This is a genomic window from Micromonospora sp. NPDC049107, from assembly GCF_040648595.1.
GTDB lineage: Bacteria > Actinomycetota > Actinomycetes > Mycobacteriales > Micromonosporaceae > Micromonospora.
This window is the reverse complement of sequence record NZ_JBEZEC010000002.1, coordinates 78,518-307,257: the sequence shown is the minus strand read 5'-3', so window position 1 is coordinate 307,257 and position 228,740 is coordinate 78,518. Positions and strand designations below refer to the sequence as shown.

Sequence of the window (228,740 nt, the reverse complement as noted above, 5' to 3'; positions counted from 1 at the left end):
GACGCCGACGGTCGGTCCGGTTTCGGCGAGGCGCCGCAGGTGTGGCAGGTCACCGGCGCCTCGGTCGCCGGGGCCGAGGCCTGCGTCCGCGAACTGCTCGGTCCGCTGCTGTCCGGACGCGACCCGGACGACCTGGTGGCCCGCTGCGCCGAGGTGCAGCGGGCGGTGGTGGGCAACGAGGCGGCGAAGGCGGCGGTGGACGTCGCGCTGCACGACCTGGCGGCGCGGCGTTTGGGCGTACCCCTGGCGCGGTTGCTCGGCGGCACGACCCTGCGGGTCCCGACGGACGTCACCCTCGCCGCGGGCGACGCGGTCGACCTGGCGGCGGCCGCGCGCCAGCGGCGGGCCGACGGCTTCGGCGTGCTGAAGCTCAAGGTCGGCACGGACGCGGCCGGCGACCTGGACCGGGTACGGGCGGTACGCGCGGCGGTCGGCGCGGACGTGCGCATCCGGCTGGACGCCAACCAGGGCTGGACGCCGCGCGAGGCGGTCCGGGTGATCCGTGGCATCGAGGACGCCGGGCTGGACGTGGAGCTGGTCGAGCAGCCGGTGGCCCGCTGGGACCTGGACGGGCTGGCATGGGTCAGCGACCGGGTTTCGGTGCCGATCCTGGCCGACGAGGCGGTCTTCGGGGTCCGCGACCTGGTGGAGGTGATCCGCCGCCGGGCCGCCGACCTGGTCAACGTCAAGCTGGCCAAGTGTGGCGGGCTGCACCCGGCGCGCACGCTCCTGGAGTTGGCCCGCGCGCACGGGCTCGGCACGGTGGTCGGGTCGATGATGGAGAGTCAGGTCGGCATCGGCGCGGCGGCGAGTCTGGTGGCCGCGTACGGCACCACGGCGGTCGCCGACCTGGACGCCGCGTGGTGGCTGGCCTGGTCGCCGGTGCAGGGCGGGATCCGCTACGAGGGGCCGACAGTGGTGTTGCCCAACGCTCCTGGCCTGGGCATTTCCGGTCTGGCTGAAGTAAAGATGCAGACTCGTGGTTGAGCGCTGGCGGTTTTCTTCATAGGGTTGCCCCCAGACAGCCGACACGAGCTGGGGGTCGATGTGGAGCTTCAACCGGGCCGCGAGGCCGTCGTCCGGGTCGCGGTGGCGACGCTGTGGTCAGCGCCCGAGGCGGTCCGGACGGTCGACGGTCCCGCGCTCACGGCCGGCGTCGACATCCCGACCTGGGTCTCCGGCCTGGACACCGACCAGCAGGTCGGCGACTGCGTGTTGAGTCAACTCCTGCTCGGCGAGCGGGTGCTGATCGACGAGCTGCGCCCGGACGGCTGGGCCCGGGTCGTCGCCGTCGAGCAGCCGGCCGCCAAACTCGATCCCCGCGGCTACCCGGGCTGGCTCCCCGCCGACCAGCTGACCCCCACCGATCCCACCGTCAGCGGCGACCCGCTCGTCGTGGACGCCACCGTCACCGGGCTGCACGCCACCCCGGACGGGCCGGTCGTGCTGCCGGGAGTCGTCGTCGGCACCCGTCTCGTCCCGGCCGGTCCCGCCCGCGACGGCTGGCGGGCGGTCCACGTCCCGGGCCGGGCCGCGCCGCTCTGGCTGCCCGACGGGCACCTCGTCCCGCCGTCGAGCGGGCCAGCCAGCGCCGCCGACGCGCTCGCGGTGGCCCAGCGGCTGCTGGACGTGGCCTACATCTGGGGCGGGCTGTCGGCGTACGGCATCGACTGCTCGGGCCTCGTCCACCTGGCCTGGCGCCGGTTCGGGGTGCTCCTGCCCCGCGACGCCGACGACCAGGCGGTGGCGACGACCCCCCTCGACCTGGGCGCGGAGCGCCCCGGCGACCTCTACTTCTTCGCCCGTCCCGGCCGGAAGATCCACCACATCGGCATCGTCACCGCCGCCGCCGACGGCTCGACCGACCGGCGGATGCTGCACGCCTGCTACCGACGGCGGCGGGTGATCGAGGAGCCCTTACCGGCGGACCGGACGGCCACCCTGGTGGGCGTGCACCGGGTCTGACCGGCCGGCCCGTCGCGGCGCCCGCCTCAGCGCCGGGCCGCGGCCAGCTCGCGACGCCGGTCCCGGGCGGACTTGACCAGGCTCGCGACAGTGGCGACGCCCAGCGTGCCGATGATGACCAGCAGGGACAGCCAGATCGGGATGTGCGGCGCCCACCCGACGTGCTCCCCGCCGTTGATGAACGGCAGGTTGTTGTCGGCCAGCGCCTCCAACACGAGTTTGACGCCGATGAAGCCCAGGACGACGGCCAGTCCGTAGCTCAGGTAGATCAACCGGTCGAGCAGGCCGCCGAGCAGGAAGTAGAGCTGGCGCAGACCCATCAGCGCGAACACGTTCGCGGTGAAGACCAGGTACGGCTCCTGCGTGATGCCGAAGATCGCCGGAATCGAGTCCAGCGCGAAGATCAGGTCGGTGGTGCCGATCGCGATCATCACGATCAGCATCGGCGTGAACAGCCGTCGCCCGTTCTCGTGGGTCGTCAGCTTCGCGTCGTCGTAGCCCTTGGAGATCGGCAGCGCCCGGCGGCTCCACCGGATCAGGAGGTTCTCGGAGAACTCGTCCTCGTCCGGCTCACCCTGGCGGGCCAGGTTGATCGCCGTGTAGATGAGGAACGCGCCGAAGATGTAGAAGACCCAGGAGAACTGCGAGATCAACGCCGCTCCTGCGGCGATGAACCCGCCACGCATCACCAATGCCAGCACGATGCCGATGAGCAGCACCTTCTGCTGGTACTGCCGGGGCACCCCGAACCGGGCCATGATGATGACGAAGACGAAGAGGTTGTCCACCGAGAGGCTGTACTCGGTGAGCCAACCGGTGTAGAACTGCCCCGCCGAGCTGGCCCCGGAGGCCAGCCAGACACCGGCGCCGAACAGCAGGGCGAGGCCGACGTAGAAGGCGACCCAGAGGCTCGACTCGCGCACGCTCGGCTCGTGCGGACGCCGACCGATGATCAGCAGATCGACGAGCAGCACCGCAGACAGTGCGACGAGGGTCCCCGCCCACACCAATCCGGACACGTCCAACGTTCATTCCTCCGGCAGACACGCGGCGTCGGGCACACCGTACGCCCCTGGCGGGGCCGGCGTGCCGCTGTCGCTCACTCTGGTGACTGTCGGAGGTCTCTTCCGCCCCCGACCCGCGAACGGGACGGCGACCGACGGAGCCGGGTCGGTCGCCGAGAATCCGGCGATCGTCCGTGCTGACGACTTCGTCGCGGGGGAATACTCCCCTCCTCGCGGACCATTGTTGCCCACCACGCGCCGTGATCACACCTGGGGCCCGGGGTGCCATCGCACACCCTCTTAGCCGTCCTAGGAGGCTAGCGTGTCGGGTGCGCTGATCGGGTCGGTGAACGACCAGCCGGACGCCAGCAGGTCGTCGCAGACCCGCACGGCCCGCGCCAGCCGCTCGGCGTGCGATCCGGTCAACTCCACCACCGGCACCCCCGACCCGGCCAACTCGTCGCGGAACCGGTCGGTCATCCAGGCCCGCAGGTGCTCACCGTCGCGCAACCCGTCGTCGGCGAACGGCACGCCCCGGTGGTCGGTCAGCAGGTACCGCGCCGGCCGGCGGGCCGCCGCCCGCACCTGCGGCGACGCGCTACCCAGGTAGCGCTCCTCCCAGACCGCGGTGGCCCGCGCGTCGGTGTCGCAGAACAGCAACGGCCCCGACGACCGGGCCGCCGCGTCCTCGGCGGCCTGCTGCTCGCGGACCACCTCGCGAAAGTCGTCGCGGTTCCAGCCGACGTCGAAGATCGTCGCCTCGGGCGAGCGCTCCCGCAGCCGGGCGAGCTTGCGGGCCGTCAACTCCCGGCCGTACTCGGGAACCCAGACGGTGCCGTAGTGCGCGGCGAGCGCCTCGGCCATCGTGGTGGTGCCCGTCGACTCGGCGCCGACCACCACCACCCGCCGCACGAGAGCGGCCCGCACCGGCGGGCTCAGCCACCGCCAGTGACCCGCCGGGTCCGCGCGGACCGCCGTCCCGGAGACCGGCACGGTCCGCCGATCCGGATCGATCGACACCGGCACGGCCCCGAATCGGCGGGCCAACTCCGGTCCGTACGCCTCGGAGGAGAAGACGGCGTCCACCTGCTCCGGTCCGACCGCCTCGCGGAACACCGCGCAGTGCGCGTCCCAGACCGCCGGGTCGTCGTAGTCCACCGGATGGTCGTCGTACCGGCCGACGAACCGGACCCACGGTGTGTCCGCGTGCGCCTCGCGCAGCCAGTCCAGCCGGGCCGCGAGCGGGATGGACTCCCGACGCGACGGCGCCACCACCACCGTGACGGTGGCGCAGCGGGCGGCCGCCGCCGCGATCAGGGCATGGTGCCCGGCGTGCGGCGGATAGAACTTCCCCACCACCATCCCGTGCCCGAACTCGGGACGCCGCGCCTGCGCCGTCTCGCTCACGCGGTCACCGGGGTCGGGCCGGGCGGCGCCGGGGTAGCCGGGTCGAGTCGGCGCTCATCGGCCCGCCAGGCCCGCAACCCGACCACGCACAGCGCGAGGAAGACCAGGTACAGCACGGCCGTCAGGTGCAGCCCCTTGTAGGCGTACAGCGGGATGTAGATCAGGTCGGCCGCGATCCAGAGCCACCAGCTCTCCACCCGCTTGCGGGTCTGCCCGTACGTCGCCAGCAGGGACAGCGCCGTGGTCAGCGCGTCCGGCAGCGGCACCGTCGAGTCGGTGGCCCGGTCCAGCAGGACCCAGAGCCCGCCGGTGAGCAGCACACCCACGACCGCCAGCCACACCCACTCCCGTCGGCCGGTCCGGCTCACCGTCAGCCGGGTCCGGCGTTCGCCCCCGAACAGCCAGTGCCACCAGCCGTAACAGCCGAGCGCCACGTACACGACCTGGAGCCCGGCGTCGGCGTACAGCCCGGCCGTCCAGAACAGCAGCATGAGCAGCAACACGTTGGCGATGCCGATCGGCCAGTTGGCGACGCGCTGCCGGGCCACCAGCCACACGTTGAGCACTCCGGTGGCGAACCCCAGCAGCTCCGCCCAGGTCGTGCCGACGCCCCCGACCTGGAACGCGGTACCGGTAAGCCAGTCGATGATCATGTCGTCAGACCTTAGGACGTGTGTCGACGGCGGAACAGACCCCGCGGCACCCGCACGACCCCGGGCCGTGAAAGGCTTGCCGGCATGGTGCTTGAGGTCGCGCTGATCGACGTACTGCCCGGACACGAGGACGCGTTCGCCGCCGCGTACGGCGAGGGTCACCCGGTGCTGGCCGGCACGCCCGGCTGCCGCTCGGTGCGGATGACCCGGGGCATCGAGTCGCCCACCCGGTTCGTGTTGTTGGTGGAGTGGGACTCGGTCGAGGCGCACGAGAAGAACTTCCGGGACACCGACCGGTTCGCGCGGTGGCGCGCGCTCATCGGGCCGCACTTCGCCGGACCGCCGCTGGTCGAGCACTTCCTCGACGTACCGGCCTGAGTGGACCTGTCGTACCCCGCGGTTACCGTGCCTCCCGCACGCGCGGGTCGCCGGTCCCGACGGGCTCGGGGGCGCCGGGCCCGGTGGCCGCGCGGGCGAGTCCTACTGCCCGACGCGGCGGGCCAGGACGGTGACCGTCTCCTCCGGTGACAGCGCCGCCGCCAACAGCGCCTCGGTCATCCGCTCGTACCTGTCGACGTCGAGCACGGTCGCCAGGCGCACGTCGGTGGTCAACGCCTCCAGCATCACCGTCCGCGGGTCCTCCGGGTCGGGAAAGGCATACCAGGAGTACGGCGTGAGCGGGTGCAGCCCGCCGCCGGCCAGCCCGCGTGGCAGCAACCGCACCGTCACGTGCGCCAGCCCGGTCACCGCCACCAGGTGCCGTAGCTGCTCCCGCCAGACGTCGACCGGCAGGTCGCCCGGGTCGCACACCGCCTCGGCCAGCACCGCCGTGTAACGCGGCGGATCGGCCCGGCGCAGCACCTCCTGGCGCAGCGCCCGCGCCCGCACCTCGGCCTCCACGTCGACCTCGGGCGTGAGCAGGACACCGGCGGCGACCCGCGAGCGCGCGTACGCCGCCGTCTGGAGCAGACCCGGCACGAGCGCCGGCTGGTACTCGACGATGTCGGCCGCGCCCGCCTCCAGCTCGGCGTACACGCGCTGCCGTTCGCTCATCTCGCCGAGCGCCTTCCACCAGCCGCGGCTGGTGGCCGCGTCGCGGGCGATAACGATCAACGCGTCCCGGACCGGGTTGGGCACCTGGTAGACGTCGAGCAGATCCAGCACGTCGGCGAGATCCGGACGGCTCTGCCCCAGCTCGATGCGGGACAGCTTCGACGTCGAGGCCCAGCCCAACCGGTCGCAGACCTGTTCCAGGGTCAGCGCCTCGCGTCGGCGTAGCTGACGCAGCTCAGCGCCGAGGCGCGCGCGTCGAATGACAGGACTTGTTGGCAACGGCATCCCCGCCTCCCCATCGAGGGAGCGTACGCAGGACGATCACCCAGTGCAATAGCGCGGTGGCGCACCGCAACTGAGGCGGTCGCGCCATGCGGGGAATCCGATGCCGTCGAAGCCTCCCTTCCCTGCTCAGGGCTCAGGCCGGTAGGCGCGGTCAAGCCGGAACTCGGCTCAGGGCCGGTAGGTGGCTCAGGGCCGGTAGGTGGCTCAGGGCCGGTAGGTGGCTCAGGGCCGGTAGGTGGCTCAGGGCCGGTAGGTGCCGAACGACCAGTGGATACCGGCGAGGTCACGGGCGGCGTAGTCGCGGGACCCGTAGTCGGTGTCGAACGGCTCCCGGGTGATGTCCGCTCCGGCGGCACGCGCTTGGGCGCAGTGGGCGTCGACGTCGGGCACGGCCACGTAGACGGACCAGTCGTCCTCGGCCGCCGGAGACGCCGGGCCCACCCGAGGACCCAGCATGATCATGCCGGTGTCGAGGACGAGTTCGGCGTGCGCGACCGTGCCGTCCGGCGCCTCGTGCACGGCGTGCACCTGGAAGCCGAACGCCGAACAGAGCCAGTCGATCGCGGCACGCGGATCGGGATAACGGAGGATCGGATAGACGGTTCGCATAGCGACAAGTCTCCGACCCGGAGTCGACCCCCGATTGGACGAATGTGACCCGGGCAGCCCAACCTGCGCCGAGATCGCCGCGCTGGAGCGGCCCGACCCCCAGGTTCCCGCAAACCGGGCTGTCGGCGCGCTCAGGACGCCCCCACTTCCCTGAACCCGAGTCGATCGTGAACGTTGATCCACACCAGGTCGCCGACGTGGCGGCAACCGGGCGGTCGGACACCGCCAGATCGGCGATCTGGAGTTGACCATGCGCGGCTTCAGTGGCTGTCCGTCCGTCTCACGCGCCGACGACGTCACGTACCGACAGCCTCACGCGCCGACGACGTCACGTACCGACGACGTCACGTACCGACGGCGTCACGCGCCGACGGCCTCACGCACCGACGGCGTCACGCACCGACGGCGTCACGCGCCGACGGCCTCACGCACCGACGGCGTCACGCACCGACGGCGTCACGCGCCGACGGCCTCACGTGCCGACGGCGTCTGACGTCAGACGGGGGAGCGTGCGGCGAGCAGCGCCGCCGGTGTCGCGCCGGCGAACTGGTGGAAGTCCCGGATGAGGTGCGACTGGTCGTAATAGCCACATCGGACGGCCACCTCGGCCCAGTCGACGGCCCGTCCACGTCCGGGCGGCGATCCGGTCGCGGCGGCATCGCGCAGCGCCGCGCGCGCGTGTTGGAAGCGCATCAACCGGGCCGCCGTCTTCGGTGGCAGGCCGACGTCCTCCCGGAACCGGGCCGCCAGATGTCGCCGGCTCCACCCCAGCTCGGCGGCGAGCTCGCCGACAGCGCCGCGCCCACCGCTCGCCGTGAGCCATCGCCAGGCCCAGTCGAGGCGGGCGTCGACGGGTGGGGACGCCGCCAGGCGGTCGGCGAGTGCCGCGTCCAGGAGCGCGAAGCGCTGCGGCCAGCCCCCGGCGTCGGCGAGCCGGCCCCGCAGCCGGTCGAGCCAGCCGCCCGGGAGCTGATCGAGGCCCACCGCCCGGTTGGTCAGCTCGACCAGCGGCAGCCCGAGGACACGCCGGGCGGTCAGCGGCGTCAGCAGCAGCTCCACGCCCTCCCCCACGCCCACCGTGCGGGTGGTGCACCAGCCGTCGAAGGTGCCGGCCACGAACGAGTCCACCCGCTCGACCCCGCGCTCGGCGCCGCGCGGATCGGCCACGTCCAGCGGCGCACCCCAGCCCAGGATCAGCACCACGAAGGCACCAGCGGTCTCCCGGCGGACCAGGGGGACGTCCGCGCGTTCCCGGTAGCCGATGTACCGGTCGACGAACGGACGCAGACGGAGCTCGGGCACTCCGAGGACCAGTTCGTCGTCGATCGGCGTCATCGCACCCGACCGCCCTTCCCGCTCGCCGCACGAACCAACCACCCACCCGGCGCGTGGCCGAGACACGCCCGCCCATGCCGGTCAAGGGTGACCAGCTCGGCACGGAGATCAACCGCGAGCGGCTGCCGGGCGCTCCACACCACAACCACGCGCGGTCACACCGGGCCCGCCCACGCCAAGCGCAAACCGTGCCACACCCGCCCACACCAAGCGCCAACCGTGCCACACCCGCCCACGCCGCTCGTGACCGTGTCGGTCGTGCGTGGGCGGGCCCGGCTGTCACTTCACGCCGGCGGCGTCCATCCCGCGTAGCTCCTTCTTCAGGTCGGCGACCTCGTCGCGGATCCGCGCCGCCAGCTCGAACTGCAGCTCACGGGCGGCGGCCAGCATCTGGTCGTTGAGCTCCTGGATGAGCTGGGCGAGGTCGGCGCGGGCCATCCCCTCCCGCGACGTGGTGGCGGCGGTCGACCGGCTGCGACTGCGCGTCTCCTTGACCGGCGCCTTACCCCGGGAGAGCTGGCGGACCGCACCGCCGACCCGGGAGCTCTCGGTGTCCTCCGCCTCGCGGTAGATGTCGTCCAGGATGTCGTGGATCTTCTTGCGCAGCGGCTCCGGACTGATGCCGTGCGCCTCGTTGTGCGCGATCTGCTTGGCGCGACGCCGGTCGGTCTCGTCGATCGCCGCCGCCATCGACGGCGTGATCTTGTCGGCGTACATGTGCACCTGGCCCGAGACGTTACGGGCGGCCCGCCCGATGGTCTGGATCAGGGACCGGCCACTGCGCAGGAAGCCCTCCTTGTCGGCGTCGAGGATCGCCACCAGTGACACCTCGGGCAGGTCCAGACCCTCACGGAGCAGGTTGATGCCGACCAGCACGTCGTACTCACCCTTGCGCAGCTCACGCAGCAGCTCGACCCGGCGCAGCGTGTCGACCTCGGAGTGCAGGTAACGCACCCGGACGCCGTTCTCCAGCAGGTAGTCCGACAGGTCCTCGGCCATCTTCTTGGTCAGCGTCGTGACGAGCACCCGCTCGTCCCGGTCGGTCCGCAGCTTGATCTCGTGCATGAGGTCGTCGATCTGGCCCTTGGTCGGCTTGATCACGACCTCCGGATCGACCAGACCGGTGGGGCGGATGACCTGCTCGACGAACTCGCCCTGGGCCTGCTCCAACTCCCACGTGCCGGGGGTCGCGGAGAGGCAGACCATCTGGCCGACCCGCTCCAGGAACTCGTCGAACCGCAGCGGCCGGTTGTCGGCCGCGCTGGGCAGCCGGAACCCGTGGTCGATGAGCATCCGCTTACGGGAGGCGTCACCCTCGTACATGCTGCCGATCTGCGGGATCGTCACGTGCGACTCGTCGACCACGGTGAGGAAGTCGTCCGGGAAGTAGTCGAGCAGGCAGTGCGGTGGGCTGCCGGGCAGCCGCCCGTCCATGTGCATCGAGTAGTTCTCAATGCCGGAGCAGAAGCCCACCTGGCGCATCATCTCGATGTCGTACGTCGTGCGCATCCGCAGTCGCTGCGCCTCCAGCAGCTTGCCCTGGCGCTCCAGCTCGGCCAGCCGCTCGGCCAGCTCCGCCTCGATGTCGCGGATGGCCCGCTCCATCCGCTCCGGGCCCGCCGCGTAGTGCGTCGCCGGGAAGATCACCAACTGGTCGACCTCGCGGACCACGTCACCGGTCAGCGGGTTGAGGTAGTAGAGCTTCTCCACCTCGTCGCCGAACAGCTCGATGCGGACCGCCAACTCCTCGTACGCCGGGATGATCTCCAACGTGTCACCGCGGACCCGGAACGTGCCTCGCTGGAAGGCCATGTCGTTGCGCGTGTACTGGATGTCGACGAGCCGGCGCAGCAACTGGTCGCGGTCGAGATCCTGACCGACCTTCACCTTCACCGCCCGGTCCAGGTACTCCTCCGGGGTGCCCAGGCCGTAGATCGCCGAGACGGTGGCGACCACGATCACGTCACGCCGGGTGAGCAGCGACATCGTCGCCGAGTGCCGCAGTCGCTCGACCTCCTCGTTGATCGAGGAGTCCTTCTCGATGTAGGTGTCGGTCTGCGGGATGTACGCCTCGGGCTGGTAGTAGTCGTAGTACGACACGAAGTACTCGACCGCGTTGTGCGGCATCAGCTCGCTGAACTCCTTGGCGAGCTGCGCGCAGAGCGTCTTGTTCGGGGCGAGCACCAGGGTCGGGCGCTGCAGCCGCTCGATGAGCCACGCGGTGGTGGCGCTCTTGCCGGTGCCGGTCGCGCCGAGGAGCACCGAGGTCCGGTCGCCGCGCCGCACCCGGCGCTCAAGGTCGTCGATGGCGGCCGGCTGGTCGCCGGCCGGCTGGTATTCGCTGACGACCTGGAAGCGGCCGTCGAGCCGAGGAATGTCGAGCGCCATGACATCAACGGTACGCCGAAGGTCCGACATGTTCGGCCGTCGCGCAGGGTACGTGATCGGCTTCAATATTCCCATTGTGTGGCCCATGTCACCGGGACTACCCTCTTCGTGTAGGCCGCTCGCGGCGGCCGACCGGGCCGGTGGCCAGGCCGTCACATCACGGCCGGCCGCCCCCGGCACAGCGGTCGCAGCACCCGGCTCGTCCGGCGTGCGCACCCGTGTGGTCGCGCTCACGGCGCAGACCGGCCGCCGCGAGCGCCCCTGCTCCGCACTCCGGGCTCGTCACCCGATGCCGTCCCACCCGTTTCACATCCGTGGACACCTCTGGAGCCCCGGCGCCCTCCCCCGACACCACCCGGGTCGGCATCCCGGACCGCAGGGCTCGGCACGGCGTCAGGGACGGCCGGCCCAGCCGCGCCGAGGTCAGGGACCGGAGCACCCCCGTCGGCGATACCGGCCGCGGCGTCGGGTCGGCCCAGGCCAGGCGACGCCGGCGTACGCTGCTGCTCCTGCTCGCCCTGACCGCCGTGACGTCGGCGTCGGCGCTGGTGCTCGGGCTGCTGAGTTGGGCGCCCGACCCACCCACGCCGGCCCGGCCGCTGACCGTCGCCGAGGCCGAGCGGCTGGCCGCCATGCGGGTCACCAACCTGCGGGACCTGCGCGCCGGTGTGCGCGTCACCGCCGGCGAGGGCACCGCCCGTACCGAGCTGGTGGGCTGGGTGGACTGGTCGCGTTCCCTGCTCTACCTGGACGTCGGCGGGCCGGGGGCGGGCGCCGACCGGGGCCTGGTGCAGAGCGCCGGCCCGGTCCTGGTGGTCCGGCCGGACCCGACGGCCGTACCCACCCCGGCCGCGCCTCCGCTGGTGCCGCCGACGGACCGCTGGCGGCTGCGTCACCTGACACCCGGCACGCGCCTGGCGTCGGTCCTCGACCTGCTCCTCGGCCTCGCCGCCGACCGCCCGGACCCGATCCCGACCGCCGGTGACGCGCGCTGGATCGCCCAGGAGGTGGTCACGGCCGGGACGCTGGACGTCCTCCAGGCGTCGCTGGGCGCCGCGACGCCCACCGCCGCCAGCACCGCGGCAGCCGCCAGCACCGCGGCAACCGCCAGCACCGCGGCAACCGCCAGCACCGCGGCAACCGCCAGCACCGCGGCAACCGCCAGCACCGCGGCAGCCGCCAGCATCGCGGCCGGCACGCCGGCGGCCGGCAGCCACGAGGCCCGGTACTGGCTCGACCGGGACGGCCGACTGCACAAGCTGGTGACACGTCTACCCGGCGTCGGACCGCTCACGGTGCTCCTCGACCGGATCGACCGTCCCACGCTGCATCCGGTGGACGCGCTCGGCGGCCGACCCGGCCTGCCCCGGGCGCTCACGGAGGCCGAGCAGCGGAGGTGGAACGCGCTGCCGGCCCGGCTGCGCGGCCAGGGCGGCGCCACGCTGACGCTGGCCGCGCCGGTGGGCGTCGAGGTCAACCTGCGGGGCGCCGGTTGGCTGGGCTGGTCCGCCCGTACCGCCTACCTGGCGGTCGCCGACCTGGGCGTACCCGATCGCCGGACCCTCCTGCACCGCGACGCCGCCGGCCTGTCCCGTACCGACGTGCCCGCCGACGCCGGTGGCGGTGGCACGGCCGAGACGCCCGGTCGGCCGCCGTTCCCGGTCCCCGCCGGCACGTGGCGGACCACCCGGTCCGCCCGCGACGACCTGGACCTGCTGGTCGACGCCGCGGTGGCCGCCGCCGACCCGGCGGCCCGGCGTGGCGCCCCCGTGCGCCTCCGTGAGGACCTCGCCGACGGGCGGACGGTGGACGTCGTGGAGTTCCGCAGCGGCGCCGCGCGGCTGCGCTACTGGATCGACCGGGACGGGTTGCTGCGCCGGGTGGAGCTGCTCACCGGCCCCGGCGCGTGGGCACAGCTGGACCTCTCTCCCGCCGTGGTGCCCCGCCTCCCGCCGCCACCGCGCGCCACCGGTCGACCGCCCGCAACACGCTGACCAGGGGTCAGGGCCGCCAGTCGGTCTGCGCGGCCCATCGCTCGGCCCGCAGGTGCTCCTCGTCGAACCAGGGGTCGCGGGCCGTGCCGGAGTCACCGACGTGCGGCGCCGCGTCCACCAGATCGCGCTTGAGCAGCAGGTACGCCGCCCGTCGATCCGGGTCGGCGCGCAGGTGGTCCCGCACCAGCAACGCGTACCGCCAGCCGGGCGAGTCCGCCGCCCGTACGTGCAGCCGCACCGGGCGACCTGGGTCGGCGCTGCCGTGCAGCCGCTTCTCCCACCGCCCCCGGCCGGCCGGACGCGGATCGTCCCACCAGTGCCCCGGGACCCGGGGGAACCCCGCGCCCGCCAGCCGCTCGGCCAGCGGCCCGTCGGCGTCCGCGAGGCTGGGCACGGCGAGCTGCACGTCGATGACGTCGGCGGCGGCCAGGCCGGGCACCGCCGTCGCGCCGATGTGGTCGATCCGCAGGTCCGCCGGGGCGACCGCGTGGCGGATCCGGGCGGCCAACCGCGCGTACTGCTCGGGCCAGCTCGCGTCGGCCTCCGCCGCGTCGTCGCGCGCGGGCGGCGACGCGACCCGCCGCTGCCGCAGATTGTGCTCGTAGGGTCGCAGCCGCTGCCGCCACAGCGTGTCCACGGCGTCGTGCAGCGCCGCCAGGCTGCCGTCGTTGGTCACCACCACGTCGGCGACCGCCCGCCGGCGATCGTCGTCGGCCTGCGCGGCGATCCGCCGCTCGGCCTCCGCGCGGGTCATGCCCCGGTCGCGCGTCAGTCGCTCCAGCCGGGTCCGCACGGCCGTCTGCACCACGACCACCAGGTGGTACGTCGGCGCGAGCCCCACCTCCACCAGCAGCGGTACGTCGTTGACGACGATCGCGTCCGGCGCCGCCGCCGCGACCAGCTCGGCGGTACGCGCCCGTACCCGCGGGTGGGTGATCGCCTCCAGCCGGCGGCGGGCGGCCTCGTCGGAGAACACCAGCGCGCCCAGCGCGGCGCGGTCCAGCGCGCCGTCGGCGTCCAGTACCCCGGCGGAGAAGGCGGTGACGATCTCCGCGAGGCCCTCGGTGCCCGGCGCGACGACCTCCCGGGCGACCTGGTCGGCATCGACGAGCACCGCGCCCAACTCCACCAACCGCGCGGCCACCGCGCTCTTGCCCGACCCGATCCCGCCGGTCAAACCCACCCTCAGCACCAGGACAGTCAACCGGATCGCGGGCCACCGGCCAAACAGGCCCGTCCCGCCCGGTGCCGTCGCACACCCCGGGCCAGACCCCGCGCCGCTCGCGAGAGCGCGGCGCCACGTGCGACACGGCCGGTGGGTACGACGAAGGCCCCGCCTCCGGCGATCCGAGGATCGCGGGAGACGGGGCCTGCCGTCGTTCAGCGGGTCACTTACCGCCGGCGAGCTTCTCCCGCAGAGCGGCGAGCGCCTCGTCGGTGGCCAGGGTGCCGGCCGGCTCCTCGTTCTGCCGGCTCGGGGCCGGGCTGGACGAGGAGGTGGTGCCGCCAGTGGCAGCCGGGACGGCGGGGGCCGGGTTGGCAGCGGCCTCGGCGTCGGCGGCGCGAGAGGTCTGCACCTGCTTGGTGTGGGCCTCCCAACGCTGACGGGCCTCGGCGTACTGGTTCTCCCAGGTCTCGCGCTGCTTGTCGTACCCCTCGAGCCACTCGCCCGTCTCCGGGTCGAAGCCCTCCGGGTAGATGTAGTTGCCCTCGGTGTCGTACGTCGCGGCCATGCCGTAGAGGGTCGGGTCGAAGTGCTCCTCGCCCTCGACGAAGCCCTCGTTGGCCTGCTTGAGCGACAGGGAGATCCGGCGACGCTCGAGGTCGATGTCGATGACCTTGACCATGACCTCGGAGCCGACCTGGACGACCTGCTCCGGGATCTCCACGTGGCGCTCGGCCAGCTCGGAGATGTGGACCAGGCCCTCGATGCCGTCGTCCACCCGGACGAACGCACCGAACGGAACCAGCTTGGTGACCTTACCCGGCACGATCTGCTGGATCGCGTGGGTGCGGGCGAACTGCCGCCACGGGTCCTCCTGCGTCGCCTTCAGCGACAGGGAGACACGCTCGCGGTCCAGGTCGACGTCCAGGACCTCGACCTCGACCTCCTGGCCCACCTCGACGACCTCGGACGGGTGGTCGATGTGCTTCCAGGACAGCTCGGAGACGTGCACCAGACCGTCGACGCCGCCGAGGTCCACGAAAGCGCCGAAGTTGACGATCGAGGACACGACGCCCTTGCGGACCTGGCCCTTCTGCAGCTTGTTGAGGAACTCGGTACGCACCTCGGACTGCGTCTGCTCGAGCCAGGCACGGCGGGACAGCACCACGTTGTTGCGGTTCTTGTCCAGCTCGATGATCTTGGCTTCGAGCTCACGCCCGACGTACGGCTGCAGGTCACGCACGCGCCGCATCTCGACCAGGGACGCGGGCAGGAAGCCGCGCAGGCCGATGTCGAGGATGAGACCACCCTTGACGACCTCGATGACAGAGCCGCGGACGACGCCGTCCTCGTCCTTGATCTTCTCGATCGTGCCCCAGGCCCGCTCGTACTGCGCCCGCTTCTTGGAGAGGATCAGACGCCCCTCCTTGTCCTCCTTCTGGAGGACCAGGGCCTCGATGTGGTCGCCAACCGTCACAACCTCGGCGGGGTCCACGTCGTGCTTGATCGACAACTCACGAGAGGGGATGACACCCTCGGTCTTGTAGCCGATGTCGAGCAGGACCTCGTCCCGATCGACCTTGACGACGGTGCCTTCGACAATGTCGCCGTCGTTGAAGTACTTGATGGTCTCGTCGATCGCGGCGAGGAAAGCCTCCTCGGAACCGAGATCGTCGTGGGTGACCCGGGTGGCGCTCGAGGGGGCCTCGATGCTGCTCGTCATGTGGGCGGTTGCTCCGGTCGGTGGGTTGTCACAGCAGGCTGGTGTGTCGCAGTGACCTGTTCGCGCCAGCGGATCCGCCGCCGGGCACACCGAACGATCGCCTAGTGAGATCATGATGTGGCTCCGACGACCGCGCACCTGCTCCCTGCCGAGGCAACGCGATCCGCGAGCGCATCGTCTAGCCTACCGTGCGCATTACCACAGCGTGCAAGCCCTCCCGCCTCCTCGCCGCGCGATGACCTGCGAAAGCCGAACAATCACCCGGAAATGACCCCTGCTGTCTCGTAGGTCACAGCGGACCCAGCCGTCGGCTGGTCGGACCCGGTTTGACCGACTCGGCTTCCTGGAAACCGGGCCATCCCGCCGCCCCGGAGACCCCGATTTCCCCGAAGCCGGACGCGCCGCCGCACCCAATGGGGTGGGTGGGGCCTAGCGTGAGCGGGTGGATGACGACAGCCGGGTGACCCGGCGCGGCGTGGGTGACGCCGAGGTCCGGCGGGCCAACCGTGGCTGGTGGGACACCGACGCCGACGACTACCAGGCCGAGCACGGCGCGTTCCTCGGCGACGTGGACTTCGTCTGGTGCCCGGAGGGGTTGCGCGAGGCGGACGCCCACCTCCTCGGCGACGTGTCGGGACGACGGGTGCTCGAGGTGGGTTGCGGCGCCGCCGCGGCCGCCCGCTGGCTCGCCACCCAGGGCGCGCGGCCGGTCGCCTTCGACCTGTCCGCCGGCATGTTGCGGCACGCCGCCAAGGCGGCCGAGGCCACCGGGGTACGCGTCCCGCTGGTGCAGGCCGACGCGCTCGCGCTGCCCTTCGCCGACCGGTCGTTCGACGTGGCCTGCACGGCGTTCGGGGCGATCCCGTTCGTGGACGATTCGGCGGCCCTGCTCGCCGAGGTGCACCGGGTGCTGCGTCCGGGCGGCCGGTGGGTGTTCTCGGTGACCCACCCGATGCGCTGGATCTTCCTGGACGACCCCGGCGAGGGCGGGCTGAAGGCCGTGCACTCGTACTTCGACCGCTCCCCCTACGTCGAGCAGGACGAGAACGGCGTGGCGACCTACGTCGAGCAGCACCGGACCCTCGGTGACCGGATCCGGGAACTGGTCGGCGCGGGGTTCCGGCTGCTGGACCTCGTGGAGCCGGAGTGGCCGGAGGGACACGAGGGCATCTGGGGGCAGTGGAGCCCGCTGCGCGGACGGCTCTTCCCCGGCACCGCCATCTTCGTCACCGAGAAGCCCGCGGGGTGAGCGCGTCGCACCCGCGGTCCGACCTGCAGTCCATCGATCGCCGGTAAGCTCGACCCCATGAGCGCCGAGCCGACATCACCTGGCCCCTGGTGTCCGGACCCGATGCGGCAACAGCGTGCCGACTACACGCTGGAGGACCTGCTCACCCTGCCGGACGACGCCCCCCGCGTCGAACTCGTCGCCGGAGTTATCCAGGTGACACCCTCCCCCACCCTGGGCCATCAGAACATCGCCAGCCTGCTGTGGCTCTGGCTACACAGCCACGCGCCGAAGCACCTCGGCGCCGCCCAGGCCATCGGTGTCAGGCTCAGCCACAACACGAGCCGACAGCCCGACGTGCTGTTGCACCGTGCCGGAGTGGCGTCCGCCCGTTCCATCCTGCGATCAGACGACGTCGTACTCGCCGTGGAGGTCGTCTCGCCCGGCACGCGACGGATCGACCGGTTCGCGAAGCCTGGTGAATACGCCGCTGCCGGCATTCCCTTCTACTGGCGGATCGAGCAGGACCCGGTACACGTGTACGCGTACCGGGTCGGTCCGGGCGGTGAGCGGCAGTACGAGCTGGTCGCCGACGGTGCCGACGTGATCGAGCTGACCGAGCCGTTCGACATGAAGCTGTCGATCGCCGAGATCAGGCCGTAGTCGTTTCGCCCCGGCGGGGTCGGGTAGCCGGGGGCATGGCCGAACAGAGATTCCACCAGGGCGACCGTGTCTCCTGGTCGGCCCATGGCAGCCGCGCGTACGGCGTGGTGCAGGGCACGATCACCGAGCGGACGCGGATTCGCGGGCGGGCGGTGAGCGCGGCCCCCAACGACCCGCAGTACCGGGTCCGCAGTGACGGCACGGGCCGCGACGTGGCCCACCGCCCGGAGGCGCTGCGCCATGAGCAGAGCTGACGAGCAGGGCCGGGACACCTACCGGGAGTTCACCGACGCGGTGAACATGAAGCCCGGCGAGCTGTCGACGTGGCTGGAGACCGACGAGTCGAAGCAGGTCGGCTGGCACAAGGGTGGCCGTACCGGTGGCGGCGAGTCGGTCGGGCACGAGTCCGGCCGGAAGATCATCAACCTGCTCCGCCGCAAGCGCGCCGACCTCTCGGAGGCGGACTACAAGCACATGCGCAAGGTGGTCGGCTACGTCCGCCGGCACATGGCGCAGCGCCCGTCCGGCAACGTGCGCGACACGAAGTGGCGCTGGTCCCTGATGAACTGGGGCCACGACCCGATGAAATAGCGACCCCGACCGCCTCCCGCGGACTTCCTGCCACAGGATCCGCACCAGGCGCCGCCAAGATCCGCGCAACTTCGGCGACGTTGCTGCCTCAGACGTCCCGGATGCAGCACTTTCCCCGAAGTTGCGCGGATCATCGCGCATGCCCACCTCGTCGGGTGCGGGTGCCGCGAGAGCGGACGGGCAGCATGCAACCCGACGGGTATGGCTGCGAGAGAAAACGGACAACGACGGGACTACGCCGACCAGGTCGGGGGTTCCGGGGCAGCCCCACGGCGACCAGCGGACAACCGGAAGATCAGTGATCCGCGCTGTTCCAGTCCCGGCCCACGCCGACCGACACCTCCAGCGGCACCGACAGCGGGTACGCCCCGCCCATCTCGCGCCGTACCAGCGCCTCAAGGGCCTCCCGCTCACCGGGCGCGACCTCGAAGACCAGCTCGTCGTGCACCTGCAACAGCATCCGGGAGCGCAGACCGGCGTCGGCGAGCGCGGTGTCGACGTGCAGCATCGCCACCTTGATGATGTCGGCGGCTGATCCCTGGATGGGGGCGTTGAGCGCCATCCGCTCGGCGATGTCGCGGCGCTGCCGGTTGTCGCTCACCAGGTCGGGCAGGTAGCGGCGGCGGCCCAGGATGGTCGAGGTGTAACCGTCCTGGCGGGCCTTGCCGACCACCTGCTGCAGGTAGTCGCGCACCCCGCCGAAGCCCGCGAAGTAGTTCTCCATCAGCCCGCGCGCCTCTTCGGTGCCGATGCTGAGCTGCTGGGACAGGCCGAACGCGCTGAGCCCGTACGCCAGGCCGTAGTTCATCGCCTTGATCTTGCGCCGCTGGTCCGGCGTGACCTCGTCGACCGGCACGCCGAAGACCGACGAGGCGGTGGCGGCGTGGAAGTCGGCCCCGGAGTTGAACGCCTCGATGAGCGCGTCGTCCGAGGAGAGGTGCGCCATGATCCGCATTTCGATCTGGCTGTAGTCGGCGGTGAGCAGGCACTCGTACCCCGCGCCGACCACGAAGGCCCGGCGGATGCGTCGGCCCTCCTCGGTACGGATCGGGATGTTCTGCAGGTTGGGCTCGGTGGAGGAGAGCCGGCCGGTGGCCGCGACCGTCTGGTTGAAAGTGGTGTGGATCCGAGCGTCGTCGGAGACGGACTTGAGTAGACCGTCCACTGTCGACTTGAGCTTGGCGACGTCGCGGTGACGCAGCAGGTGGGCCAGCACCGGGTGCGGCTGCTGCGCGTAGAGCCACTGCAGGGCGTCGGCGTCGGTGGTGTAACCCGTCTTGATCTTCTTGGTCTTCGGCAGGCCCAACTCGGTGAAGAGGATCTCCTGCAACTGCTTGGGCGAGCCGAGGTTGAACTCCCGGCCCACCGCCTCGTACGCGCCCTGGGCGGCGGCCTTCACCTCGGCGGCGAAGTGCGCCTCCAACTCGGAGAGGTAGTCGGTGTCGGCGGCGATGCCGGTGCGCTCCATGCCGGCGAGCACCCGCATCAGCGGCAGCTCCACCCCGGCCATCAGCCGCGCGGACTGCTCGCCGTCCCGGGACAGCTCGGCGTCGATGGAGTCGGCGAGGTCGAGGGTGGCGCGGGCCTGGAGCATGAGGTTCTGCTCGGCCACCCCCTCTTCGCCCAGCCCGTCGAGGGTGAGCTGGCCGGTCTCGGGCACGTCCACCCGCAGCTCGCGGTGCAGGTAGCGCAGGGCCAGGTCGGTCAGGTCGTAGGACCGTTGGTCGGGGCGGGCCAGGTACGCGGCGATCTGGGTGTCACGGGCGATGCCGGCCAGCTCCCAGCCGTGCGCGGCGCAGGCCAGCACCGCGGGCTTGCTGTCATGCAGCACCTTGGGCCGCTGCGCGTCGGCGAGCCAGGACGCGAGGGCGCTCTCGTCGGCGGCGTCGAGCCGGCTGGGGTCGACCCAGGCGGCCGCGCCACCGGCGCTGGCCAGCGCGAGCCCGGTGATTGAGGCGGTGTGCCGGCGGTTGGGGCCGGTGTCGAGCTTGACCGCGAGCCCGACCGGGGTGCCGGTCGGTGCGTGGGCGTCCAGCCAGGCGGCGAGCGCGCCCGACTCGGTGAGCACCTCGCCGGTCAGGTCGAAGCCCGACTCGGCCTCCGGCTCGACGGCCTCCAGGTACTGGTAGAGGCGGTCGCGCAGGATGCGGAACTCGAGGGTGTCGAAGACCTGGTGCACCGCCTCCCGGTCCCACCCTGTCCAGCGGGTGTCCTCCGGGCGCAGCGGCAGCTCCAAATCGGAGACGAGCCGGTTGATCTCGTAGTTGCGGATCACGTCGGCGAGTCGCTCCCGCAGGCTGTCACCGGCCTTGCCCTTGATCTCGTCGGCGCGGGCGATCACGCCCTCCACCCCGCCGTACGTGGTGATCCACTTGGCGGCGGTCTTCGGGCCGACACCGGGCACGCCGGGCAGGTTGTCACTGGTCTCGCCGACCAGCGCGGCGAGGTCCCGATACTGCTGCGGGCCGACGCCGTACTTGGTCTCGATCGCGGCCGGGTCCATCCGGGCCAGGTCGGAGACGCCCTTGCGCGGGTAGAGGACGGTGATCTGGTCGTCGACCAGCTGGAACGCGTCCCGGTCACCGCTGCTGATCAGCACCGACATGCCCTGGTCGCGGGCCTGGCAGGCGAGCGTGGCGATGACGTCGTCGGCCTCGAAGCCCTCCTTCTCCACAACCGGGATCTGGAGGGCGGCCAGGACCTCCTTGACGAGGCTGACCTGGCCCTTGAAGTCGTTGGGGGTCTCGCTGCGGCCGGCCTTGTACTCCGCGTACTGCTCGGTGCGGAAGGACCGCCGGGAGACGTCGAACGCCACGACGATGTGGGTGGGCTGCTCGTCGCGCAGCACGTTGATCAGCATCGAGGTGAAGCCGTACACCGCGTTGGTCGGCTGACCCGTCGTGGTGGAGAAGTTCTCCACGGGCAGGGCGAAGAACGCCCGATATGCCATGGAATGTCCGTCGACGAGGAGCAGGCGCGGCGTCGTAGCTGTCACGGCAGCGACTCTAGTCCGTCGCACCGACAACCCTCGTCGTCGCCTCGCAGACGCGACGAAACGGCCGGCGATCGCCCGCCGGCCGTTTCGTCGTCGGTGACTCAGGCCACCCCGAGGTACGCCTCCTTGACCGCCGGGTCGTGCAGGAGTTCCTGGCCGGTGCCCTCCTTGACGATCCGGCCGGTCTCCAACACGTACCCCCGGTGGGCCCGGGACAGCGCCTGCTGCGCGTTCTGCTCGACCAGCAGGATCGTCGTGCCCTGCTCGTTGATCCGCGTGATGATCTCGAAGATCTGCTGGATCAGCTTGGGCGCCAGCCCCATCGACGGCTCGTCCAGCAGCAGCAGCTTCGGACGGGTCATCAACGCCCGACCCACCGCCAGCATCTGCTGTTCACCGCCGGAGAGCGTGCCACCGGCCTGCTTGCGACGCTCGTGCAGCCGCGGGAACAGCTCGAACACCATCGCCAGGTCCTTGGCGATGTCGGCCCGGTCCTTGCGGGTGTAGGCCCCCATCTCCAGGTTCTCCAGCACGGTCATACCGGGGAAGACGCCGCGCCCCTCGGGCGACTGCCCGATCCCCCGGATCACCCGCAGGTCGGCGCGCAGCCGGCTGACATCGACGCCGTCGAACTTGATGCTGCCGCCGGAGATGGCGTGCAGCCCGGAGATCGCCTTCATCGTCGTGGTCTTGCCGGCGCCGTTCGCACCGATCAGCGCCACGATCTCGCCCTGGTCGACGTGCAGGCTGATGCCGTGCAGCGCCTCGATACGGCCGTAGAGCAGCTTCAGGTTGTCGATCTCAAGCAGCATCCTCGACACCTCCCAGGTACGCGGCGATCACCTTCGGGTCGTCGCGCACCTCGGCCGGCGACCCCTCGGCGATCTTCTGCCCGAACTCCAGCACCACCAGCCGGTCCACCACGCCCATGACCAGTCGCATGTCGTGCTCGATCAGCAGGACGGTGACGCCCGAGTCGCGGATCTTGCGGATCAGCTGGAGCAGGGCCACCTTCTCCGCCGGGTTGAACCCGGCGGCCGGCTCGTCCAGGCAGAGCAGCGTGGGATCGGTCGCCAGCGCTCGGGCGATCTCCAGCCGACGCTGGTCACCGTACGACAGGTTACGGGCCAGGTCGCCGGAGCGACCCTGGATGCCGACGAAGTCCAGCAGCTCAAGGGCCTTGGCCTTGCCCTGCCGCTCCTCCCGCCAGTGCCGCGGCAACCGCAGCAGGGCGCTCGGCACGCTGGTCCTGTGGTTGGCGTCCGCGCCGACCTGCACGTTCTCCAGCGCCGTCATCTCCGGGAAGAGACGGATGTTCTGGAAGGTACGCGCGATCCCGAGCTTGGTGATCTGGAACCGCTTACGGCCACTGACCTTCTCGCCCCGGAACCGGATCTGGCCGGTCGTCGGGGTGTAGACGCCCGTCATCGCGTTGAAGCAGGTCGTCTTGCCCGCGCCGTTCGGCCCGATCAGCCCGAGGATCTCCCCCTCGTAGAGGGTGAAGTTGACGTCGTTGAGGGCAACCACGCCACCGAACCGCAGCGTGACATGGTCGACCTCCAGCAGCGGCTTGCGGCCGTCGACCGGGGTGGCCGGCTCGCTGACGGCCTCGTCCGGCGTCGACGAGGTCTCCGCCGGGCTGCCCACCGTCGTCCGCGCGTCGATCGCCATGTCACGCTCGCTGGTGACGTCGCGCTCGCTACCCATCCGTGGCTCACTCAACGACAGCCACCTCCTTCTGCCGGTCCTTGAGCTCGGCGGCACGCCGCCGGTTCGGCCACAGACCCTGCGGGCGGAAGATCATCACGATGATCAGCAGGACCCCGAAGATGAAGTACCGCAACGACGTCGGGCTGACGTCGAAGTCGTTGCCGAAGACGGTGGCCGTCTCCGGCAGACCGAAGACGTCACCCACCGACCGCAGCCACTCCGGAATGTAGATGACCAGGAAGCCGCCGAGGATCGCGCCACCGATGCTGCCGGCGCCACCGAGCAGCACCGCCGCCAACACCAGAATCGAATTCTCCAGGGAGAACGTGGACGAGTTGACGAAGTTGGCCTGACCGGCCCACAACGTGCCGGACAGTCCGCCGACCGCCGCGCCGATCGCGAACGCCCAGAGCTTGAACCGGAACGTCGGCACGCCCATCAGCTCCGCCGCGTCCTCGTCCTCACGGATCGCCACCCAGGCGCGACCCACCCGGCTGTTGGCCAGGTTCCGGATCAGGAAGACCGCACCGATGATCACGGTGAGCAGCAGCCAGTAGTACGGCTTGAACTCGAACTGGAAGATGGCCGTCCCGTCCGGGTACTTGCCCGGCGGGTGTCCCACCTGCGGGATGCCCCGGTCGCCGTTCAGGACCCAGTCCTGGTTCTTGGCGACGATCCGGATCATCTCCGCGAAACCGAGGGTCACGATCGCCAGATAGTCACCCCGCAGCCGCAGCGTCGGAGCGCCGAGGAGCACACCGGACAACAGCGCCAGCGCGATCGCGATCGGCACCGTGACCAACCACGGCCACGGGCTCTCCAGCCAGTTGTACTCGGTGATGAGCTTGCTCTCCGGCGACGTCAACAACGCCACCGTGTACGCGCCGACGGCGAAGAAGCCGAAGAATCCCAGGTCCAGCAGACCCGCGTAGCCCACCACGACGTTGAGACCGAGCGACAGCAGCACGATCCACGCGCAGTAGAACAGCACCGCCGCCATGTCGTTGCGCGTGGTGTACAGCGGAATCCACAGACCCGGGATGTTCAGGTACTCGTAGAACCACTTGTTCGGCAGGATGTAGAGGAAGGCGAGGAAGGCCAGCAACCCGGTGATCCGGGCGGACTTCGGCAGCCCGTCGACCCGCCGACCGATGGCACTCGAAGCGGAGTGCCAGCGCTCTCGCAGAGCGGTCATGCCCGCGCCCTCCCCAACGACTCGCCCAGCAGGCCGGTCGGCCGGAACATCAGCAGGACGATCAGCACCACGAACGCGATGAGATCCCGCCACTGCGAGCCGAAGAGCGCCGAGCCGTAGTTCTCGACCAGACCCAGCAGGATGCCGCCGATCGCCGCACCCCGCAGGTTGCCGATACCGCCCAGCACTGCGGCGGAGAACGCCTTGAGCCCGAGCAGGAAGCCGATGTTGTAGCGGGTGTTTCCGCTCTTCATGTCACTGAAGACGGCGGCGACGCCGGCCATCAGACCGCCCAGCACGAAGACCAACGCGATCACTCGGCTCTTGTTGACACCCATCAGCGCGGCGGTGTTGGCGTCCTGCGCCACGGCGCGGATGCCCTTGCCGAACCGGGTCTTGTTAACGAACCAGTCCAACCCCACCATCATGATGATGGCCACGCTCAGCGTCAGCATCTGCACCGGCGTGACGCTCCAGCCACCGATCTTGAACAGCGTGTCGGCGGGCAGCAGGGCCGGGGCGCCGATCTGACGCCGCTGGGTCAGCGTTCCCATCAGCTCCATCAGCGCGTACGAGGCGCCGATGGCCGTGATCAGGAAGGCCAGCGGCGGCGCGTTACGCCGTCGCAGCGGCCGATATGCGGTAACCTCGATGAGCAGAGCGACACTGCCGGACAGCAGCGCCGCGACGACGATCGCCAGCGCGATCAGCAGCAGCGAGCGGCCTACCGACGGAGCGCCGCTGTTACTGTCGAGCCCGAAGGCCGCCCAGGTCCAGATGGCACCGAACGTGCCGATCATGAAGACCTCGGAGTGCGCGAAGTTGATCAGGCGGAGTACGCCGTAGACGAGGGTGTAGCCGAGGGCGATGAGCGCGTAGATCGCGCCTTGCACCAACCCGGTTGTGGTCAGTTCCGGGAAGCCCCGGACGAGTTCTGCAAAGTCCACCGATGCTCCGAAGGGTGTTGCGTTGAGCCAATGCGGCCGGGATTTCGCAACCCCGGCCGCATTGAGACAACTCTTATCGTCACGCCCTCAAACCTGTGACCCTGGCGGGGATCAGGCCTTCGGGATCTCCACGTCCGGAGCCCACGCGCCGGCCTTCGCCTTGAAGGCCCACACCTTGACCTGGGCCGGGTCCAGCTCGCCGGTCGGCTCCCACTTGTAGGTCACGCCAGAGGCGGAACCGGCCTTGTTGTAGGTCGAGAGGAAGGCCTGGATGTCGGCGCGGGTGGTCTTGCCGGCCTTGATCGCCTCAAGGTAGATGTTGGCCAGGTCGAACGAGACGTCGGCGTACACGCCCGGGTCCACGCTGTACTTGGCCTTGAAGTCGGTCACGAAGGTGCCCTTGGCGGCGGTCGCCGGGCCACACGGGCAGGTGGCGATGGTGCCCTCGACGTCCTTCTGACCGGCGACCGACAGCATGTTCGCGTCGTTGATGCCGTCACCACCGATGAACGTGCCGGTCCAGCCCGCAGCCCGCAGCTGCTTCAGGAACGGCGCCGCCTCCTCGGTGTAACCGCCGTAGAAGAGAACAGCGGCACCGCTGGTCTTGACCTTGGAGATCTGCGCACCGAACTCCTGCGCGTTGTCGACCACCTTGTCGGTGCCGATGACCACCGAGCCGAGGCCCTTCTTGACCTCGTCGGCCAGACCCGCGCCGTACGCCGACTGGTCGTCGATGACGAACGCCTTGTCAGACTTCAGCACGTTCTTGATGTAGCTGGCGACGGCCGGGCCCTGGGAGAAGTCGTTACCCACACCGCGGTGGAAGACCTTCCAGCCCTTCGTCGACAGGCTCGGTCGCGTGGCCGACGGGCTGATGACGGACAGACCCGCGGTGTCGAAGATCGGCAGCGCGACCTCGCTCTCACCGGAGAACGCCGGCCCGACCATCGCCACGATCTTCGTGTCGGCCGCCGCGCTGGTCGCGAGACCACCCGCGAGGTCGGCCTTGCCCTGCGAGTCGAACGCCTGAACGGTGACCTTGCAGTCCGCGTTCTCCGCGTTGTACTTCTCCACGGCCAGGTCGGCACCCTGCTTCATCGGGGTGACCAGGCCGGCGTCGGCGCCCGAGAGCGCCCCGAAGAAACCGATCTTGAGGTCGCACGCCTTGCTGGCGGAACCACCCGACGTGCCCTCGTCCTTCTTACACGCGCTGGCGCCGCCGGCAACAAGCGCCACGATGGCGACGCTGCCGAGGACGCGCACGAAGTTTTGCCTCAAGGCTGGAACCCTCCTCCGTCCAGAAGCCCGGTGGCGCCTCGTAGAACGCCAAGGCCACACCGGACCGGACCGTTCACCCGGTCTGGGGCGGGACGTTATCCCACAACCACTACTCCCCGTAAGGTGTCGTAGGCGGCGTTGACTCAACCGTTACCAGAAGCGGAAAAGCTCGCGTTTAGATGTCACATCGGCGCCTGTCGACAACTCGTCAAACGGGCCCAGAAGGCCCGAACCACACCCGCGCCGCCACCCCGTCGTCGACGGTGACCACCATCCGACCGTCCGCTGCCGCGACCGCCGCCGACGTGTCCCCACCAGCGGAAACGTGACCTGGCAGGGTCACCGGCACCCACGACGAGGCGTCCCCGGCGGACCGCCACAGCCGGTGCCCGTCGCTCGCCACCGTCATCGCCAGCACCACGCCGCCGTCGCCGGCAACCGCCTCCACCCCCGCCACCGCGCCCGCGCCCGTCGCCCCGAAATCCGCGACGGCCCGCCATTCTTCGGCGCCAACCGTCGCCCCAGGCGACCATTTCCAGGCCTGGAATGCGCTCCCCCGCACCCCCAGGGCGTACACCACGGCACCCACCCGGACGAGACGCTGCGCGACCTCGTCCGCACCCGTCGCCGGCAACGCCGTCCGCGTCCACGCCCGGCCGTCGGCCGACGACCAGACGTACGGATCACGGTCCGCCCGACCCGCCGGCCGACCCCCGCCCGCGACCAGCCAGCCATCGGGCGCCGCCACCACATCCGTGGCGATCGTCGTCAACCCCGCGTCACTGGCCAGCCCCGGAGCATCGTCGACCAGCGCGAAGTCGGTCGCGTCCGCGGAACGCCACACCGCCGCCCCACCCGTGCGGGCGCCCGCGATCAGCCACCCGCCAGCGCCACCCGCGATACGACTCGCGCTGACCGCCTCCGGTCCGCCGTACAGCTCGAACTCCGCCGGCACCTCGGACAGACCACCGTCGGCGTCCTGCCGCCACGTCCGCACCCGCGGATTGCCGTGCGCGCCACCCGACCGTGCCCCGATGACGGCGATCCGACCCTCGTGACAGCCGACCGCGTACATGATCGCGCGCTCGCCGTAGTAGCTGATCGGCCGCAACGGCAACGACGTCCACCCGCGACCGTCCACACTCCGCCAGGCGGCCGGCCGGGTTCCACCATCGGGCGCGCCCACCGCGCCGACGGCGTACCACCGACCCGCGCAGGCGGTCACATCACGTGCGATGAGCCGACCCGGCGCACCCGGGGGCACCGGCAGATCGGCCATCTCCCACCGTGGACGCACCGGTTCGGGGAGCCGCCCGTCGTCGGCGGCCCGGCAGCCGGCGAGCAGTGTGACGACAACCCCGACCACCGCGACCGTACGCCGGACCGACACGCAACTGATGCTATCGATCCGATCACCCGCCGCCGAGGGTCGACCAGGGTTCAGACGGACGGTTGCTGCGCCACCTCGCCGCCGGCGGTCTCCGCGAGGATCCGCTCGGCGACCTCCTTCATGGTCATCCGGTGGTCCATGGCCGTGCGCTGGATCCACTTGAACGCCTGCGGCTCGGTCATCCCGTACGTCGTCATCAGCGCGCCCTTGGCGCGCTCCACCGTCTTGCGGATCTCCAGGCGGTCGGTCAGGCTCGCGACCTCGGCCTCCAGGGCCGCGACCTCCGAATACCGCGACAACGCGATCTCCACCGCCGGGACCAGGTCACTCTTCTGGAAAGGCTTCACGAGGTACGCCATCGCGCCCGCCGCCCGCGCCCGCTCCACCAGATCCCGCTGGCTGAACGCGGTGAGGATGATCACCGGAGCGATCCGCGCGCCCGCGATCCGCTCGGCGGCGGCCAGCCCGTCCATGATCGGCATCTTGATGTCGAGAATGACGAGGTCGGGCTTCAGCTCCTCGGCGAGGCGCACGGCGGTCTCGCCGTCGCCGGCCTCCCCCACCACCTCGTAGCCCTCTTCGACCAGCATCTCGGCGAGGTCCAGCCGGATCAGCGCCTCGTCCTCGGCGATCAGTACGCGCCTGCGCTCGGCATCCGTCGGCGTCTCAGCCACCAGCCCTACCCCCACCAGTTAGAACCCGACACCCGCCCAGCCGGGTGTCACCGCTCTCAGCGTAGTGGGTATCCTGTCAGGGCCGAATCAGGGAAGCGTCCCCGTATTCCAACTGGCAGAGAAACGGAGCTCAAACCTCCGACAGTGTGGGTTCGAATCCCACCGGGGGCACCAAATTGTCGTACGGGTGTTCGAGAATCCTCTCGTGCACCCACCTGAGATTCGCGCACGAGCACGGCAGATGTTCCTCGCCGGCAGCACGGTTGCCGACACCGCCCGCGCGACCGGAGTGCCGTACCGGACAGTCTGGCACTGGTGTACCGATCGCCCGGAGGCTCGCCTCCGAGGCACGCAGCTTCGGTGCTTCCGCTGTCGCGACGGTGTCGACAGTCCGACAGACCCCGCCGCCTACGTCTACCTGCTCGGCCTCTACCTGGGCGACGGCCATCTGGCCGTCTCACCGAAGGTGCCGGTGCTTCGGATTGCCTGCACGGCGATCTATCCGAACCTCATCGGCGAGTGTGAGTCGGCCATGCTCTCAGTGCTCGCGACGCGCGTCCAGCGGATCCTCAAACGCGGCTGCGTCTCGGTCGAGAGCAGCGGCATGCACTGGCCGTGTCTGTTTCCGCAGCACGGTCCCGGCACGAAGCACGAGCGACCGATCGTTCTGGCCGACTGGCAGCTGTCGCTCGTCGAGAGCCACCCCGGCGACTTCCTGCGCGGTCTGTTCCACTCCGACGGCTGCCGGTTCGCCAACCGGGTGACCGTGCGGGGCAGGGACTACGTCTACCCGCGCTACATGTTCGTCAACGAGTCGACCGACATCATGGGGCTCTGCCAGTGGAGTCTGGACCTGCTCGGTATCGCCTGGCGGATGAACCGCCGCAACTGCCTGTCGGTGGCGCGGCGCGACGCCGTCGCCACCCTCGACCGACACGTCGGCCCGAAGTCCTGACCAGGGTCACGCGCGGGCCATGGCCGGTGCGCCGATGAAGTCCATAATCGCCTTGTTGACCTCGTCGGCGTGGGTCCACGGGATGCCGTGCGGGGCGCCCTTGAGGGTGACGAGTGTGCCGTCGGGCAGCATCGGGGCGAGCCGTTGGCCGGTCACCGGGTAGGGCAGCACGGCGTCCTGGTCGCCCTGGACGATGAGGATCGGCACGTCGAGTCGGGGCACGTCGGCGCGGAAGTCGGTGGGAATGACGTCGATGCACTGGTACATGGCGCGGGCGGAGGCCAGCGCGCCGATGGCCCAGTGCGCCTTGAACGCTTCCTCGCTGACCTGCTTGCCCCTGGTCTGCTCGTAGTTGAAGAAGCTGGTGCAGAAGGCGGTGAGGAAGGCGACCGGTCGGCCACGACGGCCTGCTTGAAGCCGTCGAAGACGCTGCCGTCGACGCCGTCGGGGTTGTCCGCGGTCTTGAGCAGGAACGGCGCGAGCGGGGCGAGCAGGATTGCCCGGCTGACCCGGTCGGAGCCGTACCTGCTGAGGTAGCGGGTCACCTCGCCGGTGCCCATGGAGTGGCCGGCGAGGATGGTGTCGCGCAGGTCCAGCTCGGTCATGAGGGTGTCGAGGTCGGCCGCGAGGGTGTCGTAGTCGTACCCGGTGTCGGGTTGGCTGGAGGCCCCGAATCCGCGACGGTCGTAGGTGATGACCCGGTAGCCGGCCTGGAGCAGGGGGTCGGCGAGCTTCTCCATGGTGGCGCCGTTGAAGGGGAAGCCGTGGATGAGCACGACGGGTTGGCCGGAGCCGTGGTCCTCGTAGTAGATGTCGATGGCGGTGTTGTTTTCGGTGCCCACGGTGATGAACGGCATGTTCGTCCCCCTTGAGTCGGTTCGGCGTTGTCGGCCGAAGTGGGTTTCCCCGGGCCTTGACGGTCATGCCGATCGTGGGAGCCTGTGGCGGGACCGATGACAGGGGTGGATCTGATGCGGGTGGTCATCTTCGGTGCGACCGGCATGGTCGGTCAGGGCGTGTTGCGCGAGTGCCTGCTCGCCGAGGACGTGCGGGAGGTGCTCACCATCGGTCGCCGGCCGACCGGTCAGCGGGACCCGAAGCTGCGGGAGTTGACCGTCGCCGACGTCGGTGACCTGGAGTCGGTACGGGCGGAGCTGACCGGCGTCGACGCCTGCTTCTACTGCCTCGGTGTGTCGTCGCTGGGTCTGGACGAGGCGGCGTACACCCGGATCAGCTACGACTTCCCGATGGCTGCGGCGCGACTGTTGGCCGAGGTGAGCCCGCAGGTCACGTTCGTCTACGTCTCCGGCGTCGGCACCGACTCGACCGGTCAGGGTCGGGTGATGTGGGCGCGGGTGAAGGGCCGCACCGAGAACGCGGTCATGGACCTGCTGCCCAACGGGTACGCGGCGCGGCCGGGGTTCATCCAGCCGACGTACGGGGCGGTGTCGCGGACCCGGGCCTACCGGATCGGGTACGCGGTCACGCGTCCGCTCTTCCCGGTGTTGCGGGGGCTGCTGCCGAACCACGTGACGACCACCGACGGGATCGGCCGGGCGATGTTGCGGGTGGCGCGGGAGGGCTCGCCGACCCGGGTGTTGGGCAACCGCGAGCTGCGCTGATCAGGCGATCGCGTCGAGCGCGCGGGCGAGGTCGGCGCGCAGGTCCTCGGGATCTTCGAGGCCGACGGAGAGGCGTAGCAGCGCACCGTCCGGCTTCGCGTCACCCTCGACGGGGCGGTGGGTGAGCGAGGCGGGGTGCTGGATGAGGGTGTCGACGCCGCCGAGGGACACGGCGTGGGTGATGAGCCGGCAGGAGGCGGCGACGGTGGCGGCGGCGGACGCGCCGCCGCGTACCTCGAAGGCGAGGAGGCTGCCGGGTCCGGACATCTGCCGGCCGACGAGCGCCGCCGGGTCGTACACCGAGGGGTGGTGCACCCGGTGTACGCCGGGGTGGTCGGCGAGCCAGCCGGCGAGTTTCTCGGCGGTGGCCTGTTGGGCGCGGACCCGCAGCGGGAGTGTCTGCAGGCCGCGGTGCAGGAGGTAGCCGCCGAGGGGGTGCAGGATCGCGCCGGTGACGGCGCGGACCTGGCGCAGGCGCGCCGCCCAGGCCTCGTCGCAGGCGACGACGCCGGCGAGGACGTCGCCGTGCCCGCCGATGCTCTTGGTGGCGCTGTGCAGGACGAGGGCGGCGCCGTGGCGGGCGGGTTGTTGCAGGACGGGGGTGGCGACGGTGTTGTCGACGAGCAGGGGCACGTCGCCGGCCGCCGCGGCGAGGGCGGCGATGTCGACGAGGTCGAGGGTGGGGTTGGCCGGTGTCTCGATGACGACCATCGCGGTGTCGGGGCGGAGGGCGGTGGCGACCTCGTCGGGGTGGGCCCAGGTGACGGTGGTGCCGAGCAGACCGGTGGCGAGGACGTGGTCGGTGCCGCCGTAGAGCGGGCGGACGGCGACGATGTGGCGGTGGCCGTCGCGGGTGGCGGCGAGCAGGGTGGCGGTGAGGGCGGCCATGCCGCTGGCGAAGGCGACGGCCTGTTCGGTGCCTTCGAGGGTGGCGAGGGCGGTTTCGAAGCGGGCGACGGTGGGGTTCCAGAGCCGCTGGTAGACGGCGCTGGCGTCGGCGGGCAGGGTGCCGCCGGTCGCGAGGTGCTCGTAGGCGTTGCCGCCGTCGTCGACCGACGGCAGTGGGTTGGTGGTGGAGAGGTCGATCGGTGGTACGTGCACGCCGAGCGTGCGCAGGTCGTCGCGGCCGGCGTGTACGGCTCGGGTGTCCACCGTCGTCATGCGGGTAGGGTCGAACATCTGCCAACCTGGGTGCAACAGTTTGGTGGATGATTCTGTTGAGAGCCCTGGTTTTGGCCGGTGGTTCGGAGGACGATGCTCGGATGCCCTCTGAGTCGAACGATGTACGGCCGTATCCGGCCCTGGACGAGGTGGACCGCGCGATCCTCGCCGAGTTGGTGGCGGACGGCCGGTTGCCGAACAACGCGCTCGCCGAGCGGGTGGGGGTGGCGCCGTCGACGTGTCTGACGCGTACCCGGGCGTTGCGCGAGCGCGGGGCGATCCGGGGCTTCCACGCGGAGGTGGATCCGGCGGCGTTGGGCCTGCCGTTGCAGGCGCTGGTGTCGGTGCGGTTGACGGCGCACGAGCGGGCGGCGGTGGACGCGTTCCGGGCGCGGTCGGTGCGGCTGCCCGGGGTGGTGTCGGTGTTCCACGTGGCGGGCGCCGAGGACTACGTGCTGCACGTGCGGGCCGCGTCGGGTGACGCGTTGCGGGACTTCGTGCTGGACCAGTTGGCGGTCGATCCGGTGGTGCAGCACACGCAGACCAGCCTGATCTTCGAGCAGGCGCGTGGGGTGGGCTGAGCGGCCGTCGGAATGAACGGGCAGGCCGGGGAGTTGGCACTGCGTGTGATCACCGTACCGTTGTCTGTTCTTGATCTTGCCCCGGTCGCCAAGGGCGCCACCGCCGGCGCGGCCTTGCGGGCCACCACCGAGCTGGCCCGACGCACCGAGGAGCTGGGCTATCACCGCTTCTGGGTGGCCGAGCACCACAACATGCCGGCGATCGCCAGCTCCGCGCCGGCGGTCCTGCTGGCGCACCTGGCGGCGAACACGTCGACCATCCGGCTGGGTTCCGGTGGGGTGATGCTGCCGAATCACGCGCCGCTGGTGGTGGCCGAGCAGTTCGGCACCCTGGAGGCGCTGCACCCGGGCCGGATCGACCTGGGCATCGGCCGGGCCCCGGGCACCGACCAGGTGACCGCGCTGGCGTTGCGCCGCACCATGGAGGGCCTGTCGGCGGAGGGTTTCCCGCGTGAGCTGGCCGATCTGATGAACTACTTCAGCGGTGAGAAGCCGGGGCAGATCATCGCCACCCCCGGTCGGGGCGAGCAGCCGGCCGTCTGGCTGCTCGGTTCCAGCGGCTTCAGCGCCCAGCTGGCCGGTCTGCTGGGTCTGCCGTTCTCGTTCGCGCACCACTTCAGCGCGGCGAACACGCTGCCGGCGCTGGCGCTGTACCGGCAGAACTTCCGGCCGTCGCAGTGGCTGGACAAGCCGTACGCGATGGTGGCCGTCAACGCGGTCTGCGCCGACACCGACGAGCGGGCCGAGTGGCTGGCCGCGCCGAGCGCGCTGTCGTTCCTGAAGCTGCGTTCCGGTCGGCCGGAGCCGTTGTCGACGCCGGACGAGGCGGCGGCGTACCCGTACACGGAGTTCGAGCGGGAGTTCGTGCTGCAACGGCGCGAGGGGCAGGCGATGGGCTCGCCGGAGACGGTGCGGCGGCAGCTCACCGAGTTGCAGGAGCGCACCGGCGCGGACGAGCTGATGCTCACCACGCTCGTGTACGACGTGGCCGACCGGGTGCGGTCGTACGAGTTGATCGCCGAGAAGGTGGCCGGGGGCCTGCGCCGGGACGCGTGAAACACGATCTTCACGTCAGCGTCACTCCCGCGACCCGGACGGTGCCTAATGTTGGTGCCGGTGGTGGTACGGCATTCCCGGTCGGGACGGGTCGGGGATGCCGCGGTGTGGAGCACCGGGCTGTAGCTGTGCGGATTCCGCGGCTGCGGCCCGGTGCCTGCCACCTTAGGCGAACTCGATCAGTACCGCCAGGGTCAGATCAGCGTAGGTAGATGTTCGGGGTGGGTGGGCCCGCCATCTGATCACCGATGAAGAACCCCGGGTGCGGCGGCTGGTTGTAGGCGGTGTTCTGCCACGCGATCGCCACCCGGTACTGCGGGTCGTGCATCAGGGTGTAGATCCGGGTGCTGGTCGGAGTGGGCGTGCTGTAGATCCGCAACGCCCGACTGTCGGTGGTCCGCCAGATCACCTCCTCGCGCCAGTCACCCAGGATGTCGCCGGAGAGCGACGGCGTGGACTTGGTGCCGTTGTTGGACGCGACCCCGCTGCCGTCGAGCAGTCGGGTCTCGCCCCCGGCGCCGTACTTGTCGATCCTCGTGGCGTCCAGCAACTCCCGGACGGGGTCACCGTCCCACCAGGCGAGGAAGTTCGTCGACGACGGCTTGCGGCCGATGTTCTGCCCACGGGTGTTGGCGAGGCCGGAGACCGCCGCCGACCAGGACTCCGCGCCGGGGCTGCCGGCCCAGATGTCCGCCGAGACGCCCCGGCCGTTGTCGCCGGAGGCCGGCGTCGACCACAGGACCTGACCGGTACGGGCGTCCGCGAACCACGAGCTGGGCTTGCTGCCGTCCTCGTCGACCTTGAACACCTCCAGGCCGGCGCGGCCCGGGTCGAGATCCCCGACGTGCAGGGCGTCGCCGTGCCCGTTGCCCGTCGAGTAGAGCAGCCGCCCGTTGTCGTCGATGGTGGCGGCGCCGTAGACGATCTCCTGGCGGCCGTCGCCGTCGACGTCGGCCACGGAGAGCTGGTGGTTGCCCTGGCCGGCCGCCGCGCCGTTGCCGGAGGAGTTCGAGTCGAACGTCCAGCGCTTGGTCAGCGAGCCGTTGCGGAAGTCCCAGGCGGCGATCACCGCCCGGGTGTAGTAGCCCCGCGCCATGATCAGGGACGGGCGCTGGCCGTCCAGGTACGCGGTGCCGGCGAGGAACCGGTCCACCCGGTTGCCGTACGAGTCGCCCCAGGACGACACGGTGCCGCGCGGCGGGTCGTAGTTGACGGTGGATGCGATCGCGCCGGTCTGGCCGTTGAACATGGTCAGGTACTCCGGGCCGGACAGCACGTAACCGCTGGAGTTGCGGTAGTCCGCCGACGACGAGCCGATGAGCTGGCCGGTGCCGGAGCGGGTGCCGTCGGCGGTCTTCATGGCCACCTCGGCGCGACCGTCGCCGTCGTAGTCGTACACCTGGAACTGGGTGTAGTGCGCGCCGGCCCGGATGTTGCGGCCGAGGTCGATGCGCCACAACCGGGTACCGGTCAGGGTGTACGCGTCGACGTAGACGTTGCCGGTGTAGCCGGACTGGGAGTTGTCCTTGGCGTTCGACGGGTCCCACTTGAGGACGATCTCGTAGCTGCCGTCGCCGTTGAGGTCGCCGACGGAGGCGTCGTTGGCGCTGTAGGTGTAGCTCTCCCCGCTGGGTGTGGTGCCGCCCGCCGGCACCTGCAGGGGCACGTCCAGGTAGCCGTTGGCGAACTGCAGGGCCGGCGCGGACGCCGCCTGCTCGACGCCGCCCACCACGGCCCGCACGGTGTACGTCGAGCCGGCCGCCGCGCCGCTGTCGAGGTAGTTCGTGGCGCCGGTGATGGGGTTGGCGTTGACCCTGGTCGAGCCGCGGTAGAGGTTGAACGACACGCCGGAGGTCTCGGTGCCGAGCAGACGCCAGGAGACCAGGTTGCCGTTGCCGGAGCGGACGCTGACCAGCCCTCGGTCCAGGTTCTCCAGCTGTTTCGCCCCGGCCGGAGGCGTGGTGGGTGGCGGCGTGGTCGGTGGGGGCGTGGTCGGTGGGGGCGTCGTGGGCGGTGGCGTCGTGGGCGGCGGGGTGGTCGGCGGTGGCGTGGTCGGGGCCGGGGTGGTCGGGTCGCCTGTGGGGGGCGCTCCGGTGCAGGTGACGCCGTTGAGCGTGAAGCTGGCCGGGGCCGGGTTGCTGCTCGTCCAGGAGGCGTTGAACCCGAACGAGGCGGTGCCGTTGGTGGCGAGCGCGCCGTTGTAGTCGACGTTGCGCGCGCTCACCTGCGCGCCGGACTGGCTGACGGTGGCGTTCCACGCCTGGGAGACCTGCTGGCCGGCGGCGTAGGACCAGGCGAGGGTCCAGCCGTTGATCTCCTCGCCGAGGTTGGTGATGGTGACGTTGGCGCCGAAGCCGCCCTGCCACTGGTTGGTGACCTGGTAGTCGACGCGGCAGCCGACGGCGGCGGCCGAGGCGACGACCGTGCCGACGGTGCCGGCCACGACGACTGCCGCCGTCGAGGCGGCGAGCAGGGTCAGCCGTTGTCTTGACGGGTGCATGAACTGCCTCCGGGGGATCCGGTGGTGACCGCTGTTGGCCCACCTGCCCTGCCCGGGAAGCACGGTGGACGGTCCGCCGCGGCGGCGACGGAACGGCGGTCTGGTCGGGGGTTGACGCCCTGGAACTCGGATCCGGCTCAGCCGCATCGTAGGGCAAGCGCTTTCCGGTCCGCAATATCGACGACCGTCACCCCGTACGGCTCTTGACCCCGCCCCACACCGCCTGATCGACTCGACCGGATGAGCGCCCCGCACATGGACCCGGACGAGTTCCGCCGCGCCGGCCACGCCGTCGTCGACTGGATCGCCGACTACTGGACGACGCTGCACCAACGACCGGTCACCTCCGCCGACCCGCCGGGCACGGTGGCGAAGGCCCTACCGGGTTCGCCGCCCACCACCGGCGGCGAACCGGTCGAAGCGCTCCTCGCCGACCTGGACACCATCGTCCTGCCCGGGCTGACGCACTGGCAGCACCCCGGCTTCTACGGCTATTTTCCGGCGAACACCTCCGGTCCGAGCCTGCTCGGTGACCTGGTCAGCTCCGGGCTCGGCGTGCAGGGCATGATGTGGGCGACGAGCCCGGCCTGCACCGAACTCGAGACGGTCATGATGGACTGGCTGGCCGAGCTGCTCGACCTGCCGCCGCGCTTCTCCTCCACCGGGCCCGGTGGCGGCGTCATCCAGGACTCGGCGTCCTCGGCGACACTGGTGGCCACCCTCGCCGCGCTGCACCGCGCCAGCGGGGGTCGTTGGCGCGCGACCGGCATCGACCGGCGCTACCGCGCGTACACGTCGGTGCACGGGCACTCCTCGATCGAGAAGGCCGCGCGGATCGCCGGACTGGGCGCGGACGGCATCCGGTCGATCGACGTCGACCCGGACACCCAGGCGCTGCGCCCGGACGCGCTGCGCGCGGCGATCGAGGCGGATCTGGCCGTCGGGGACGTACCCGCCATCGTGGTCGCGACCATCGGCACGACCTCCACCACCGCCATCGACCCGGTGGCGGAGATCGGGGCGATCTGCGCCGAGTACGGCATCTGGCTGCACGTCGACGCGGCGTACGCGGGCTCCGCCGCCGTCTGCCCCGAACTGCGCTGGTCGCACACCGGCCTGGAGTACGCCGACTCCTACTGCTTCGACCCGCACAAGTGGCTGCTCACCGGCTTCGACTGCGACGCGTTCTGGGTGGCCGACCGCCGAGAACTGGTCGAGGCGCTGACCGTGCTCCCCGAGTTCCTGCGCAACGCCGCCTCAGATTCGGGCGCGGTGCTCGACTACCGGGACTGGCAGGTGCCGCTGGGTCGCCGTTTCCGGGCCCTGAAGCTCTGGTTCGTGTTGCGCTGGTACGGCGTCGAGGGGCTGCGGGCGCACATCCGCTCGGGCGTGGCCCTGGCCGCCCGGTTCGCCGATCACCTGCGCGCCGACGACCGGTTCGAGCTGGCCGCGGCGCACCCGTTCTCGCTGGTCTGCTTCCGGCTGCGGGCCGACGACGGCACGAACGCCGAGCTGCTGGCCCGGGTGAACGCCAGCGGGCGGGCACATCTGACCCACACCCGGGTGGCCGGCCGGTACACGCTGCGGCTGGCCGTCGGCTCACCGCAGACCACCGCGGCGCACATCGACGAGACGTGGGCGCTGCTCGCCGAGGCAGCGGACAAGCTGCTGACGCGCTGACGGCCCGGACGCTACCGCCCGCCAGGTCGCCGATGTGGCGGCATCGCGACGCGGAGACCCCGCCAGATCGCCGACGTCGCGGCGTCGCCGCCTGCAGACACCGCCACATCACCGATCCGCAGTCGACCTCCCGCCGCGACGGCGGCAGAGGAGCCGCGTCCCGGCTGCCCGCCGGCAGGGCTGATGGCCGGCGGCAGCGCCGCCTGCGGGGCGAGGACCCAAATGAGCGTGATGCCTGTGAGTCATCAAGATGACTCACAGGCATCACGGTCACAGGGGGGTAGGCACTCCGCCGCGAACACCGACGGGAGAGCACCAAGTCGACCGACGTCACCGGAAGCCGCCGCGCGAGTCAGCGCCCTCCCGGGGTGCCCGCCACGCTGAGATCGGCCGGTGCGCTGCCGTCGGCAGCGCCGGTGATGACAGAGACCGACTCAGGAAGCACCGGCAAGACAGCGCCGGCTGCCGTGGCCGTCTCGGTGGCGGCGGCAGCGGTGGCGCGGGCTCGACGGGTGCGCCGCAGGGCGCGTACGGCGAAGAGCAGCGCGGTCAGCCATCCGGCGGCCAGCAGGACGTAGAGGGTGGGGCGGAGCGGGCCGCCCAGCTCGGCCGACCGGATCAGGGTGCGGGCGTTGGTCAGCACGATGACGCCACCGACCGCCGCGCCCAGCAGTTGGGCGGGCACGATACGCACCAGCCAGGCGGCCAGCGGGGCGGCGACCAACCCGCCGATCAGCAGGGCGACGACGGTGGGGAGGAGGAAGCCCTCCGTTCCCAGCCCGATCAGGAAACCGACGCTGGCGGCTCCGGCGACCACGAACTCGGCGGTGTCGACCGAGCCGATCACCTTGCGGGGCTCCAGGCGACCGGAGACCAGCAGCGCCGGGGTGGCGACCGGGCCCCACCCGCCGCCGCCGGTCGCGTCGACGAAGCCGGCGACCAGGCCCAGCGGGCCGAGGAAGCGTCCGCGCAGCCGTCCGCCGACCCGACCGGTACGCAGCGGTCGGGCGAAGCGCACCAGCAGGTACGCGCCCAGGGTGAAGAGGATGGCGGCCATCCACGGCGCGGCCGACTCGGTGGAGATCGAGCTGAGCAGGGTGGCCCCGGCGAACGCGCCGATCGCGCCGGGCAGGGCGATGCGGGTGACCACCCGCCAGTCGACGTTGCCGAACCGCCAGTGCGCGATCCCGGCCGCGAGCGTGGTGCCGATCTCGGCCAGGTGCACCGACGCCGAGGCGGCGGCGGGCGCGACCCCGACTACCAGCAGCAGGGTGGACGAGGTCAACCCGTACGCCATGCCGAGTGAACCATCGATCAACTGCGCGACGAGCCCGACCAGAGCGAGGACCAGTAGCTTGCGCACGAGCGCCCCCTGACTTTTCGGTATCTCCTATCGACTTGGTCGACAATGCGGCACGGCAGAGCCGGGGTCAAGTGTCTGATCGGTGGATGGGACGCCCGCAGGTCGGCGTCGAGGCGTCCGCCCGGGGAGGCGTCAGATCCAGGCGCGCGGGTCGGCGGCCAGCTCGGTGACCCGCGCGGGCAGCGCCCCCGCGGCCACGTCGGCGACGCTGACCAGTTCCAGGATCTCGCGCTCGCTGGCGCGCAGCGCGATCCAGACCTCCTGGAGGGCGCGGGCCGGACCGTGGTAGCCGAGCTGTTCGGGGCGCTGCCCCCGCACGTGCGCGAGCGGCCCGTCGATCACCCGGATCACCTCCGCGAGAGAGATCTCCTCGGCCGGGCGGGCCAGCCAGTAGCCACCCTCCGGACCGCGCTGGGCGTGCACGATGCCACCCCGGCGCAGCTGCAACAGGATGCTCTCCAGGAACTTCGGCGGGATCTCCTGCGCACGGGCGATCTGGTCGGCGGTGACCGGCCGGCCCCGCCCGGGGCCGCTGGCCGTCGCGGCCAGCTCGGCGGCCGCGCGGAGGGCGTAGTCGACCCGGGCGGAGAGACGCATGCCGGCAAGGTTAGCCCGCAGGTCATCCGCCGGTACCGGCGACCCTCAACCGATCGGCCACGCATCGACGGACAACCAATTACGCCGCGCACCTTGATCCATTAACCGGTGGGGCCCGAAAGGACGATTCCGAACCTCCCTATGCTGGGCGGGTAGTACGACTGTCCGGCCGGTTGGTGGAGTTCGGACCGGACGTTGATTAACCCCGGGGGAAGGCAACACGATGACCGATGTCGCCACACGCACCTGGGATGGCATGACCATCCCGATCGCCGGCACCTACCGCCTCGATCAGGCGCACAAGCGGATCGGTTTCCTGTCCCGTCACATGATGGTGAGCCCCGTGCGCGGCGAGTTCGCCGAGGCGACCGCGGAGATCACGGTCGGGGAGGATCCGCTGCGTTCCGGGGTGACCGCCACGATCGCGTCGGCGAGCATCTCCACCGGCAGCGCCGACCGGGACACCCACCTGAAAAGCGCCGATTTCCTCGACGTGGAGCGTTATCCCACTCTCGAATATCGAAGCACGGGCATCACGTGGCAGAGCAACGACGACCCGATTTTCTACTGGGCGCGCCTGCGCAACCACCGACTCGGCGGACGAGGCAGAAGTCACAATCCGCCGCCGCAGTCCGAGCCCAATCGTTTCGTGCTCGCCGGTGAGTTGACGGTGAAGGGAATCACCCGTGCGGTGGACCTACAGGTGAATTTCGGCGGCGCGCGGCGTGATCCGTACGGGCAGAACATCTTCGGATTCAGCGCGACCGCGGAGATCAACCGTGAGGACTACGGCCTGCTCTGGAACGTCGCCCTGGAGAGCGGCGGCGTCCTCGTCGGTAAGACCGTGCAGATCGAGATCGCCGGTGAGGCCATCCACCAGGCGTGACCGGTCGGGTCAGGCGCCGACGCGGCGCAGCAGACCCTCCTGGACGGCGCTGGCGATCTGCCGGCCGTCCGTGGTGAACATCCGCCCGGTCGCCAGCCCTCGCGCGCCGGACGCCGACGGGCTCCAGCAGTCGTAGAGGAACCACTCGTCGGCACGGAATGGCCGGTGGAACCACAGCGCGTGGTCCAGGCTCGCGCCGACCAGGCCGCCCGGCCCCCACACCTCGCCGTGCACGGAGAGCACCGAGTCCAGCAGGGTGAGGTCGGAGGCGTAGGTGAGCGCGCACGCGTGCAGCAGCGGGTCGTCGGGCAACTTGCCGTCGATGCGCATCCAGACCCGCTGGTGCGGGTCGGCCGGTCGGTCGCCGGGGCGGACCCAGCCGGGCTCCCCCACGTAGCGCACGTCGATCGGGCGGGGGATCTGCCCCCACATGCCGAGGCGCTCGGGGTAGCGGGAGAGCCGGTCGGACATCGTCGGCACGTCCTGCGGCGGCGGCACGTCCAGCGGGGCCGGGGCCTGGTGGTCCAACCCCTCCTCGGCCCGCTGGAAGGACGCCGACATGAAGAAGATCGGCCTGTCGTGCTGGAGGGCGACCGCGCGACGCACCGAGAACGACCGGCCGTCGCGGATGTTCTCCACCTGGTACTCGATCGGCTCGGCCGGATCGCCGGGGCGGACGAAGTAGCCGTGCAGCGAGTGCACGAAGCGCTCCGGATCCACCGTGCGGCCGGCGGCGACCAGGGCCTGACCGGCAACCTGGCCGCCGTACACCCGCTGTGGACCGACCGGGGGGCTCATCCCCCGGAAGGTCATCTCCCCGGTCGGGTCGAGGTCCAGCACCTCCAGCAGCTGGTCGACAGCCGCCTGGCCGACCGCGACCCGACCATCGCTCACTGCAGCGCCCGCGCCGACGCCGCGTCGACCAGCGAGCCGAGCTGGTGCACGCGCAGCGTGTTCGTCGAGCCGGGGGTGCCGGGCGGGCTGCCCGCCACGATCACCACGTAGTCACCGGGGTTGGCCCGGTCGAGGCCGAGCAGCGCCTGGTCGACCTGACGGAACATGTCGTCGGTGTGCTGCACGAACGGCATCAGGAAGGTCTCCACGCCCCAGGTGAGGGCGAGCTGGTCGCGCACCTCGGGGACCGGCGTGAAGGCCAGCAGCGGCAGGTCGCAGTGCAGGCGGGACAGCCGTCGCACGGTGTCGCCGGTCTGCGAGAACGCGACGAGCGCCTTGGCGTTGATGGCCCGGGCGATCGACGAGGCGGCCACGGTGAGCGCGCCGCCGTGCGTACGCGGGTCGTGCTGCAACCGCGGCACGCCGATCGAACCGGCCTCGGTGGTCGTCACGATCTTGGCCATGGTGCTGACGGTGAGCACCGGATACTTGCCCACGCTGGTCTCGCCGGAGAGCATGACCGCGTCCGCGCCGTCGAGCACGGCGTTGGCCACGTCCGAGGCCTCCGCCCGGGTGGGGCGGGAGTTCTCGATCATGGAGTCGAGCATCTGGGTGGCCACGATGACCGGCTTGGCGTTCTCCCGACAGAGCTGCACGGCGCGCTTCTGCACCAGCGGAACCTCGTCCAACGGCATCTCGACACCGAGGTCGCCACGGGCGACCATCACGCCGTCGAAGGCCAGCACGATGGCCTCGAGGTGCTCCACGGCCTCCGGCTTCTCGACCTTGGCGAGCACCGGGCGGAAGACGCCCTCCTCGGCCATGATGTTGTGCACGAGCTTGATGTCCTCGGCCGAGCGCACGAACGAGAGCGCCACCAGGTCGACACCGAGGCCCAGGGAGAAGCGCAGGTCCTCGGCGTCCTTGTCCGACATGGCGGGCACGCTGACCGCCACGTTCGGCAGCGAGACGCCCTTGTTGTTGGAGACCGGGCCGCCCTCGGTGACGAGGCAGCGGATGTCGTTGCCGGTGACGTCGGTGACCTCGACGGCGACCCGACCATCGTCGATCAGCAGCCGGTCGCCGGGCTTCACCTCGTGCGGCAGCTTGGTGTAGGTGCAGGAGACCCGCTCCTTGGTGCCGAGGATGTCGTCGCCGGTGATCACGACCGAGTCACCGGTGCGCCACTCGTGCGGGCCGTCGGCGAACTTGCCGAGCCGGATCTTGGGGCCTTGCAGGTCGGCGAGGACCGCCACCGGCTTGCCGGCGGCCTCGGACGCCTCCCGGACCAGCCGGTAGACGGCCTCGTGGTCCTCGTGGCTGCCGTGGCTGAAGTTGAGCCTCGCCACGTTCATGCCGGCCTCGACGAGACCCCGGATGCGCTCCGGGGACGAGGTGGCGGGTCCAAGAGTGCAGACGATCTTCGCGCGGCGTGTCACGCCCATCAGGCTAGTCTCTCCTTCAGGTCGGACTCGGGGCCGACCCCTTGCAGGCAGTGGAACAGGTGTCCAACGACGCGTGGCACGCGTCGGGCCGGCGGGCGCAAGCGCACCGGAACGTTGTGGCGACGGGCAACGGCGACCGCGCGCCGGGAATCGTACGCCTCCGCGCGGAGCCGGTGTCGGGCCGCTCCCGGCGACGGCCCTCTGCGACGCCCCCGGGACGGGCCGAGCGGGCACGGCGGTGAGCAGGTCACGCGGCTCGTGCGCCGCCTGGACGGCCGGGGACGGCCGGCCCACGCCGTACGCGCGACGGTAACACCGGCGCCGGCCACGACGCCGTCAACGGCCTGACACCCGTCTCCGGATCGACGGTCAGTTACCGGCCTTGACCAGCGGAAACTCCAGCGAGCCGGCCGGGCAGAGGAAGGTCAACACGTCCACCCGGTAGAGGCCGGCCTGCACCGCCGGATCGGCCTCCAACACGCCGCGCACGTCCTCGACGCTGCCGGTGCGGGCCAGCCCGAAGCCGATCGGCGGCTCCGGCGTACGGGCCGGGCCGTCCACCGAGCCGGAGACCAGGATGATCCCGCTGCGCTGTAGCGCCCGCATGTGCTCGGCGTGCTCGGCCTGCAACCGCTGCACGGTCTCCGGGGGCAGGGCCCGTCCGGCCGCTCCGGGATAGATCACGATGCACTCGTACGTGTCGAGCGCGAAGTCGACCTGCGGCACCTGCGGCATGGCCCTCCCTCCGCCGTCGCGCCGGCCCGGTCCGACGCCGACACCCGAGCCGGCGTCACCGGCACGCGCCCAGCCTCGCACGTCGAAAGGGGCGGTACCCGTCGCTCCGCGCAACTCCCCCGGGTCGGTCACCGGGACGGACGGCATCCGGACACGGGCACGTGGGCGCACCCGGTGTGGTCACCGGCTACGGTGGACGGTCCAGATGTCGGTGGCGGGAGGTCGGGATGAGTGACGACGGGCCGACGTCGAGCCCTCTGTCGTACGCCGAGGTGACCGACGAGGCGTACGCCACGCGGGCCGCGGCGGACTTCCGGGCCCAGGAGTTCGAGTTCGCGGTGGTGCTCAGCGGGCGCTGTCCCCGGTGCGGCCACGCGAGCGCCACCACGCTCGTCGACGCGATCTACCGCAAGGACGCGGCGACCTCCGACCCGGGCTACCGGACGCTGCTGTGCGAGTGCGAGGCCGAGCACCCGGGGTGCCCCGCCGGGCTGCGGGGCTGCGGGGCGTACTGGACGCTGTGGCTGGAGGTCGAGGCGTGATCCGTCTCCGTCCCGGCCCGCCCGCGACCGTGGCCGACCTACGCGGCGCGCAGCAGCTCGCCGGACTGCTGCGCGGCGAGCTGGAGCGGGTACGCGCGGCGGCGCTGGCCTGGCGCAACGGCCTGGGTGGCCTGCTGGTGGCGCTGGTCGGGTTCAGCCTGATCCGGGGCCGCTCCGACGTGACCACCCTCGCCGCGGGTTGGGGCGCGCTGGTCGGGTTGCTGCTGCTCGCCGCGCTGGCCGCGGGCGTGGCCGGAGCGCTCGCGCTGCTCCGCGCGGCACACGGGCCGCTGACGGTGACCCCGGTGGCGGCTCTCCCGCCGGCCCCGCTGGGCGATCACCGGGAGGCGATGGCGGCGGTCCGGTCCCTGCGCATCGGGGTGGGGCTGGTGCTGCTGTGCACCACGCTGCTGGTCGCCGCCGTCGGCGTGACCTGGTACGCCCCCGGCCGCTGATCCTCCTAGGCTGAGCGGCGCTCAGGGGCCCAGGTGCGCGTAGCCGGCCCAGGTTTCCGGATGGTCGGGTAGGGCGGCGCGCAGGCGGCGGACGGCGGCGTGCAGGGCCACCGCCGCGCGGTCCGGAGCGATCCCTCCGCTGACCGCCAACCCGTCGTACAGGTCGACGCAGAGCCGCACCGTCAGCGCGTCCGAGATGGACCACAACGCGCCGATGACGTGCCGGAAGCCGGCCAGTTGAAAGGCCGTGCCGAGGGTGAGCGCCTCGTCCGGCAGGGCCGCCCCGCCGCGTACCGTCTCGCAGGCGGAGAGGACGGCCAGCGCGGCCGGCCGCCCCGCCGGCCGCCACAGGTCGCGGACGCTGAGCGCGCCGCCCGCCAGCTCGAGGCGTCCCCGGGTCGGGAAGCGCAGGTCCTGCGTACCGTGGCAGGACAGGTGCGCGACGGGCTGCTCGGGCAGGGCGTCGAGCACCGTCGCCGGGCCGGCCGCCGGGCCGATGAGCGAACGCACCCGGCCGAGGCGCCGTCGGACGATCTCCTCCTCGCGCGCCACGCCGGGCAGGTCGGCCAGGCCGGGCGTCTGTGGCATGCCGACGAAGAGCGCCGCGTCGACCGGTCCGGGAGCTGTCGGTCCGGCCCGGCGGGCGTGCGTCAGCGCCCGTAGCGAGGCCGTGTAGGACGGCACCACCCGGTCGAGCAGCCCGTCGCCGCCGTCGGCCGGGCCGGCCGCGTGCAGTGGTAGGAGGGTGAGCACGCCCGTGGGGCACCACCACAGCCGGGGCCAGCCGCCGTCCGCCGGCTCGGCGTCGGCGGCCGGCGGGGTGGGCAGGGCCACCTCCAGGACGGGTACGGCGATGACGCGCCACAGCCAGTCCAGGGTCTGGGCGACCTCGGCGCGGGCCGCCGCGTGCCGACGTTGTACCTGCGGCGGGGTGACGTCCGCCGCCGAGGGCCCGGTGAGCACCGCGATCGCGCCCAGGAAGCTCGCCGTACGCACGATCAGCTCGGCCAGGGTCAGCTCCGGCAGGGGCACGACGGTGACCCGGCCGCCGGCGACGACCAGCGCGTCGCAGCGCCGGTCGGCGACGTTCACCAGCACCACCGGTCCGTTCGCGGCGGCCCGGGCCAGATCGTCGAAGGGCGGCGGGCGGAGGAAGTCGGCGAAGCCGGGCCGGTCGCGGATCTCGGCCAACAGGTGGCGGCGGCGGGTGGCGAGGTCGTACCGCTGCTCCGGCGTCGTTCCGGTCGCGGCGACCGACCCGCCACGTTCCCACCCGTCCGGCGACACCACCTGGCCCGGCGGCCGCGACCCGAAGCCGTCGAGGGCGGCTTGGAGGTCGGCGAGGCGGGGCGCCCGCGCGCGGAGCGCGGCCAGGTCCGCGCCCGCGTCGTGGGCGCGGGTGAGCAGGACTCCCCGGCCGTATTCGAGCAGCTCGACCGCGCGCTCCGGGCGGTTCAGGGCGATGGCGACCGCCGCCGCGTCGCTGGCCAGGCCGGGGAAGCGTCCGAGCAGGCGGGTCTGGTCGTCGGGGTCCATGCCGTGCCAGGCCACCAGGTCGATCAGCTCGATGGCGGTGGTGTACCCGTCGAGCGCGGCCGGCAGGTCGCCCGCCTGGGCGGCGTGTGCCGCGTACCGGCCGGCGGCGGTCGCCCGCAGCAGCGACGGCGCGGACTCGACGTGGGCGGCGGCGCGCAGCGCGGCGGTCGCCTCGACCAGCGCGCGGGAGTCACCCGCGCCGGTCTCGGCGACCCGCTCCAGAGCGGTGGCCAGGTTGCTCAGGCACATGGCGCGGCCGGGATGCTCGGGGGTCAGCTCGTCGACCGCCTCCCGGTAGGCGGTCAGCATGGCGCTGGCGTCGGCGTCGGCGTGGCCGGCCTGGTGGCGCAGCAGGAGAGCGTTGCCGAGGTTCGTGAGGATCCGGTGCCGGTCCCCGCCGGCCGACGGCCGTCGGCTCAGCCGATCGAGCAGCCGAACCGCCTCGTCCAGTGCCGGCAGGTCACCGTTGAGGCGATGCCGCAGCAGGTGGGCCAGCGCGTGGGTGGCGACCGTCTGGGCGTACTCAATGGGGTCGGCCTCCTGTTCGGCCAGCTCGGCGGCCTCGCGCAGCGCGCCCACGGCGGTGTCGGAGTCCTGGGCGATACCGGCCGCGACCTCGTCCGTGGGCCCGCCGCTCGCGGGCAGCGCGCCGTCGAGGAAGAGTTCGACCCGGCGGTTCAGGGCGGAGCCGTAGTTGGTCAGCGCCGGCAGACGGTCCGGATGCCCCGGTGGCGTCGATTCGACCACCCGCGCCAGCACCTCGATCGCCTCGGTCAGGGTCGCCAGGTCCTGCGTCGAGGCGAAGAGCGCCTGCAGCACGAGACCCAGGTTCGAGCGGTACCGGGGCAGCGACGCGGTGTCCGAATCGGCGGCGGCCACGGCCGATCGCAGCGCGACCGCGGCCGGCTCCAGCAGCGTTGGCTCGCCGGCCAGGTCGGAGAGTTCGCGCAGGGTGTTGCCGAGGTTGTTGAGCACGTGGGGGCGCAGCGGGTCGGCGCGGGGCAGCAGCCGTTCCGCCTCGGTCAGCGCGTCGCGGCCGGCGCGCAGCGCGCTCACCCCGCCGAGGTCGGCGTGGCCCAGGGCGAGCGCGTGGCCGAGATCGGCGAGCCGACGCGCCCGCTGGACGGGGTCCCGGGCGGCGCCCACGGTGGCGCGCAGCACCCGTACCGCCTCGGTGATGTCGTCGGCGCGTCGGCGCCGCTCGTACCGGGTCACCAGCAGACCGCCCGCGACGTGCCGCAGGTCGTCGCCGTCCGTCCCGTCGGGCGTCGACCCGGACGCGGTGGCGGCCCGGTACGCGTCGATCGCCGCGTCGAGGTCGGCCGGGTCGGCGGTGGTGTGGTGCCGCTCGGCGAGCAGGGTGGCGAGGCCGAACTGGGCGGTGCCGGCGAGATCCGGGGCGAGGCCACCGAACCCGGTCAACGCCGACCGGTAGGCCTCGATGGCGGTGTCCCGGTCGGCGGGCATCCGGTCGCGCGCGAACCGCTCGGCGAGCGCGGCGCCGTGCAACGCGGCGACCCGGGGGTCGGCGCTGTCCCGGGCGGCGGCGAAGGCGTCGACGGCCTCGTCGAGGTCACCCGGTCGCCGGTGCAGCCGCCACCGGTCGCGCAGCCGTTGGCCGAGGTTCATCCGCGCCATCGTGCGCACCGGCGTGCCCGGCGCGGCGACCCGGACCGCGTCCCGCAGCGCGGTGATCGTCTCGTCCAGCGCGGCGGGGTCGTGGTCGACGTCGTACGTGTCGCCCAGGACGTTGCCGAGGTTGAACAGCCGTACGGGACGTTCCGGGTCGCCGACGCCGGTCGCCTCCAGGCTCTCCCGGTGCGCCTCGACGGCCCCCGCCAGGGCCCGTCGCCGGCCGAGATGCTGGAACTGGTCGCGGTGGACCCTGCCGAGGGCGGACAGGTAGTGCAGGCGCTCGGGCGCTCCTGCCGGCGTACCGGCCAGCGCCTGCCGCAGCAGCGCCTCGGCCTGATCAGCCGCCCGGTAGTCGCGGCTGGTCTCGGCGGCGGCCATCAGGAGGACGGCCTCGACGTACCGGGAACTCGCCGTCGGGTCGCTGGCGGTGGTGTCCATTGGGGCGGGCCGGGGGCGCGGCGGCCGACCCGCCGCCTCAGCGGGAGCGGGCCGGGAGCGCAGCAGCTCCAGCAGCGGCGGCGGCACCCGTTCCGGCGCGAAGCGCAGCAGAAACTCGGTGAGCCGCAACGCCTGGTCGAGGTCGTCGGCGTCCTCACCCGACGGCAGTAGCTGATAGCGGTACCAGTGCAGGCCGGCCAGGAGGGACATACCCTCGGCGACCCGCTCGGGCAGCGGCCCGTCCGGGGACGTCGCGGTCACCAGGTCGACGACGGCCTCCGCGTCGCGGATCGCGCCGGAGTCGAGGACCGCCCGCCGATCGCCGGTGGCCCCGAAACGTTCCAGCCGCTCCCGCAGCCGCCCGATCGGGTCGGGTCTGAACCGTCGCCACATCGCGCCTCCCCCGCGCCGGCCGCGCCGACTCGGATCAGGCGTAGCAGACCGGACACGGAGCGCGCTAGCCGTCATCGTGTCCCGGCACACAATTGGGCGGGCCGCGGCATGGTGGACGGATCCCGGGGGACGATCACTGGGGTCGGCGGAGTGTCGTCCGGCCCCCGCCACGGCGAAAGACGATGAAGGATGTGCGTATGGCGACCGACATCAGTAAGCAGCCCGCGAAGGCGTCCGGCACGTACCGGATCGGGGGCGACATCACGGTCAACCGCCTCGGCTACGGGGCGATGCAGATCACCGGCCCGGGCGTGTGGGGCGATCCGAAGGACCCGGCCGAGGCGGTACGGGTGCTGCGTCGGGCGATCGAGCTGGGCGTGACGTTCATCGACACCGCCGACTCGTACGGGCCGTTCGTGTCCGAGATGCTGATCCGCGAGGCTCTGCACCCGTACGCCGACGACCTGGTCATCGCGACCAAGGCCGGCCTGACCCGGTCCGGCCCCGGCGACTGGCGTGCGGTGGGCCGCCCGGAGTACCTGCGTCAGCAGTGCGAGCTGAGCCTGCGTCACCTGGGCCTGGACAGCATCCCGCTGTACCAGCTGCACCGGATCGACCCGCTGGTTCCGCTCGCCGACCAGCTCGGCGAGCTGGCGCTGCTGAAGCAGGAGGGCAAGATCCAGCACATCGGGCTGTCCGAGGTCAGCGTGGAGCAGGTCGAGCAGTCGCGGGCGATCACTGAGATCGTCTCCGTGCAGAACCTGTACAACCTCGCCAACCGCAGCGCCGAGGACGTGCTGGACTACTGCGAGCGCAACGACCTGGCGTTCATCCCGTGGTACCCGATCGCCACCGGCGAGCTGGCCCGGCCGGGCGGCCCGCTGGATGCGATCTCCAACGCGCACGGCGCGTCGCCCGCGCAGCTCGCGTTGGCCTGGTTGCTGCGTCGGTCGCCGGTGATGCTGCCGATCCCCGGCACGTCGTCGGTGGCGCACCTGGAGGAGAACGTCGGCGCCGCCGACGTACGGCTCACCGACGACGAGTTCGAGGCGTTGGCCAAGGCGAGCTGATTCGCTGGTCCGGACGCCGCCGGTTCAGTCGACGGCGTCCGGGCCGATCTCGCGGGCGGCGCGCAGCGCCTCGGTGGCCTGGGCGGCGCGCAGCGCCTCGGTGGCCTGGGCCAGCAGACGGGCTGAGTCGGTGCGCCCGCTGACCTGCAACTCGACCTCGGTGTCCCCGGACTGGATCCGGATGCTCGCCTCCGTACGCTGCTGGTCCACCCAGGACTGCAACAGGTTGAACAGCCCCGGCAGCAACCCCTGGGCCAGCACCGCGATGATCACGGCGTCACTGAAGCCGGGCCGTCCCCCGCCACCGCCGGCCGCCCGGACCACCGGCCGGTACTCCGGACGGCGGTGGATCCAGGTCAGCAGGTCGACCGCGGTGGGCTGTCGTTGTCGGGGGTTGATGGTCAGCCGGACGGGCAGCCGCGCGGCGGCGTCGCTGTCGGTCACGGTGGGTCTCCCGGTCAGTCGGAGTCGGAGGCGGCTTGGAAGGTGACGGCATCCCCGTCGGCGGTGGCGAGACCCGCGACGGTCAGCGCGCTGTCGTCGCTGAACGGTGAGCTGGTGCCGAAGTACGTGGTGGTGCCGCTGACCTGCACCCGGCCCTGCCCGTCGACCGGCGTGGACACCCGGGCGGTGCTCGGGCCGGTCAGCTCGACGGCGACCTTCGGGTACTCCAGGATCTTCCAGGTGACCTTCTGCGCCGACCCGCCGTAGTAGCGGAACGGGCAGCCCGGCGGTGCGGCGACCGTCTGCTTGGCGCACTCGTCCAACCAGGCGCGTACCCGGGTCTGGACGGCCTCGACCGCCGTCGGCTTGAGCACCGGGGCCAGTTCCAGGATCGCCGATCCCTCCCCCGGGCCGACCAGCAGGGTCTCGGCGGGCGTCTCGCTCAGCGCGCTGGACGGGCCGGTCGCCGTGTACAGGCCGGGCAGCAGCACCAGCGGCGGACCCTCGGTGGCGACCGGTAGCTCCACCCCGTTGAGGCGTACGCCCGGCTCGGCGATCGACGAGTTGAGCGGGATCGGCCCACCGGCCAACCGCCAGCCGTGGAACAGACCGGCGGTGGTCTCCTCCTCGCGCCGCAGGGTGAGGGTGGCCGTCTTCGGCGCATCACCCAGCCGGTACGCCACCGTGGCGGTGGCCGTGTCGTCGTCACGCTCCAAGGAAGTGATCTCGACGTCGGTCGGTGGCTGGTAGCCCTTGCCGCGCAGCAGTTGGGCGAGGAGCTTGTGGTCGGTGCCGTCGCCGGAGTCGGCGAGGTGGTCGAGCGCGGCCTCGCTGTCGCGGTCGGCGAGGGCGGAGAAGAATCCGTCGACCGTCGCCTGGGGGCGGAAGAACGCCCACTGCACCACGCTCAGCCCGCTGGCGCCGAGGCAGGCGACGAGGGCGAGGATGCCGACCAGCAGCCAGGTGCGGCGGGTGCCGACCGGGCCGCTGTGGCCGAACAGCCGCTCGGCGGTGACCGACGCGGCGACGTCGGCGGGTACGCCGGCCTGGGCGGGCGCACCCGCCACCGACGCCCGCTCCAGCGCGTCGAGCCGCAGCTCGTGCGGCGGGTGGGTGGCGCAGACAGCCTCGTCCCAGCCGCTGCGCCCGCTCTCGAAGGAGAGCCGCCGCTCCAGGATGCGTCGCAGCCCGTCGACGTGCCCGGTCAGCACCGCGCCGAGGTCGGCCCGGTACTCGGCGGCCCGTACGTCGCGGGCGTGCAGGGGCAGCACCACGTACCGCATGGTGAGCAGCACCGGCCAGAAGAACAGGAACACCACGAAGTTGGTGGCCGGGTGCGGGAACGTCCGCATCAGCCAGGTCGGCAGGGCGTGGGCGAGGGTGAGTGGCAGGCCGACGCCGCGCACGAAGGCGCTGGTGATCTCGTCCCCGGTGCGCCAGTGCACCAGCTCGTGGCTGAGCAGCGCCGCGACCTCGTCGTCCGGCTCGCCGAGCACGGCGGTGGTGACCACCACGTGTCGGGCGTACGTGCGGGCGTTGCTCAGGACCGGGTCGTCCTCCATGAGCAGCCGGGGCACACTGGGCAGGCCGAGTCGTCGCGCGCAGTCGTCCAAGATCGGGCGCAGTCGTGCGTTCTCGCGGCGGCTGGGCTGGCGCGCGCCGGACACCACCAACAGGCTCGGCTCGAGCAGCACCCGGTACAGCGTGTAGACGACGCCGATCAGCGCCGCCGCGACGACCGTGCCGATCAGGCCGGTGAACAGGGCGAGAGGCTCGTCCACAACGGTCAGCCAGGGCAGCACCAGCACGGCGAGGAAGCCGGCGAGGAAGCCGACCACGAACCCGGCCACGCCGCCCAGCATCCCGCCGGAGCGGCTGAGGAACGCGTCCAGCAGCGAGCCGATCAGTGGCGCGTCGCGCAGCACCGTGGGGAGCTGGTCGTCCGCGCCGGCGCCGCCGGCGAAGAGGCCGACGACGGCGAAGCCGAGACCGCCCCAGAACGCCAGGAGCAGCGCGATCGGCAGGTAGAACCAGGTGGCGACGAACGCGCCGAGCACGCCCCGCCAGTCCCGCAGGATTCCGGCGCGCAGCCAGACCAGGGCGTTCGGGTAACCCGGTGGCCGGTCGGCGAACCCGCCGGTGGGTGGCGGGGTGTCGGCGGCCGGGGGTTCGGCGGCCCGGACGTCGAGCTGCGGCACTGTCGGCGGTGTGCTCTCCGGCGGCACACGCTGCGGCTCGGTCATGCCTGCTGCTCCCTCTCGACGGGTGACGCCCACTGTCGGCAGTGGACGGCCGGAGCAGGTTATCGAGGACGTCTGATGTCTGCCACACCGTTTCCGAGGATCGTCACGCAACCGACACTCGTCGTCGCGGGCCCGGTGCGGCGGTCCCCGCAGGACCGCCGCACCGAAGGGCTCAGACCGCGAGGCAGTTGGGTCGCACCGGGCCGTCGACCAGGGCGCCGCGCACGATGGTGTACGCCGTGCCGTCGAGCACCAGGCCCAGGTGCCCCACCACCCGCAGCGGGCAGTACGCCTGGATGAGAACGTTCGTCGCGCCGTCGTTGACGGTGGCGTTGCCGGTCGGCCGCACCAGTTCGTCCTGGAGCGTGCGGATGGTGGTGTAGCGCACCGAGCCGGGGGTGTCGTCGCCGGAGTTGAGGTCGGCGAGGAACGCCGATCCGATGGTCATCTGTTGGCAGGCGACGATGCCCGCGCAGCTCCCGAGGCCGAGGAACGCCACGATGTTGGCGACGTACGTGCCGTACTGGGGTGTGCCCAGGCTGACGTAGCGGCCGATGGTGGCGGTGCCGCCGAGTCGTTTGAGGTAGTAGCGGCTGACCAGTCCGCCCTCGGAGTGGGCGACGACGTCGACGCTCGCCGCGCCGGTGCTGGCGCGCACCTGCTCGACGTACCCGGCGAACGCGCGGGCCGAGGCGGGGATGTCACCGAGGCCCAGTCCGGGTAGCTGGTAGATGAAGGTCCGGTAGCCGTCGGCGCGCAGCCGGGCGGCGATCGGTTCGTACGCGACGGCGACGCCGCTGAGCCCGCCAACCACGATGACCGGGTTGGCGACGGCGGCGGCGGTGGTCGCGGCCGGGACGACGGGGGCGGCGATCGCGGTTCCCGCCGAGGCGAGGAGGGCGGCGGTGGCCAGGGACACGACGAGGACGGTCTTTCGGAGCAGCATGGCTGCACCTCCGGGGGGAGGCGCCCGACGATCCGGGCAGGTGGGTGGGGGTGTCCGGTCGACCGTGCGACGATGATGCCCGCAACAATTCGGCAACGTCAATGACTTGTTACGCGCCAGTAACCCGTTGTCCCGTCGACGGCGCAAACCGGCAAATCGGTCGCACTCCACAACGGACACCGAGGGGCACCCGCACACCCCCGCCCGTCGACAACCGGTGGCATGCTGTGGCCGTGGCCGCCGACGAACCCCCCGATCGCCAGTTGCGGGTGATGCCCTGGTGGCTGGTCCTGGTCGGCCTGCTGCTCGCCGCCGTACTGGGCTGGCTGGTGCTCGGCCTGCTGCTCACCGAGGCCGACCGGGCCGTCCAGCAGGACACCCGGGCCACGCTGCGCATCGACGCGATCCGCACCGGCCTGACCGTGGTCGCCGGCACCGGCGGCGGGCTGGCCCTGCTGCTGGCCGCGCGCCGGCAGTGGATCGCCGAGCGGGCCCAGCGCCACCAGGAGACCGTCGCCGCCCGCGACCAGGCCCACCGGGACCGGGTGCAGGCACACGCCGAGTCGGTGGCCGAGGCCGCACAGCGCCAGCAGGACCGGCAGTCGACGGCCGCCGAACACGACGCGGCCGAACGTCGGCTCACCGAGCTCTACACCCGGGCGGTCGAGCTGCTCGGCAACGACAGCGCGGCGGTACGCCTCGGCGGGCTGCACGCGCTGGAGCGCCTCGGGCAGGACAATCCGTCACAGCGGTCGACGATCGTGGCGGTGCTCTGCGCGTACCTGCGGATGTCCCCGCCGGACGACGAGCCGCGCGAGACGGAGGTCCGGCGCACCGCGCAGCGGGTCCTGACCCGGCACCTGCGCGAGCACGACGAGACGGCGCACTGGCCGGGCGTCGTGCTGGACCTGAGCGGCGCGGCGCTCGTCGACTTCGACGCGGCGGGCTGCACGCTCACCGACGCGACCTTCACGGGAGCGACGTTCACCGGCGCGACCAGCTTCGCGGGCGCGACGACGACGGGACGGCTGCTGCTACGAGCGGCGAGCTTCGGCGACCTGGCCCTCGACGGCCTCACGGCCGGCGGCGAGGTGGTCCTGGACGACGCCCGCGTCCAGGGCCTCGCGAGCTTCGAGGGGGCCGATTTCGCCGACGGACTGTACTGCCGGCGGTCCCGCTTCGCCGGGCAGACCTCGTTCCGCGGGGCGACGTTCGGTCAGCCCAGCAGCTTCGACGCGACCCGCTTCGAGAACGACACCACCTTCCGGGAGTCGGTCTTCGACGGCGCCCTGTCCATGGAGCACAGCGAGTTCGGCGAGTCGGCCAGCTTCTACTCCGCCCGTTTCGCGAACATGGCGCTGTTCCGCTGGACGGTCTTCGAAGGGGAGGCGTCGTTCGACCGTGCCCGCTTCACCGACGCCGCGAACTTCGGCCGGGCCCGGTTCCACCGCATGGCCAGTTTCCGCGACACGCAGTTCAGCCGGCCACCCCAGGTGGAGCAGGCCCGGGCGGTCGTCGATCCCGGCCACCGGTGGCCGACGGGCACGGTGGTCAGACGCTTGGACGACGAGTGGCTGGTGCTCGTCGACGAGTGAGCCTCGTCAGCGGGTGGCGGCCTTCGGGCGCAACCCGTCGAGGGCCACACCGAGGACCCGGTCGCGCTGCTCGGGCGAGGGGAACTGGGCCATCGTGAGCCCGCTGATCAGGCGCACCACGTCGTCGAAGCCGACGTCGTCGCGGACCACGCCGGCCGCCTGGGCGCGACGCATGAGCGGCTCGCCGGCGGCGTAGATCTCCGTCCGGCAGGTCCCGAAGATCTCCGAGTCGTGCAGCAACTGCTCGGCGAGCGCCCGCTTCGTGGCGACGTACGCGACGAAGCGGTGCAGCCAGGCGACGAGGGCGTCCCACGGGGGCAGCTCGGCCAGGTCCTCCGCCGACCGACTGAGCGCCCGGACCTCCTCCACGTAGACGGCCTCGAAGAGGTGCCGCCGGGTCGGGAAGTTGCGATAGAGGGTCCCGATGCCCACCCCGGCCCGGCGGGCCACGTCCTCCAGGGAGGCGGCCGCGCCGTTCTCGGCGAACGCGTCACGTGCCGCGGCGATCAGGGCGTCGTAGTTGCGCCGCGCGTCGGCCCGCTTGGGCCGCTGGGCGAAAACCTCGGGCACCCCCGCGCTGGTCATGACGTGCGTCACCTCATCCTGGTTGCATCCGGAGGCAACCCTCCGCTAGCTTAGTGGAGGCACCCCTCCGGAACTCCCGGAGGCCTGCCTCCGGATAGCTTACCTCGGGAACCGCCCGATCCGCCTGGCCACCCGATCGCCCGGACCCGACAACCCGCCCGCCGCCGACGACGGGTGACAGACGCCTCCTTCCGTACCATTTCAGGAGTTTTCTCTCGTGGCAGTGACCTCCCGACGCAGCTCGCGTCGGCTCACCTTCACCGTGCTCGCGGCCGGCGCCGGATTCTTCGCGATGCTCCAGTCGCTGATCACCCCGGTGCTGCCGACCATCCAGCAGGATCTGCACACCTCCCAGAACACCGTGACCTGGGTCCTGACCGCCTACCTGCTCTCCGCCTCGATCTTCACGCCGATCCTCGGACGGGTCGGTGACATGGTCGGCAAGGAGCGGATGCTCGTCGTCTCGCTCGCCGCCCTCGCCCTCGGCTGCCTGGTGGCCGCCATCGCGCCGAACATCGGCGTGCTCATCGTCGCCCGGGTCGTGCAGGGCATTGGCGGCGCGGTCTTCCCACTGTCGTTCGGCATCATCCGCGACGAGTTCCCCGCCGCGCGGGTCTCCGGCGCGGTCGCCGCCATCTCGGCGATCGTCGCCGCCGGCGGTGGCCTGGGCGTCGTCCTGGCCGGCCCGATCGTCACCGCGCTGGACTACCGGTGGCTGTTCTGGATCCCGCTGGTCGTGGTGGGGCTGACCGCCGTCGCCGCGTACCTGTTCATCCCCGAGTCCCCGGTGCGTACCCCCGGTCGGATCGACTGGCGGGCCACCCTGCTGCTCTCCGGCTGGTTGGTCGCGCTGCTCCTGCCGATCAGCCAGGGCGCGGCCTGGGGCTGGACCAGCACCCGGGTGCTCGGCCTGCTCGCCCTCGCCGTGGTGCTGCTGGCCGGCTGGCTGACCGCCGAACTGCGCTCGGCCAACCCGCTGATCGACATGCGGATGATGCGCCTGCCCGGCGTCTGGACCACCAACCTGGTCGCCCTGCTCTACGGCGGATCGATGTTCTCCGTGTACGCGTTCCTGCCCCAGTTCGTGCAGACCCCGACCGCGGCCGGCTACGGCTTCGGCGCCAGCATCAGCCAGGCCGGTCTGCTCATGCTGCCGATGCTCGTCGCGATGTTCGTCGCGGGCATCCTCGCCGGCCGGCTCCAGGCCGTGTTCAGCGCCAAGGCGCAGCTCGCCACCGGCGCGGCGTTCAACGTGGCGGCGTCGGCGATGCTCGCCGCCGCGCACGCCACCCGCTGGGAGGTCGCCGTCGCCGGTGGCCTGGTCGGCCTCGGCATCGGCCTGGCCTTCGCGTCGATGGCCAACCTCATCGTCGCCAGCGTGCCCGCCAGCCAGACCGGCGTGGCGACCGGCATGAACGCCAACATCCGGACCATCGGCGGCGCGATCGGCGCGGCCGTGGTCAGCGGCGTGATCACCGCCCACCCGCAGGCCAGCGGCCTGCCCCGGGAGGCCGGCTTCACGGCGGGGTTTCTCCTCCTCACCGCGATCGCCCTCGCCGCCGCGCTCGCGGCCCTCGCCGTCCCGTCCGCCCGGCGGGCGTCGGCCGGTCGCCGGCCGTCCGCCACGACGATCGTCGAGTCCGAGCTAGCCGGCGAGTTCGCCACCATGCCGGCCACCCGCTGAGGCCCGCGTCGCAGCCCGGGCGGTTCGCCGCCCGGGCTGCGCCGTGTGTCGGAGTACGCTGGCCGGTCGTCACCCGTCGTTCGTCAGGATGTGCCATGCCCGACTTGCTCACCGCCGACCGTATCGACGAGATCGGCGCCCTCGGATCGCAGAGCCCCGACCCGGCGGCGCTGGTCACCGAGCTGGTGAGCGCCGTCGACGAGGGCCGGGTCGCCGACCCCGCCGACACCGGGTACGCCCTGCTGGTCGCCGCCGACATCCTGGAGCAGGCAGGTGACCTGGCCGACGCGCTCGCCCTGGCCACCCGCGCCATCGCCGAACAGCCCGACGACAACACCCACGTCCGCGCCGTGCGCGGCGGCCTGCTGCTGCGCCTCGGCCGAGTCGACGAGGGCCTGGCGGAGCTGTCCGAGCTGCGGCCGCTGCTGGAGACCGACCCCGACGGCGTGCACCTGGTCGACAAGCTGACCGAAGCCGGCCACGCCGAGATGGCGGTCGAATGGCTCACCGCGGCGCTCGACGCGATGGTGGACCGCAGCCGCACCCACCAGCACGAGTCCGAGGATGCCCAGGACACCGCCGCCGCAATGATCTACGGGTTGGCCCAGCGGCGGCACGACCTGCGCGAAGAGTTGGGCCTGCCGCACGACGAGCACGACACCCTCGCCGACCGGCTGCGCGACGCGGCCAGCCATGCCGCAGACGCGCTCGACGACGGCCCGGCGACGCTGCTGTTCTGGCCGAAGCCGGAGTTCGACGCGCTGTTGGCGCGCTGGCCGGCCCTGGCCGAGAGCTATCCGAGCACCTGGGACGAGCACCGCGCCCAGATCGAGCGCGCCCTCGTCGACGCGTCCGGGCTCGGCGGCGGCGACCTGGGCGTCGTGGCGGGCAGCGTCGAGACTCTGGCGGCCTTCGCGGGCGCCGACCCCATCGACGAGGAGACCCTCGACGAGTACGCCGACAGCCTCGACGACGCGGGCATCACCTCCTGGCCACCGGGCCGCAACGACTCCTGCTGGTGCGGATCGGGTACCAAGTACAAGAAGTGCTGCCTGCCCCGCTCGCGCGCCTGACCGCGCGCCGCGCCTGATCGCTGCCGCGCCGTTGCGCGGCTCCCGGGGAAGCGATGTCCCCCGAGTCTCTGATGCCTGTGAGTCATCAAGATGACTCACAGGCATCACGCTCACCCGTCCAACCGCCCCCAGCCGACGGCCAGCCAGCACCGGCACGATCGATCGATGGTGGCGAGTCCCGGCGATGGCTACCGTGACCGTGGAAACGCACCCACTCCATCGAGGAGGACCGCCGTGCGCCGCGTCACCACCACCATCGCCCTGCTCTGCCTGTCCCTGTTCGCGCTGCTCGTACCGACCCCGGCGAGCGCGGCCAGCACCGTCGAGGTCACCTCGGCGAAACTGATCGCACGCGGCGTCGCCGTCGACCTCACCCTCACGGTGACCTGCGAGGCCGGCCGATCCGCCGGCGCGGAGATCAGTTTGCGTCAGCGCTCCGGCGACAACGTCGCGTACGGCAGCGGCGGGCTGCTCTTCACCTGCACCGGCGTTCCGCAGGCCGTGACCGGCCGGGTGTACGCGGAGAGCGGCGGCTTCGCCTTCAACCGGGGCATCGCGCTCGCCACCGGGAGCGTGTCGCTGTGCACCCCAATCGACTGCGACTACTCGCCGCGCATCGAGGGCGAGGTCCGCGTCACCCGCTGACCGTCACCGGAGTGCTCGCGGCAACTCCCCCGCGAGCACTCCGGCCTCGTCAGCTATCCGTCGGCTGAGGTGGTGGGTGGGTTGTGCCACCACCACTCGTGCTCAGTTCCCCAGCGCGCGGACCTTGGCGATCGTCTCCTGGACGTGCTGCTTGGCCGGCTCGCCGCCCTGGGAGGCCTGCGCCAACGCCTGCCGGTACGCGTCGATCATGCCGACCAGCGGCCCGGCGGCGACGCCCTCCAGCGCGCCGGCCACGAGGCTCCGCGCCTCGGCCGCGTCCTGTGCCGCCGCTGCCGTCTTGGCCTTCGCCTCGTCGAGCTTCTGCGACGCGGCCGCCAACCTCGCGATGATCTGCGCTGCGCTCACGCGCACCCTCCCCCTGGTCGACCATCGCCTCCACCACCACACCGGCGGAGACCACAAGGGAGCGTACGAGATCCGCGCACAGAGTGCGACCGCTCGATCGCCCAGTCGTTCGCGAAGATCACCTGATGCTGACCAGTCACCGCCGGCGTCCGACGAACTGGTACGCATCAAGTGATCAAGACTCGCATCACCGGGTGGCGGCGCTCGGCCATTTTCCGCCGGATCTGGCACTCTGGCGGGCGTCACGACGGGGAGGAAGGTACGCCGGGTGGAAGCGCTGAGCCCCACGCAGCGGCCACTGGACCGCGATCAGGTGCGTCGCTACGTGCAGGCGTCCTTCGGCGCGGGCCACCCGATGGCGGACTGCGGGCCGATCACGGGTGGCGGCTTCGCGTCGGTGTGGTGGGTGGCGCTCGACGACGGGCGCGAGGTGGTGCTGAAGGTGGCGCCCCGGGCCGACGTGCCGCTGCTGCGCTACGAGCAGGGTCTGTGCGCGGCCGAGGCGCGGTACTTCCGCCTCGTGTCCAGGCGCGTGCCGCAGGTGCCCGTGCCGCCGTTGCTGCACCACGGCGACGATCCGGAACTCGGCGAGTGGCTGGTCAGTGGCCTGATTCCCGGCCGTTCGCTGCGGGAGTGGGCAGAGTCGGAACAGCACCTCGACGACGCCCCCGCCCGGTACGAGTTCGGAGCCGCGATCGCCGCGCTGCACCGGGTCAGCGGCGACCGCTACGGGTACGACGGTGGCCGGGCCAGCGGCGCGACGTGGCGCGAGGCGTTCACCGCCATGCTCGACGGGCTGCTGGCCGACGCGGCGGACTGGGACGTCGGGCTGCCCACCTCGCCGGAGAAGATCCGGAAGCTGCCCGAGCGGTACGCGTCGATTCTGGACGAGGTACGCCGGCCGGCGCTGCTGCACTTCGACGGCTGGGACGGCAACGTGCTCGCCGAACCCGAGCCCGAGGCCGACGGCAAGCTGCGCCTGCGCGGGATCGTCGACGGCGAACGGTTCCTCTTCGGCGACCCGCTGATGGACCTGGTGTCGCCCCTGATCTACCGGCGGGTGGAGGACGAACCGGACAACCCGTTCCTGCGGGGCTACCGGGCCGCCGCGACCGATCCGGTGGTCTTCGACGAGGCCACCCTGCGTCGGCTCAGCCTGTACCGCCTGCACCTGTACCTGTTGATGACGGTCGAGATGCCCAGCCGGGGTATCACCCGCCAGAACCGGCCGGACCGGTTCGAGCGACTGGCCGACCTGCTGGACCACGAGCTGACCGAGCTGCGGCGGGCGAGCCCGTCGGCCCTCGGCTGACGGCAGCGCGGCTCGGACGACGGTCGTCAGCGCAAGGCGCGGAACAGTAGCAGGTAGCCGCAGTAGCCCAGCGGCACCAGCAGGAAGCAGATAGCGAACCCGAGCGGCAGGTACCGCGGCGGCGTGCCAGCGACCATGGCGGGCCTCCCCCACCGCCCCAGCACCAGATAGCCCGCGAAGAACGCCAGCGCCGGCAGGCCCGCGCAGATCCACGCGCCGAGGGTGAAGCCGTCGACCAGCCCGATCCCGGACGCGAGCACCAGCGTCAGCATGAACACCCCGGCCGCCGCCCCGCAGGCCGCGTAGACGGCGACCGCCCGCGCCAGCGGCGACCACGTCGGCAGCAGCGCCGGTCGCTGGGCCAGCAGCTCGGCCTGCTGCCCGTGCCGGTCGGCCTCGTCGGCCATCCGCCGGGCCAGCTCCAGCTCCACCACCGGGTCGACCGCCGCCGCGCGCTGCGTGGGCACCCCGCCGCCCGCCGGGCTCACGGCCGTCGGCAGCGCCAGCCGCGCCTGGCCCGCCGGCAGTTCGGGGTACGCCCCGACACCCGCCCGCCCCGGCGCGCCGGCTGCGCCGGCGAAATCCCCGTCCCCAGCCTCGGGCGCCGCGGACGGACCGAACCCGACAGGCGGGCCGGGCGCCGCAGACGGACCGAACCCGGCAGGTGGGGCCGGCCAGGTGGCGGGGTCACTCGGTGGGCCGGGCGGGAACGGTGGGCCGGGCGGGGCACCGGCGGCACCGGCGTCCGGCGGCGGAGCAGCCGGCGGCTGGTCGACGCCGATCGCGCGACCGAGCTGGTCGAGACGCTGCCCCTGGGCGGTCAGCCGCTGGTGCAGGTAGTCGGCGGCGGCGTGCAGGTCGCGGCGGCGCGCGGACTCGGCGGCGGCGTCCCGCTCACCGGCGCGGCGGTGCTCGGCGAGCTGTCGGGCCAGCGCCGCGTACTCCTCGAAGGACACCGTCAGCGCTCCCCGTCCGGCTCGTGCCCGTCGCGGGCGAACGGCACGATCAACCTGGTCCGCTGGTCGTGCCGGTCGACCAACAGCGCCCGGTCAGCGCGGGGCGTGTAGGCCAGGTCATGCACCCCGAGGTGCAGGGCCAGTTCCGCACCGGGCACGTTGAGCGCGACGAGGCAGGCGACGTCGTCGCGGTTCTGGGTGCCGCCGAGGTCGTCGGAGAGCCGGCGCAGGCCACGCCACCAGGCCAGCAGGTGCACGCCCTGGGCGGGCCCCTGGCGCAGCACGGCCCGCAGGTCGTCCAGGCCGGAGCGGAACGTCACCGGGTCGGCCGCCCCGAGTACCGGCGCGGCGGCGTCCATCCCGAACACCACCAGGTATTCCCGGCCGGCCGGTTCGGCGGCCAGCGCGGCGATCCGGTCGCGCAGCCCGGCCGCGTCGAGGCGGTGCACCGGATGACCGGCGGCCCGGAGCGTGGCCTCGGTCTCGGCGGCGACCGGGTCGGCGGCGGTGACCAGGGAGGCCACCTGGAACCGGACGTCACCGGGGGTGTGTTGACGGGCCAGGCTCAGGGCGGCGGCGCGCAGCACGTCCGCGCCGGCCGGTGCGGTGCCGACGACGGCGAGGTGCCGGCCGGGGGTGGTGTCCATGAGGAACAGCGCGGTGGTGCCGTGCACGTCGACGGTCCGGCCGACCAGCGCCATGGGGCGTCGGCCACCGGGGCGCAGCCCGGCGAAGGTGGGATCGTCCTCGACACGGGCCGCCTCGTACCCCTTGAAGACCGCCGGTGCCCGCGAGCCCGGCGGGCGGGCCTGCCACAGCTCGTGGCGCAGCGCGGCGAGGTCCCCGGCGGCGGCGTGCGCGTCGGGGAAGCGCAGCACGGTGTCCGCGCCGACCGCGCCGGCGGCGGTGTTGATGACGGCGGCGCCGATGGGCAGGGCGGCGGCGGCATCGTTGAGCTGGTCGAGGACGCCGCCACCGCCGGGCAACGCCACCCGCAGGGCGAACTGCCCGAAGATCGCCTCGGCCCGACCGTAGAGCGCCTCGATCCCGGTCATGCTCTGGCTGGCTAGCACCAGGTGGATGCCGTACGAGCGGCCTTTGCGGGCCAACTCCTCCAGCAGGTCGACCGATTCGCGGGCCAGGGCGTCGTTGCCGGCCAGGAGCACGTGGAACTCGTCGATGACGGCCACGATGCGCGGCGACGGGCTGTCTCTTGGCAGGTCGGCGAGCTTGGTGACGCCGTGCCGCTTCAACGCGGTGGCCCGCCGCTGCGCCTCGCGGCGCAACTCCCGCAGCACCGCCAGGCCGTACTCGCGGTCGGACTCGATGCCGACCGCGCGGGCGTGCGGCAGCCAGGACGGGTCGCGGCCGGTGGGCACGAACTCGCTGAAGCTCACGCCCTCCTTGAAGTCGAGCAGGTAGAGCTGCAACTCGGCGGGCGAGTACCGCGCGGCGAGGCCGTACAGGACGTCGAGGAGGAAGACCGTCTTGCCCGCGCCGGTACGCCCGCCGACCAGCCAGTGCGGGGTGACGTCGTCGAAGGCGACCGTCAGCAGAGTGTCGAAGGCGACCGTCAGCGGCGTGCCGCCGGCCCGGCCGACCACGGTGCGCAGGCCGTTGGCCGCCGACTCGGCCCAGCGCCGCTCGGGCAGCAGCGCGGCGAAGGGCAGCGCGTCAGCGCGTCGGGCGGCGGCGCCGACGTGCTCGGCGAGCGCGCGGACCGACGCCGGCGGCGGGTCGCCGTCGAGCAGCACGGGGGCGGCGAGGCCGCTGCCGTCGGCGCTGAACGGGGCGCCGGGCGGGTCGCCGACGTGCGCGTACCCGTCGCTGAGCCGGATGGCGGTGGTGCTGCCCAGCGGCGGCGACGTCTCGCCGGGCAACCGGGACGGATGGCCGGCGAGGAGCACGCAGACGGCGGCGGCCGGGCCGGCGTGGGTGAGCGCGGCGAGTCGGGCCAGCTCCCGTGGCGCGGGGGCGGCGGTGGCGACCACCAGCAGCACCTGCCGGGTGGCGGGCTCGGCGTGTTGGGCGGCGCGGGCGTGCCGTTCGGCGGCGTCCAGCAGGGCGGTCACCTCGGCCTCGCTGGTGGCCGGCGGGTCGAGCACCCCGGCGTCGAGCAGCGGGCGCAGCGGGCCGAAGGTCGCGCCCAGCGCCGCGGTGTCGATGCCGGCGACCCGGACCCGGCCGGGCGGCGCGGTGGCCACGAGTCGCAGCACCAACGCCCGCAGCAGCGCGGCGACCCGCCCGTCCCGGGCGTCGGTGTCCAATGCCAGGTGGTGGCCGCCGCCGAGTGGCACGAGCACCGCGAAGCCGCCGTCCTCGGTGGACGCCTCGCCGACGCGCACCGCGACCGGGTCGTCGGTCAGGGTGGCGACGCCGGGAGTCGGTGTGGCCAGCGCGCCGCCGAGGCGCGCGAGCCGGGCGACGAGGTCGGCCCCACCGGCGCGGGGCGTCGGAGGCGGCGCCGCGCCGAGCACGGCCCGGGCCGCGTCCAGATGGGTACGGGCCGCCCGGTGGGCGGTGACCGCCTGCCCGTACGCCGACGCGAGCCTGCCCACGCATCGCCTCCCACGCCACGGCCGTCCGGTTCGCGCAAACCCTAACGGACAGCGGTGACGCCGGGACAGTAACCGACCCCCGCTTTCGGATCGTGGCGACGACGCCTCCCCCCGCGCGCCAGGCCAGCGACGTTCACAGTTGTCGATTAGGTTGGCGGTGCGAAAACCCGATGGAGGGAGTGCACCTCGTGCGTCGAGTCCTCACGGCGGCCACCGCCGCCCTGACCCTCACCACCGCCGGCACCATGCTCACCGGCGCGCCCGCCGCCGCCGCCCCGACGGCCTGGGGCCGACCGGTCGTCACCGCCGCGCCGCAACCCGGAGCGGCGGGCCTGGGCGACACCTATTACCCCGACTACGGCAACGGTGGCTACGACGTCTCGCACTACGACGTCCGGCTGCGCTACGAGCCGGCCACCGACCGACTCACCGGCACCACCACGATCCTCGCCACCGCGACGCAGGACCTCTCGACGTTCAACCTGGACTTCCTGCTCGACGTCGAGTCGGTGCGGGTCAACGGATGGGAGGCCGGCACCAGCACCGCGGGCACGCACGAACTGGTCGTCACCCCGGCCCGCACCATCAGCCGGGGGCAGCAGCTCACCATCGTGGTGCGCTACGGCGGCATCCCGTCCGAGACCCTGGTCGGCGGCTACACCGGCTGGACGCGTACCGACGACGGGGCGCTCGCGGTCAACGAGCCCGAGTCGGCGTGGTGGTGGTTCCCGAGCAACGACCACCCGCTGGACAAGGCCACCTTCGACATCTCCGTGTCGGTGCCCACCGGCGTCGAGGTGATCAGCAACGGCGTGCAGCCGAGGCCGCCCGTGGCCGAAGCCGGCAACCGCACCCGCTGGATCTGGCGGACCACCTCCCCCACCGCGACCTACCTGGCGTTCATGGCCATCGGCCAGTACGACATCGTCACCGACACCACCCCGGGCGGCCAGCCGGTGATCAACGCGTACAGCACGTCGCTGGGCGCGCTCGGGCCGGCCGCGCGGGCCAGCATCGAGCGCACCGGTGAGATCGTCGACTGGGAGAGCGGGATCTTCGGCCCGTACCCGTTCGAGGCGCTGGGTGGCGTGGCCGGCCCGGTGGACGGCATCGGCTTCGCCCTGGAGACGCAGACCCGCCCGGTGTACGCCGCGGGCTTCTGGCGGCGCGGCGCCAACACGTACGTGGTGGCCCACGAGAACGCCCACCAGTGGTTCGGCGACTCGGTCTCGGTGGCCGAGTGGCGCAACATCTGGCTGAACGAGGGTTTCGCCTCGTACGCCGAGTGGCTCTGGTCGGAGGAGCAGGGCGAGGGCACCGCGCAGGAGGTCTTCGACTTCACCTACGCGAGCTACCCCGCCGACGACGAGTTCTGGCAGGTGCTGCCCGGTGACCCGGGCGCCGACCGGGTCTTCGACGACGCGGTGTACGACCGGGGCGCGATGACGCTGCACCAGCTCCGGCTGGCCGTCGGCGACGACGCGTTCTTCGCGATCCTGCCGGCGTGGACGGCCGAACACCGGTACGGCAACGGCACCATCGAAGAGTTCCAGGCCCTGGCCGAACGGATCTCCGGCCTGGACCTGGACGACCTCTTCACCACCTGGCTGTTCACGGCCGGCCGTCCCGACGTGGCCAGCGCCGCGCGCAAGGCCACCCCGCCGGCCGAGCCGAAGTCCTGGTCCAAGATCCGCGAGTCCCACCAGCTGCTGTCGCACTAGGGTCTGGGGCCGGGAGCGCCCGTCGTGTGGCGGGCGCTCCCGGCCTCTTGCGGTCGTGCGGGGTGTGCTGGGTGCCTGTCGAGCTGCCCCGTTTGTGGGGCAGACGGCGGCACCGACACCACGAGCGCGCATGGAACGACCGCAGCGCACAGCTCGACCCCACCCGCACGGGCACAGGCAAAGGCAAAGGCAAAGGCGCGGGTACGAGCGCGAGCGCGGGCACGAGCGCGGGCACAGTGCGACCGCCGTGCGGAGAGCAGCCGTCCCGGCCATTGCCCCACATTTGGGGCAGCTCGACAGGCACCGCACGGGCACAGGCGCGGGCACGAGCGCGGGCACAGCGCGACCGCCGTACGGAGAGCAGCCGTCCCGGCCAATGCCCCACATTCGGGGCAGCTCGACAGGCACCGCACAGGTAGTGCTCACCCGCCCGGCGGCGTCCGTGCGCGACCGATCACACGGTCGCTGGCAGGCCTGTCGCTTCGACACGATTCGCCTCGACGGCGCGGATGTGCCGGTAGGCGAACCAGAGCGGCGGGAACGCCCCGACCGCGAAGGACAGGTCGACGAGCGTCCAGAACCACGGGATGTCCCGGATCGGGCCGCAGATCAGCGCCAACGGGACGATGCCCACGCAGGCGATCATGCCGACCTGGACCACCCACACGTTGCGCACCGGGTCACGCAGCGGCCCCCAGAACGCGACCGCCAGCACCAGGTGGGCGAAGGCCAGCCAGTCGGTGCCGTAGAGCAGGAACGGGTAGTCCCGGTCCGCCGTCACCAGACCGCTGTGGACCCGTTCGATCCAGTCGACGAGCGCCGGGAACTGGCCGGCGAGCGGGTCCAGCGCACGCAGCAGCCAGCGCACCTCGATCTCCAGTGGAAACGCGGTGGCCCCGCTCAGGAAGAGGCCGATCAGCACGATCCACAGCCACCGGCGGGTACGCCGCAACCGCTCCGCGTTGTCCATGATCGCAGCGTAACGATGATCTTCGTGTCGCCCGGTCCCGGAATCGGTGACCGCTGTCTCAGTGCCGCGCGGTCTCGCCCGCGAGGGCCAGCTCGCCCAGTCGGAGCGGACGCGTGGCGGTGCCACCGGTGGCGACGACGCACACCGCGCCGGCGGGCCGTACGACGCGGGCCGCCCGCCACGCCGCTCGACGTACCGGATGGCGCGGCCGTGGGACGACCAGCGTGAGGGGCGCGGCGCGGCCGTGTTGCCGGTCCAGGGCGACCGCCGCCGCCGTGGTGGCGATCGCGGCGACCGAGCCGGCCAGGACGAGCGTCTGCCGTGGCCCGGCATGCTCGGCCAGCCAGCCCAGCAGCGGGGCGCCGACCGCGGCCGAGATCGAGCCGGTGACCGCGAGCGCGGCGAGCACCCGGCCGCGCATCGCGCCATCGGTGTCGAGTTGGGCACGGGTGCCGACGGTGGTGTCGATGACGACCGCGGCGGCGGCGATCGGGAGGATCACCGCGGCGAAGCTCCAGACGCCCGGGACGAGACCCGCGACGATCTGCAGACCGCTGGCCAGCAGGCCGGCGCCGACCAGGGTCCCGTAGCTCAGCGACCGCCTGCGCGCGGCGGCGAGCGCGCCCACCACCGTCCCGACCGCGAACACCGTGGACAGCAGGCCATAGCCGGAAGCGCCGGCGGCCAGCGGTCCGTCGCTCATCGCCGCCATCGTCACCTGGTAGTTGCGACCGAGGCTGCCCAGCACGAACGACAGGGCGAGCGCGAGCAGCAGGACCGGTTGTCCGCGCAGGTAGGAGAACCCGGCGCGGACACCGTGGCGGGTCGGGCCACCGGGAGCCTCCGCGCCGGCCACGACCCCCGGCCGTACGGCGAACAGCGCCACCACCACGGCGGCGAAGCTCGCCGCGTTGATGCCGAAGAGCAGCGCCGGGCCGACGACGGCGACGCCGACGGCCCCGAGGCTCATGCCGAGGATGCGTCCGGCGGAGTTGGTGAGCGACCCGAGCGCCAACGCGTTGCCCAGCGTCTCGCGGTCCACCAGGGTCGAGGACCAGCGGCCCATGACCGGCCCCTCGATCGCCGAGACAGCGCCGCTGGCCAGGGAGATCGCGAAGATCAGCGGGAGGCCGCCGACCCCGGTCAGGGCGACCGCCGCGAGGCCCGCGGCGAACGCGGCGTGGGCCACCTGGGCGGTGATCAACAGTGGACGGGCGGGGAGACGATCGGCCAGCACACCGCCCCAGACGCTCAACAGCAGCGTGGGGGCCGCCTGGAGCAGCACGGCGATGCCCATCGAGGTCGCCGAGCCGGTCTCCTTCAGCACGTACCAGTTGACTCCGAGCACCTGCATCCAGGTTCCGATGACGGAGACGAAACCGGCGAGCGCCCAGATCCGGTAGTTACGGTGGCGCAGCGCGGCGAAGGTGGCACCCGTGGCCACGACGAACCTCCAGCGATCGACGACAGAACAGCGAGCCGATCGCGGCGCGGTTCGGCAGTCGACAAGTCTTGCCGGCCTAAACCTTTTTGCCCAGATTTGTGAAGGTTCTCACCTCGGGGAATGTCCGGTCGGCACGGCGACTCGCCGTCGCGCCGACCGGACCCCCCTCAGCTCAACGGGCGGCCAGTGGCTGCGCGGCCGGCCCGACCGGGGCGGGCAGCGCGCCGACACCACCGAGGTAGCCGTGGATCGCGGCGGCAACCGCGCGCCCCTCCGCGATGGCCCACACGATCAGCGAAGCGCCCCGGTGCATGTCCCCGGCCACGAACACGCCGTCCGCGTCGGTCTGCCAGTCGTCCCGGGCGTCGATAGCGCCCCGGGCGTTGCGGGCCACCCCGAACTGCTCCAACAGCGGCTGCTGCTCGGTGCCCTCGAACCCGATCGCCAGCAGCACCAGGTCGGCGGGCAACTCCCGCTCGGACCCCGGCACCACGGTCAGCACCCGCCGGCCGTCCACCTTCTCGACCGTCACCTCGGCGATCCGTACCGCACGCACCTGACCGGTTCCGTCGTCCACGAACTCCTGCACCGCCACGGCGAAGACCCGCTCTCCGCCCTCCTCGTGCGCCGGGTAGTTGCGCAGCAGCCACGGCCAGGTCGGCCACGGATCCCGGGCCTCGTCGCGCTCGGTCGGCGGCTGCGGGTACAGGTCGAGCTGGTGCACACCGGCGGCGCCCTGCCGGTGCGCGACGCCGAGGCAGTCCGCCGCCGTGTCACCGCCACCGATGATCACCACGTGCTTGCCGGCCGCGTCGATCGGGGTGCCGTCCGGCAGCACCGCCTGCGCCAACCGACGCTCGGCGGCCTCCTCGGTGGTCGCGGTCGCGACCGCCCGGTTCGCCGCGACCAGGTGCGCCATCGCCTGGTGTACGCCCCGAAGCGCCCGCCCCGGCGTCTCCGGCGTGTCCCGGCCCTGCAACGCCCCACAGGCCAGCAGCACCGCGTCGTGCTCGGCGCGCAACTGCTCGGCGGTGACGTCGACGCCGACGTGCACGCCGGTGCGGAAACGCACCCCCTCGGCGGTGAGCTGGGCCAACCGGGCGTCGATATGCCGCTTCTCCAACTTGAAGTCGGGGATGCCGTACCGGAGCAGGCCACCGATCGCGTCGTCGCGCTCGTACACCGTCACGGCGTGACCGGCGCGGGCGAGCTGCTGGGCGGCGGCGAGCCCGGCGGGCCCGGAGCCGACCACGGCCACCGACCGGCCCGACGGCGTCGGGATCGGGCGCGGGGTGAACCCGCGGGCGGCCGCCGCGTCGGCGATCTCCACCTCGACCTGCTTGATCGTCACCGGTTGGCCGCCGGCGATGCCGAGTACGCACGCCGCCTCGCAGGGCGCCGGGCAGAGCCGCCCGGTGAACTCCGGAAAGTTGTTGGTGGCGTGCAGCGACTCGACGGCGGCGTCCCAGTTGCCGGTCCGCACCAGGTCGTTCCAGTCTGGGATGCGGTTGCCCAGCGGGCAGCCGTCGTGGCAGAACGGGATGCCGCAGTCCATGCACCGGGTGGCTTGCTCGCGGACCAGCTCCTCACCGGCCGGCGGGTAGACCTCCCGCCAGTCGCTGATCCGCACCGGCACCGGACGGCGGGCCGGCAGACGCCGGTCGTAACGCAGGAAACCGTTCGGGTCAGGCACGGGCCACCTCCGGGGTGGCCGCCCGCGGCGCGGGCGGCACGGACGCGGCCGGCGCGCTGAGTGCGCTCATCACCGCGTCGTCGACGTCGTGGCCGGCGGCTTCGGCGGCCTTCATGATCTCCAGCACCCGGCGGTAGTCGCGGGGCACCACGGCGGTGAACTCGGCCACCGCCTCCGGCCAGCGCTTGAGCAACTCCTCGGCGACCGCCGAACCGGTCTCGGCGACGTGCCGCTGGATCAGCTCGTGCAGCAGCGTCTGCTCCTGCTCGCTCAGCGGCGCCAGGTCGACCAGCTCCGCGTTGACCCGGGACCGGTCCAACCGGTGCACGAACGCGGTTCCGCCCGACATGCCGGCGGCGAAGTTGCGGCCGGTCGCGCCGAGCACCACCACGGTGCCGCCGGTCATGTACTCACAGCCGTGGTCGCCGACGCCCTCGACGACGGCGACCGCGCCGGAGTTGCGCACCGCGAACCGCTCCCCCACCCGGCCGCGCAGGAAGACCTCGCCCGCCGTCGCGCCGTACAGGATGGTGTTGCCGGCGATGATCTGGTCCTCCGCGCGCTGCCCCGGCTCGGCGTCGGGGTCGAGGAACGGCGCGGCGGCGTCCGGACGGACGACGATGCGTCCGCCGGAGAGGCCCTTGCCCACGTAGTCGTTGGCGTCGCCGTGCAGCCGCAGGGTGACGCCCCTCGGCAGGAAGGCGCCGAACGACTGGCCGGCGGTGCCGTGCAGCACGAACTCGATGGTGTCCTCGGGCAGGCCGTCGCCGCCGAAGCGGCGGGTCACCTCGCCGCCGAGCATCGCGCCGACGCTGCGGTGCTCGTTGCGCACCGCCACCTCGACCCGCACCGGCGCGCCCTCGGCGAACGCCGGGGCGGCCAGCGCGATCAGCTCGTTGTCCAGGGCATGCTCCAGGCCGTGGTCCTGGGCGCGGACCCCGCGTCGGACGGTGCCGGCGGGCAGCTCCGGCAGGTGCAGGACGGGAGCCAGGTCGAGACCGTGGGCCTTCCAGTGCGACAGCGCCGGGGCCACGTCGAGCAGCTCGCTCTGCCCGATCGCCTCCTCGATGGACCGCAGGCCCAGCTCGGCCAAATATCCCCGGACCTCCTCGGCGAGGAACAGGAAGAAGTTCTCGACAAACTCCGGGGTGCCCGTGTACCGCTCGCGCAGCACCGGGTTCTGGGTGGCGATGCCGACCGGACAGGTGTCCAGGTGGCAGACCCGCATCATCACGCAGCCCGAGACGATCAGCGGCGCGGTCGCGAAGCCGAACTCCTCGGCCCCGAGCAGCGCCGCGACCAGGACGTCCCGGCCGGTCTTGAGTTGGCCGTCGACCTGCACGGTGACCCGGTCACGCAGCTTGTTGAGCAGCAGCGTCTGCTGCGCCTCGGCCAGGCCAAGCTCCCACGGGGTGCCGGCGTGCTTGAGCGAGTTCATCGGGGACGCGCCCGTGCCACCGTCGTGACCGGAGATCAGGATGACGTCGGCCTTGAGCTTGGCCACACCTGCGGCGACGGTGCCGACGCCCACCTCGCTGACCAGCTTGACGTGCACCCGGGCCGCCGGGTTGACGCACTTCAGGTCGTGCACGAGCTGCGCCAGGTCCTCGATCGAGTAGATGTCGTGGTGCGGCGGCGGCGAGATGAGGCCGACGCCGGGGGTGGCGTGCCGGGTACGGGCGATCCACGGCCAGACCTTGTTGCCGGGGAGCTGGCCGCCCTCGCCGGGCTTCGCGCCCTGGGCCATCTTGATCTGGAGGTCGTCGGCGTTGACGAGGTATTCGCTGGTCACGCCGAACCGGCCGCTGGCGATCTGCTTGACCGAGGAGCGGCGCAGCGGGTCGTGCAGCCGATCGACGTCCTCGCCGCCCTCACCGGTGTTGGACTTGCCGCCGAGGCGGTTCATCGCGATGGCGAGCGTCTCGTGCGCCTCGGCCGAGATCGAGCCGTACGACATGGCACCGGTGGCGAACCGCTTGACGATCTCGGTGGCCGGCTCGACCTCCTCGATCGGCACCGCCGGACGGACCCCGGTGCGCAGGGTGAACAGGCCCCGCAGCGAGCCGGCCTGCGCGGCGAGCCCGTCCACCTTGGACGTGTACTGGCGGAAGACGTCGTACTGCCGGCTGCGGGTGGCGTGTTGCAGCAGGAAGACCGTCTCCGGGTTGAACAGGTGCAGCTCACCCTCGCGACGCCACTGGTACTCGCCACCGACCTCCAGCCGGTCCGAGTCGGCGGTGCCCGCCGGCGGCCAGGCCAGCGCGTGCCGGGCGGCCACCTCGGCGTGCACACCGGCCAGCCCGACGCCGCCGATCCGGCTCGGGGTGCCCCGGAAGTACCTGTCGATGAGCCGGCTGTCCAGGCCGACCGCCTCGAAGACCTGCGCGCCGCAGTACGACGAGACCGTCGAGATGCCCATCTTGGACATGATCTTGAGGACGCCCTTGCCGAGCGCCTTGGCGTAGTTGCGCACCGCTGCGGCCGGCTCGACCCCGGCGAGCGCACCAGTGGTGATCATGTCCTCCACGGACTCGAACGCCAGGTACGGGTTGACCGCCGCCGCGCCGTACCCGATCAGGACCGCCGCGTGGTGCACCTCGCGGCAGTCGCCGGACTCCACGATCAGCGCCGCCTGCGTACGCGTCTGCTCGCGGACCAGGTGCTGGTGCACGGCGGCGGTGAGCAACAGCGACGGGATCGGCGCGAGATCGGCGTTGGAGTCCCGGTCGGAGAGCACCAGGATGCGCACGCCGTCCTCGATGGCCTCGGAGACGTGCCGGCAGATCTCGATCAGTCGCGCCTTGATCCCGGCCGCGCCGTCGCGCAGGCGGTACAGGCCGGACACCCGAACGGCCTTGAAGCCGGGCAGGTCACCGTCCTCGTCGATGGAGAGGATCTTCGCCAGCTCGTCGTTGTCGATGATCGGGTGCGGCAGCACGATCTGCCGGCAGCTCGCCGCGGTCGGGTCGAGCAGGTTGCCCTCCGGCCCGATCGTCGACGCCAGGCTGGTCACCAGCTCCTCGCGGATGGCGTCCAGCGGCGGGTTGGTGACCTGTGCGAAGAGCTGGTGGAAGTAGTCGTAGAGCAGTCGCGGCCGCGTCGACAGCGGCGCGATCGGGGTGTCCGTGCCCATCGAGCCCAGCGGCTCCGCGCCGGTCCGCGCCATGGGCGCGAGCAGGACCTTCAGCTCCTCCTGGGTGTAGCCGAAGGTCTGCTGACGGCGACGCACCGAGTCGTGGGTGTAGACGGTGTGCTCGCGGGCCGGCAGGTCGTCCAGCTCGATCAGCCCGGCGTGCAGCCACTCGGCGTACGGCTCGGCGGCGGCCAACTCGGACTTGATCTCGTCGTCGTGCACGATCCGGCCGGCCACGGTGTCGACCAGGAACATCCGGCCCGGCTGGAGCCGGCCCTTGGCCACCACGTGGGCGGGGTCGAGGTCGAGCACGCCCGCCTCGGAGCCCAGCACCACGAGACCGTCGTCGGTCTGCCACCAGCGCCCCGGGCGCAGCCCGTTGCGGTCCAGCACCGCGCCGACGATCTCGCCGTCGGTGAAGGCGACCGACGCCGGCCCGTCCCACGGCTCCATGAGGCTCGCGTGGAAGCGGTAGAACGCCCGCTTGTCCGGCTGCATGCCGGGGTCGTTCTCCCACGCCTCCGGGATCATCATGAGCACCGCGTGCGGCAGGCTCCGACCGGCCAGGTGCAGCAGCTCCAGCACCTCGTCGAAGTTCGCCGAGTCCGAGGCGGCGGGGGTGCAGACCGGGAAGACGCGCCGGATGTTGCCCGGCACGTTCGGCGAGCGCAGCAGCGCCTCGCGGGCCTGCATCCAGTTCCGGTTGCCGCGGATCGTGTTGATCTCGCCGTTGTGGGCGATGAACCGGTACGGGTGCGCCAGCGGCCACGAGGGGAACGTGTTCGTGGAGAAGCGGGAGTGCACCAGCGCGATCGCGCTGTCGACCCGCTCGTCGCGCAGGTCCGGGTAGAACGCCGGCAGCTGGTCGGGCGTGAGCATGCCCTTGTAAACCATCGTGCGGCTGGACAGCGACGGGAAGTACGCCGGCACGCCCCGCTCGGCGGTCTCCCGCTCGGCCTGCTTACGAAGGCAGAACGCCACCCGGTCCAGCTCGATGCCGCGCAGCGGGGAGCCGGCCGGTCCGGCGGGCGAGTCGGTGAGGCGGTGCGCGGCCACGAAGACCTGGCGGACCCGGGGCATGGCCGCCAGGGCGGTGTCGCCGAGCCCGTCCGGCGCGATCGGCACGTCCCGCCAGCCGAGCAGGTCCGCGCCCTCGACCAGCGCGTACTTCTCGACCACCCGACGGGCGCGCGCCTCGGCGGCGTCGTCGTCGGGCAGGAAGACCAGGCCGGTGGCGTACTCGCCGGCCGGCGGCAGCGGAATGCCGGCGACGGCGCGCAGGAACGCGTCCGGTACCTGGATCATGATGCCGGCGCCGTCGCCGGTGTTGGGCTCCGCGCCCCGGGCACCCCGGTGGTCCAGGCGGCAGAGCGCGCCGAGCCCGTTGGCGACGACGGAATGGGACCGTCGGCCGTACAGGTCCGCCACGAAGGCGACCCCACAGGCGTCGTGCTCCTGCGCCGGGTCGTAGAGGCCCTGGGCCTCGGGGCGGGGGCCGGGCGTCGGGGACGCCTGCGGGCTGTGCGGGTGCGGCTGTGTCGAATCCGCGTACGGCTGAGCCACCGGGCCTCCTGTCGTCACTCAGGTTGGATCATGGGTGGGGACGACGTCGGCCCGTGGGTCTATTGAGTCTACGTTAGGGCTGGGGGGACAAGGCCACTCAAGATTGATCACACCGTCCAGAGTCTGGGACGTGTAGTCTCGCGCGGTGGATTCGGTGCACAAAGACATCTTCGACCAGTTGGAACGTTTCTACGACGCGGTGCCCCGCGACGTCGCCGGTGTCGAGGAGCACGGCGGGTTGGCGCTGTTCGTCCGCGAGGGTGCCGGCTGGCCGTTCTACGCCCGCCCCCGGATCGACGCCACCGAGCCGCCGTCGCTGGCCGACGTGACCTCGGTACGGGAACGCCAGCGCGAGCTGGGCCTGCCGGAGGCGTTCGAGTGGGTGCACGAGACGACGCCGGAGCTGCTCGCGGTGGCCCGCTCGGCCGGGCTGTCCGTGCTGGAGGCCCCGCTGATGGTCCTCGACCCGGCCGCCCTGCCCGACCCGGCGACGCTCTCCGACGTACCCGTGCGGGTGCTGGCGGCGGACTCACCCGACTTCGCCGCGGACGTGGCCGCCCGGCGGGCCGTGGCGGCCGTGGCGTTCGGCGTCCCCGGCACCGCGCCCGGCGAGGCCGGACCGGCCGAGCGGGACGCGGCCGTCACCGAGCTGGAGGTGGCCGCGCTCGACGAGGAGCGGACCCGCATCGCCGACGGTCGACGGATCTCCGCGCTGGCCGGCACGCCGACCGAGGGTGCGCTGGCCAGCGGCATGGCGATGCGCGTGGATGATGTCGCCGAGATCGCCGGAGTGGCCACCCTGCCGGCCGCCCGCCGACGCGGAATGGGCGCCGCGCTGACCGCCACCCTCGCCCGGGAACTGCTCGCCGCCGGGACCGGGCTCGTCTTCCTCTCCGCCGGCAGCGAGGAGATCGCCCGGGTCTACCTGCGGGTCGGCTTCCGCCGCATCGGCACCGCCTGCATCGCCGAACCCGCCGCCCTGATTCCCTGAGCCGCCCGGCCGCTGTCACGCCGGCCGCACCGGCGCGAGTCGGTCAGGCCGGCGGACGCCACTGGGCCGCGGAGGCGGCGGCGCTGGAGAGCAGCCGCGAGTTGATCGTGCCGAGCGCGGCGTCCCGGGCACGCAGCGCCAACCGGCCCCGGGTCTGCAGCACCGCGGACATCCGCCGGGTCTGCCGGACCACGGTCGCCGCCCGGGGACGGCGCACGCGGTCGTACGTCTGCACGGCGTCGGGTAGCCGGGCCTCGCGCAGCAGGGAGGCGAGGGTGGCGGCGTCCTCGAACGCGAGGCAGGCGCCCTGCCCGAGGTGCGGCGGCATGGCGTGCGCCGCGTCGCCGAGCAGCACCACCCCGCCCGGCCCGACCCCGAAGCCGTACGCGCGCGGCAGCGGGCGGAGCTCGCGCACCTCCTGCTGGACGAGGTCGCTCGGGTCGGTGGCGTCGAGCAGCGCGCCGATCGGCGCGGGCCAGCCGGCGTACCAGCGGCGCAGGAGAGCGAGCTGGGTCTCCGGCGGCTCCGGGCGGGGAGCGCCGGCCGCCGTGGCCACCCAGTAGATGCCACCGCGCGTGGAGCCACCCGAGGAGCCCCGCTCGCCCAGCGAGGCGGCCACGAAGCGGTAGCCCGCGCCGAGCACCTCGCCGCCGATCGGCTGGTCGGCGGGCAGCCGGGGCGCCCGGTACCAGGGGATGACGGCACGCCAGGCGGCGCAGCCGGAGCTGACCACCCGGGACTCGGGGGCCAGTTGGCGGCGGATGACGCTGTCCGTGCCGTCCGCCGCGACCACCAGGTCGGCTTCGATGGTGTGCCGTCCGTCGTTCACACCCGGTCGTTCGCCCGGATCGACGCGGACGTGGCGTACGGTCACCCCGGTTCGCAGCTCGACCCGGTCGCCGAGGCCGGCGATCAGGGCGTCGTGCAGGTCCTCGCGGTGCACCACCACCGGCATCCGGTCGGCCGGCGTCGGCCGGGGCTGCACGAGCCAGTGCCCGTCCGGACGGCGTACCCCGCCATCGGGCAGCGGTGTGGCGATGGCGGCCAGACCGGCGCCCAGGCCGAGGGCCTGCAGGGCACGCACACCGTTGGGCCAGAGCACCACGGCGGTCGGCTCGGGTCGAACCCGCTCGGCACGGTCCAGCAGGGTTACCTGCCACCCGGACCGGGCCAGCGCGCCGGCGACCGCGAGGCCCCCGACCCCGGCGCCGACCACCACCGCGCTTCGCATCGGGCCGCCCCCGCTCAGCTGTCCCGGTCGGCGGGGCGTACGCCGGTGGCGTCGGCCCGGGCCCCGTCGCGCCCCTCGGGCGTACCGTCCGTCGACTCGGCGGCGCGGTCCTCGTCGGCGGACGACTCGGCGCCCTCCGGGAGCACGTCGTCGGCCGGCTCCGGTGGCGCCACACCGGTGTCCCGCCAGGTGGCGTACTGCTCCTCGCTGACCACCCGGTAACCCTCGGGGGCGGCGGCGCGTGCGCCGGTCTCGCGTGCGGAGACGTCGACCTGCGACAGGTCGGACGTCGTGGGCGGCGTGGCGGTGGCCGCCGCGCCGATCGGGATCAGGAACTCCCGGGGGCCACGAACCCGCACGAAGTAGGCCAGCGCGCCGAGGAAGACCAGGGCCGCGGTCCACACGTTGAGCCGTACGCCGAAGATCTGGTTCGCCTCGTCGGTACGCATCAGCTCGATCCAGAACCGGCCGGCGGTGTAACCCATGACGTACAGCGCGAACGCCCGGCCCCGCCCGAGCTTCAACCGCCGGTCCAGGACGAGGACCAGCCCGGCCACCCCGACGTTCCACAGCAACTCGTAGAGGAACGTCGGGTGGTAGAGGCCCGGTTCGAGAATCGGCTGGCCGGCGTCGTCGCGCAGGGCGTGCCCGGGGCTGTCCGGGTCCATCCGGTGGATCTCCAGACCCCACGGAAGGGTCGTCCGGCCGCCGAACAGCTCGTTGTTGAACCAGTTGCCCAGCCGGCCGACCGCCTGGGCCAGCGGCAGCCCGGGGGCCAACGCGTCGGCCACCACGCCGAGCGGGATGCCGAGCTGGCGGGCCGCGATCCAGGCGCCGACCGCGCCGCCCGCGACCGCGCCCCAGATGCCGAGGCCGCCCTCCCAGATGTAGAACGCCTTCAGCGGCTCGCCGCCGGCGCCGAAGTACTTCTCCGGCGAGGTGATCACGTGGTAGACCCGGGCGCCGATGATGCCGGCGGGCACCGCCCAGACGGCGATGTCGAGCACCGCCCCGGGCGCGACGCCACGCTGGCGCAGCCGACGCTCGGTCACCCAGCAGGCCAGCACGATGCCGGCGATGATGCACAGCGCGTACGCCCGCAGCGGGAACGGCCCGAGCTGCCAGACGGCGGTGCTGGGACTGGGCAGGGCCGCCTGGGGAGATAGCGAGGCGATGGTCACGGGTGCACACGCTACCGCTGCGCACCCCCGCAGCGGCACCCCGGGCCGCCGTACCGCGCTCGGAATGACGTCTGGTTCGCGGTGCCGGAGCCGCCGGAGAGGCCGGGCGACGGACGGGCGGCACCCGGTCGAGCGTGATGCCTGTGCGTCATCAAGATGACGCACAGGCATCAGAGTTGTCGCACCCGTGCCGCAGAAGCGGCGAGCGACGCGGGCCGGGTCGGCCCGCGGCGGCGCTCAGCGGGCCGGGTTGCGGACGCCCTCGGCGAGTTCGGCGCTCAGGGTACGCAGCGCGGCCAGCCCTTCGGCCTCGGACGAGGCGTCCAGGACGCACCGCACCAGCGCGCTGCCGACGATCACCCCGTCGGCGTACCCGGCGACGGTGCTGGCCTGCGCGCCCGTGCCCACGCCCAGGCCGACCCCGACGGGCAGGTCGGTGGCCCCGCGCACCCGCGAGACCAGGGTGGGAGCGGCGTCGGAGGTACGCGCCCGCGCGCCGGTCACCCCCATCACCGCCGTGGCGTAGACGAAGCCCCGGCAGTGCTCGACGGTCATCGCGAGCCGCGCGTCGGTGGACGACGGCGACACCAGGAAGGTGCGGTCCAGCCCGTGGGCGTCCGAGGCGGCCAGCCACTCCGCCGCCTCGTCGGGAATCAGGTCCGGCGTGATCAGGCCGGTGCCACCGGCGGCGGCCAGGTCACGGGCGAACACGTCCACGCCGTACCGCTCGACGGGGTTCCAGTAGGTCATCGTGACGACCGGCGCGCCGGTCGCCGCGACGGCCTCGATGATGCGCATCGTGTCGGCCGTACGGACCCCGCCGGCCAGCGCGATGTCGCTGGCCTTCTGGATGACCGGCCCGTCCATCACCGGATCGGAGTACGGGATCTCCACCTCGATGACGTCGACGCCGGCCTCGACCATCGCCGTCATGGCCGCGATGCTGCCCTCGACGGTCGGAAACCCGGCCGGCATACAGCCCACCAGCACGGCCCGCCCGTCGGCCCGGGCCTTGTCGAAGGCCACCCCGATGCGACTCACCTCAGCGCTCCTTGTCGAGGATGCCGAAGTAGTCCCCGGCGGTGTGCACGTCCTTGTCGCCCCGGCCGGAGAGGTTCACCACGATGGTGGGCTCCCGGCCCAGCTCGGCGGCGAGCTTCGGGGCCAGCGTCACGGTGCCGGCGAGCGCGTGCGAGCTCTCGATCGCCGGAATGATGCCCTCGGTGCGGCAGAGCAGTTCGAAGGCGGCCATCGCCTCCTCGTCGGTCACGGGCAGGTAGCTGGCCCGGCCGGTGTCGTGCAGCCAGGCGTGCTCGGGCCCGACGCCCGGGTAGTCCAGGCCGGCGGAGATCGAGTGCGACTCCAACGTCTGCCCGTCGGCGTCCTGCAACACGTACGTGCGGGCACCGTGCAGCACGCCCGCCGACCCGCCGGTGATGCTGGCCGCGTGCCGACTGGTGGTCACCCCGTCGCCGCCGGCCTCGAAGCCGTACAGCCGCACGTCCTCGTCGGCAACGAAGGCGTGGAAGATGCCCAGCGCGTTGGAGCCGCCGCCGACGCAGGCGGTGACCGCGTCCGGCAGCGCGCCGGTCAGGTCGAGGCACTGCTGCCGGGCCTCGTCACCGATGCCCCGGACGAAGTCCCGCACCATCGCCGGGAACGGGTGCGGCCCGGCGGCGGTGCCGATCAGGTAGTGGGTCCCGTCGACGTTCGCCACCCAGTCGCGCATCGCCTCGTTCATCGCGTCCTTGAGGGTGCGCGAACCGGTGGTGACCGGTACGACGGTGGCGCCGAGCATCCGCATCCGGGCCACGTTGAGCGCCTGCCGCTCGGTGTCGACCTCGCCCATGTAGACCACGCACTCGAGGTCGAACAGGGCGGCGGCGGTCGCGGTGGCGACGCCGTGCTGGCCCGCCCCGGTCTCGGCGATCACCCGGGTCTTGCCCATCCGCTTGGTGAGCAGCGCCTGGCCGAGCACGTTGCGGATCTTGTGCGCGCCGGTGTGGTTGAGGTCCTCGCGCTTGAGCAGCACCCGGGCGCCGACCTTCGCGGAGAACCGGCGGGCCTCGTAGAGCAGCGACGGCGTGCCGGCGTAGTCGCGCAGCAGCGCGCCGAACTCGGCTCGGAAGGACTCGTCCGCGATCGCCGTCCGCCACGCCCCGTCGAGCTCGTCCAGCGCGGCCACCAGGGCCTCGGGCACGAACCGACCGCCGAAGCGGCCGAAGTGGCCGGCGGAGTCGGGCTGCGAACCGGCCACCGGGGCCAGCGCGTCGGCGCTCATCGGACAATCCTCTCGGTGGGGCGGCACACCGGCGCGGTCAGCGCACCGGCCGGGGCGTCGCCGGGTGGTTACCGGCGTTGACCAACTCGGCCACCGCCTCGCGTGGGCTCTTCTGGGTGACCAGTCCTTCGCCGACCAGGACCGCGTCGGCGCCGGCGGAGGCGTACCGGATCAGGTCGTGCGGCCCGCGAACGCCGGACTCGGCGATCTTGACGACGCTGCTCGGCAGGCCCGGCGCGATCCGCTCGAACACCGAGCGGTCCACCTGAAGGGTACGCAGGTCACGGGCGTTGACCCCGATCACCTGCGCGCCGGCCTCCAGGGCCCGGTCGGCCTCCTCCTCGTCGTGGACCTCGACGAGCGCGGTCATGCCCAGCGACTCGATCCGCTCCAGCAGGCCCATCAGCACGTTCTGCTCGAGGGCGGCCACGATCAGCAGCACCAGGTCGGCGCCGTGTGCGCGCGCCTCGTGCACCTGGTAGCTGGAGACCACGAAGTCCTTGCGCAGCACCGGCACGGTGACGGCGGCCCGGACGGCGGCGAGGTCGTCCAGCGAACCGCCGAACCAGCGCCCCTCGGTCAGCACGCTGATGGCCCGCGCGCCACCCGCCGCGTAGTCGACGGCGAGGTCGGCCGGATCGGCGATCTCCGCCAGCCGGCCCTTGGACGGCGAGGAGCGCTTGACCTCGGCGATGACCGCGACACCGGGCTTGCGCAGCGCGGCGTACGCGTCCAGCGGCGGCGGCGCCGCCGCGGCCAGTTCACGGATCCGTTCCAACGGAACCTGCTCCTGGCGACGGGCGACGTCCTCGCGCACGCCAGCCAGAATCTCGTCGAGCACGCTTACGGACGCCGCCTGACCGGCCTCGTCCCCCTCCGCGTGCGCATGCTCAGCAGTCACCAACGGACTCCCCTCTCCGGGTGTCATGGGCCGATGCTAGGGGCACCCGACCGAGGCCGGGAGCCGGGGGTATGGCGCTGCTCACGAAAAGGCCTGCGGCATAATGGCCGACTTGCCGTGAAGGGGATGTCACGCAGCGCCACCTCCGTATCGACCGCCGTCACACGACGACAACCCGGCGGCTCCGGTCGAACCGGGCCGACCCATCGATCATGCCACCCACCGCCGATCGCCGCCCGATGACAGCGACAGCAGTCGATGTTGTGAGCAAGCTCAAGGCCGAACGGCCCCTCCCAGGTCGCGGGCGCGGCGGGACAGTTGACGGGGTGGTCACCCGGACGAAACGTCGGCCGGTGAGCATCGTCCTCGGGCAGACTCGATGACGCGCCTGCCCGACCGTCGCCGACTCCTCGTGTGGAGTGAGCCATGAACACTGCCGAGTCGAACTCCAGCATCGGACTGACCACCATCTCGCGGACCATGGCGTCGTTCGCCGTCGGGGTGGTGCACACCCTGGAACGGGCCGTCGTCGGTGAGGGCCGGATGCGCACGGCACGCGGTAACGCCTGGGAGGCGGTCTGCGCCGACCGGGCCCGCGCCGACCGACGCGCCGAGCTGGACCGCCTGGTGGCCGAACTGACCGCCACCCGCGCCGCCGCGCGCCCGCAGCGGGACCGTCAGCCGGTCGTCCGGGAGCGGGACCGTCAGCCGGTCGGCTGATCAGCCGGCCGTGGGGTCCTCGCCCCGGTCCAACGCGTCCCACGCCTCGGTGGTCCGCCGACCGGCCATCGGGCCCGGGGCGGCAGCCGTGCTCGGCCTACTCTCCGTGACGGTCCGCGTCGGCCGTTCGTACCGGGCGCCCATCGCCGGCCACCCGCCGCCGCGCAGTGCCGTCCACCCACCACCCACGGCGACGAGCAGACCGCCGACCAGGCAGAGCGCCGGCCACTGCCGACTCACCACACCGTCGAGGTCGGCGACCAGTCCGTAACCAGCGCCGGCCGACACCGCCAGGCCCAGCGCGCCGAGCAGCACACCCAGCAGCCGCCGTACCCGACCCCGGGTGGCCAGCACCGCGCCGCCACCGGCCAACGCCACCACGGCCAGCGCCGGCAGCCACGGCAGCAGGGCGGCCCCGCTGCGCGCCTCGCGCACCGGCGGCAGCGGCGCCGGCCGCGCGGTCAGCTCGACCGACCAGCCCCGGGTCGCCATCCACAGCGCCAGGCCCGCGCCGGCGAGACAGAGCAGCATCGCGTACGTCAGCTCGCGCCGACCCTTCACGTTCATCGGGCCGCCCGCAGCGTTTCGGCGGCGGCGATCGCGGCCAGCACGGCGGCGGCCTTGTCGCGGGTCTCCTGCTCCTCGGCGGCCGGATCCGAGTCGGCGACCACTCCGGCCCCGGCCTGCACGTAGGCGCGGCCGTCACGGATCAGCGCGGTCCGGATGGCGATCGCCATGTCCAGGTCGCCGCCGAAGCCGAAGTAGCCGACCGTCCCTCCGTAGACGCCACGGCGTACCGGCTCCAACTCCTCGATGATCTCCATGGCGCGCACCTTGGGCGCGCCGGAGAGCGTCCCGGCCGGGAAGGTCGCGGCGAGCGCGTCGAACGCCGAACGGTCGTCACGCAGCGTGCCGGTCACGGTGGAGACGATGTGCATCACGTGGCTGTACCGCTCGATGGTCGCGAACTCGGGCACCTGGACGCTGCCCGGCTCGCAGACCCGGCCCAGGTCGTTGCGGCCCAGGTCGACCAGCATGACGTGCTCGGCGCGCTCCTTGGGATCGGCGAGCAGCTCGGCGGCGAGGCCCGCGTCGGCCGCCGGGGTGCCGCCGCGCGGGCGGGTGCCCGCGATCGGGTGCAGCAGCACCCGCCGCCGCCCGTCCGCGCCGGCGGTGACCTTCAGGTGCGCCTCCGGCGACGAGCCGACGATGTCGAACCCGTCGAAGCGCAGCAGGTACATGTACGGGCTGGGGTTGCTGGTGCGCAGCACCCGGTAGACGTCCAGCGGGTCGGCGTGCGTGGCCCGCTCGAACCGCTGGGACAGCACGATCTGGAAGCACTCGCCCGCCCGGATCGCCTCCTTGGCCGCCTCCACGGCCTTGACGTAGCCCCCCTCGGGCGTACGACAGACGACCTCGCCGGCCGGTGGACGCGCGACCGTCGAGATCATCGGCGGGATGGGTCGGGACAGCGCGGTGGTCATCGCGTCGAGGCGACCCACCGCGTGGTGGTACGCGGCGGTGACGTACGCGGCGCGGTCCGTCGCGTCCAGCGGTGGCAGTACCGCGTTGGCGACCAGGATCGCGGAGCCGTCGTAGTGGTCGAGCACCACCAGGTCGGTCGCGAGCATCATGCCCAGCTCCGGCACGCCGAGGTCGGACTCGGTCAGCTCGGGCAGCCGCTCGAAGCGACGGACGAGGTCGTACCCGAGGTAGCCGACCATGCCCCCGGTCAGCGGTGGCAGGCCGTCGCCGGGGCCGGGCGGCGGCCCGGCGAGCGCCGCCACGGTGTCCCGCAGCACCCGCACCGGGTCGCCGTCGGTGGGCAGCCCGGCCGGGGGCTGCCCGAGCCAGGTCGCCGCGCCGTCGCGCTCGACGAGGGTGGCGCTGCTCCGGACGCCGATGAACGAGTACCGCGACCAGGCCGTGCCCGCCGAGCCGACCCCCTGCTCGGCCGATTCGAGCAGGAAGGTGCCGGGCCCGCCGGCGAGCTTGCGGTAGACCCCCACCGGAGTCTCGGCGTCGGCCAGCAGCCGGCGGGTGACCGGTACGACACGCCAGCCGGCGGCCAGTTCGGTGAAGGTGGCCAGGTCGGGGCTCACCGCGCCGTCGGTCATGCGTCGGCCCGCCTCTCGGTCCCGGCGGGGCTCCGCCGCACCGTGCTCACCGGGCGTCCGGCGCGGTGACCGGCAGCTCGGTGAAGAAGCACGTCCGGTGCCCGGTGTGGCAGGCCGCGCCGACCTGGTCGACGCTGACCAGCAGGGCGTCGCCGTCACAGTCCAGGGCCACCGAGCGCACGTACTGGTGGTGCCCGGAGGTGGCGCCCTTGACCCAGTACTCGCGGCGGCTGCGCGACCAGTAGGTGGCCCGGCCGGTGGTGAGGGTGCGGTGCAACGCCTCGTCGTCCATCCAGGCGACCATCAGCACCTCGCCGGAGTCGTGCGCGCGTACCACCGCGGCGACCAGGCCGTCGGCGTTGCGGCGCAACTGGGCCGCGATGGCCGGATCGAGCCGGGACGGACGGACCGGCGTCGAGGCCACCGGGCCGCTCGGTTCGCTGGGGACGCCGGTCACCGGCGCGTCAGGTACGGGCACAGTTGCCCATTGTCCCGCACGTGGGGTGGGCACCGGCGACGGCTCCCGCCGAGGGTTCGGCCGGTCGGCCACGGGCCGCGCGAGCTGGGCCACGTAACGGTCGAGGCGGCCGTCGACCAGGGCCTCGGCCAGGTCGGTGCCGGAGGATTCGGCGATCTCCCCGGCGTACGGGCGGATCAGCGCCACGGTGCCGGCGACCAGCCGCACGGCGGCGGCCCAGAGCTGGCCGGTGGCGCCCGGGCGCAGGCCGAGGCAGCGGAGCATGTCCTCGCGGTAGCCGGCCGGGGCGACCGGCAGCTCCAGGGCCGCCGCGAACGCCGCGCGGCGGGACGACACCCGCACCGACGGGTTCGCCGGGCGCAGCACCGACGGGCAGATCCGGGCCAGGTCCGCCACGGCGAGCCGGACCCCGAGGCGGTCGGTGGCGGCGCGGGCGGCAGCGGCCTTGCCGAGCAGGGCGATCAGCTCCTCCAGCCGGGGCGGCTCGGCGGGCTGGCAGAGCACCGGCAGGTCGATCCGGGGCCGCCAGTGCGGGTCCGCCCAGAGCAGCCGGGCCGGCGCGGTGACCGGCAGTCCGAACGCCCAGTCGGCCGGCTCGCCGAGCCGGTGCACCCAGGAGCGGACGTCCCGCGCCGCCACCGACACGTGGGTGACCCGACCGGCGGTTTCGGCCAGGTACGCGCGACGGGCGGCGTACGGCGAGCCACCGACGAGCACGTCGAGGTCGACGTCGCTGTGCGCGGTGGCCGCCCGCCGGGCGTGACTGCCGCGCAGCAGGATGCCGACGACCGGCCGTTCGGCGGCGTCCCGCAACCGCGCGGCCCAGTCCTCGAGAAATCCGCTGTGCGGTAACGGAGCGTGACCCACGGCGTCATCGTGCCGTACGTCCGATCGGCACGCAATGCCCGTTGCCGGACCTGCTGTCCGGTCCGAAGCCTACTGCCCGTTGTCACGCTAGGCGCGAGGGCGGGCACCAGAGGACAGGCCGGCCGTTGCGCGGGCCGCACACTCCTCTCTAGCGTTGGAATTCAACGAGCGATGAGTTTCTTGGAGGTGCGCGATGGACGACGCGATAGGCGTCCACGACCTGGTGGTCGATCGGGGCGGGCGGCGGGTGCTGGACGGCATCACCTGCGCCGTCCCGCGGGGCGCCGTCACCGGTCTGCTGGGGCCCAGCGGCAGCGGCAAGACCACGTTCATGCGCGCCGTGGTCGGCGTGCAGGTGGTCACCTCGGGGACGGTGACCGTGCTGGGCCAGCCGGCGGGGGCCCCGGCGCTGCGGCACCGGGTGGGCTACCTCACGCAGGCGCCGAGCGTCTACGCCGACCTGACCGTGCGGGAGAACGCCCGCTACTTCGCGGCCCTGTACGGACGTGGGCGGGCCGAGGCGGACGAGGCGGTGAGCGCCGTCGGGCTGGCCCAGGCGGCCGGTCAGCTGGTCGCCACCCTCTCCGGCGGCCAGCGCAGTCGGGCCTCGCTGGCCTGCGCCCTGGTCGGCGACCCGGAGCTGGTCATCCTCGACGAGCCGACCGTCGGTCAGGACCCGGTGCTGCGGGCCGACCTGTGGGCCCGGTTCCACGCCATGGCCGCCGCCGGCACCACCCTGCTGGTGTCCAGTCACGTGATGGACGAGGCGGCCCGCTGCGACCGGCTGCTGCTGATCCGCGAGGGCCGGCTGATCGCCGACGACAGCCCGGACGCGATCCGGGCCGCCGCCGGTGTGGACGACCTCGACGAGGCGTTCCTGCGGCTGATCCGGGCCGGCGAGACGAAGGCGTCAGCCGGGCGGGAGAACTCATGAACGTGCGGATCCTGGCGGCCACCATCGGCCGCGTCCTGCGCCAGCTCCGGCACGACCGGCGGACGATCGCGCTGCTCGTGGTGGTGCCGACCGTCCTGCTCACGCTGGTCTACTACATGTACGCCGACAAGCCGACACCGCTGGGGCAGCCGTCGGTGTTCGACCGGGTCGCGCTGGTGATGCTGGGAACCTTCCCCTTCGTGATCATGTTTCTCGTGACCAGTATCGCGATGCTGCGCGAGCGCACGTCCGGCACCCTGGAGCGGCTGCTCACCACCCCGCTGGGCAAGCTCGACCTGCTCTTCGGGTACGGCATCGCGTTCGGGCTGGCCGCCGCCGTGCAGGCCACGTTGGCGGCCGGTCTGGCGTACTGGGTCTTCGATCTGCGGACTCTCGGCAGCAGCGGTCTGGTGATCGGGATCGCGGTGCTCGACGCGGTGCTCGGGGTCGCCCTCGGCCTGCTGTGCAGCGCCTTCGCCCGCACCGAGTTCCAGGCAGTACAGTTCCTCCCGGTCGTGGTGATCCCGCAGCTCCTGCTGTGTGGGCTGTTCGTGGCCCGGGACGAGATGGCCGGCTGGCTCCAGGGCCTCAGCGGTGCCCTGCCCCTGACGTACGCCATCGAGGCGTTGCAGGAGGTCGGCGCCCACGCCGAGCCGACCGCGACCATGTGGCGGGACGTGGGCGTGGTGTTCGGCGCGGTGGTGTTGGCGCTGGTGCTCGCGGCGGCGACCCTGCGTCGGCGCACCGGCTGACCGACCGGCGGCGACCCGCGCGGGGCGGGTCGCCACCCGCCGCCGGGAGGCCGGCGGCGTCAGCGGACGAACGAGGGGCGGCGATGACGCGGCGTACCGGCCGGCGACCCGGCAACCCGGACACCCGGGAGGCGATCCTCGACGCGGCGCGGGCGACGTTCGCCGAACGGGGTTTCGACGCCGCCCCGATCCGCGCCATCGCCGCCACCGCCGGGGTGGACCCGGCTCTGGTGCACCACTACTTCGGCACGAAGGACCAGCTCTTCCGGGCCGCGATGAACTTCCCCGTGGACCCCGCCGAGCTGCTGCCGGCGGTGCTCGCCGGTGACCAGGACGGCGTCGGCGAGCGGCTGGTACGGACCTTCATCGGCATCTGGGACTCACCGGCCGGCAGCGCCGGAGTGGCGCTGGTGCGCTCGGTGCTCAGCAGCGAGTGGACCGCTCGGCTGCTGCGGGAGTTCGTCACCACGCAGGTGTTGCGCCGGGTGCTCGACCAGCTCGACGTCGACCCGGCCGAGGTCCCGCTGCGCGGCTCGCTGGTCGCCACCCAGCTCATCGGCCTCGCCATGATCCGGCACGTGGTACGGCTGGAGCCGGTCGCGTCGGCCGATCCGGAGCTCCTGGTCGCCACCATCGGCCCCAGCGTCCAGCGGTACCTCACCGGGTCGCTGCCGATCTAGGGCCGGGCGCGGTCAGCGGGGCGGGTGCACGTCGGCGGGGCGGCGCAGCGGCGGGAGCAGCCGGCCCAGCTCGTCGGGGCCGGTGAGCGGGCACGGGAACGCCAGCCGGACGCGCCGCCGTGCGCCGGGGCGTCCGAGAGCGACCACCAGCCCGTAGCGGTCGACCCGCACCACGCGCGGCGGGCCGTCCGGGGCCTCTTCGGTCAGGCCGAGCTGCCGGCACAGGTAGTCGGTGACGGCGGCGGGCTCGCGCTGGGCGAAGTCGGCGAGCAGCAGGGCCTCGAAGGGGTGCACCGGATCCGGCTCCGCCTCGGCGTACTCCACCGGGTCGATCCGGTGCACGACGCCGGCCCGCTCCCAGCGGACCTCGGCCACCTCGAAGCGGAACAGCCGGAACCGGGCGCCGACGTCGAGCAGGTCGCCGGTCGGCTCGACGGCCGCGAAGTCGACCGCGGCGCGGCGTGCCTCGTCGTCGTGCAGTTCGGCGGCCCAGCCGGAGACCCAGGCCCGCCCGAGCCCGGGAGCGCCGGCCGCGGGCGGCAGGTCGAGGACGTCCAGGACCACCGCGACGTCGTCGCCCCCGGCGGCGGGCTGTAGCGCGGCGCCCAGGTGGCTGGCCACCGGCACCAGCAGCAACACGCGGCCGTCGGGGTCGGTCACGTGCCGGGCGTGGTGCGGACCCGGGCGGCGAGCCAGGTGGACGAGGCCGGGCAGGCGACCGGCGACGAGGGTACGGACGATCTCGGCGGGGCTGGGCCGCATGGCGCAACCTCCTTCAAAGGTTAGCCTTACCTAACCGGAGCGTAGAGCACCAGCACCACCGCGTCCACCAGCCGATGCCATGGACATCGACCCGTTACCTGGTCTGCTCCAGCCAGGAGGCGTACAGCAGCCCGTAGACCGAGTCGGCGTCGCGCACCAACTCGTCGTGCGGGCCCCGCTGCACGACGCGCCCCCGGTCCACCACGATGACCTCGTCGGCGGCCTGGGCGGTGGAGAGCCGGTGCGCGATGGCGAGGGTCGTACGCCCCCGCGTGACCGCGTCCAGGGTGCGCTGCAAGCGCACCTCGGTCGCCGGATCCACCGCGCTGGTCGCCTCGTCCAGCACCAGCAGGTCGGGGTCGGCCACGTACGCGCGGGCCAGCGCGACGAGCTGCCGCTCCCCCACGCTCAGCGCCTCGCCGCGCTCCCCGACCGGGGTGTTGAGGCCGGCGGGCAGACCGTCCAACCAGTCCGCCAGGCCCAACTCCGTAAAGGCGGCCCCCAGCTCCTCGTCGGTCAACTCCGGCCGGGCGAACCGCACGTTGTCCCCCACCGTCGCGTCGAAGAGGAACCCGTCCTGCGGGACCATCACCACCCGGGCGCGCAGCGAGTCGAAACGCACCTGCGCCAGCGGCACCCCGGACAGCAGCACCGCCCCCGCCGACGGATCCATCAGTCGGGTCAGCAGCTTCGCGAAGGTCGTCTTGCCGCTGCCCGTCTCGCCGACCACCGCCACCCGGCTCTTCGCCGGGATCTCCAGGTCGATGTCGTGCAGCACCGGCGGGCCGCCGGGATAGGCGAACCGTACGCCCGAGAACCGGATGTCCAACGGACCGATCGGCAGGTCCCGGCCCTGCTCCCCGGGATCCGCGACGTCCGGGGCGACGTCCAGCACGTCCAGCACCCGGCGCCAGCCCGCGATCGCGTTCTGCGCCTCGTTGAGCACCTCGGTGGCGATCTGCACCGGCTGGATGAACAGCGTCACCAGGAAGAGGAACGCGGTCAGCTGACCGATCGACAGCGTGCCGTCCACGCCCAGCGTCACCCCGAGCACCACCACCCCGGCCAGCGCCAACCCGGCCGCCAACTCACCGACCGAGCTGCCCACGATGCTGATCCGGATGGCCCGCTGCTGCGCCATGCGCTGCGCGTCGATGGCCTCGTCCAGCCGCCGCTCGGTACGCCCCGCGATGCCGTACGCCCGGATCACCGGCGCGCCCACGACGCTCTCGCCGATCGCGCCCAGCAGCGCGCCGGTGCGCTGGCGCACCGTCGCGTACGCCGCGCCGAGTCGGCGCTGCAACTGCCGGATGACGAGCACCGCCGGCAGGAACGCCACCAGCACCACCAGGGTCAACTGCCAGGAGTACGCCAGCATGACGGCCGTCGTCACCACGAGCTGGCCCAGGTTGACCAGCAGGATCACCCCGCCCCACTGGAGGAACTGGGTGATCTGGTCGACGTCGCTGGTCACCCGCGAGACCAGCGAGCCGCGGCGCTCCGACTGCTGGTGCAGCATCGACAGGTCGTGCACGTGCCGGAACGCCCGCGTCCGCACGTTCGCCAACGCGGTCTCGCTGACCGTGAACAGCCGGCGCATCATCAGGTAGCCGCAGGCCGTGGTGACCACGAGGATCGCCGCGGTGACCGCCACCACCCACCAGACGACGTCCAGCCTCAGGCCGCCGACGATGCCTCGGTCGATGCCCTGCTGCACCGCCACCGGAACGGCCACCCGGCCCACCATGTAGACCAGCGCCAGGGCCAGGGTGGCGGCCAGCCCGGTCCGCAGCTCGGGCGAGAGGGCCAGCCCCCGCCGCAACGTCCGCCAGGTCGTCTCCGGCCGCTCGTCGCGCTCGTCGGTCGTCACCGTCGTACTCAATGGTCCACCTCGATCTCCAGGCCCGACGGGAGCGGCGCCACCTCGTCGTCGTACGCGCGCTCCTGCGCGCGGTCGACCTCCGCCTGCTCGTAGGCGGTGACCAGGTCCACGTACCCGGGCACGGTGGCCAGCAGCTCGGTGTGCGTGCCCCGCGCGATCACCCGCCCCTGCTCGACGTAGATGACCTCGTCGGCGAGGGCGATGGTGGCCCGGCGGTACGCCACGACGAGGATCGACGCGGCGGGAACCCCCGGCTCGCCGGCCGAGGAGCGCAGGCCGGCGAGGATGGCCGCCTCCACGCGCGGGTCCACGGCGCTCGTCGCGTCGTCGAGCACCAGCAGGCGTGGCCGCCCGGCGAGGGCGCGGGCCAGGGTGAGCCGCTGCCGCTGCCCGCCGGAGAGCGAGGTGCCCCGCTCGCCGACCATCGTGTCCAGCCCGTCGGGCAGCGCCGCGACGAAACCGTCCGCCTCGGCCAGGCGCAGTGCCGCCCACACGACCTCGTCGTCGATGCCCGGCCGGTCCAGGGCGATGTTGGCCCGTACGGTGTCGTCGAAGACGAACGGCACCTGCGCCACGAGCGCGACCGTGCCGGCCAGCGACGCGGCGGTCAGGTCGCGCGTGTCCACGTCGTCCAGGGTGACGGTGCCCGAGTCCGGGTCGACCAGGCGTACGGCCAACGAGGCGATGGTGGACTTGCCCGCGCCGGTCGGCCCGACCAGGGCGACCGTGCGGCCCGCCGGGACGGTGAAGCCGACCTCGCCGAGCACCTGCGCGCCGGGCTGGTGAGCCTCGGCGGGCGGATAGGAGAAGTGCACGTCGGTGAAGGTGAGGCTGGCCGGGCCCGGGGTGGCCGGGTCGAGCACCCGCTGTCCGTACGGCATCTCGCCGGTGGCGTCGAGGACCCGGCGCACCCGGTCCCAGCCCGCGACGCTGCGCGGCAGCTCGGCGAGCACCCAGCCGATGGCCCGTACCGGGAAGGCCAGCACGGTGAAGAGGAAGGCGACGCTGACCAGCTCGGTGACGCTGATCGCGCCCTGGCGCAGCCGGAACGCCCCGACCACCAGGACGGCCAGGGTGCCGAGGCTGGGCAGTGTCTCCAGCAGCGGGTCGAAGACGCCCCGCAGCCGGCCGACCGCGATGAGGGCGTCGCGCAGCTCACCGGCGCGGCCGGCGAACCGGGCGGTCTCCTGCGCCTCGCGGCCCATGGTCTTGACCACCAGCGCGCCGTCGAAGCTCTCGTGCGCGATGCCGCTGACCTCGGCGCGCAACCGCTGCGCGCGGGCCTGGCGGGGCGCCATCCGGCGGGAGTAGACCACGTTGAGCGCGAACAGCGCGGGGAACACCGCGAGGCCGACCAGGGCCAGGGCCCAGTCGGTGGCGAACAGCGAGACGATCGCGCCGACCAGCATCACCAGCGTGCCCACCGCGAAGGGCAGCGGGGCGATCGGATACCAGGCCGCCTCCACGTCGGAGTTGGCGTTGGACAGCAGCGTGCCGGTGGCGTTGCGGTGGTGCCAGGACAGCGGCAGGTCCAGGTAGCGGCGGGTGACCCGGCGGCGGTAGGCGGCCTGGAGCCGGTACTGCATGTAACCGGCGCCGAGCCGGCGGCCGAAGATGCCGACCACCCGCAGCACGCTGATCCCGAAGAGGGCCACCGCCGCCAGCACCAGCGCGCCGACGCCGACCTCGCCCCGGGCGATCGCCGGCACCACCACGTCGCCGACGACCGCGCCCACCACGTACGCGCTCACGATGACCATCGAGCCGAACAGCACGCTGCCGACCACGGCGACCGTGAAGATCCGTGGCTGCTCGCGGATCGCCTGCCGCAGCACCCCCAGCCCTCTGCCGAGCACGTCCCGGCTTGTCCTGCTCGCCACGCTCTCCCCCGCCGTAAGCCACAATTATCTACCTCATCCTTACCGGTGCGGGCCTGCGCCGCCGACCCGGACGGGATATGTCGACCATCACGTATTCCACGCCCGCGCCAGCGGTACGACCCGGTCCCGCTCGCCGCGCGGCCGCCAGGGTCCGGGCCTACGATCGGCCCATGTCGCGGTACGCCCGAGCCGAGCGCGAGACGCTGGCCGATCTCCTCCTGGCCCTCGGGCCCGACGCACCGACGATCAACGAGGGCTGGGCGACGCGCGACCTCGCCGCGCACCTGGTGCTGCGCGAGCGCCGTCTGGACGCCGCCGGCGGGATCCTGCTGCCGCCTCTGCGGGGGTACGCCGAACGGGTCCGCCGCCGGCTCGCCGCCGGGCCCTACCCGGAGCTGGTGGCGAAGGTACGCCGGCCACCGGTGTGGAGCCCGGTCAGCAACCCGCTGACCGACGAGCTGGTCAACACCATGGAGTTCTTCATCCACCACGAGGACGTTCGGCGGGCCGTCGGGGGATGGCAGCCGCGTGAGTTGCCGCGTGGCCTGCAGGCCACCCTGTGGAAGCGGGCCGCACCGATGGCCCGGCTGACGCTGCGGCGCTTCCCGGCGGACCTCTACGTGCAGGCGCCGGGGTACGGCGAGGTCTCCGTCGGCCGTGGCGGCGAACGACTGCGCCTGGTGGGTGCCCCGGCCGAGTTGGCCCTGTTCCTGTCCGGACGGCAGCGGGTGGCCAGGGTCCAGCTGGACGGCCCGGCGTCGTCCGCGCGGCAGCTGCGCAACGCCAGCCTGGGCATGTGACTTTCTGCGCCTAATCGGTCACAGCAACGTCGGACGAATGCCCCAGTCCCAACGATGCATACCGATACCTCCTCCCGTACGCTTCACCGCGCCGTTCCGCGCCGGGGCGGCACGATGTGGGGGCACACGATGCGAAGTTTCGCAATCTCGGCGCTACGGGAACCCTCCTTCACGGCGGGGCGCCACAAGTCCACAGATCTGGTAGCCAACGAGAGCGTCGATTGGGCGCGCGCTTTCGGCCTGGTCAACTCCGGTCAAATTCATCGACTGCAACGGGCGGACGCCGCCGGCCTGGCGGGCCGAGCCTGCCCGGACGGGCCGGCACGGGGGCTGCGACTCCTCACCGACCTGATCTCCTGGCTGTTCGTCATGGACGACGCCTGCGACGAGGACGGCCTCGGGGCCGATCCGAGCCGGCTGGCGCCGGTCATCGCCGCCCTGCTCAACGTGTTGGACCGGGCCGGCGACCCGCGCGCCGTACCACCGCCGGAGGCCGGCCCGCTGGGCGCCGCGCTGCACGACCTGTGCCGCCGGACCCGGGCCGAGGGCCGGGCGCCGATGCTGCTGCGGTTCGTCAGCCAGGTCCGCCAGTACCTGCTGGCGCTGCTCTGGGAGGCCAGCAACCGGGAGCGCCGCCGGGTACCGGGGGTCACGGAGTACGTCCAACTGCGTCGGCACATCGGCGGCGTACACCCCTGTCTCACCCTGACCGACCTCGCGTCGGAGCAGCCACCCGGGCCGGCGCGGCGGGCCGATCCGGCGCTGACCGCCCTGGACCTGCTGGCGGTGGACCTGGTGTGCTGGTGCAACGACCTCTTCTCGTACGGCAAGGAGAGCCGGTCCGGCCCGGACGCGCACAACCTGGTGACGGTCATCGCCCAGGAGAGCGGCCTCGACGAGGCGGGCGCGTTACGGGCCGCCGCGGAACGCTTCAACCGGGGGTTGGCGGCGTACCAGGCGGCGGAGGAGGGCCTGCTGGCGAGCGGTGTCGCGGCGTTGCGCTCGCCGCTGGCCACGCGGCGCAACTGGGTCCGGGCCACCTACGACTGGTCGGTCGTGGCTGCCCGCTACGCCTGATTCAGGGCGCCGGTCGGCGCGGCAGGGTCGCCGGACGATCACCGGCACTAGCCGATGCCCGGTATCAGGCAATACTCTTCGGTAACCACTATGACGTGACGACCGTCACGTCGCCACCCCCGAAGGCGGCTACAGCGATGGCTCTCGATGTACCGTACCGTTCCATCCCGGACATGTTCCTCAAGCGCGTGGCGGCCACCCCCGACCGGCACGCGTTCGCGTCCCCGACCCCTGACGACTCGGGGCCCAACTGGTTGACCTGGGCGCAGGTCGGCCAGCGCGCCAAGGCCGTCGCCGCCGGCCTGCACGCGCTCGGCGTCGGCCAGGAGAACCCGGTCGCGATCCTCGCCAACACGCGACTGGACTGGGTGGTCGCCGACCTGGGCATCATGTGCGCCGGCGGGGCGACCACCACCGTCTACCCGACCACCGAGCCGGCGGACGCGACGTACATCATCGCCGACTCCGGCTCGCGGGTCCTCTTCGCGGAGAACCCGGCGCAGGCGGCCAAGATTGCCGGAGCGGAGCTGCCGGCGCTGACCCACGTGGTGCTCTTCGACGGCGCCCCCGACCCGAACGCCGCGATCCCCCAGCTCACCCTCACCGAGCTGGAAGAGCGGGGCAGCCGGGCGCTGGCCGCCGAACCCGATCTGATCGACATGCTCGTGGCCGGCATCGGCCGCGACCACCTGGCCACGCTGATCTACACCTCCGGCACCACCGGCCAGCCCAAGGGTGTCGAACTGTTGCACGGTGGGTGGTGCTGGGAGGCGGTGGCGCAGGCCGACGGCGGGCTGCTGCGCGACGACGACCTGCAGTACCTGTGGCTGCCGCTGGCGCACTCGTTCGGCAAGACGCTGCTCTGCGGCGCGATCCACGTCGGCCTGCCGACGTACGTGGACGGGCGGGTGGAGAAGCTGGTCGACCTGCTCGCGGTGATCCGCCCGACGCTGATGTGTGGCGCCCCCCGCGTCTTCGAGAAGGTCTACAACCGGGCGGTCACCACCGCGCAGGGCGCCGGCGGCGCGAAGGCGAAGATCTTCGCCTGGGGTGTCCAGGTCGGTAAGGAGAAGGTCGCGCTGGAGCAGGCCGGCAAGCCGGTGCCGGCCGGGCTCAAGCTGCGCTACGGGCTGGCCGAGAAGCTGGTGTTCAGCAAGCTCCAGGCCCGCCTGGGCGGCCGGATGCGGGTGCTGGTCTCCGGCGCCGCGCCGCTCAGCCCGGAGATCGCCACCTTCTTCGCCGCGGCCAACCTGCCGATCTCGGAGGGCTACGGCCTCACCGAGACCAGCGCCGGCAACTTCGTCAACCCACCGGACGGGCTGCGCATCGGCACGGTCGGGAGGGCGATGGGCGACCTGGAGTGCCGGGTCGACACCGACGGCGAGATCCTCGTGCGGGGTCGCCCGGTGATGCGCGGCTACCACAACCTGCCCGAGGAGACCGCCGCCGCGTTCACCGAGGACGGCTTCTTCCGCACCGGCGACATCGGCACGCTCGACGAGCAGGGCTACCTGCGGATCACCGACCGCAAGAAGGACCTGGTCAAGACCTCGGGCGGCAAGTACATCGCGCCGTCGCACATCGAGGGCATGTTCAAGGCCATCTGCCCGTACACCTCGCAGGCGGTCGTGATCGGGCAGGCCCGCAACTTCTGCACGATGCTCGTCACGCTCGACGCGGACGCCATCCGCGGCTGGGTGGCCGGCGGCCCGCTGGAGGGCCGCGACTACACCGAGATCGTCGCCTCGCCGGAGGCGCAGGCGATGGTCGAGGAGTACGTCGCCCAGCTCAACGCCAAGCTGAACCGCTGGGAGACGATCAAGAAGGTGGCGATCCTGCCGCGTGACCTGACCATCGAGGACGGCGAGGTCACGCCGTCGTTGAAGATCAAGCGACGGGGCGTGGAGAGCAACTTCGCCGCCGAGATCGACAAGATGTACGCCGGCTCCCTCGCCGAGCTCTAGGAACGTGTCGTCGTGGCCCCGCACCCGCCCGGGTGTGGGGCCACCGGCGTCCTCGGGTCCGCTCAGGCGATGACCGACGGCTCCGGCCACCGCTGCCGGCCGCTGCGGTCCAGGTCGTAGCGGACCGTGGCGATCCGCTCCACGGCCTCCACCAGCTCGGCGGCCGGCAGGGTGAAGGGCAACCGCAGGAAGCGTTCCAGGGTGCCGTCCAGACCGAACCTCGGCCCGGGCGCGAGCCGTACGCCGACCTCCTCGGCGGCCCGCGCGAGCGCGCTGGAGACCGGGCCGTCCAGCTCGGCCCAGAGGGTCACGCCGCCGCGCGGCACGGTCACCCGCCAGTCCGGTAGTCGGTGCGCCAGCGCGCCGAGCAACGCGTCGCGCTGGGCGGCGAGCTGCGCCCGACGGTCGGCGACGATGGCCGCCGCGTCGGCGAGCAGGCGCACCGCGACCAACTGGTCGAGCACCGGGCTGGACATGTCGACGCCGACCCGGACCGCCGCCAGCCGCTGCACCTGCGGCGCGGAGGCGCGGACCCAGCCGATCCGCAGACCACCCCAGTAGGGCTTACTCATCCCTCCGATGCTGACCACCCGGGAGTGCCGGTCGAACGTGGCCGTGGGCGGGGGCAGCTCGACGCCGTCCAGCGGGAGGTCCACGAAGGACTCGTCGACGATGAGATCGGTGCCCACGGCGTGGGCGGCGGCGACCACCCGCTCGCGCAACGCGGCGGGCATCAGGTGGCCGGTCGGGTTCTGGAACTCCGGGATCAGGTACGCCAACTTGGGGCGGGTCTGCCGCAGGCTGCCCAGCAACAGGTCGGGCTCCCAGCCGCCGGCGTCGGCGGACAGACCGTGCGTGGCGATCCGGGCCCGCCGGCCGGCCAGCGCGGCGAGCGCGTTGGGGTAGGTCGGTGACTCGACCAGCACGTTCCCGCCGGGGGCCAGGGCGAGGCGCAGCACCAGGTCCAGGGCGTGCTGGGTGCCGCTGGTGACCATGATCTGGTCGGCCGAGGTGGGTAGCCCGCGCGCGGTGTAACCGGCGGCCACCGCCTCGCGCAGCTCACCGATGCCGGTCGGGTGGTAGCCGGCGCCGCCCAGGTAGCGGGGCAGGTCCTCGACGGCGGCCCGCGCAGCCCCGAGCAGTTGCGGCGGGGCCGCCAACGCGGCGACGCCGAGGTCGATCATGTCCCGGTCGTCCAGTGGGGTCCACAGGCCGGTGCTGGCGACCCGGTGGTTGCCCGGCAGCATCGTCCAACTGCCGGCGCCCCGCCGGCTGGCCAGGTGGCCGGTCTCACGCAGCTCCCGGTACGCGGCGGTGACCGTGGTACGGCTGATCCGCAGCGCCTCGGCCAGCTCACGTTCCGCCGGCAGCCGCACGCCCAGGGGAAGCCGGGCGTCGGCGAGCAGCCCGCGTACCGCACCGGCGAGCGCCGCGTAGTCGGGGCTGCGGCGACGGCCCGGCAGGGCGTGCCACTGCCCCAGCAGGCGCGCTAATTGGACCCCTCGCACCTGACCAGTCATGACCACTCCTCGGATATTGGCCTCTTCCTCCGGGAGGATTGGCACCTAGGGTGGCATGCATGGCACTGATTGGCAATCTGCGGGAGCGGCCGGTACGACGGCTCAGCCAGCTCTACGCCGGGCTCGTCCTCTACGGGGTCAGCATGGCCCTGATGGTCCGCTCCCAGCTGGGCCTGGACCCCTGGGACGTCTTCCACCAGGGGCTGTCCGAGCTGACCGGGCTCTCCTTCGGCACGGTCACCATCGGTGTCGGCGCCCTGGTGCTGCTGCTCTGGATTCCGCTGCGACAGCGGCCCGGCCTCGGCACCGTCAGCAACGTGGTGGTGGTCGGCCTCGTGGTGGACGCCACTCTGGCCCTGCTGCCCGCCGGTGGTCCCCTCGGCGTCCGCATCGCCCTGTTGATCACCGGGATCGTCGCCAACGGCGCCGCCACCGCGCTCTATCTCGGCGCCCGCCTGGGTCCGGGCCCACGCGACGGGCTGATGACCGGCTTCGTCGCCCGTCGGCCCCGCTTCTCGGTGCGACTGGTGCGTACCGTCATCGAGGTCACCGTGCTCGCGCTGGGCTGGCTGCTCGGCGGCACGGTCGGCGTGGGTACCGTCGCGTACGCGCTGGCCATCGGTCCGCTGGCGCAGTTCTTCATCCCGCTCGTCGCGGTGCCCCCGGCCAAGGCCGACGCTGAGGACGAGTCGGCGGTCACCGCCGGTGACCCGTCGCGTGCCCCGGCCGCCTGAACGTTCACCGACCGTTCACGGACCGGCACGCCGCGCTGGTGGAAGTGGGCTCGTTGGAGGGTGGGTGTTCCCTTCCGCGTCGCTCGCCGTCATCATCACTGCATGGGGGAGAACGGTTGGCGCTGGAGCGACGCATGGATCTTCGTGTCGTTGGTCATCGCGAGCGGCGCCGGACGGCACCGCCGTTCCGCGACCAGCCGCCGGCCGGAGGGCGTACGTCTGACCGACGTGCTGTCCACCGCCGACCATCTCAACCACGCGATTCCCGAACGACACGAGGTGGAGGCCGCGGTCCAGCGGCTGGTCGGCGCGGGCCTGGTCACCGTCGCCGACGGGTGGTTCCGCATCACCGCCGAGGGTGAGCAGCTCTGGCGCAGCCGGCCCCGGGCCGGCGTCGCCACGATGGTGGACACCGTGCAGGGGGTCCTGACCCGCCGGCACGCGCCCGGCAGCGCGGACTGGATCCTGGAGGAGGCCGACCACGCGGCGGCCGTGCAGGAGTACGCCGTCCGCTCGATCCCCACGCCCCGCCGCTCACCCGAGGGGCAGTCCGGCGGCCACTGACCCCCAACGAGATCTTGGACAGTTTCCGTTAGCTACTAACGAAAACTGTCCAACATTGCCACGGTTAGGGCGCGCCGACGGGCGGAGCGGGTAGCGGCAGGACCAGCAGGTGCGTGGGTGTGCCGTCGGGCATCGCCGACCCGCCGACCTGCCGCCAACCCGCGCGCTGGTAGATGTCGCGGGCCGGCGCGGCCGGGTTGGACGCGAGAGTCGCCCGCCGCTCGGCCCGCCCGTCGAGGAGCCGGTACATAAGCTGCGCGCCGACGCCCTCACCCCGCCGGCCGGGACGCACGATCCATTCCATGACCGCGAACTTGTCGACGGCGCGGAGATCGGCGGGCGGCTCGGCGGTGGCACGCGTCCACCAACGCCCGGCAGCCATCGTCGAACCGTACGCCGCACCGACCAGTTCCCCCGCGTCGTCCGCCACCACGAGGGTGAACCCAGGGCGCCTCGTCTCAGCGGGCAGGGCGGCGGCGAACGCGGCCACCTGATCCGGTCCCTCGACGTACGGCGGCTCCGCGTAGACGACCGCGTACAGACGTACCAGCGCCGGAAACACGGCCGCGGCCGATTCGGGAGTGTGCATGCGGTACGTGACGGGCATGGCGGAGCAGCCTAGTCCGTTCGACAGCAGATCGAGGACATGTCAGGTTGGTCGCCGCTCTCAAGTGCCTTCCGGTATCTGCGGTTCGACGGCGGATGGGCGACGATGCCGAACCGGCCAGCCGAGGAATCGATCGAACAGATCGGCCGCAGTGCCTGTGACGGCAGGGTTGAGCCGGTGCAGGTCATCGATGGCTTCGTGTAGGCAGCCGGCGAGATAAAGGAACAGGCTCAGCGACATGTCACGGTACTCGACCACGAGAGCGACTTTCGCCGTTCCGCACGGCCACGGCTGTCCGCACCGGCAGCACAGCCACAGCGGACGCATCGGCAGATGCCCGCTCTCCCGAGACCGGTCCCGCCGCACCGTCATGAATGGGCATCCCGTCGGGACGGCCGGCGGTGGGCTCGCCGGGGGATTGGCAAGCCCACCGCCACCGAACGGCGGCTCGGGGAAGGCCGCCGATCACCCACCCGCGCAGCCCCGATGGCGATACGCAGATGGGGAGTAGTCCGGACGCGAGCAGGACCTGAGCGTTCGGCCAGATCGTGAGGTCGATCGCGCTTCCAACAGCTCACCCTGCACCCCAGCTCAGTAGGTCGCTTGATCGCTGGTCTTCACCCAACGGTGCGCCGGCTGATCCCAGTGCGGCATTGGCGCAGTTTCGATGCACTCCCATTGCGACGACTACGGTGAGCTGGATAAATGGATCCGTGATGCACAGTGGCGGCAACGGTCGGCGAGCACCGGGCTTGCGGCGGCACAGGCTCGCGCAACGACGCAAGGCGATCGGCCTCAGCCAGGAACGCCTCGCCGAAGTCCTCGGCGTGGATCGTTCCACCATCGTGCGCTGGGAACGCGCGGAGACCGACCCGCAACCCTGGCTCCGCCCACACCTGGCCAGGGCGCTCAAGGTGTCCGTTGAGGAACTGGCCGATCTGTTGGCCGACACCCGCCGACCACCCGCCACGCTCGACGGACGTCTCGACTACGCGTTGCGGCAGCCCGGTCGCGTCGACCTGATCACCGTGGCACACATACGGGAGCGCGTACGGCATCTGGACGAGCGCTACGACCGAACGCCTTCGACTCTTCTGCTCGCCGAGGCGGCACAGTTGCACGGTCAGGCGGTCTTCCTCCGCCAGCACGCCCAGGTCGGCTCAGTTCAACGGGAACTGGCTGCGGCGGTCGCCGAGGCGGCGACGCTGATGGGCCAACTGGTATGGGACGCCACACAGCGACACGACCACGCGGCCAGCGCGGCCTACTTCGACCAGGCGGCCGACGCCGCGAGGGAGGCCCGCGATCCGGTCGCCGAAGCCAACGCGTTGCTGCGCAAGAGCTACCTCGCGCTCTACGGCACCAAGCGCCCAACCGCTGCCGTCGCGTTGGCGACGCAGGCAGTTGCCGTCAACGACCGGCTCCTCACCCTCATGACTCCCTAGGAGCACCAGCGTGACAAGCACCGACGACGCCAAGCAGTCCGTTCGACGACGCGTCTGGGACCTCCTCGAACGCGGAGGCGTCGCACCGCCGGGCGTTCACGGCCACATCCCCGACTTCGCCGGCAAGGAAGACGCGGCCGCCCGGCTCGCGGAACTGGATATCTGGAAACGGGCACGGGTCATCAAGTGCAATCCCGACCGCGCCCAACTGCCGGTCCGGGTCCGCGCCCTCCAGGAGGGCAAGCTGCTCTACATGGCGGTTCCGCGACTCGCCACCCCGGAACCCTTCTACCTGCTCGACCCGGCCGCTCTGCACGTCCCGTTCGAGATGGCCGCCACGAGCAGTGGCGCCCCGGAGGTCGCCCCCACGGTCGGCACCGATGGCATGCGCCCGGTGGATCTGATCGTTTGCGGCAGCGTCGCGATCAACCGACACAACGGCGTGCGACTCGGCAAGGGAGCCGGCTACTCGGACCTGGAGATCGCGCTCCTGGCCGAGGCCGGCCTCGTGTCCAAGGAGACGACCATCGCCACCACCGTCCACCAGAGCCAACTCCTCGACGAGGAACTACCGCACGCCGACCACGACTTCAGCGTCGACTACGCGGTCACCCCCGACGAGGTCGTCGCATGCGTGCCGGACCGGAAGCGACCGTCCGGCATCATCAGGGAGAACCTCCGCGCCGACCAGCTCGACACCATCCCCGTGCTGCGCTGACTGCTCCGCCGGGTCCACGAGATGCCAGCCAGCGGCGTGCGCGTTCGATGCGGGACACGGGCGGGACCGCTCGACGCGTACCCACCGGGGCCGGCGCGGACGACGGCTCGGCGCGGCTAGCGGACCGGGTGGCCGTTGCGGCGCAGGGCGTCCTTGACCTCGCCCACCGTCAGCTCGCCGAAGTGGAAGACGCTGGCTGCGAGGACCGCGTCGGCCCCGGCTCCGATCGCGGGCGGGAAGTGCGCCACCTCGCCGGCCCCTCCGCTGGCGACGACCGGCACGTCCACCACGGCTCGCACCGCGGCGATGAGTTCCAGGTCGAAGCCCGCCTTGGTGCCGTCGGCGTCCATCGAGTTGAGCAGGATCTCCCCCGCGCCCAGCTCGGCCACCCGCCGGGCCCAGTCCACCGCGTCGATGCCGGTGCCGCGCCGACCGCCGTGGGTGGTGACCTCGAACCCGCTGGGCGTGTCGCCCGTGGGCGCGCGGCGTACGTCGAGGGAGAGCACGAGCACCTGCCGGCCGAACCGGTCGGCGATCTCGGCGATCAGCTCCGGCCGGGCGATGGCGGCGGTGTTCACGCCGACCTTGTCGGCTCCGGCGCGCAGCAGCGTGTCGACGTCGCCGACCTGCCGGACCCCGCCCCCGACGGTCAGCGGGATGAAGACCGACTCGGCGGTGCGGCGTACCACGTCGAGCATGGTGCCCCGGTCACTTGACGACGCGGTGACGTCGAGGAAGGTCAGCTCGTCGGCGCCGGCCCGGTCGTAGACGGCGGCCAGCTCCACCGGGTCGCCGGCGTCGCGCAGGTCGAGGAAGTTGACCCCCTTGACCACCCGCCCGGCGTCCACGTCGAGACAGGGGATCACCCGTACCGCCACCGTCATGCGGTCAGCCTATCCTCCGCGCACGGCTCGGCGGCCGACCCGAGGGGGCCGACCGCCGTGCCGCAGGTGCACGTCACACCCGGACGAGCATCTTGCCCAGGTTTTCGCCGCGGAGCAGGCCGAGGAACGCCGCCGGGGCGTTCTCGATGCCGTCGACGACCGTCTCGTCGTAGGAGAGTTTGCCCTCGCGCAGCCAGCCGGCCACGTCCTGGACGAACGTCGCGCGCACGTTGTTGTGGTCGTTGACCAGGAACCCGCGCAGGGTGAGCCGCTTGCCGATGACCAGCGCCAGGTTGCGCGGCGCGGCCGGCGGCTCGGTGGCGTTGTACTGGGCGATCATGCCGCAGATGGCGACCCGGCCGTGCAGGTTCATGGCCGAGATCGCCGCCTCCAGGTGGTCGCCACCGACGTTGTCGAAGTAGACGTCGATGCCGTCCGGGGCGGCGGCGCGCAACGAGTCGCGGACCGGCCCGTCGTGGTAGTCGAACGCGGCGTCGAAGCCGAGTGCCCGGAGCCGCTCGACCTTGGCGGCCGACCCGGCGCTGCCGATGACCCGGCCCGCGCCCTTGAGCTTGGCGATCTGGCCCACCAGGCTGCCGACCGAGCCGGCCGCGGCGGAGACGAAGACCGTCTCGCCGGGCCGCATCGCGGCGACCTCCAGCAGACCGGCGTACGCGGTGAGTCCGGGCATGCCGAGCACGCTCAGGTACGCGCTGGCCGGGGCGATGCTCGCGTCGACGGTGCGGGCGCGGCCGGCGTCGAGCAGCGCGTACTCCCGCCAGCCGAGCCCGTGCAGGACGGTGTCGCCCACGGCGATGTCGGGTGACTCGCTGGCCACCACCTCGCCGACGGCGGCCCCGTCGAGGGGGGCGTCGAGCGCGAACGGCGGCACGTACGACTTGACGTCGTTCATCCGTCCCCGCATGTACGGGTCGACGGAGACGTACTGGTTGCGGACCACGATCTGGCCCGGTCCGGGCGTCGGGACGTCGGTCTCGACGAGCCGGAAGGTGTCCTCGGTGGGCCAGCCGTCGGGGCGGCGGGCCAGGTGGATCTCGCGGTTGCTGGTCATCGGGGGGTCGTCCTCTCGTACGCGGGTGGGGTCCGGGGCCGCGACGGTCAGGCGGCCAGGGTCTCGCGGACGGTCAGCGCGACGTCGATGTTGCCGCGGGTGGCGTTCGAGTACGGGCAGACCTGGTGGGCCTGCTCGACGAGCTGCTCGGCGGTCTCCCGCGCAACGGCGGGCAGGTCCACGATGAGCTGGGCGGTGAGCCCGAAGCCACCGCTGCCGTTGGGGCCGATGCCGACCTCGGCGGAGACGACGGAGCCGGTCACGTCGGCCTTGGCGCGGCGGCCGACGATGCGCAGGGCGCTGTGGAAGCAGGCGGCGTAGCCGGCGGCGAAGAGCTGTTCGGGGTTGGTGGCGCCACCCTCGCCGCCCAGTTCCTTCGGCGACGCCAGGTCCATGGCGAAGGTGCCGTCGGAGGTCTCGACGTGGCCGTCCCGGCCGTCACCGGTGGCGGTCGCGGACGCGGTGTAGAGAACCTTCATGATGGTCACTGCTCCTTCTGTCGATGGACGGTCTCGGTGACCCGGGTGAGCGTGTCGCGCAACGCGACGAGCTCGTCGATGCCCAGGCCGGTGGCCTGCGCGATCCGCAGCGGAACGTCGCAGAGCCGCTCGCGCAGCGCCCGACCCCGCTCGGTGAGGCTCACCTCGACCCGCCGTTCGTCGCGCGCCGCGCGTCGGCGTACCACCAGGCCGCCGCTCTCCAGCCGTTTGAGCAGCGGGGAGAGGGTGCCGGAGTCGAGCCGCAGCTCGGCGCCCAGCTCGGACACGGCGGGCGGGTCGTCGGGGCGTTCCCAGAGGACCAGCAGCACCAGGTACTGCGGGTAGGTCAGCCCGACCTCGTCGAGGATCGGCCGGTACACGTCGGTGAGGGCGCGCGACGCGGCGTAGAGCGCGAAGCACACCTGCCGGCGCAGCACCAGGTCATCGGTCACCGGTGAACCGTAGCCCGCAATTAAGTTGTGCACAACTTATCGGCGCGGAATGCGGCCGTGACGACCGCCACCGAAGCGGTCAGCGGTCGCCGACGTACGCCTCCAACTCCACCTCGACGAGGTGCTCCGGATCGAGCAGACCGGCCACCACCACGAGCGTCGCCACCGGCCGGACCGCGCCGAAGACCGCGTTGTGCGCCCGGCCCACCTCGTCGGCGTGCAGCCGGTCGGTCACGTACATCCGGGTCCGGACCACGTCACCCGGCTCCGCGCCCACCTCGGCGAGCGCGGCCAACCCGATCCGTAACGCCTGCGCGGTCTGCGCGGCCGCGTCCCCGACGTGCGCCACCCGACCGTCCACGGTGGCCGTACAACCGGCCGTCAGAGCCAGGTCACCGGCGCGGACCACCCGGGAGTAGCCGTAACTCTGCTCCCACGGCCCGCCCGAGCCCAGCCGGGTGACCGTCACGCCTCGGCCAGGGTGCGCAGCGCCTCGGACACCGTGAACGCGCCCGCGTACAGCGCCTTACCGGCGATCACGCCCTCCACACCCAGCGGCTCCAGCGTGGCCAGCGCCCGCAGGTCATCCAGGGTGGACACGCCGCCGGAGGCGATCACCGGCCGGTCGGTACGGGCGCACACGTCCCGCAACAGGTCCAGGTTCGGCCCGCGCATCGTGCCGTCCTTGGTGATGTCGGTGACGACATACCGGGTGGCGCCCGCCTTGTCCAGGCGCTCCAGCACCTCGTACAGGTCACCGCCGTCGCGGGTCCACCCCCGCGCGGACAGCGTCTGACCCCGGACGTCCAGCCCGATGGCGACCCGGTCGCCGTACTCCCCCACCACCCGGTCGCACCACTCCGGGTTCTCCAGCGCGGCGGTGCCGATGTTCACCCGGGCCGCCCCGGTGCCCAGCGCGGCCCGCAGCGACTCGTCGTCGCGGATCCCGCCCGACAACTCGACCTGCACGTCCATCTGGCGCACCACCTCGGCGAGCAGGTGCGCGTTGCTGCCCCGACCGAACGCCGCGTCCAGGTCGACCAGGTGGATCCACTGGGCGCCGTCGCGCTGCCACGCCAGCGCCGCGTCCAGCGGGTCGCCGTAGACGCTCTCGCTGCCGGCGGCGCCCTGCACGAGCCGGACGGCCCGGCCGTCGGCGACGTCCACGGCGGGTAAAAGGGTGAGGCTCAACGTCTTCTCCTCGATCAGGTACGACGGTCCAGGGCGATCACCACGATCGCCGGCAGTACGAGTAGCAACAGCACGATCAACGCGACCCGCAGCGCCAGATCGTCGACGAACGTCCAGATCAGAATCATCGCCGCCCCGGTGAGCAGCACGATCGCCGCGCGCTCACCCCGCGAGTGCCGGGCCAGTCGGCCCGAACGACCCCGCCGGACCTGTGGCGTCAACCGGCGCAGAACCGCGCGGCGGCGCTGCCGACGGGCCACCCGGCGCTGCCGGACCGCCCGCTCCCGCGCCTGCTCCGCCTCACGTTCCGCCCGCCGGCGGGCCCGCTCGCGGCTCACCGCGACGCCCGCTGGGCGAACGCCGGGCGGCGTCGACGCTCAGTCACCGGCGGGCAGCGTGGCGAGCCAGTTGCGCAGCAGCGCGGCACCGGTGTCGGCGGACTTCTCCGGGTGGAACTGCGCCGCCGACAGCGGCCCACGCTCCACCGCCGCCACGAAGTCGGTGTCGTGGTGGGCCGTGGTCACCAGCGCGCCCGCGCCCGCCAACGCCGCCGGCTCGCCCATCGCGTACGAGTGCACGAAGTAGAAGCGGCTCTGCGCCGGCAACCCGGCGAACAGCACCGAGCCGCGGGGCGCGCGGACCGTGTTCCAGCCCATGTGCGGCAGGCGGTGCGCCGCCAACCGGGTCACCCCGCCGGGCAGCAGCCCGAGGCCCTTCGTCACGACCCCGTGCTCCTCGCCGTACTCGAAGAGCACCTGCATGCCCACGCAGATGCCGAGCACCGGCCGGCCCGCCGCCACCCGCTCCGCGATCACCGGGCCCGCGCCGAGCGCCTCGATACCCGCCATGCACGCGGCGTACGCGCCCACCCCCGGCACCACGAGACCATCGGCGGCAGCCGCCGCGGCCAGGTCGTCGGTCACCCGGACGCTCGCGCCGGCCGCTTCGAGGGCCCGCTCCGCCGAGCGCAGGTTGCCCGAGCCGTAGTCGAGCACCACCACGTCGGCGGTCACGACCCCGACTCCGGGATCAGCCGCAGCACCCCGGCGGCCGTGGCGAGCAGCGCCAGCAGCGCGGTCACCACGACGGCGCCGCGCGGAGCGCCCTGCCGGTGCAGCGACCACGCCCCACCCACCAGCACTCCGGCGAGAATCAACAGCAACGTCGGCAACGCGGCACCCATCAGAGCCACCTTCCATTCGCGACTGCGGGGCTCCGCTGCGCTGCGCTCCTCGCGCTCATCAGAGAGCACCCTTCGTGCTCGGGATCGCGCCCGCCGCCCGCGGGTCGATCGCGGTGGCCTCGCGCAGCGCCCGGGAGACCGCCTTGAACTGGGCCTCCACCACGTGGTGCGCGTCCGGGTGCCCACCGGGACGCGCCGCCCGCAGCACGTCGACGTGCAGGGTCACCCGGGCCGCCTGGCCGAACGACTCCCAGATGTGCCGGGTCATGCTCGTCGCGTAGACCGGCCCGATGTACGGCGCGAGCAGCGGCTCGTCGTGCACCACGTACGGGCGGCCGGACAGGTCCACCGCGGCCCGGACCAGCACCTCGTCCATCGGGACGGTCGCCGACCCGTACCGCCGGATGCCGGCCTTGTCGCCCAGCGCCTGATCGAACGCGGCGCCCAGCGCGAGAGCTGTGTCCTCCATCGTGTGGTGCGCGTCGATCTCCAGGTCGCCCACCGTGCGGACGGTCAGGTCGTAGCCGCCGTGCCGGGCGATCTGGTGGAGCATGTGGTCGTAGAAGCCCACGCCGGTGCTGATCTCGGCGGCGCCGGTGCCGTCGAGGTCGATCTCGACGAGGACCTTGGTCTCCTTGGTGATCCGCTCCACCCGGGCGGTCCGGCTCATCACAGGGTCTCCATCGCAGTCAGAAAAGCATCGGTCTCGGCCGGCGTGCCGGCGGTCACCCGTAGCCAGCCGGGCAGGCCGACGTCACGGACCAGCACCCCCTGCTCCAGCAGGGCGTGCCAGACGGTGGCCTGGTCGCCGCCGACCTCGAACAGCACGAAGTTGGCGTCACTGTCGGCCACCCGCAGCCCGCGAGCGCGCAGCGTCGCCACGATCCGGTCCCGCTGTGCCATCACGGCGGCCACCGTACCGAGCAGGGCGTCGCGGTGGGTCAGCGCCGCGCGGGCGGCGGCCTGGGTCAGCGCGGACAGGTGGTAGGGCAGGCGGACGAGCTGCACCGCCTGCACCACGGCCGGGTCGGCGGCCAGGTAACCCAGCCGGCCCCCGGCGAAGCCGAAGGCCTTGCTCATCGTGCGGGTCACCACGAGCCGCGGGTGGCCGGGCAGCACCGCGAGGGCGCTGACCCTGCCGGGCCGGGCGAACTCGGCGTACGCCTCGTCGACGACCACCATGCCGGGCGCGACGTCGAGCACGGCCGCGACGACCGCCGGGTCGAGAGCGGTGCCGGTCGGGTTGTTGGGTGAGCAGAGGAAGACCACGTCGGGCCGGTGCTCGCGGACCTGGGCGGCCGCCTCGTCGGCGGTCAACCCGAAGTCGACGCCGCGCCGCGCCGGCACCCACCGGGTGCCGGTGCCGAGGGACAGCAGCGGGTGCATCGAGTACGACGGGACGAAGCCCAGCGCGCTGCGCCCCGGCCCACCGAACGCCTGAAGGATCTGCTGCTGGATCTCGTTGGAGCCGTTCGCCGCCCAGACGTGCTCGACGGTGAGCCCGTGCCCCAGGTATTCGGCCAGGTCGGCGCGCAGCGCCACCGCGTCCCGGTCCGGGTAGCGGTTCAGGTCACGCAGCTCGGCGGCGAGCGCCTTGCCGATGGCGTCCACCACCGACTCGGGCACCGGGTAGGAGTTCTCATTGGTGTTGAGCCGCACCGCCACGTCGAGCTGGGGTGCCCCGTACGGCGACAGGCCACGCAGGTCGTCGCGGATCGGCAGATCGTCGAGGCCGCTCACGCCGACTCCTGCGGAAACCGGGCCTGGACGGCCTGGCCGTGCGCCGGCAGGTCCTCCACGGTCGCCAGGGTCACCACGTGCGGCGCCACGTCACGCAGCGCGGCCTCGGTGTACTCGATCAGGTGCACCCCGCGCAGGAAGGACTGCACCGACAGTCCCGAGGAGTGCCGGGCGCAGCCGCCGGTGGGCAGCACGTGGTTGGAGCCGGCGCAGTAGTCGCCGAGTGACACCGGCGACCACGCGCCCACGAAGATCGCCCCGGCGTTGCGGACGCGCAGCGCCCACTCCCGCGCGTCGACCGTCTGGATCTCCAGGTGCTCGGCCGCGTACGCGTCGACCACCCGCAGCCCCGCCTCAAGGTCGTCGACCAGGACCACGCCGCTCTGCTCGCCGGTCAACGCCGTGGTCACCCGCTCGGCGTGCTTGGTGGCCGGTACCTGCCGGGCCAGCTCGGCCTCGACCGCGTCGACGAGCGCCAGCGACGGGGTGACGAGCACGCTCGCCGCGAGCGGGTCGTGCTCGGCCTGGCTGATCAGGTCGGCGGCGACGTGCGCCGGGTCGGCGGTGTCGTCGGCCAGGATGGCGATCTCGGTCGGACCGGCCTCGGCGTCGATGCCGACCACACCGCGCAGCAGCCGCTTGGCGGCCGTCACCCAGATGTTGCCGGGGCCGGTGACCAGGTCGACGGGCTCGCAGCGCAGCTCACCAGCCGGGTCGACGGCGGAGCCGTACGCCAGCATCGCGACCGCCTGGGCGCCGCCGACCGCGTACACCTCGTCGACGCCGAGCAGCGCGCACGCGGCGAGCACCCGGGCGTCGGGCAGGCCGCCGTTGTCCTTCTGCGGCGGGCTGACCACCACCAGCGAACGCACTCCGGCCGCCTGGGCCGGCACCACGTTCATCACCACCGTCGACGGGTACATGGCCAGGCCGCCGGGGACGTAGAGGCCGACCCGGTCGACGGGCAGCCACCGTTCGGTGACCGTGCCGCCGGGCACCACCTGGGTGACGTGGTCGGTACGCCGCTGGTCGGCGTGCACCCTGCGGGCCCGACTGATCGACTCCAGCAGCGCCTCGCGCACCGCCGGGTCGAGCACCCCCTCGGCCTCGGCGATCGCCTCGACGGGCACCCGCAGCACCTCCGGCGAGATGCCGTCGAACCGCTCGCTGGCCTCCCGGATCGCCGGGTACCCATGCTTGCGGACCGCCTCCACCAGCGGGCGGATCCGCTCGACGGCAACGGACACGTCGAGCTGGGCACGGGGCAGCAGACGGCGCGGGTCACCGAGACCGTCGCGCAGGTCGATCCGATTCAGCACCCTTGCGAGTCTAGGCGGCCCGCCCGTCGCCCACCCGGGCCGTCCGGTCGGCGGGACGGTGAGCCGGGCCACGCCGTCGCGGACGGGATTGGTTAGGCTCGACGGCGTGACCGCACGGCTGCCGGTGTTCCCGCTCGCAACGGTGCTCTTTCCCGGGTTGGTGCTGCCACTGCACATCTTCGAGGAGCGCTACCGGGCCCTGGTCCGGCACCTCGTCGACCTGCCCGAGGGCGCGCCGCGCGAGTTCGGCGTGGTGGCCATCCAGGCCGGCTGGGAGGTGGCCCCCACCGGGCCCGGCGCCCGCGCCGGCAACGGGGTCGGCGACGTCACCCTGCACGAGGTGGGCTGCACCGCCGAGCTGCGCCAGGTCACCGAGCTGGCCGACGGCGGCTTCGACATCGTCACGGTCGGCCGACGTCGATTCCGGATCGCCGACGTCGACGACGACACCGCGCCGTACCTGACGGCCGCGGTGGAATGGCTGCCCGAGGCCAGCGGGCCGGACGAGGTGGCCGACCTGCTGGCCGCCCGCGTGATCGCGGTGTTCCGGCAGTACCTGAGCCTGATCCGGCCCGACCCGGAGGAGATCTCCGAGCAGCTTCCGGAGGATCCGACGGTGTTGTCGCACCTGGTGGCGGCCACCGCCGCCCTGACCGTCGACGACCGGCAGCGGCTGCTCGCCATCGACGACACCGCCGCCCGGCTGCGCGCCGAGCTGCGGCTGCTCAACCGCGAGGCGGCTCTGCTGCGCCAGGTGCGGGCGGTTCCGGTGTCGTTGTCGGAGCTGGCGTCCCCGCCGACACCCAACTGAACGACGCCGGGTCGGGCTCCGGGCGCAGCGACGGCCACCGCGACCAGCCGGCCAGCAGGGTGTACGTGACGGCGGCACCGAAGGCCGGCAGCAGCAGGTTGCCGTGCGGCACCGGCAGCACGTGCCCGAGCCAGTCGATCCCGCCGGCCCGCAGGTCGGCGGGTTTGGTGAAGGCCTGCCCCGCCGGGGCGCTCGCCAACAGCCGGTCGAACGTCGCCAGCCCGACCCGACGCCCCACCTGCCAGGCCACCGGGGCCGCGGCGAGGGCGCCCAGCACCGCGCCGAGCAGTCCGACCGGGCCGCGTCGCCGACGCAGCAGGAACCACAGGGCCAGCGCGGCGAGCACGCCGAACGCCAGCCCGAGCAGGCTGAACCAGCCGTCGGCGGCGATCGGCTGCTCCGGCTGGGGCTCGGCGTAGATCGCCCCCTCGGCGGTCTTGAGCACCGGGGTGTCCGGCGCGAACGCCGCCCAGAGCAGCCCGAGCGGCGCACCCAGCACGGCCAGGGCGAGCGCCGCGCCGAGCACCGTCGCCACCGCCCGCACCGGCCGGCGCGGCTCGTCGGGGGTCAGCTCCACCCCGCTCGGGTACGCCGTCACGGCGGCACTCCCGTCGGGAACCGACCCGAACGCCGACCCGGCGGGCGGGGCGGACTCGCTCGGCGGCGGCACGGCCGACGGTCGGGGTGGCGCGGGGCGGTCGTCGGAGATGTCCGCGTGCCGCTCAGGGTCGGGGTTGTCCGGGCTCACCCGATGATCCTCTCAGGCCGCGCGACGGGCCGGGGCGCCGGTGGCGGCGAACCAGCTCACCGGGCGAACGGCTCCGCCATGGCCGCGGCGGCGCGCAGCCACGCCTGGCGGGTCTCCGGCTGGAGCTGGTGATACTCGATCGACGAGCCGGTCTCCAACGCCGGGTCGTACGGCACCACGGCCACCGCGCGGGTACGCGTGGCGAAGTGCCGTTCCAGGTCGTCCTGTAGTGCCGAGCGCCCGGGGGTGGGGCAGGAGATGAGGGTGATCGCGTTGTCGGCCAGCTCGCCCATCCCCTCCTCGTGCAACAGGTCGAGCATCCAGTCGGCGCTGAACGCCGCGTCCTCGCGGGGCACGGTGGTGACCACCAGTTGGTCGGCGGCGTGCATCACGGTGCGCCAGTTGGGGCTCTCCACGTTGTTGCCGGTGTCCACGCAGATCACGTCGTGCGTGCGCCGCAGCAGCTCGAGCACCCGCTTGACGGTGAACTGGTCGAGCCGCTGGGCGAAACGGGGGCTCTCCTCGCCGGCCAGCACGTCGTACGAGCCGTCGGAGGCGTGTCGCAGGTAGTCGTCCAGCCGCTCCAGCAGGGTCGCGCCCTCCAGGATCTCGATCTGGGCGAGGTCGCTGACCAGGTGTCGGATGGTGCGGGCGTGCCGGGCGCTGCCGGCCCGCAACCCGAGGGTGCCCCGCAGTTCGTTGTCGTCCCAGGCCAGTACGCCCCGCCCCCGCACGCTGCCGACGGTGGCGGCGGCGAGCACGGTGGCGGTGGTCTTGTGCACCCCGCCCTTGGGGTTGGCGAACGCGAACACCCGGGGCGTGCCCAGGTCGCGGCGGAGCACCCCGGTGGCGCGCTCGGACTCCTGGTCGACGCCCTGCGGGCGCCACTCGACCCGGGCCGGGTAGCCGCGCTCGGCGAGGGCCGAGCCGGGCGGGGTGACCACCGCGACCGGCGGCGGCGCGACCGGCGGGGCGGGGGGTGGAACGACCGGCGGTGGCGCGATCGGGGGGGCGGGTGTCACCGGCGGCGCGGGCGCCGGGTAGCCGGTCTCCGGCTGGTAACCGGTCTCCAGCAGCGCGTAGCGGGACTCGCCGACGGGATTGCCCGGCCGGTAGCCGTTGTCCAGGATGGCGTAGCGCGATTCCGGCTCGGCGCGGCGCGGCGGCTCGGGCTCCGCCTGGTAACCCGGCTCCACCTGGTAACCCGGCTCGGCCCGGTAGGTCGGCTCGGCCCGGTAGCCGGGCTCGGCGCGGTACGTCGGATCGGCACGGTAGTCCGGCTCGGACCGGTACCCGGGCTCCGCGCGGTACGCGGGCTCGGCACGGTAGTCCGGCTCGGACCGGTACGCCGGCTCGGCGCGGTAGTCCGGCTCCGAGCGGTACGCCGGCTCGGCACGGTAGTCCGGCTCCGAGCGGTATCCCGGTTCGGCCCGGTAGGCGGGGTCGACCCGGTACGTCCCCTCGGCCCGGTAACCGGGCTCCTGGCCGTACGACAGATCGGCCGGATGCCCGATGGCCGACGCGCGCCCCGCGTAGCCGTTGGGGGCCGCGCGTCGCGGCAGTGGGTCCGGGGCCGCCTCGTCGGCACGGCGCTCGGGCTCGGGCTGCTCCGCCGCCCGACCGCCCAGCCGGGCACGGTCGAGCAACGCCCGCCACCTCGGCGCTGGTTCGGCCGGCCGGCCCCAGCCGGTCTCACTGCCCTCCACGGCCCGCCCTCCCAGCGCCATCGATCTCTGCCTGACAGGCTACGAACCAAACCCTATTCGGACCACTCCTGTGGGCGCACGCCGCCCGGCGTAGATCACGGCGGGGAGGTTGCCAGCAACCCGGCGTCGGTCGCGTCCGGGGAGGTGGTGAGCGCCGGCGGGGCAGGCGCGGTGGACTGCGCCGGGGTCGGCTCGGGTGACGCAATCGTTACGAGCGGTGCGGGTTCCGACGATTCGCCCATCGGCACCGGCGGCATCGGCGTGCTCGACGCCGACCCGGCGCTCGGGCGCGGCGTCGACGACGGACTCGGCCCGGTGTCGGCCGGCGGGCGGACCACGTCGCGCTGCTCGGGCAGCGGCGGCGTGAAGACCGTACGGTCGAGCCGGTACACCTCGGGCGCCGGATCGACGGCCCGCACGTCCGGGCGGGCGGCCACCCGGCGCAGCGCCTCCGGCGCGGCCCGCACCACCGCCGCGTAGACGCAGGCGCAGCCGGCCCGGTACGCCCGAGCCTCGGCGCCGGCCACGTCCGCGTCGACGGCGTACCGCTCCCGCAGCTCGCGCTCGGCGACGCCGTCGCCGCGCACCGCGGCGGCCCGCGCCCGGTAGTCGGCGGCCTCGCCGTCCTTGCGGGCGGCCACGCGTTCCATCTGGGCGACCACGTCGTCGGGCACCCGCAGGGCCGGGATGCGGACGATCTCGGTCTGCCGACCGGGCAACGGGACCCGCCCGAAGACGGCCGAGACCGACACGTCGCCGAGGACCGTGGCCAGGCGCTGTGGCGGCAGGTACGTGCCGAGCGTGACCAACGCGTACGTCCCGTCCCCGGTGGCCGGCGCGGTCGGACCCAACGCGGCCAGGTCGGCCGCCGCGGAGCTGAGGTAGCCCGGCACGGAGTCGCCGTCGGCCACCCCGACGCGGGTCACCTCGCCCACCGTCGGGTCGCTGACCGGTGCGTCGTCGACGGCCCAGACGGCCGTGCCCAGCACCGCCGCCGCGGAGAGCACCGCGGCCCAGCTGAGCACGCCGGACCGCGTCGGGGTGTCACCGAGACGGGCCACCGCCCGGGTCAACGGCGGCAGCAGCCGTTGGTCCAGCTGCCGCAGCAGGTCGCCGGCGCGCACGGGCGGGATCCCCTCGTCGGATCGATGTCGGGTGGTCGCCGCTCAGTCACGCAGGATCTCAAGCGCACGTTCCAGATCGTCAGGGTAGTCGCTGACGAACCGGACCTCGTCCCCCGAACGGGGATGCAAAAAGCTCAGTTCGCGGGCGTGCAGCCACTGACGGGCCAGGCCGAGACGGGCCGAGAGGGTGGGGTCGGCGCCGTACGTGAGGTCACCCACGCAGGGGTGCCGCAGGGTGGAGAAGTGCACCCGGATCTGGTGGGTCCGGCCGGTCTCCAACCGGACGTCGACCAGGCTGGCGGCCGGGAACGCCTCGAGAGTGTCGTAGTGGGTGATGCTCGGCTTACCGCCGGACACCACGGCCCAGCGGTAGTCGTGGGTGGGGTGCCGGTCGATCGGCGCGTCGACGGTGCCCCGCAACGGGTCCAGGTGGCCCTGCACCACGGCGTGGTAGCCCTTGTCGACCTCGCGGTACTTGAAGGCCCGCTTCAACGCGGTGTACGCCTGCTCGCTCTTGGCCACCACCATGATCCCGGTGGTGCCCACGTCGAGGCGGTGCACCACGCCCTGGCGCTCGGCGGCGCCGCTGGTGGAGATGCGGTGGCCGATCGCGGCGAGCGCGCCGATCACCGTCGGGCCGGTCCATCCCGGGCTGGGATGCGCGGCCACCCCGACGGGCTTGTCCACCACGACGATGTCGTCGTCGGCGTACACGACGCGCAGGCCCGGGACCGCCTGCGGCACCACGGTCGGCGGCGCGACCGGAGCGGGCAGCGTGACGTCCAGCCAGGAGCCGGCCTTGACCTTGTGGGAGTTGGGTCGGGCGGCGCCGTCGACGAGGGCGTCGCCCGCGTCGACGAGGGCCGCCGCGGCGGTCCGGGAGAGACCGAAGAGCCGGGACACCGCCTGGTCCAGGCGCATGCCGTCGAGACCGTCGGGTACGGGCAGGGAACGGTGGTCGCCGCCAGCGGCGAAGGCGGAGGTCATGCCCGCTCCCGCTGCTCGGCGTCGGCGGTGGCGTTCGCGTCGCCGCTGGCGCCGTCACCGCCGGCCCGCCGGCCGTCGCGCTGCCGACCGGTCAGCTCGAGCAGCACGGCCAGCACCACGCCACAGACGAGCGAGCTGTCCGCCAGGTTGAACACCGGAAAGTACTCGCCGTACGGCCCGAAGACGCTGATCATGTCGACCACGTGCCCGTGGAAGGGCGCGGGCGCCCGGAAGATCCGGTCCATGAGGTTGCCCAGCGCGCCGCCGAGCACCAGGCCGAGGGAGATCGCCCACGGCAGCGAGCGCAGCCGCAGCGCCATCCAGACGATCCAGCCGACCACGCCGATGGTGATCAGCGGGAACACCCAGGTGTAGTCCGCCCCGATGCTCCACGCGGCGCCACTGTTGCGGGTCAGGCTCAGGTAGACCAGCCCGCCCAGGATCCGGACCGGCTCGCGGTCGGTGAGGCCGGCCAGGGCGAGGTGTTTGGTCACCAGGTCGGCCAGCAGGGCCACCAGGGCCACTGCGGCGAGGATCGCGACAGCCCGGGGACGGGCCCTGCCGCCGTCCGGGTCGGTGCGGCCGGGTTCGGCGGGCGGTGCTGCGGTCATGCGCTCCCCATCGAGGTGTCTCGGCGGTGATCGCTCACCGTCTCGTCGCAGACGGGGACCGGGCTTTCAGCGCCGCTCCTCCAACTGCTTGCACGTCACACACAGGGTGGCCGACGGGAAGGCGGCGAGGCGCTCGACCGGGATCGGGTTGCCGCACCGCTCGCACCAGCCGTAACCACCCTCGTCGAGGCGCTCCAGGGCGCGCTCGACCTGCGTGATCCGTTCCAGAATGCTGTTGGCGAGAGAGATCTCCTGCTCCCGCTCGAAGGTCTTGGTGCCGGTGTCGGCCTGGTCGTCCCCGGCCGAGTCCGTCAACCGCTCGCGCTGCAGCTCGGTGATCTCGCTCAGCGTCTGATCGTACTCGGCGCGAAGCTCGTCCCGGCGCGCCGCCAGCGCCGCCCGGATCTTCTCGGTCTCCGCCGCGCTGCGGGTGGCCTTGGCCACCGGCTTGCGGCCGGCGGTCCTGGTGTCGGCTGGCTTCGCCATGGGTCGCTCCCTCGGCCGGGGAGCCGCGCGGTCGCGGCACCTGGTCAGGGGGCGCCGACGAAGGCGTCCCCTGAGTACGAAAAGGGGCGCACGGCGACAATGGCCGCGCACTCCCGAGGTTGGCAAGAATACGGAACGTACAGGCGTCCGACAACGTGGCGCACCGTCGCACCGCTCAACTGCCCCTAGCCCTGCCTAACTGGGGCAAAGGGAACGCTAGCAGATCAACCGACCGCTTCATCTCCGTACTCGCCAAACCATCGGGCCAGCCGACCCCGTCGGCTGACGGCCCGCAGCCGCCGTTCGGCGGCGTCGCGTACCCCACCGGCGGCGACGATCAGCAGGCTGTCGCCGGTCTTCAGCCGGGTGTCCGGGCCGGGCACGAAACCCACCCCGTCGCGCAGCACCAGGGTCACCGAGGCGCCCAGCGGCAACCGCAGCTCGTCGACGTGCACGCCGGCCAGCCGGGAGCCCGGCGGCACCTCCAGTTGCAACAGGTCGGCGCGCATCCGCTCGAGCGGCGCCGTCTCCACGTGGATCTCGGCGGCCTCCGCCGGCGCGGTGGTCCCCAGCCGGCGGGCGAGCGGACCGAGCGTGCCGGTCTGCACCAGCGTGAAGATCACCACCAGCACGAAGACCGCGTCGAAGAGGCGTTCCGCGCCCGGCACCCGTTGCGAGAGCGGGATGGTGGCCAGCACGATCGGCACCGCCCCGCGCAGTCCGGCCCAGGACAGGAACGCCTGCTCCCGAAGGCCGACCCGGAACGGCAACGCCGAGACCGCCACCGACAGCGGCCGGGCCAGCAGCACCAGCGCCAGACCGGCGACCACCGCCGGCAGCACCGCGGCGTCCAACCGGCCGGGCGCGACCAGCAGGCCGAGCAGCACGAACAGGCCGATCTGCGCGAGCCAGGCCAGCCCGTCGGCGAAGCCGAGGATCGCCTGTCGGTGCGGCAGGCGGGCGTTGCCCAGCAGCACCCCCGCCACATATACGGCGAGGAAGCCCGAGGCGTGCAGCACGGCGCCGGCGGCGTACGCCAGGACGGTGATCCCCACCGCCGCGATCGGGTACAGGCCGGCCGAGGGCAGCGCCGCCCGGCGCAGCGCCCAGGTGCCGGCGAGGCCAGCGCCCACACCGACGGCCGCGCCGACGCCCAGCTCGTAACAGACCAGCGCGACCTCGTACCACCACGGGTGCGCCCAACCCTCGTGGGACAACAGCACCACCAGCAGCACCACCGGGGCGTCGTTCATGCCCGACTCGGCCTCGAGGGTGGCCACCAGCCGGGGTGGCAACCGCAGCCGCCGCAGGGTGGCGAACACCGCCGCCGCGTCGGTGGAGGAGAGCACCGCGCCGTAGAGCAGCGCCAACCGCCAGTCCAGGCCCAGCAGCAGGTGTACGGCGACGCCGACCACCACGATGCTCACGACCACGCCGACCGTGGAGAGCGCGGACGCCAGCGCGAGCACCGGACGCAGCGTGCTCCACCGTGCGGTGAGGCCGCCCTCGGCGATGATCACGATCAGCGCGCAGAAGCCGAGGGTCCGGGTCAGGTCGACGTCGTCGAAGCGGATACCGAGCCCGGCCTCGCCGATGGCCACGCCGAGCGCCAGGTAGACCAACAGGCTGGGCACCCCGAGGCGGGTCGAGAGCCGGACCGCGCCAACCGCCACCAGCAGCACGGCCGCGCCGAGCAACAGCGCGATGTCCAGGCCGGGCGTCACGGTCGCCGGGCCCGGGCGATCCTCACCCCGCGGCTCCGTCGCGCAGTCGGCGCAGCACGTCGGGCAGCTCGGGGGTGGGCCGGTCGACGAGGAAGAGCTTGTCCCGGCTGGTCGCGCCGGTCCGCAGCGACACCGCCGCCGGCCGGACGCCGAGCGCGGCGGCGAGGGCGCGGCGGGCCGCCTCGGTCGCCCGACCGTCCACCGCCGGAGCGTGGACGGCGATCACCAGGGAGGGGCCGTGCGGGCCGTCGAAGCGACCACCGACGGCATCGCGGGAGGCGCCCGGCTTCACCCGTACCGCAACGGTGAGCGCGTCCTGCGGGGGCACCGGCACCGCTTTTCAGAACGGCCGGGCGTCGATGAGCAGGGCGGTGGCCGGCGCGCACGCCGCGCACGGCGTGAAGCCCAGCTCGACCGCCTCGGCGACGGGAAGCGTCTCCGGGGTCCGGCCGATCAGGTGCGGGCACGCGGCCAGGTGGTAGCGGGGCCGTCCGTCCACCACCTCGACGGAGTCGGGCAGCCGGGAGATCCGGGCCGCCTCGGCGGGGGTGACCGGTTGCTCCGCGGGCTCGTCGGCCAGCGGGTCGGCGGTCACGGCGTCGGCCCGGTACGCCTCGTCGGCGCGGGCCACGAACGGGGACGCCGGGCTGACGGGCGAGGTGTGTGCACCGCCGTCGGCCGCCGCGTCGGGCTCGTACGGCGAGGCCACGTCATACGCCGGCTCGGGGTCGGACGGCGGCTCGGGTGGTTGCCGCCACCCGGTGCCGCCGTCGCCGACCGTCGAAGGTACGTGCTGGACCGGCACATCCGGCTCGGCCAGCGGTGGCCCGTACGCGGCACCCGGCTCGGCCCGGCTGGCCGTGCGGAATGCCCCGCGGTCCCGCGGGCCGGCCCGGCCGGGATCCGCCGAGGCGCGGTTGGCGGCTGCCTGGCGGGCGCCCACCACCAGCGCCACGGCGGCCAGCAGACTGGCCGCGATGGAGATGGTCAACAGAGTGCTGGAGCCACCGGCCAGGCCGAACACCAGCAGCACCACGGCGACGAGGATGAGCAGGAGACTCGCGACTATCACGGCTCACCCCTGCCGCGTCGTACCGTCCAGGCGGGGCCGGCGACCGTCACCATCTGCGGAGAGCGATCGCCGGCCGGTGCTCAGCGTCCGGCTTCGAGGGCGCCGGAGCGCCCGCCGCCGTACGAACCGGCGAGGCCCGCCGCGGCCAGCCCGTTGCCGCCGGCGACCCGGCCCGCCTCGGAGCGGGTCATCTCGGCTTCGAGGCCCTGGCCGCGACCGTCGAGGTCCCGCAGCTGGCTCTCCAGGTACGCCTTGAGCCGGGTGCGGTACTCGCGCTCGAACTGCTTGAGCTCCTCGATGTGCTTCTGCAGGGCCGTGCGCTTGGCGTCCAGGCCGCCCATGGCCTCCTGGTGCCGCTGGCGGGCGTCCCGCTCCAGGGCGTCGGCCTTCGCGCGAGCCTCGCGGGTCACCTCCTCGGCCTTGCTCCGCGCCTCGGACAGCAGCGAGTCGGCCTCGCGGCGCGCGTCGGACACGTGGTCGTCGGCGGTGCGCTGGGCCATCATCAGCACCCGCAGCGCCTGCTGCTCACCGTCACCGGTGACGCCGGCCGGGCCGCCGGTCGCGCGGACCTGCTCCAGCTCGGCCTGCATGGCGCGGGCGGCCTGCTCGGCGGCGGACTTGTCGCGCTGGACCCGGTCGAGCTGGGCCTTGACGTCGTTGAGCTCCGCCGCCAGTCGGGCGTCGCCGCCGGGGCCGGCGGGGGCACCGCCACGGCCGCCGCGCTCCACCTGGGCGCGCAGCTCGTTGTTCTCCTCGATGAGACGGGCGAGCTCGCGCTCGACCTCGTCCAGGAAGGCGTCGACCTCCTCCTCGTCATACCCCCGCTTGCCGATCGGCGGCTTTTTGAAGGCGACGTTGTGTACGTCGGCCGGGGTCAGCGGCATCGAAACTCCTCGGGTCAGTTGCGGCCGCGAAAGCGCGTCGGTCATCAGGCAGATGCCCTGATCGACGGCCCTAACACGAACTCCATCAGCACGAACAGGATAACCAGGAGCACAAGGGAGGCCAGGTCGATGCTCACGGTACCAATTCGCAGCGGAGGGATCACACGCCTCAACGCGTTGAGAGGGGGATCAGTGACGCTCCACACGGATTCCAGTCCTGCCGCCGCTCCGCGCCCCGGCTGCCACCGGCGGCCGTACTGCAGGACGGCGCTCAACACGAACCGGGACAGAAGAAGAAGCAGGAAGACATAAAGGACCAGGTACAACACTTGCAGCAAGATCGACAACACGGTCAGCGACGTCCCTCGGGTCGGGCGGGGTCAACTCAGGCTGAAAAAACCGCCCTCAGCGATCTTGGCCTTGTCCTCAGCGGTGACCTGGACATTGGCCGGTGAGAGCAGGAACACCCGATTGGTCACGCGCTCGATCGTACCGCGCAGCCCGAACGCCAGACCGGCCGCGAAGTCAACCAGGCGGCGGGCGTCGGCCTCGTCCATCTCGGTGAGGTTGATGATCACCGGTACGCCGTCGCGGAAGTGCTCACCGATGGTGCGCGCCTCCCGGTAGGTGGTCGGGTGCAGGGTGGTGATCTGGTAGCGCTGCTCCTCCTCGGGCACGACCACGCGCTCCCGCGTCACGGCCTGCGGCGCGAGGGCCAGGTTGTCGCGGGTGTGGTAGGTCAGCGCGCCCGACGTCTCACTCGCCGAGGACCGCGTGATCGACCGTACGCTGGAGCGCTCGGCCCGCTCAGCCCGCTCGGAGCGCTCAGCCCGCTCGGCTCGCTCAGCCCGGTCGGAGTCGCCACGGTCGGAGTCGGCGAGCCGCCCGGCCGACCGCTCGGAGAGCCGGCCCCGCTCGCTCGCGCGCGTCCGGGGAGCCGGCGGCTCCTCGGTGTCGTCGTCGTCCTCGTCGGCGAACTCCTCGGCGTACCGGCTCTGCCGGTAGCGCGAGTCACGGTAACCACCCTTGTCGTAGTCACCGTCGTCGTAGGCCCGCTCGTCGTCTTCCTCGACGAGACCGAGCCAGACCCCCGCCTTGCGCAGTGCACCCATCCCGCGCCCTTCCGTCCGCCGTGCGGCACTCGCCCCCGTGCCATGTCGCCCGTCGCGAGTGGACAACCATGCCCATCGGACCGGGACGGCAATCCCGTGACATGCGATTCGCGTCGCGTGTCACGACCCCCACAGGATCAGCCGTCCCTGAAACAACACTGATGTAATTTGCCTGTCTCGCGGTCAGGCTACCGCAGCGTGGGACGCATTCCGAGCAACGCGCTACCGACGCGGACATGTGTCGCGCCGTAACGGATCGCGATTTCCAGATCGCCGCTCATCCCCGCCGACAACGCTGTCGCTCCCGGATGGACCGATCGGAACGCCTCGGCGATCTCGGCCAGCCGGGCGAAGGCGCGATCCGGCGGCCAGCCCAGCGGCGCGACCGCCATGAGGCCGGCCAGGCGCAGCGCCGGCGACTCGGCGACCGCCGCGGCGACCGTGTCCAGGCCGGACTCCGGGTCGGCCGACCCGGGCAGAGCGCCGCCCCGCGCCGGGTCACCGTCGATGCTCACCTGCACCAGGGCGTCCAACGGCCGTTCCCGCTGCGCCGCCGCGCCATCCAGTGCCCGGGCCAGTCGTACGCTGTCCACCGAGTGCACGACGTCGGCGTAACGGACCACCGAACGGGCCTTGTTGCGCTGCAACTGCCCGATGAAGTGCCAGCGTGGACGTATCCCCGCGGCGGCCACCTCGGCCGCCTTACCGGCGGCCTCCTGGTCGCGGTTCTCCCCCATGTCGGTCACCCCGAGCCCGGCCAACGCCAGCACGTCCCCGGCCGGGTAGGTCTTGGTCACGGCGATCATGGTGACGTCGGCGGGATCCCGGGCCGCCTCGGCGCAGGCTTCGGCGATCCGGGCCCGTACCGTCGCCAGACCGGCCGCGAGTTCGGCGCTCCGGTCCGGTCGTACCGTGGCTGAGCTGTCGGTCATCGGCGGCGCTCAGGAGCCGTTCTTGAGGAAGTCGGGCACGTCCACGTCGTCGAAGAGCACCCGGCGGGGCGACTGCGTCGGGGCCGGCAGGGTGGCCGGCGGCGGCACCGGGGTGGTCTGCGGCGCCGGCTGGTTGGTGTTGGTCTTGCGGGACGGCTCGGCCGCCTTGTAGGCCGGCGTGCCGCCGTCGAAGCCCGCCGCGATGACCGTCACCCGCACCTCGTCACCGAGCGCGTCGTCGATGACCGCGCCGAAGATGATGTTGGCGTCCGGGTGGGCCGCGTCGGTGACCAGCTGCGCCGCGTCGTTGATCTCGAAGAGGCCCAGGTCGGAGCCGCCGGCGATGGAGAGCAGCACGCCGCGCGCGCCGTCCATGCTCTGCTCCAGCAGCGGGCTCGAGATGGCCGCCTCGGCCGCCTCGACCGCGCGGTTCTCCCCGCGGGCGCTGCCGATACCCATCAACGCGCTGCCCGCGCCGCTCATCACGCTCTTGACGTCGGCGAAGTCCAGGTTGATCAGACCCGGGGTCGTGATCAGGTCGGTGATGCCCTGCACACCGGAGAGCAGCACCTGGTCGGCGGTGCGGAACGCGTCCATCATGCTGATGTTGCGGTCGCCGAGCGCCAGCAGCCGGTCATTCGGGATGACGATCAGGGTGTCGCACTGGTTACGCAGTTCGTCTATCCCGGACTCGGCCTGCACCTGCCGGCGCTTGCCCTCGAAGGAGAACGGCCGGGTCACCACGCCGATGGTCAGCGCGCCGAGCTTGCGGGCGATGTTCGCCACCACGGGCGCGCCGCCGGTGCCGGTGCCGCCGCCCTCGCCGCAGGTCACGAAGACCATGTCGGCGCCCTTGAGCACCTCCTCGATCTCGTCGCGGTGGTCCTCGGCGGCGTTCTTGCCGACGTCCGGGTTGGCGCCCGCGCCCAGCCCGCGGGTCAGCTCGCGGCCGACGTCGAGCTTGACGTCGGCGTCACTCATCAGCAGCGCCTGGGCATCGGTGTTGATCGCGATGAACTCGACGCCCTTGAGCCCAACCTCGATCATCCGGTTGACGGCGTTGACGCCGCCACCCCCGATGCCGACGACCTTGATGACCGCCAGGTAGTTGTGCGGAGGTGTCATCTCCGGTCCTTTCCCTTCGAGATTGGCTTCGGCCGACCGGGTACGGCGTGGCCAGCCCAGCGGCCGACGACAGCGCCACCAGCGAGGATCAGAGGTGAACCCTCACCCTCTACTAGAGGCTTACAGTTATGTCAACCACTGAACCTCTTCGGGGCAACGTAAGCGCCGCCGCGCCATGAGCCAAGGACCCGGTCGGCGTGTCGCCGGCCGGAGCGCGACTCGTCACCTCCACGGCCCGCTCAGTCGGTCAGCGGAAGGTCACCACGTCCGGCGCGCTCACGTCGATCCGCTCGCTCTCCTCCCCGAGCAGCGCGGTGGCCACCCGGGCCTTGTCCGCGCTCCGCGTGGCGTCTCCCCAGACCACCGTGCGGTTCCCCCGCAGCCGCAGGCTGATCCGGGCCAGACCCGCCACGCTCACGTCCACCAACTCGGCACGCAACTGCGGGGTCAGCGCGCCGAGCACCTCCAGCGCGGCCCGGGTGTCCGGGTCGGCCGCGGCGGGTCGGACCACCCGCACCAGCGGCAGCCCGGCCGGGCGGCGGTCCACCGTCTGGAACGCCACACCGCTGCCGTCGATCACGGCGAACGCGTCCGCCTGCGGCACCACCGCCACCGGGGTCCGCTCGGTCACCTTCACCACCAGCGTGCCCGGCCAGTCCCGCGACACCGTGGCCCGCTCCACCGGCGCCAACCCACCGACCCGACGCGCGGCGGCCGCGAGGTCCACCCGCGCCAGCGGCACCCCGTCGGCAACCCCCACCGCGTCGCGTACCTGCACGTCCGTAACCAGCTTGGCGCCCTGGACGCTGACCGACCGGACACCGAACAGTCCGGTGCCGAGCACCGTCCAGGCGATCAGCCCGAGCAGCGCCAGCACGCCGGCAGCCACCGCCCACGGCATCGCCGCCCGCATCCGGCGCTGGCGGGCGCGGGCCATGAACCGGCGGGTCGACGCCGGCACCGCGTCGCTGCCGGCCCGGACCAGCTGCCAACGCCGGACCGGACCGCGCCGCGCAGAGCCGCCGTCGGGAGGGCTGGTCCGCCCGCGGGCGGGGCCGGGGCTCATCCGGCCGTGGGCGTCGCGCCGTCCGGTGCGGCGGCGCCGAGGGCCGCCCCGTCGCCACCCGCCGTGGACCCGCCCGGCACCGGCTGGCCGATCGCCGGGTTCGTCGCCAGCGGATCGACGGCCGCGGTCGCCGAGGAGCCGGCGGTACGCGCCCCCAGCGCCGCCAGCAGCTCGTCACCCATCAGCGAGATCGGTGGGGCGCCCATGGTGACCACGACGTCGCCCGTACCGGCCCGCCGGGCCACCTCGCCCGGCACGGCCTCCCACGAGTCGACGAACACCTTGCGGTCGGCGGGCAGGTCCACCGCCGCGATCAGCGCCGCCGAGCCCTCGCCGGGCTGGCGCAGCTCGCCCGGCCCGAAGACCTCCAGCAGCACCACCTCGTCGGCGATGGCCAGCGCCTCGGCGATCTCCGCCTGGTTGTCGCGGGTGCGGTACAGCCGGTACGGCTGGAAGACGACGATCAGCCGCCCGTCCCCGGCCACCTCGCGCAGCGTCTGCAACGCCAGCCTGATCGAGGTCGGGTGGTAGGCGTACTCGTCGTAGACCAGCACGCCGTCCGCGACGCCCTTGCGCTCGAAGCGCCGCCGCACCCCGGGGAAGACCGCGAGCGCGGCCTCCGCCGCCTCCAGGGGCAGTTCGAGAAGGTACGCCGTCAGCACCGCCGCGGCGCTGTTGAGCCCCATGTGCCGCCCGGGCACCGGCAGCCGGAACTCGCCCAGCGACCGTCCGTCGATCGCGGCCAGGTAGCGCACGCCGCGCGCGGAGGAGGCGATGTCGGTCAGCCGCAGGTCGGCGTCCTCGGCCGCGCCGTAGGTGAACACCCGCCGTCCCTCGGCGCGCAGGGTCTCGGCCAGCCGCCGACCGCCCGGGTCGTCGGCGCAGGTGATGATGAACCCGCTCGGGTCGGTGAGCCGCGCGAACTCCGCGAACGCCGCCTCCAGCGTCGCGAGGTCGCCGTAGGTGTTCAGGTGGTCCGGCTCGACGTTGGTGATGACCGAGACGTACGGGCGGTAGATGAGGAACGAGCGGTCGCTCTCGTCGGCCTCGACCACGAAGTGCTCGCCGGTGCCGTGGTGGGCGCCCGAGCCGACCTCGGAGATCTCCCCACCGATCACGAAGGACGGGTCCACACCGGCCTGCTGGAGCACCATCGTCACCATCGACGTGGTGGTGGTCTTGCCGTGCGTACCGGCGACCGCGATCGCCCGGCGGCCGGTCATCGCCGCCGCGAGGGCCTCCGAGCGGTGCAGCACCCGCAGGCCACGGCGACGGGCCTCGACCAACTCCAGGTGGTCCTTCGGAATGGCCGAGGAGTAGACGACCGTGTCCACCCCGTCCAGGTTGGACGCCTCGTGGCTGAGGTAGATGGTGCCGCCGAGCGCCCGCAGGCCTGCCAGCGACGGCCATTCGCGCAGGTCGCTACCGGAGACCTGGATGCCCCTCGTGAGCAGCAGCCGGGCCACTCCGAGCATGCCCACCCCGCCCACGCCGATCAGGTGCACCGCGCCCAGGTCCTCGGCGGTCAGCGTGCCGGCCGGGGTGAACTGCGCGGTCATCGGGCCACCGCCTCGAGGACGAACGAGCGCAGCGCCTCGTCACCGTCGCGCCGCCCGTACGCGGACGCCGCCGCGCCCATCGCGTACAGCCGCTGCGGGTCACGGATCAGCGGGATGACCGCACGCTCCAGCCAGTCCGGAGTCAGCTCCGCGTCGTCGACCAGCAGACCGCCGCCGGCCTCCACCACGGGCAGGGCGTTGCGCCGCTGCTCCTGATTGCTGTGCGGATACGGCACGAAGATCGTCGGCAGGCCGATCGCGGCCACCTCGGCGACGGTCATCGCCCCGCCCCGGGCCAGCATCAGGTCGGCGGCGGCGTAGCCCAGCTCCATCTCGGACAGGTACGGCAGCGTCACGTACGGAACCGGCAGGTCGGTGGGGATCGGCACCGGCTCGTTGCGGGCGCCCATCACGTGCAGCACCTGCACGCCGTTGCGGGCCAGCTCCTTGGCCGCGCCGGAGACCGCCAGGTTGACCGAGCGGGCGCCGGACGACCCGCCGGCCACGAAGAGCACCGGCAGATCCGGGCGGAGGCCGAACCGGGCGCGGGCGGCGTTGCGCATCGCGTACCGGTCCAGCGCGGCGATGCTGCGGCGCAGCGGCACACCCACCACGGTGGCGTCCCGCAGCGACTCGGCCTGACTCGGCTGGTGCGGGAAACCGACCGCCACGTTCTTGGTGAACTTCATGCCGAGGCGGTTCGCGACGCCCGGCGGCACGTTCACCTCGTGGATCACCATCGGCAGCTCACGCCGCCACGCGGCGAGGTAGGCCGGCACCGAGACGTACCCGCCGAAGCCGACCACCGCGTCGGCGCGCACCTCGTCGATCACCTTGCCCGCCGCGCGGGCCGCGGTCCACATCCGGCCCGGGGTACGCACCAGGTTCATGTTGACCGACCGGGGTAGCTGGTACGCCGGGATCTGCCGCAGGTCGTAGCCGTGCGGTGGGATCAGCTCGTTCTCCATGCCCTTGGGTGTGCCGAGACAGGTGATCCGGACGCCCGGGTCGTGTCGGCGCAGGCAGTCGGCGAAGGCGAGCAGCGGGTAGATGTGCCCCCCGGTGCCACCTCCCGCGAGCACCACCGAACGCAGCGGACCCATCAGCGTCTCCTCTCGCTCGCCGTACCCTGACGGCTCCGGCCCTGCCGGACACCGCGCGGTACGGCCTGGTCGTCCTTCCGCCGCTCCCGCGCCCGGGGCACTGGCCCTCGGGCCGCCGGTGGCGTCGCCGGTCGGCGACGCCGGCCGGGAAGCGGCGGCAACGGGGCCCAGAGTAGTCGGACCCACCGGGCCGGCGGACGGGCATGCAGTGCTCTGGCCGCATCGGGTTCGGCGCGGGCGAAGGACGCCAGCATCCCGATCGCCGCCAACGTCACGACCAGGGCACTTCCGCCGTCGGAGATGAACGGCAGCGGCAGACCGGTGATCGGCAGCAGCCCGACCACGCCGCCGATGTTGATCACCGCCTGGCTCACCAGCCAGGTCGTGACGGCGGCGGCCGCGAGCCTGCGGAACGGGTCGTCGACCCGCCGGGCGATCCGCAGACCGGTGTACGCGAGCACGGCGAACAGGGCGAGCAGCACGGCGCAGCCGATCACGCCCAACTCCTCGGCGATGATCGCGAAGATGAAGTCGTTGTGGGCCTCGGGCAGCCAGTCCCACTTGACGCTGCCCTTGCCCAGCCCGACTCCGAACCAGCCACCGTGCTCGATGGCCAGCCGACCCTGATAGAGCTGGAGGCAGCCGTCGAGCTTGCACTCCTGCGGGTCGGGCGGGTTGATGAACGACGTCAGCCGCGCCAGCCGGTAGTTGTCCGCGCCGCGCTCGCCGGAACCGGCGCCCAGCGAGGCGACCGCGATGAGCAGGCCGACGCCGAGCAGACCGGCCACGGTCAGCGCGCCGAAGACCCGCATCCGCACGCCGGCGGCCCAGAGCAGGCCGACCACGAGGGCCAACAGGCAGAGCATCGTGCCGGTGTCGTTGTAGCCGACCAGCACGAAGAGCAGGCCCATCACCGGGAAGAGCGGGGTGGCCAGCTCCCGCAACCAGCCCAGCGCGGCCCCCTTGCGGGCGATCACGTGCGCGCCCCAGAGGACCAGCGCGAACTTGGCCAACTCGGAGGGCTGGAGCTGGATCCCGCCGACGAACAGCCAGTTCAGCCGCGCCTCGATCGGCCCGAACGAAACCGACTTCAGGTGGGCGAGCCGGCCGTACGCGACCAGCAGGTTGAGCACCAGCAGCAGGGCCACCGCGGTGAACAGCAGCGGCCGGCCGAGCGAGCGGTAGGTGCTGGCGGGCAGCCGCTGACACACCCAGAACGCCCCGATGCCGATCACCGCGAAGATGGCCTGCTTGGTCAACGAGGCCGACGCGTTGCCGTCCTCGGCGTAGTCCTTCACGCTGGTCGCCGAGAAGACCATGGTCAACCCGATGAGCAGCAGCAGGCCGGCGCTGGACAGCAGCAGGTAGTAAGAGGCCAGCGGCCGGTCCAGCAGGCCCCGCAGCGCGGCCAGTCCACCGGCCGCGTCCAGCCCGCGCAGCGACGCCGACGCCCCGGCGGCGCTCTCCGCCGCACTGCTCTCCCGCGCCGCGCCGCTCTCCCGCGGAGCCGCCCCCGGCTCCGGCCCACGCGCGCCGTCGGGCCCGCGAGCGCCACCGGTCACCGCGGTACGCGCCGCGCTCGGTGACCGACGCCGCCGGCCGTCAGCTCTGTCCTCAGTGCCGATGTCCTCCCCCACCCCGACATCATCACCGCTCGACACCCCCGACGGCTCCAGAACGCCACCCCGGGCGTGTCGAGCCCACTCCCCGCCGATCTTGCACTTTCTGTCCCGACCTAAGCCGTAGAGCGGGACATTCCATCGACAGAAGGTGCAAGATCGGCGGGGCAGGGCAGGCCCCCCCGGGGGGGGTTAGGTCATGTTGGCGAGGAACTCGCTGTAGAACAGGCCCAGGGCGATGGCCACGCCGATGCCGGCGATGATCCAGAACCGGACCACGATGTTGACCTCGCTCCAGCCGGCCAACTCGAAGTGGTGCTGCAACGGGGACATCCGGAACACACGTTTACCGGTGGTCCGGAAGGAGATGATCTGGATCACCACGGACATCGTGATGATCACGAAGAGCCCGCCGATGATCGGCAGCAGCAGGATCGTCCGGGTGGACATGGCCATGCCGGCGATCAGGCCGCCCAGCCCCAGCGCCCCGGTGTCGCCCATGAAGATCCGCGCCGGGGACGTGTTCCACCACAGGAAGCCCACACACGCCCCGGCGGCGGCCCCGGCTATCAGCGCGATCTCCAACGGGTCACGGACCTCGTAGCAGTACGGCTGGCGGTAGCTCGGGTCGGCGCACCAGTGGCGGTACTGCCAGAACGCGATCAGCGCGTACGCGGCGAGCACCATCACTGAAGCGCCGGTCGCCAGACCGTCCAGGCCGTCCGTGAGGTTGACGCCGTTCGTCGCGGCCATCACCACGAAGATGAAGATGATCACCGCGCCGACCTTGCTGACCTCCAGGAAGTCGATGTCCCGGATGAAGCTCAGCGTGGTGCTGCCCACGGTCTGGGTGTTGGTGGCCCGGCCCGTCGCGTCGGTCATCGTGCTCGGGAACCACAGCGCGATCACGCCGAAGACCGCGCCGACCAGGATCTGACCGAGCAGCTTGCCGCGCTTGTTGAGGCCGGCGCTGTTGCGCTTGCGCACCTTGAGGAAGTCGTCGAGGAAGCCCACCGCGCCGGAGAACACCATCAGCCCCAGCAGCACCAGCGCCGTGATGGTCGGCTCCACCTGCGCGATCTGCGCGTCCGGCAGCGTGGTCAGGGCCAGGTGGCCGGCCACGTACGCGATCACCGTGGCCAGGATGAAGACCACGCCGCCCATCGTCGGCGTGCCCTTCTTGCCCTGGTGCATGGCCGGGCCGTCGGACCGGATCGGCTGGCCGGCCTTGAGCCGGGTGAACACCTTGATCGCGATCGGGGTGCAGAACAGCGAGACGACGAAGGCCACCCCGATGGCGACGATGATGGCCCTCATCGAGTGGCCTCCTCGGCGGCGTCGGCGCGCAGGGCGTCAGCCACCTCCCAGGTCCGGTACCGGGAGCCCTTGACCAGGACGACGTCGCCCGGCCGTAGCTCGCCCCGCAGCACCTCGACGGCCGCCGCCTGATCGGTGAGCAGCACCGACTCTCCTCCCCAGTTCGCTACCGCTGTCGCGCCTTCGTGGATCGGCGCGGCCGGCTCGCCCACCACGAGCAGCCGGTCGACACCCAGCTCGGCCGCCAGCCGGCCGACCTCGGCGTGGCCGTCGCGCTCGAACGGGCCCAGCTCGGCCATGTAACCGAGCACCGCGACGGTACGCCTCTCGCGTCCGAGGCTGCCAAGCGCCCGGAGCGCGACCGCCATCGAGGCCGGGTTGGCGTTGTACGAGTCGTCGATGACCGTCACCCCGTCGGGCCGGTCGAAGACGTCCATCCGCCGGGTGGACTTCAGCCCCAGCTCGCCGAGCGCCGTGGCCAGCTCGGCCAGCGGCATGCCCAGCTCCCGGGCGACCGCGGCGGCGGCGAGCGTGTTGCCGACCTGGTGGCGGCCGGTCAGCGCGAGCCGCACGGCCGCGCGCCCCTCCGGCGTGACCAGGGTGTACGACGCGTGCCCCCGCTCGTCGAGCGTGACGTCCTCGGCGCGCAGGTCGGCGTCCGGCGCCTCGCCGTACCGGACCACCCGGGCCCGCGTACGGCTCGCCATGGCGTCCACCCGGGGGTCGTCGGCGTTCAGCACGGCCAGCCCGTCGGCCGGCAGCGCCTCGACCAGCTCGCCCTTGGCCTGGGCGATCGCCTCCTGTGAGCCGAACTCACCGATGTGCGACGTGCCGACGTTGAGCACCACCGAGATCCGCGGCGGCACCAGCTCACACAGGTAGCGCACGTGCCCGATGCCCCGCGCGCCCTTCTCCATGACCAGGTAGCGGGTGTCCGGCCCGGCCAGCAGCGCCGTGTACGGGTGACCCAGCTCGTTGTTGAACGAGCCGGGCGGCGCGACCGTGGCGCCGAGCCGGGCGGTGAGCTGACCGATCAGGTCCTTCGTGGTGGTCTTGCCGGACGAGCCGGTCACCCCGACCACGGTCAGCTCGGGCAGCCGGTCCACCGCCGCGCGGGCCAGCCGTCCCATCGCGGTCAGGGCGTCGTCGACCAGCACCATCGGCACCCCGGGAACCGCGCGGGTGCCGAGCACCGCCACCGCGCCGGCCTCGATCGCCCTGGCCGCGTAGTCGTGCCCGTCGACCTTCTCCCCCGGGAACGCCACGAAGAGCGAACCGGGCCCGACCTTGCGCGAGTCGAACTCGACCGAACCGGTGACGGTGGCGGCCGGGTCGGCGGCGACGAGCCGCCCGTCGACGGCCGTGGCCACCTCGGCCAGGGTCAGGGCGATCACCGCTGACCCGCCCGGTCCGCGAAGCGGGCCCGCAGCGCGTCGGCCAGCTCGGTGCTGTCGTCGAACGGGAACACCTCGCCCGCCACCTCCTGGCCCCGCTCGTGGCCCTTGCCGAGCAGAGCGATCACGTCGCCCGGCTCAGCCAGTCGGACCGCCTCGTCAATCGCGTCCCGCCGACCGGCCACCTCGATGATCCGGGCGGCGGTGTCGGCCCGGTACGCCCCGGCGAGCACCTCGGCGCGGATCTCGGCCGGGTCCTCGGTGCGCGGGTTGTCGTCGGTCACCAGCACCACGTCGGCCCCATCGGCGGCGGCGGCGCCCATCACCGGCCGCTTGCCCCGGTCACGGTCCCCACCGGCGCCGATCACGCAGATCAGGCGTCCGACGCTCAGCTCCCGCAGCGCGGCCAGCGCCGCCACGATCGCGTCCGCCTTGTGCGCGTAGTCGACGACCCCACGCACCGGCCCGGCGACGTCGACGAGTTGCAGGCGACCGGGCACGCCACCGCAGGCGGCCACCCCGCCGGCGGCGGTCCGCGGGTCCACCCCGGCGCCCACCAGCGCGGCGATGGCCAGCAACGCGTTTGCCACGTTGTGCCGGCCGGGCAGCGCCACCCCGGCGGACACGACCACGCCGTCCGGGCCGTGGGCGGTGAACCGTTGCGCGTACCCCTCGCCGTCGACGCCGTCGGCCCACCACGTCGCGGTGGGGTCGCCGGCCGCCGAGTAGCTGACCGTCGCCGGCTGGTAGAGCGGCGTGAGGGCCGGATCGTCGCGGTTGAGCACCTCGACCGCGCACCGGCCGTCGAAGAGCTGCGCCTTGGCGGCGAAGTAGTCGGCGCTGTCGGCGTGGAAGTCCAGGTGGTCGGAGCCGAAGTTCGTGTAGCCACCCACGGCGAAGCGCACCCCACCGACCCGGCCCATGGCCAGGGCGTGGCTGGAGACCTCCATGACGACGGCGGTGACCCCCCGCTCGCGGGCGGTGGCCAGCATCGCGTGCAGGTCGGTCGCCTCCGGGGTGGTCCGCACGCTGTCGATCACGAGATCGCCGAGGCGGGTCTCCACGGTGCCGATCAGTCCGGTGGTGTGTCCGGCGGCGCGCAGCCCCGACTCCACCAGATAGGCCGTGGACGTCTTTCCGGCTGTGCCGGTGATGCCGATGACGGTCAGGTCGGCGGTCGGGTCGCCGTACACGGCCGACGCCAGTTCGCCGAGCACCGCGCGCGGGTCGGGGACCACCAGGGCGGGCAGGCCGCTCGCCGCCGCCAGCTCCGCGCCGGCCGGGTCGGTCAGCAGGGCCACCGCGCCGGCCTCGGCCGCGCCGACGGCGAACTCCGCGCCGTGGCGGCGGGCACCGGGCAGGGCCGCGTACAGGTCGCCGGGGCGGACCTCCTGGCTCGCGTGGGTGGCACCCGTGACGAGCACGTCGGCGGCGTCCGCCGGCAGGTCGACGGCGAGCCGGGCGGCGAGATCACCGAGCCGGACGCCGGTCACGGTACGTGGACGTGGATTGCCGGGCACGGCGTCAGACCCTACCCGGTCGTCCGGTTCCGGCCGCACAGCCGCCCCGGTGGTTCGTCGGCACTCACCGATGATGTCGCGCCCACGCCGCTCAGCGCGGATAGACCACGAACTTCGGTGCGGAACCACTCGGGGACGGCGGCACCCGGTAGTGACGCAGCGTGAACTGCATCATCTTCCGGAACGCCGGGTTGGCGATCGCCGCGCCACCACCGCCGGGGGCGTACACGAAGACCGCGATCACGTACCGGGGCTTCTCGGCGGGGGCCATGCCGATGAACGAGGACACCTCGCCCGACTGCCTCTTGCCGTCGACCCGACGCCAGCCGGTGCCGGTCTTGCCGGCGACCCGGTAGCCGGAGACCGCGGCCGTGGTGCCGGTGGCGCCCTCGACGGTGGTGACCGCCTCCAGCATGGTGCGCAGCGCCGCCGCGTTCTGCGGGCTGAGCACGGAGCGGGTGACCGGCGCGGGCGCGGGGGTCCGCTTGCCGTCCGGGCCGATCGTCTCCTTGACCAGGTGCGGCTGCACGTACGTGCCGTCGTTGGCGATCGCGGCGTACGCGGCGGCCATCTGCAACGGGGTGGCGTCGACGCTGTGCCCGATCGGCACCGAGCCGTACGACGAGTCGCTCCACTCGTCGGCCGGCAGCAGCCGGCCGCTGGCCTCGCCGGGCAGGCCCTCGCGGGTGGGCTGCCCCAGCCCGAACCGCTTCTGGTAGTCGATCAGCCGGTCCTTGCCGAGCTTGTCGGCGACGGTGATGGCGCCGACGTTCGACGAGAAGGCCAGCATCCCCGGAATGCTCATCTTCTTGCCGTTGGCGGGGTGCGTGTCCGAGAACCAGGTGTCGCCCATCTTGATGCTGTTCGCGATCGGCAGCGTGGTGTCCGGGGTGATCACCCCCTCCTGGAGCGCGGCGGCGTAGGTGATGGCCTTGTGCACCGAGCCCGGCTCGACCACGAAGCTGGTCGCGGCGTCCTCCCGGGCGACCGGGTCGCCCGGGGTCGGCTTGGCGGCGTTGTAGGTGGGGTCGCTGGCCTGGGCCCGCACCTCGCCGGTGGCGACGTCGATGATCACGGCTGCGGCGGTCGCGCCCTTCTGCCCCGCCATCCCCGCGCTGAGGATCTGCTGGCAACGGAACTGCAGGTCCCGGTCGATGGTGAGGGTCAGCGAGCTGCCCGGCTTCGCCGGAGTCGTCTTGCTGTAGCCGCCGGGGATCGGCGCGGCCAGGTCACCGAGGCCGGCCTCGTACACCCGCCGGCCGTCCTGCCCGGAGAGCAGGTCGTCGTAGCGGGCCTCCAACCCCTCCAGGCCGTCCATGTCCTGGCTGGTGAAGCCGATCAGGTTGGCCGCCAGGTCGCCGCCGGGCACCTCCCGGCGCTCGTCGCGGTGCACGCCGATGCCGGGCAGGTCCAGGTCCAGCACCTGCTTGGCCGTCGGGATCTCCACCCCCCGGGCCAGGTACTCGAAACGCGACGCGTTGCCGTTCTCCAGTTTGCGGGGCTTCATCAGCTCGGTCAGCTTCGACGCGGGAATGCCGAGCAACGGGGAGAGCGCCTTGGCGGTGGCGTCCGCCCCGATCCACCCGGGGCTGGACCGGTCTTCGATCAGCGTCGGGTCGGCGAACACGTACCGCGCCTCGACGCTGTGCGCCAGCGGCTCGCCCCGGAAGTCGTAGATCGCGCCGCGCGGCGCGGGCAGCTCCACGGTGCGCGTCCGGTCGGCGACGCCACCACCGGCGTAGGCGGGGGTGTCGACCGCCTGCAGGAAGATCAACCGCACCCCGATGGCGACGAAGAGCGCCAGGGTGAGCACGGTGCCCAGGCGCAGCCGCAGCCGCGGGTCGGCGAGCTTCGGCGGGCGGGGCGGCTTGCGGGACGGCCGGCGGGCCGGCGGACGGTCGCCGCGACCGGGCGCGCGGGGCGTGGTGCGGCGACGCGGCGGCGGGACGTCACCGGGGGCGCCGCGCGGATTCCGGGGCGCGACGGTGCGCACGACGCCGCTGCGGCCGGCCGCCGGAGCGTCACGCCGGCCGGCGCGGGCGGCGGCCCGGCCGCCGTCGAGCACCTGCAACGCCGGCCGGAACGGGTCGCCGGACCGCGTGCTGCCCCGAGGGGTACGCCGCTGCTCGGCGTTCCCGCCGCGCGCGGGCGTGCCGCGCTCCTCGCGGACCGTCCGCCCCCTCGGGGTGTACGCCCGAGCGCCGGAGATGCCACCGATCCCCGGCTCACCCGTGCGGGACTCGGAGTCGGCGGCGTCCCGGCGAGAGCCGCGCCGGGACCCCGTGGGGTCCCGGCGCGGCTCGTCCGACCTCGGTGGCACCGGTCAGCCTCCCGCGCCCTGGCTGGTGACCGACGGCTCGCCGGTCGCCGGCTTGGGCACGCCGATCGGCTTGCCGTCCGGCATCCGGATGTACGCCGGCTCACCGGCGTCCACCAGACCCAGCCGACGTGCCTCGGCGGTCAGGTTCCCCGGCGCCTTGGCGTCGGCGATCTGCTTGTCGAGCTGCTGCTTCTCCAGGTCCAGTCGGGCCTGCTGCTGCTGCAGCTTCTCCAACCGGAACGCGTTCTCATTGATCTTGGTGTTGACCGCCAGGATGCCGAACACCCCGCCGACCACCAGCACCACGATCAGCGCCGCGAACGGCGCGCGCGGAACGGACACCGGCGGCGGAGGCGCCACCCGCAGCCGCGGCGAGCGGGCTGCCGCCGTGGCGGCTGCCTTCTCGGCCGGACGCAGCGCGGCACTGCCCTGGGTCGGGAACTCGCGCGCCCCCCGGGCGCGAGTCTCCCCCTGCCGACTCACTCGATCGATGCGTGGCGTACCGTTTTCCACGCGCGGAGCTCGCTCCGCCGCGGTCCGGCCCCCCGACCGCGGTGCGCGCTGCCCGCCGCCGGTGACGTCCCGGCGGTCGCGCTTGTCAATGCTCATGTCCCTCCCCCTCAACGTCCGTCCCTCGCCGGTCGCGGCGCCCCTGACCCCCCACGGATCAGGCGGACCCCGTGCCCGGTTGGTGCATTCCCTTCACCCGTCGGCGAGACCGTTCGCGGTCGGTCCGCCCCTGCTCTGTCGCGTTCGGGTCGAGTCGCTCCGCGGCCCGCAGCCGCACCGAAGCGGCGCGCGGGTTCGCGGCGACCTCCGTCTCCCCGGGCAGTTCGGCGCCCCGGCTGAGCAGCCGGAACGTCGGACCGGACCCGGGCAGTTCGACCGGGAGGTCGATCGGGCCCTTACTACGGACCCGGTCCGCGAGCGCCGCCTTGGTGAGCCGGTCCTCCAGCGAGTGGTAGGACAGGACCACCATGCGACCGCCCACGGTCAGTGCGTCGAGCGCGGACGGCAGCGCTGTCTCCAGCGCTGCCAGCTCTCTGTTTACCTCGATCCGTAAAGCCTGAAACGTTCTCTTTGCCGGGTGCCCGCCCGTTCGTCGGGCTGGTGCCGGAATCGACTCCCGGACCAGCTCGGCCAGCCGCGCCGACGAGGTGATCCGGGCCCGTTCGCGCTCCCGGATGATCGCCGAGGCGATCCGCCCGGCGAACTTCTCCTCGCCGTACACCCGCAGCACCCGGGCCAGATCCGGATGGGCGTACGTGTTGACCACCTCTTCGGCGGTCGTCCCCCGCGTCTGGTCCATCCGCATGTCCAGCGGCGCGTCCTGCGCGTACGCGAACCCGCGGTCGGGCGCGTCCAGTTGCAGCGACGAGACACCCAGGTCGAACAGGATCCCGTCGATGCCCGGATACCCCAGCCGCTGGAGCACGTCGGGCAGCTCGTCGTAGACGGCGTGCTCCAGGTGCACCCGGTCGGCGAACCGCGCCAACCGCACCCGTGCGTGGGCGAGCGCCTCGGTGTCCCGGTCGAGCCCGATCAGGACGGTCTCCGGATGCGCTTCGAGCACCGCCTCCGCGTGCCCGGCCAGGCCGAGCGTCGCGTCGACGTGCACCGTCCGGCCGCCTCGACCCAGCGCGGGGGCCAGCAGCTCGAGACACCGCTCGAGCAGCACCGGCACGTGCGTGCCGCGCAACTCCCCCATGATGACCCCCACTGGTTGAAACGTCCGTTCTTCTCGCGCGCCTGCCGTTGGAGACGGCGCTCCCGTCGTACCGCCAGATCCCCATCCGCTCCCGCCGGACACCGACTTCCGCCGGATTACTGGATCGTGCGCCTGGCACCGGGGAAGTGATGCCAGGAACTCGAAAGCGGCTGGAGATCTCGCAGTACGTCGGACGCCGTTCCGCCCTACAGACCGCCGGGCAGCACCCCCTCCTCGATGTCGGCGAAGTCGTCTTCGCTCTCGGCGAGGTAGGTCTCCCAGGCGACCTTGTCCCAGATCTCGACCCGGGTGCTCGCGCCGATGACCACCAGGTCCCGGTCGAGCGCCGCGTACTCACGAAGATGCGCGGGGATCGTCACACGGCCCTGCTTGTCCGGCACCTCGTCGTGCGCGCTGGCGAAGAAGACCCGGCTGTAGGCCCGGGCCGCCTTGTGCGTCATCGGCTGCGCGCGCAACTGCTCCGCGATCCGTTGGAACTCGGGTGTCGGAAAGACATAGAGGCAGCGATCCTGCCCTTTGGTGACCACGACACCCCCCGCCAGCTCATCCCGGAACTTGGCCGGAAGGATCAACCGGCCCTTCTCGTCCAGGCGCGGGGTATGGGTGCCGAGAAACATCGGCCCAACCCCCTCGCCCTTGAGCGGCGTTCGCGGCGCCGCTGACCCCCCGGGCCGGTGAGCCCTCCCGGCCTCACCATTGGGCCCCACTCTACTCCACTTCCCTCCACCTGCAACCAGATTCGCCCGCGTGGCGCGTCCGATCCGCGCGTGAAACCGCACGTCACAGGGGGTGGAGCGGAGTGGAGGGCCGGCGCGCCCGCCCGGTGTGGTCCGCTTTCCGACATTGATCGACTCCGTCCGGCCGAGCGCGCGCCGACCGCCCGCCGGGATGCCACGGCCGAACGGTTCACCGTCGGCGGCGATCTGGCGAGGTGGGCGGTCCGGTAACCTCGCTCGCGTGACGGACGCGAAAATGCCCCTACGGGCCAAGGTGGCCAGCTCCGTGTCACGGACCGCCGCGGCGCTCTCCCGGGCCGCCGGCCGTGGCGACGGTTCGGTGATCGGCGGGTGGATCGGGTTGAAGATCGACCCGGACCTGCTGGCGCACCTGTCGGCCGGCCGCGCCATCGCGCTGGTCTCCGGCACCAACGGCAAGACGACCACCACCCGGTTGACCGCCGCCGCGGTCGGCGTGCTCGGGCGGGTCGCCACCAACTCGTTCGGCGCCAACATGCCCAGCGGGCACACCTCGGCGCTGGCCAAGGCCGGCAGCACCCCGTACGCGGTGCTGGAGGTCGACGAGCACTACCTCGCCCAGGTGCTCGAGTCGACCGAGCCGCACGTGGTCGCGCTGCTCAACCTCTCCCGCGACCAGCTCGACCGCGCCAAGGAGGTCGCCATGATGGCGCAGCTCTGGCGCGCGGCCCTGGTCCGGCACACCGACGTACGGGTGGTGGCCAACGCCGACGACCCGATGGTGGTGTGGGCGGCCACCCCGCCGGCCGACCCGGCCCGCGGCATCAATCCGCCGCACGTGACCTGGTTCAGCGCCGGCCAGCGCTGGCACGACGACTCCTGGGTCTGCCCGGAGTGCGGCGCCACCATCGCCCGCTCCGGCGAGCAGTGGTGGTGCACCGGCTGTGCGCTGCGCCGCCCGGAGCCGCACTGGGTCGTCGAGGACGAGGGAGTGCTCGACCCCACCGGGGCCTGGCACAAGGTCTCCCTCCAGCTACCCGGCAAGGTCAACCTGGGCAACGCGGCGACCGCACTGGCGGTGGCGGCCGAGTTCGGCGTACGCCCCGTCGACGCGGTGAGCCGTCTCGGCATCGTGACCTCGGTCGCCGGCCGGTACGCGCAGGTCGACCGGGACGGCCGCAACATCCGGCTGCTGCTGGCGAAGAACCCGGCCAGCTGGCTGGAGGCGTTCGACATGGCGGACGAGGCGCCCACCCTGCTCTCCATCAACGCGCGTGACCCCGACGGGTTGGACACCTCCTGGCTGTTCGACGTCGACTTCGCCCCGCTCCGCGGCCGGCAGGTGTTGATCACCGGTGACCGGGCATACGACCTGGCGGTTCGGCTGGACGTCAACGACGTGCCCTTCCAGCACGTCCGCACGTTCGACGACGCCGTCCGGTCGGTCCCGCCCGGACGGCTCGAGGTCATCGCGAACTACACCGCGTTCCAGGACATCCGAGCGGAGTTGGACCGTGTCAACTGAGAGCCTGCGTATCGTCTGGATCTACCCCGATCTGCTGTCCACCTACGGTGACCGGGGCAACGCGCTGATCCTGGCCCGGCGGGCCCGCCAGCGCGGCATGCCGGTCGAGGTGCTGGAGGTCCGCTCCGACCAGCAACTGCCGTCGACGGCCGACATCTACCTCGTCGGCGGCGGCGAGGACGGCCCGCAGGCGCTGGGCGCGCAGCGGCTCATCGCGGACGGCGGCTTGCACCGGGCGGTCGCACAGGGCTCGGTGGTCTTCGGTGTCTGCGCCGGTTACCAGCTGCTCGGGACGTCCTTCTTCGCCAAGGGCGTGCAGTGCCGCGGCCTGGAACTGCTGGACCTGCGGTCCGACCGAGGCGAGAGCCGGGCCGTCGGCGAGCTGGCCGGTGAGATCGACCCTCGGCTGGGCCTGCCGCCGCTGACCGGTTTCGAGAACCACGGTGGCCGTACCCACCTCGGCCCGGAGGTCGCCCCCCTGGCCCGGGTCACCGCCGGGATCGGCAACGACGGCGCCACCGAGGGCGCCTGGCGCGGCAAGCTGCTCGGCACCTACTCGCACGGTCCCGCGCTGGCGCGCAACCCGGCCCTGGCCGACCTGCTGCTGCGCTGGGCCACCGGGGCACACCAGCTCCCGCCGCTGGACGACACCTGGCCCGACCGGCTCCGCACCGAGCGCCGTTCAGCGGTGGCCGCCGCCCGGGCATGATCCACGCTGTCCGGCGGCTGCTCCGGCAGCCGTCGGCCGCCCGGTTCGCCCTGCTGGTCGCGCTCATCGGCGGCTGCGGGCTGCTGCTGCTCCTGGCGCCCCGCCCGGACCCGGCGCGGCTACCGGCGCTCGCCGACCAGCTGGGCGACCTCGCCCCGGTGGCGGCGATCCTCGGCGGCGCGCTGCTCCTGGTCGCGCTGGTCCCCCGCACCTTCGTGACGCTCGCCGCAGGCGCGATCTTCGGCCCGCTGGAGGGCGCCGCGTACGCCCTGGGCGCGGCGTTGGTGGCCGCGGCGATCGGATTCACCGTCGGCCGGCTGCTCGGCCGGGAGTTCGTCGCCGAACGGGTACGCGGTCGATTGGCCCGCCTCGACGGTTGGTTCGCCCGGCAGAGCGTGTTCGGCGTGGTCACCGTCCGGCTGCTGCCGATCGCGGGGTTCGGCCTGGTCAGCTACGGCTACGGCACGACCGGCACGCGGGTGTTGCCGTTCCTGGCCGGCAGCGTGATCGCCTCCGCGCCGACCGCGTTCGGCTACGCGGCGATCGGCGCGGCGGTCAGCTCACCCGGTCACGTCAACTGGTACGCCGCCGCTCCCGCCAGCCTCGGCCTGATCGCCAGCCTCGTCCTCGTACACCAGTGGTGGCGCGCCAACCGCCACCGCCGCTCCACCCCAACCTGACCCCCGCGCCCCGCCCGCGCCCCGCCCGCGCCCCGCCGATCTTGCACTTTCTGTCCCGACAAACCGTCGCATAAAAGGGCGGAATGTCGACCGAAACTGCAAGATCGACGGGGCGGAGCGGGGCGACAGGGTGGGGTGGGGGTCAGGCGACGACCGAGACCATCCGGCCCTTGACCACGATGACCTTGCGGGGTTCCCTGCCGGCCAGCGTCGCGGCCACCGCCTCCAGGGCCGCCGCGCGGACGGTCTCGTCGGCGGCGTCGGCGGGCACCTCGACGCGTCCCCGGACCTTGCCGTTGACCTGCACCGGGTAGGTCACCGTGTCGGCCACCAGCAGCGCCGGATCGGCCACCGGGAAGTCCGCGTACGTCAGCGAGGTGTCGTGGCCCAGCTTGCGCCACAGCTCCTCGGCCAGGTGCGGGGCGAACGGCGCCACCATCAGCACCAGCGGCTCGGCCACCTCGCGGGGCGTCGCCGACAACCCGGTCAGCCCGTTGGTCAACTGGATCAGCTTGGCGATCGCAGTGTTGAACCGGATGCCCTCCATGTCGCCACGGACCCCGTCGATCACCGTGTGCAGCAGCCGGCGGGTCGTCTCGTCAGCCGGGTCGTCGGTGACGCGCACCTCGCCGGTCTGCTCGTCGACGACCGCCCGCCAGACCCGCTGCAGGAACCGGTACGAGCCGATGACCGCCCGGGTCTCCCACGGGCGGGACACCTCCAGCGGGCCCATCGACATCTCGTACACCCGGAAGGTGTCCGCGCCGTACGCCGCGCACATGTCGTCGGGGGTCACCACGTTCTTCAGCGACTTGCCCATCTTGCCGTACTCGCGGTTGACCACCAGGTCTTCCAGGTAGTACGCGCCGTCGCGCTCGACGACGTCCTCGGCCTGCACGTAGCTGCCCCGCGAGTCGGTGTACGCGTACGCCTGGATCATGCCCTGGTTGAACAGCTTGCGGAACGGCTCGAACGACGACACGTGACCCAGGTCGAACAGCACCTTGTGCCAGAACCGCGCGTACAGCAGGTGCAGCACGGCGTGCTCGGCGCCACCGACGTACAGGTCGGTGCCGCCGCAGTCGCCCTCGCCGCGCGGGCCCATCCAGTACCGCTCGTTCTCCGCGCTGACGAACCGCTCGGTGTTGGTCGGGTCCAGGTAGCGCAGCTCGTACCAGCAGGAGCCGGCCCACTGCGGCATCACGTTGGTCTCGCGGGTGTAGCGCTGCGGCCCGTCACCCAGGTCCAGCTCGACTTCGACCCAGTCGCGGCGACGTGACAGCGGGGTCTCCGGGTTGGAGTCGGCGTCGTCCGGGTCGAACGTCTTCGGGGAGAAGTCGTCCACCTCGGGCAGCTCGACCGGCAGCATCTCCTCCGGCAGGGCGATGGCCGCGCCGGTGGAGTCGTACACGATCGGGAAGGGCTCACCCCAGTAGCGCTGCCGGGAGAACAGCCAGTCCCGCAGCCGGTAGGTCACCGCGCCGGTACCGTGTCCGTTGGCCTCCAGCCACGCGATGATCGCCGCCTTGGCGTCGACGACCCCCAGGCCGTTCAGGTCCAGGCCGCGCTCGGGCGCGGCGCTGTTGATGGCCGGGCCGTCGCCGGTGTACGCCTTGCCGTCGAAGCCCTCCGCCGGCTGCACGGTCCGCACGATGGGCAGCTCGAAGACCTCGGCGAACGCCCAGTCCCGCTCGTCCTGCGCCGGCACCGCCATGATCGCGCCGGTCCCGTAGCCGGCCAGCACATAGTCCGCGACGAAGATCGGGATCTGCCCGCCGGTGACCGGGTTCGTGGCGTACGCGCCGACGAAGACGCCGGTCTTCTCCTTGGAGTCGGACTGCCGCTCGACGTCGGTCTTCGCGGCCGCGGCCCGGCGGTACGCCTCGACGGCCTCGGCGGGGCTGGCGTGCCCGCCGGTCCAGGCGTCCCGGGTGCCCTGCGGCCAGGCGGCCGGCACCAGGGCGTCGACCAGCTCGTGCTCGGGCGCCAGCACCACGTAGGTGGCCCCGAAGATGGTGTCCGGACGGGTGGTGAACACCCGGATCGGCGCCTCCGCCGTGGCGAAGTCGATGTGCGCGCCCTGCGACCGGCCGATCCAGTTGCGCTGCATCAGCTTGATCGGCTCGGGCCAGTCCAGGCTGTCCAGGTCGTCCAGCAGCCGGTCACCGTACGCGGTGATCCGCATCATCCACTGCTTCAGGTTGCGCTTGAAGACCGGGAAGTTGCCCCGGTCGGAGCGGCCGTCGGCGGTGACCTCCTCGTTGGCCAGCACGGTGCCCAGCCCCGGGCACCAGTTCACCGGCGCCTCCGAGACGTACGCCAGCCGGTGGTCGTCGACGACCTGGCGACGCTCGGCGACGCTCAGCTCGGCCCAGGACCGGCCGTCCGGGGTCGCCCGGTTACCGCCCTCGAACTCGACGATCAGCTCGGCGATCGGACGGGCCCGGCCGGCGTCCCGGTCGTACCAGGAGTTGAAGATCTGCAGGAAGATCCACTGCGTCCAGCGGTAGAAGTCGGTGTCGATGGTCGACACCGAGCGCCGCTCGTCGTGCGCCAGCCCCAGGCGGCGCATCTGCGCCTTGTACCGCTGAATGTTTTGCTCGGTAGTGGTCCTGGGGTGGGTGCCGGTCTGCACGGCGTACTGCTCCGCGGGCAACCCGAACGCGTCGAACCCCATCGCGTGCAGCACGTTGTGCCCGGCCATCCGCTGGTAACGGGCGTAGCAGTCGGTGCCGATGTAGCCCAGCGGGTGGCCGACGTGCAGGCCGGCGCCCGACGGGTACGGGAACATGTCCAGCACGTACAGCTTCTGCGCGTCGAAGCGCGGGTGGCTCGGATCGGCCAGCGGACCGGTCGGGTTGGGCGCGTGGAAGGTGCCCTCGCGTGCCCAGGTGTCCTGCCAACGAGTCTCGATCTCGTCGGCCATGGCCGCGGTATACCGGAACGGGGGGATGTCGCCCGCCGGTGCGGCTGCCTTGCTCATCGTCTCTCCTCGCTTCGCTTCGCTTCGTCTCGGCACCGCCGGGCCGGACCGGCGGCGGGCACAAAAAAAGCCCCTCGCGCAGGAGGGGGCCGCCGTGCTGTCGCGCGCTCAGCGCATCAGCACGGCCCGATAAGAAGCAGGAAGACTCCGGCCATATCCGGCAGTCTACCCCCTCACCTGCGGCATTAATGCGTCCGTCAGCGCGCCCGCACCGATCCCCCGACTCGGCGAATATCCATCCGTAACCGACGGACTACCTGCGGGGGTCGGCGATAACGACAAACATGGTTAGCCTGAGAGGCCAGTGAGCTCCCTGCGGCAAACGAGGCTCGGCGTCGCATACCCAACGGCGGGTCCAGGTGCTCTCGACAGAGCTGCCGTGACGGCGACGAGGAGGAGGCCCGTGACACAACAGACCTGGGACGAGGTGGGCGGCCTGTTGCCGCACGACGAGTTCCGCGCCGCCAGCGAGGCCATCGTGGCCAACATCGAGCAGGTCATCGAGGGAAAGACCGCCACCGTGCGGCTGGCCCTGGCTGTGCTGCTCGCCGAGGGCCACCTCCTCATCGAAGACGTCCCCGGCGTCGGCAAGACCAAGCTGGCCAAGGCCCTCGCTCGGTCCATCGACTGCACGGTCCGCCGGATCCAGTTCACCCCCGACCTGCTGCCCAGCGATGTCACCGGCGTCAGCGTCTACAACCAGGAGACCCACGACTTCGAGTTCCGGCCGGGCGCGGTCTTCGCCAACCTGGTGGTCGGCGACGAGATCAACCGGGCCTCGCCGAAGACCCAGTCCGCGTTGCTGGAGTGCATGGAGGAACGGCAGGTCACCGTCGACGGCGTGACCTACCAGCTCCAGACCCCGTTCATGGTCATCGCCACCCAGAACCCGATCGAGATGGAGGGGACGTACCCGCTGCCGGAGGCGCAGCGCGACCGGTTCACCGCCCGGATCGCGATGGGTTACCCGGACGCCGGCGCGGAGCTGGCGATGCTCGACGGCCACGGCGCCACCGACCCGCTGCACGAGCTGCGTCCGGTCTCCGACGCCGACATGGTCCGGCAGCTCATCGCCACCGTCCGGCAGGTGCACGTCGCGGACGCGGTCAAGCAGTACGCGGTCGACCTGGTCACCGCCACCCGTGAGGCCCACGACCTACGCCTCGGCGCGTCCCCCCGGGCGACGCTGCAACTGCTGCGCACGGCCCGGGCGGTCGCCGCGCTGGAGGGCCGCGACTACGTCCTGCCCGACGACCTGCAGGCCCTGGCGGTGCCGGTGCTGGCGCACCGGATCATCCCGACGGCCGACGCGCAGCTCGCCCGGCGGACCACCGACGCGATCGTCTCCGAGCTGGTGCACCGGCTGCCCCTGCCGCACGACCGTCAGCGCAACCCGTACGACACCCGGCCCGCCACCGGCAACGGCCGCGCGCCCTACGAGCCGCGGAGGCCGTGACGTGCGTGCCGGGCTGCGCGGGCTGACCACCCGCGGTCGCTCGTTCCTGGCCGCCGCGGTCGCCGCGGCGGTCTCGGCCGTCATCCTGGGCGAGAAGGACCTGCTCCGGGTGGCGCTGCTGTTGGCCATCCTGCCGCTGCTGGCCGCCGCCTACGTGGGTCGCAGCCGCTACAAGCTGGCCTGCAACCGCTCGCTGGACCCGCACCGGGTCCCGGTCGGGGCCAACTCGAGGATCGTGCTGCGCCTGCAGAACCTCTCCCGGCTGCCCACCGGCACCCTGCTGCTGGAGGACCGGCTGCCCTACGCGCTGGGCAGCCGGCCCCGCGTCGTGCTGGAACGGCTCGGCGCGCAACAGGCCAGCTCCGTGGCGTACACGGTCCGCGCGGACGTGCGCGGTCGCTACGACGTGGGTCCACTGGTGGTTCGGATGACCGACCCGTTCGGTCTCTGCGAGCTCACCCGCTCCTTCCCCAGCACCGACCACCTCACGGTCATCCCGCAGGTCACCCCCCTGCCGTCGGTCCGGCTCCCCGGGGAGTACGCGGGCAGCGGCGACAGCCGGGCTCGTTCGGTGGCGGTCCACGGCGAGGACGACGCGGCGACCCGGGAGTACCGCCGGGGCGACGACCTGCGTCGGGTGCACTGGAAGTCCACGGCGCGCACCGGCGAGCTGATGGTGCGCCGGGAGGAGCAGCCCTGGGAGAGCCGCGCCACCGTCGTGCTGGACACCCGGGCGTACGGCCACCGGGGTGACGGGCCGACAGCGAGCTTCGAGTGGGCGGTCTCGGCCGCCGCGAGCATCGCCGTACACCTGCGCCAGGCCGGCTACAAGCTGCGCCTGGTCACCGGCTCGGGGGTCGACGTGGACGCCTCGGAGGGCGGTGGCGACGGCGTGCTGCTCGACCATCTGGCCGAGGTGCGGTTGGACCAGCGGGCCGACGTCACCGGGCTGGTGCAGCGGGTGCGGCAGCGCGCCGACGGCGGGCTGATCATCGGGCTGTTCGGCGCGGTGAGCGTCGCCGAGGCCGAGCTGCTGGCCGGGCTGCGCGGCAACGGCGCGACGTGTGTGGGTTTCCTGTTGGACAGCTCCACCTGGCTCAGCCTCCCCGAGAAGGCTCGCGCCGAGGCGGAGCACGCGCACGGCGCCGCCGTGCTCACCATGGTGCGCAGCGGCTGGCGCGTGGTCGGCGCCGACCACGGCAGCCGACTGCCGGCGCTGTGGCCGCAGGCGGGCCGCGGTTCCCAGGGCTTCGCCCTGCGGGCCGCGCTGGCCGAGACGGTCGCTGGCCGCGTGCGATGAACGGAAGGTCCCCCTCATGATCGCCAGCCGGAACACCGGTCTGGTCGCGGCCGCCGCGACGCTGCTCGCCGCCGCGCCGCTGTCGGCCATCTTCCAGACCTGGACGTGGCTGATCCAGTGCGCGATAGCGGTCGCCGTGGTGGCCGGGGTCGCCGCGCTGACCCGGCTCGTCCGCGCGCCGCTCTGGGGCCAGGTGCTCGGCATGCTGGCCGCCCTGCTGCTCGCGCTGACCTGGCTGTTCCCGAGCGGCAGCGAGCTGCTGGCCCTCCTGCCCACGCCGAGCACGATCGGGCACTTCGCCGATCTGCTCGCCGGTTCGGCGCAGGACATGCGCTCGTACGGCGTCGAGGTCCCGGACACCGATCCGCTGCTGTTCATCACCGTGCTCGGCGTCGGCGGGGTGGCCGTGCTGGTGGACGTACTGGCCGTGGGACTTCGCCGGCCGGCGCTGGCCGGGCTGCCGATGCTCGCGATCTACTCGGTGCCGGTCGCCGTCTACGTGGACAGCGTTCCCCCACTGCCGTTCGTGGTGGGCGCCGCCGGTTACCTGTGGCTGCTGGTGACCGACAACATCGACCGGGTGCGTCGGTTCGGGCGGCGGTTCACCGGCGACGGCCGGGACGTGGACGTGTGGGAGGCGTCGCCGCTGGCGTCCGCCGGACGTCGGCTCGCCGTGGTCGGCGTGGTGCTGGCCGTGGTGCTGCCGCTGGCGGTGCCCGGCCTGAGCGGTGGGCTGCTCGACCGGATCACCGAGGGCACGGGTAACGGCACCGGCAACGGTCGGGGGGTGGGTGGCTCGTCCGGCCGGATCGACCTGTTCGCGTCGCTCGCCGGCCAGCTCAACCAGTCCGAGGTGGTGGACCTGGTCAAGGTGACCACGTCGGAGCAGACCCCGTTCTACCTGCGCTACGCGGTCGCCGACGAGCTGCGCCCGAACGGTTTCCAGGCCCGCGCCGCGAGTGGCCGGCCAGCCAACCGCGATCTGCCCGACCCGGGCGAGCGGGTCGGGCCGGGGGTGCAGCAGGCCGAGTACCGGGCGACCGTCGAGGTGACCAAGAGCCTCAGCATGTCCCTGATGCCGGTGTACGCCGAGCCGGTGCGCACCCAGGACCTGAACAGCAACTGGCTGTACGACCCCAACCAGCAGATCGTGTTCTCCAACCGGGAGAGCTCGCGGGGGCGTAAGTACTCGTTCGACTACATCCGCTCGACGTACACCCCGGCGACCCTGCGGGCCGCGAAGTCGCTGCCGGCCGAACACCCGCTCCGCCGGCAGCAGACCGCCACCCCCGGGCCGGTGCCCGAGGTGGAGGAGCTGGTCCGAGGGCTGATCCAGGGCAAGCGGACCGACTACGACCGGGTGCTGGCCATCTACCAGCACTTCTCCGCGAACAACGGGTTCACGTACCGGTTGAGCACCGCGAGCGGCAGCAGCGGCCAGGACATCGTGAACTTCCTGACCAACAAGGTCGGTTACTGCCAGCAGTACGCCGCCGCGATGGCCTGGCTGGTCCGGTCGGCCGGCATCCCGGCGCGGGTCGCGTTCGGGTTCACCAACGGCAGCAGGCGCGACGGCGACACGTACACGCTGACGAACCTCAACCTGCACGCCTGGACCGAGGTCTTCTTCGACGGGATCGGCTGGGTGCCGTTCGACGCCACCCCGGCGTCCGGCGTTCCCGGCTCCACCCGATCGGCCTGGGCGCCGGACACGGACGCCCCCGAGCCGTCCACTCCGGAGGCCGGCGCCACGGACAGCCCGAGCGGCGCGGACTCGTCGGCCGAGCCGACCGGCCCGGACAACGCCGACCGGGACACCGACTCCGGGCTCTCGCTGGGGGATTCGCGGCCGACTGAGCGGGCGCCGGTGTGGCCGTGGTGGCTGGCGGCCGTACTCGCGCTGGTGGCGCTGCTGGCGGTGCCGGCGCTTCGTCGGCGGGCGCTGCGTCGGCGGCGGGCCGGCCGGGCGGACGTCGCGGCTGCCACCACCGCTGTGGGCGACGGGCCGCCGACCGACGACACGCGGGTGATGGTGGTCGAGGCGGACCCGGGTCGCGCTCGCGCCGACGCCCACGCCGCCTGGGCCGAGTTGCTCGACACGCTCGTCGACTACAAGGTACGGGTGGACCTGACCGAGACGCCCCGGGCGACCGCGGACCGGCTGGTCCGGGACGCTCTCCCCGACGACGCCGAGGCCGTCGGGGCGGCGCGGCTGCTCGGCCGTGCCGAGGAGCGGGCCCGGTACGCGCGGGCTCCGCTGACCGGTGAACCGTTGCCGTCGGCGCTCCGCGCGGTCCGTGGGGCGCTCTCGTCCCGTGCGGATCGACGGACCCGGCTGCTCGCCGCCGTGTTGCCGCCCTCGGTGCTGCTGCGCTGGCGGATCGCACTGGCGGACTCCTCCGGCCGCCTGGTGGCGGTGACCACGCGGATGCGCTACCGGCTGCTGCGCTGGAACCCGCGCCGGTTGCTGGCCGATCGAGCCGCCCGCTGACCGACGCCCGCCAGCGCGCTGCGGCGGCGCCCCGGCCTAACGCCGGGGCGCCGCCCCAGTAGCAGGTCCCAGTAGCAGGTCCCAGCCCCAGCCCCAGCCCCAGCCCCAGCCCCAGCCCCAGCGATCTTGCACTTTCTGTCGCGACATAAGGGGTATCCCACTCATACGGACGACAGAAACTGCAAGATCGGCGCGATCTCGGAGGGACGCGCGGCGCGGGGCGCGGGGCGCGGGGCGCGGCGGCGCGGGGCGCGGCGGCGCGGGGCGCGCGAGCACGGCGGCGCGGGGCGCGGGGCGCGATGTTCGGGGCATGACGGAGCGACGGCGGCCATCGGGGGTGTCCCGATGGCCCGCTCGTCGCGGTGGTCGGCCCGCCTCAGCGGCGGGACGCGCTCAGCGGTGCCCCTCCGGGCGCTGCCGCCATCGGTCTTCCATCCGGTCCAGGATCGACCGTCGGCGACCGGACCGGCCACCGCGGGGACGACGACTCGTCGTGCCACCCACCACGTGCAGGTCGGGTGACTGCGCCCGCCGGTGCGACTGCACCGCGAACGCGGCCGACGCCAGCATGACGACGAAGCCCGCCACCGCCAGCGGTGGAGTCTTGATCACCGCGCCGTAGACCAGTAGGGCCAAGCCAGCGATGATCACGCCGGCTGCGACGAGCAGGCGACGCCGCGCGTGGAAGCGCGGATCGCTGGCGCGCACGGCCGAGGCGAATTTGGGGTCCTCGGCAAGCGACCGCTCGATCTGCTCGAACAGCCGCTGCTCGTGCTCCGAGAGCGGCACGGCACTCCTCCCCGGTCACGTTGGTCGGCCCACTCGGGCCGACAGACCGTGGCAGCCAACCGGCTGCTTACCCGCAAGTCTACGAGGGGGGTCGCGCGTCGGAAAGCGGGACGACCTACGGGTGGGGTGGATTTTCCTTTCGATGAGCGTCACGGTCGGCTAACAGACTGGCCGGACCTATGACGGACCGCCCGAATCGGGCAGCGGCGGCGTCCGCGGCGGCTTCCGCCTCCCGCCAACCACGCTCGGGCGCGCCGAGGGTGAGCTGTCGGGGCGCGCCCTGCGCCGAGGTGAGCCCCTCCACCCGGACACCGACGAGGCGGATCCGCTCAGCCGGGTCCAGCGCGGTGTAGAGCGCCCAGACCGTGTCGAACATCTCCCGGGCCGTGTCGGTGGGTACGTCGAGGGTGCGGGAGCGGTTGACGGTGCGAAAGTCGGCCAGTCGTACCTTCAGGGTGATCGTGCGCCCGACGTGGCCGGCGCTGCGCAGCCGGACGCCGACCTTCGCGCTGAGCGCGAGCAGGGTACGGCGGATCTCCGTCGGGTCCGCCACGTCGGCGTCGAAGGTCACCTCGGCGCCGATCGACTTGTCGACGTGTTCGGGACTGACCCGGCGCGGGTCACGCCCCCACGCCAGCTCGTGCAGGTGCGCCGCGGACGCCGCGCCCACCGCTCGGCGCAGCATGCCCACCGGGGCCTCGGCGAGGTCCCCCACGGTGGCCAGACCCAGCCGACGCAGCGTCTCGGCGGCCCGCTCCCCCACCCCCCACAGCGCGTCCACCGGGAGCGGGTGCAGGAAGTCGAGGACCTGCCCGGCGGGTACGACCAGCAGGCCGTCGGGCTTGGCCCGGGTGGAGCCGAGCTTGGCCACGAACTTGCTCGGCGCCACCCCGACCGAACACGTCAGTCCCTGCTCGTCGGCGACCCGCTGGCGGATCAGCCGGGCGATGGTGGCCGGCGGGCCGAACAGCTTGCGGGCGCCCCTGACGTCGAGGAACGCCTCGTCGAGGGAGAGCGGCTCGACCAGCGGGGTGACGTCCCGGAAGATCTGCATGACCGCCCGCGAGGCGGCCGAGTACGCGGCGAAGTTCGGCGGCAGGTAGACGGCGTGCGGGCAGAGGGCTCGGGCCCGGGAGGTCGGCATGGCGCTGCGCACGCCGTAGCGGCGAGCCTCGTAGCTGGCCGAGCTGACCACGCCACGCGAGCCCACGCCACCCACCACGACCGCGCGGCCGCGCAGCTCGGGTCGGGCGCGCACCTCCACCGAGGCGAAGAACGCGTCCATGTCGACGTGCAGGATGCCGCTGGCGGAGTCGTCGGCGTCCGGCCCGAAGCGCGGATCACCGCCTCGGGGCAACGACTGACTGCGGCCCATCGGTGCAGGTTATCCCCGAGGTACGACACCAGCACCGGCCGGCTGGCCGGACCGCGCCCCGGTCAACCCCGCACGACCAGCAGCGGCACGGTCAGCTCGGCGGCGGTGTCCGCCCCGTGGTACGCGACCAGCTTCGACACCTTCGGCGGTTCGGTGCGGCTGGCCAGGACGGCGTACGTGTCGTTGCAGGTCACCACGACGTCACCGATCCGGCCCAGGTGCTCCTCGGGCACCGGCCCGAACCAGCCGGTGGCGACCACCTCCGCGCGGGTACGCACCCGGGCCGCGTCGCCGAGCACCGCCGACCAGGCGGCCACCACGTCGTCCACCGCTCCCGGCTCGGTGTGCAGGTAGCGCACCCGGGCCTCGCCGGCAACCACCCGCAGGCCGTCGCGCAGCCGTGGATCGGTGTCCAGGTCGAAGCGGTGCGCGACGGGGATGTCGAGTTGCCCGTGGTCGGCCGTGACCAGCAGCGCCGCGTCCGGCGGTAGCCCGTCGACCAGCCGGGCGAGCAGCAGGTCCACCTCTGCGGCGGCGCTTCGCCACGGCGCCGAGTCGACCCCGCTGAGGTGCCCCTGCCGGTCGAGGTCGGGGTGGTAGCCGAAGACCAGGGTTGGTCCGTCGCCGGCGGACAGCGCGGCGCGCATGGCGGTGGCCAGCTGGTCCGCGCCGGCGGCGCCCCGGAAGTCGCCGCCCCGGTTGGCGGCCAGGGTCAACCCGCTGCCGCCGTACTCCGGCCGGCTCACCACCGTCGTCGCCACCCCGGCGGCCCGGGCCCGTTGAAGCTGGGTGGGCACCGGCTGCCAGCGCAGCGGCGACGGGTCGGCGGCCCAGTCGGTGTGGGTGAGTACCCGGTCGGTGCCGGGCACCCGCACCGTGAAGCCGAGCACCCCGTGCGCGCCGGGCGCGACGCCGGTGCCCAGCGTCACGAGGCTCGTCGGGGTGGTGGACGGGAAGCCGGCGACGAGGGGCCGACCCACCGTCGCGGCTAGCCCGGCGAGCGTCGGCGCGTACGGGGCGGCGGTCGGCACCTGGTACCAGCCGAGCCCGTCGACGAGCAGGACGGCGATCCGGCGTACCCCGGCCAGCGCGGGCGTCAGGCCGAGCGGGTCGGGCGAGCCGGGCACGCCCAGTACGGCGAGCGCGCTGGGCAGCACGTCGGCGATCCGTCCGCCGGTTCGATCGGGTGCGAGGACCGCCAGCGGCGGGTCGAGGCCGGTCACCGGACCGCTGGCAGCCGGTGTACGCCCGTCGGCGGTCAGCTCGGGGCCGGACGAGCCGGCCGACGTACCCCCGTCGACGGGCCGGACCGGACGGGTCATGCCGGTCGGCGGGCGAACAGGTGCAGTTGGGCGGCCAGATCCCGGTAGGGGGGCTGAGCGGCCAGGGCCAGTTCCAGCTCGACCAGGGCCGCGGGCTGCCCGTCGGAGACGGCGGCCGGCAGCAGGTCGGCAAGCACGCGTACCCCGTGGATGTCCTCGACCTCCAGCCCGGCGGCGGTGAGCAGCGCGACGGCCTCGGGGGCGTCGTAGCGGCGGCGCAGGGTGTCGCGCGGCCCGGCGCTGCCGGCCGGGTCGGCGGCCACCGACGCCGCGACGTCCAGATGCCCGTTCATGGCGCGGCCCAGCACGGCCGCCGCACGGCCGGCTACCAGCACGCTTGCCGCGCCGCCGGGGCGCAGCGCGGTGGCCAGCGCGGCGACCACCGGCGTCGGGTCGTCGACGACCTCCAGGACTGCGTGGCAGAGCACCAGGTCGACCCCGGCCGGCTCGACCAGCCCGGCGAGGGCGTCGCCGTCGCCCTGCACGGCGACGACCCGATCGGCGACCCCGGCCTCGGCGGCCCGGCGGGTGAGCGCGGCGAGCGCGTCGGGGCTGGCGTCGACCACGGTGACGCGGTGCCCGGCCCGGGCCAGCGGGACGGCGAAACCGCCGGTGCCCCCGCCGATGTCCAGCACGGTCAGCTCGGCGTCGCCGCGCCGGTCCAGCTCGGCGCGCAGCACCGACCAGATCACGGCGGTACGGGGGGTCAGCGGCGGCGCGGCGAACCGGCCTCGGGTCTGCTCCACCCGGTCGAGCCTAGTGGTCAGGACTGGGTGCCCTCGACCGCGTCCTCAGCCCGGGATCGACGCTCGTTGGCGACCGGACCGTTTGTCACCTCGTACTCGCGGGGGTCGGTGAGGTGCGACGGCATCCAGCCGGCACCCAGCCGGGTCCGCCGGACGTTGGCGATTCCGCCACCGGTGTACGCGTGGTTTCCCATCACTTGTCAGTCCCCCTCACGGATCACGGGCCGCTCTGCCCGCTCAGGACGAGTCTCCCGCTCCGCGGCGACAGAAACCGTAATGTGGATCACTGTTCAGCGGAAGTCGCGGGAGGCGGGACTGACCGGCGGCTCGATGGCGTCCAACCGGTCGGCGACCAGGTTGGTCACTCCCTCGTGGCGTTGCAGTCGTCCCCGGACCACCAGCGCGGCGCTGGTGCGGGCCACCCGCCGATAACGCTGCCACAGACCCGGCGAACAGGTCACGTTCAACATCCCGGTCTCGTCCTCCAGGTTGAGGAAGGTCACCCCACCAGCGGTCGCCGGGCGCTGTCGATGGGTGACGATGCCACCGACCCGGATCCGCTGGCCCGGCTCCACCCGGCCGAGCCGGGCGATCGGCACCGCCCCCAGCACGTCGAGCTGCCCCCGGATGAACCGGGCCGGATGGCTCTCCGGCGACAACCCGGTGGCCCACACGTCCGCTACCAGCCGATCCACGGCCTCCATGCCGGGCAGCGTGGGCGCCGTCGCGCCGGTCACCGTGCCGGGCAGCCGGCCCGGTCGGTCCTGGGCCGCCGCGCCGGCGGCCCACAGCGCCTCCCGCCGGGTCAGCCCGAAACAGGCGAAGGCGTCCGCGGTGGCCAGCGCCTCCAGCTGCGCGGCGGTCAGTCCGACCCGCCGGGCCAGATCCGGCATGTCACGGTACGCCCCACCGGCCGTCCGCTCGGCCTCGATCCGCTCGGCCACGTCCGATCCGAGGGTACGTACGCTGGACAGCCCCAGTCGGACGGCCGGACCGCCCAGCCCCCAGGCGTGCGGCGGCTCCCCCGGCTCGCTGCCCCACCGGGTGTCCGGGGTGGACTCGAGCACCGCCAGAGCACCGCTGGCGTTGATGTCCGGGCGGCGGACCTCCACCCCGTGCCGGCGGGCGTCGTCGACCAGGGTCTGCGGCGAGTAGAAGCCCATCGGCTGGGCGTTGAGCAGCGCCGCCAGGAACGGGGCCGGGTGGTAGCGCTTGAGCCACGAGCTGGCGTACACCAGGTAGGCGAAGCTCATCGCGTGGCTCTCCGGGAAGCCGTAGCTGGCGAACGCGGTGAGCTTGCGGTAGACGTCGTCGGCCAGCTCGCCGGTGATGCCCCGCTCGGCCATCCCGGCGTAGAGCCGGTCGGCGATGCGGGTCATCCGCTCGACCGACCGTTTCGCGCCCATCGCCCGGCGCAACTGGTCGGCCTCGGCCGCGTCGAAACCGGCCAGGTCGATGGCGAGCTGCATCAACTGCTCCTGGAACAGCGGCACCCCCAGGGTCTTCTCCAGCGCGTTACGCATCAACGGGTGGGCGAAGGTCACCGGCTCCTGACCGTTCTTACGCCGGATGAACGGGTGCACCGAACCGCCCTGGATCGGGCCGGGACGGATCAGCGCCACCTCGACCACCAGGTCGTAGAACTCGCGGGGCTTGAGCCGCGGCAGGGTGGCCATCTGGGCGCGGCTCTCCACCTGGAACACCCCGACCGAGTCCGCCCGGCAGAGCATGTCGTAGACCTCGGGATCGTCAAGCGTCATGTCGCCGAGATCCAGCCGGGACCCGATCATGTCGTAGCCGTAGTGCAGGGCGGAGAGCATGCCCAGGCCGAGCAGGTCGAACTTCACCAGGCCCACGGCGGCGCAGTCGTCCTTGTCCCACTGCAGGACGCTGCGTCCGGGCATCCGCCCCCACTCCACCGGGCAGACCTCGATCACCGGACGGTCACAGATCACCATCCCGCCCGAGTGGATACCCAGGTGCCGGGGGAACGTCTGCAACTCGTTGGCGTACTCCACCACCTGCTCCGGGATGCCCTCGACGTCGACCGTGGCGACCGAACCCCACCTGTCGATCTGCTTGCTCCAGGCGTCCTGCTGACCGGGTGAGAAGCCGAACGCCTTGGCCACGTCCCGCACCGCGGACCGGGGCCGGTAGGAGATGACGTTGGCGACCTGGGCGGCGTGCTCCCGGCCGTAGCGGGTGTAGACGTGCTGGATCACCTCCTCCCGCCGGTCGGACTCGATGTCCACGTCGATGTCCGGCGGGCCGTCCCGCTCCGGGGCGAGGAACCGCTCGAAGAGCAGCCGGTGCCGGACGGCGTCCACGTTGGTGATCCGCAGCGCGTAGCAGACCGCCGAGTTGGCCGCCGAGCCCCGGCCCTGGCAGTAGATGTCCTTCTCGCGGCAGAACGAGACGATGTCGTAGACCACCAGGAAGTAGCCGGGGAAGCCCAACTCCTCGATCATGTTCAGCTCGTGGTCGAGCTGCGCGTACGCCGCGGGGTGCGCCTGCGGCGGACCGTAGCGCTCCCGGGCGCCGTCGGCGGTCAGCTTGCGCAGCCAGCTCATCTCGGTGTGCCCCGGCGGCACCGGGTACGCCGGCAGCTGCGGCGCGACGAGTTGGAGGTCGAAGGCCAGTTCGGCGCCGAACTCGGCGGCCCGCGCCACCGCGCCCGGGTACGCGGCGAACCGCGCCGCCATCTCCGCGCCGCTGCGCAGGTGGGCGGTGGCCGCCGCGGGCAACCAACCGTCGATCTCGTCCAGGCTGCGCCGGGCCCGCACCGCGGCGACCGTGGTGGCCAACCGCCTCCGGCCGGGACTGGCGTAGTGCACGTTGTTGCTGGCCACCGTCGGCAGCCCGGCCGCGGCGGCCAGCTCGGCGAGCGCGTCGTTGCGGTCGGCGTCGACCGGATGACCGTGGTCGGTCAACTCCACCGCCACCGTCTCCGCGCCGAAGAGCGCAGTCAACCGGTCCAGCTCGCGGGCCGCCGCGTCCACCCCCTCGGTGAGCAGCGCGCCCGGCACGTGCCCCTTGCGGCAGCCGGTCAGCACCAGCACGTGGTCGCGCAGCTCGGCGGCGACCTCCTCCAGCTCCCCGTAGACCGGGCGGCCCTTCTCCCCGCCGCGTAGCTGGGCGCGGGCGATGGTGGTGGCCAGCCGGGCGTACCCCTCATGGCCGTGCGCCAGCACCAGCAGGTGCGCGCCGTGCGGGTCGGGTTCGCCGTTCTGCGGGCCCGGTAGCCCGAGGGACAGCTCCGCGCCGAAGATGGTCGGCAGGCCCAGCGTACGGGCCGCCTCGGCGAACCGGACCACCCCGTAGAAGCCGTCGTGGTCGGTGACGGCCAACGCGGTGAGCCCCAACCGGGCCGCCTCCTCGGCCAACTCCTCGGGGTGGCTCGCGCCGTCGAGGAAACTGAAGTTGGTGTGCGCGTGCAGCTCGGCGTAGGGCACCACGCCGTCGGGACGGGCCAGCTCCGGCGGCTCGTACCGCTCGCGGTGGCGACTCCAGGCCGGCGAGTCACCGCCGTCGGCGTCCACGGCGAGCGGATCCACCACGTGCAGGTGCCGCTCGGCGCGCGGCCGTCCGCCGCCGGCCCGGCCGGAGAGCACGCTCTCCAGCTCCGACCAGGGCATCTTCGGGTTGTGAAAACTCATCCGGCCACCCCGGCCACCCCGGCGGCGCTGGCGGCGCTGGTCCGTCCGACGCTGGCCGAGACGTTCCAGGCGTCGCTGGCGTTGGCGTTGGCGCTCCCCGCCCGCGGCGAGAGGTGCGATGAGCGTGATGACTCACAGGCATCAAGATGCCGGTGAGTCATCACGCTCATGAGGACATCTGCTCTCCGGCCAGCGCCGGGCCGGCCAGCGCCGGGCCGACCAACACCGGACTCGCCGACACCGAGCCCGCCGACGCCGCGCCAGGCGACGCCGCGCCAGGCGACACCGGTCAGGGGCCGATCTGACTCAGTCATAGATCGCCTCCACCAGCCACTGCCCCGACTCCACGGCGAGCAGCAGAGCGGCACCGTCGGCGAGGCTGACCTGGAACCGGGCCCGGCGGTGGGCCTCGGCCGGCGCCCACCAGCGCTCGTCCACCGGCCACGGCCCGGCCCAACCCACGATCTCCGCCGGCTGACCGGCGCCGACCACCAGTCGGGCCGGTGGGGCGCTCACCGCCAACCGCGCGCTGATCACCACCGGCTCGCCGGCGGCGTCGTGCACGGTCGCGGCGAGTGGGCTGGGCAGCACCACGGCGGGCGCGGGCGGCGGCAACCGACCCGGCCACGGCGGAATACCCGCACCCATGCCTGCGCCCGCACCCATGCCTGCGCCTGCGCCGGTGTCCGCACCGGCACCAGTACCCATGCCCACGCCGGCGACGGCCGGTGGGCCGGGTCGGGTCGGGAGCCGCTCGTCGCCCCACGGCACGAGGCGCACCTGGTCGGCCGGAGAACGCCCGCCACCGAGCACCGCCGTGACCACCGCCTCCGGGCCGAGGATGCCCTGTACGCGGCTCAATGCCCGGTGCGCCCGCTCCCGCTCCTCGCCGGTCTCCCCCCAGAGGCCGGTCTGCAGGCCGGCCTGGGCGACCACCCCGTCCGGGATCAGCCGCAGTCGGATGATCCCGGACGTCGGGCGGGCCGGGCGGGCGCCGGCGCGACCGCTGCTGCCGGAGAGCCAGCCGTCGAGCTGCCAACGCACCCGGTCGGCGATGGCGGCGGCGGTGAGCAGACCGTCGTGCCGCCACACCCGGTGCAGCTCCTGCCCGTGCTCGGTAACCGCCTCGATGCCGAGTCGGGTGCAGGCCAGCCCGTGCCCGGCGAGCCGGGCGTGCAACTGCTCGGCCAGGGCACGGGCGGCGAACGCCGCCGCGTCGACCCGGTCGATCGGATCGTCGTACCCGGCGGTCACCGTCAGGTCGGCCGGCGGCTGCCGGACGGCGAGCGGGCGGTGGTCCCGGCCGGCGGCCAGCCGGTGGGCCAGCGCGCCGTCGAACCCGAAGCGGGCCAGCACGTCGCCGGCCGGTAGCGCGGCGAAGTCACCGAGGGTCCGCACCCCCAGCCGGCGCAGCAGGTCAGCCAGCGCGGACCGACCGAGCGCCTCGACCGGCATCCCGGCCAGGAACGCCGGCGTCCCACCCGGCGCCACCACCCGGCCGGTGCGGGCGGCCAGCCCCGCGGCGAACACCCCGTCGGCGATGCCCACCTGGCTCTCCACCAGACACGACTGGGCGACGTGCTCGATGAGCCGTTCGGCGGCCGCCTCCTCACCGCCGAGGTAGCGACTCGGGCCCCGGGCGGCAACCGCACAGGCGCCCGGCCGGACCACCTCGACACCGGCCACCAGTTCCTCCAACGCGGCGACCACCGGCTCGAACGCCCGGGCGTCCCGGCCAGGGTCGTAGTCCACGACGGTGAGCTGCGGGCAACGACCCTGCGCCTCCCGCTTGCGCAGCCCTCGGCGTACGCCTTCGGCGCGGGCCCGCTCGGAGCACGCGACCACCCGGTTGGCGTGCAGGACGGCGACCGGGCCGGTGGCTGGTATCCCGTCGACGATCTCGGCGGCGAGCACCGGCCAGTCCGGGCACCACAGCAGCAGGGTCCGGGTCGGCGAGCCGGTCACCCCGACCCGACCAGGGCGAGCGGCCCGGACGGTCGGCCCACGGTCGATCGCACCGTCCGGGGAATGACGCGGGTGAGCTCGGCGTCGGGGAGCCAGACCTTGATCTCCTTGGGGCGGGCGGCTGCTCCCCGCCCGCGCGCCGACACGGTGACCTCCCGGCGGCGCAGCCGCCCCCGACCCTGACCGAGCCCTTCCCAGACCCCGCGGACCACCTGCAGCGTCACGTCCGCGCCGTCCCACCGGCCGTACGGGACGAGCACGCTGCCGCGCTGCCGGGCCCGGGCGGCCAGCCGGGTGGCGACCGAGGCGGAGACCGCGGCCGGTACGGCGGTGACCACGACGTCCACCCCGTCGATCAACGCGGCGACCACGGTGGCCCACTCGGGACCCGGATTCGGCACCAGGGCGAGCCGGTCCAGGGAGATGCCCAGCTCGGCCGCCGCACCCGCGCCGAACGTCGGCACCCCGACCACCGCACACCACGAGCCGGCCCGGGACGCCTCGGCCAGCAGTGCGAGCACCAGCGAGGTACCCCCACTGCGGCGGGGCTGACCGGCAGCGACAGCGATCGTGCTGCCCCGGCGTAGACCCCGGTTGGGCAACAGGCCGGTCAGCTCAGGCGTCACCGGTAGCACGCGGTGGCCGCCCACCGGATCGGGCGCGCTCGCTGGGCGTACCAGATCGGCCAGCGCGGCGGAACCCACCACCATGCGGCCCGCCATTGGACCAACCCCCCGTCGTTGCTGTGGAACAGATCAGGCCGCACCGTGACGCCGGCCGCCCGGCTTCCCTTCCAGGCGGCCGGCGTCACGGCGGTCTCACGCCGCGAGGCCGTCCAGGGCTGGTTGGTGTGCCACGCCGAGCGCGGTCTCCACCACCGTGACGAACTGTTCGGCGGCGCGGAGCAGGTCATCGGCCTCCCGGGCGCTGACCACCCGGGGGATGCCGGCTTCGGCGGCGGCTCGCTTGCTGGCCCCGGCCGCGAAGAACCGGGCCCACTCGTCGAGCTCGGGGGCGACGGCGCAGAGCAGGACCCAGACGCTGGTGATCCGGTTGCGCCGGCTCGGGGCGGGACGGGCCCGGGCGGCGAGCAGGGCGGCCGCCGCGCGCAGCGCCGCCAGGTGGGCGGCCGCGTAGCGCAGGCCGTCGGGTCGGGTCTGGCCGGCCTCGACCAGCCCACGGCGGGCCAGGGTGAGGAGCTGGGCAGGGGTGCGGTGCGGCAGCACGTGCGCCGGCACCGTCGGTGCCTGAGCCGGGTTGGTCGGCATGGACTGTCTCCTCCACGTGGCCGGGGTGTCGGTCGGGGCGGTGGTGCCGCCGACGAGACGCCGAGGTCGGGTGGGTGCGGAGGAAGACGCACCAGGGGTGGCCGGCCGGGTGTGGATGCTTCCCCACACCACACCCGGCCGGCGTACCGGCGGGTTCGTCGCCCGCCGCCCGGGGGTCGTGGGCGGCGGGCGACGCTCCTGCCTGATGGGACCGGGCTCGCGACTGCCCGGAAACCCAGGTGCGGCCCGCGGAGCCGCACCGGCCGGAACTGGCGCCGCGAAACACCGCGCTCCGGCTGGTTGGAACGAGCGTTCGAGACAATCGAACACTCGTTCTAACTGCTGCTGACAGTACACCTCCCCTCCGACGAAAATGCAACGTGTGACGCGCCAGGACTCGCCGTGACGTGTGCCGACGTGAACCGGCGCACACAGACCGGGAAGAATGACGGGATGCAGCCACACCCGAACGTACGGGCGGTGCAGGACGCGCTGGACGGCGCCGGCGCGCTCGACGACGCCGGTCAGCCCAGCACGGTCCGACTCCTGCCCGACGCGGTGCACACCGCGGTAGCCGCCGCCGAGACGCTCGGCGTCGAGGTGGGCCAGATCGCCAACTCGCTGATCTTCGACGCGGACGACGCGCCGCTGCTCGTGCTCACCTCCGGCGCGCACCGGGTGGACACCGCCGGTCTGGCCGCGTCCATCGGCGTCACCCGGCTGCGCCGGGCCACCCCGGAGTTCGTCCGCGAGCACACCGGCCAGCCGATCGGCGGGGTCGCCCCGCTCGGGCACCCTCGGGCGCTGCGCACCCTGGTGGACACGGCGCTGGCGACGTACCCACAGATCTGGGCGGCGGGCGGCGTGCCGCAGGCGGTCTTCCCGACCACCTACGCCGAACTGCTGCGCGTCACCGCCGGCATCCCGGCCGAGGTGGCGTGAGCGAGCGAAGCGAGCGAACCAGCCGGCACAGCAGCGATGCGCTCGCGCCGCCGCGAAGCGGTGGCGTGAGCGAGCGAACCAGCCGGCCCAGCAGCGCCGTACCGGAGCTGGTCACCCTGCACGTGTGGCGGACCGCCCGGAGCGCGCTGCCCCGGGCGCTGATGAGGATGGCGGTGGATCCGCGTCGGCTGCGCGCCCTGCCGGGCGTCCGGTTCGGCAAGCTGCTGGGCACCGGGACGGGCACCGGCTTCGGCCCGGGTGACGCCGACCTCACCAGGTGGGCGACGCTGACCGTCTGGGACTCCCCCACCGCGGCGGCCGGCTTCGACGACTCGCCGGTCGGGCGGGCCTGGGCGCGCATCGCCCAGGCGCAGGTCCGGGTCGACCTGCGTCCGCTGAGCAGCCGTGGCGAGTGGTCGGGCGAGCGGCCGTTCGGCGAACCACCGGGCGGTCGGGTGGCCGGGCCGGTGTTGGCGTTGACGCGGGCCCGGTTGCGGGCACGTCGGGCGGCCACCTTCTGGCGGGCGATCCCGCCGGTGGCGGCGGCCCTGCGCGACGCGCCGGGGTTGCTCGCCCGGTTCGGCGTGGGCGAGGCCCCGTTGGGCTGGCAGGGCACGGTCAGCGTGTGGCGCGACCCGACGGACCTGGTGGCGTTCGCGTACCGTCACCCGGAGCATCGGGCGGCGATCATGCGAACCCCCACCGCGGGTTGGTACGCCGAGGAGCTGTTCGCCCGGTTCGAGGTACGTGACGTGGTCGGCGACCGGACGGTCCTCGGGTGGGTCGCCGACGACGGCGACCAGGCGACAGGGAAGGGTGGACGGGCATGAGGTTGGTGCGCTGGACGCCGGACGACCTCGTCCGACGACTGGACGATGTGGTGGCCGTCTACGGCGAGGCGATGGGGTACCGCACCGACCTGTTGGAGGCCCGGCGCGGCTACATCGCCACCCACGTCCGCCGGCCGGGGTTCCGGGCCGTGGCCAGCCTGACCAGCGAGGGTCACCTCGCCGGCTTCGGGTACGGCTATCTGGGCAGCGCCGGCCAGTGGTGGCACGACCAGGTGCACCGGGCGCTGGACGGCCCGACCCGCAAGCGCTGGCTCACCCACTGCTTCGAGGTGGTCGAGCTGCACGTCCGCCCGCCCGCGCAGGGGCACGGCCTGGGCGCCGGCCAGTTGCGGGCGCTGCTCACGATGGCCGAGGGCGACACCACGCTGCTGTCCACCCCGGAGGCGGAGGAGCAGACCTCGCGGGCCTGGCGGCTGTACCGGCGCTTCGGCTTCGTCGACGTGCTGCGCGACTTCCACTTTCCGGGTGACGAGCGGCCGTTCGGCGTACTCGGTCGGGACCTGCCGCTCGATCCCCCGGCGTCATGACCCGGCGGATCTCCTGGACGCTGCTCGGCGTCCTGGTGTTCGCCCAGATCTGCTACCCGCTGACCACCGGCGCGACCCGGGCCGGGCTGACCGTGGCCACCGTCGTGCTCGGCTGGCTGCTCTCGGTCGGTCACGCGCTGCTCAGTCGGGGCCCCCGGGTGGCGGCGGCGTTGGTCGCGGTGGCCACCGGCGGTGGGTTCGCGATCGAGGCGATCGGGGTGGCCACCGGTGTGCCGTTCGGCAGCTACGACTACTCGGGCGAGCTGGGTCCCAAGCTGGCCGGCGTACCGCTGATCATCCCGCTGGCCTGGACCTGGATGGCCTGGCCGGCCTGGCTGGCCGCGGTCCGCCTGACCGGCGGCGGCACGGCAGGTGGTGGCACGACGGCCGGGCGGTGGGTGGGCAGGATCGCGCTGGCCGCGCTGGGGCTGGCGGCGTGGGACCTCTTCCTCGACCCGCAGATGGTCGCCGAGGGCTACTGGGTCTGGCGTGACGCCACCCCCGCGCTGCCCGGCCTGACCGGCATCCCGGTCAGCAACTACCTGGGTTGGCTGCTCTTCGCGGTGCTGCTGATGAGCGCGCTGCGCCCGCTGGCCGGTCCGACCGCCGAACGCACCGACCGGCGGGACCACCCGATGGTCGCGCTCTACCTGTGGACGTACTTCTCCAGCATCCTGGCCCACGCCGTCTTTCTGGACCTGCCCGCCTCGGCGCTCTGGGGCGCCGCCGGCATGGCGGTCACCGCCGTGCCGCTGACGGTGACGCTGCTGCGTGCCCGCCGGGACGGCGAGACCCGCCAGGAGGATCACCGGCCGGACCGTACCGGCGTCGACGCGACCCGATGACCGTCCTGTCCGCCCTGCTGTCCGTCCTGCTGGTCGCCGTCGCCGCGTTGACCGCGCACACCTGGGTCAACGCGGCCCGCTGGCTGCGCCGGCCCACCGACGCACCGGACGTGGTCGGCGAGTCGGTGGCCGTCCTGCTGCCGCTGCGCGACGAGGCCACCCGCGTCACGCCCTGCCTGCGCGCCCTGCTCGCCCAACGGGGCGTACCCGGGCTGCGCATCGTGGTCCTGGACGACGGGTCCACCGACGGCACCGCCGACGTGGTCCGCGCGGTGGCCGGCGACGACCCCCGGGTCACCGTGCTCACCGGGGTCGCCCCGCCACCGGGCTGGCTGGGCAAACCGCACGCCTGCTGGCAGCTCGCCACCCGGGCCGCCCCGGAGGCCACCGCGCTGGTCTTCGTCGACGCCGACGTGGTGCTCGCCCCGCACGCCGTCGCGGCGGCCGTCACCGAGTTACGCGCCGCCGGCGCGACGTTGCTGTCGCCGTACCCCCGGATCGTGGTGGCGACGGCGGCCGACCGGCTGGTCCAGCCGTTGTTGCAGTGGCTCTGGCTGACCTTCCTGCCGCTGCGGGCGATGGAACGCTCGCCGCGGCCGTCGCTGGCCGCGGCGGGCGGCCAGTTCCTGGTGGTGGACCGGGCCGGCTACACCGCCGCCGGCGGGCACGCCGCGGTCGCCGACAAGATCCTGGAGGACGTCGAGCTGGCCCGCGCGGTCAAGCGGGCCGGCGGTCGGATCGCCCTGGCCGACGGGTCGCGGCTGGCCACCTGCCGGATGTACGACGACTGGCCGCAACTGCGCGACGGGTACTCGAAGTCGCTCTGGGCGTCGTTCGGGCACCCGGGCGCGGCGGCGGCCGTGGTGGCGGCGCTGCTGCTGCTCTACACCGCCCCGCCGCTGGTCGCGCTGGGAGGGCTGGTGGCCGGCGCGCCAGGGGTGGCCGCCGTGGGCCTGGCCGGCTACCTGCTCGGAGTCACCGGGCGGGCGCTCACCGCCCGCGCGACCGGGGGCCGGTGGTGGCCCGACGCGCTCGCACACCCCGTGTCGGTCGTGGTCCTCGGCTGGTTGACCCTGCGGTCGTACCATCTGCGCAAGCGACGCCGCCTCACCTGGCGGGGCCGTCCGGTCAGCTAGGGAGGGCACGGCATGGCGCGGATCGTGGTCGTCGGCGCCGGGATGGGTGGCCTCGCCACCGCCGCCCGGCTGGCCGCCACCGGACATCAGGTGACCGTCTTCGAGGCGGCCGACGCGGTCGGCGGCAAGCTCGGCCGGTACGCGCACGACACCCCGGCCGGGACGTTCCACTTCGACACCGGGCCGAGCCTGCTCACCCTCCCCGAGGTGTTCCACGACCTGTTCGAGGCGACCGGGGCGAAGCTCGACGAGTACCTGGACCTGGTCCCGCTGGACCCGATCGTCCGGCACGTCTTTCCCGGCGGCGGCCCGACCCTTGACTCGTGCGCCGACCCGGCGGAGTTCGCCGCGCGGATCGGGGCCGCCTTCGGTGACCGGGCGGCGGCCGACTGGCAGCGGCTGTGGGGCCGTGCCGAACGGGTGTGGCGCGCCTCCGAGCGGGACATCCTGCGCCGCACCGTCGACTCCCCCCGCGACCTCGCGTCGCTGGCCTGGCGGCTGGGCGACCTGGCCGCCATCGCGCCGGGCCGCAGCCTGCGCGGCCTGGGCCGCCGGCACCTGTCCGACCCGCGGCTGCGAATGCTGCTGGACCGGTACGCCACCTACACCGGCGCCGACCCACGCCGGGCCCCGGCGGCGCTGGTCGCGGTCCCCTACGCCGAGCTGGCCTTCGGCGGTTGGTACCTGCGCGGCGGGCTGGGCACGCTCGCCGACGCGCTGCTGACCCGCTGCCTGGACCTCGGCGTGGTCGTGCAGACCGACACCCGGGTCACCCGGATCGACGCGACCGGCGGCCGGGTACACGGGGTACGCCTCGCGGGCGTCGCCGCTCCGGTCCCCGCCGACGTGGTGGTGGCCAACGTGGACGCCCTCACCGTCTACCGTGACCTGTTGCCGCACCCGCGCCGGCTGGCCGGCCTGGCCGACCGCAGCCTCGCCGGTTTCGTGCTGCTGCTCGGCGTCTCCGGCGACACCGGGCTGGCCCACCACAACGTCTTCTTCCCGCGCGACTACGACGCCGAGTTCGACGCGGTCTTCGGCGACCCGGGTCGAGGCGTACGGGCCCGGCCGGCTGTCGACCCGACGGTGTTCGTCACCGTGGCCGACGACCCGATGGCCCGCCCGGCCGGGCACGAGGCGTGGTTCGTGCTGGTCAACGCCGCCCGGCACGGCACCACCGGTGGGGCGGTCGACTGGCGACGCCCGGGGCTCGCCGACGCGTACGCCGACCGGATCCTGGACGTGCTGGCCGAGCGCGGCGTGGACGTGCGGGACCGGCTGCTGTTCCGTGAGGTCCGCACCCCAGCCGACCTGGACACCGCGACCGGGGCGCCGGGCGGCACGATCTACGGCACCGCCGGCGGCCTGCTCCGCCCGGCCAACCGGGGCCCCGCGCACGGGCTGTGGCTCGTGGGCGGCTCCAGCCACCCCGGCGGCGGGCTGCCGATGGTGACCCTCTCCGCGCAGATCGTCGCCGACGAGATCGGCCCCGCCTGGTAGGTCGTAAGGAAGGGCACCTTACTAACGCCTGCGGTAGAGGAAGGGCCCCTTGCTAACGCTGCGGGAGATCAGCCGGCTAACGCTGCGGGAGATCAGCCGGCGTCGAGGAGCGCGCGGCGGACGGTGGACAGCAACTGCCCCAGCCCGAAGCCGGCGAGCAGCACCCAGACCGCGGTCGCCATGGTGATAGTGCCGGCGGCCAGGTCCGGCTGGATCAGACCGGCCAGCCCGGCGACCACCAGACCCGCCAGCGCGACCGAGACCCGGGTGGGTCGTTCGCCGACGGTCACCGCGCCGATCTCACGCATGCCGGCCAGGGCCGCGCGGGCCCGGACGTACTCGTGCAGCCAGGACAGCGCACCGGCCGCGACGACCAGCGCGCCGGGCGCGCCGACCAGCCAGAACGCCAGCAGCCAGGCCACCTCGCCGAGCCGGTCGGCCAGCGAGTCGTAGACGTAGCCGAGCCGGGTGGTGCGGTCGGTGGCGACGGCCACGGCGCCGTCCACACTGTCGGCCACGGCGGCGAGCAGCACGAACAACGCGCCGAGGAACGGGCCGTCGCCCGGCCGGGTCGCCAGCAACGGTACGCAGAAGCAGAGCAGCACCCCGACGACGGTGACCGGGGTGGGGCCGACCCGAAGCCGGCCCAGCACGTACCCGACGTGGTAGGCGAACCGCAGCCAGGCGCGTACCACCGGCGCGGCGACCCGTGGGTCGAACCCGCCGTGCAGCCGCGCCCACGCCGTGGCGTACTGGTCCCAGTTCAGCTGTGTGCCCACCTGGGGATCAACCGTCGTGCCGGGCATCAGGTGTCGCCGACTCCGCGTTCACACCCGCGCGCCGGCCTTGAGGTTCTGCCAGACCTCCCGCGTGGCGGTGGACCGGTTGAGGGTGATGAAGTGGATTCCGGGGACGCCCTCGTCCAGCAGCCGGCGGCACATCTCGCTGGCCTGCTCGATGCCGAGCTGGCGCACCGCCTCCGGATCGTCGGCCACCCGCTCGAAACGCGCCGCCAGCGCGGGCGGGAAGGGCGCCCCGGAGAGCTGCACGGACCGCTCGATGGTGCCGATCTGGGTCACCGGCATCACCCCGGCCAGGATCGGGGTGGCGCAGCCGGCGGCGGCCACCCGGTCACGCAGGCGCAGGTAGTCGTCGGCCTCGAAGAACATCTGGGTGATCGCGAACTCGGCGCCGGCCCGGCACTTGCGGACGAACTGCGCGGTGTCGCTGGCCACGTCGGGTGAACGGGGGTGCTTGTACGGGAAGGCCGCCACCCCGACGCTGAAGTCGCCGGAGTCACGGACCAGCCGGACCAGGTCCTCGGCGTAGTCGACGCCCTCGGGGTGCCGGACCCACTCGCCGCCGGGGTTGCCGGGCGGGTCACCGCGCACGGCCAGCACGTTGCGCACCCCCACCCCGGCGAGCCGCCCGATGACGTGTCGCAGCTCGGCCACGGAGTGGTTGACGGCGGTCAGGTGGGCCATCGGCAGCAGGGTGGTGTCGGTGGCGATCCGCTCGGTCACCGCCACGGTGGTGTCCCTGGTCGAACCGCCCGCGCCGTAGGTGATCGACACGAACGACGGACGCAGCGACTCCAGCTCGCGGATCGCCTGCCAGAGCAGTCGCTCCCCCGCCTCGGTCTTGGGCGGGAAGAACTCGAACGAGAACGTCGGCTGACGGTCACGGATGAGCGCCCCGATCGCCGGCTGCGGATTGGGGAGTACCGAGGGAAGACCGAGCGCCACGACCCGACTCTAGCGGGCGGCGCCACCGTGACCCAGAAGCTTCCCACCGTGCGCACGAGTCGACCGGTCCCGAACGCGGCGCGGCCGGGCGGGCAGAGTCGTCGTACCCCAGGGGTAGTAATGAGGGGCGCGGAAGAGGCGGCGGGGGGCGGCCGGTTCCGGCGTGGGGGTCACACAGCCGAGGTGCGCCCGGCCGTCGAGCGGCGGGGTGGCACCGCGTCGACGTCCCGCTGGGAGGGCCCGTGACCTCGTCTCCACCGCCGTACCGCACGCAGCTCGGGCCACTGCTGGTCCGGCATCGGCTGGCCCGGGGGTGGAGTCAGCGGCGCGCCGCCGCCGAGTTGTGCGCCGCCGCAGGTGTGCCGACGTTGAGTCGGAACGAGGTGTCCCGGTGGGAACGGCAGCGACGCGTACCCGGTGAATTTTGGCTCGGCTGGCTTGCCGTCGTGCTGGACGTACCGGCGGGGGTGCTCACCGAGGCGGCCGTGCGCGCCCGGCGGACCGGGCCGCCCACGACGGCCGGGTCGGGCCGACACGGCGCGGCCGGTGCGCGGCCGGGCGGGCGGACCGGGCCGGGCCGGGCCGGCGGGACTACGCGTGGCGGTGGGGCGCGGGCCGTGGCGAACCGCTAGCGTCGTGGCGTGACCCATGCTGCTCCCGTGTCCCCCGTCGACCGCGCCGGCCTGCGGCAGCGGGTCGACGAGGCGCTCACCGAGTTCCTGGCCGGCCAGCGGGCCCGGTTGACCCGAGTTGACCAGGCCCTCGTTCCGGTGGCGGAGGCGATCGAGGCGTTCGTGCTCGGTGGCGGCAAGCGCCTGCGTCCGGCGTTCGCGTACTGGGGATTCCGAGGCGCCGGCGGGGTGGACGGCGACGAGGTGCTCACCGCGCTCGCCGCGCTGGAGTTCGTGCAGGCCAGCGCCCTCATCCACGACGACCTGATGGACCGTTCCGACACCCGGCGGGGCGAACCGGCGGTGCACCGGCGGTTCGCCAGTCGGCACCGGGCGGCCGGCTGGGGTGGCGACGCGGACGGGTTCGGCGACGCCGCCGCGATCCTGCTCGGCGACCTGTGCCTGGTGTGGTCCGACGAGCTGCTGCACTCCGCCGGCCTGGACCTGCGGGCGCTGGCCCGGGCCCGGCCGGTCTTCGACGAGATGCGCACCGAGGTCACCGTCGGGCAGTACCTCGACGTGCTGACCCAGGCCACCGGGGACACCTCACTGGAGCGGGCCGGCAAGGTGGCCCGGTACAAGTCGGCGAAGTACACCGTCGAGCGTCCGCTGCTGCTCGGCGCCGCGCTGGCCGACGCGGGCGAGGAGATCCGGACGACCTACTCGGCGTACGGGTTGCCGTTGGGTGAGGCGTTCCAGCTCCGCGACGACGTGCTGGGAGTCTTCGGCGACCCGGCGCAGACCGGCAAACCTGCCGGGGACGACCTGCGCGAGGGTAAGCGCACCTATCTGGTGGCGGCGGCCGTGGAGACCACCGACGACGCGGGCCGGGAGCTGCTGCTCGGTCAGCTCGGCAACCCGGACCTGGACGAGCAGGGTGTGGCCCGTCTGCGCGAGCTGATCCACGCGAGCGGGGCCCTGACCCGCACCGAGCAGCGCATCGTGACGCTCACCGACACGGCCCTGGCCGCCCTGAGTGCCGTAGACCTGGACACCGAAGCCCGCCAAGCCCTGGTGGACCTGGCCATAGCCGCCACCCGCCGAGCCGACTAACCCCCTGCCTGTCCCCGTCCCCGTCCCACGCTGCGTCGATCTTGCACTTTCGGTGGCGACATAAGGGGCAGACCAGCCCATCACGGCAACACAAAGTGCAAGATCGGCGCAGCGTGGGCCTGGGGGCTTCCCCACACCACGCGGGTCGGTCAGAAGCCCAGGGCTTGGGCGCGGCGTTTGATCTCGCGGGCCTGGTCGCCGGAGAGGGCCGCGGCGGGAGTGTCGCCGGGGAGCGTGTCGTCCCGCTCGTAGAGCCAGCGCAGCGCCGCCTCGTCGTCGTAGCCGTTGTCGGCCAGCAGGTTGAGCACACCGGGCAGGTGTTTGAGGGCTGTCGCGTTGGCCACCAGGTCCGCGGGTATCCGGCGTACGCCGTCGCGGCGGACCGCCAACAGCTCCCGGTCGCGGATCATCTGGTGGACCTTGCTGATCGACACGTCGAGCCGCTCGGCGACGTCGGGCAGGGTGAGCCAGCCGGACGGGTCGGTGGGGCCGGCGAGCTCGGGGTCGGGTACGGATTCGGTCACCCGATCACCCTGCCACGCCGTCGGCGGCGGGAGCCATCGGCACCCCGCACGACCGGTCCGGGTCCGCGGGGCGGGCACCACCGGTGAGCAGCAGCTCAGGGCGGGCGGTCACGACGGGACGGACCAGGTGCGTCTCCGGGCTGTAGCATCCTGTTCAACTCTCACCCCCTGGACACATAGACTCCCTGCCGATGGACACACAGGTCGCCGACACGTTGCTGGGCTCGCTGATCGACGGGCGCTACCGCATTCGCGGTCGCGTGGCCCGTGGTGGCATGGCGACCGTGTACACCGCCACCGACGAGCGCCTCGAGCGCACCGTCGCAGTCAAGATCATTCACCCGACCCAGGCGCCCGAGGCGCGGGCCCGGGTCGCCAACTTCGTGGCCCGGTTCACCGACGAGGCCAAGACCATCGCCCGGCTGACCCACCCGAACGTGGTCGCGGTCTACGACCAGGGCACCCACGCCGGCCTGCCGTACCTGGTGATGGAGTACGTGCGTGGCCGCACGCTGCGCGACGTGCTGGCCGAACGACGCCGACTCAACCCGGACGAGGCGCTGGCCATCGCCGAGCAGATGCTCGCCGCGATCGCCGCCGCGCACCGGGCCGGCCTCGTGCACCGCGACGTCAAGCCCGAGAACGTCCTGGTCGCCGAAGCGCCCACCGGCGGTGTCGCCAACCTGGTGGACAGCGTCGTCAAGGTGGCCGACTTCGGGCTCGCCCGCGCGGTCGAGGCCAGCGCCGACGACGAGCAGGGCAACCAACTGATGGCCACCGTGGCGTACGTCGCCCCGGAGCTGGTCACCGAGGGTCGGGCCGATCCGCGTACCGACGTCTACTCCGCCGGCATCGTGCTGTTCGAGATGCTCACCGGTCGGGTGCCGTACGACGGGGGTCGTCCCGTGGACGTCGCCTGGCAGCACGTCGACCGGGACGTGCCGGCGCCCTCGACGCTGGTGCCCGGCCTGCCGCCGGCCCTCGACACCCTGGTGCAGCGCGCCACCCGGCGTGACCCGTCCGCCCGGCCCGCCGACGCCGGCGCGCTGCTGGCCGAGGTCCAGGTGGCCCGGGACCAGTTGGGCAACGTCAACAGCACCAGCACCGCCGTCCTGCGGCGGATCACCGACGAGCCGCCGGCCTCCCAGCCGACGATGATGGTCGCCGCGATCCGCCCGGCGCAACGGCCGACCTGGGCGCGGCTGCCCGAGGGCGGCGCGCAGGGCCCGGGTCGCCGGCGGGCCGCCCCGGAGCCCGCCGAGGGTCTGGCCGCGCGGTTCGCCGAGCTGCGCACCAGGATCCTGGGCACGTCCCAGGGTCGCCTGGCGTTCGCGGCCGTGGTCGTGGCGCTGGGCCTGGTGGCCGCGCTGGGTGGCTGGTGGTTCGGCGTCGGCCGCTACACGTCCGCCCCGCAACTGGTCAGCCTGAACAAGGCCGAGGCGCAGGCCCAGGCCGAGCGCGCCGGCCTGACCCTGGCGTACGGGGAGCCCCGCTTCGACGAGAAGGCCCCGAAGGACAGCGTGCTGGGGCAGAGCCCGGCGTCGTCGAGCAAGATCGTCAAGGGCGGCACGATCACCCTGACCCTCTCGCTGGGCCCGGAGCGCTTCCCCGTGCCGGACGTGATCGGCAAGGAGTACGAGCTGGCCGAGGCGGATCTGGTCAACGCCCAGCTGGTGGTCGCCAAGGGCACCGCCCGCTATGACGACACCCTGCCGGCCGGCGTCGTCCTGGACAGCAACCCGAAGGTGGGCGCCGAGGTCAAGCCGGGCACGAAGATCACGCTGATCCTGAGCCGCGGCCGGGCGCCGGTGACGGTGCCGAACCTGGTGGGCAAGAGCCTGACCGAGGCGCGCACCAAACTGGGTCAGCTCGGCCTGGTCCCGGTGGAGAGTTTCAAGGACTCCGACAAGCCCAAGGACGAGATCCTCGGCCAGAGCCCGGCCGACGGCGGGGGCGTGGAAAAGGGCACCGAGGTCAAGCTGGAGATCAGCAAGGGTCCGCCGCTGGTCGTGGTGCCCCGGGTGATCGACCTGCCCTGCCAGCAGGCCAAGCAGGTGCTGGAGAGCCAGGGCTTCCCGGTGACGGTCGCCGTCAACCCGAACGCCGTGGCCCGCATCCAGGCACCCGGGGAGAATTCGCAGGTGCCTCCGGGCACCCCGGTCGTCATCACGTGCTTCTGATGACGTCGATCTCGGCGCGGCCGGTGGGCGCGCACACCCCGACCTCCGGCGGGCTGGCCAGGGCCGCCCTGCCGTACCTGGACGCGACCGGCGCCGCGGCCGTGCAGGTGTACGTCTCCAACTCGCGGGGCTGGGCGCTGCCACCGGGCGACCCGGCGCAGGACGCGCTGTTCCGCGACGGCTGCGCCGAGCGGGGCATCCCGGCGTTCATCCACGCCTCGCTGCTGGTCAACCTCGGCTCACCCACCCCGGCAACCGTCGAGAAGTCGGCGCTGACACTGGCGCACGCGCTGCGCCGGGGCGTGGCCATCGGCGCGCGGGCGGTGGTGTTCCATGCCGGCAGCGCGGTCGACGAGGGGTACGCCGAGGAGGCGATGCGGCAGGTCCGTCGGGAGCTGCTGCCCCTGCTCGACTGGACGGCCGAGGCCGGCGGACCGATGCTGCTGGTCGAGCCGAGCGCCGGTGGCGGCCGTTCCCTCGCCTCGCGGGTTGAGCACCTCGGGCCGTACCTCGACGCGGTGGACCGGCATCCGATGCTCGGCGTCTGCTTCGACACCTGCCACGCCTGGGCGGCGGGGCACGATCTGGCCGCCGAGGGCGGCATGACCGCGACCCTCGACACGCTGGTGGCCTCCGTGGGAGCCGACCGGTTGCGGCTGGTGCACGCCAACGATTCCAAGGATCTGTGCGGTTCCACCCGGGACCGGCACGAGAACATCGGCAAGGGCACCATCGGCGAGCCGGCGTTCGCCGAGCTGATGGCCCATCCGGCCACCGTCGGCGTCCCCGTGGTGGTGGAGACCCCGAGCGAGAAGCAGCTGGGCCACGCGGCCGACATCGCCATCCTCAGCCGCCTGGCCCGTCATCCTTCCTGAGGTTCACCCACGGGTACGGCCGGTCGCCATCAGCCGTGCGCCGGTGTGGTGATGGCGAAGAACTCGTCGATGAGCCGGGCCGTCTGCACGTCCTGGTTGGTCCTGCCCAGCACGGCAGGCGCTTTGGCCGGCCCTGGGATGGTGTGCCCGCCACCGCGCACGGTGTAGAGCGCCACCGACGGGTGCCCGGGCTGCCGGTACTCGGTGCGTTCGATCGAGGTCGCGGCGTTCGCGGCCGGCAGTTTCGTGCTGGTGGGTTGTGCGGTGATGCCGTTATGGGCGGCGAAATAGGCTGCGGACTCGGGCGCGGACAGGTTGCGGCCGCCGACCTTGAAGGCCAAGCGCGCCCACCAGCTGTACGCACCACCGGCGTACGGGACGATCCGGTCCTTCGTGCCGTTGATCAGCAGGACCGGCATGGGCGCGGGTGACGCGTCGCCGAGCAGGAAGTTCTCGGGTGCCGGCATGGTCGCGGCGATCACCGCCGCACCGGCGATCAGCACCGGAGTTTCGTGGGCCAGGCGGATCACCATCTGGCCGCCGTTGGAGTAGCCGATCGCGTACACCCGCGCCGGGTCGATGTCGTGGCTGAGGGACACCTTCTCGATCAGCGCCCGAACAAAACCGACGTCGTCGCTGTTGTCGGTGCGGGCCGGGAAGGAACTCTCCCGCCGGGCGTCGTTCCAGTTGCCCTTGTGGCCGTCGAGGTAGACCACCACCGCCGCGCCGGTCTCGGCGAGCGCGTCGTAGGCCCGGCCGATGAACTTCCGGTGCTTGGCCCCGGTCTGTTTCGATCCGTGGAAGACGAGCACGAGACTGCGTCCGGGGTTGCCGTCCGCGGACCCGATGATCTCGTACGTCCGCCGGGCGCCGTTCACCGTGATGCTGTCGCGCATGCGGAGCCCCCTCAAGTGGATGGGTCATCCGCTCCAACGTAGCATAAGCGGATTAGTTATCCGTTACGCTCGTGTCGGTCGGTGAGACTCCGGACCTCTCGATCACGGCCTCAGGCTGCTGCCAGGATGCGGGGTAGGGCCCGCAGCGCGCGGTCCAGGCCCTCGTCGTCCAGGCCCAGGTGGGTGACCAGGCGAGCGGTCCGGGGGCCGAGCACCGAGATCAGTACGCCCTCCTGGCGCGCGGCGGCGGCCAGGGCGCGGGCGTCCAGCGCGTGCTTGGTCAGGTCCAGCGGAACGAGGTTGGTGCGGACCGTGGTGGCGAGCACCCCGAACGGCGCGACCGCCTCGGCGAGCCGGGCCGCCCTCGCGTGATCCTCGGCGAGCCGGTCGACGTGGTGCGCGAGCGCGTACCGGCCGGCGGCGGCGAGGATGCCGGCCTGGCGCATGCCGCCACCCATCCGCTTGCGGATCGTCCGGGCCCGAGCGATCTTCTCCGCGCTGCCCACCACCAGCGAGCCGACCGGCGCGCCGAGCCCCTTGGAGAGGCAGACGGACAGCGTGTCGAACAACCCGCCGTACTCGGTCAGCGACACCCCGTCGGCGACGTGCGCGTGCCAGATCCGGGCGCCGTCGCAGTGCAGCGCCACCCCCGCGTCGTCGGCGACGCCGCGCAGCTCTCGCAGGGTGTCCAGCGGGATCACTCCGCCGCCACCCCGGTTGTGGGTCTGCTCGACGGCGATCGCACGGGTGGGCACGGCGAAGAAGCCGTCCGGACGGATCATCCGGGCGACCACCTCCGGGTCGATGTCCGCGCCGACGGTCGGCCAGGTCCGCGAGGAGATTCCGCCGTACGCGGCGGCGGCCCCGATCTCGTACGTGACGACGTGCGCGTCCGCGTCGCACAACAGCTCCTCGCCGGGCGGCACGAGCAGTTGCAGGGCGATCTGGTTGGCCATCGTCCCGCTCGGCGCGAACAGCGCCGCCTCGTGGCCGAACAGCGCGGCGACCTCGGCCTCCAGCGCGTTGACGGTGGGGTCCTCGCCGTAGACGGGCCGCAGATCTGTTGCTGGCCGTGCCCGGTGAGACCGCAGCCGCAATGCTGACTGCGCTTCCGGCACACCACGCAGCCCAGATCCTGGAGTCCGTGGGCGACGTCGGTGCACTCGTTGGCCTGACGGCAATTGTGCCGAACAGCATGCTCGTCGCTGTCCTCGGCCGACTTCGCCCTGATCGCGCAGTCGCCATCTTTTCCGTGCTGCCGGACTCCACGGTGCGTTCGTTGCTGGCCGCTCTGCCGGGTCGGCGCTGCGCTGAACTCCTGGCGCCGTTGCCGATTCAGCGAGTGATGTCGCTCCTGAGCGAGGCGCAAGTTATCGAGGTGGCACCGCTATCACCGGTGGCACGCGCTGTGGAGATGGTGACCCGGCTGCCAAAGAGTTCGCTGATTCAGGCGACCGCGGTGTTGTCGGGCGAGACCGCCGCTGGGGTGCTGGCAGACCTTCCGGCCGCGACAGTCTCGCGGGCCCTCGACGCCATGTCCGACGAAATGGTGATCGAGACTGTGACCCATCTGCCCATCACCCTCGTCTGTGATGTGTTGGGCAGCCTGCCGGTGGATCTTCTCGGCACCGCTGTTGGTCGGATGCCGATCCGGAAAGCATCGCGGGTCCTGTCGCGGATCTCGCTTGACCTTGCGGCGGTCGTGGCGGAGGCGATGCCGGCCCGCCAGGCCGCCGACGCTCTTGAAGTGATGCAACCTTACGGCAGGTCGGCTGAGGTGATGCGCCGGATGACAGCCGAGAGCCGTCGGGGCGTCCGAGCTTGCATGCGCTGAAGCGCAATGATCTGGACGCGGCCTCAGCGGACGTACATGATCGGGGAGAGTGAATGGACGAGCAGTTGTTCGAATTGGCAACAACTGCGGGTAACGCCGTAGTCACCCTGCTGGCGACCGACGCGTGGCAGACGGCAAAGTCGGCCATGGTGTCGCTCTGGGGTGTTGCTCACCCACAGCGGGTCGAGGTGATCTCCGGTGAGCTCGACGATGCGCGCGCCGCGCTCCTGGCGGGCCGACGGTCAGATGGTCCGACTGTCGAGGAAGAGTTGGCCGGAGAGTGGAGGGGGCGTCTGCGACGGTTGCTCGCCGCTGATCCTGGTTTGGCGGACGAGCTCAAGCGGCTCCTGGACGAGCAGCTTGTGCCGGCAGCGCGCAACGCCGGAGTGGCCACGGTAAACCAGCGAGCCCGCGCAGAGGGTAATGCCCGCATATACATGTCGGGACGGGATCTGAGCGTTAACGAACGCTGAAGGCTGGTTGCCCGGAGGGCTCTTTGACTCCCGTCGATCAACCCGACGAGCGAATCATCGGTACGCCAAGGGACTGTACGCCTCCGGCTGCCAGTCGCCCACGATTCCATGCGGATGCCCACTTTTCCCACCGTCGCCATGATCGGGTCCGGGCCGAACAGGCTGACTTGCGCAGTGCGTAGGACGGACATCGGCCGGCGTGATCTCTGGGACGTGATCATGGTCGATCGGTCGGCGATACGCCGTCCAACTGATGGTCGAACCACGGGCAGCTCGACGGGGCCGCCGTGGCGCATACTGGCGGCGTGTTCACTCTCGCCCAGGCCCGGCACCTGGTGGCCACCCTGCAGCCGCGTGTCGACGAGCTGATCCGTGTCCGCGCCGACCTGGCCGAGCTGCGCGTCGACCTGGCCGACCACGGGGTCAGCGCGCTCGGTGGGCTGGCCGAGGTCAAGGGGCTGGAGGCCCGGCTGCACGGCATCGTCGACGAGCTGCACCAGCACGAGATCCAGGTCAAGGGCATCGCGCCGGTGCTGCTCGACTTCCCGGGCGAGCGCGAGGGCCGCGCCGTGCTCTGGTGCTGGCTGGAGGGCGACTCCGATGTGCGGTGGTACCACCGCGCCGAGTGCGGCTTCGCCGGCCGTCGCCCGCTCTGACCGGGCCGTCGTCCGCTCCGAGCTGGCCGTTGCCCGCTCTGAGCCGGCTGTCTTCCGCTCTGACCGGGCTGGTCACCCGTCGAGGACCGCGAACACCACCACGTTGTCCCGGTAGTGCCCACGCCGCCGGTCGAAGTCGCCCCCGCAGGTGACGAGGCGCAGCTCGGGCCCGGGTGTCGGACCGTAGACCGTGGCCGTCGGGAACCGGTCCTTGCGGGTGCGCAGCGACCCGGTCACCCGGAACGACAGCCACTGCCCGTCGCGCCACACCTGAACGCGGTCGCCGGAGCGCAGCTCGTCGAGCCGGGCGAAGACCGCCGGGCCGCGGCGCGAGTCCAGGTGCCCGGCGAGCACGGCCGGACCGGTGTCGCCGGGGGCGGGGCCGCCCCCGTACCAGCCGGCCGTGTCGAAGTCGGCCGGCGGGACGAGCGCGCCGGCGCGGTCCAGGCCCAGCACCGTGAGAGCGGAGTCGACGCCGATGCGCGGCACCCGTACCCGGGTGGGTGGACCCTGTGGTCGCGGCGACGCGGCCACCGACGGGCAGCCGTCGGCGCAGCCGGGGTGCCAGGTCGCGACCGGCGGCGGCCCGGTCGTCGCGAGCCCGACGCCGCTGCCGGCGGCCAGGCAGACCGCCGCGCCGGCCGCGACCAGCGCGGCCAGCGGCGCCCGACGGTCGCGGTGCCGTCGGATGGCGGGCCCGATGCTCACCAGGTGGTGCGCCGCCGCCGACGCCAGAGCAGCAGGCTCGCCACCACGGCCGCCGCGGCCACCGCGCCGGCCATCAGGGGGTACGCCCCGAGCCCGCGCCCGGCCGTGCCACCCGCGCCGGTCTCCACTCCACCCGCCGGTACGACGGTGCCGCCCTCGGCGTCCTGACGCAGTTCGGCGCTGAGCCCACCCTGCTTGTCGTCGAGGACCAGCAGCGAGTAGACCGCGCCGCCGGCGAGCCGTACCTCGGTGTCGGTGCTCGGACCGCCCGCGCCGGTCAGCCGCAGCTTCCAGGTGCCCGGCTCGACCTGTTGGTAGTCGGTGGTGGTGGCGAACTGCACGCCGTCGGCGATCCTCGGGCCGTCGGGGTCGGCCACGTCGAGGACGGGCGTGCGCACCGACGCCTGCACGACGCGCACCTTGGCCCGGCCCTGCGTGGGAGCGCTCAGGTCGTCGGTGAGCACCCGCAGCCCCAGGTCGGCGTGCCGCCCGACACCGGCCACCGTGTACGCGCCGCCACTTTGCACCGCGACCTCGGTGGTGAGCACCGGCGGCTCGCTGGCGGGCGTGCCGGCCTCGCGCATCGCCACCGCGTACCGGCCCGGAGGCAACTGGAGATAGTCGGAGACCACGCCGTAGCCGACGCCGGGAAAGACCCTCGGCTTCGCGGCGTCGGGGGCGGCGAGGTAGACGTCCACCGCCGGTGTGTCGGGGGAGAGGTGGGCCAGTCGGACGTACCCGACGCTGGCCGCGCCGGCCGACGCCGGGATCGCGGCAGCGAGGGAGGTGCCGAGCAGGAGCGCGCCGGCACCGGCCAGCAGCCGGCGGGACGCGGTACGAAGCGTGTGCATGTCGCCTCCGAGGCACGTTCGGTGAGCGGGCGGCAACCCACCGACAGAGTCCCGTGCGTGAGACTCGCGCGCAAGTTGTACACGCGATGTTTCTCCCCGCCGCGTCGTCGGCTGCGGCCCGTGCCGGATGCTGCCCGTGCCGGATGCTGCCCGTGCTGCGGGCCGCAAGATCGTGCTCGATCCAGGATGTAGTGGCCCCGGCGTCGGGAGGATGCCACTGGATCCATGATCGAGCGCGATCTTGCCGCTCGGCGAGGGGGTCTGCGAGCGAGGCGGGTGCTGCTAGCGCACCGCTAGGAAGCCGAACAGGTCCGGTACGCCGCCGGGACCCGACTCCGCGAATCGAACCGGTCGGAGGCCGGCGGACAGGGTCGCGTTGAGGAGATCGGCGAGCGGAACGTGCCACGCCCCGACCCGCGCCCGGACGCCACTGGTGTTCCAACTGTCGAAGCTGCGGGCCCGATCCGCGTAGCGCTCGTCCACCACGACGGCCGGGTGCCCACCCCGGTCGGCGAACGCGCCCACGAAGCAGGGGTGCACGCCCACGTGCACGAACCGCCCGCCCGGCCGCAGCACGCGCGCGACCTCGCGCAGCCCGAGCGAGTAGTCGGGCACATCGGTGCTGGCCAGGACGCACATCGCCGCCGGCAGCGACGCGTCGGCGATCGGCAGTGCGGTTGCGTCGCCCCGGGCTGCCGGCAACCTGTCGCGCGCGTGCCGCAACTGCCCACCGGACAGGTCCACACCCAGTGGCGTCCAACCCAGGGCGGCGGGCACGGACGCGTGCGCGCCGGTGCCACAGCAGATGTCGAGGCAGGGTCCGTCGCCCGGGCCGAGCAGGTCCGCCACGCTGGCGTGCACCCGCTGGCGATAGTCACGGCCGCCGGAGATGAAGTCCTCGTACCACTCCGCGTGAGTGTCGTACGCCGGTGTGCTCGTCGCTCCCATCCGCCGATGCTATGGACGAGGGTCTGCCGCGCGGCCCCAGATCTTCCGAGGGCAGAAGCGGCCGAGCTTCGCGGCAGGCTGCTACTCCGATTCGGCGACGAAAACGCCCTGTCCCTGTTGGCCGTAGACCAGGTTCCGCTGGTGCAGTTCGCGCACGGCTCGGTAGGCGGTCGACCGTGCCACGTTGTAGATCTCGCCGAGGTCCGAGACCGACGGCAGTTGATGGCCGGGCGGGTACTCCCCGGACTTGATTCTGCGCGCGATGTCGTCGGCGACGCGGAGGTAGTGCGGTGGCCTGGTAGGCATGATCGGCTCTCCTGGACTTCAGCGCAGATCATGCTTCCAGTCGGGACCGGGGCAGGACAAGTGACGACGCGACTCGACTGAACACAGTGAGAACTTGACTACACTGAGACAGTGGATACAGTGAGACAGCGGTCGGATGCTTCTGGACTTCAGCACCCCGAGGTTTTCGATCCACCCACCCTGGAAGGCGCGACGCATGGCCTCCGCCCTCCAGGGTGTGCAGCTCGTGACCTTGGAAAGGTGCGGACGATGGCGATCGACGAGCCGGTGTCCAGGGCGACCGAACTCTTTATGGCAAAGCGGGTCCTCGACGCTCACTGGGGCCGAGGGCCAGATCGACCCTGGCAGCCGGGCGGCTGCCTGGAGTGTCAAGGGCATCACGATTGTCCGCAGTTGGATTGGGCTCTCGAGATCGTGGCGGACGTTGCGTCTGTGCTCTTTCAGAAGTAGTGCCTTCGCCCGCCCGGTCGGGTCCGTGCTCGTCAGCGTCTGGGTCGGCGGGGTCGTCGCTCGTCTCGCGTCCGCCTATTCTCGGGCGATGCGGGATCGACGCGTGGCGTTGGTGTGGGCGGCGTTCGTCGTCGTCGCGACGGTGTCCTGTGTGCTCGTGTCGACCCGCGATGACCGACTCTCCGACCTGCACATCTACTACGGCGCACTGTCCGATCTGCACGCCGGCCGGCCGCTGTACGAGTACCGCGCCGCCAACGGCGGGCCGTTCACCTACCCGCCGTTCGCCGCTCTCGTGCTGGGGCCGATCACTCTCGTGGGTGAGGGCGTACTCCAGGGGATCTGGCTGGTCGCGACGTGCGCGGCGGTCGTCGCCGTCGCCGCGATGGTCGGTGTCGCGCTGAGCGCCGATCGGTCCCGCCGCCCGTTGGTCGTCGCGGTGGCCGCCACGGTTCTGATGCTCTCGGCGCCGGTGCAGAGCAACCTGCGGTTCGGGCAGGTCAGCATCTTCGTCGTGCTGTTGGCGCTGCTGGACGGCATGGGCGTCGTTCCGCCACGGCTGCGGGGAGTGCTCGTCGGGGTGGCGGCGGCGATCAAGCTGACGCCGCTGCTGTTCGTCGTCTACTTCCTCGCCACCGGGCGCTACCGCGACGCCGGGCGTGCCGCGGCGACCTTCGTGGCATGCGCCGGGCTGGCGGCGCTCGTGCTGCCCGGCGAGAGTTGGATCTACTGGACCGAGGCCGTCCGGCAGACCTCACGAATCGGCAACCTGGCCTCGCTGGGCAACCAGTCGGTGCACGGGATGCTGTTACGCCTCGGGGTAGACGAGGCGACCCTGCCCGTGCTGTGGGCCGCTCTGGTCGCGGTGATCTGCGGGGTGGCGCTCCTTCGCGCCCGCCAGTTGGCGGCGGGGGCCCGCCCTGGCCACGCCGCCGTGCTCGTGGGCTGCGCCACGGTGGCCGCGTCCCCGGTGTCCTGGACCCACCACCAGGTGTGGCCGGTGCTCGCCGCGATGCTGCTGGTCGGCGCGTCCGGCATCACCCAGCGGGTGGCCGGCGCGGCGCTGCTCGCCGCCATGGTCGTCTCGCTGGGGGCGGTTCTCGGACCGGTGTCGGCGCGTCCGGGCGTGCAGTTCCTGTTCGAGAACGCCCGCACCGTCGGCACGTGCCTGCTGTGCCTGGCCGGCTTCGGCGGTGTCGCGGTCGCCGCCGCCCGGGGCAGCCGTCGCCCCGTAGCGCGGCGGGCCTGGCTGCGGGTGGGCGTCACGACCGGCGTGGCTCTCGCCTTCTTCGCCGTACAACCGCTGCCCGCCGGGGCGGACCCGACATTCAAGGCGTACGCCCTCGACGACGTGGCCAACCCGCGATACTTCTTCGTCTGCCGGGGTCCGGCCGAGTGTGCGGCCTACGCCACCGACGCGCCGGTCACGTTCGGCACCCGGGCGGAGAAGACCAAGGTACGGGTCAACGGCGTGGTCTCCCCTCGGGTGGCCCGACTGGAGTACTACTCCGCCCCGGGCGGCGCACCCCGCAGCATCCCCCTGCTGGCGGCCTACCCCGGTACCCGGACGTTCTCGTTCCGGTCGGCCAGCATGGCGCAGGGTCGGCTGGTGGCGTACGACGTCGACGGTCAGCCGGTCGCCAGTTACGACGACGAACTGGCCGTCGCCCTCCGGAGGGCCACCCGGTAGGCGGTCACCGGAGGGCGACGGGTGCTCAGCGGGTGGCGGCGGCCAAGGCCGTGCGCAGCTTCTCGGCGTCGCCCGGCGCCGGGTGCTCCCAGTCGGTCGGGGTGGCGGAGTAGAGCGTGCCGTACGCCGGGGTGTCCGGCTGGTAGCGCCAGCCCTCCGCGAGCGGGCCGACGTCGACCGCGTCGTACCCGATCCGGTCGAGGAAGGCCGTGACCTCGGCCTTCGCGGCAGCGTCGTCGCCGGCGATGGCGAGAGCGCTGCGGTCGGCGGCCCCGGACGGCCGGGCGAGCGCGGCCAGGCCCGTGAAGTAGATGTTGTTGAAGACCTTGACCACCCGCGACTCCGGCAGGTGCCGCTGCAGGAGTTCGCTGCTGGTGGTCTCGCCCGAGTCCAGCTCAGGGAAGTTCCCGTCCCGCTGCGGGTAATAGTTGTTGGTGTCGATGACGACCTTGCCGGCCAGCGGCTGGACGGGCACCGCCCGGTACGCCTTGAGCGGCACCGTGACCACCACCAGGTCGCCGACCTGCGCCGCGTCCTGCGACGTGCCGGCGCTGGCCCGCTCGCCCAGCTCGTCGACCAGATCGGTGAGCGTCTCCGGCCCGCGCGAGTTGCTCAGCACCACGTCGTAGCCGGCGGCCACGGCCAGCCGGGCCACGGTGCCGCCGATGTTGCCACTGCCGATCAGTCCCACAGTTGTCATGTTTCTTCCCAACTCCGTCCACCCACGACGCATTCCGGCCGATGCGCGGAGTTATCCCGGTTACGGCACAACGTACTGCGGACGGTCGTCGCCCGATCGGCTCCCACCCACGTACCACCCTCCGGTGGCCGCGCTGCCTCGGTAGCCGCGCTGCCCCGTGGCCGCGCCGCCTCGGTGGCCGCGCTGCCCCGGGTGGCCGCGCTGCCCCGGGTGGCCGCGCTGCCCCGGGTGGCCGCGCTGCCCCGGGTGGCCGCGCTGCCCCGGGTGGCCGCGCTGCCCCGGTGATCAAGAGATTCGCGTCACCGATCGGCCGATTCCTGACGCGAACCTCTTGATCACCGGGGCCGGAGCCGGGCGGGACCCGGGCGGGAGCCGGGCGGGACCGGGCGGGATCCGGGTGGGACCCGGGCGGGACCCGGGCGGGACCCGGGTGGGAGCAAGCCCTTAGGCGGGGAGGATCTTTTCGATGGGGGTGCGGAGGTCGTCGGGCTCGACCGTCGGGGCGAAGCGGCCGGCGACCGTGCCGTCCGGTGCCACCAGGAACTTCTCGAAGTTCCAGCGGACGTCCCCGCTGTGCCCGTCGGCGTCCGGGGTGTCCACCAGCGCCGCGTAGAGCGGGTGCCGGTCGGGCCCGTTGACGTCGACCTTCTCGGTGAGCGGGAACGTCACGCCGTAGTTGACCTGGCAGAAGTCGCTGATCTCGGCGGCGCTGCCCGGCTCCTGCCCGGCGAACTGGTTGCACGGCACGCCCAGCACGACGAGGCCGCGCTCGGCGTACGTGTCGGCGAGGCGCTGGAGGTCGGCGTACTGCGGGGTGAGGCCGCAGCGGGAGGCGACGTTGACGACCAGCAGCGCCTTTCCGCGGTAGCGGGCGAGGTCCGCGGGGCCGCCGTTGAGGGCGCCGATCGGGATGTCGAAGACGGTCATGGCCCGAGGCTACGCGCCGGGTGTGGGGTCGCCCGGGTAGGGCGTGGCCGGCCCGTTCCGCGCACCAGGGGAAATCGAAACATGGACATCTTGACGGAGTGATGACGGTGTGAGTACCGTCTCACCATCTCTTTTGGAAAGTTTCCTAACAGTGCGGGAGACGCCTCATGAAAAGATCGCTCCGCCGGGCCCTCTGGGCCGGCGCCGTGGTCGCCGTGACCGTCGCGGCGGTGCCGATGACGACCGCGTTCGGCGCCGGCACGGTCACCACCACGTTCGCCAAGGCGCAGGACTGGGGGACCGGTCACGAGACGAAGGTGACCGTGACCAACGGCACCAGCGCCACGGTCGCCACCTGGCGCATCGAGTTCGACCTGCCGTCGGGCACCACAATCAGCAGCGCGTGGGACGCCGACGTCACCAGCAGCGGCAACCACTACGTCGCGGTCAAGAAGAGCTGGGCCGGCGGGCTCGCGCCCGGCGCCTCGTTCAGTTGGGGCTACAACGGCACCGGCGCGTACAAGGCGCCACTGAACTGCACCGTCAACGGCGCTCCCTGCGGCGGCGGCACCCCGACGACCCCGCCGACCACGACCGCGCCGCCGACCACGGCGCCGCCGACCACCGCGCCGCCCACCACGGCGCCGCCGACCACCGCGCCGCCGACCACCACCCCGCCGCCCAACACGGGCGGTAAGAAGGTCGTCGGCTACTTCGCCGAGTGGGGCGTCTACGGGCGCAACTACCACGTCAAGAACATCCAGACCAGCGGCTCGGCCGCCAAGCTGACCCACATCCTGTACGCCTTCGGCAACACCACCGGCGGTCGCTGCACCATCGGCGACCCGTACGCCGACTATGACAAGGCGTACACGGCGGCGGAGAGCGTGGACGGCGTCGCCGACACCTGGGACCAGCCGCTGCGTGGCAGCTTCAACCAGCTGCGCAAGCTCAAGGCGCTCAACCCGCACCTCAAGGTGATCTGGTCGTTCGGTGGCTGGACGTGGTCCGGCGGCTTCACCCAGGCCGCGCAGAACCCGGCCGCGTTCGCCGAGAGCTGCTACAACCTGGTCGAGGACCCGCGCTGGGCGGACGTGTTCGACGGCATCGACGTGGACTGGGAGTACCCCAACGCCTGCGGTCTGAGCTGTGACACCAGCGGTCCGAACGCGTTCAAGAACGTGATCGGCGCGCTGCGGTCGAAGTTTGGGTCCAACGCCCTGGTCACGGCCGCCATCACCGCGGACGGCAGCAACGGCGGCAAGATCGACGCCACCGACTACGCCGGCGCGATCGGCAACCTCAACTGGCTCATGCCGATGACGTACGACTACTTCGGCGCGTTCAACGCCCAGGGCCCCACCGCCCCGCACTCGCCGCTGACGTCGTACACCGGGATCCCGCAGCAGGGCTTCAACTCCGACGCGGCCATCCAGAAGCTCAAGAGCAAGGGCGTCCCGTCCAACAAGCTGCTGCTCGGCATCGGCTTCTATGGCCGGGGCTGGACGGGCGTCACCCAGGCCGCGCCGGGCGGCAGCGCCACCGGTGCCGCGCCGGGCACCTACGAGGCGGGCATCGAGGACTACAAGGTCCTCAAGAACACCTGCCCGGCTACCGGCACGATCGCCGGCACCGCGTACGCCAAGTGCGGCAGCAACTGGTGGAGCTACGACACCCCGTCGACCATCAACGGCAAGATGACGTACGCGAAGAACCAGGGCCTCGGTGGCGCGTTCTTCTGGGAACTCTCCGGCGACACCAGCAACGGTGAGCTCATCGGCGCCATCAAGGGCGGTCTCGGCTGAGCCGAGGGCCGACGCACCACCCACACGGCGGGAAGGGGCCCGCACCGCCCCTTCCCGCCCGTGCCGTAGCGGCCCGGTCGACGCCACGCGTCGGCCGGGCCGCCGGCCTTGGGCGGGTCGGGTCCGATATGGCAGACTCGCGGCTCGGCAGGTCCCGATTTCCCGTTCGACGGAGGTGGTCATGCGCGCGACCCACCGTGGGCTGGCGATGACCGCCGCCGCGTTCGTGCTGCTCCCGGCCGCCCTTGCCGGCTGCGGGAGCGGCGGCGACGACGCCGACAAGCAGACCGCCGCGCCCCAGCGGGCGCCCGCCGAGGAGGCCGCCAACCGGTCCCGCGAGCGCGTGCAGGCGTACCTCGACGCGATGACCGCCAAGGACGTCGCCGCCGGCCGCAGCCAGCTCTGCGCGGTGTTGCAGGCCGGGTTCGACGCCGCGGCCACGGGTCCCAACGGCGACTTCGCCGACCACTTCAAGGTGCCCCAGGCGACCATCACCGACGTCCGGTCCGGTCAGCGCGGCCAGGAGGTCAGCGTCTCGGTCTCGGTCACCGCCGGCAAGAGCAAGGTCACCCGCCCGCTGGTGTTCACCGTCACGCGGGACGGCGGCGACTGGTGCATCGCGAGTGAGGCGCCGGGCGGCAACCCGGCCACCAGCCCTTCACCCGCGTCTCCCTCACCCGCGTCCTGACCGAGGTGGGTGGGATCGACCTCCCACTTGCCGGAACCGTCACCCTCGCCGCCCGGTCACACGCACGGTCGCCGTACGCTTTCTCTCATGCGCCATGAGTGGCATCAGCTGAGCCATCCCGCGGTGGGTAGCCCGGGCCTGCAGACCAGCCGTCCGACCGTCGACTCCGCCGAGGACGCCGCCCTCGGCCTGGACCGCTGGCGGGAGCTGCCCCGCGAGCAGGTCCCACCGTGGTCCGACCCGGCCGCCGTCGCCGAGGTCTGCAAGGTGCTCGACACCGTGCCGTCGGTCGTCGCGCCCTACGAGGTGGACCAGCTCCGGCAGAAGCTGGCGCTGGTCTGCGAGGGCAAGGCGTTCCTGCTCCAGGGCGGTGACTGCGCCGAGACCTTCGCCGACAACACCGAGAGCCACCTGCTGGCCAACGCCCGCACCCTGTTGCAGATGGCGATCGTGCTCACCTACGGCGCGTCGCTGCCGGTGGTCAAGGTCGCCCGGGTCGCCGGCCAGTACACCAAGCCCCGCTCACTTCCGACCGACGCGCGGGGTCTGCCCGCGTACCGCGGCGACATGATCAACTCGCTGGAGGCCGATCCGGCCGCCCGCGTGGCCGACCCGCAGCGCATGATCCGGGCGTACGCCAACTCGGCCGCCGCGATGAACATGCTGCGGGCGTACCTCGCCGGTGGGCTCGCCGACCTGCACGCCGTGCACGACTGGAACAAGGGCTTCGTCCGGACCTCCCCGGCGGGGGAGCGCTACGAGGCGATCGCCCGGGAGATCGACCGGGCGTTGGCCTTCATCCGGGCCTGCGGGATGACCGACGACGAAGCGCTGCGGACCGTCACCCTCTACTGCTCCCACGAGGCCCTGGCCCTGGAGTACGACCGGGCGCTCACCCGGGTCTCCGACCGCCGGGCGTACGGGCTGTCCGGGCACTTCCTCTGGGTCGGCGAACGCACCCGGCAGATCACCGGCGCGCACATCGACTTCATCTCCCGGATCGCCAACCCGATCGGCGTCAAGCTCGGCCCGACGACCTCGCCGGACGAGGCGATCGAGCTGTGCGAGAAGCTCAACCCGGACAATGTCCCCGGCCGGCTCACGCTGATCAGCCGGATGGGCAACCACCGGGTCCGCGACGCCCTGCCGCCGATCGTGTCCAAGGTCACCGCCTCCGGCGCCAAGGTGGTCTGGCAGTGCGACCCGATGCACGGCAACACCCACGAGTCGTCCAACGGCTACAAGACCCGGCACTTCGACCGGATCGTCGACGAGGTGCTCGGCTACTTCGAGGTGCACCGGAGCCTGGACACCCACCCCGGTGGCATCCACGTCGAGTTGACCGGTGAGGACGTCACCGAGTGCCTCGGCGGCGCGCAGGGCATCGAGGACCTCGACCTGCCCGACCGGTACGAGACCGCCTGCGACCCGCGGCTGAACACCCAGCAGTCGCTGGAGCTGGCCTTCCTCGTGGCGGAGATGCTCCGAGGCTGAGGCCGCGAGCCCCGCGGTCGGCAGCCGAAAGGCCGGCTCCGAGGCCGCCGCTCTCTGTCGAACAGGAATGACCGTGGCCAGGTGCGCGCGACCCGCGACCGGCCGCCGAAAGGATGACTGTGGCTGAGCTTGTTGACCTGCGTTCCGACACGGTGACCCGGCCGACCGCCGGGATGCGCGAGGCGATGGCCGCCGCCGAGGTCGGTGACGACGTGACACGGGCAGAATCGCCAACACGGCAGAGGAGTTAGCCGCCGGTAAGGCGGTGAACTGAGCCGCCGCCAGCCGCAACGGCATCGCCGTGACCAGCATCGCCAGGTGGGACTGGGGGATCTCGGCGAGCATGCCGCCGACGTGCGTGGCGGGGATGCAGGCGAGCACAGACGCTCCGTGGTCGACGGACAATTTGGAAAGCCGCCTAGCGGAGAGCCGCTCGTCCATCGACACCAGCAGACGGGCGGCCCGGGCGGCGGGCAGCAACTCAAGGCGACGCACTGCCGCCGACTCATCCATCTCGGCGACGATCGCTGCCGCCTCGGCGTCGTCCATGGCCAAGAGCGCCTCTGCTGCCGCCTGCGCCGGCATTCCCATCAGCGCCTGCGCCTCGGTCCGATCCTTGCCGAAGGTGACGTAGGCATCACGGAAAGCTTGTACCACCTGGGCAGAGCCGCTGGCTTCGACGCTCATATGGACAGGGCCGCCAGACCTGAGACCGACGTCGTCCGCTAGTGGCTGGCCGGGTACCGCCGGCGACCCGCCGTCAAGCCCTGGGCGGGGCAGCAGCAGCCCATCCCCAACTTGATTTGCCTGCTCTTCGCTCGTCACTGAGGTCTCCATTAGCTGGAAGATTCAGATTCAACGCCGCCATCGAAGCCATTCTCGGAGACACAATGCCGCCTCCGTGGCCGGCTTCTCTTGAGGTCGACTGAGGTTCGGCCTTCACAGAAGGTCGATCCATCATTTTGCCTGCTTGCCCACACGTGTGAGTCGCTCATGTCTGTCGGTGACGCGACACTTGGCCCCGCAGGGCAGTCGGTGATGGCGAAACTGCCCAGATGGAGCGATGGGAGTACGGCAAGCTGCTCACGGTTTATCCGCAGTTTTTCGGCGGGGAGAGGATAGATCCTGTCTGCGTTTTCCAAACCCGTTTGGGAGACCGCGTCATGCAGGGTTCTGGACTTGCCACGTTCGACGAGCTCGGCTCAGAAGGGTGGATCCTCGACCCGCCCGGACCTCTCATGGCAAATCCGCCAGGCTGGCTGACGGAAATGGCGTATACCGCAGCGGATCGAGTGCGCAGCGCCCAGTGGACCGTCCAACACTCGCGTCGGCGGGTCGGCTAGTGAGACACGGACGGGGCGCGTCAGGACTTGGGGGTCAACTTCGTCACTCCGAGAAATCCTGCCCGAGCGCAAGAGCCATTTCGTCGGGCATGGAGTGAACGGAAGCTCAGCTACGCTCCGACTGGGCGGCCAGCTCGCGGGCGCGGTCCCGGGCCGCCTCCAGCGCGGCGAGCAGCGCCGCGCGGACCCCGTGCTTCTCCAGCTCACGGATCGCCGAGATGGTGGTGCCGGCGGGCGAGGTGACCGCCTCACGCAGCTTGACCGGGTGCTCGCCGGAGTCGCGCAGCATCACGGCGGACCCGATGGCGGTCTGCACGATCAGCTCGTGCGCCACCTGGCGCGGCAGACCGAGCAGGATCCCGGCGTCGATCATGGCTTCCACCAGCAGGTAGAAGTAGGCCGGTCCGGAGCCGGAGAGCGCGGTGACCGCGTCCTGCTGCGACTCGGGCACCCGGATGGTCTGACCCAGAGGCTTGAACATCTCCTCGGCGAGGCTCAGATGCGCCCCGGTGGCGTACGCGCCGGCGGAGATGGCCGTCATCGCCTGGTCGACCAGCGCCGGCGTGTTGGTCATGACCCGGACCACGGGGGTGCCGTCGGGCAGCCGACGGTTGAAGAAGCTGGTGGGCAGCCCGGCGCAGAGCGAGATGACCAGCTTGTCGGCGGGCACCTTTGGGCCGATCTCGTCCAGCAGCGCTGCGGCGTCCTGGGGCTTGACCGAGACGGCGAGCACGTCGGCCTCTTCCACCGCGGTGAGGTTGTCCACCACCCGGACGCCGTAGCGGTCGGACAGCTCCTGCGCGCGGTCCGGTCGGCGCGCCGTGGCGAGCAGCCGCTCCACCGGCCATCCGGAGCGCAGCAGCCCGGAGAGCATCAGCTCGCCGATCTTGCCCGCGCCGATCACCGCAACCGTGTGCCCGCTCACCACGCCTCCTCGTCGGTCGACTGCTACGGGTCGACTGTTAGTAAGGGCCCCCTGCTATACGCCACGCGTTAAGAGGGGGCCCTTCCTTACACCTCAGCTGCCGAAGAAGACCTCGGCCTCCTGGTACCGCTCCAGCGGCACGGTCTTCAGCTCGCGGGTGGCCTCGGCGAGGGGCACCCGGACGATGTCGGTGCTCTGCATCGCGACCATCTTGCCCCAGTCGCCGTCGTTGGCGGCGTCGATGGCCTGCAGGCCGAGGCGGGTGGCGAGGACCCGGTCGAAGGCGGTCGGGGTGCCACCGCGCTGGATGTGACCCAGCACCACGGTGCGGGCCTCCTTGCCGGTCTTGGCCTCCAGCTGCTCGGCGAGCCACTGGCCGATGCCGCCGAGGCGGACGTGGCCGAACGAGTCGAGCTCCTGGTTGGCGAGCACCATCTGGCCGTCGAGCGGCTGGGCGCCCTCGGCGACCACGACGATCGGGGCGTACTGGTGCTGGAAGCGCTTCTCGACGTAGCCGGCCACCTGGTCGACGTCGAACTGCCGCTCGGGCAGCAGGATCACGTTGGCGCCACCGGCCAGGCCGGCGTGCAGGGCGATCCAGCCGGCGTGCCGGCCCATGACCTCGACGACCAGGGTGCGGTGGTGGCTCTCCGCGGTGGTGTGCAGGCGGTCGATGGCCTCCATCGCGATGTTGACCGCGGTGTCGAAGCCGAAGGTGTAGTCGGTGGCGCCGAGGTCGTTGTCGATCGTCTTCGGCACGCCGATGACGTTCACGCCCAGCTCGTGCAGCTTGGTGGCCACGCCGAGGGTGTCCTCGCCGCCGATCGCGATCAGCGCGTCCACGCCCTGCTCGGCGAGGTTGTCCTTGATCCGCTCGACGCCGTTCTCGATCTTGAACGGGTTGGTCCGGGACGAGCCGAGGATGGTGCCGCCCCGGGGCAGGATGCCGCGCACGTCGGCGATGCCCAGTGGGCGGGACAGACCCTCCAGCGGGCCCTTCCAGCCGTCCCGGAAGCCCACGAACTCGTGACTGTAAGTGGCGACGCCCTTGCGGACCACCGCCCGGATGACCGCGTTGAGACCCGGGCAGTCGCCGCCGCCGGTGAGCACGCCGATACGCATGATCCGCTCATCCTCCTGGAGCATCAGGTAAAGCCCGATATGCCCCAGGGTATGTGTCAGGTCAGACCATCGGCGCCGTTGCCGGCCCGGGGCGGGCCGTCACTGCGCACTGTAGTCGGCCTGCGCGCGCGACGACAGCGCGCCCCGGGGGCGGCGGCTCAGTAGGTCACCTCACGGTTCTCGCCGGGTGACGGCGGACGGCCGGTGACGGCGGCCTTGGCGAAGCCGAGAAGGTTGACCACGGTGCTGCTCGGCGAGTCCCAGTACTCGGCGGAGCTGGCGTGCACCTTGATCAGGGTCAGGCCGGGAGTGTCCAGCCCGTCCGGGAACCAGGTCTTGAGCAGCGGGTTCCAGAGCCGCTTCGCGCGCTCGGTGTCGGAACTCTCACTGGCCGTCCCCGAGACCGAGACCCAGGAGTTGTGCCTCTGGTCGGAGAAGGCGACGTTGACCTCCGGATTCACCCTGATCTGGCGCAGTTTGGCCGAGTCGGTGTAGGCGAAGAACCAGAGGTCCCCGTCGAACTCGGCCTCCTGCAGCCCCATCGGCCGGCTCACCTGCCGCCCGTCCAGCGCGATGGTGGTGAGCATGCAGATCCGTGCGGCGCGGATCAGTTCGGTGACCCGCGCCCGGGCGTCGGCGACGCTGGTCGGATCGTTGCTCATGGCAATCTCCCTCGGCTCGGCTGACGAACCGTTGCCCGGGACAGAACCGGTCAAACCTACAGACGTATGACCATCGCTCAGCGCGCCGTCATCGCCCGCCAGCGGGCCAGGTTGTGCCGGGCGTCGACCAGGGCGTCGTGCCGGGCCGCGTCCGCGTCCGGCAGCGCCGGCCGGCCCCGGTCGTCCCAGAGCTGCCGCAGATCCTTCGTGAACCGGGGAATCTCCCGGGGCAGCGCCGGCATCGCACCCCAGAGCTGGGCGAGGACCACATGGTCGTACGCCGCGTACCAGGCCCACAGCTCCAACTGCTCGGCCGGCCGGTCCCGGACGGGCTCCATGAGGAAGTCGTACAGGTCGTCGCGGATGCGCTCCCGCGAGCGCCAGGCCCGGTCGGCCGGCGACGGCAGCCGGTCCAGCACGTTACGTCGGACCCAGGGCACGGCTCGGGAGTCGTCGAACTCGGTGGAGACCGCGTAGAACTCGCGGCCGTTCTCGTCGACGACACCGATCGAGACGAGGTCGACGATCCGGCCGTCCTCGATGAACTCGCAGTCGTAGAAGTAGCGGTAGACCATTCCGGACATCCTCACCCACCGCCGTCCGTCGGCGCGCGGCGGGGCCGGGTCCGAGCCCGGCCGGCCCGCCGTGGGCCGGCCGCGACCCGGGCCGCCGACGCCGCTCCGGCGACGCCCCAGGGGGTACGCCGCAGCTCGCGACGGTCACGGAAGTGCTTCGAGGGGTGTACAGCAAGCGACCGGACCGTCATGATCTGATGTGTACCGCTACCGGATGCCGAACCGGTGTCAGTTCACCTCGTCAGGGCCATCAGGTTCACCCGGTGAGCGATTGTGTGGTCCATGACCGGGGAGGGGTTGGGCCGTGGAGATGCGCCTGCCGGAGCCGGGTGACGCGCTCACGGGTGTCGAGATGTTCGCTGGCCTGGAGCCCGAGGTGCGGCAGCGGGTCATCGCGGCCGCCGTTCCGCGCACCTACCGCAAGGGTCAGCTGCTGTTCGTCGAGAACGACCCGGGCGAGTCGCTCATCGTGCTGCGCCGGGGCGCGGTCGCCGTGTTCCGCACCGCGCCGACCGGCGAGCGGGCGGTGCTGTCGGTGATCCGTCCGCCGGACGTGCTGGGCGAGGTCTCCCTGCTGGACGCCTCCACGCGCTCCGCGTCGGCCGAGGCCATCGAGGACTGCGCGGCGCTCGCGCTCTCCCGGGGCGCGTTCATGGAGCTGGTGCACTCCAACCCACGCATCCTGGACGCGGTGATGCGGTCGCTGGGCGGGTTGATCCGCCGACTCACCGAGCAGAACGCCGACCACGTCTTCCTCGACCTGCCGGGTCGGGTCGCCAAGACACTGGTCCGGTTGGCCGGCGAGAGCCAGGCCCCGATGATCACCATCGAGTTGAACCAGAGCCAGTTGGCCGAGATGGCCGGCGGTTCCCGGCAGAGCGTCAACCAGGCCATCGGTTCCTTCGCCAGCCGCGGCTGGCTGCGGACCGAGGGGCGCCGGATCGTCGTCACCGACGTCGCCGCGCTGCGCCGCCGGGCGGGCATGAACGACCGCTGAGCTGCCCCACCGCCCCCGAACGCGGGGTCGTACATCCGCAACGGCCGGGCCGCCCGTGGGCGGCCCGGCCGTTGCGCTGTGTCACCGAAGGGCGGTTCAGACTCCGGGGCTGCCCGGGCCGGCCCACTTGTTCGGGCCCTTGCTGTCGCCGCCCGAGCCGGTGGACTGCTCGCTGACGATCCCCTCGGCCTGCAGCGTGGCGAGCGTGGCGGCGTCGACGTCCACGGACTCGCCCGCCGAGTGACTGACGCCCTTGCCGTCGGTCCAGTCACTCTCCAGCTTTACGTACACCATTGACCTGTCCCCCTCTGGTCGCTGATCGAAGATGTGGCGGACTGAATGTAGTCGCTCAAGCCGTTGGTGGACTGTCCACAAACCAACAGGCCGGTACCCGACAGCCCTTTCGGCAGCGATACTCCTTGCGGGCGGCGGCGCTGGGGGCGTGGCCGGTATCGCCAGTGGAGGGTGTGTCATCGCCGCGCAGTGTGGGCGCTGTGGACGCACGGCCGCCGACGGTGACCGCTTCTGCGGTGGCTGCGGCGCCGAGCTGGGTGCTGTCTGCCCGCACTGCCTTCGTCCGCTCGCCTCGGACGTCGCGTTCTGCACCTCGTGCGGGTCGCCCCGGCCGGGCACCGACCGGACCGCCACGGTCACCCCGCAGGAGGACCGCCGGCGGGTGAGCGTGCTCTTCGTCGACCTCATCGACTTCACCCCGTACGTCGAGCGCGCCGATCCGGAGCAGGTCCGCGGCATGCAGACGGGCTTCTTCTCGGCGGCCCGCCGGGTGGTCGGCCAGTACGGCGGGGTGGTGGAGAAGTACATCGGCGACGCCGTGATGGCGCTCTTCGGCGCGCCGATCGCCACCGAGACCGACGCGCTGCGCTGCGTACGGGCGGGGCTGGAGCTGCAACGGGTGCTCACCCGGTTCGCGCCGACGGGCAGCACCGAGATGCGCTTCCGGGTGGGGGTGGCCACCGGTGAGGCCCTCGTCGACGTGGCCGCCGCCCGCGACGGTGGGCAGGCCATCGTGGCCGGTGACGTGGTGAACACCGCCTCGCGGATGCAGTCGGTCGCGCCGCCCGGCGGGGTGCTGGTCTGCGGCACCACGCACGCCCTGACCAAGGACGCGATCCGCTACGAGGAGCAGCCCCCGGTCACCCTGCGCGGGCGCTCCTCACCCACCGAGGTGTGGCTCGCCCTGTCCCCGCTGCGCCGTCAGCCCACCGACCGGGAGCCGGACACCACGCCCCTGGTGGACCGCGAGCACGAGCTGGGGATGCTGGTCAACGCCCTGCACCGGTCGCTGCGCGACCGGCTGCCCCAGGTGGTGACGATCTTCGGCCGGGCCGGAATCGGCAAGAGCCGGCTGCTGCGCGAGCTGTACCGGCACACCGGCCGGCTGGTGGACGAGCCGCTGACGTGGCGGACGGGACGCTGCCCGCCGTTCGGCGAGAACGTCACGTTCGCCGCGCTCGCCGACATCGTCAAGTCCGAGGCCGGCATCCTGGACACCGACCCGGCCGCCAGCGCGGCCCAGCGGCTGGGCACCGCGGTCGGGGAGCTGATCGGGCCGGGTGAGCGCGACCGGGTCGTCGACGCGCTGCGTCCGCTGGTCGGACTGCCCGGCACGCCGCTGCCGGCGGAGGAGGCGGAGTCGGCGTGGCGGCGGTTCCTGCTGGCGTTGGCGGCCCGCCGCCCCACCGTGCTGGTCTTCGAGGACCTGCACTGGGCCGACGACGCGATGCTGCGCTTCGTGGAACTGCTCGGGGCGGCGGCTCGTGAGGTGCCCCTCCTGCTGCTGTGCACCGCCCGTCCGGAGCTGGTCGACCGGGACCCGAGCTGGGCCGGGACGATCACGGGTTCGGTGACCATCACCCTGCCGCCGCTGCGCGACACCGGCATCGCCGCCCTGTACGCGCACCTCTTCGGCCAGGCGGCGTTCTCCGCCGAGATGCTGACGCCGCTCATCGAGGTGGCCGGCGGCAACCCCCTCTACGCGCACGAGTACGTCCGGATGCTGATCGAGCAGGGCGCGCTGCGCCAGTCGGGGCGGGGCTGGTCGCTGGACAAGCAGCTCGAACTGACCATGCCGGAGAGCGTGCACTCGGTCATCGCCAACCGGGTGGACCTGCTGGACGCCAAGGACCGGGCGGTGCTGCTCGCCGCCTCGGTGGTCGGGGTGCAGTTCTGGCCGGGCGCGGTGGCCGCCGCGCTGGGGCAGCCGGTCGAGTCGGTCGAGCGCGCGTTGCGCCGCCTCGAACAGCGCGACTTCGTGCACGAGCAGGCCGCGTCGACAATGGCCGGGCAGGCCGAGTTCCGGTTCCGGCACGTGCTGGTACGCGACGTCTGCTACCAGCGGCTGCCCCGAACCGAGCGGGTGGCACGGCACGAGCGGGCCGCGGACTGGCTCGACGCGCTGTCGCAGAGCCGCGACACCGACCTGGCCGAGGTCCTCGCCCACCACCGCTGGGCGGCCCACGAGATCGCGCGGTCCCTCGGCATGCAGATGCAGCGGTACGCGGGGCCCGCGCGACAGGCGCTGCACCGGGCGGCCCGCCGGGCGTACGCCCTGCACGGGCTGGAGGCGGCGGCGAGCCACGCCGGCCGGGCGCTCGGCCTGGCCGACGACAGCGACCCGGTGGGCCGGCTGCAACTGGAGCTGCTGAGCACGGAGATCTCGTTCTACCGGGACGGCAACGCGTTCCTCTCCGGCGGCGGGCCGGAGCAGGTGCACGCGCTGGCCGACCGGCTGGCGGCGCACGGTGACGACGCGTGCGCCGCGCGGGCGTGGACGCTGCTCGGCCAGGCGGCGTGGCTGCGCGCCGACCGGGGTGAGGCGTTGGCCTGCCTGGATCGCGCGGTCCAACTGTTCGAACAGCTACCGGACAGCCCGCAGAAGGCCGACGCGTACGCCGAGCTGGGCCGCCTGCACATGCTCAACTACGAGCGCGACCCGGCGGTGTCCGCGGCGGACACCGCGGCGGAGATCGCGGAGCGGCTGGGCCTGACCGAGGCGCGGACCAACGCGCGGATCACCGCGGCCACCGCCCGCTACCAGGCCGGCGACCGGATCGGCCTGGACGAGTTGCACGCCATCGTCGAGTTCAGCCGGGCCGGTCAGCTGCTCGCGCTGCCCCGGGCCACCCAGAACCTGGCCTGGGCCATCCGCGAGGAGGGCGACTGGCTGCGCTCGAACGCCCTGCTCTCGGCCGCTCCGGCGCGTACGGCCAGCGGGCAGACGCTGACCACCAGCTATTCGGCCGAGGCGATGCGGGCCTGGTTCGAGGGTGACTTCGGCCGGCTGCTGGCCGCGGCGGAGGCGTTCGTGGACACGCCGACCGGTAGCTGGGACATGCAGGTGCGGGGGCTGCGGTGCTGCCTGCTCGTGCTGCGCGACGACGAGGACCCGGCCGACCTGGGGCAGGCGCTGGCCACCGCCCGGCGCAGCGGCTTCCACCGGCTGCGCTGGACGATGCTGGGCATGGCCGCGCTGTGTCGGGCGTTGCAGGAGCGCCACGCCGAGGCTGCGGAGCTGATCGACGAGCTGGAACGGTCCTGGTCGGCGGTGCCGGCGCTGGCCAGCGGGGAGTGGATCGCCGCGGCCGCGTACGCCGGCGCCCTGGCCGGCCGGGACGCCGCGGTGCGGGTCCGGGCGATGCTGGACCGGGTCGGACATCGGACGCCGTGGTCGGAGGCGGCGTTGCGGACGGTGACGGCGGCGGTGGCGGCGGCCGACGGCGACCACCGGCGCGCGGCCGAGCTGCACCTGGCCGCCGCCGAGACGTACGGGCGGATCCCGGACGCGAGCGACCGGGTGCTGGCGCTGGCGCTGGCGGCCGCGGAGCTGACCCGGGCGGGTGACCCGGCCGGCGCGCGGGCGCCCCGCGCCGAGGTGCGCACCTTCGCCCTACGCAACGACGCGCCGGGCCTGCTGGCGCTGACCGGCCGGCCGATCAGCCCGACCGGACCGGCGGTCGCCTGCTGAGAGTCAGGCGGCCACCGGCGTCTTGAGCTTCTGCGCGTAGATGTCGACGTACTCGCGGCCGGAGAGCTCCATCACCTCGTACATGATCTCGTCGGTGACCGCGCGCTCGACGAACCGGTCGCCGGCCAGGCCCGCGTAGCGGGAGAAGTCCAGGGGCGCGCCGAAGCGGACCCGCACCTGGCCGATCCGGGGCAGCAACCGGCCGGGCGGCTGGAGCTCGTCGGCGTTGAGCATCGCCACCGGGACCACCACCGCGCCGCTCTCCAGGGCCAGCCGGGCCACCCCGGTCTTTCCCCGATAGAGCCGCCCGTCCGGGGAGCGGGTGCCCTCGGGGTAGATGCCGGCCACTCCCTGGGCGCGCAGCACCCGCAACTGGGTGTCCAGCGCGGCGCGGGCGGCTTGGCCGCCGGAGCGGTCCACCGGGATGGTGCCGGTGCCGACGAAGAACATCTTCGTCAACCAGCCCTTGATCCCCTTGCCGGTGAAGTACTCGGCCTTGGCCACGAAGGTGACCCTCCGCGAGACGATCAACGGGATGAAGATCGAGTCGAAGAAGGAGAGGTGATTGCTGGCCAGGATCACCGGGCCGGTCGCCGGCACGTGGCGCAGCCCCTCCACCCGCGGGCGGAAGATCAACTTGAGCAGCGGACCGAGGATCACGTGCTTCAACAGCCAGTAGAGCACCGGCGTCCTTTCCGAGGGGGGCGCGACAGCGCTGGCCGTCATCCCCGTGGAGCCTACGAAGCGAGCGCTCTCACCACAACGGACGGACGCTCACCACCACGACGCGGCGGACGCGCTCCCCCACGACGGTCTCCAAGGCCGGATCCATGTCGACCTCTACTCGCCGCGCTCCGTCTTCCACTGCAGGAACTCCTGGTACAGCTGCTCCTCCCGACGTCGCGTGCGCCGGTGCAGCACCCGCGAGACGACGAGGAGCACGACACCGCTGCCCAGCATCAGATAGCCGAGGGCCCGGTCGCCGGTGACCTTCGGGGCGGTGCTGAACAGCAACCCCAGCAGGGCCGAACCCAGGCCCAGGTAGAGCGCGATCCCGGGCGGCGTCTGCCGGTAGTCAAGGTGATGACGCTGCGCGAAGGTCTGAAGGTGCGGCGGGATGTTCAGCTCCTCGTGGTCGTCAGTAGCCACGTGCGCCTCTCGTTCCCGGTCGGTGGCAGGTCGCAGGGCGGTGGTCGGGACCGCGGGTCGCCCTGGCGTCAACGATCACCGAGATCGCACGTCTCGCGCAAGAACGGACAAAGAACCCCCGCCGCGACCTGCGACGGCAGCCCCGACTTTCCAAGACGCGACACAACGCACTCCCGGAACCGGCCCCTGACGTGTCACGATTCAGAGCACGACGTGCGCACGGGCGTCGAGGGGGCAGCGGTGGCCGCGCCGCAGGGCGCGTTGAGGAGGATGTCCGGGTGTCAGCGGGTGGGGCCCGCCGGGGACGGCGGGACAACGGGCTCGACGCGAGCGAGTACGCCGTCGTCGGCGATGTCGATCCGCGCGTCGGCGAGCACCTGCTCGACGTGCTGGCCGCCGGCGGGATCGCCGCCTACCTGCAACCGTCGGCCGACCTCAATCCGGTCACCCGTACCACCACCGTCCCGGCCCGTCCGGTCGACCGGCTCTACGTCGACCGTTCGCACCTGCGGACCGCCCGTGACTACCTGACGCAGCTCGCCGACGAGAGCGCCCCGGAGCAGCCCCCGGCCCGCGACGAGCCGGACATCGACGCGGAGTGGGCCCGGATCGTGGCCGGCTTCCACAGCACCCCCTCGACGACCGACGAGCGGCCCTGGCCGGCTGCGGAGGACGTGGACGAACGTGACGACCGGGACACCCGGGACGAGCCGACGGCCGGTCCGCTCGCCCGCTCCGGCGTCGACGAGGCCGGGCCCACCGCGACCGACGTCCGTCGACTGCCGTCGGCGACCGACTTCTCCGGGATCTCGGTCGGCCGCAACAGCCGGGACGATGAGCCCTCACTGCTGGACGGTCTGGACACCTTCGGCGCCGACCTGCCGGACGACGACGAGGACACCTACCACCCGCCCCCGCCGCCGCCGCTGCCCCGCGTCTCCAAGTACGCGGTGGTCGGCGCGCTCGCCGTGGTCGTCGGGTTCGTGCTCTTCCTCTTCCCGTCGCTGCTCCCGATCGACCGCTCGGCGGTCACCCTGTTCGGGTTCACGGGCATCCTGGCCGGCTTCGTCACGCTGATCTGGCGGCTGCGCCCCGGTGACGAGGAGGACGACGACCCGGACAACGGCGCCGTCGTCTAGCGCCTGTTTCATCAGCAAGAAACTGGCCGGCCGCCCTTATGAAGCTGGCCCTACCCGGCCCGCATCGCGGGACACGACCGCCCTCACTCGGGGCGTAACAGTGGTGTAACTTACTGTCAGTAGGAATACCGCTGTACGTCACTTCCCCCGCTGACTGACCGGTTTTCCCTTGCTCGTGGCGGTCAGTCCTCTGCTGATCGGAATGCCCGAGATGCGACAGAGTTCCCTCGTGGTGGTGGCCAACCGCCTCCCCATCGACGACAGCCAGGCCCCGGACGGCGCCTGCGAGTGGCGACGCAGCCCCGGAGGGCTGGTCAGCGCGCTACACCCGCTGCTGCGACACACCCCGGCGATCTGGGTCGGCTGGGCCGGCGGCACCGGCCCGGCGCCCGCCCTGCCGGACGTGGACGGCGTCCACATGCACACCGTCGCTCTCAGCCACGAGGACCTGCGCGATCACTACGAAGGCTTCGCCAACGCGACCCTCTGGCCGCTCTACCACGACGCCGTCGAGCAACCCGAGCACCACCGGCGCTGGTGGGAGGCGTACCAGCGGGTCAACCAGCGGTTCGCGGAGGCGACCGCCGAGGTGGCCGAGCCGGGAGGCGTGGTCTGGATACAGGACTACCACCTGCAACTCGTACCCGGGCTGTTGCGCGCGCTCCGCCCCGACCTGCGCATCGGCTTCTTCCTGCACGTGCCGTTCCCGCCGCCGGAGCTGTTCATGCAGTTGCCGCGCCGCGCCGAGCTGCTGCGCGGCATGCTCGGGGCCGACCTGGTGGGCTTCCAGCGGGCGCAGGCGGCACACAACTTCGCCCAGCTGGTGACCCGGGTGCTGGAGCTGCCGGCCACCGACCGTCGGATCGGGATCGACGACCGGGTGGTCCGCATCGGCGCGTTCCCCGTCTCGATCGACACGGCCGAGATGGCCGCCCTCGCCGCCCGCCCCGACGTGGCCGCCCGGGCCCGCCGCCTGCGGCAGGATCTCGGCGATCCCCGGCAGGTCATCCTCAGCGTGGACCGGATGGACTACACCAAGGGCATCGAACAGCGACTCAAGGCGTACAGCGAGCTGCTGGCCAGCGGCGACGTCAAGGTCCGCGACACGGTGCTCGTCCAGGTCGCCATGCCGAGCCGGGAACGCGTCGGTCAGTACCAGATCCTGCGCGAACGCATCGAGCGCGAGGTGGGCCGGATCAACGGCGAGTTCGGGCGGGTCGGCGAGCCCGCCATCCACTACCTCACCCAGCCCTTCGACCGGGCCGAGCTGGCGGCGCTCTACCGGGTCGCCGACGTGATGGCGGTGACCCCGCTGCGCGACGGGATGAACCTGGTCGCCAAGGAGTACGTCGCCGCCCGGGTGGACGACACCGGAACGTTGCTGCTCAGCGAGTTCGCCGGCACCGCCGCGGAGCTGTCCCAGGCGTACCTGGTGAACCCGCACGACCTGGAAGGGCTCAAGCAGGCGCTGCGCACGGCGCTGCGGGCCGACCCCGCCGACGTCATCGCCCGCATGCGGGCGATGCGCGCCCACCTGCACGAGCACGACATCCGGGCCTGGGCCCGCTCCTACCTGAGCGCCCTCGACGAGACGGGCGCGCTGGTCAGCCGCCTCACCAGCACCGACGGCACCGCCCGGGTGCCACGGCCGGCGACCCGGGCGACCCAGCACGCCGGCGGCTGACCGGGCCGCGTGATCAGCGGCCGGCGGGCTCCTTCTCCAACCAGTCCAGGATCGCGTCGATCGGCTCGGCCCAGCGCGCGTCGAGCATCAGGTCGTGCCCCATGCCGGGGAACAACAGCGGCGCCGACCCGTACCGGCGGGCGACCCGCGTCAACGTCGCCGCCGGCACCACCCGGTCGTCCGGGCTGCCCAGCACCAGGACCGGGGGCTCGCCCACGGCCGCCTCGGCCTGCGGTTCGCCCAGCAGCGCCCACTGCGCGCGCCGACCGGCCCGGCCCAGCCGCGCCACGTACCGTCGGGCGTCCTCGTCGGGCAACTCCCGGCTGAACAGCTGCGCGCGGCTGAGCCGCAGCGGTCCGCCGAACACCGCCGGCAGCGTCCCGGCCGGGTTGCGGCGCACCGCCGTACCGAAGACGCCCCAGCCGCCGAAGACCGGCGCTACCAGCACCGCGCCGCGCGCCGGATAGCGCGCCATCGCGTGGGCCACCACGAGCGCCCCGGCGCCGTGCCCCACCAGGACCGCCTGGCGCGGCAGGCTCGCGGCCACCTGGGTCACATCATGGGTGTACGCGCGCAGCGTCGCCTCCGGCGCCGGCTCGCTGCCGCCGTGCCCCCGCAGGCTCAGCGCGTACGCCGGGAAGCCCCGCGACGCGGCATGGCCCAGCCAGTGCTCGGCGAACGCCCACGCCCCGTGCCCGAACCCGGGTACGAACAGCAGCGGCGGACGCCCCTGTTCCAACTCGGGTACGGCGCTGAGCACCTCACGGCGCGCCGGCCGGACCGGACGAGCCCACTCCCGGCCCCGCATGATCCGCACCTCGGTCACTGATCCAGCCTTTCGTTCGCGACTGCGGGGCTCGCAAGCTCACTCCTCGCGCTCACTTGCCCTCCAGGTCGTGCAGGGCGCGCTGGACGGCGCGCAGGTAGTCGGCGTGCCCGACCTCGAACCAGTGCCGGCTGCTGTCCTTGACCTGGCCCGCGTAGCGCTCCCCGGCCCGGTCCCGGACCCGCTGCGCGAACGCGGCGGCCCGCTCGGGTCGGTCCCGTCGGGCCAGCAGCAGCCGCGCGAAGAGCACCGTCTGCCAGTGGGACAGGGTGAACAGGCCGGAGTCCGGCTGCACCAGGCCGGCGACGGCCAGCGTGGGGTGCCCCGGCGTGAAGGCGTTGAGCCAGAGCGTGGGACGGCCGGTGCCGGCGCTGTCGCCGAACACCGACGCGTCGAGGAACTCGAAGCGCGGCAGGTAGCCGGTGGCGAAGATGACCAGCTCGGGGTCGATCTCGCGGCCGTCGGCCAGCTCCACGGCGTACGGCTGGAACCGGGCGATGTCGGGCACCGGGTCGATCCCGCCGTGGCCCACGTAGTAGACGAGCTGGCTGTTGGCGATCGGGTGCGTCTCGTACACCCGGTGGTCGGGCTTGGGCAGCCCGAAGCGGGTCAGGTTGCCGACGGTCAACCGCATCGTCCAGTGGTAGAGCCACTGGCGGACCCGCAGCGGCACCCGCAGTGACAGCAGCGCGTCGTTGATCTGGTCGGCCGGTCGGCCCAGCACGTACTTCGGGGCGTACCAGTAGCCACGCCGGGTGGAGTGCCAGCAGCGCGACGCCTGCTGGGCGGCCTCGACGGCGATGTCACAACCGGTGTTGCCGGCACCGACCACGAGCACCCGCTTGCCGCGCAACTGCGCCGGGTCCTTGTAGGACGACGCGTGCATGATCTCGCCCCGGAACTCCTCCAGGCCCTCGTAGCGGGGCAGCTTCGGCGACCAGTTGTGCCCGTTGGCGATCACCACGGCGGCGTAGCGGGAGGTGCGCTCCGGGCCGTACCCGCCGGTGGAGCGGGTCGTCACGTCCCACCGCTCCCCCGGCGCGGGCTCGACCCGGACGACCTCGGTGCCGAACCAGATGTGCGAGCGCAGGTCGAAGTGGTCGGCGTACCGCTCGAAGTACGACAGGAGCTGGCCGTGGTGGGGGTAGTCCGGCCAGGAGTCCGGCATCGGGAAGTCGGGGAACTGGGTGAACGGCTTCGACGAGATCAGGTGGGTGCTGGCGTACACCGGGCTGCGGTCGTGCCGCCAGTTCCAGGCCCCGCCGACGCCGGTCTCGCGTTCGTAGCAGTCCACCCCGAACCCGTGCTCGCGCAGGTTCTTGATGGCCGTCAGGCCGCTGGCCCCGGCGCCGATGACGCAGACCGTGTCGCCCCGGTCGGAGAGCGAGCGGCCGTCGCGGCTCTGCGCGGACGGGATCGCATCCGGGTCGGGCCGGCCCTGGTCGGTGGAGGTGGACACCGGGACATCTCCTTTTGTGCGGCACGGGTGCCGGTTCGCCGCGAAATCCTCTCCACATCGGAGCCGGATGTCCAGCCCCGGCGCGGACCGATCGGCGGGTCCGGACCGGTGGGGGTCAGGCCGTGGCGGGCAGCAGCAGGTCGACGAGCACCGGGAAGTGGTCACTGGCCCGGCGGGTCTGCGGAGTGTCCACCACGTCGTAGTCGACCACGGTGATCCGGGGGTCGACGAAGAGCGCGTCGATGCGCCGGCGCGGGTCGGCGCACGAGTAGGTGAGCCGTTCCGCGCGGTCGGCCGCGACCGCCGCGTCGGTCAGACCGCGCGCCACCGTCGCCCAGGCCGGCCCGTCCGGGCCCTCGTTCAGGTCGGCGCCCGCCACCACCGGAGCATTCGCGGCGTCCAGGCCGCGTCGGAACTCGGCGGCCTGCGCGGGCCGCTCCGCCGGGTCGGTGGACAGGTGCGAGCCCGCGAGGGTGAAGCGGGCGTCGCCGACCCGGCAGTCGGCGTACGCCGCGCCGCGCAGGTGCCGGCCCGGGGTCAGCGGGAACCGCTGGCACCGGGCGCCGCGCACCTGCACCCGCAGGCTGGTCAGCAGCAGGTTGCCCAGGGCGGGCAGCCCTCCGGCGGCCACCACCAGGCCGAACGACTCGGCCAGCGTGGCCGACTTCTGCCGCCACCGGAACCGGCGCGGGCCCTCCTGCACGATCACGACGTCCGGCTTCGCGGCCCGGACGACCGCCGCCAGCGCGGCGGTGTCGTCGCGCTGGCTGTGGATGTTGTACGACACCACGCGCAGCGGTACGCCCATCTCCTGGCCGCCCTCAGATCCGGCGGGCCAGGTCGGCCGCGCCGATCACCCCGGCGCTGTTGCCCAGCTCGGCGGGGAGGACCTCGGCCACCGGCAGGCGTCCCCGCTGGGCCAGCGCGTCGAGGTACGAGCGACGCGTCGGGCCGAGCAGCAGGTCACCGGCGTCGATCACGCCGCCGCCGACGACCAGGGCCTGCGGGTCGAGGATCTGCGCCATGTCGGCGAGGCTGGTGCCCAGCCACCGGCCGATCTGCGCGAACGCCTCGGCGGAGACCGGGTCGCCGCCCTGCGCGGCGGCGGTCACCATGTGACCGGTGATCGCCTCGGGCTCGCCGCCGGCCAGCTCCAGCAGGGCGGTGGCCCGCTGCGGCTCCTGTCGAGCGCCGGCACGGGCGAAGCGGACCAGGGCGCTGCCGCTGGCGTACTGCTCGATGCAGCCGAGCCGCCCGCAGCCGCACTGGTGCCCGTCCGGCACGGCCAGCATGTGGCCCAGCTCCGCGGCGATGCCGTGCGCGCCGCGCATCAGCTCGCCGCCGAGGACGATGCCGCCGCCGACGCCGGTGCCGATCGTGAACATGATCATTGAGTCGTCGGCGGCGCGGGCCGCGCCGTAGCGGAACTCGGCCCACGCGGCCACGTTGGCGTCGTTCTCCACGATCACCGGCAGGCCGACGGCGGCGCTCACGTACTCGCGCAGCGGCTCGTCGCGCCAGGCCAGGTTGGGGGCGAAGAGCACGGTCGAGCGGGTGGCGTCGATCCAGCCGGCCGCGCCGACGCCGACCGCCTCGATCGTTCGCCCGGCGGCCAGCTCGTCGACCAGCTCGATGATGACGTCGCGGGTCTTGGCGACGTCGTCGGCGGGGGTGTCCCGTCGGCTCTGCACGAGGACCGTGCCGGTGTCGTCCACGACACCGCCGGCCACCTTCGTGCCACCCACGTCGACTCCGATGGTCAGCGTCACCGCCGCCGCTCCCCTCTGCTGTGCTGTCCGGCTCGCGCGCGCCGCGGGGCACGCCGGTCCGGATCGCGATGTCCCGCGCTCAGGCGCCGCCGCCCGGCGCGTCCGCGCCGGTGTCGTCGGACGCCCGCGAAGCGGGCACCACGGGTCGGCTGGTCGGCACCGGCGCGGCCACCGCCCCGGCGTCGTCGACGGGTGCCGCGGTGGCCGGGGCGGGTGTGTCCGCCGACCGGGTGGCGACCGACCAGACATCCCGCTCCGGCGCCGGTTGGGAATCATGCCCGGTGCGGGTGGCATCGCGCCACACGTGCTCGTCGAAGGCCTCGGCCGACCGCGCGGTCGAGGCCGGCCGCGCCGGCTCGCCGTCGCCGCCCGCACCGGCCGCCGCCTGCGACGACGCGGCCCACTCCGGCCCGGTCGTCGGGGACGGCTCCGGCGGCGCGAACGCGCGGAGCAGGCTGGCCACGCCGGCGGCGAGGTCGCCCGCGCCGGTGGCGAGGCGTTCGGCGAATTCCGGACTCGGATCGCGCAACGCGGCGATGCCACGACAGACCGGGCAGACGCAGCATTCGGCCGAACCGGTGGCGAAACCACCACGGGCGCGATCGCCGCCGCCCGGAGCGGCACTGTGACCGAGGACACCGGCCAACATCCCGCCCAACGGGCCGAACGCGCCGCCCGTCGACCCGCTGGAGGCCAGCCGCGCCCCCGCGAGCAGGGCCGCCACCAGACGCTCCGCCTCTTCCCGGGCCGAACCCGGGTCCGTTCCGCCCACCCTCGGCTCCTCTACCCCGCTGCCGGACGCGTCACTGCGCCGCACCGGGTGCTTCTACCCGGCGCTTGAGCTGCTTCAACGCCGTATCCATGATCATTTTCTCGGCCTTGCGCCGAAACATGCCGAGCATCCCCACGGACAGCTCGACCTCCAGCGTGTACGTCACCGTGGTGGTCCCGTCCGGGTTGCCCACCAGGTCGTACGAGCCACGCTGGCTCTTCTGCATCTTCGAGGGGGCGACCAGATGCCACTCGACGCGGGACAGGTCCTCGGCGTACTCGTAGGCGAGCACGTACTCGTCGGCCATCACCCCGGCGTCGATGGTGAACCGCACCTGGCTGGCGTAGCCGTCCTCGTACTCCTCGATCACCTCGGCACGGCGGACCGCCTCGGTCCACTCGGGGTAACTCGGGAAGTCGCAGATGACCGTCGCCACCCGGTCGGGTGACGCGCCGATGATGATCGACTGGGTGGAGGAGTCCGCCATGGGGGGAGGCTACCCGGCTGACGCCGCCCACACCCCCCGCCGCCCCCGCCGCGCCCTGCCTACCCCACCCGAACCGCCCGCCGGGTAGGTTTCGACAGAGCCGATGCTCTCGGGCAGAGTCCGGCCCAGGCCAGTGCGAGCACGAAGGAGTGCAAGTGCGCGAGTTCTCCGTTCCACCGATCGTCACCGTTGGCGAGGCGGCCAACCTCACCGATCCGGTCTGGGACAACGCCGAGATCGCGCCGGACACCGTGCAGTTCGCCCGCGCCACCCGCTCCGCCGACGGCGGCGACACCACCACCTGGGCCGAAGTGACCTGCCTGCAGTTCCGCGACGAGGTGGCGGCCGTCGCCCGGGGGCTGATCGCCGCCGGCGTCCAGCCGGGCGCGCGGGTCGCCCTGATGAGCCGGACGCGCTACGAGTGGACCCTGCTCGACTACGCCATCTGGGCGGCCGGCGGGGTCACCGTACCGATCTACGAGACCTCCAGCGCCGAGCAGGCCGCCTGGATCATCGCCGACTCCGGCGCGGTCGCCGCGCTTGTCGAAACGGGCGCCCACGCCGAGCTGATCGCCGGTGTCCGCGACCGCCTCCCCGAGCTGACGAACGTCTGGCAGATCGACCGGGGCGCGGTCGACGAGCTGGTCGCCGTCGGCGCGACGGTCGAGCTGGCCCAGGTGGAGCAGCGGCGCAAGGCGGTCCGCGCCGACGACCTGGCCACCATCATCTACACCAGCGGCACCACCGGCCGCCCCAAGGGCTGCGTGCTGACCCACCGCAACATGTACGCCGACATCGCCAACGCGGTGCCCGTGCTGCCGAACCTGTTCAACGCTGGCGCGAGCACCCTGCTCTTCCTGCCGCTGGCGCACGCGTTCGCCCGGCTCATCCAGATCGGCGTGGTGCAGGCACGGGCCACCCTCGCCCACTGCGCGGACACCAAGAACCTGGTCGGCGAGTTGCAGGAGTTCCGGCCGACCTTCGTGCTGTCCGTACCCCGGGTGTTCGAGAAGGTCTACAACGCGGCCAAGCAGAAGGCCGAGGCCGACGGCAAGGGCGGCGTCTTCGCCCGCGCCGAGCAGGTCGCCATCTCGTACAGCGAGGCGCTGGAGACCTCGCGCGGGCCGGGCCTGGCGCTGCGCGCGCAGCACGCGGTCTTCGACCGGCTCGTCTACCGCAAGCTGCGCGCCGCGCTCGGCGGGCGGTGCCGCGACGCCATCTCCGGCGGCGCGCCCCTGGGCGCGCGGCTCGGCCACTTCTTCCGCGGCGTCGGCGTGACGGTCCTGGAGGGGTACGGGTTGACCGAGACGTCCCCCGCCGCCGCCGCGAACCTGCCCACCGGCACCCGGATCGGGACCGTCGGCCGGCCGCTGCCCGGCGTGACCGTCCGGATCGAGGACGACGGCGAGATCCTGATCTCCGGCGAGCTGGTCTTCCAGGGTTACTGGCACAACGAGGCGGCGACCACGGAGGCGCTCAGCCCCGACGGCTGGTTCCGCACCGGTGACCTGGGCCAGCTCGACGCCGACGGCTACCTGAGCATCACCGGCCGCAAGAAGGAGCTGATCGTGACCGCCGGCGGCAAGAACGTCGCCCCGGCGGTGCTGGAGGACCAGGTCCGGGCGCACCCGTTGATCAGTCAGTGCGTCGTCGTCGGAGACGCGAAGCCGTTCATCGCGGCGCTGGTCACCATCGACGAGGAGGCGCTGCCGACCTTCCTGGCGAACGCCGGGCTCCCACCGGAGACCTCGGTCGAGACGCTGCGCGAGCACGAGGGCCTGCGCGCCGAGGTGCAGTCCGCCATCGACGCCGCGAACCAGGCCGTGTCGAAGGCCGAGGCGATCAAGGTCTTCCGGATCCTGCCCCGCGACTTCACCGAGGTCACCGGCGAGCTGACCCCGTCGCTCAAGGTCAAACGCCAGGTCGTCCACAAGACGTACGCGGCGGAGATCGCCGACATCTACCGCGGCTGACTACGATCCGTCACGTGCCCGCATCCACAACCGCCGTCCCACACCCGCATCCTCTCGCCGCGGCCGCCCGCGTGGTGATGCTGGCGCTGGTCGCGATCCTGACCCTGTTCGCCACCCGCGACGTCACCCAGCTGTGGTGGATCGCGCTGCTGGCGGTCGCCGGGCTGCCCTCCCTGCTCGCGCCGCAGCACCGGCTGGTCGGGCCGCTGAGCCGGGTCGCCGAGGTGGTGGTGCTGGGGCTGGCCGCGAGCCAGGTCGCCGCGGTCGCGTCGATCGGCGGCACGGTCGACGGGCTCGGCGCCTCCGCCGTGCTGCCCTACCTGGCGGTGCCGGTGACCGTCACCGCGCTGCGCCGCCGCTTCCGCGAGGGCGCGGCGCTGCTCGCGGTGACCGCCGGCACGCTGCTGGTCAGCGGGGCGCTGACCGAGGTCGACGGGGAACGTCAACTCGGCCAGGTGGGCTACCTCGCGGTCTGCGCGCAGTGGTTGATCCTGGCCGCGCTCGGGCTCTACGCCGCCGGCACCCTGCACCGGGTGATGGCCGTACGCGCCGACAGCAAGCCCCAGCCGTACGCCGAGGCCACCCGGCTGTTGACCCAACTGCGGACGGTGGCCCGGCAGCTGCCCGGGGCGACCCTGGACCCGGGGGGCATCTCCGAGCACCTGATCGACGAGCTGCGCACGGTGGCCCGGGCGGACCGCGGCGCGGTGCTGTCCGCCAGCGGCGGCGGCCGGCTCGTGGTCCTCGCCCAGGCCGGGGCGGACCGCGTGGACTGGGAGACGACGCTGGACGCGGACTCGGCCATCGCCGACGCCTGGGCCAGTCAGCAGGCCACCACCGCCGCCCGCTCGCAGTCCCGCTCGCACCGGGGTCCGGACGTGTCCGCGCTGATCGTCCCGCTGGTCGCGGGGGTACGCACGGTGGGGCTGGTGGTGCTGGAGGCCGATGTCGCGCAGGCGTACCCGCCGCCGGTGGTGTCCCGGGTGACCGGGCTGACCCGGCCCGCCGCGCTGCGGCTGGAGGCGGCGCTGCTGTTCGACGAGGTCCGGTCGCTGGCCACCAACGAGGAGCGCCAGCGGCTGGCCCGGGAGATCCACGACGGGGTGGCGCAGGAGCTGGTGATGGTCGGCTACGGCATCGACAACGCCCTGGCCACCGTCTTCGACGACGCGGACGAGACGGCCGAGGCCTTGCGGACGCTGCGCGCCGAGGTGACCCGGGTGATCCAGGAGCTGCGGCTGAGCCTCTTCGAGCTGCGCAGCGAGGTGGACCGGCAGGGCGGCCTGGCCGCGGCGATCGCCGAGTACGCCCGCACCGTCGGCGCGTCGGGCGGGTTGCGGGTGCACCTGTCGCTGGACGAGTCCACGGCCCGCCTGCCGGCGGCCACCGAGGCCGAGTTGCTGCGCATCGCGCAGGAGGCCGTGACCAACGCCCGCAAGCACGCCGGAGCGTCCAATTTGTGGGTCACGTGTGAGGTCGACCCCCCGTACGCGCAAATAGAAGTGTCGGATGACGGTCAGGGGATGGCTGACCAGCGCCCCGACGGGCGGTACGGTCTTGCGATCATGGCCGAGAGGGCGGAACGTATCCGGGGCCGGTTGGAGATCAGGCCGCGGCAACCCAGCGGCACGACCGTGGCGGTGGTTCTCGGCACCTCGTCCCGGCGCGATAACGTGCGTGACAGCGCAGCACCAGAAGGGGAGTAACCCGAGGATGACCACAAGTCCGACACCGGCCACCCGCACCAAGGTCCTCCTTGTTGACGATCATGACCTGATTCGTAAGGGCCTGCGGCACGCCTTCGAGCGCGACCGTCAGTTCGAGGTCGTCGGCGAGGCCGCGACCGCGGCAGAGGGGGTACGCCAGGCCGGCGCCCTCCAGCCGGACGTGGTGATCATGGATCTGCGGCTGCCCGACGGCAGCGGCCTGGAGGCCACCCGCGCGCTGCGCAAGTCCAGCGCGTCGATGGGCATCGTGGTGCTGACCATGTACGCCGGCGACGACCAGCTCTTCGGCGCCCTGGAGGCCGGGGCGAGCGCCTTCGTGCCCAAGACCGCCCCGGCCGACGAGGTCGTGGCCGCCGCGCGGCACGCCGCCTCGTCCCCGAGCGCGTTCACCGCCGCCGACCTGGCCGAGGCGATGAAGCGTCGGCTCGCCCCCTCCGGCCCGCAGCTCTCCCCCCGCGAGGGGCAGGTGCTGCGGCTGCTCGCCGACGGGATGAGCGTGGCGGGCATCGCCAAGCAGCTGTTCGTCAGCGAGTCCACGGCGAAGACGCACATCTCCAAGCTCTACGAGAAGCTCGGCGCCGCCAACCGGGCACAGGCCCTGATGACCGCGCTGCGACTCGGCCTGCTCGAAGCGCCGGACGCGCCGAAGTTCTGACCCGCGCCCGTTCGTCGAGCGTAATTCCGTAACCGAAGGTCCGCGCCGGCTCGCCGCCGTCGCGGACCTTCGCGTATCGACCGACGTCCGCGACGGGTGGACGGGCACGCTATGGTCTGGCGGGTACCGCGGGGGCAGAATACCCGCGCGGGCGATGACGTCCGCGTCGTGGACTCAAGGGGTGAGCGCATGCAGCGGCCGGACTGGGCGCCCGACACCATCGACATCGAGCGCCCGAGCGTCGCCCGGATGTACGACTACTACCTCGGCGGATCGCACAACTTCGCCGCCGACCGGGCCGCCGCGCAGGCGATGGTGGCGGCCGTACCGGAGGCGCCGCTGGCCGCGCAGGCCAACCGCGCGTTCCTGCGCCGGGCGGTCCACCACCTCGCCGAGGCCGGCGTCCGCCAGTTCCTGGACATCGGCTCGGGCATCCCCACGGTCGGCAACGTGCACGAGATCGCCCAGCGGATCGACCCGGCGTCGCGGGTGGTCTACGTGGACGTCGACCCGGTCGCGGTGGCGCACAGCCGGGAGATCCTGGCCGACAACGACCGGGCGACGATCGTCCAGGAGGACCTGCGGCACCCGGAGGAGATCCTGGCGCACCCCGACACGCGCCGGCTGCTCGACCTCGGCCAGCCGGTGGCGGTGATGATCGTGGCGGTCCTGCACTTCGTCCCCGACGACGACCGGCCGGCGGAGTTGCTGGCGACGCTTCGGGACGCGGTGGCGCCCGGCAGCTACCTGGTGTTGTCGCAGGCCAGCGACGACGGCCGCGCCGGGGAGGAGCGCGCCGAGGCCGAACGCGTCTACCGGCGTACCGACAGCCCGCTCACGATTCGCAACCGGGCCGAGGTGACCGCCCTCTTCGACGGGTTCGAGCTGGTCGATCCGGGCGTCGTCTGGGTGCCACAGTGGCGACCGGACACTCCCGAGAGCGCGGAGGACGCCGAGCGGGCGGTCTTCATGGGCGGCGTCGGGCGACTCGGTGACTGAGTCGCCCTCGGCGGTCACCCGCCCCGGCACCTTCGCCCGCGCCTGGGCCAAGGCGGTCTCCGGTACGAGCTACCTACCGATGACACAGGCCCAGCTCGAGGCCCTGTTGCAGAGGCTCGCCGGCCAGTTGGCCCAGGCGCTGCTCGCCGAGCCGTTCGACCTGCGGGCCGGGCACCGGGTCGGTGCGGAGTTGGTCGCCGCGCACATCGCGTCCGCCGAGGGACTGGGCCGTACCGTCGAGGTGATCCAGCTTCGGCTCGTGCGGGACCTGGGACTGGTGGCCGAGGACGTCGAGGACCGGATGGCCCGACTCCTGGCCGCCGTGGCGACCGGTTACGCCCGCGCGCTGCGGGACCGCACGCTCGATGAGCAGGAGTCCATCCGCCGGGCCGCCATGATGGCGCGCACCCAGGCCGAACGGGCGCTGCGGGCCAGCGAGGCGCGGTTCCGCCACCAGGCCACCCACGACCCGCTCACCGGTCTGCCCAACCGGACGCTGTTCACCGAGCGGCTCACCGCCGCGCTCAACGAGCCGGGCCGGGGCGCCCAACGCGTCGGGGTGTGCTTCCTCGACCTGGACCGCTTCAAGGTGGTCAACGACACGCTGGGACACCAGGTCGGCGACCGGTTGCTGACCACGGTGGCCGACCGGCTGCGCCAGTGCCTCGGTGAGCATCTGGTGGCCCGCCTCGGTGGGGACGAGTTCGTCATCCTGGTGGAGGGCGCGGGCGGCACCGACGCGGTCGTGGAGGTCGCCGAGAGCGCTCTGGCCGCGGTCCGGACACCCGCGGTGGTCGACGGGCACGAGCTCCAGGTCACGGCGAGCATCGGCATCGTCGAGCGGCAGGTGGCCGGCTCCAACCCGAGTGACCTGATGCGGGCCGCCGACAGCACCCTGCACTGGGCGAAGTCGGCCGGAGGGGCGCGCTGGGCGCTCTACGACGCCGAGCGCAACCGTCGCGAGCTGGCCCGGTACGCCCTGTCGGCGGCCATCCCGGCCGCGCTGGAGCGGGGCGAGTTCTATCTCGACTACCAGCCCCTGACCTCGCTGCGCGACGGCCGACTGCTCGGTGTGGAGGCGCTGGTCCGCTGGCGACACCCGGAGCTGGGCGTCCTGCGGCCGGACAGCTTCATCGCGCTGGCCGAGGAGACCGGTCTGATCGTGCAACTGGGCGGGTGGGTGCTCGCCGAGGCGTGCCGGGAGGCGGAGGCGTGGTCGACCGATGGCGCGCAGGCGCCGTTCGTGAGCGTCAACCTGGCCGTCCGGCAGGTGCACCGGCCCGGTCTGGTGCGGGAGGTCCGTACGCTGCTGCGCCAGACCGGCCTGCCGCCCGAACGACTCCAGTTGGAGATCACCGAGAGCACGATGATGAGCAGCGCCAAGGAGCCCGTCCGGGCGCTGCGGCTGCTGGCCGACCTGGGCGTACGGATCGCCATCGACGACTTCGGCACCGGCTACAGCAACCTGGCGTACCTGCGGGATCTGCCCGTCACCGAGCTGAAGGTGGCCGGCGAGTTCGTGGCTGGCCTGCGGTCGCCGACGGTGGGGCGTACCGACGAGCGGATCCTCGCCTCGCTGGTGTCGCTGGCGCACGCCCTCGACCTCACGGTGACCGCCGAGGGGGTGGAGACCGCCGGGCAGGCCGAGCGGCTGCGGGCGATCGGCTGCGACGCCGCCCAGGGCTGGCACTTCGGCCGCCCGGCCCCTGCCGACCGCATCCTGGCCCGCATCCGCTGAGCCGGCACGGGCACCCGCACCGTCGCCCACGGCCGTAGACAACGTCTACGGCGAACTGGTAGACAGTGTCTATGACCGTGGAGGAGGCCGGAGTCCGGGCCCGGCTGGTGGCGGCCGGAGTCGACCTCGTGTTGCGTGAGGGCCAGTCCGCGGTGTCCCTGCGGGAGATCGCCCGTCGGGCGGGCGTGTCGCACGGCGCCCCGCGCCGCTACTTCCCCACCCACGTCGACCTGCTCTCGGCCATCGCCCGGGAGGGCTTCGCCGACCTCACCGCCCGGGTGGAGCGGACGATCCACGCGGCCGGTACGGAGCCGCGTACCCGACTGGTCGCGCTGGCCCGGACGTACCTGGACTTCGCCGCCGGGCACCGCGGCATGTTCGAGCTGATGTTCCGCCACGACCTGCTGGCCAGCAGTCGTCTGCGGCTGCGCGAGACGAGCCTGCCGCTGTTCACCCTCCTGACCGACCTGGTTGCCCAGACACGCCAGCCGACCGCCCCGCCCGCGCCGGTGGTGGCCGGCGCGCTCTGGGCCAACCTGCACGGCATCGCCCAGCTCTGGGCCTGGGGCAGCCTGCCGCTGGCCACCGGCGACCGCGACGACGACACCGTGCTGCGGGCCGCGCTCGACGCGTACCTCGGCCCCGCGCGGAACTGAACGGGAGAAGACGTGCCCCTGCTGTACGACCTCAGCAAACTGACCGTCGGCTCAGCCCTGCGACTGGGCTGGCGACCCCGCGTCCAAGGCCTGGAGCACCTGCCCCGCCGAGGCGGAGCGATCCTCGCCAGCAACCACCTGTCCGTCGCCGACCAGGTGGTCCTCGCCTGCCTGACACCCCGACACGTGACGTTCTGGGCCAAGGCCGAGTACTTCACCGGCAGCTGGCTCAGCCGGCACGTCGTGGCCGGCATGGGCGCCATCCGCGTCGAGCGCGCCGGCGGCCGGGCCGCCCTCACGGCCTTCGACGCGGCCGTGCCGGTGTTGCGCGCCGGCGGTCTCGTCGCCATCTTCCCGGAGGGCACCCGGTCCCCCGACGGGCGGCTCTACCGCGGCCGCACCGGAATGACCCGGTTGGCCCGCGACGCCGAGGTCCCGATCATCCCGGTCGGCGTACTCGGCACCGCCGAGGTGTTGCCGGTCGACGCGCGAATCCCCCGCCGACACCCGGTCGCCCTGCGCTTCGGCCCGGCGATCCCGGTCGCCGACCGCATCACCGGGCCGCGCGACATCCGGGCCATCACGGACGAGGTGATGGCCGCGATCCAAGGGCTCACCGACCAGGAGTACGTCCCCCGCTACGCCCCGCCCCGGCAACCCCGCGCCTGAGCGGCGGCGGCGGTCAGCCGGCCAGCAGAGCCGCCATCCGCTGCGCCTGCGCCTCCCAGCGCCACTCCCGCTCCACCCACGCCCGGCCGGCCGCCCCGAGTTGGCGGGCCAGGTCCCGGTCGCCGAGCAGCCGGGCGACCCGGTCGGCGAGCTGGGCGACGTCCCGGCCACGGACCACGTACCCGGTCTCGCCCTCCCGGACCGCGTCGGGCGCGCCGCCGGAGTCGCCGGCCACCACCGGCAGGCCGGTCGCGGACGCCTCCAGGTAGACGATGCCCAGCCCCTCCACGTCCAGGCCGCGGTTGCGGGTACGGCAGGGCATGGCGTAGACGTCGCCGGCCGCGTAGTGCGCGGGTAGGTCGGCCGCCGGCACCGAGCCGGTGAAGACCACGTCCCGCTCGACGCCGGTCTGGCGGGCCAGCTTCTCCAGGGTGGCCCGGTACGGCCCGCCGCCGACGATCAGCAGCGCCGCGTCGGGCACCCGGCGGCGGATCTCCGGCAGTGCCCGGATCAGCATGTCCTGGCCCTTGCGCGGCACGAGACGCGACACGCAGACCACCACCGGCCGGTCGGTCAGCCCCAACCGGGCCCGGACCGGCTCGCCGTCCACCGACGGGTGGTAGGCGTCCACGTCCACGCCCGGCGCGAGCCGCCGCAGGTCGGTCACCCCGGCCAGCACCCGGGCGAGCCGGGCGCGCGTGTACTCGCCGAGGTAGGTGGTCACGTCGACGCCACGCCCGATGCGCCGCAGCGCCGGCCGCGCGGCCGGCAGCGCCGCCCAGCCGACCTCGTGGCCGTGGGTCTGCGCCACCACCCGGCGTACGCCCGCGCGCCTGCGCAGACCGGCGGCGAGCAACCCCAGCGGGGCCGCCGCGCCGAACCACACCGTGTCGCAGTCGTACGTGCGGGCGAGCCGGGCCGCGCGCCGGGCGATCAGCGGGGTGGGCAGGAGCACCCGGGTGCGTTCCCGGATCACCTCGAACGGCTGGTCGGCGTCGAACTTCTCCGCACCACGCCAGCTCGACGCGTAGACGACCACCGACCCCGCCGGCTGACGCACGGCGAGGTTGTGCACGAAGGACTGGATGCCCCCCGGGCGGGGCGGAAAGTCGTTCGTGATCAGCAACGTGCGGCTCATCGGCGTGCCTCCCGGGCGTACGCGCGGGCGGCGGCCATCCGCTCCACCGTGGACGGATGCGAGGCCGAGTAGAGGTATTCCCACCGCGGCGGGTCGGGGTCGCCCAGGTTGACCGTGCCGAGACGGCGCTGCATCGACTCGAAGGCCGCCGGGTCGCCGGTGAGCGCGAGCGCGTGCGCGTCGGCCCGCGCCTCCACCCGCCGCGACACCAGCGCCTGCACCGGGGTGGCGACCAGACCAGCCACCGTGACCAGGGCAATTACCAGTGGAAACGCGCGTGGATGGGCGATCGAGTCGACACCGGCCAACCGCAGCAGCAGCCCCCACGAGCCGAGCAGGTAGAGGGCCACCACCGCGGCGGCGACTCCCAGCGCCCCGGTCAGCGTGCCCACCGCCACGTCGGAGTCCTTCGCGTGGCCCAGCTCGTGCGCCACCACGGCCGTCACCTCGGCGGGGTCGGCCTCGCGCAGCAGCGTGTCATAGACGACCACCCGGCGGGTCGGGCCGAGGCCGGAGACGTACGCGTTGACCGCCGTGGTCCGCCGGGAGGCGTCGGCGACGAGCACGTCGCGCACCGGCACCCCGTCGCGGGCGGCCATGCTCATCAGCTCGGTGCGCAGCGCACCCTGCTCCATCGGGGTGAACTTGTTGAACACCGGCTCCACGAGCACCGGCAGCACGAATGACAGCAGCACCACCAGCAGGGCCGCGCCCGCCGCGCCGAGCGCCCACCACCAGCGCGGCGCGAGCCGGATGACCAGGTAGAAGCCGAACAGCGCCACCGCACCGATCACGGCGCTCACCGCGTACGACTTGAGCAGGTCGACGGCCCAGCCACTCCAGGAGTTGGTGCTGAGCCCGTAGCGGGTCAGGACGGTCTGCCGCCAGGCGGAGAACGGGAGGGTGAGCAGGTCGGCGACGAGCACCACGGCGAGGCCGCCGAGCACCGCCTGGGCGATCCAGTGCCCACCGAAGGGCCGGCCCACCAGCTCGACCAGGCGACCGCCCAGCGGGGTGAGCCCCAGCGCGACGGCGATCAGCAGCCCCACGGCGAGCGCGGCGTAGCCGCCGGGGCGCAGCGCGGCGCGGAACTCCCGCCCCCTGGCCACCTGGTCGGCCGGGAGATCCCGCAGAGCGGCGAGCTGGTCGGCACGGGGGGCCGGGGGCCGGTGCCAGGGCACGAACACGGCGACGGTCACCAGCAGGGCCACCGTCAACCCGGCCAACGTCAACAACGCCCAGCCGCGCGGGCTCACCGGCGCACCGCCGTGGCCACCACGCTCAACGCCCGGTCACGATCACCCCGGCACACGGCGGCGTCGGGCCGCCGCGCGTGGCCGCGCCACCGCCACACGGCACCGGCGCGCGGGGCACCGACGGGCCCGTCGTGCTCGCGTCGTACCCCGCTCATCCCGCCGCTCCTCCCGCCGTGACCGCCCATCCTATGGCCCGCGAAAAGCCCGCTTCGGGTGCGGTGACGCACTTCGCCGACGCGGCCCCCGCACGGCTGTGCTCAGCGCCCGCACGGCTCGTCGACGGCCATCCGGCCGGCCCCGGGGCGAGGGCTCAGGCCACCCGGCGGACCCGACGCGCGCCAGCGCCGGGCCGGGCGGGCGCGTCGGGCCGGGCGGGCGCGGCCAGCACCTCGACGTCGAAGCCGGCCCGGGCGAACACCTCGATCGCCTCAACCTCGGCGGCGACCAGCCCGGCCGCCGGGGACGTGTCGTCGAACAGGGCGGTCAGCGGGCAGCCGGAGCAGCCGTCGGCCCGCTTCGCGCACCCGTCGCAGTCGATGAGCATCACGCCTCCTGATCGCTCGCGATGCGCGGCCGACACCCTGTCGTCGCCACCCGAGCACCGTCGGTCACATCGACGTTATCCACCGGGTACGACAGAACCGCCCGTTGAGGGCTAGATCGACTCCAGATCAGCGAAATCGGGGTATCCCGAACGGCCGGACAGCCCGACATCGCCGACCTCGCGCGGGCGCACCCCGTCGAATCGCCGGTCAACTGCCGGTCAAGCGCCTGTTTCGTCGATCCAGGTCACTGCGATCGTGGTGCTACGTCCGGGCCACGCCGGGCGAGGCCCCAGCCCTGGCCGTCGGTCCGGGCCGAACGGAACGGGTCGCACCACCCTGACTCAACGGAGGCTTCGACATGCGCGGACCATCTTCGACCACACGCTCCCGGCTCACCGCCGTCGCGCTCCTCGCGGGCGTCACGACGGCCGCGGGCGGGCTCGTCGCCACGCCGGCGCAGGCCACCTCGGCACTCGGCTGCAACTACCCCCGCGTCTGCTTCTGGGTGAGCGGCAACCCGTACGACGGCGCGCCGCCGACCGCGTCGTTCCAGGACACCTACTACCAGACCCTCGGGTCCCGCAGTAAGGGCGCGGACTGGGTCTACAACAGCCGCAACGACGACGGCGCGAAGATCTTCTACTCCAACAACGACTGGGTCTGCGTCTCCCCGGGCGAACTGGCCTACCTCGAGCCGTACGGCTACGCGGTCGCCATCGACATCATGGACTCCCCGTACTGCTCCTACTGACCCGCTCACCGGAGGTTGACGACATGAATCCACGACGTCTCCTGGCCGCCTGCGCGGTCGCGGTGACCGCATCGGTCGGCCTGGTCGCCACCCCGGCGTTCGCCGGTGGTTACTTCACGACGAAGACGGACCTGAACCTGCGCTACTGCCAGTGGCTGAACAATTCGCAGTGCTCGGTCATCCTGACGATCCCGAAGGGCCAGTCGGTCTACCTGAACTGCTGGGCGACCGGATCGTCGGTCAACGGCGACACCGTCTGGTACAACGCCTTCTACGGCAACGCGAGCGGCATGCTCGCCGGTGACTACATGTACATCGGCCACGACCCGAACCCCGCCGTCTCCCGCTGCGTCTGACACGCCGATCCGGCCGCTGGCGCTGACGCGCCAACGGCCGGATCCGTACGTCACGGGTAGTAGACCCGAGGGCTGGTGTAGGTGCCGTGAAACGCTCCGCTGCACGTGTAGACCTCGACCACCGCCACGGCGGAGCCCTTGAAGTTGTTCATCACGTTGACGTTGCGGCTGATCGGCCCGAACCGGCCGGTCCGGTTGAGGTCGTAGTAGATCCAGGAGGTGTTGCCGTTGTTGCTGGTCCGCAACTGGAGGTACGCCGTGCACCGGGATCCGTCCGGGGTGGCGTTCATGTAGAAGTCACCCACCACGGTCTGGTTGGAGCCCTGGTACGAGATGCACGAGCTGATCGGGTAGGCCCCGGTGCAGCCGCCACCCGAGGCCGCCTGGGCCGCTGCCGGGGCGACCAGGAGCGCCGCCAGTGTGACCACCGTGCCGAGGATGGTGCCCAGCAGTCTCTTTCCCATGTCGTTCGCCTGCCTTCGTCCGGTGCCCGGCGGTGCCGGGCGGATGCGGACACCGTCGCCGACCGGACCTGCCGGAACCTCGCCAAATTCTTGCCCGCCCCGACAGCCTGCCCGGACGTGCGGTCAGGAGCGGGCGAGGCGGCGCAGCAGCGAGTCGGCCCCCAGCGGATACGCGCCGTGCCGGCGTACCCCGTCGGCGACCTCGCGGTCGGACGAGACCACGACGACCGGACGGCCCGCCGGCTCGGCGCGGACCAGGCGTCGGATCAGCTCGTCGGCGGTCTCGCCCTTGCGGGAGAAGAGCACCCGTACGCCGCGCGGGGCGGGCGGCAGCCCGTGCATCCGCTCGGCGCCGTCGAACACGACGGTGACCTCGTCGCCGGTCTGCGCGGCGATACCGCCCAGCCCGGTGATGAGGCGCTTGCGCTGCTGCTCCAGCGACATCTCGCCGAAGCCGCGCTTGGTGACGTTGTAGCCGTCCACGACGAGGTGCGCCCGGGGCAGGGCGAGCAGCTGGTCGAGCCGGGCCGGGTCGTCGGTGTCGCGGGCGCGCGCGGCCGGGCCCGCCGGGGCGGTACCGGGCTGCTCGGCGAACGCGTCGGCGACGAAGTCGGCGGGGAGCTTGTCGACCGGGTCGAGCGCCAGCTCCCGGCGCAGCCCGACGGCGGCCTGACCGATGGTCTCCAGCAGCAGCCAGAGGCGGGCGTCGTCGACCGAGCGGGCCTCCTTGGCGCTGGCCCGGGCCACGCCGGCGGCGGCCTCCGCCTCGGCGAGCCGGGCGCGGGCGCGGCGCAGCTCGGCGTCGACGTCCGCGCTGGCGCGCGCGGCCCGGCCGCGTTCGGTGGCGAGAAGTTCGCTGGCCTTGCGCTCGCGGGCCTGCGTCTCGCGAAGGGTACGGGCCAGCTGACGGGACTCCTCACGGAGCTGGCCGAGTTCCTCGCGGACCCGGGCCAGCTCGTCGCGGAGCTTGTCGGCCTCGACCCGGGCCACCGCCCGGTCGTGTTCGGCGCGGGTGGCCCGCTGCTCGGCCTCGCGGACCAGTTCGGCGACGACGGCGCTGTCCGCCTCGGCGCGGACCGCCGCGCCGCTGGCGTCGATCAGCTCCCGCCAGCCGCGCGGCCGGACCAGATACGCCAGTGCGGCCACCTCGACCGGGTCGGCGGCGGCCGGCGCGGTGCCCTCGACCACGGCCGCCCCGAGGTCACCGGCGTCGGCCAGCACCCGGGCGGTGACCCGCTGCCGGAACAGCGGGTCGGCGGTGAGCTGGGCGGCGATGGCCGGAGCGCCGAGACGGGCGCGCCGGTTGGGGGCGAACTTGGCCACCCGCCGCAACGGCACCGGCACCTCGTCGCCGGGGAGGCTGGGTAGCACGGCGGCGGTCAGCGCCACGATCCGTTGCCGGACCGGCTCGGGCAGCGTCGGCTCCGGCTCGATCGTCGGATCACCGCCCGAATCGGCGGGAGTGTCACTGGCGTCCGGATCGCTCACCGCGCCGTCGCGGGCGACCGGATCCTCCTGCGGGAGGTGGTCGTCGTGCGGCTCGGCGAGGGGCATGTGGCAAGTCTCCCACCGCTGGCGGGCCCACCGCCTGGTGAGTGAGCCGATCTCTCATCCTAGCCCCATGGTGACTGCTGGGACCTCTGCGACGGGAGTGTCGGACCGGGGCGCTAGCGTGCCGCCGATGGCACAGGCGGAGTACGTCCAGGAGTCACTGGCCGGTCTCGACCCGGCGGTGGGCGGGGTGGACCCGGCCCTGCCGCTGTACGCGACGACCTTCGTGGTGGTCGACCTGGAGACCACCGGCGGCGCGCCGGACGGCGGCGGGATCACCGAGATCGGCGCGGTCAAGGTGCGCGGCGGCGAGGAGCTGGGGGTGCTGGCCACCCTGGTCAACCCGGGGCAGCCGATCCCGCCGTTCATCACCGTGCTGACCGGGATCACCCAGGCCATGCTGCTGCCGGCCCCGCCGATCGAGGAGGTGCTGCCCAGCTTCCTGGAGTTCATCGCCGACGCCGTGCTGGTGGCCCACAACGCCCCGTACGACGTGGGTTTCCTCAAGGCCGCCTGCGCCCGGCACGGCTACCGCTGGCCCAACCCCCGCGTGCTGGACACGGCGGCGCTGGCCCGGCGGGTGCTGACCCGCGACGAGGTGCCCAACCGCAAGCTCGGCACCCTGGCGGCGTACTTCCGCACCGCCACCCAGCCCACCCACCGGGCGTTGGACGACGCCAAGGCCACCGTCGACGTGCTGCACGGTCTGATCGGTCGCCTCGGCGGGCACCGCGTCGACACCGTCGGCGACGCCATCGAGTTCGCCCGCGCGGTCACCCCGACGCAGCGCCGCAAGCGGCATCTGGCCGAGGGGCTGCCCCGGGTCCCGGGGGTCTACATCTTCCGGGCCGCCGACGACCGGCCGCTCTACGTCGGCACCTCGGGCGACATCGCCACCCGGGTGCGCAGCTACTTCACCGCCGGCGAGAAGCGCGCCCGGATCTCCGAGATGCTGGCCGCGGCCGAGCGGGTCGAGGCGGTGGAGTGCGCGCACTCGTTGGAGGCGGAGGTCCGCGAGCTGCGGCTGATCGCCGCGCACGCGCCTCCGTACAACAGGCGGTCGAAGTACCCGGAGCGGATGGTCTGGCTCAAGCTGACCGACGGGCCGTACCCCCGGTTGTCGATCGTGCGCGACATCTCCCCCACCGACACCGCCTACCTCGGGCCGTTCACCTCCCGGCGGGCCGCGGAGCTGGCCGCCGCCGCCTTCCACGACGCGGTCCCGCTGCGCCAGTGCACGCACCGGCTCTCGCTGCGCACCGTCACGCCGGCCTGCGCGCTGGCCGAGCTGGGTCGCTGCCCGGCGCCCTGCGAGCACCGGATCACCCCCGAGGAGTACGACGACAGAGCCGTCGAGCCATTCCGGACGGCCACCACGAGCGACCCGCGGCCGGTGGTGGACGCGCTGCTGGCCCGGATCGACGTGCTCGCGGCCGACCAGCGCTACGAGGAGGCCGCCGTGGTGCGGTACCGGCTGGCCGCGGTGCTGCGCGCCACGGTGCGGATGCAGCGGTTGGCGGCGCTGACCGGGATCGCCGAGCTGGCGGCGGCCCGACCGGCCGCCCGGGGCGGCTGGGAGCTGGCCCTGGTACGCCACGGTCGGCTGGCCGGCGCCGGGGTGTCCCCGCCGGGCGTCCACCCGCGACCCACGCTGAACGCCATCCGGGCCACCGCCGAGACGGTGTCGGGTGGGCACGGGCCGGTGCCGTCGGCCACCGCCGAGGAGTCCGAGCGCATCCTGTCCTGGTTGGAGCGGCCGGAGACCCGGTTGGTCGAGATGTCGTCCGGTTGGTCCTCACCGGCGGGCGGCGCGGGGCGCTTCCGTGACCTGCTGGCGAAGGCCGAGAGCGGGGCGTCGCACCAACTCTCGACCGAACGCTCATGACCAACTGACCGATCGGACTACGTCGACTCGCTTAGGCTGTTAAGGAAGTGCAGTCCTGCCCGTTTCGTGGGCCTGCTCCGTTCACCGGGTCCGGTGACCGCGGAGCCGGGGTGAGGAGGTGTCCCTCGTGGACGTCGACGCCGGACACGGCGCCGCCCTGGGGGGCGCCCTGCCAACCCAGTCGGGCGAGCTGCCCCTGACCCGCCGACTGCGGTCGTTGCTCACCTGGCCGACCACCGACTCCGACCCGGTCACCCACCTGGTCCGCACCCATCGGGGCATCCACGCCGGCACCGATCCGGCGGTGCTGCGCCGGGCGTACACGATCGCGGAAAATATGCACCGCGGGCAGTTCCGCAAGAGCGGCGAGCCGTACATCACCCATCCTCTCGCGGTGGCGCAGATCTGCGCCGAGCTGGGCATGGACACCACCACCCTGGTCGCGGCGCTGCTGCACGACACGGTCGAGGACACCCGCTACACGCTCCAGGCGCTCTCGGAGGACTTCGGCCACGAGGTGGCCCACCTCGTCGACGGGGTGACCAAGTTCGACAAGGCGTTCTACGGCAAGGCCGCCGAGGCGGAGACGGTCCGCAAGATGATCGTCGCCGCCGCCAAGGACGTCCGGGTGCTGATCATCAAGCTGGCCGACCGGCTGCACAACATGCGTACGCTCGGGGTGCGCTCGGCGGCGTCCCGGGAGCGGATCGCCCGCAAGACGCAGGAGGTCCTGGTCCCGCTCTGCGACCGGTTGGGCATCCAGACCCTCAAGCGTGAGCTGGACGACGTGGTGCTGCTGCACCTGGAGCCCGACGAGCACGCCCGGCTGGCCCGGCACGTGCACGACCGGCCCGGCTGGGAGGCCTACCTCGACGCCGTGGTCAACCGCGCCCGGGCCGCGCTCAAGCGCAGCCGGGTCGACGCCGAGGTGAGCCCCCGTCCCCGGCATCTCTACTCGATCTGGAAGGACACCGTCGCCGGCGGCCACACCGCGCCGTACGACCTGCCCCGCATCTCGGTGGTGGTCGACGGCCCGGCCACCGACTGTTACGCGGCGCTGGGCGCGATCCACGGCACGTGGCGGCCGGTAGCGGGCCGTTTCAAGGACTTCATCGCCTCGCCGAAGAACAACCTCTACCGCTCGCTGCACACCAGCGTCTGCGGCCCGCAGGACCGTACGGTGGAGGTGCTGATCCGCACCCAGGAGATGCACCGCGCGGCCGAGTACGGCATCGCCGCCGACTTCCGCTTCCCGCGCTCGGGCAGCGGCAGCGCGGCGGCCCGGGCCGAGCAGTTGGACTGGCTGCGCCGCGTGCTCGACTGGGAGCCGGAGGCCGCCGACCCGGCGCAGTTCTACGAGTCGCTGCGCTGCGACCTCGCCGAGGGCCAGATCCAGGTCTTCGCCGACGGCCGTCAGGTGGTGCTGCCGGCCGGCGCCACACCCGTCGACCTGGCGTACGAGCTGGGCAATCATCGCGGTGACCACTGCCTCGCGGCCCGCATCAACGGCCGGCTCGCGCCGCTGAGCTCGGAACTGGACGAGGGCGACGTGGTGGAGATCTTCACCGAGAACGACGCCGACAACGGCTTCGAGGCCGCCGCCGCCCCGCGCGGCCCGCGCAAGGAGTGGCTGGGCTTCGTCAAGTCGCCGCACGCGCAGATGCAGATCAACAGGTGGTTCGCCGAACACACCGAGCCGGGCATCACGATCAGCGACAAGGTACGCCTCGGTCGGGCCACCATCGGTCTCGCCCTGCGCCAGCACAACCGGGGCCTCGCCAGCGACCTGCCGCTGCTGCGGCTCTCCGAGGAGTTGGGCTACCCCGACCTGGAGACCCTGCTCGTCGCGGTCTTCGACCGGGTGATCGAACCGGACGCCGTGGTACGCCAGCTCATCGACCTGGTCGACCATCGACAGTGACTCGGGCGTGCCCCAGCGCGTCCGAGGGACATTCGTGACCACTAGCCTGGGGTCATGATCCCCCGTTCCCGCGCCACCGGTCGGGCCGTCTTCTACCAGGCCTTCTACCGGCTGCCGCTGCCGGTGCGCCGGCGTCTGGTCCGACTCGCCGTACCGAAGTACATCGTCGGCGCGGTCACGTTGGTCCGCGACACCGAGGCGAGCGGCGCGGGTCGGTTGCTGATGCTGCGCCAGCCTCCCGGCAACAAGGGCTGGTCGCTCCCCGCCGGCCTGCTGAACCGGGGTGAGCCCCCGGTCGTGGGCGCGGCCCGCGAACTGTTCGAGGAGTCCGGCGTCCGGCTGCCGCCGTCCCGGCTGCGCCCCGCCGTGCCGAACGCGATCGTGCACGCCAAGGGCTGGGTGGACATGGTCTTCGAGGCGGAGGTGCCGGCGTCCAGCACCGAACTGGTGGTGGACGGCGGGGAGGTCTTCGAGGCCGCCTGGCATCGGTTGGACGACCTGCCCAAGCTCACCTGGCCGACCGCGCGGTTGCTCGCCTACTACGACATCGGGCCGCTGGCCGGGCAGTTCCCGCCGCCGGTGCCCGACACCGCGCCATGACCAGGGCGAGCTGGCCGAGGGACGTCTGCGCGGTCGTGCTCGCCGCGGGCGAGGGCACCCGGCTGCGTCCGCTCACCGAACGGGTGCCCAAGGCGCTCTGCCCGGTCGGTAACGTGCCGCTCCTGGACCGGGCCCTGGATCGGTTGGCCGGTCTGGGCCTGAGGAGTCCGGCCCGGGTCGCGGTGAACGCCTGCTACCTCGCCGACCAGGTGGTCGCGCACGTCGGCGACCGCGCCCACCTGTCGGTGGAGCCCGGCGACCCGCTCGGCACGGCGGGCGGGGTGGCGAACCTGCGGGAGTGGATCGACGGCCGAGGAGTCCTGGTCGGCAACGCCGACGCGTACCTGGCCGAGCCGGCCACCGCGCCGGGCCCCGACATGGCCGCGCTGCTCGACGGTTGGGACCGGGACTCCGTACGCCTGCTCGGGCAGCCCGCCGCCGACCCGCACGCGCCGGGTACCTTCGCCGGGCACTGCTTCACCGGTTTCTCGCTGCTGCCGTGGCGACTGGTCCGCGACCTGCCGGTGGTCATGTCCGACCTGGTGCGCGCGGTGTGGCGGCCGGCGGAGGCGGCCGGGGCGCTCGACGTGGTGCCGTACGCGGGCACCTTCTACGACACCGGGACGCCGGCCGACTACCTGGCGGCCAACCTGCACGCGGCGGCCGGCGGCGTGCTCGTCGACGAGTCCGCCACGGTGCCCGGGAACTGTGTCGAATCGGTGGTTGGCGCCCACGCCCGGGTCGACGGCGACGTGCGACGCAGCGTGATCTGGCCGGGCGCGACCGTGCGAGCGGACGAGCGTCTGCGGAACGTGATCCGCTTCGGCGACGGCGGGACGGTGCAGGTCTAGCATGGGCGACGACGCCGACGAACGGAGAAGTGCCCCGTGATCACCGCGATCGTGCTGATCGACTGCGCCACCGACGCGATCCCCGAGGTGGCCGATGCCCTGGCCAACGTCCCCGGCGTCAGCGAGGTCTACTCGGTGGCGGGGCACGTCGACCTCATCGCCATCGTCCGGGTCCGCGAGTTCGACCAGATCGCGCAGGTCATCGCGGGCAGCATCTCCAAGGTGCCGGGTGTGCTGAACACGGAGTCGCACATCGCGTTCCGGGCGTACTCGAAGCTCGACCTTGAGGAGACGTTCGCGATCGGCCTCGCGGACGCCGACTGACCCGCAGCCCGCATGCGCCGCGGCCGGTCCACCCCGCGTGGGGTGGACCGGCCGTCGCGCTACCGCGAGATCAGCTCTCGCTGGGAGCGGGCCGCTCGGTGGTGCCGAGGCCCGGTTCCGGCGACTCGGTGATCCCACCACTCGGAGCCGGCGACTCGGTGACGCCACCCGGAGCCGGCGACGAGGTGCCCGGGCTGGGCGTGCCGCTGGCGCTGGTCTGCGGGACCGGGATGCCCAACTGGTTGGCCAGCTGGACCAGCTCGTCGTAGTGCGCCTGCAGCGTCGGCAGGGCGGTCTGGGCCAACTGGACCACCGACTGCTCGGAGCCCTGTGAGATCTCCGTCTGGGTGGCCTGGATGGCCTGGACGTGACCGGCCAGCTCACTGGTCACCCAGAGCCGGTCGAACTCCGTCCCACTGACGTTGTTCAGCTTGTCGATGACCGCCTGCTGATCGGTCGTGGGCTCGTTCGGCAGCTGGACGTTGAGCTGCGACGCGGTCTGCTGCACCGTCTGGTCCAGCTGGGTGTGGTCGGTCTTGAACATCGCGCCCAGGTCCTTGACCCCCTGGTTCTGGCCCTTCTGCTGAGCCAGGTCACCGGCGGTGATCTCGAAAAGGTTCACCTGGTGCACCGCCTGCAGGTACTGGGTGTCCTGCGTCGACGGCTGTGCCGCCGCCTGGGCGGCTGCTGCCGGCGCGACACCCACCAGCACCAGCGCGGCCAACAGGCCGAGGCGTTTGAGACCCAACATGCTTCCCCCCCTAGAGACGTTGGATCGCACGGATACCCGGCTCACGGGGGTTATTCCTGCGATCGCCCGGCGCGCGGGGTCGACCGGTCCCGCCGTGCCCGTCCGACTCCTGCTCGGTTGGGCGACCGGACACCGGAAACGGCGTGACGCCCGCCGGAAGTCCGGCGGGCGTCACGTGACGGTGCTGTCGGGAGGTCAGCGGCGGCTCTCGCCGCTGCCGATCTCCGCACGATCTCCCCGGGGCTCGACCGGCGGGTGACCCGGCGAGACCGGCGCCTCGACCGGCTTCTCGATCGGGTAGAAGAAGCCCCGGACCGCCGGGCCGAGGGCCCCGAGCCGGTTCATCTTCTTCGGTACCACCCAGCCGACGTACTCCAGCTCACCGTGGCCGTCCGCGTGCCCGTTCGACGCGCTGAGCGGCTGGTGGACCTCGATGAACCGACCGTCCGGCAGACGCCGGATGATGCCGGTCTCGACGCCGTGCGCGAGCACCTCCCGGTCGTGCTGCTGCAGACCCAGGCAGAGCCGGTAGGTGACGTAGTACGCCAGCGGCGGAACCACGAGCAGACCGACCCGGCCCGCCCAGGTCATCGCGTTCAGGCTGATCTGGAACTTGTCGGCGATCACGTCGTTGGCACCCGAAAGCGTCAGCACGATGTAGAAGGCGACGGCCATGGCGCCCACGGCCGTACGGGCCGGAACGTCACGGGGCCGCTGGAGCAGGTTGTGGCTCTTGCGGTCCTTGAGGTGCCGGGCCTCCAGGAACGGGTACATCGTCGACAGGCCGACCAGGATGCCGGGCAGCACGACAGTGGGCCAGAACAGCGGCGGGATGACGTACCCGTCGCCGATCGGGATGTTGATCTGCCAGGCCGGCATGAGTCGCGTCGAGCCGTCGAGGAACATGACGTACCAGTCGGGCTGGCTGGCGGCCGAGACCACCCACGCCTCGTACGGCCCGAACAGCCAGATCGGGTTGATCTGGAACAGACCGCCCAGCAGCGCGATGACGCCGAAGACGACCATGAAGAAGCCGCCCTGCTTCAGCGCGTAGCGGGGGAACATCCGCTCGCCGACCACGTTGTTGTTGGTCCGGCCGGGGCCGGGCCACTGGGTGTGCTTCTGCTTGAAGACCAGACCCAGGTGGGCGCTGATCAGCGCGAGCAGCAGGCCCGGGATCAACAGGACGTGGGCGATGAAGAACCGGCTGATGATGATCGTGCCGGGGAACTCGCCACCGAAGACCGACGACGTCACCCACGAGCCCACCACCGGGATGGACAGCATGATCGCGGAGGCGATCCGCAGACCGGTGCCGGACAGGCCGTCGTCCGGCAGCGAGTAGCCGGTGAAGCCGGCCAGGAAGCCGACCCAGAACAGCAGCGAGCCGATGATCCAGTTGGTCTCGCGCGGCTTGCGGAAGGCGCCGGTGAAGAACACCCGCAGCATGTGCACGACGATCGCGGCCATGAACAGCAGCGCCGCCCAGTGGTGCATCTGCCGCATCACCAGACCACCCCGGACGTCGAACGACAGGTCCAGGCTGGAGGCGTACGCGGCGGACATCGGGGTGCCCTGCAACGGCGCGTAGCTGCCGTCGTAGACCACCTCGGTCATCGCCGGCTCGTAGAAGAAGGTCAGGAACACACCGGTCAGCAACAGCACGATGAACGAGAACAGCGCGATCTCGCCCAGCAGGAACGACCAGTGGTCCGGGAA

207 protein-coding genes, 1 tRNA gene and 3 pseudogenes (2 of these 211 running past the window's edge) are annotated in these 228,740 nt (G+C 72.7%); 80 read left to right on the top strand and 131 right to left on the bottom strand.

The genetic code is table 11. From position 1 onward, the window contains the following. Together AB0B55_RS06570 and AB0B55_RS06565 are read left to right on the top strand one after the other, a co-directional pair. Positions 1-987, top strand: partial view of a dipeptide epimerase gene (locus AB0B55_RS06570; protein ID WP_357170816.1) — the 3' portion only. It extends 111 nt beyond the left edge of the window; the window shows 987 of its 1,098 coding nt (coding positions 112-1,098); its start codon lies off the left edge, out of view; the stop codon is at positions 985-987. A gap of 60 nt (positions 988-1,047) precedes the next feature. Then, on the top strand, positions 1,048-1,965 hold the full coding sequence (locus AB0B55_RS06565) for an NlpC/P60 family protein (protein WP_357170814.1): 918 nt from the start codon (positions 1,048-1,050) through the stop codon (positions 1,963-1,965). Between the two features lie 26 nt (positions 1,966-1,991). Here AB0B55_RS06565 and AB0B55_RS06560 read toward each other — a convergent pair whose 3' ends face one another. From AB0B55_RS06560 to pnuC, 3 genes are all read right to left on the bottom strand, one after another. Next, positions 1,992-2,990 carry a TerC family protein gene (locus AB0B55_RS06560; RefSeq protein WP_357127253.1) on the bottom strand — a complete coding sequence of 333 codons (999 nt, stop codon included), beginning with the start codon at positions 2,988-2,990 and terminating at the stop codon, positions 1,992-1,994. A 288-nt stretch (positions 2,991-3,278) separates the two neighbouring features. Beyond that, positions 3,279-4,376: an AAA family ATPase gene (locus tag AB0B55_RS06555; protein ID WP_357170812.1), complete on the bottom strand. Its 1,098-nt coding sequence runs from the start codon at positions 4,374-4,376 to the stop codon at positions 3,279-3,281. Next, a complete protein-coding gene (pnuC, locus tag AB0B55_RS06550) occupies positions 4,373-5,029 on the bottom strand; it encodes a nicotinamide riboside transporter PnuC (RefSeq protein ID WP_357127246.1) in 657 nt (218 codons plus the stop codon). Before pnuC ends, AB0B55_RS06555 begins: the two co-directional genes overlap by 4 nt. Before the next feature lie 84 nt (positions 5,030-5,113). Here pnuC and AB0B55_RS06545 point away from each other — a divergent pair, with 84 nt between their 5' ends. Then, entirely contained in the window at positions 5,114-5,407 is a 294-nt protein-coding gene (locus tag AB0B55_RS06545; protein WP_357127243.1) for an antibiotic biosynthesis monooxygenase family protein, read from the top strand. 102 nt (positions 5,408-5,509) lie between these two features. Here AB0B55_RS06545 and AB0B55_RS06540 read toward each other — a convergent pair whose 3' ends face one another. The 4 genes from AB0B55_RS06540 to uvrB form a co-directional block, all read right to left on the bottom strand. Continuing rightward, positions 5,510-6,367 carry a helix-turn-helix transcriptional regulator gene (locus AB0B55_RS06540; RefSeq protein WP_357127240.1) on the bottom strand — a complete coding sequence of 286 codons (858 nt, stop codon included), beginning with the start codon at positions 6,365-6,367 and terminating at the stop codon, positions 5,510-5,512. Positions 6,368-6,607: 240 nt separating this feature from the next. Next, on the bottom strand, positions 6,608-6,976 hold the full coding sequence (locus tag AB0B55_RS06535; RefSeq protein ID WP_357127237.1) for a VOC family protein: 369 nt from the start codon (positions 6,974-6,976) through the stop codon (positions 6,608-6,610). Between the two features lie 495 nt (positions 6,977-7,471). After that, a complete protein-coding gene (locus AB0B55_RS06530) occupies positions 7,472-8,311 on the bottom strand; it encodes a helix-turn-helix domain-containing protein (protein ID WP_357170810.1) in 840 nt (279 codons plus the stop codon). A 279-nt stretch (positions 8,312-8,590) separates the two neighbouring features. Next, positions 8,591-10,699, bottom strand: coding sequence for an excinuclease ABC subunit UvrB (gene uvrB / locus AB0B55_RS06525; RefSeq protein ID WP_357170808.1), 2,109 nt, complete (start codon positions 10,697-10,699; stop codon positions 8,591-8,593). 314 nt (positions 10,700-11,013) lie between these two features. On the opposite strand from uvrB, the gene AB0B55_RS06520 reads away from it, so the two are divergent. Then, complete coding sequence (locus AB0B55_RS06520; protein WP_357170806.1) at positions 11,014-12,693, top strand: hypothetical protein; 1,680 nt, start codon at positions 11,014-11,016, stop codon at positions 12,691-12,693. Positions 12,694-12,700: 7 nt separating this feature from the next. Here AB0B55_RS06520 and coaE read toward each other — a convergent pair whose 3' ends face one another. Both coaE and rpsA read right to left on the bottom strand, forming a co-directional pair. Further along, the gene (coaE, locus tag AB0B55_RS06515; protein WP_357170804.1) at positions 12,701-13,885 is read right to left on the bottom strand and encodes a dephospho-CoA kinase; all 1,185 of its coding nucleotides are present in this window, start codon (positions 13,883-13,885) and stop codon (positions 12,701-12,703) included. A gap of 196 nt (positions 13,886-14,081) precedes the next feature. After that, positions 14,082-15,581, bottom strand: a complete 1,500-nt coding sequence (gene rpsA, locus AB0B55_RS06510) for a 30S ribosomal protein S1 (protein WP_357127222.1) — start codon at positions 15,579-15,581, stop codon at positions 14,082-14,084. 442 nt (positions 15,582-16,023) lie between these two features. Between rpsA and AB0B55_RS06505 the strand changes: the two genes are divergently transcribed. The 4 genes from AB0B55_RS06505 (at position 16,024) to AB0B55_RS06490 (ending at position 18,063) form a co-directional block, all read left to right on the top strand. After that, positions 16,024-16,830, top strand: a complete 807-nt coding sequence (locus AB0B55_RS06505; RefSeq protein WP_357127219.1) for a class I SAM-dependent methyltransferase — start codon at positions 16,024-16,026, stop codon at positions 16,828-16,830. 102 nt (positions 16,831-16,932) lie between these two features. After that, on the top strand, positions 16,933-17,472 hold the full coding sequence (locus tag AB0B55_RS06500; protein WP_357170802.1) for a Uma2 family endonuclease: 540 nt from the start codon (positions 16,933-16,935) through the stop codon (positions 17,470-17,472). Positions 17,473-17,507: 35 nt separating this feature from the next. After that, entirely contained in the window at positions 17,508-17,726 is a 219-nt protein-coding gene (locus AB0B55_RS06495) for a DUF2945 domain-containing protein (protein WP_357127213.1), read from the top strand. Beyond that, a complete protein-coding gene (locus tag AB0B55_RS06490; RefSeq protein WP_357170800.1) occupies positions 17,713-18,063 on the top strand; it encodes a DUF3140 domain-containing protein in 351 nt (116 codons plus the stop codon). The genes AB0B55_RS06495 and AB0B55_RS06490 overlap by 14 nt, the downstream gene beginning before the upstream one ends. 295 nt (positions 18,064-18,358) lie before the next feature. Here the strand turns inward: AB0B55_RS06490 and polA are convergent, their stop codons facing one another. The 8 genes from polA to AB0B55_RS06450 all read right to left on the bottom strand — a co-directional run bounded on the left by polA (position 18,359) and on the right by AB0B55_RS06450 (position 28,252). Beyond that, the gene (gene polA / locus AB0B55_RS06485; protein WP_357127207.1) at positions 18,359-21,058 is read right to left on the bottom strand and encodes a DNA polymerase I; all 2,700 of its coding nucleotides are present in this window, start codon (positions 21,056-21,058) and stop codon (positions 18,359-18,361) included. A 101-nt stretch (positions 21,059-21,159) separates the two neighbouring features. After that, positions 21,160-21,870, bottom strand: coding sequence for an ABC transporter ATP-binding protein (locus AB0B55_RS06480; RefSeq protein ID WP_357170798.1), 711 nt, complete (start codon positions 21,868-21,870; stop codon positions 21,160-21,162). After that, on the bottom strand, positions 21,860-22,780 hold the full coding sequence (locus AB0B55_RS06475; protein ID WP_357127201.1) for an ABC transporter ATP-binding protein: 921 nt from the start codon (positions 22,778-22,780) through the stop codon (positions 21,860-21,862). The genes AB0B55_RS06480 and AB0B55_RS06475 overlap by 11 nt, the downstream gene beginning before the upstream one ends. Beyond that, the gene (locus AB0B55_RS06470) at positions 22,773-23,963 is read right to left on the bottom strand and encodes a branched-chain amino acid ABC transporter permease (RefSeq protein WP_357127198.1); all 1,191 of its coding nucleotides are present in this window, start codon (positions 23,961-23,963) and stop codon (positions 22,773-22,775) included. The genes AB0B55_RS06475 and AB0B55_RS06470 overlap by 8 nt, the downstream gene beginning before the upstream one ends. Beyond that, positions 23,960-24,910 (bottom strand): branched-chain amino acid ABC transporter permease, encoded by a 951-nt coding sequence (locus AB0B55_RS06465; RefSeq protein ID WP_357127195.1) that lies wholly within the window; start codon positions 24,908-24,910, stop codon positions 23,960-23,962. The genes AB0B55_RS06470 and AB0B55_RS06465 overlap by 4 nt, the downstream gene beginning before the upstream one ends. 111 nt (positions 24,911-25,021) lie before the next feature. After that, positions 25,022-26,188 (bottom strand): branched-chain amino acid ABC transporter substrate-binding protein, encoded by a 1,167-nt coding sequence (locus AB0B55_RS06460; RefSeq protein ID WP_357127192.1) that lies wholly within the window; start codon positions 26,186-26,188, stop codon positions 25,022-25,024. Between the two features lie 208 nt (positions 26,189-26,396). After that, positions 26,397-27,578 carry a hypothetical protein gene (locus AB0B55_RS06455; RefSeq protein WP_357170796.1) on the bottom strand — a complete coding sequence of 394 codons (1,182 nt, stop codon included), beginning with the start codon at positions 27,576-27,578 and terminating at the stop codon, positions 26,397-26,399. Positions 27,579-27,628: 50 nt separating this feature from the next. Beyond that, positions 27,629-28,252: a response regulator gene (locus tag AB0B55_RS06450; protein WP_355049623.1), complete on the bottom strand. Its 624-nt coding sequence runs from the start codon at positions 28,250-28,252 to the stop codon at positions 27,629-27,631. A gap of 97 nt (positions 28,253-28,349) precedes the next feature. Here AB0B55_RS06450 and AB0B55_RS06445 point away from each other — a divergent pair. Both AB0B55_RS06445 and AB0B55_RS06440 read left to right on the top strand, forming a co-directional pair. Beyond that, positions 28,350-28,426, top strand: a tRNA-Leu gene (locus AB0B55_RS06445). 31 nt (positions 28,427-28,457) lie between these two features. Then, positions 28,458-29,207 carry a helix-turn-helix domain-containing protein gene (locus AB0B55_RS06440; protein ID WP_357170794.1) on the top strand — a complete coding sequence of 250 codons (750 nt, stop codon included), beginning with the start codon at positions 28,458-28,460 and terminating at the stop codon, positions 29,205-29,207. A gap of 6 nt (positions 29,208-29,213) precedes the next feature. Here AB0B55_RS06440 and AB0B55_RS06435 read toward each other — a convergent pair. Further along, positions 29,214-30,064 (bottom strand): annotated as a pseudogene (locus AB0B55_RS06435) (alpha/beta hydrolase). A 96-nt stretch (positions 30,065-30,160) separates the two neighbouring features. On the opposite strand from AB0B55_RS06435, the gene AB0B55_RS06430 reads away from it, so the two are divergent. Continuing rightward, positions 30,161-30,829: an NAD-dependent epimerase/dehydratase family protein gene (locus AB0B55_RS06430; protein WP_357170792.1), complete on the top strand. Its 669-nt coding sequence runs from the start codon at positions 30,161-30,163 to the stop codon at positions 30,827-30,829. Here the strand turns inward: AB0B55_RS06430 and AB0B55_RS06425 are convergent, their stop codons facing one another. Next, positions 30,830-32,008 carry an aminotransferase class I/II-fold pyridoxal phosphate-dependent enzyme gene (locus AB0B55_RS06425; protein WP_357170790.1) on the bottom strand — a complete coding sequence of 393 codons (1,179 nt, stop codon included), beginning with the start codon at positions 32,006-32,008 and terminating at the stop codon, positions 30,830-30,832. Positions 32,009-32,091: 83 nt separating this feature from the next. Here AB0B55_RS06425 and AB0B55_RS06420 point away from each other — a divergent pair, with 83 nt between their 5' ends. Next, positions 32,092-32,571 carry an Lrp/AsnC family transcriptional regulator gene (locus tag AB0B55_RS06420; protein ID WP_357127173.1) on the top strand — a complete coding sequence of 160 codons (480 nt, stop codon included), beginning with the start codon at positions 32,092-32,094 and terminating at the stop codon, positions 32,569-32,571. Between the two features lie 33 nt (positions 32,572-32,604). Continuing rightward, on the top strand, positions 32,605-33,627 hold the full coding sequence (locus tag AB0B55_RS06415) for an LLM class flavin-dependent oxidoreductase (RefSeq protein WP_357170788.1): 1,023 nt from the start codon (positions 32,605-32,607) through the stop codon (positions 33,625-33,627). A gap of 199 nt (positions 33,628-33,826) precedes the next feature. Here the strand turns inward: AB0B55_RS06415 and AB0B55_RS06410 are convergent, their stop codons facing one another. After that, on the bottom strand, positions 33,827-36,127 hold the full coding sequence (locus tag AB0B55_RS06410; protein ID WP_357170786.1) for a cellulose binding domain-containing protein: 2,301 nt from the start codon (positions 36,125-36,127) through the stop codon (positions 33,827-33,829). A 240-nt stretch (positions 36,128-36,367) separates the two neighbouring features. Here AB0B55_RS06410 and AB0B55_RS06405 point away from each other — a divergent pair, with 240 nt between their 5' ends. Further along, positions 36,368-37,807, top strand: coding sequence for a pyridoxal-dependent decarboxylase (locus tag AB0B55_RS06405; protein ID WP_357170784.1), 1,440 nt, complete (start codon positions 36,368-36,370; stop codon positions 37,805-37,807). Between the two features lie 352 nt (positions 37,808-38,159). On the opposite strand, the gene AB0B55_RS06400 is transcribed toward AB0B55_RS06405, so the two are convergent. Continuing rightward, positions 38,160-39,170 (bottom strand): sulfite exporter TauE/SafE family protein, encoded by a 1,011-nt coding sequence (locus AB0B55_RS06400; RefSeq protein ID WP_357170782.1) that lies wholly within the window; start codon positions 39,168-39,170, stop codon positions 38,160-38,162. Between the two features lie 132 nt (positions 39,171-39,302). After that, complete coding sequence (locus AB0B55_RS06395; protein WP_030334362.1) at positions 39,303-39,767, bottom strand: Rrf2 family transcriptional regulator; 465 nt, start codon at positions 39,765-39,767, stop codon at positions 39,303-39,305. Between the two features lie 223 nt (positions 39,768-39,990). On the opposite strand from AB0B55_RS06395, the gene AB0B55_RS06390 reads away from it, so the two are divergent. Next, positions 39,991-40,653: a YceI family protein gene (locus AB0B55_RS06390; RefSeq protein ID WP_357127158.1), complete on the top strand. Its 663-nt coding sequence runs from the start codon at positions 39,991-39,993 to the stop codon at positions 40,651-40,653. A gap of 9 nt (positions 40,654-40,662) precedes the next feature. On the opposite strand, the gene AB0B55_RS06385 is transcribed toward AB0B55_RS06390, so the two are convergent. The 3 genes from AB0B55_RS06385 to AB0B55_RS06375 all read right to left on the bottom strand — a co-directional run bounded on the left by AB0B55_RS06385 (position 40,663) and on the right by AB0B55_RS06375 (position 43,727). Then, positions 40,663-41,547 (bottom strand): acyl-CoA thioesterase II, encoded by an 885-nt coding sequence (locus AB0B55_RS06385; protein WP_357170780.1) that lies wholly within the window; start codon positions 41,545-41,547, stop codon positions 40,663-40,665. After that, the gene (pyk, locus tag AB0B55_RS06380; protein ID WP_355049534.1) at positions 41,544-42,992 is read right to left on the bottom strand and encodes a pyruvate kinase; all 1,449 of its coding nucleotides are present in this window, start codon (positions 42,990-42,992) and stop codon (positions 41,544-41,546) included. Before pyk ends, AB0B55_RS06385 begins: the two co-directional genes overlap by 4 nt. Positions 42,993-43,361: 369 nt before the next feature. Next, on the bottom strand, positions 43,362-43,727 hold the full coding sequence (locus AB0B55_RS06375) for a YciI family protein (RefSeq protein ID WP_357170778.1): 366 nt from the start codon (positions 43,725-43,727) through the stop codon (positions 43,362-43,364). Positions 43,728-43,954: 227 nt separating this feature from the next. Here AB0B55_RS06375 and AB0B55_RS06370 point away from each other — a divergent pair, with 227 nt between their 5' ends. Together AB0B55_RS06370 and AB0B55_RS06365 are read left to right on the top strand one after the other, a co-directional pair. Further along, entirely contained in the window at positions 43,955-44,269 is a 315-nt protein-coding gene (locus tag AB0B55_RS06370; protein ID WP_357127151.1) for a hypothetical protein, read from the top strand. Beyond that, complete coding sequence (locus AB0B55_RS06365) at positions 44,266-44,724, top strand: hypothetical protein (protein WP_355049531.1); 459 nt, start codon at positions 44,266-44,268, stop codon at positions 44,722-44,724. Before AB0B55_RS06370 ends, AB0B55_RS06365 begins: the two co-directional genes overlap by 4 nt. Before the next feature lie 21 nt (positions 44,725-44,745). Here AB0B55_RS06365 and AB0B55_RS06360 read toward each other — a convergent pair whose 3' ends face one another. Beyond that, on the bottom strand, positions 44,746-48,726 hold the full coding sequence (locus AB0B55_RS06360; RefSeq protein WP_357170776.1) for a CHAT domain-containing protein: 3,981 nt from the start codon (positions 48,724-48,726) through the stop codon (positions 44,746-44,748). 197 nt (positions 48,727-48,923) lie between these two features. Here AB0B55_RS06360 and AB0B55_RS06355 point away from each other — a divergent pair, with 197 nt between their 5' ends. Beyond that, a complete protein-coding gene (locus AB0B55_RS06355) occupies positions 48,924-49,796 on the top strand; it encodes an aldo/keto reductase (RefSeq protein ID WP_357127143.1) in 873 nt (290 codons plus the stop codon). 24 nt (positions 49,797-49,820) lie between these two features. Here AB0B55_RS06355 and AB0B55_RS06350 read toward each other — a convergent pair whose 3' ends face one another. The 3 genes from AB0B55_RS06350 to AB0B55_RS06340 form a co-directional block, all read right to left on the bottom strand. Then, positions 49,821-50,240, bottom strand: a complete 420-nt coding sequence (locus tag AB0B55_RS06350) for a hypothetical protein (RefSeq protein ID WP_357170774.1) — start codon at positions 50,238-50,240, stop codon at positions 49,821-49,823. Between the two features lie 14 nt (positions 50,241-50,254). Beyond that, positions 50,255-52,483: a M48 family metalloprotease gene (locus AB0B55_RS06345; RefSeq protein WP_357170772.1), complete on the bottom strand. Its 2,229-nt coding sequence runs from the start codon at positions 52,481-52,483 to the stop codon at positions 50,255-50,257. 172 nt (positions 52,484-52,655) lie between these two features. Further along, positions 52,656-53,429: an alpha/beta fold hydrolase gene (locus AB0B55_RS06340; RefSeq protein WP_357170770.1), complete on the bottom strand. Its 774-nt coding sequence runs from the start codon at positions 53,427-53,429 to the stop codon at positions 52,656-52,658. Between the two features lie 233 nt (positions 53,430-53,662). On the opposite strand from AB0B55_RS06340, the gene AB0B55_RS06335 reads away from it, so the two are divergent. Beyond that, positions 53,663-55,024, top strand: coding sequence for a pentapeptide repeat-containing protein (locus AB0B55_RS06335; protein ID WP_357170768.1), 1,362 nt, complete (start codon positions 53,663-53,665; stop codon positions 55,022-55,024). A 6-nt stretch (positions 55,025-55,030) separates the two neighbouring features. Here AB0B55_RS06335 and AB0B55_RS06330 read toward each other — a convergent pair whose 3' ends face one another. Continuing rightward, positions 55,031-55,609: a helix-turn-helix domain-containing protein gene (locus AB0B55_RS06330; RefSeq protein WP_357127127.1), complete on the bottom strand. Its 579-nt coding sequence runs from the start codon at positions 55,607-55,609 to the stop codon at positions 55,031-55,033. Between the two features lie 217 nt (positions 55,610-55,826). Between AB0B55_RS06330 and AB0B55_RS06325 the strand changes: the two genes are divergently transcribed. The 3 genes from AB0B55_RS06325 to AB0B55_RS06315 all read left to right on the top strand — a co-directional run bounded on the left by AB0B55_RS06325 (position 55,827) and on the right by AB0B55_RS06315 (position 59,011). Continuing rightward, the gene (locus tag AB0B55_RS06325) at positions 55,827-57,293 is read left to right on the top strand and encodes an MFS transporter (protein ID WP_357127124.1); all 1,467 of its coding nucleotides are present in this window, start codon (positions 55,827-55,829) and stop codon (positions 57,291-57,293) included. Between the two features lie 95 nt (positions 57,294-57,388). Further along, complete coding sequence (locus tag AB0B55_RS06320; RefSeq protein WP_357170766.1) at positions 57,389-58,366, top strand: SEC-C domain-containing protein; 978 nt, start codon at positions 57,389-57,391, stop codon at positions 58,364-58,366. A 234-nt stretch (positions 58,367-58,600) separates the two neighbouring features. Beyond that, positions 58,601-59,011, top strand: coding sequence for a hypothetical protein (locus AB0B55_RS06315; protein ID WP_357127118.1), 411 nt, complete (start codon positions 58,601-58,603; stop codon positions 59,009-59,011). 102 nt (positions 59,012-59,113) lie between these two features. Here AB0B55_RS06315 and AB0B55_RS06310 read toward each other — a convergent pair whose 3' ends face one another. Further along, positions 59,114-59,377, bottom strand: coding sequence for a DUF6244 family protein (locus AB0B55_RS06310; RefSeq protein WP_007462863.1), 264 nt, complete (start codon positions 59,375-59,377; stop codon positions 59,114-59,116). Between the two features lie 268 nt (positions 59,378-59,645). Here AB0B55_RS06310 and AB0B55_RS06305 point away from each other — a divergent pair, with 268 nt between their 5' ends. Beyond that, a complete protein-coding gene (locus tag AB0B55_RS06305; protein ID WP_357170764.1) occupies positions 59,646-60,689 on the top strand; it encodes an aminoglycoside phosphotransferase family protein in 1,044 nt (347 codons plus the stop codon). A gap of 26 nt (positions 60,690-60,715) precedes the next feature. On the opposite strand, the gene AB0B55_RS06300 is transcribed toward AB0B55_RS06305, so the two are convergent. Together AB0B55_RS06300 and AB0B55_RS06295 are read right to left on the bottom strand one after the other, a co-directional pair. Continuing rightward, complete coding sequence (locus AB0B55_RS06300; RefSeq protein WP_357170762.1) at positions 60,716-61,645, bottom strand: hypothetical protein; 930 nt, start codon at positions 61,643-61,645, stop codon at positions 60,716-60,718. 2 nt (positions 61,646-61,647) lie between these two features. Further along, positions 61,648-64,203 (bottom strand): FtsK/SpoIIIE domain-containing protein, encoded by a 2,556-nt coding sequence (locus tag AB0B55_RS06295; protein ID WP_357170760.1) that lies wholly within the window; start codon positions 64,201-64,203, stop codon positions 61,648-61,650. Positions 64,204-64,391: 188 nt separating this feature from the next. Between AB0B55_RS06295 and AB0B55_RS06290 the strand changes: the two genes are divergently transcribed. Then, positions 64,392-65,924 carry a M1 family metallopeptidase gene (locus tag AB0B55_RS06290; protein ID WP_357170758.1) on the top strand — a complete coding sequence of 511 codons (1,533 nt, stop codon included), beginning with the start codon at positions 64,392-64,394 and terminating at the stop codon, positions 65,922-65,924. A 454-nt stretch (positions 65,925-66,378) separates the two neighbouring features. On the opposite strand, the gene AB0B55_RS06285 is transcribed toward AB0B55_RS06290, so the two are convergent. From AB0B55_RS06285 to gltB, 4 genes are all read right to left on the bottom strand, one after another. Then, entirely contained in the window at positions 66,379-66,894 is a 516-nt protein-coding gene (locus AB0B55_RS06285; RefSeq protein WP_357127103.1) for a hypothetical protein, read from the bottom strand. Between the two features lie 58 nt (positions 66,895-66,952). Continuing rightward, positions 66,953-68,338, bottom strand: coding sequence for an MFS transporter (locus AB0B55_RS06280; RefSeq protein ID WP_357127100.1), 1,386 nt, complete (start codon positions 68,336-68,338; stop codon positions 66,953-66,955). 172 nt (positions 68,339-68,510) lie between these two features. Continuing rightward, positions 68,511-70,031 carry a glutamate synthase subunit beta gene (locus AB0B55_RS06275; RefSeq protein WP_357170756.1) on the bottom strand — a complete coding sequence of 507 codons (1,521 nt, stop codon included), beginning with the start codon at positions 70,029-70,031 and terminating at the stop codon, positions 68,511-68,513. Beyond that, a complete protein-coding gene (gene gltB / locus AB0B55_RS06270; protein ID WP_357127094.1) occupies positions 70,024-74,727 on the bottom strand; it encodes a glutamate synthase large subunit in 4,704 nt (1,567 codons plus the stop codon). Before gltB ends, AB0B55_RS06275 begins: the two co-directional genes overlap by 8 nt. 154 nt (positions 74,728-74,881) lie before the next feature. Here gltB and AB0B55_RS06265 point away from each other — a divergent pair, with 154 nt between their 5' ends. After that, positions 74,882-75,718, top strand: a complete 837-nt coding sequence (locus AB0B55_RS06265) for a GNAT family N-acetyltransferase (RefSeq protein ID WP_357127342.1) — start codon at positions 74,882-74,884, stop codon at positions 75,716-75,718. A gap of 43 nt (positions 75,719-75,761) precedes the next feature. On the opposite strand, the gene AB0B55_RS06260 is transcribed toward AB0B55_RS06265, so the two are convergent. From AB0B55_RS06260 to trpC, 5 genes are all read right to left on the bottom strand, one after another. Next, positions 75,762-76,949, bottom strand: a complete 1,188-nt coding sequence (locus AB0B55_RS06260; RefSeq protein WP_357127090.1) for an NAD(P)/FAD-dependent oxidoreductase — start codon at positions 76,947-76,949, stop codon at positions 75,762-75,764. Between the two features lie 14 nt (positions 76,950-76,963). Next, positions 76,964-78,130 carry a prolipoprotein diacylglyceryl transferase gene (gene lgt, locus AB0B55_RS06255; protein WP_357170754.1) on the bottom strand — a complete coding sequence of 389 codons (1,167 nt, stop codon included), beginning with the start codon at positions 78,128-78,130 and terminating at the stop codon, positions 76,964-76,966. Between the two features lie 237 nt (positions 78,131-78,367). Next, the gene (gene trpA / locus AB0B55_RS06250; protein WP_357127084.1) at positions 78,368-79,171 is read right to left on the bottom strand and encodes a tryptophan synthase subunit alpha; all 804 of its coding nucleotides are present in this window, start codon (positions 79,169-79,171) and stop codon (positions 78,368-78,370) included. A gap of 1 nt (position 79,172) precedes the next feature. Beyond that, positions 79,173-80,411: a tryptophan synthase subunit beta gene (gene trpB / locus AB0B55_RS06245; protein ID WP_357170752.1), complete on the bottom strand. Its 1,239-nt coding sequence runs from the start codon at positions 80,409-80,411 to the stop codon at positions 79,173-79,175. Positions 80,412-80,448: 37 nt separating this feature from the next. Next, complete coding sequence (gene trpC / locus AB0B55_RS06240) at positions 80,449-81,252, bottom strand: indole-3-glycerol phosphate synthase TrpC (protein WP_039906616.1); 804 nt, start codon at positions 81,250-81,252, stop codon at positions 80,449-80,451. Between the two features lie 486 nt (positions 81,253-81,738). On the opposite strand from trpC, the gene AB0B55_RS06235 reads away from it, so the two are divergent. Further along, positions 81,739-82,032, top strand: a complete 294-nt coding sequence (locus AB0B55_RS06235; RefSeq protein WP_357127078.1) for a hypothetical protein — start codon at positions 81,739-81,741, stop codon at positions 82,030-82,032. Here the strand turns inward: AB0B55_RS06235 and AB0B55_RS06230 are convergent, their stop codons facing one another. The 4 genes and pseudogenes from AB0B55_RS06230 to AB0B55_RS06215 all read right to left on the bottom strand — a co-directional run. After that, positions 82,033-82,599, bottom strand: coding sequence for a Trp biosynthesis-associated membrane protein (locus tag AB0B55_RS06230; RefSeq protein WP_357127075.1), 567 nt, complete (start codon positions 82,597-82,599; stop codon positions 82,033-82,035). After that, positions 82,596-84,149 carry an anthranilate synthase component I gene (locus AB0B55_RS06225; protein ID WP_357170750.1) on the bottom strand — a complete coding sequence of 518 codons (1,554 nt, stop codon included), beginning with the start codon at positions 84,147-84,149 and terminating at the stop codon, positions 82,596-82,598. The genes AB0B55_RS06230 and AB0B55_RS06225 overlap by 4 nt, the downstream gene beginning before the upstream one ends. A 46-nt stretch (positions 84,150-84,195) precedes the next feature. Continuing rightward, positions 84,196-84,627: a phosphoribosyl-AMP cyclohydrolase gene (hisI, locus tag AB0B55_RS06220; RefSeq protein WP_357127339.1), complete on the bottom strand. Its 432-nt coding sequence runs from the start codon at positions 84,625-84,627 to the stop codon at positions 84,196-84,198. 180 nt (positions 84,628-84,807) lie between these two features. Continuing rightward, positions 84,808-85,131: pseudogene (locus tag AB0B55_RS06215) on the bottom strand (phosphoribosyl-AMP cyclohydrolase); the annotation flags it as partial. A gap of 556 nt (positions 85,132-85,687) precedes the next feature. Between AB0B55_RS06215 and AB0B55_RS06210 the strand changes: the two are divergent. The 3 genes from AB0B55_RS06210 (at position 85,688) to AB0B55_RS06200 (ending at position 87,860) form a co-directional block, all read left to right on the top strand. Then, on the top strand, positions 85,688-86,428 hold the full coding sequence (locus AB0B55_RS06210) for an ABC transporter ATP-binding protein (RefSeq protein WP_357127070.1): 741 nt from the start codon (positions 85,688-85,690) through the stop codon (positions 86,426-86,428). After that, positions 86,425-87,180, top strand: coding sequence for an ABC transporter permease (locus AB0B55_RS06205; protein WP_357127067.1), 756 nt, complete (start codon positions 86,425-86,427; stop codon positions 87,178-87,180). Before AB0B55_RS06210 ends, AB0B55_RS06205 begins: the two co-directional genes overlap by 4 nt. Positions 87,181-87,263: 83 nt before the next feature. Next, positions 87,264-87,860 carry a TetR family transcriptional regulator gene (locus AB0B55_RS06200; RefSeq protein ID WP_357170748.1) on the top strand — a complete coding sequence of 199 codons (597 nt, stop codon included), beginning with the start codon at positions 87,264-87,266 and terminating at the stop codon, positions 87,858-87,860. Between the two features lie 12 nt (positions 87,861-87,872). Here the strand turns inward: AB0B55_RS06200 and AB0B55_RS06195 are convergent, their stop codons facing one another. The 3 genes from AB0B55_RS06195 to AB0B55_RS06185 form a co-directional block, all read right to left on the bottom strand. Further along, complete coding sequence (locus tag AB0B55_RS06195; RefSeq protein WP_357170746.1) at positions 87,873-88,622, bottom strand: DUF2470 domain-containing protein; 750 nt, start codon at positions 88,620-88,622, stop codon at positions 87,873-87,875. A 94-nt stretch (positions 88,623-88,716) separates the two neighbouring features. Further along, a complete protein-coding gene (locus tag AB0B55_RS06190) occupies positions 88,717-90,492 on the bottom strand; it encodes an ABC transporter ATP-binding protein (RefSeq protein ID WP_357127336.1) in 1,776 nt (591 codons plus the stop codon). A gap of 8 nt (positions 90,493-90,500) precedes the next feature. Continuing rightward, positions 90,501-92,384 carry an ABC transporter ATP-binding protein gene (locus AB0B55_RS06185; RefSeq protein ID WP_357127058.1) on the bottom strand — a complete coding sequence of 628 codons (1,884 nt, stop codon included), beginning with the start codon at positions 92,382-92,384 and terminating at the stop codon, positions 90,501-90,503. A 170-nt stretch (positions 92,385-92,554) separates the two neighbouring features. Here AB0B55_RS06185 and AB0B55_RS06180 point away from each other — a divergent pair, with 170 nt between their 5' ends. The 3 genes from AB0B55_RS06180 to AB0B55_RS06170 all read left to right on the top strand — a co-directional run bounded on the left by AB0B55_RS06180 (position 92,555) and on the right by AB0B55_RS06170 (position 96,225). Beyond that, positions 92,555-93,184: a TIGR03085 family metal-binding protein gene (locus tag AB0B55_RS06180; RefSeq protein WP_357127055.1), complete on the top strand. Its 630-nt coding sequence runs from the start codon at positions 92,555-92,557 to the stop codon at positions 93,182-93,184. 129 nt (positions 93,185-93,313) lie between these two features. After that, a complete protein-coding gene (locus AB0B55_RS06175; RefSeq protein WP_357127053.1) occupies positions 93,314-94,261 on the top strand; it encodes a terpene synthase in 948 nt (315 codons plus the stop codon). Between the two features lie 137 nt (positions 94,262-94,398). Further along, on the top strand, positions 94,399-96,225 hold the full coding sequence (locus AB0B55_RS06170; RefSeq protein ID WP_357170744.1) for a long-chain fatty acid--CoA ligase: 1,827 nt from the start codon (positions 94,399-94,401) through the stop codon (positions 96,223-96,225). A gap of 62 nt (positions 96,226-96,287) precedes the next feature. Here the strand turns inward: AB0B55_RS06170 and AB0B55_RS06165 are convergent, their stop codons facing one another. Then, positions 96,288-97,745 (bottom strand): PLP-dependent aminotransferase family protein, encoded by a 1,458-nt coding sequence (locus AB0B55_RS06165; protein WP_357127047.1) that lies wholly within the window; start codon positions 97,743-97,745, stop codon positions 96,288-96,290. A gap of 59 nt (positions 97,746-97,804) precedes the next feature. On the opposite strand from AB0B55_RS06165, the gene AB0B55_RS06160 reads away from it, so the two are divergent. After that, positions 97,805-98,479 carry a hypothetical protein gene (locus tag AB0B55_RS06160; protein ID WP_357170742.1) on the top strand — a complete coding sequence of 225 codons (675 nt, stop codon included), beginning with the start codon at positions 97,805-97,807 and terminating at the stop codon, positions 98,477-98,479. Between the two features lie 102 nt (positions 98,480-98,581). Beyond that, positions 98,582-99,043, top strand: coding sequence for a hypothetical protein (locus tag AB0B55_RS06155; RefSeq protein ID WP_357170740.1), 462 nt, complete (start codon positions 98,582-98,584; stop codon positions 99,041-99,043). 64 nt (positions 99,044-99,107) lie between these two features. Here the strand turns inward: AB0B55_RS06155 and AB0B55_RS06150 are convergent, their stop codons facing one another. Together AB0B55_RS06150 and AB0B55_RS06145 are read right to left on the bottom strand one after the other, a co-directional pair. Next, complete coding sequence (locus AB0B55_RS06150) at positions 99,108-99,650, bottom strand: GNAT family N-acetyltransferase (RefSeq protein ID WP_357170738.1); 543 nt, start codon at positions 99,648-99,650, stop codon at positions 99,108-99,110. Between the two features lie 60 nt (positions 99,651-99,710). Further along, the gene (locus AB0B55_RS06145) at positions 99,711-100,022 is read right to left on the bottom strand and encodes a hypothetical protein (protein ID WP_357170736.1); all 312 of its coding nucleotides are present in this window, start codon (positions 100,020-100,022) and stop codon (positions 99,711-99,713) included. Positions 100,023-100,402: 380 nt separating this feature from the next. Here AB0B55_RS06145 and AB0B55_RS06140 point away from each other — a divergent pair, with 380 nt between their 5' ends. Further along, positions 100,403-101,095, top strand: a complete 693-nt coding sequence (locus AB0B55_RS06140; protein ID WP_357170734.1) for a helix-turn-helix transcriptional regulator — start codon at positions 100,403-100,405, stop codon at positions 101,093-101,095. 10 nt (positions 101,096-101,105) lie between these two features. Continuing rightward, positions 101,106-101,813 (top strand): 5-formyltetrahydrofolate cyclo-ligase, encoded by a 708-nt coding sequence (locus AB0B55_RS06135; protein ID WP_357170732.1) that lies wholly within the window; start codon positions 101,106-101,108, stop codon positions 101,811-101,813. Positions 101,814-101,929: 116 nt separating this feature from the next. On the opposite strand, the gene hisF is transcribed toward AB0B55_RS06135, so the two are convergent. The 12 genes from hisF to hisD form a co-directional block, all read right to left on the bottom strand. Beyond that, a complete protein-coding gene (gene hisF / locus AB0B55_RS06130; protein WP_357127026.1) occupies positions 101,930-102,697 on the bottom strand; it encodes an imidazole glycerol phosphate synthase subunit HisF in 768 nt (255 codons plus the stop codon). Positions 102,698-102,770: 73 nt separating this feature from the next. Then, positions 102,771-103,769: an NADP-dependent oxidoreductase gene (locus AB0B55_RS06125; protein ID WP_357170730.1), complete on the bottom strand. Its 999-nt coding sequence runs from the start codon at positions 103,767-103,769 to the stop codon at positions 102,771-102,773. Between the two features lie 47 nt (positions 103,770-103,816). Beyond that, positions 103,817-104,248, bottom strand: coding sequence for an organic hydroperoxide resistance protein (locus tag AB0B55_RS06120; RefSeq protein WP_357127020.1), 432 nt, complete (start codon positions 104,246-104,248; stop codon positions 103,817-103,819). A gap of 5 nt (positions 104,249-104,253) precedes the next feature. Beyond that, entirely contained in the window at positions 104,254-104,700 is a 447-nt protein-coding gene (locus tag AB0B55_RS06115) for a MarR family transcriptional regulator (RefSeq protein ID WP_357127017.1), read from the bottom strand. Positions 104,701-104,779: 79 nt separating this feature from the next. After that, entirely contained in the window at positions 104,780-105,169 is a 390-nt protein-coding gene (locus AB0B55_RS06110; RefSeq protein ID WP_357127014.1) for a RidA family protein, read from the bottom strand. Then, positions 105,166-105,891 carry a bifunctional 1-(5-phosphoribosyl)-5-((5-phosphoribosylamino)methylideneamino)imidazole-4-carboxamide isomerase/phosphoribosylanthranilate isomerase PriA gene (gene priA, locus AB0B55_RS06105; RefSeq protein ID WP_357127011.1) on the bottom strand — a complete coding sequence of 242 codons (726 nt, stop codon included), beginning with the start codon at positions 105,889-105,891 and terminating at the stop codon, positions 105,166-105,168. Before priA ends, AB0B55_RS06110 begins: the two co-directional genes overlap by 4 nt. Positions 105,892-105,905: 14 nt before the next feature. Next, entirely contained in the window at positions 105,906-106,229 is a 324-nt protein-coding gene (locus AB0B55_RS06100; RefSeq protein WP_357127008.1) for a hypothetical protein, read from the bottom strand. Between the two features lie 39 nt (positions 106,230-106,268). Continuing rightward, a complete protein-coding gene (hisH, locus tag AB0B55_RS06095; protein WP_357170727.1) occupies positions 106,269-106,904 on the bottom strand; it encodes an imidazole glycerol phosphate synthase subunit HisH in 636 nt (211 codons plus the stop codon). Then, the gene (locus AB0B55_RS06090; protein ID WP_266244462.1) at positions 106,901-107,074 is read right to left on the bottom strand and encodes a hypothetical protein; all 174 of its coding nucleotides are present in this window, start codon (positions 107,072-107,074) and stop codon (positions 106,901-106,903) included. Before AB0B55_RS06090 ends, hisH begins: the two co-directional genes overlap by 4 nt. 58 nt (positions 107,075-107,132) lie before the next feature. Beyond that, complete coding sequence (gene hisB / locus AB0B55_RS06085; RefSeq protein ID WP_355049484.1) at positions 107,133-107,744, bottom strand: imidazoleglycerol-phosphate dehydratase HisB; 612 nt, start codon at positions 107,742-107,744, stop codon at positions 107,133-107,135. Continuing rightward, complete coding sequence (locus tag AB0B55_RS06080) at positions 107,744-108,814, bottom strand: histidinol-phosphate transaminase (protein WP_357170725.1); 1,071 nt, start codon at positions 108,812-108,814, stop codon at positions 107,744-107,746. Before AB0B55_RS06080 ends, hisB begins: the two co-directional genes overlap by 1 nt. Continuing rightward, on the bottom strand, positions 108,811-110,133 hold the full coding sequence (gene hisD / locus AB0B55_RS06075) for a histidinol dehydrogenase (protein ID WP_357170722.1): 1,323 nt from the start codon (positions 110,131-110,133) through the stop codon (positions 108,811-108,813). Before hisD ends, AB0B55_RS06080 begins: the two co-directional genes overlap by 4 nt. 106 nt (positions 110,134-110,239) lie before the next feature. Here hisD and AB0B55_RS06070 point away from each other — a divergent pair, with 106 nt between their 5' ends. Beyond that, a complete protein-coding gene (locus AB0B55_RS06070) occupies positions 110,240-110,944 on the top strand; it encodes an LON peptidase substrate-binding domain-containing protein (protein WP_357126994.1) in 705 nt (234 codons plus the stop codon). Here AB0B55_RS06070 and AB0B55_RS06065 read toward each other — a convergent pair. The 25 genes and pseudogenes from AB0B55_RS06065 to mraZ form a co-directional block, all read right to left on the bottom strand. After that, positions 110,859-111,653 (bottom strand): DUF2567 domain-containing protein, encoded by a 795-nt coding sequence (locus AB0B55_RS06065; RefSeq protein WP_357171215.1) that lies wholly within the window; start codon positions 111,651-111,653, stop codon positions 110,859-110,861. The genes AB0B55_RS06070 and AB0B55_RS06065 overlap by 86 nt on opposite strands. 95 nt (positions 111,654-111,748) lie before the next feature. After that, positions 111,749-113,419: an AAA family ATPase gene (locus AB0B55_RS06060; protein ID WP_357126991.1), complete on the bottom strand. Its 1,671-nt coding sequence runs from the start codon at positions 113,417-113,419 to the stop codon at positions 111,749-111,751. A gap of 74 nt (positions 113,420-113,493) precedes the next feature. Further along, the gene (locus AB0B55_RS06055) at positions 113,494-114,522 is read right to left on the bottom strand and encodes a hypothetical protein (protein ID WP_357170720.1); all 1,029 of its coding nucleotides are present in this window, start codon (positions 114,520-114,522) and stop codon (positions 113,494-113,496) included. Between the two features lie 42 nt (positions 114,523-114,564). Beyond that, positions 114,565-115,509, bottom strand: coding sequence for an RluA family pseudouridine synthase (locus AB0B55_RS06050; RefSeq protein ID WP_355049478.1), 945 nt, complete (start codon positions 115,507-115,509; stop codon positions 114,565-114,567). After that, on the bottom strand, positions 115,506-116,120 hold the full coding sequence (gene lspA / locus AB0B55_RS06045; RefSeq protein WP_357170718.1) for a signal peptidase II: 615 nt from the start codon (positions 116,118-116,120) through the stop codon (positions 115,506-115,508). Before lspA ends, AB0B55_RS06050 begins: the two co-directional genes overlap by 4 nt. Positions 116,121-116,186: 66 nt before the next feature. Further along, a complete protein-coding gene (locus tag AB0B55_RS06040; protein WP_355049476.1) occupies positions 116,187-116,606 on the bottom strand; it encodes a TraR/DksA C4-type zinc finger protein in 420 nt (139 codons plus the stop codon). 224 nt (positions 116,607-116,830) lie between these two features. Beyond that, entirely contained in the window at positions 116,831-118,330 is a 1,500-nt protein-coding gene (locus AB0B55_RS06035; protein WP_357170716.1) for a potassium/proton antiporter, read from the bottom strand. 22 nt (positions 118,331-118,352) lie between these two features. Next, positions 118,353-118,664: a DUF167 domain-containing protein gene (locus AB0B55_RS06030; protein WP_357126977.1), complete on the bottom strand. Its 312-nt coding sequence runs from the start codon at positions 118,662-118,664 to the stop codon at positions 118,353-118,355. A gap of 6 nt (positions 118,665-118,670) precedes the next feature. Next, on the bottom strand, positions 118,671-119,402 hold the full coding sequence (locus AB0B55_RS06025) for a hypothetical protein (protein WP_357126974.1): 732 nt from the start codon (positions 119,400-119,402) through the stop codon (positions 118,671-118,673). An 80-nt stretch (positions 119,403-119,482) separates the two neighbouring features. After that, complete coding sequence (locus AB0B55_RS06020; RefSeq protein ID WP_355049472.1) at positions 119,483-120,286, bottom strand: DivIVA domain-containing protein; 804 nt, start codon at positions 120,284-120,286, stop codon at positions 119,483-119,485. A gap of 44 nt (positions 120,287-120,330) precedes the next feature. Then, positions 120,331-120,636: a YggT family protein gene (locus AB0B55_RS06015; RefSeq protein WP_355049471.1), complete on the bottom strand. Its 306-nt coding sequence runs from the start codon at positions 120,634-120,636 to the stop codon at positions 120,331-120,333. Positions 120,637-120,666: 30 nt separating this feature from the next. Beyond that, on the bottom strand, positions 120,667-121,398 hold the full coding sequence (gene sepF, locus AB0B55_RS06010; RefSeq protein ID WP_357126967.1) for a cell division protein SepF: 732 nt from the start codon (positions 121,396-121,398) through the stop codon (positions 120,667-120,669). 188 nt (positions 121,399-121,586) lie between these two features. Next, positions 121,587-122,330 (bottom strand): YggS family pyridoxal phosphate-dependent enzyme, encoded by a 744-nt coding sequence (locus AB0B55_RS06005; RefSeq protein ID WP_357170713.1) that lies wholly within the window; start codon positions 122,328-122,330, stop codon positions 121,587-121,589. Positions 122,331-122,339: 9 nt separating this feature from the next. After that, a complete protein-coding gene (gene ftsZ / locus AB0B55_RS06000; RefSeq protein WP_357126961.1) occupies positions 122,340-123,455 on the bottom strand; it encodes a cell division protein FtsZ in 1,116 nt (371 codons plus the stop codon). 247 nt (positions 123,456-123,702) lie between these two features. Beyond that, positions 123,703-124,521 carry an FtsQ-type POTRA domain-containing protein gene (locus AB0B55_RS05995; RefSeq protein ID WP_357126958.1) on the bottom strand — a complete coding sequence of 273 codons (819 nt, stop codon included), beginning with the start codon at positions 124,519-124,521 and terminating at the stop codon, positions 123,703-123,705. Then, positions 124,518-126,080 (bottom strand): UDP-N-acetylmuramate--L-alanine ligase, encoded by a 1,563-nt coding sequence (murC, locus tag AB0B55_RS05990; RefSeq protein ID WP_357170711.1) that lies wholly within the window; start codon positions 126,078-126,080, stop codon positions 124,518-124,520. The genes AB0B55_RS05995 and murC overlap by 4 nt, the downstream gene beginning before the upstream one ends. Further along, the gene (murG, locus tag AB0B55_RS05985; protein WP_357170709.1) at positions 126,077-127,183 is read right to left on the bottom strand and encodes an undecaprenyldiphospho-muramoylpentapeptide beta-N-acetylglucosaminyltransferase; all 1,107 of its coding nucleotides are present in this window, start codon (positions 127,181-127,183) and stop codon (positions 126,077-126,079) included. Before murG ends, murC begins: the two co-directional genes overlap by 4 nt. Then, the gene (locus tag AB0B55_RS05980) at positions 127,183-128,595 is read right to left on the bottom strand and encodes a putative peptidoglycan glycosyltransferase FtsW (RefSeq protein WP_357127330.1); all 1,413 of its coding nucleotides are present in this window, start codon (positions 128,593-128,595) and stop codon (positions 127,183-127,185) included. The genes murG and AB0B55_RS05980 overlap by 1 nt, the downstream gene beginning before the upstream one ends. A 399-nt stretch (positions 128,596-128,994) precedes the next feature. After that, positions 128,995-130,119 (bottom strand): phospho-N-acetylmuramoyl-pentapeptide-transferase, encoded by a 1,125-nt coding sequence (gene mraY / locus AB0B55_RS05975; RefSeq protein WP_357126949.1) that lies wholly within the window; start codon positions 130,117-130,119, stop codon positions 128,995-128,997. Continuing rightward, positions 130,116-131,513: a UDP-N-acetylmuramoyl-tripeptide--D-alanyl-D-alanine ligase gene (murF, locus tag AB0B55_RS05970; RefSeq protein ID WP_357170707.1), complete on the bottom strand. Its 1,398-nt coding sequence runs from the start codon at positions 131,511-131,513 to the stop codon at positions 130,116-130,118. Before murF ends, mraY begins: the two co-directional genes overlap by 4 nt. Then, a complete protein-coding gene (locus AB0B55_RS05965; RefSeq protein ID WP_357170705.1) occupies positions 131,510-133,072 on the bottom strand; it encodes a UDP-N-acetylmuramoyl-L-alanyl-D-glutamate--2,6-diaminopimelate ligase in 1,563 nt (520 codons plus the stop codon). The genes murF and AB0B55_RS05965 overlap by 4 nt, the downstream gene beginning before the upstream one ends. Before the next feature lie 52 nt (positions 133,073-133,124). Continuing rightward, positions 133,125-135,353 (bottom strand): penicillin-binding protein 2, encoded by a 2,229-nt coding sequence (locus AB0B55_RS05960; protein WP_357170703.1) that lies wholly within the window; start codon positions 135,351-135,353, stop codon positions 133,125-133,127. A 3-nt stretch (positions 135,354-135,356) separates the two neighbouring features. Continuing rightward, positions 135,357-135,962 (bottom strand): hypothetical protein, encoded by a 606-nt coding sequence (locus AB0B55_RS05955; protein ID WP_357126937.1) that lies wholly within the window; start codon positions 135,960-135,962, stop codon positions 135,357-135,359. After that, a pseudogene (gene rsmH, locus AB0B55_RS05950) lies at positions 135,952-137,061 on the bottom strand (16S rRNA (cytosine(1402)-N(4))-methyltransferase RsmH). Before rsmH ends, AB0B55_RS05955 begins: the two are co-directional and overlap by 11 nt. Positions 137,062-137,267: 206 nt before the next feature. Continuing rightward, complete coding sequence (gene mraZ, locus AB0B55_RS05945; protein WP_355049459.1) at positions 137,268-137,699, bottom strand: division/cell wall cluster transcriptional repressor MraZ; 432 nt, start codon at positions 137,697-137,699, stop codon at positions 137,268-137,270. A gap of 355 nt (positions 137,700-138,054) precedes the next feature. On the opposite strand from mraZ, the gene AB0B55_RS05940 reads away from it, so the two are divergent. The 3 genes from AB0B55_RS05940 to AB0B55_RS05930 are packed head-to-tail and all read left to right on the top strand — an operon-like array spanning position 138,055 to position 140,691. Then, positions 138,055-139,302, top strand: a complete 1,248-nt coding sequence (locus AB0B55_RS05940) for a MurT ligase domain-containing protein (RefSeq protein ID WP_357171213.1) — start codon at positions 138,055-138,057, stop codon at positions 139,300-139,302. Beyond that, the gene (locus AB0B55_RS05935) at positions 139,292-140,011 is read left to right on the top strand and encodes a glutamine amidotransferase (protein WP_357126932.1); all 720 of its coding nucleotides are present in this window, start codon (positions 139,292-139,294) and stop codon (positions 140,009-140,011) included. The genes AB0B55_RS05940 and AB0B55_RS05935 overlap by 11 nt, the downstream gene beginning before the upstream one ends. Further along, entirely contained in the window at positions 140,008-140,691 is a 684-nt protein-coding gene (locus tag AB0B55_RS05930; RefSeq protein WP_357126929.1) for a VTT domain-containing protein, read from the top strand. The genes AB0B55_RS05935 and AB0B55_RS05930 overlap by 4 nt, the downstream gene beginning before the upstream one ends. A 142-nt stretch (positions 140,692-140,833) precedes the next feature. Here the strand turns inward: AB0B55_RS05930 and leuS are convergent, their stop codons facing one another. After that, positions 140,834-143,674 (bottom strand): leucine--tRNA ligase, encoded by a 2,841-nt coding sequence (gene leuS, locus AB0B55_RS05925; protein ID WP_357170701.1) that lies wholly within the window; start codon positions 143,672-143,674, stop codon positions 140,834-140,836. 403 nt (positions 143,675-144,077) lie between these two features. Here leuS and AB0B55_RS05920 point away from each other — a divergent pair, with 403 nt between their 5' ends. Genes AB0B55_RS05920 through AB0B55_RS05910 form a run of 3 tightly spaced genes read left to right on the top strand, consistent with a single transcriptional unit; the run spans position 144,078 to position 148,921 of the window. Beyond that, on the top strand, positions 144,078-145,130 hold the full coding sequence (locus tag AB0B55_RS05920) for a MoxR family ATPase (protein ID WP_357126923.1): 1,053 nt from the start codon (positions 144,078-144,080) through the stop codon (positions 145,128-145,130). 1 nt (position 145,131) lies between these two features. Then, positions 145,132-146,430: a DUF58 domain-containing protein gene (locus AB0B55_RS05915; RefSeq protein WP_357126920.1), complete on the top strand. Its 1,299-nt coding sequence runs from the start codon at positions 145,132-145,134 to the stop codon at positions 146,428-146,430. A gap of 16 nt (positions 146,431-146,446) precedes the next feature. Beyond that, positions 146,447-148,921: a transglutaminaseTgpA domain-containing protein gene (locus AB0B55_RS05910; protein WP_357170699.1), complete on the top strand. Its 2,475-nt coding sequence runs from the start codon at positions 146,447-146,449 to the stop codon at positions 148,919-148,921. Between the two features lie 393 nt (positions 148,922-149,314). On the opposite strand, the gene AB0B55_RS05905 is transcribed toward AB0B55_RS05910, so the two are convergent. The 6 genes from AB0B55_RS05905 to AB0B55_RS05880 all read right to left on the bottom strand — a co-directional run bounded on the left by AB0B55_RS05905 (position 149,315) and on the right by AB0B55_RS05880 (position 156,809). Next, on the bottom strand, positions 149,315-149,710 hold the full coding sequence (locus AB0B55_RS05905; RefSeq protein WP_234590673.1) for a DUF3040 domain-containing protein: 396 nt from the start codon (positions 149,708-149,710) through the stop codon (positions 149,315-149,317). A 115-nt stretch (positions 149,711-149,825) separates the two neighbouring features. Then, a complete protein-coding gene (locus AB0B55_RS05900; RefSeq protein ID WP_357126912.1) occupies positions 149,826-151,085 on the bottom strand; it encodes a DNA polymerase IV in 1,260 nt (419 codons plus the stop codon). A gap of 62 nt (positions 151,086-151,147) precedes the next feature. After that, positions 151,148-152,407, bottom strand: a complete 1,260-nt coding sequence (locus AB0B55_RS05895) for a nucleotide pyrophosphatase/phosphodiesterase family protein (protein ID WP_357126909.1) — start codon at positions 152,405-152,407, stop codon at positions 151,148-151,150. Next, on the bottom strand, positions 152,404-153,174 hold the full coding sequence (locus tag AB0B55_RS05890; RefSeq protein WP_357127324.1) for a methyltransferase domain-containing protein: 771 nt from the start codon (positions 153,172-153,174) through the stop codon (positions 152,404-152,406). Before AB0B55_RS05890 ends, AB0B55_RS05895 begins: the two co-directional genes overlap by 4 nt. Then, a complete protein-coding gene (locus AB0B55_RS05885) occupies positions 153,171-153,350 on the bottom strand; it encodes a hypothetical protein (protein ID WP_355049450.1) in 180 nt (59 codons plus the stop codon). The genes AB0B55_RS05890 and AB0B55_RS05885 overlap by 4 nt, the downstream gene beginning before the upstream one ends. Before the next feature lie 93 nt (positions 153,351-153,443). Further along, entirely contained in the window at positions 153,444-156,809 is a 3,366-nt protein-coding gene (locus AB0B55_RS05880) for an error-prone DNA polymerase (protein WP_357126905.1), read from the bottom strand. 152 nt (positions 156,810-156,961) lie between these two features. Here AB0B55_RS05880 and AB0B55_RS05875 point away from each other — a divergent pair, with 152 nt between their 5' ends. Continuing rightward, complete coding sequence (locus AB0B55_RS05875) at positions 156,962-157,114, top strand: hypothetical protein (RefSeq protein WP_357126899.1); 153 nt, start codon at positions 156,962-156,964, stop codon at positions 157,112-157,114. A 1-nt stretch (position 157,115) separates the two neighbouring features. On the opposite strand, the gene AB0B55_RS05870 is transcribed toward AB0B55_RS05875, so the two are convergent. The 3 genes from AB0B55_RS05870 to AB0B55_RS05860 all read right to left on the bottom strand — a co-directional run bounded on the left by AB0B55_RS05870 (position 157,116) and on the right by AB0B55_RS05860 (position 160,042). Further along, a complete protein-coding gene (locus AB0B55_RS05870) occupies positions 157,116-158,774 on the bottom strand; it encodes a DNA polymerase Y family protein (RefSeq protein WP_357170697.1) in 1,659 nt (552 codons plus the stop codon). After that, positions 158,771-159,496 carry a hypothetical protein gene (locus AB0B55_RS05865; protein ID WP_355049446.1) on the bottom strand — a complete coding sequence of 242 codons (726 nt, stop codon included), beginning with the start codon at positions 159,494-159,496 and terminating at the stop codon, positions 158,771-158,773. Before AB0B55_RS05865 ends, AB0B55_RS05870 begins: the two co-directional genes overlap by 4 nt. 96 nt (positions 159,497-159,592) lie before the next feature. Then, a complete protein-coding gene (locus AB0B55_RS05860; RefSeq protein ID WP_234589090.1) occupies positions 159,593-160,042 on the bottom strand; it encodes an SAV_6107 family HEPN domain-containing protein in 450 nt (149 codons plus the stop codon). 453 nt (positions 160,043-160,495) lie between these two features. Between AB0B55_RS05860 and AB0B55_RS05855 the strand changes: the two genes are divergently transcribed. The 6 genes from AB0B55_RS05855 to crtI all read left to right on the top strand — a co-directional run bounded on the left by AB0B55_RS05855 (position 160,496) and on the right by crtI (position 165,843). Next, on the top strand, positions 160,496-160,984 hold the full coding sequence (locus AB0B55_RS05855) for a YbaK/EbsC family protein (protein ID WP_357126892.1): 489 nt from the start codon (positions 160,496-160,498) through the stop codon (positions 160,982-160,984). 161 nt (positions 160,985-161,145) lie between these two features. After that, the gene (locus tag AB0B55_RS05850; RefSeq protein WP_357127321.1) at positions 161,146-161,814 is read left to right on the top strand and encodes a monooxygenase; all 669 of its coding nucleotides are present in this window, start codon (positions 161,146-161,148) and stop codon (positions 161,812-161,814) included. After that, entirely contained in the window at positions 161,811-162,362 is a 552-nt protein-coding gene (locus AB0B55_RS05845; protein WP_355049443.1) for a GNAT family N-acetyltransferase, read from the top strand. The genes AB0B55_RS05850 and AB0B55_RS05845 overlap by 4 nt, the downstream gene beginning before the upstream one ends. Continuing rightward, positions 162,359-163,207, top strand: a complete 849-nt coding sequence (locus AB0B55_RS05840) for a carotenoid biosynthesis protein (protein ID WP_357170695.1) — start codon at positions 162,359-162,361, stop codon at positions 163,205-163,207. The genes AB0B55_RS05845 and AB0B55_RS05840 overlap by 4 nt, the downstream gene beginning before the upstream one ends. Further along, positions 163,204-164,343: a glycosyltransferase family 2 protein gene (locus tag AB0B55_RS05835; protein ID WP_357170693.1), complete on the top strand. Its 1,140-nt coding sequence runs from the start codon at positions 163,204-163,206 to the stop codon at positions 164,341-164,343. The genes AB0B55_RS05840 and AB0B55_RS05835 overlap by 4 nt, the downstream gene beginning before the upstream one ends. Before the next feature lie 12 nt (positions 164,344-164,355). Next, on the top strand, positions 164,356-165,843 hold the full coding sequence (crtI, locus tag AB0B55_RS05830; protein WP_357170691.1) for a phytoene desaturase family protein: 1,488 nt from the start codon (positions 164,356-164,358) through the stop codon (positions 165,841-165,843). Between the two features lie 92 nt (positions 165,844-165,935). Here the strand turns inward: crtI and AB0B55_RS05825 are convergent, their stop codons facing one another. Continuing rightward, entirely contained in the window at positions 165,936-166,649 is a 714-nt protein-coding gene (locus tag AB0B55_RS05825; protein WP_357170689.1) for a CDP-alcohol phosphatidyltransferase family protein, read from the bottom strand. A 21-nt stretch (positions 166,650-166,670) separates the two neighbouring features. Next, positions 166,671-167,588, bottom strand: a complete 918-nt coding sequence (gene metF, locus AB0B55_RS05820; RefSeq protein ID WP_355049438.1) for a methylenetetrahydrofolate reductase [NAD(P)H] — start codon at positions 167,586-167,588, stop codon at positions 166,671-166,673. 242 nt (positions 167,589-167,830) lie between these two features. Here metF and AB0B55_RS05815 point away from each other — a divergent pair, with 242 nt between their 5' ends. Beyond that, positions 167,831-168,220 (top strand): helix-turn-helix domain-containing protein, encoded by a 390-nt coding sequence (locus AB0B55_RS05815; RefSeq protein ID WP_357170687.1) that lies wholly within the window; start codon positions 167,831-167,833, stop codon positions 168,218-168,220. Positions 168,221-168,229: 9 nt separating this feature from the next. After that, positions 168,230-169,312: a polyprenyl synthetase family protein gene (locus AB0B55_RS05810; protein ID WP_357126872.1), complete on the top strand. Its 1,083-nt coding sequence runs from the start codon at positions 168,230-168,232 to the stop codon at positions 169,310-169,312. Positions 169,313-169,461: 149 nt separating this feature from the next. On the opposite strand, the gene AB0B55_RS05805 is transcribed toward AB0B55_RS05810, so the two are convergent. Then, the gene (locus AB0B55_RS05805; protein ID WP_357126869.1) at positions 169,462-169,836 is read right to left on the bottom strand and encodes an Rv2175c family DNA-binding protein; all 375 of its coding nucleotides are present in this window, start codon (positions 169,834-169,836) and stop codon (positions 169,462-169,464) included. 191 nt (positions 169,837-170,027) lie between these two features. Here AB0B55_RS05805 and pknB point away from each other — a divergent pair, with 191 nt between their 5' ends. Both pknB and AB0B55_RS05795 read left to right on the top strand, forming a co-directional pair. After that, positions 170,028-172,016, top strand: a complete 1,989-nt coding sequence (pknB, locus tag AB0B55_RS05800) for a Stk1 family PASTA domain-containing Ser/Thr kinase (RefSeq protein WP_357170685.1) — start codon at positions 170,028-170,030, stop codon at positions 172,014-172,016. Continuing rightward, positions 172,016-172,891: a deoxyribonuclease IV gene (locus tag AB0B55_RS05795; RefSeq protein WP_357170683.1), complete on the top strand. Its 876-nt coding sequence runs from the start codon at positions 172,016-172,018 to the stop codon at positions 172,889-172,891. The genes pknB and AB0B55_RS05795 overlap by 1 nt, the downstream gene beginning before the upstream one ends. A 29-nt stretch (positions 172,892-172,920) precedes the next feature. Here AB0B55_RS05795 and AB0B55_RS05790 read toward each other — a convergent pair whose 3' ends face one another. Continuing rightward, positions 172,921-173,787, bottom strand: coding sequence for a PHB depolymerase family esterase (locus tag AB0B55_RS05790; RefSeq protein WP_357170680.1), 867 nt, complete (start codon positions 173,785-173,787; stop codon positions 172,921-172,923). A 110-nt stretch (positions 173,788-173,897) separates the two neighbouring features. Further along, complete coding sequence (locus AB0B55_RS05785; protein WP_357170678.1) at positions 173,898-174,884, bottom strand: GntG family PLP-dependent aldolase; 987 nt, start codon at positions 174,882-174,884, stop codon at positions 173,898-173,900. Between AB0B55_RS05785 and AB0B55_RS05780 the strand changes: the two genes are divergently transcribed. The 3 genes from AB0B55_RS05780 (at position 174,884) to AB0B55_RS05770 (ending at position 176,750) form a co-directional block, all read left to right on the top strand. Beyond that, positions 174,884-175,621 (top strand): hypothetical protein, encoded by a 738-nt coding sequence (locus tag AB0B55_RS05780; protein WP_357170676.1) that lies wholly within the window; start codon positions 174,884-174,886, stop codon positions 175,619-175,621. The genes AB0B55_RS05785 and AB0B55_RS05780 overlap by 1 nt on opposite strands. A 53-nt stretch (positions 175,622-175,674) precedes the next feature. Then, the gene (locus tag AB0B55_RS05775) at positions 175,675-176,094 is read left to right on the top strand and encodes a hypothetical protein (RefSeq protein ID WP_357170674.1); all 420 of its coding nucleotides are present in this window, start codon (positions 175,675-175,677) and stop codon (positions 176,092-176,094) included. A 305-nt stretch (positions 176,095-176,399) separates the two neighbouring features. Continuing rightward, complete coding sequence (locus AB0B55_RS05770) at positions 176,400-176,750, top strand: DUF2203 domain-containing protein (RefSeq protein ID WP_357126827.1); 351 nt, start codon at positions 176,400-176,402, stop codon at positions 176,748-176,750. A gap of 72 nt (positions 176,751-176,822) precedes the next feature. Here AB0B55_RS05770 and AB0B55_RS05765 read toward each other — a convergent pair whose 3' ends face one another. The 4 genes from AB0B55_RS05765 to AB0B55_RS05750 form a co-directional block, all read right to left on the bottom strand. Further along, on the bottom strand, positions 176,823-177,458 hold the full coding sequence (locus tag AB0B55_RS05765) for a class F sortase (protein WP_357126830.1): 636 nt from the start codon (positions 177,456-177,458) through the stop codon (positions 176,823-176,825). Beyond that, complete coding sequence (locus AB0B55_RS05760; protein WP_357126833.1) at positions 177,455-178,309, bottom strand: DUF4397 domain-containing protein; 855 nt, start codon at positions 178,307-178,309, stop codon at positions 177,455-177,457. The genes AB0B55_RS05765 and AB0B55_RS05760 overlap by 4 nt, the downstream gene beginning before the upstream one ends. Before the next feature lie 282 nt (positions 178,310-178,591). After that, a complete protein-coding gene (locus tag AB0B55_RS05755) occupies positions 178,592-179,257 on the bottom strand; it encodes a methyltransferase domain-containing protein (protein WP_357170672.1) in 666 nt (221 codons plus the stop codon). Between the two features lie 81 nt (positions 179,258-179,338). Next, positions 179,339-179,563, bottom strand: a complete 225-nt coding sequence (locus AB0B55_RS05750; protein ID WP_357126839.1) for a GntR family transcriptional regulator — start codon at positions 179,561-179,563, stop codon at positions 179,339-179,341. A 538-nt stretch (positions 179,564-180,101) separates the two neighbouring features. Between AB0B55_RS05750 and AB0B55_RS05745 the strand changes: the two genes are divergently transcribed. Continuing rightward, entirely contained in the window at positions 180,102-181,703 is a 1,602-nt protein-coding gene (locus AB0B55_RS05745) for a glycosyltransferase 87 family protein (protein WP_357170670.1), read from the top strand. Positions 181,704-181,728: 25 nt separating this feature from the next. On the opposite strand, the gene AB0B55_RS05740 is transcribed toward AB0B55_RS05745, so the two are convergent. Next, positions 181,729-182,403 (bottom strand): NADPH-dependent F420 reductase, encoded by a 675-nt coding sequence (locus AB0B55_RS05740; RefSeq protein WP_357170668.1) that lies wholly within the window; start codon positions 182,401-182,403, stop codon positions 181,729-181,731. Between the two features lie 444 nt (positions 182,404-182,847). Further along, a complete protein-coding gene (locus AB0B55_RS05735; protein WP_357126847.1) occupies positions 182,848-183,330 on the bottom strand; it encodes a glutathione peroxidase in 483 nt (160 codons plus the stop codon). Positions 183,331-183,497: 167 nt separating this feature from the next. On the opposite strand from AB0B55_RS05735, the gene AB0B55_RS05730 reads away from it, so the two are divergent. From AB0B55_RS05730 to AB0B55_RS05715, 4 genes are all read left to right on the top strand, one after another. Then, positions 183,498-185,135, top strand: coding sequence for a glycosyl hydrolase family 18 protein (locus AB0B55_RS05730; protein ID WP_357126850.1), 1,638 nt, complete (start codon positions 183,498-183,500; stop codon positions 185,133-185,135). A gap of 181 nt (positions 185,136-185,316) precedes the next feature. After that, positions 185,317-185,823, top strand: coding sequence for a hypothetical protein (locus AB0B55_RS05725; protein WP_357126853.1), 507 nt, complete (start codon positions 185,317-185,319; stop codon positions 185,821-185,823). An 87-nt stretch (positions 185,824-185,910) separates the two neighbouring features. After that, positions 185,911-187,317 carry a class II 3-deoxy-7-phosphoheptulonate synthase gene (locus tag AB0B55_RS05720; RefSeq protein WP_355049430.1) on the top strand — a complete coding sequence of 469 codons (1,407 nt, stop codon included), beginning with the start codon at positions 185,911-185,913 and terminating at the stop codon, positions 187,315-187,317. Positions 187,318-187,430: 113 nt separating this feature from the next. Further along, complete coding sequence (locus tag AB0B55_RS05715; protein WP_357170666.1) at positions 187,431-187,568, top strand: beta-eliminating lyase-related protein; 138 nt, start codon at positions 187,431-187,433, stop codon at positions 187,566-187,568. Between the two features lie 1,198 nt (positions 187,569-188,766). Here AB0B55_RS05715 and proC read toward each other — a convergent pair. The 4 genes from proC to AB0B55_RS05695 all read right to left on the bottom strand — a co-directional run bounded on the left by proC (position 188,767) and on the right by AB0B55_RS05695 (position 191,944). Next, entirely contained in the window at positions 188,767-189,585 is an 819-nt protein-coding gene (proC, locus tag AB0B55_RS05710; protein ID WP_357126817.1) for a pyrroline-5-carboxylate reductase, read from the bottom strand. Between the two features lie 93 nt (positions 189,586-189,678). After that, positions 189,679-190,707, bottom strand: a complete 1,029-nt coding sequence (locus AB0B55_RS05705) for a 6-phosphofructokinase (RefSeq protein WP_357127318.1) — start codon at positions 190,705-190,707, stop codon at positions 189,679-189,681. Positions 190,708-190,865: 158 nt separating this feature from the next. Further along, a complete protein-coding gene (locus tag AB0B55_RS05700) occupies positions 190,866-191,369 on the bottom strand; it encodes a pyridoxamine 5'-phosphate oxidase family protein (protein ID WP_357126814.1) in 504 nt (167 codons plus the stop codon). Between the two features lie 77 nt (positions 191,370-191,446). Continuing rightward, positions 191,447-191,944, bottom strand: coding sequence for a polyadenylate-specific 3'-exoribonuclease AS (locus AB0B55_RS05695; protein ID WP_357127315.1), 498 nt, complete (start codon positions 191,942-191,944; stop codon positions 191,447-191,449). A gap of 304 nt (positions 191,945-192,248) precedes the next feature. Here AB0B55_RS05695 and AB0B55_RS05690 point away from each other — a divergent pair, with 304 nt between their 5' ends. Further along, positions 192,249-192,941: a Crp/Fnr family transcriptional regulator gene (locus AB0B55_RS05690; RefSeq protein ID WP_007463121.1), complete on the top strand. Its 693-nt coding sequence runs from the start codon at positions 192,249-192,251 to the stop codon at positions 192,939-192,941. Between the two features lie 96 nt (positions 192,942-193,037). Here the strand turns inward: AB0B55_RS05690 and AB0B55_RS05685 are convergent, their stop codons facing one another. Then, positions 193,038-193,235 (bottom strand): hypothetical protein, encoded by a 198-nt coding sequence (locus AB0B55_RS05685; protein ID WP_357126810.1) that lies wholly within the window; start codon positions 193,233-193,235, stop codon positions 193,038-193,040. Positions 193,236-193,383: 148 nt separating this feature from the next. Between AB0B55_RS05685 and AB0B55_RS05680 the strand changes: the two genes are divergently transcribed. Next, on the top strand, positions 193,384-196,926 hold the full coding sequence (locus tag AB0B55_RS05680; RefSeq protein WP_357126807.1) for an adenylate/guanylate cyclase domain-containing protein: 3,543 nt from the start codon (positions 193,384-193,386) through the stop codon (positions 196,924-196,926). A 3-nt stretch (positions 196,927-196,929) separates the two neighbouring features. Here AB0B55_RS05680 and AB0B55_RS05675 read toward each other — a convergent pair whose 3' ends face one another. Further along, positions 196,930-197,610, bottom strand: coding sequence for a lysophospholipid acyltransferase family protein (locus AB0B55_RS05675; protein WP_357127312.1), 681 nt, complete (start codon positions 197,608-197,610; stop codon positions 196,930-196,932). A gap of 156 nt (positions 197,611-197,766) precedes the next feature. After that, positions 197,767-198,075: a hypothetical protein gene (locus AB0B55_RS05670; protein ID WP_357126804.1), complete on the bottom strand. Its 309-nt coding sequence runs from the start codon at positions 198,073-198,075 to the stop codon at positions 197,767-197,769. Between the two features lie 278 nt (positions 198,076-198,353). Between AB0B55_RS05670 and AB0B55_RS05665 the strand changes: the two genes are divergently transcribed. Together AB0B55_RS05665 and AB0B55_RS05660 are read left to right on the top strand one after the other, a co-directional pair. After that, positions 198,354-199,214, top strand: coding sequence for a DUF308 domain-containing protein (locus AB0B55_RS05665; protein WP_357126801.1), 861 nt, complete (start codon positions 198,354-198,356; stop codon positions 199,212-199,214). 211 nt (positions 199,215-199,425) lie between these two features. Continuing rightward, positions 199,426-200,898 (top strand): trehalose-6-phosphate synthase, encoded by a 1,473-nt coding sequence (locus tag AB0B55_RS05660; protein ID WP_357126798.1) that lies wholly within the window; start codon positions 199,426-199,428, stop codon positions 200,896-200,898. Positions 200,899-200,911: 13 nt separating this feature from the next. Here the strand turns inward: AB0B55_RS05660 and AB0B55_RS05655 are convergent, their stop codons facing one another. From AB0B55_RS05655 to AB0B55_RS05630, 6 genes are all read right to left on the bottom strand, one after another. Next, on the bottom strand, positions 200,912-201,706 hold the full coding sequence (locus AB0B55_RS05655) for an alpha/beta fold hydrolase (RefSeq protein WP_357127310.1): 795 nt from the start codon (positions 201,704-201,706) through the stop codon (positions 200,912-200,914). Between the two features lie 70 nt (positions 201,707-201,776). Then, on the bottom strand, positions 201,777-203,183 hold the full coding sequence (locus tag AB0B55_RS05650; RefSeq protein ID WP_357170664.1) for an NAD(P)-binding domain-containing protein: 1,407 nt from the start codon (positions 203,181-203,183) through the stop codon (positions 201,777-201,779). A 115-nt stretch (positions 203,184-203,298) separates the two neighbouring features. Beyond that, positions 203,299-203,991 carry an endonuclease/exonuclease/phosphatase family protein gene (locus tag AB0B55_RS05645; protein ID WP_357126792.1) on the bottom strand — a complete coding sequence of 231 codons (693 nt, stop codon included), beginning with the start codon at positions 203,989-203,991 and terminating at the stop codon, positions 203,299-203,301. 13 nt (positions 203,992-204,004) lie between these two features. Further along, positions 204,005-204,952, bottom strand: coding sequence for an ROK family glucokinase (locus tag AB0B55_RS05640; RefSeq protein WP_357126789.1), 948 nt, complete (start codon positions 204,950-204,952; stop codon positions 204,005-204,007). 79 nt (positions 204,953-205,031) lie between these two features. Next, positions 205,032-205,724 carry a hypothetical protein gene (locus AB0B55_RS05635; protein WP_357126786.1) on the bottom strand — a complete coding sequence of 231 codons (693 nt, stop codon included), beginning with the start codon at positions 205,722-205,724 and terminating at the stop codon, positions 205,032-205,034. Positions 205,725-205,755: 31 nt separating this feature from the next. Then, positions 205,756-206,211 carry an SRPBCC family protein gene (locus tag AB0B55_RS05630; RefSeq protein WP_357126783.1) on the bottom strand — a complete coding sequence of 152 codons (456 nt, stop codon included), beginning with the start codon at positions 206,209-206,211 and terminating at the stop codon, positions 205,756-205,758. A gap of 155 nt (positions 206,212-206,366) precedes the next feature. On the opposite strand from AB0B55_RS05630, the gene AB0B55_RS05625 reads away from it, so the two are divergent. The 7 genes from AB0B55_RS05625 (at position 206,367) to AB0B55_RS05595 (ending at position 214,628) form a co-directional block, all read left to right on the top strand. Continuing rightward, entirely contained in the window at positions 206,367-208,184 is a 1,818-nt protein-coding gene (locus AB0B55_RS05625; protein WP_357170662.1) for a long-chain fatty acid--CoA ligase, read from the top strand. Between the two features lie 14 nt (positions 208,185-208,198). Beyond that, on the top strand, positions 208,199-209,890 hold the full coding sequence (locus AB0B55_RS05620) for a GAF domain-containing sensor histidine kinase (protein ID WP_357126777.1): 1,692 nt from the start codon (positions 208,199-208,201) through the stop codon (positions 209,888-209,890). 7 nt (positions 209,891-209,897) lie between these two features. Continuing rightward, entirely contained in the window at positions 209,898-210,566 is a 669-nt protein-coding gene (locus AB0B55_RS05615) for a response regulator transcription factor (RefSeq protein WP_007072219.1), read from the top strand. A 189-nt stretch (positions 210,567-210,755) separates the two neighbouring features. Continuing rightward, complete coding sequence (locus tag AB0B55_RS05610; protein ID WP_357126774.1) at positions 210,756-211,565, top strand: SAM-dependent methyltransferase; 810 nt, start codon at positions 210,756-210,758, stop codon at positions 211,563-211,565. 79 nt (positions 211,566-211,644) lie between these two features. Beyond that, positions 211,645-213,303: an EAL domain-containing protein gene (locus tag AB0B55_RS05605; protein ID WP_357127307.1), complete on the top strand. Its 1,659-nt coding sequence runs from the start codon at positions 211,645-211,647 to the stop codon at positions 213,301-213,303. A 71-nt stretch (positions 213,304-213,374) separates the two neighbouring features. Next, complete coding sequence (locus AB0B55_RS05600; protein WP_357126771.1) at positions 213,375-213,959, top strand: TetR/AcrR family transcriptional regulator; 585 nt, start codon at positions 213,375-213,377, stop codon at positions 213,957-213,959. Positions 213,960-213,971: 12 nt separating this feature from the next. Beyond that, the gene (locus AB0B55_RS05595) at positions 213,972-214,628 is read left to right on the top strand and encodes a lysophospholipid acyltransferase family protein (RefSeq protein ID WP_357126768.1); all 657 of its coding nucleotides are present in this window, start codon (positions 213,972-213,974) and stop codon (positions 214,626-214,628) included. Between the two features lie 13 nt (positions 214,629-214,641). Here the strand turns inward: AB0B55_RS05595 and AB0B55_RS05590 are convergent, their stop codons facing one another. The 4 genes from AB0B55_RS05590 to AB0B55_RS05575 all read right to left on the bottom strand — a co-directional run bounded on the left by AB0B55_RS05590 (position 214,642) and on the right by AB0B55_RS05575 (position 217,566). Beyond that, positions 214,642-215,766, bottom strand: a complete 1,125-nt coding sequence (locus AB0B55_RS05590; protein WP_357126765.1) for a glycosyltransferase family 4 protein — start codon at positions 215,764-215,766, stop codon at positions 214,642-214,644. After that, positions 215,763-217,022, bottom strand: a complete 1,260-nt coding sequence (locus AB0B55_RS05585; protein ID WP_357126762.1) for a M48 family metallopeptidase — start codon at positions 217,020-217,022, stop codon at positions 215,763-215,765. The genes AB0B55_RS05590 and AB0B55_RS05585 overlap by 4 nt, the downstream gene beginning before the upstream one ends. Continuing rightward, the gene (locus AB0B55_RS05580) at positions 217,019-217,177 is read right to left on the bottom strand and encodes a hypothetical protein (protein ID WP_357126759.1); all 159 of its coding nucleotides are present in this window, start codon (positions 217,175-217,177) and stop codon (positions 217,019-217,021) included. The genes AB0B55_RS05585 and AB0B55_RS05580 overlap by 4 nt, the downstream gene beginning before the upstream one ends. 155 nt (positions 217,178-217,332) lie before the next feature. Next, on the bottom strand, positions 217,333-217,566 hold the full coding sequence (locus AB0B55_RS05575; protein ID WP_357126756.1) for a hypothetical protein: 234 nt from the start codon (positions 217,564-217,566) through the stop codon (positions 217,333-217,335). Positions 217,567-217,925: 359 nt separating this feature from the next. On the opposite strand from AB0B55_RS05575, the gene AB0B55_RS05570 reads away from it, so the two are divergent. Beyond that, on the top strand, positions 217,926-218,318 hold the full coding sequence (locus tag AB0B55_RS05570) for a hypothetical protein (RefSeq protein ID WP_357126753.1): 393 nt from the start codon (positions 217,926-217,928) through the stop codon (positions 218,316-218,318). 23 nt (positions 218,319-218,341) lie between these two features. Next, positions 218,342-218,674, top strand: coding sequence for a hypothetical protein (locus AB0B55_RS05565; protein ID WP_357170660.1), 333 nt, complete (start codon positions 218,342-218,344; stop codon positions 218,672-218,674). A gap of 50 nt (positions 218,675-218,724) precedes the next feature. On the opposite strand, the gene AB0B55_RS05560 is transcribed toward AB0B55_RS05565, so the two are convergent. Both AB0B55_RS05560 and AB0B55_RS05555 read right to left on the bottom strand, forming a co-directional pair. Continuing rightward, complete coding sequence (locus tag AB0B55_RS05560) at positions 218,725-219,138, bottom strand: hypothetical protein (RefSeq protein WP_355049393.1); 414 nt, start codon at positions 219,136-219,138, stop codon at positions 218,725-218,727. 123 nt (positions 219,139-219,261) lie between these two features. Continuing rightward, complete coding sequence (locus tag AB0B55_RS05555; protein ID WP_357126746.1) at positions 219,262-220,692, bottom strand: NYN domain-containing protein; 1,431 nt, start codon at positions 220,690-220,692, stop codon at positions 219,262-219,264. A gap of 127 nt (positions 220,693-220,819) precedes the next feature. Here AB0B55_RS05555 and AB0B55_RS05550 point away from each other — a divergent pair, with 127 nt between their 5' ends. The 5 genes from AB0B55_RS05550 to AB0B55_RS05530 all read left to right on the top strand — a co-directional run bounded on the left by AB0B55_RS05550 (position 220,820) and on the right by AB0B55_RS05530 (position 226,270). Then, positions 220,820-222,574: a DEDD exonuclease domain-containing protein gene (locus AB0B55_RS05550; protein ID WP_357170658.1), complete on the top strand. Its 1,755-nt coding sequence runs from the start codon at positions 220,820-220,822 to the stop codon at positions 222,572-222,574. Positions 222,575-222,701: 127 nt separating this feature from the next. Further along, a complete protein-coding gene (locus AB0B55_RS05545) occupies positions 222,702-224,495 on the top strand; it encodes an HD domain-containing protein (RefSeq protein WP_357127304.1) in 1,794 nt (597 codons plus the stop codon). Between the two features lie 54 nt (positions 224,496-224,549). Next, positions 224,550-225,095: an NUDIX hydrolase gene (locus AB0B55_RS05540; RefSeq protein WP_357126740.1), complete on the top strand. Its 546-nt coding sequence runs from the start codon at positions 224,550-224,552 to the stop codon at positions 225,093-225,095. Continuing rightward, on the top strand, positions 225,092-225,946 hold the full coding sequence (locus AB0B55_RS05535) for a sugar phosphate nucleotidyltransferase (RefSeq protein ID WP_357170656.1): 855 nt from the start codon (positions 225,092-225,094) through the stop codon (positions 225,944-225,946). The genes AB0B55_RS05540 and AB0B55_RS05535 overlap by 4 nt, the downstream gene beginning before the upstream one ends. A 36-nt stretch (positions 225,947-225,982) precedes the next feature. Continuing rightward, positions 225,983-226,270 (top strand): Lrp/AsnC ligand binding domain-containing protein, encoded by a 288-nt coding sequence (locus AB0B55_RS05530; RefSeq protein ID WP_355049387.1) that lies wholly within the window; start codon positions 225,983-225,985, stop codon positions 226,268-226,270. Positions 226,271-226,340: 70 nt separating this feature from the next. Here the strand turns inward: AB0B55_RS05530 and AB0B55_RS05525 are convergent, their stop codons facing one another. Both AB0B55_RS05525 and AB0B55_RS05520 read right to left on the bottom strand, forming a co-directional pair. Then, a complete protein-coding gene (locus AB0B55_RS05525) occupies positions 226,341-227,021 on the bottom strand; it encodes a DUF4142 domain-containing protein (RefSeq protein WP_357126735.1) in 681 nt (226 codons plus the stop codon). A 195-nt stretch (positions 227,022-227,216) separates the two neighbouring features. Further along, positions 227,217-228,740, bottom strand: the 3' portion of a protein-coding gene (locus AB0B55_RS05520) for a cytochrome b N-terminal domain-containing protein (protein ID WP_355049385.1). 108 nt of this gene lie beyond the right edge of the window; 1,524 of the gene's 1,632 nt are visible here — the last part of the coding sequence; its start codon lies beyond the right edge, outside the window; the stop codon is at positions 227,217-227,219.

What these genes read in the sequence shown, in the direction of transcription:
- pnuC (WP_357127246.1), bottom strand. Translation starts at nt 5,029, where the DNA reads ATGATCATCGACTGGCTTACCGGTACCGCGTTCCAGGTCGGGGGCGTC.
- AB0B55_RS06545 (WP_357127243.1), top strand. Translation starts at nt 5,114, where the DNA reads ATGGTGCTTGAGGTCGCGCTGATCGACGTACTGCCCGGACACGAGGAC.
- AB0B55_RS06540 (WP_357127240.1), bottom strand. Translation starts at nt 6,367, where the DNA reads ATGCCGTTGCCAACAAGTCCTGTCATTCGACGCGCGCGCCTCGGCGCT.
- AB0B55_RS06535 (WP_357127237.1), bottom strand. Translation starts at nt 6,976, where the DNA reads ATGCGAACCGTCTATCCGATCCTCCGTTATCCCGATCCGCGTGCCGCG.
- AB0B55_RS06530 (WP_357170810.1), bottom strand. Translation starts at nt 8,311, where the DNA reads ATGACGCCGATCGACGACGAACTGGTCCTCGGAGTGCCCGAGCTCCGT.
- uvrB (WP_357170808.1), bottom strand. Translation starts at nt 10,699, where the DNA reads ATGGCGCTCGACATTCCTCGGCTCGACGGCCGCTTCCAGGTCGTCAGC.
- rpsA (WP_357127222.1), bottom strand. Translation starts at nt 15,581, where the DNA reads ATGACGAGCAGCATCGAGGCCCCCTCGAGCGCCACCCGGGTCACCCAC.
- AB0B55_RS06500 (WP_357170802.1), top strand. Translation starts at nt 16,933, where the DNA reads ATGCGGCAACAGCGTGCCGACTACACGCTGGAGGACCTGCTCACCCTG.
- AB0B55_RS06495 (WP_357127213.1), top strand. Translation starts at nt 17,508, where the DNA reads ATGGCCGAACAGAGATTCCACCAGGGCGACCGTGTCTCCTGGTCGGCC.
- AB0B55_RS06490 (WP_357170800.1), top strand. Translation starts at nt 17,713, where the DNA reads ATGAGCAGAGCTGACGAGCAGGGCCGGGACACCTACCGGGAGTTCACC.
- AB0B55_RS06480 (WP_357170798.1), bottom strand. Translation starts at nt 21,870, where the DNA reads ATGCTGCTTGAGATCGACAACCTGAAGCTGCTCTACGGCCGTATCGAG.
- AB0B55_RS06470 (WP_357127198.1), bottom strand. Translation starts at nt 23,963, where the DNA reads ATGACCGCTCTGCGAGAGCGCTGGCACTCCGCTTCGAGTGCCATCGGT.
- AB0B55_RS06430 (WP_357170792.1), top strand. Translation starts at nt 30,161, where the DNA reads ATGACAGGGGTGGATCTGATGCGGGTGGTCATCTTCGGTGCGACCGGC.
- AB0B55_RS06425 (WP_357170790.1), bottom strand. Translation starts at nt 32,008, where the DNA reads ATGTTCGACCCTACCCGCATGACGACGGTGGACACCCGAGCCGTACAC.
- AB0B55_RS06420 (WP_357127173.1), top strand. Translation starts at nt 32,092, where the DNA reads ATGCCCTCTGAGTCGAACGATGTACGGCCGTATCCGGCCCTGGACGAG.
- AB0B55_RS06410 (WP_357170786.1), bottom strand. Translation starts at nt 36,127, where the DNA reads ATGCACCCGTCAAGACAACGGCTGACCCTGCTCGCCGCCTCGACGGCG.
- AB0B55_RS06405 (WP_357170784.1), top strand. Translation starts at nt 36,368, where the DNA reads ATGAGCGCCCCGCACATGGACCCGGACGAGTTCCGCCGCGCCGGCCAC.
- AB0B55_RS06395 (WP_030334362.1), bottom strand. Translation starts at nt 39,767, where the DNA reads ATGCGTCTCTCCGCCCGGGTCGACTACGCCCTCCGCGCGGCCGCCGAG.
- AB0B55_RS06390 (WP_357127158.1), top strand. Translation starts at nt 39,991, where the DNA reads ATGACCGATGTCGCCACACGCACCTGGGATGGCATGACCATCCCGATC.
- pyk (WP_355049534.1), bottom strand. Translation starts at nt 42,992, where the DNA reads ATGGGCGTGACACGCCGCGCGAAGATCGTCTGCACTCTTGGACCCGCC.
- AB0B55_RS06375 (WP_357170778.1), bottom strand. Translation starts at nt 43,727, where the DNA reads ATGCCGCAGGTGCCGCAGGTCGACTTCGCGCTCGACACGTACGAGTGC.
- AB0B55_RS06370 (WP_357127151.1), top strand. Translation starts at nt 43,955, where the DNA reads ATGAGTGACGACGGGCCGACGTCGAGCCCTCTGTCGTACGCCGAGGTG.
- AB0B55_RS06360 (WP_357170776.1), bottom strand. Translation starts at nt 48,726, where the DNA reads ATGTGGCGACGGTTCAGACCCGACCCGATCGGGCGGCTGCGGGAGCGG.
- AB0B55_RS06355 (WP_357127143.1), top strand. Translation starts at nt 48,924, where the DNA reads ATGGCGACCGACATCAGTAAGCAGCCCGCGAAGGCGTCCGGCACGTAC.
- AB0B55_RS06345 (WP_357170772.1), bottom strand. Translation starts at nt 52,483, where the DNA reads ATGACCGAGCCGCAGCGTGTGCCGCCGGAGAGCACACCGCCGACAGTG.
- AB0B55_RS06340 (WP_357170770.1), bottom strand. Translation starts at nt 53,429, where the DNA reads ATGCTGCTCCGAAAGACCGTCCTCGTCGTGTCCCTGGCCACCGCCGCC.
- AB0B55_RS06330 (WP_357127127.1), bottom strand. Translation starts at nt 55,609, where the DNA reads ATGACCAGCGCGGGGGTGCCCGAGGTTTTCGCCCAGCGGCCCAAGCGG.
- AB0B55_RS06320 (WP_357170766.1), top strand. Translation starts at nt 57,389, where the DNA reads ATGCCCGACTTGCTCACCGCCGACCGTATCGACGAGATCGGCGCCCTC.
- AB0B55_RS06285 (WP_357127103.1), bottom strand. Translation starts at nt 66,894, where the DNA reads ATGGACAACGCGGAGCGGTTGCGGCGTACCCGCCGGTGGCTGTGGATC.
- AB0B55_RS06260 (WP_357127090.1), bottom strand. Translation starts at nt 76,949, where the DNA reads ATGCGAAGCGCGGTGGTGGTCGGCGCCGGGGTCGGGGGCCTCGCGGTC.
- trpB (WP_357170752.1), bottom strand. Translation starts at nt 80,411, where the DNA reads ATGAGCGCCGACGCGCTGGCCCCGGTGGCCGGTTCGCAGCCCGACTCC.
- AB0B55_RS06235 (WP_357127078.1), top strand. Translation starts at nt 81,739, where the DNA reads ATGAACACTGCCGAGTCGAACTCCAGCATCGGACTGACCACCATCTCG.
- AB0B55_RS06230 (WP_357127075.1), bottom strand. Translation starts at nt 82,599, where the DNA reads ATGAACGTGAAGGGTCGGCGCGAGCTGACGTACGCGATGCTGCTCTGT.
- AB0B55_RS06225 (WP_357170750.1), bottom strand. Translation starts at nt 84,149, where the DNA reads ATGACCGACGGCGCGGTGAGCCCCGACCTGGCCACCTTCACCGAACTG.
- AB0B55_RS06210 (WP_357127070.1), top strand. Translation starts at nt 85,688, where the DNA reads ATGGACGACGCGATAGGCGTCCACGACCTGGTGGTCGATCGGGGCGGG.
- AB0B55_RS06205 (WP_357127067.1), top strand. Translation starts at nt 86,425, where the DNA reads ATGAACGTGCGGATCCTGGCGGCCACCATCGGCCGCGTCCTGCGCCAG.
- AB0B55_RS06200 (WP_357170748.1), top strand. Translation starts at nt 87,264, where the DNA reads ATGACGCGGCGTACCGGCCGGCGACCCGGCAACCCGGACACCCGGGAG.
- AB0B55_RS06195 (WP_357170746.1), bottom strand. Translation starts at nt 88,622, where the DNA reads ATGCGGCCCAGCCCCGCCGAGATCGTCCGTACCCTCGTCGCCGGTCGC.
- AB0B55_RS06180 (WP_357127055.1), top strand. Translation starts at nt 92,555, where the DNA reads ATGTCGCGGTACGCCCGAGCCGAGCGCGAGACGCTGGCCGATCTCCTC.
- AB0B55_RS06175 (WP_357127053.1), top strand. Translation starts at nt 93,314, where the DNA reads ATGCGAAGTTTCGCAATCTCGGCGCTACGGGAACCCTCCTTCACGGCG.
- AB0B55_RS06170 (WP_357170744.1), top strand. Translation starts at nt 94,399, where the DNA reads ATGGCTCTCGATGTACCGTACCGTTCCATCCCGGACATGTTCCTCAAG.
- AB0B55_RS06165 (WP_357127047.1), bottom strand. Translation starts at nt 97,745, where the DNA reads ATGACTGGTCAGGTGCGAGGGGTCCAATTAGCGCGCCTGCTGGGGCAG.
- AB0B55_RS06160 (WP_357170742.1), top strand. Translation starts at nt 97,805, where the DNA reads ATGGCACTGATTGGCAATCTGCGGGAGCGGCCGGTACGACGGCTCAGC.
- AB0B55_RS06155 (WP_357170740.1), top strand. Translation starts at nt 98,582, where the DNA reads ATGGGGGAGAACGGTTGGCGCTGGAGCGACGCATGGATCTTCGTGTCG.
- AB0B55_RS06150 (WP_357170738.1), bottom strand. Translation starts at nt 99,650, where the DNA reads ATGCCCGTCACGTACCGCATGCACACTCCCGAATCGGCCGCGGCCGTG.
- AB0B55_RS06145 (WP_357170736.1), bottom strand. Translation starts at nt 100,022, where the DNA reads ATGACGGTGCGGCGGGACCGGTCTCGGGAGAGCGGGCATCTGCCGATG.
- hisF (WP_357127026.1), bottom strand. Translation starts at nt 102,697, where the DNA reads ATGACGGTGGCGGTACGGGTGATCCCCTGTCTCGACGTGGACGCCGGG.
- AB0B55_RS06125 (WP_357170730.1), bottom strand. Translation starts at nt 103,769, where the DNA reads ATGACCAGCAACCGCGAGATCCACCTGGCCCGCCGCCCCGACGGCTGG.
- AB0B55_RS06120 (WP_357127020.1), bottom strand. Translation starts at nt 104,248, where the DNA reads ATGAAGGTTCTCTACACCGCGTCCGCGACCGCCACCGGTGACGGCCGG.
- AB0B55_RS06090 (WP_266244462.1), bottom strand. Translation starts at nt 107,074, where the DNA reads ATGGGTGCCGCGTTGCCGACGTTGCTGTTGATTCTCGCCGGAGTGCTG.
- hisB (WP_355049484.1), bottom strand. Translation starts at nt 107,744, where the DNA reads ATGAGCCGGACCGCCCGGGTGGAGCGGATCACCAAGGAGACCAAGGTC.
- AB0B55_RS06060 (WP_357126991.1), bottom strand. Translation starts at nt 113,419, where the DNA reads ATGGCGCTGGGAGGGCGGGCCGTGGAGGGCAGTGAGACCGGCTGGGGC.
- AB0B55_RS06050 (WP_355049478.1), bottom strand. Translation starts at nt 115,509, where the DNA reads ATGACCTCCGCCTTCGCCGCTGGCGGCGACCACCGTTCCCTGCCCGTA.
- lspA (WP_357170718.1), bottom strand. Translation starts at nt 116,120, where the DNA reads ATGACCGCAGCACCGCCCGCCGAACCCGGCCGCACCGACCCGGACGGC.
- AB0B55_RS06040 (WP_355049476.1), bottom strand. Translation starts at nt 116,606, where the DNA reads ATGGCGAAGCCAGCCGACACCAGGACCGCCGGCCGCAAGCCGGTGGCC.
- AB0B55_RS06020 (WP_355049472.1), bottom strand. Translation starts at nt 120,286, where the DNA reads ATGCCGCTGACCCCGGCCGACGTACACAACGTCGCCTTCAAAAAGCCG.
- sepF (WP_357126967.1), bottom strand. Translation starts at nt 121,398, where the DNA reads ATGGGTGCACTGCGCAAGGCGGGGGTCTGGCTCGGTCTCGTCGAGGAA.
- AB0B55_RS06005 (WP_357170713.1), bottom strand. Translation starts at nt 122,330, where the DNA reads ATGACCGACAGCTCAGCCACGGTACGACCGGACCGGAGCGCCGAACTC.
- ftsZ (WP_357126961.1), bottom strand. Translation starts at nt 123,455, where the DNA reads ATGACACCTCCGCACAACTACCTGGCGGTCATCAAGGTCGTCGGCATC.
- AB0B55_RS05995 (WP_357126958.1), bottom strand. Translation starts at nt 124,521, where the DNA reads ATGAGCCCCGGCCCCGCCCGCGGGCGGACCAGCCCTCCCGACGGCGGC.
- murC (WP_357170711.1), bottom strand. Translation starts at nt 126,080, where the DNA reads ATGACCGCGCAGTTCACCCCGGCCGGCACGCTGACCGCCGAGGACCTG.
- murG (WP_357170709.1), bottom strand. Translation starts at nt 127,183, where the DNA reads ATGGGTCCGCTGCGTTCGGTGGTGCTCGCGGGAGGTGGCACCGGGGGG.
- mraY (WP_357126949.1), bottom strand. Translation starts at nt 130,119, where the DNA reads ATGAGGGCCATCATCGTCGCCATCGGGGTGGCCTTCGTCGTCTCGCTG.
- AB0B55_RS05955 (WP_357126937.1), bottom strand. Translation starts at nt 135,962, where the DNA reads ATGAGCATTGACAAGCGCGACCGCCGGGACGTCACCGGCGGCGGGCAG.
- mraZ (WP_355049459.1), bottom strand. Translation starts at nt 137,699, where the DNA reads ATGTTTCTCGGCACCCATACCCCGCGCCTGGACGAGAAGGGCCGGTTG.
- AB0B55_RS05940 (WP_357171213.1), top strand. Translation starts at nt 138,055, where the DNA reads ATGCCCCTACGGGCCAAGGTGGCCAGCTCCGTGTCACGGACCGCCGCG.
- AB0B55_RS05930 (WP_357126929.1), top strand. Translation starts at nt 140,008, where the DNA reads ATGATCCACGCTGTCCGGCGGCTGCTCCGGCAGCCGTCGGCCGCCCGG.
- leuS (WP_357170701.1), bottom strand. Translation starts at nt 143,674, where the DNA reads ATGAGCAAGGCAGCCGCACCGGCGGGCGACATCCCCCCGTTCCGGTAT.
- AB0B55_RS05910 (WP_357170699.1), top strand. Translation starts at nt 146,447, where the DNA reads ATGATCGCCAGCCGGAACACCGGTCTGGTCGCGGCCGCCGCGACGCTG.
- AB0B55_RS05900 (WP_357126912.1), bottom strand. Translation starts at nt 151,085, where the DNA reads ATGGGCCGCAGTCAGTCGTTGCCCCGAGGCGGTGATCCGCGCTTCGGG.
- AB0B55_RS05895 (WP_357126909.1), bottom strand. Translation starts at nt 152,407, where the DNA reads ATGACCCGTCCGGTCCGGCCCGTCGACGGGGGTACGTCGGCCGGCTCG.
- AB0B55_RS05880 (WP_357126905.1), bottom strand. Translation starts at nt 156,809, where the DNA reads ATGAGTTTTCACAACCCGAAGATGCCCTGGTCGGAGCTGGAGAGCGTG.
- AB0B55_RS05865 (WP_355049446.1), bottom strand. Translation starts at nt 159,496, where the DNA reads ATGGCGGGCCGCATGGTGGTGGGTTCCGCCGCGCTGGCCGATCTGGTA.
- AB0B55_RS05860 (WP_234589090.1), bottom strand. Translation starts at nt 160,042, where the DNA reads ATGCCGACCAACCCGGCTCAGGCACCGACGGTGCCGGCGCACGTGCTG.
- AB0B55_RS05855 (WP_357126892.1), top strand. Translation starts at nt 160,496, where the DNA reads ATGCAGCCACACCCGAACGTACGGGCGGTGCAGGACGCGCTGGACGGC.
- AB0B55_RS05850 (WP_357127321.1), top strand. Translation starts at nt 161,146, where the DNA reads ATGAGGATGGCGGTGGATCCGCGTCGGCTGCGCGCCCTGCCGGGCGTC.
- AB0B55_RS05845 (WP_355049443.1), top strand. Translation starts at nt 161,811, where the DNA reads ATGAGGTTGGTGCGCTGGACGCCGGACGACCTCGTCCGACGACTGGAC.
- AB0B55_RS05840 (WP_357170695.1), top strand. Translation starts at nt 162,359, where the DNA reads ATGACCCGGCGGATCTCCTGGACGCTGCTCGGCGTCCTGGTGTTCGCC.
- AB0B55_RS05835 (WP_357170693.1), top strand. Translation starts at nt 163,204, where the DNA reads ATGACCGTCCTGTCCGCCCTGCTGTCCGTCCTGCTGGTCGCCGTCGCC.
- crtI (WP_357170691.1), top strand. Translation starts at nt 164,356, where the DNA reads ATGGCGCGGATCGTGGTCGTCGGCGCCGGGATGGGTGGCCTCGCCACC.
- AB0B55_RS05825 (WP_357170689.1), bottom strand. Translation starts at nt 166,649, where the DNA reads ATGCCCGGCACGACGGTTGATCCCCAGGTGGGCACACAGCTGAACTGG.
- pknB (WP_357170685.1), top strand. Translation starts at nt 170,028, where the DNA reads ATGGACACACAGGTCGCCGACACGTTGCTGGGCTCGCTGATCGACGGG.
- AB0B55_RS05795 (WP_357170683.1), top strand. Translation starts at nt 172,016, where the DNA reads ATGACGTCGATCTCGGCGCGGCCGGTGGGCGCGCACACCCCGACCTCC.
- AB0B55_RS05790 (WP_357170680.1), bottom strand. Translation starts at nt 173,787, where the DNA reads ATGCGCGACAGCATCACGGTGAACGGCGCCCGGCGGACGTACGAGATC.
- AB0B55_RS05780 (WP_357170676.1), top strand. Translation starts at nt 174,884, where the DNA reads ATGCTGACTGCGCTTCCGGCACACCACGCAGCCCAGATCCTGGAGTCC.
- AB0B55_RS05775 (WP_357170674.1), top strand. Translation starts at nt 175,675, where the DNA reads ATGGACGAGCAGTTGTTCGAATTGGCAACAACTGCGGGTAACGCCGTA.
- AB0B55_RS05760 (WP_357126833.1), bottom strand. Translation starts at nt 178,309, where the DNA reads ATGCACACGCTTCGTACCGCGTCCCGCCGGCTGCTGGCCGGTGCCGGC.
- AB0B55_RS05755 (WP_357170672.1), bottom strand. Translation starts at nt 179,257, where the DNA reads ATGGGAGCGACGAGCACACCGGCGTACGACACTCACGCGGAGTGGTAC.
- AB0B55_RS05750 (WP_357126839.1), bottom strand. Translation starts at nt 179,563, where the DNA reads ATGCCTACCAGGCCACCGCACTACCTCCGCGTCGCCGACGACATCGCG.
- AB0B55_RS05745 (WP_357170670.1), top strand. Translation starts at nt 180,102, where the DNA reads ATGCGGGATCGACGCGTGGCGTTGGTGTGGGCGGCGTTCGTCGTCGTC.
- AB0B55_RS05740 (WP_357170668.1), bottom strand. Translation starts at nt 182,403, where the DNA reads ATGACAACTGTGGGACTGATCGGCAGTGGCAACATCGGCGGCACCGTG.
- AB0B55_RS05735 (WP_357126847.1), bottom strand. Translation starts at nt 183,330, where the DNA reads ATGACCGTCTTCGACATCCCGATCGGCGCCCTCAACGGCGGCCCCGCG.
- AB0B55_RS05730 (WP_357126850.1), top strand. Translation starts at nt 183,498, where the DNA reads ATGAAAAGATCGCTCCGCCGGGCCCTCTGGGCCGGCGCCGTGGTCGCC.
- AB0B55_RS05725 (WP_357126853.1), top strand. Translation starts at nt 185,317, where the DNA reads ATGCGCGCGACCCACCGTGGGCTGGCGATGACCGCCGCCGCGTTCGTG.
- AB0B55_RS05720 (WP_355049430.1), top strand. Translation starts at nt 185,911, where the DNA reads ATGCGCCATGAGTGGCATCAGCTGAGCCATCCCGCGGTGGGTAGCCCG.
- AB0B55_RS05715 (WP_357170666.1), top strand. Translation starts at nt 187,431, where the DNA reads ATGACTGTGGCTGAGCTTGTTGACCTGCGTTCCGACACGGTGACCCGG.
- AB0B55_RS05705 (WP_357127318.1), bottom strand. Translation starts at nt 190,707, where the DNA reads ATGCGTATCGGCGTGCTCACCGGCGGCGGCGACTGCCCGGGTCTCAAC.
- AB0B55_RS05700 (WP_357126814.1), bottom strand. Translation starts at nt 191,369, where the DNA reads ATGAGCAACGATCCGACCAGCGTCGCCGACGCCCGGGCGCGGGTCACC.
- AB0B55_RS05695 (WP_357127315.1), bottom strand. Translation starts at nt 191,944, where the DNA reads ATGGTCTACCGCTACTTCTACGACTGCGAGTTCATCGAGGACGGCCGG.
- AB0B55_RS05685 (WP_357126810.1), bottom strand. Translation starts at nt 193,235, where the DNA reads ATGGTGTACGTAAAGCTGGAGAGTGACTGGACCGACGGCAAGGGCGTC.
- AB0B55_RS05660 (WP_357126798.1), top strand. Translation starts at nt 199,426, where the DNA reads ATGCGACAGAGTTCCCTCGTGGTGGTGGCCAACCGCCTCCCCATCGAC.
- AB0B55_RS05655 (WP_357127310.1), bottom strand. Translation starts at nt 201,706, where the DNA reads ATGCGGGGCCGGGAGTGGGCTCGTCCGGTCCGGCCGGCGCGCCGTGAG.
- AB0B55_RS05645 (WP_357126792.1), bottom strand. Translation starts at nt 203,991, where the DNA reads ATGGGCGTACCGCTGCGCGTGGTGTCGTACAACATCCACAGCCAGCGC.
- AB0B55_RS05630 (WP_357126783.1), bottom strand. Translation starts at nt 206,211, where the DNA reads ATGGCGGACTCCTCCACCCAGTCGATCATCATCGGCGCGTCACCCGAC.
- AB0B55_RS05615 (WP_007072219.1), top strand. Translation starts at nt 209,898, where the DNA reads ATGACCACAAGTCCGACACCGGCCACCCGCACCAAGGTCCTCCTTGTT.
- AB0B55_RS05610 (WP_357126774.1), top strand. Translation starts at nt 210,756, where the DNA reads ATGCAGCGGCCGGACTGGGCGCCCGACACCATCGACATCGAGCGCCCG.
- AB0B55_RS05605 (WP_357127307.1), top strand. Translation starts at nt 211,645, where the DNA reads ATGACACAGGCCCAGCTCGAGGCCCTGTTGCAGAGGCTCGCCGGCCAG.
- AB0B55_RS05600 (WP_357126771.1), top strand. Translation starts at nt 213,375, where the DNA reads ATGACCGTGGAGGAGGCCGGAGTCCGGGCCCGGCTGGTGGCGGCCGGA.
- AB0B55_RS05590 (WP_357126765.1), bottom strand. Translation starts at nt 215,766, where the DNA reads ATGAGCCGCACGTTGCTGATCACGAACGACTTTCCGCCCCGCCCGGGG.
- AB0B55_RS05580 (WP_357126759.1), bottom strand. Translation starts at nt 217,177, where the DNA reads ATGAGCGGGGTACGACGCGAGCACGACGGGCCCGTCGGTGCCCCGCGC.
- AB0B55_RS05575 (WP_357126756.1), bottom strand. Translation starts at nt 217,566, where the DNA reads ATGCTCATCGACTGCGACGGGTGCGCGAAGCGGGCCGACGGCTGCTCC.
- AB0B55_RS05570 (WP_357126753.1), top strand. Translation starts at nt 217,926, where the DNA reads ATGCGCGGACCATCTTCGACCACACGCTCCCGGCTCACCGCCGTCGCG.
- AB0B55_RS05565 (WP_357170660.1), top strand. Translation starts at nt 218,342, where the DNA reads ATGAATCCACGACGTCTCCTGGCCGCCTGCGCGGTCGCGGTGACCGCA.
- AB0B55_RS05560 (WP_355049393.1), bottom strand. Translation starts at nt 219,138, where the DNA reads ATGGGAAAGAGACTGCTGGGCACCATCCTCGGCACGGTGGTCACACTG.
- AB0B55_RS05555 (WP_357126746.1), bottom strand. Translation starts at nt 220,692, where the DNA reads ATGCCCCTCGCCGAGCCGCACGACGACCACCTCCCGCAGGAGGATCCG.
- AB0B55_RS05550 (WP_357170658.1), top strand. Translation starts at nt 220,820, where the DNA reads ATGGCACAGGCGGAGTACGTCCAGGAGTCACTGGCCGGTCTCGACCCG.
- AB0B55_RS05540 (WP_357126740.1), top strand. Translation starts at nt 224,550, where the DNA reads ATGATCCCCCGTTCCCGCGCCACCGGTCGGGCCGTCTTCTACCAGGCC.
- AB0B55_RS05535 (WP_357170656.1), top strand. Translation starts at nt 225,092, where the DNA reads ATGACCAGGGCGAGCTGGCCGAGGGACGTCTGCGCGGTCGTGCTCGCC.
- AB0B55_RS05525 (WP_357126735.1), bottom strand. Translation starts at nt 227,021, where the DNA reads ATGTTGGGTCTCAAACGCCTCGGCCTGTTGGCCGCGCTGGTGCTGGTG.